This is a genomic window from Methylorubrum pseudosasae, assembly GCF_029504475.1.
GTDB classification, from domain to species: Bacteria; Pseudomonadota; Alphaproteobacteria; order Rhizobiales; family Beijerinckiaceae; genus Methylobacterium; species Methylobacterium extorquens.
In genome coordinates this window covers 3,806,391-4,037,076 of sequence record NZ_JAQGDU010000002.1, presented here as the reverse complement: position 1 = coordinate 4,037,076, position 230,686 = coordinate 3,806,391, and the positions used below count along the sequence as shown (strand labels likewise).

The window sequence follows — 230,686 nt, the reverse complement described above, 5'->3', positions numbered from 1 at the left end:
TGACGGGATGCTCTACTCGCTGCCGTCCCGCGAGCTGATCGCCGACAGCGTCGAGTACATGGTCAACGCGCATTGCGCCGACGCCATGGTCTGCATCTCGAATTGCGACAAGATCACCCCCGGCATGCTGATGGCGGCGCTGCGCCTCAACATCCCGGCGGTGTTCGTCTCCGGCGGGCCGATGGAGGCGGGCAAGGTCGTGATGAACGGCGTCACCCGCAAGTTCGACCTCGTCGATGCGATGGTGGCCGCGGCCGATGATCGGGTCTCGGACGAGGACGTCGCCGTCATCGAGCGCTCGGCCTGCCCGACGTGCGGTTCGTGCTCGGGCATGTTCACGGCGAACTCCATGAACTGTCTCACCGAGGCGCTCGGCCTCTCTTTGCCCGGCAACGGCTCGACGCTCGCGACCCATGCCGACCGCAAGCGCCTGTTCGTCGAGGCCGGTCACCTCATCGTCGATCTGGCGCGCCGCCACTACGAGCAGGACGACGCCAGCGTCCTGCCGCGCTCGATCGCGACGATGGCCGCCTTTGAGAACGCGATGACCCTCGACATTGCCATGGGCGGCTCGACCAACACGGTCCTGCACCTGCTCGCCGCCGCCCACGAGGGTGAGGTGCCCTTCACCATGGCCGACATCGACCGGCTGTCACGCCGGGTGCCGGTTCTGTGCAAGGTCGCCCCGGCCGTCGCCAACGTCCACATGGAGGACGTGCACCGGGCCGGCGGCATCATGGGCATCCTCGGCGAACTCGACCGCGCCGGGCTGATCGACCGGTCCGTCGGCAATGTCGGCTCGGGCACGCTCGGCGCGGCGCTCGACCGCTGGGACGTCAAGAAGACCCAGAGCGAGTCGGTTCAGACCTTCTTCCGCGCCGCGCCCGGCGGCGTGCCGACCCAGGTCGCCTTCAGCCAGGCCTCGCGCTGGGACGAGCTCGACCTCGACCGCAAGGCCGGCGTCATCCGCTCGGCCGAGCACGCCTACTCGAACGATGGCGGATTGGCCGTGCTCTACGGCAACCTCGCGGAAGACGGCTGCATCGTGAAGACGGCGGGCGTCGATGCCTCGATCCTGACCTTCACCGGCACCGCCCACGTCTTCGAGAGCCAGGATGCGTCGGTGGACGCCATCCTCAACGGCCGCGTGAAGGCCGGCGAGGTGGTGCTGATCCGCTACGAGGGCCCCCGCGGCGGCCCCGGCATGCAGGAGATGCTCTATCCCACGAGCTACCTGAAATCGAAGGGCCTCGGCAAAGCCTGCGCCCTGGTCACGGACGGCCGATTCTCCGGCGGGTCCTCGGGCCTCTCCATCGGCCACGTCTCGCCGGAAGCCGCCGACGGCGGTCTGATCGGCCTCGTCGAGCAGGGTGACCGGATCGAGATCGACATCCCGAACCGGCGCATCCACCTCGCCGTGGACGAGGCCGTGCTGGCCGAGCGCCGCGCCGCCCGCGACGCGGAGGGCTGGCGTCCGGCCACGTCCCGTAAGCGCAAGGTCAGCACGGCGCTCCGCGCCTACGCGATGCTCGCCACCAGCGCCGCCAAGGGGGCGGTGAGACGAATCGAGCCGTAGGGCATTCTTGTATCGCACCGGTTCTGGCTTCCACCCCGCACCTCATGCTGAGGCGCCCGCGCAGCGGGCCTCGAAGCACGGCGCAAGGTTGATCCAGGCCCGGCGCGCTGCTCCCAGCGAAGGCAGAGCCGCCGCGGCGTGCTTCGAGGCCGAGCTTCCACCCCGCACCTCAGCCTAAGGGATCGCAGCGGCGTTACAGCAATGCCGAGGTCATCCCTCGCGCATCGGGCACGGATCACGCATAGACGCGTTCTCAGGCGGAGCTTCGCTCCGGACGGGACCATCGCCTATGCAGATCGCCACGCCCTATCTGATGTTTCTCGGCGACGTGCCGGACCGGCTCGCCGCCAAGACCGCCTACGGCATCAATGACTGGCGCCCCGAATGGTGCGTCGGCCAATTCCGGATGGAGGGCTGCGCCGCCGATCTCGGCATTCCTGACCTGACGTTGGAGGAGGCCGTCGCCAAGGGCTGCAAGACCATGGTCGTCGGCGTCGTCAATGCCGGTGGCGTGCTGCCCGACCACTGGGTCGCGGAGATCGTGGCGGCATTGGATGCCGGGCTCGACGTGGCGAGCGGACTGCATGTGCGGCTCGGCTCGATCCCGCAGATTGCCGAGGCAGCCAAGCGCAATGGGCGCGCCCTGCACGACGTCCGCCACACCACCGAGACCTTCCCCACCGGCAAGGGCACCAAGCGTGCGGGCCGGCGCCTGCTCACCGTCGGCACCGATTGCTCCGTCGGCAAGAAGTACACGGCACTCGCCCTGGAGCGTGGCATGCGCGAGCGCGGCTTCGACGCCGATTTTCGTGCCACCGGCCAGACCGGCGTGTTCATTTCCGGCCGGGGCGTGGCCATCGACGCAGTCGTGGCCGATTTCATCTCCGGTGCCGTCGAATGGGTTTCCCCGGCGGCCGGGCCGAATCACTGGGACCTGATCGAGGGGCAGGGCTCGCTGTTCCACCCGTCCTTTGCCGGCGTCAGCCTGCGGCCTGCTGCACGGCGCGCAGGCCGACGCCTTCGTGATCTGCCACGAGCCGACCCGCACCCGCATGCGCGGCGTCGAAGCGACCCTGCCGACGATCCAGGAGGTCATCGACCTGACCATCCGCTGCGGCTCGCTTACCAATCCGGGCATCCGCCCCGTTGGCATCGCCGTGAACACGCAGGCCCTGCCCGAGGCGCAGGCGCGCGCGCTGCTGAGCGAGGCGGAATCCGTCCACGGCCTGCCCGCCACCGATCCCGTGCGCTTCGGCGTCGAGGGCATCGTGGAGCGGATCGCCGCCGAGTTTCCGGCCTGAGGGAGAAGAGCCGATGCCGCGTCTGACCGTTGCCGTCGAGCGCTTCCCCATTGCCGGATCGTTCACGATCTCCCGCGGCAGCCGCACCGAGGCGGTCGTCGTCGTCGCGACCGTGGAGGACGGTTCGTTTCGCGGCCGGGGCGAGTGCGTGCCCTATGCCCGCTACGGCGAGACGGTCGAGAATGTCGCCGCCTTCCTCGATGAGCAGGCGGCATGGATTGCCGATGGGGGAGGACGGTTCGACCTCGCCGGGCGGATGAAGCCGGGTGCCGCCCGCAACGCCCTGGACTGTGCGCTGTGGGATCTCGAAGCGAAGCGCACCGGCAGGCCCGCCTACGAACTCGCGGGGGTCGCCGCACCGGGGCCGGTCACCACCGCCTACACGCTGAGCCTCGGCGATCCGAACGCGATGGAGGAAGCAGCCCGTGGGGCGGCGCACCGGCCGCTGCTGAAGGTGAAGCTCGGCGGCGAGGGCGACCCCGAGCGGATTGCCGCCGTGCGCCGCGGCGCGCCGGATTCGCGCCTCATCGTCGATGCCAACGAGGCGTGGCGGCCCGAGACGATACGCGACAACCTCGCGGCCTGCGCGGCGGCGGGCGTCGGCCTGATCGAGCAACCGCTGCCGGCGGGCGAGGACGGCTTGCTCGCCGAGATCGACCGCACGATTCCGATCTGCGCCGACGAGAGCCTGCACGACCGCGCCGGGCTCGATGCCCTGGCCAAGCGCTACGACGCGATCAACATCAAGCTCGACAAGGCGGGCGGTCTCACGGAAGCGCTGAAGCTCGCCCACGAGGCGCGGGCGCGCGGCTTCGAGATCATGATCGGCTGCATGGTCGGCTCGTCGCTCGCCATGGCACCGGCCCTGCTGCTCGCCCACCACGCGGCTTACGTCGATCTCGACGGGCCGCTGCTGCTCGCCCAGGACCGGGCGCCGGCCCTACGCTACGAGGGCAGCACGGTCTATCCGCCGCAGCCCGAGCTGTGGGGTTGAGCGCGGTCCCTACTGAACCGAACGGATCGCCAGCGACGGCACCACGTCCTCACTGAGGCGCAGGCGGGCGTCGAGGATCGGTGCGGCCGGCTCCTCCGCCTGCTGCTGCGCGAGGTCGGCGATGGCCTGATACTGGCTCAGGCGCCGGTCGATCATGCCGTCGAGCTTCTCGTGGACTTCGGCCACGGTGAGGCTGCGGCGCTTGCCCCCGTCCTTGGCGGTGAAGATGGCGCGGTTGGCCCGCGCAGCCCGGCCGAAGGCGGCCTTGGCGACCTTGTCCGGATCCTCGGCGCTGAGCGACAGGAATTTGCCGGCGCTCGCAGTGCCGAGGAAATGCGCGAGATAGAGTTCGGTGGTCTTCAACTCGCGGCCGATCCGCGCCTCGATCCGGCTACGGTCCCGCTTGATCAACTCGCCGGCCATCAGGCCCGACACGTAGGGGTCGTTGCGCAGGTCGAGCACCCGCTTGCGCGTCGCTGCGTCGGCGATGGTGATGCCGGCGCCATGGCCCTTCACCGCGGCGGCGTCATCGGCCATCCCGTGCTTGGCGCCGTACTGGCGGATCATCTCCAGCCAGGTGCCGGTGACGAACTGGAACAGACCCTGCGCCGAGGAGGCGGAGGACTTCACGTTGGTATCGAAGCTCGATTCCTTGTCGGCGAGCGCCATCATGTAGACGGGATCGACGCCGGTCACCTCGGAGGCCTTCAGGATCGTCTCCACCAGCGGACGCGACACGCTCATCTCGCCGAAGCGGAGGATCTCGTCGTCGGTGTCCGAACGGGGATTGGCCAGCGACGCCTGCATGCGGTCGATCGAGGCGGTCAGCCCGCCAGCCTGGCCAAGCAGCGCGGTGCCGCCCCATTCCGCCTCGGCCCCGGCCGGGCGGAGATCGGCCCGCACCATCATCGGGATCGAAATCGCGACATGTGCGTTCTCGTAGGCGGACACGGCCTGCGGCCCGGCCAGCAGCAGGGTCACGCTGGCGGTCAAGGCGGCAAGGCTGCGCACGAGCGGCGAACGAACGCGCGACGGCTGCGAAGCAGCACCGTTGCCGGCATTCGACCCGCAAGGCACGAGTCGGCTTACGTCGTCGGCGCAGCGCGCCGGCTCCGGGTAAACCCCCATCGGTCTTCCTTGTTGGTGCCTCGGCGTTCTTTTGTGCCGGGCTTCGTTTGACCGGCGGAGGTTTCGCCGCCGGGTGTGACCACAATGGGACCACCCCGTGATCCAAACGTGATCCCGTTAATCCAGCGTTAAGCCATTGTGTTTACGATATTTTAACCAAACGATGCAGTCCCGGCGAAAGCGGACCTGCGGCAAAGATGGCAGGGTCGGCACCGGAACGGACCGGGTTGGTCACAGTTGTCATGGGCCGCGCGGCCTCCCGTTAGGGCTCATCCTAAGGCGTCAGCGCCACCACAACAGAAAGATCGAGTTCCCATGGGCATTCAGACCGGTCGACGCGTCGGAGTGGCGTTCGTTGGCATGGGCGGTGCAGTCGCGACGACAGCCATCGCCGGCATCGAAACCATAAAATCGGGTTCGAACCGTCTGGATGGCCTTCCGCTCGCGGGTGTCTCCGTCGCCGGGATGGCCGACTATAAGGATCTCGTCTTCGGCGGCTGGGACCTGAACGGCGATGACCTCGCCTCGGCCGCCACCGGTCACGGTGTGTTGAGCCGCGAGGACATCGAGAACGGCGCCCAGGCGCTCAAGGGCATCACGCCCTGGCCGGCGGTCGGCTCGGCCAAGTTCTGCAAGAACATCGACGGCGGCAACCGCATCGTCGCCAAGGACCATCGCGAGACCGTCTCGGTCATCGCCAACGACCTCAACCGCTTCCGCAAGGAGAGCAACCTCGACGACGTCGTGGTGATCAACCTCGCCTCGACCGAGCGCTGGCCCGATCTCTCCGTCCCGGTTCTCAACTCGGCCGAAGCCTTCGAGAAGGGGCTCGATTCGAGCGACGAATCGATCTCGCCGGCGATGCTCTATGCCTATGCGGCGATCAAGAGCGGCGTTCCCTATGCGAACTTCACCCCCTCCATCGCCGCCGACGTTCCGGCCCTGATGGAACTCTCGCGCGAACTCAACGTCCCGGTCGCCGGCAAGGACGGCAAGACCGGCCAGACCATGATGAAGACGGTGCTGGCGCCGGCGCTGAAGGCCCGCCAGCTTCACGTCGATGGCTGGTTCTCGACCAACATCCTCGGCAACCGCGACGGCCTCGCCCTCAACGATCCGAACTCGCTGCAATCGAAGCTCAACACCAAGGGCACTGTGCTCGATTCGATCCTCGGCTACCCGGTCGAAGACCACCTCGTGCACATCCACTATTACCGCCCGCGCGGCGACGACAAGGAAGCCTGGGACAACATCGACGTCACCGGCTTCATGGGTCAGCGCATGCAGATCAAGGTCAACTTCCTCTGCAAAGACTCGATCCTGGCGGCACCGCTGGTGATCGAAATCGCCCGCGTGCTGGATCTCGCCAAGTCCCGCGGTGACGGCGGCGTGCAGGAGCAACTCTCGACCTTCTTCAAGGCGCCGATGGTGAAGAACGGCCACGGTCCGGAGCACGATTTCGGCAAGCAGCAGCGGATGCTGTTCGACTGGCTCGGCGCGCAGCAGTAAGGCCCCACGCCCGTGACGGGTTTTTCGCAAACCGGGCCGGCAGCTCCCGTCGCGGTGCGGGAACTGCTGGTCGAACTCGGCGATCTCAAGCGCGTCCGCTCGGCGGGGCGCGCGGGCTCGATCGCCGAGCGTCTATTCGCTCAAGGGTGGTCGGCGCTCACCGGCGGCGCCCCGCCGGAGACTGTTGCCCTCGACATCACGGCCAAGGCGCTGGCCGCCGCGCGGCTCTGCGACCTCGACGCGGCGTTCCTCTCCGCCGCCGGGCTCGATGAGGCGCAGGCCTCCACCGTACTGGTCGCGGGGCTCGATGCAGTTTCGGAATCGGTCGATCCCGAGTTGCGGGATCGGCTTCGGGCCTGTCTGCGCGAGCCCGCCGCTCTGCCGGCCGGGCCCGTGCCGGGCTTCGTCGGCGCCCTGGCGCAGCAGCCCAGAGCAGGGGTGACCTGCCCCGGCAAGCCGCGCATCCTACTCGAACCGCCCGAAAACCATGCCGAGCATTGCCTTGTCGTGGCGGTCTACGGCGTGCTGCTCAGCCCGTTCTACCGGGCCGATCCGACGAGCGTGTTCCTGGCGGCGATGGCGCACCACTTCCACAACGCGGCGATGCCGGACGCCGGCTTCACCGGCGAGATGCTGCTCGGCGACCATCTCTGGCCGATCGTGGGGCGCTGCTCCGAATGGGCCCTGGAAGAACTGGAGCCGCCGCTGCGGGAGACGGTCCGTGCCGCTCGCCTCGTCCTGCCGGATGATGCCACGGCGGAGGGCCGCGCCTTCCACGCTGCCGATTCAATCGACCGCGTCCTGCAGATCGCCCAGCACCTTCGGGCCGCTTCGCTGACGATGGATACGGTGCTCGGCGAGATGGAACTGGTCCATGCCGGGCCGGTCAAGGCTTTCCAGGATCGCGTTCTGACCGATATGCGCATCCCGTGACGTCCCGCGCTGTCCGGCAGAATCCAGGCTCATGATCCCCTTCGATCTCCTTTCGCCGGAGACCGGCCACAGGCTTAAGGCCGACGGCGCGCATGCCCTGCGCGACGCCGAAACCGGAGCCCGCTGGCCGGTCATCGACGGCATTCCCTATCTTCGCACCGGCCGCGACAGCCTCGTCGCGGCGGTGCTCGATCATCTCGAAGCCGATCGGCGAGAGGACGCGCTCGTCCTCCTGCTGGCCGATCAGGACGATTGGTGGACCGGTCCGCCGGCCGACCCGGAGTCGTTGCGCCGGCTGGTTCGGGAGCGCGCGAGCGCCACCCTGCGGCAGGCCGTGGACTGGCTCGGCTGGGGCCGCGTCGGCGACTACTTCGTCAACCGCTGGACCGACCCGACCTTCCTGGCGGGCCTGAGCCTGCTGGAGGCGCACTGGAACGACCCGGTCTGTGCGTTCGAGCTTGCCTGCGGCATCGGCCATTACCTGCGCGAATTGAAGCGCCGGGGCGTGAAGGTCGCGGGTGCGGACGTGGTCTTCGCCAAGCTCTGGGTGGCCCGGCACTGGGTGGTCGGCGAAAAGGCGCAGCTCGTCTGTTTCGACGCGTCGTCGCCGCATTGGCCGATTCCCGAGGCGCCGGTCGATCTCGTGATCTGCAACGACGCCTTCTACTTCCTCGACGACAAGCCCGGCATCCTCTCTTGCCTGCGGCAGACCGCCGGGGAAGAGGGCTGGCTCGCCCTCAGCCACATCCACAACAGTGGGCGGCCCGGCTTCTCGGCCGGCAAGGCGATCTCGTCGGCCGAAATCGAGGAGCTGTTCCCGGACGGGCTCGTCTATGACGACGCCGAACTGACCCGCGCCCTGGTTGAGGCCCGCGCACCGCAGCCCCGCGAGCCGCGCGACCTCCGAGGCTGCGAGGCGTTCTCGGTGGTGGCCGGGCCCGGTATGCGGCCGGCGCCGCGGGCGATCGTGGACGGCATCACGCTGCCGCCGGCGGATGCGGCGCTTCACCTCAATCCACTCTACGTGCCCGAGGACGGCGGCTTCGCCATTCGCTGGCCGTCGGAGCGCTACGAGGCTGAGTACGCCTCGCAGGCGACCTATCCGCTGCATTCGGATGGCCCGGAGGCCATCGACTGGAACGGCAAGCCCAACACGTCGGACGCGGCGCGGGTGCGCCGCCGCGAATATGTCGATCTGCCGGAGCGCTGGTGATGGTGGGAAGCGTCGGCTGGGGCATCGTCGGCTATGGCTGGGTCGCCCGCGACTACATGGCGCCCGGCATCCGCGCCGCGGGGCATCGCCTGATCGCCGTTGCCGATCCCGGCGCGGCGTCGCGCGCGGCGGCGGAAGCCGAGGGCGCGCGGGCGCATGCCGACCTCGCCGGGTTGATCGCCGAGCCCGAGGTCGAGGCGGTCTATGTCGCCACGCCGAATCATCTCCATCGCGGCGCGGTCGAAGCGCTCTGTGCCGCCGGCAAGGCGGTCCTGTGCGAGAAGCCGATGGCCGCCTCTCTCGCCGATGCGGAAGCGATGGCGGCGGCGGTGCGCAAGTCCGGCGCATTCTACGGCACCGCCTTCGACCAGCGCCACCATCCCGGTCACCGTGCCATGCGCGACCTCATCCGCGCGGGCCGGCTCGGCATGGTGACGGCGGTGCGCATCGTCTATGCCTGCTGGCTCGATCGGGCCTGGGCGTCGTTCCGGGGCCAGGACAATTGGCGCATCGATCCGGCCCAGGCGGGCGGCGGCGCGCTGATCGACCTCGCGCCCCACGGGATCGACCTCGTGGATTTCCTGCTCGGCGAGCCGATCGACGAGATCGCGGCCATGACCCAGGCCCGCGCGCAGGATTACGCCGTCGATGACGGCGCCCTGCTGATCGGCCGAACCGGCTCAGGCGCGCTCGCCCAACTCAACGTCGCCTACAACTGCCCCGACGCCTTGCCGCGCCGCCGGCTGGAGGTGATCGGCACCAGCGGGATGCTCACCGCGACCGACACGATGGGCCAGACCGCGGGCGGCAGCGTCACCTTCACGAATGGTGCGGATGGCCGGGTCGAGGACATCGCCTTCGACACGACGGCTTCGCCCTTCCTCGAACAGGTGCGCGCCTTCGGCCGCGCCTTGCGCGAACGGGGCGAGCGCGCCGCCTGGGACGCCGAGCGCGACCTGCACACCATGCGCCTGATCGCCCGCGCCTACGCGGCGGCAGGCAAACCGGCCGGCCGCGACGCGGCCTGACGACGATTGTTAGGAGCAGACCGTACGATCCCACCCACGCCCTCATCCTGAGGTGCGGAGCGAAGCGCAGCCTCGAAGGATCGTCCAGATCCCACGCGATCCCTGGAGGATCCTTCGAGGCCGCTTCGCGGCACCTCAGGATGAGGTTCGGGGTTGGAGACAGGACGGTCAGCCGCTGCTGATGGAACGGACATGACAGCGACCGACGCCCTCGACCGGGACGACCGCGCCCACCACCCGAATCTGGCGGCGCCGCGCTCCTATCGCCGCGGCTCACCGCGCAAGATCGAGGGGCTGCCCACGCGGCTGCCCGATGTCGTGAAGGCCTATCTCGACGTTCTGCCGGAGGGCCGGGTCGTCGGCTTCAATCTCGCGGGGCTCGACCGCACCGGCATCCCGGTCTGGTTCGTGGCGCTCTTTCTCGATGATCCGTTCTATGTCGGCGCCATGCCCTCCGGCATCGGCTACGGCGCCACTGACGACGAAGCGCTGATCGGTGCCGTGGCCGAGATCGCCGAGAACCTGATGCCGTCCGTCGCCCTGCTGCCGCGCAAGGGCGACAACCAAGCGGCCGTCTCCTACGCCGACCTCGTGCGCGTCTACGGCGCATCCTCCGTCACCGATCCGCTGACGCTGTGCTTGCCCGCTGGTTCGTCCGTCGGCCGCGATACCCCGCTCGACTGGACTAAGGCGGTCCGGGCCCGCACCGGCGAGTCGGTGTGGATGCCGCTCGATATCGCCGCGACCGACTACTTCGAGCTGCGCGAGGGCTATCAGCCCTTCACCAACCTCATCACCAACGGCCTCGGCGCCGGGCCGGACGTGAACTTTGCGCTCGGCCACGGTCTGCTCGAACTGCTCCAGCGCGACGGCAACGGCCTGTTGTTCCGGGCCCTCGATCAGGGCGTGATGCTCGATCTCGACGGGATCGGCCCCGAGACGCGCGGCATGCTCGACCGGCTGGAAAGCCTCGGCATCCGGGCGCTGCCGAAATTCGCCACCGATCAGTTCGGTCTCACCAACCTCTACGTCGTCGGCTACGACGAGGACCCGGCCCGGACGCCCGCGCCGATCGCGCTCTCGGCCTGCGGCGAGGCCTGCGATCCGGACCGCGAGCGGGCTTTGCGCAAGGCGCTTCTCGAATTCCAGGCGGCGCGCGTCCGAAAAACCTTCGGCCACGGGCCGCTGGCGCTCGCCGACACGGTGGCCCCGCCCGGCTATGTCGAATCCTTCATCCAGAAGGCATTGCCGAGCCTCGATCTGGAGGAGAGCCGCGCGCTTCAGGCCATGCTCGCATGGCTCGACCTGTCTTCGGCCGAGCTGCGTGGGGTTCTGAGCAACACAGTCTATTCCGAGCGCAGCACCAAGGCTTTTTCCGACCTGCCGACGACACCGGCCCCGGACGGTCACGCCCGCGGAAAGATCGCCCGCGACCGGCTGGAGGAGGCAGGCTTCGATGTGCTCTACGTCGATTGCACGCCGCCCGGCGGCGGGATCGGCGTGGTCAAGGCGATCGTGCCGGGGCTCGAAGTCGAGACCATGAGCTACTACCGGATCGGCGAGCGCAACGCGAAGAAGCTGATCGAGCGCGATCATCCGCTGATCCGCTTCGGCACGCCAACCGACACGCTGCTGCCGGTCCGCCTGACGCCGGAGGCGATCGAGCGCCTCGGCGGCCAGCCGCTCTTCGACGTGGCCTTGGCTGAGCAGATCGTCGGCTCGCATTATCCGCTCTACCGCGAGCCGGAATCGCACCACGCGCCGTTCCGCTATGAGCGCCAGGGCCGCCGGGCCGAGCGGAGGCCTGCATGAGCCTACGCTTCGCCTACAACACCAACGGCACCGCCAATCACCGCATCGAGGATGCGATCCGCCTCATCAAGGATGCGGGCTATGACGGCGTCGCGCTCACCCTCGACATCCACCATCTCGACCCCTTCGCCGAGAATTGGGTGATCGAGGCCGATCGCATCGCCAGTCTCCTGAACCGGCTCGAACTCGGTTCGGTGATCGAGACCGGCGCCCGTTTCCTGCTCGACCCGACCGCCAAGCACGAGCCGACCCTCGTCACCGCCGACGCTTCAGGCCGTGCGCGGCGCGTCGGCTTCCTCAAGCGGGCGATCGAGATCGGAAAGATCCTGAACTCCGAAGCCGTCTCGTTCTGGGCCGGCGTGCCGAAGCCGGGCGTGGACCACGGCGAGGCGCGGGGATGGCTGATCGAGGGGCTGCGCGAAGTCGCCGACTTCGCCGCCGAGAAGGGCGTCGTCGCGGCCCTCGAACCCGAGCCCGGCATGCTGATCGAGACGCTCGACGACTTTGCCGCGATCGACCTGCCGGGCCTGTCGCTCGCTCTCGATACCGGTCACTGCCTCGTGACGGGGGAGCGCGATCCAGCCGCGGCCGTGCACGAATTCGCCCCGCGCCTCGGTACTGTGGCGATCGAAGACATGAAGCGGGGCGAGCACATCCACCTGCCCTTCGGCGAGGGTGACATGGATGTCCCTGCCGTTCTGGACGCGCTCGACGCGATCGGGTTCAGCAAACTCGTCTGCGTGGAGCTTTCGCGCGAGTCGCACCGCGCCGACGTGATGGTCGTCCAATCCCTCGATTATCTCCGCACCTGCCGCCGTCCCGGCCCCGGACTTCCGATGCCGGACACCACACCGCGCGAAGCCGCGATGCCCGGGCTGCCCACGTCATGAGAATCTGTTTCGTCAGCCGCCGCTACTTCCCGGCGATCTCCGGCATGAGCGTCTATGCGCAGAACCTCCTGCGCGAGGTGGCGGGGGCCGGCCACGACGTGACGATGATCTCGCAATATCGCGGCGACGAATTCGGCACGCGCGTCTATGGCGGCGGCCCGCCGCCCGCCGTGCCTGGCGTCCATGTCATCGGCCTCGAACAGCAGGGCGAGCAGGAGGGCGGGGATTTCGAGCGCGACATCGATACGATCGTCGCGACGATCTGCGCCGAGCACGCCAAGAAGCCGTTCGACGTGCTGCACGCGCAGTATGGCTACCCGACCGGCTGGGCGGTGTTGCTCGCGGGCAAGCGGCTCGGCGTGCCGACGGTGGTCTCGATCCAGGGCGGCGACGGCCACTGGGTCGGCTCCTGCTGCGAGACGCATCGCCGCGCGATGGTCGAGGTGCTGGCCCATGCCAACGCGCTGCTGATCGGCGGGCAATCCTTCCTGAAGGAGGTCTGTGACCGGCTCGGCTCCGATCCCACTCGCTTCACCATCGTCCCCGGCGCCGTCGATACCGCCCGCTTCACCCCAGGAGAACGCTTCCAGGCCGAGCGTGAGGACGAGGAACCGGTGCGGCTGCTCTACCATGGCCGGGTCGACCGCCGGAAAGGCGTGCTCGACTTCCTCGATGCCCTGGAGCGGCTTTGGGAGGCCGGCGTGCCGTTCGACGCGACGATCTCCGGCATCGGACCGGATGTCGAGTCCGCCCGCGCGAAAGCGGACGCCATCGGCTTCACCTCGGCCCAGGTCCGCTTCACCGGTTACGCCGACTACGACACCGTGCCGGACCTCTACCGCGAGGCCGACGTCTTCGTTTCGCCGACCTACGCGGAGGGCTTCTCGAACACGATTCTGGAGGCCATGGCCGCCGGGCTTGCCGTAGTCTCGACCCACTCGGTCGGCGTCTCGGATTGCCTACGGGACGAAGAGAACGGCCTGCTGGTGAATCCCGGTGACGTGCGGGCGCTCACCGCCGCCCTTCGTCGGGTTCTGGAGGACGACGATCTGCGCCAGCGTCTCGCCGAGGCCGGATTGGAGGAGTGCCGCCGGGTCTATTCCTGGACCGCCGTCGGCCGGCAGATCATGGATGTCTATGCGCAGGTCGCCGGGGAGCGCCCGCACACGGATGTCCCGGACACACTGCCGATCGATGCCGATTGCCGCTTCCGCAAGGAGCCGCACCTGCTGTGACGCGTACCGCACTCGCCATCTCGCCGCATCTCGATGATGCGGTTTTCTCGGCCGGCGGCACGCTGGCGCGGCTTGCCGCGCAGGGCTGGCAGGTCGTCATGGCGACGATCTTCACAGCATCGGTGCGGGACCCGCGCGGCTTCGCCCTCGCGTGCCAGCTCGACAAGGGGCTGGGGCCGGAGGTCGATTACATGGCCCTGCGCCGCGAGGAGGATCGCGCGGCGGCCCGTGCGCTCGGCATCGACGAGCCGGTCCACCTGCCGTTCCGGGAGGCGCCGCATCGCGGCTACGCGTCGGCGCCGGAATTGTTTGCCGAACTTCGCCCCGACGACCGGATCGGCGCTAACCTCGCCGACGCCTTCGAGCGGCTGGTGGCGGATACCGGGCCGGACCTGATCCTCGCGCCGCAGGCCGTCGGCGGCCATGTCGATCACGTGCAGGTCGTGCGCGCCTTCCGCGCCGCGCAGCCGCCCCTGCCGGTATTGTGGTGGCGCGACTTCCCATACACCGTGCGCAGCACCGAGCCGAAAGAACCGCTGCGGGCGATTTTCGAGCATTGGCCCGAGCAGGTCGTGCACCTCGATTCGGAGGCCGAGCACCGCAAGGCGGAAGCCTGCGCCGCCTACGCGTCGCAGGTCGGCTTCCAGTTCGGCGGGCCGGAGGGATTGCGCACGCGTCTTTCCGCCGAGAACGGCGTCGAGCGCTTCCGCTTGCAGGGCCGGGTGCCGCCGGGTCTGCGCGATGCCGGCTTCGCCTGACGTCCCAAAGAGCCTGCGCGATCCCGCCCTTCTCGAGGCGCGCCGGGCGGTGGCCGACGCGCCGCATGTCCGGCCGCTGCGCGCCTTCGCCCGGATGATTTCCGCCGAGCGGGGCGCGGCCGTCCCCGATCCCGATCCGCTCGATGGCGGCGTGGAGGCGCGGCTGCTCCTGCTGCTCGAGACGCCGGGCCCCTCGATCGGCCGCACCGGCTTCGTCTCCCGCGACAATCCGACCGGCACTGCCGCCAACCTGTTCCGCTTCCTGGCCGAGGCCGGGATCGCCCGGCGGGACACGCTGATCTGGAACGCCGTGCCCTGGGTGATCCACGCGCCCGGCGCCCTCAACCGGGCGCCCCGCCGAGCGGAAGCGAGCGCCGCCGCGCCATACTTCGCGCCGCTGCTCGCTTTGCTGCCGCGGCTCGCCGTGGTCGTCCCGGCCGGGCGCTTCGCGCGCGAGGCGTCGGCGCCGCTCTCCGCCTTGCGGCCGGAACTGCCGGTGGTGGCGATACCCCATCCGAGCCCGACCTATGTCTGCACCGCGCCCGCCGTACGCGAGCGCATCCTGGCGGGTCTGGCAGAGGCGGCCGCGCATCTCGCTGCGACGCCGTGACGGTCAGGATACCGTGATTTCGGCCGCATTCCCGGTGCAGGGCATCCCCGTGCCGGTGGCCCTTCGCTGGCCTTTGCCGGTCGAAGCCCCTAAATGCCGCGGGGGCGGTTCGGGATCGATACCGCTCGGGACGACCTGCGCCGAATACACCCTGCGGTCGACCAGCGGAGGCGGATACCGTTCTCACATGAAACCTGCCGGGAAGCACAGGATGGTCACGGAGGCCGAGCCGGCCGACGCGGACCGCGAGGCTGATGCCGGATCGAAGAAGGCATCGAAACGCGGGCGCTATGCCTGGATCGGCACGATCGCCAGCCTCATCCTCATCGTCGCCTCGCTCGGCGTTCTGTGGAAGCTCTCGGAAGAGATCAGTTGGGCCGAGCTACGGGCGGCCTTCACTGCGGTGGCCGCGACTCAGCTTACCGAAGCCTTCCTGTTCGTGGCGGTCAGCTACCTGTTCCTGACCTGCTACGACGCGCTCGCCCTGCGCCAGCTTCGGATCAAGCTGCCCTACCGCATCACCGCGCTCGCCTCCTTCACGAGCTACGCCGTGAGCTTCACCCTCGGCTTTCCGCTCATCACCGCAGCGACGATCCGCTATTGGATCTACTCGAAGCGCGGGCTGTCGGCGGCCAAGATCGCCGCGCTGACGGTGATCGCCGGCTTCACCTTCTGGCTCGGCATGGGGGTGGTGCTCGGCTTCAGCCTCATCATCGAGGCAGGCCAGCTCGCGAGCCTCACTTTCAAGAGCATCGGCGTCAACACCACCGCGCGCCTCAATCAGATCCTCGGCTTCGGCACGCTCGGGCTCGTGCTCGGCTATCTCGCCTGGGTCTCGGTGAAGCGGCGCTACATCAAGGTGCGCCACTGGCACCTCGAATTGCCGGGCGCCACGGTGTCGTTCAGCCAAATGGTGGTCGGCATCGGCGACGTCTGCGCCGCGGCCGCCGTGCTCTACATGCTGATGCCAGAGGGCCTGAACCTCCCCTTCACGACCTTCCTGGCGATCTACGTGCTGGCCGCCATGCTCGGCATCGCCTCCAACGCGCCGGGCGGCATCGGCGTGTTCGAAGCCACGATCCTGCTCGCCCTGTCCTACCTGCCGCGCGAGTCGGTGCTCGGCTCGCTGCTGCTGTTCCGGGTCTGCTACTACCTCGTTCCCTTCGCTCTCGCCTTGGTGATGCTCGGCATCTACGAAGGGATGCAGCGTCTGCGGCGCCGGGCGGCCGCGAACGACCCGTGATCCGGCCGGTTCTCTAGCCCGGCATGTTGAGCAACCCGGCCCGTCCTCTCTGGCTCGGCGTCACCCTGGCCGTGGCCGTGATTGTTTTCGCGGAAGCGATCGGCGGCACGGTCGATGCCGCCCTGATCGTCTCCGCCAGCCTTGCCCTTTTCATCGGCGGGCTCATCGGGCGCCGCGGGCAGGGGCCGGTTCTCCAGCAGTCCGAGGCGGGTCCACCGCGCCGCCACACCATCGCCGAGGCGCTGCTGGCGAACATCCCCGATCCCGTCATCCTGGTCGATCGTCGGGTGGTGGTGATGGAGGCCAACCCGGCCGCCCGGCGGCTCCTCCCGGGGCTGAAGCTCCGCCACCCGCTTTCCTTCTCCCTGCGCGCGCCCGACGTGCTCGATGGCATCGAGGAAGTGCTGCGCACCGGATCGGCCGTGCGGACCGAATACGCGACCCGCGTGCCGACCGAGCGCGCCTTCGAGGTGCAGATCGGCGCCCTGCCGATGTCCGACATGCCCGGCGGCGGCGAGGCCAATGTCGTGCTGTTCCTACGCGACCTTACCGAGGCGCGGCGCCTCGAGGCGATGCGGGTCGATTTCGTCGCCAATGCCAGCCACGAACTGCGCACGCCGCTCGCCGCCCTTCTCGGCTTCATCGAAACCCTTCAGGGCCCCGCCCGCGACGATGCCCGCGCCCGCGAGCAGTTCCTTGGCATCATGCGCACCCAGGCCCAGCGCATGACCGGGCTGATCGACGACCTGCTCTCGCTCTCGCGCATCGAGCTGCACGAGCACGTCGTGCCGACCCGGACGGTCGATCTCGGCCGCATCGCCCGCCAGATGGTCGATATGCAGGCGCCGCTTGCCCTCAAGCGTGGCATCGCGTTGAGCGTCGAGCGGCCCGATATCCCGCTCCCGGTGCTGGGGGATCGCGACGAGCTGCTGCGCGTCATCGAGAATCTCGTCGAGAACGCGATGAAGTATGGCGGCAGCGGCGGCGTGGTCGTCGTGTCGCTCCACCGCGTCGAGGGGGTGGACGGGCGCGGATCCCGGATCGAACTCAGGGTGCGCGACGAGGGGCCGGGCATCGCAGCCGAGCATATCCCGCGGCTGACCGAGCGCTTCTACCGCGTCGATACGGCATCGAGCCGCCAGCAGGGCGGAACCGGTCTCGGGCTCGCCATCGTCAAGCACACGCTCAATCGCCACCGGGGCAAGCTCATCATCGAGAGCGAGCCGGGGCGTGGCACCACGGTGCGCGTGAGCCTGCCGGAGCATCGGCCCGACACCGTGGGACCGATGCCGGACGAGGTGCCCGCACGGGATTAGCGGATGACCCCGGGGGAACGGTGTGCAGTCGGCCCCGTTTGCCGGGAAGAGCCAGTCGATGCCGCCGCGGCAGCGCGGACATCGAACGACGCGCGACACGTGCCGAAAGATGCGGGGGCAAAGGTGCTTTCCTAGCCTGAAAGCCTCGAACGCCCCGCCCCTTGACCTTCCCATGATGGGAAGGCCCATCTGAGGTGGCATGGAAACGATCCTTGAATCCCACACCACGCCGCCCGCGCCTGTTGAGGCCGCGCGGCCGTCCCGCCTGACCCTGCCGGTGGAGGGCATGAGCTGCGCCTCCTGCGTCGGACGCGTCGAGCGGTCGCTCCGCGCGCTGCCCGGCGTGAGCGACGTCGCCGTCAACCTCGCCACCGGCCGCGCCAGCCTCGCCCTGCCGGATGGCATGCCACCCTCGCGGGCGGTCGAGGCGATCCGCGAAGCCGGCTACGACGTGCCGGAATCCGTCACCGCCGTCTCCGTCGAGGGGATGAGCTGCGCCTCCTGTGTCGGACGCGTGGAGCGCGCCCTCATGGCGCTTCCCGGTGCTGTCTCGGCGAGCGTGAATCTCGCCACCGGCCGGGCGGAATTGCACCACGCCGCCGGCACCGTCTCCCTGAGCGATGTCGAGGCGGCCGTGCGGCAGGCCGGCTACGAGCCGCGTGCGCTCGGTGCCGCAGCGGACGCCTCACACGCGGATCGGCAGGAGCGGGAGACGGCCGCACTCCGCCGCGACCTGATCGTCGCCGCCGTGCTGTCGGCCCCGGTCGTCGTCCTCGACATGGGGAGCCACCTGCTGCCGGGCTTCCACCATGCGGTGACGGGCGTGCTCGGCGCCGGCGGCTTCGCCTGGATGCAGGTGGTGCTCGCGACCCTGGTGCTGGCCGGGCCCGGCCGGCGCTTCTTCCGGATCGGCGTGCCGAACCTGCTGCGCGGCCATCCCGACATGAACGCTCTCGTCGCCCTCGGCGCCGGCGCGGCCTACCTCTTCTCCCTGGTCTCGACCGCCGCGCCGTGGTGGCTGCCGGACGGGTCGGCGCATCTCTACTTTGAGGCGAGCGTCCTGATCGTCACGCTGATCCTGCTCGGGCGAACCCTGGAGGCCCGCGCCAAGGGCCGGGCCGGCGCGGCGATCGCGCGGCTGATCGACCTCTCGCCCAAGACGGCGCGGCGGGTCGAGGGCGCGACCGAGCGCGAGGTGCCGGCGGCCGACCTCAGGATCGGCGACCGGGTGCGCGTGCGGCCCGGCGAGCGCGTGCCGGCGGACGGCCTCGTCGCATCGGGCGCATCCTTCGTCGATGAGAGCATGATCACCGGCGAGCCGGTGCCGGTGGAGAAGGGCAGGGGCGCCCGCGTCGTCGGCGGCACCCTCAACACTACCGGCAGCTTCGACTTCACAGTGGACCGCACCGGTGCCGACACCGCGCTGGCGCGGATCGTGCGTATGGTTGAGGAGGCGCAAGGCGGTAAGCTGCCGATCCAGGCGCTGGTGGACCGGGTCACTCTGTGGTTCGTGCCCGCCGTCATCGCCATCGCCTTGCTGACCTTCCTCGCTTGGCTCGTCCTCGGTCCTTCGCCGGCGCTCGGACATGCCTTGGTTGCGGGAATCTCCGTGCTCATCATCGCCTGCCCCTGCGCCATGGGGCTGGCGACGCCGGTCTCGATCATGGTCGGTACCGGCCGGGCGGCGGAACGGGGCGTGCTGTTCCGTCAGGGCGCCGCGCTGCAGGCGCTGCGGGACGCCCGCGTCATCGCCCTCGACAAGACCGGCACGCTGACCGAGGGCCGTCCGCGCCTGACCGATCTCGTCACCGCGCCAGGCTTCTCCCGGGAGAATGTGCTGGCGCTGGCAGGCGCCGTCGAGGCGCGCTCCGAGCATCCGGTCGCCCGCGCCATCGCCGCCGCGGCGCGCGACGCCGGGGCACTCCCTGACGCCGAAGCGTTCGAGGCGGTGCCGGGCCACGGCGTCTCGGCGCGAGTCGAGGGGCGGGCGGTGGCGCTCGGCAACCGCCGCTTCATGGAACGGCTCGGCGTGACGACCGCTGCGCTCGAAAGCGAGGCGAGCCGTCTCGCTCAGGAGGGGAAGAGCCCGATCTTCGCCGCCGTGGATGGCCGGCTCGCGGCCCTCGTCGCGGTGGCCGATCCGGTCAAGCCGGAGGCGCGCGCGGCTCTCGATGCGCTGCGTGCCCGTGGCCTCACCGTGGCGATGCTGACGGGGGATGCTCGAGCCACGGCCGAGGCGGTCGCCCGGTCGCTCGGCATTACCGAAATCGAGGCCGAGGTGCTGCCCGAGGGCAAGGTCGCGGCCCTGCGCCGCTTGCGCGAGGCGCACGGCCCGATCGCTTTCGTCGGCGACGGTATCAACGACGCGCCCGCTCTGGCCGAAGCCGATATCGGCATCGCCATCGGTACCGGCACCGACATCGCGGTGGAGAGCGCCGACGTGGTGCTGATGTCCGGTGCGCTTACCGGGCTGGTCGAGGCCGTGATCCTGTCGCGGGCAACGCTCGCGAACATCCGCCAGAACCTGTTCTGGGCGTTTGCCTACAACGCGGCGCTGATCCCCGTCGCCGCCGGAGGGCTCGCGGCCTTCGGCGGCCCGCAGCTTTCGCCAGTCCTGGCGGCCGGGGCGATGGCGCTCTCCAGCGTCTTCGTCGTCGGCAACGCGCTGCGCCTCAAGCGGGCGGGGGGCACCGCATGAGCGCGCCCTCCGTCACCATCGGCGAGGCGGCCCGTGCGACCGGCGTCTCGGCCAAGATGATCCGCTACTACGAGGAGACGGGCCTGCTCGGTCCCGCGGGACGGACGGCCGCTGGCTATCGCGTGTATAACGAGGCCGACCTGCACGCGCTCCGCTTCGTCCGCCGCGCCCGCGACCTCGGCTTCTCGATGCGGGAGATCGCCGACCTGCTGGCCCTCTGGCACGACCGCTCCCGCGCCAGCGGTGCGGTCAAGGCCGTGGCGCTCGGCCATGTCGCCGACCTGCGCCGCCGCATCGGCGAGTTGGAGGCGATGGCCCGCACCCTCGAACATCTGGCCGAACGCTGCTGCGGCGACGACCGGCCGGACTGCCCGATTCTCGACGATCTGGCGGGAGGAGAGGCGCTTGAGCCCGCGGAGACGGGCGCGGCACGATTGCGGCGAGGAAGAAAGCAGGGGTGATCGCTTATCGGGCGCTCGCCCCGAGGCTTGGCCGTTGACCCGGTGTTGGCCTTCTGCTTGCTGGGACCTTCCGGAAAGGTTGGATCCATGCCCGTCATCGACCGCATCGCCGATCTCTCGGAGGAGATCACCGCCTGGCGGCACGATCTCCATGCCCATCCGGAGCTTCAGTACGACGTTCACCGCACCGCCGGTTTCGTGGCGGACAAGCTGCGCGCCTTCGGCTGCGACGAGGTCGTTACCGGCATCGGCCGCACCGGCGTCGTCGGGGTGATCCACGGGCGGGCGCACGGCTCCAACCGCGCGATCGGCCTGCGCGCCGACATGGACGCCTTGCCGATCCAGGAGATCCGCGACCTTCCCTACCGCTCGATCACGCCGGGCAAGATGCACGCCTGCGGCCATGATGGGCACACCGCCATGCTGCTGGGTGCCGCGAAATACCTCGCCGAGACCCGCGACTTCGATGGCCGCGCGGTGCTGATTTTCCAGCCGGCCGAGGAGGGCGGCGGCGGCGGCGAGGCAATGGTGCAGGACGGGATGATGGAGCGCTTCGGCGTCGAGTCGGTCTACGGCCTGCACAACGTCCCCGGCCAACCGCTCGGCACCTTCGCGATCCGTCCCGGCCCGATCATGGCGTCCACCGACCGCTTCACGATCTGGATCGAGGGGAGGGGCGGGCACGCGGCCCTGCCGCAGGCGGCGGTCGATACGGTGCTGGTCGGGAGCCACATCGTCGTCGCCCTGCAATCCATCGTCGCCCGCAACATCGATCCGCTCGATTCGGCGGTGGTCTCCGTCTGCGCGGTCGACGCGGGCGAGGCGTTCAACGTGTTGCCGCAGACGGCGGAACTGCGCGGCACCATGCGGGCGCTGACGCCGGCCGTGCGCGACCTGATGCGCGAGCGGCTCGCGGCGATTGCAGAGAATGTTGCCGTGGCCTTCGGCGCGCGGGCGAACGTCGATTTCGCCAGCGGCTATCCGGCGACTGAGAACCACCCGGCCGAGACCGACTTCATGGCTGATGTCGCCGCGCAGGTCGTCGGCGAGGATCGTGTCGAGCGGGACGTGGCGCCGATGATGGCGGCCGAGGATTTCTCCTACATGCTGGCCCACCGGCCCGGCGCCTACATCTTCATAGGCAATGGCCCCTCCGCCGGCCTCCACCACCCGGAATACGACTTCAACGACGCCGCCATCCCCTACGGCGCCTCGCTCTGGGCGCGGATCATCGAGACCGGGCTGCCGGCCTGAGAGCGGCGGTTTCCGCGATCGATGGGGCCGCCGCTCGTCCCATGATCGCGCATCCTGGGGCTCGCGACGGAGCGGACGCCTCGTGCGGCATGGACCCGCTCCAGGAACGTCCCGGCCGCGACTTGCAGCGCGGCGCTGCCATTCCCTACCCGCTTGGCACCGGAGCGGACTTCGTCGGAACGCTCCTCGTTTGAAGCGGCGGCGGCGCGGACCCCCGCGATGCTCAGCGACAGCGTGCGGGCGTCCGCTGCGGCCCCTGCAATGGCACAGGCGATCTCGTGGCTGGCCTGCCCCTGCTCGGCCGCCGTCGCAACCTCGGCGGCAATGAGGTTGAGCTGCGCGATCGTATGCCCGATCTCGCCGATGGCACCGCTCGTGCCGCCCGCCGCCTGCTGGATCGCCGCGATCGGTGCGCGTCTGCCGTTGCGGGCCGACCTCTCACGCTGCCTCAATGCGTGGAGGTTGCCGCCAATTCGAGCGCGCTTCTCGGGTGCGGTCGAGCGAGCCGGTTGAGCATACGACCGACTGGACGCTCGAAGCCATAATAGGTCAGGAACGCCAGCGCGAGGCAGGCTGGCACCGCCATCGCGTTGGCGGTGATGGTCGTGCCGACCTTGCGATGCACGAGCGCGATCACGAACCCATGGGTTAGGTAGAGTGAATAGGAGGCATCTCCGATCCGCTCCAGGGCGGCGAGGGCGCGCCGGGGCCAGCGCCCGGCCCGCTCGATCGCCAGCGCGCCGCAAACGATGAGGAAGGCCGGGCCGCCCCATACGAGCGGCCGTAGGGTTTCTGTGTAGTGCCAAGCGAGCTCGGCCGCGACGAGGCCGGTTGCGCCGACGGCAATGAGGCTCAGCCCGCGTCCGAGACCGGCAAGGCGGATCGGCCCGGCAAGGGCAAGGCCGGCAATGAATTCGAGCATGATCGCCGAGGTCCAAAATCGCAGCGGGGCGTTCTCGGGCGCGAAAATCGCGCCCGCGATCACGAGCCCGGCCAGGGCTGCCGCGCAGAACGTCCGAGGCGCGCCGATCCAGAGACCAGCGGCGAACAGGACGTAGAACAGCATCTCAGCATTGAGCGTCCAACCCGAGATCGCCAACGGCCAGATCTGACCTTCGGCGTTGTAATAGGGCACGAAAAGTAGGGATTTCGCCAGGGTGGCCCCATCGAAGCTGAAGCGGGCGAACAGCCCTGCTATCGCGCCTGCGCAAAGCACAAGAGTTGTTGCCCAATAAAGCGGCGCGATACGTATCGCACGTTTTAAAAGGAATTGGCCCGGCGGAACTTTGGTATCTGCACTTCCCATAACAAATCCGGAAACGACGAAGAATATATCAACGCCAGCGGCGCCGGTTACGAAACGGTGGTCCGATAAGTGGTGAGCTACAACGAGCAGCGCGGCCGTAGCCCTAAGTGCCTGGATCGAAGCGAAACGCATCTCCAACACCTCGCCAAATCGTCGTATCACTCTATGCAAATCATCACCTGATAAAGCAAAAATATGACCAATTGAGAATGGCTAGGTTCAAAGTAGACCTAACAATCGTGGCCCTCTGTTCAGTCCTCTCTGTCCGAGCCTAGCGGTCTCATCAGCCAGGGTGACGGAACGTTGGTCCGCGGCGATCCCTCGATGGCCGGCAACGCCGCGCCGAACGGCACCGTCTCGTCGAGCCGATCGTCGGCGAGCGCCTGCATGGTGGCTTTCACCCTTGTTCAGACGGCGTGCTCGATGGATTGGGCCAGACCTCGGGCCTGGAGCCCGGCATTCCAGAACGATTCGTTGAGCGCGGCGCGGGCCTGCTCCTGCGACGACCATCGCCAGCTTGAGGCCCAGAGACACGCGCATGAAAAAGCCCGCCGATCTGTAAAATCGACGGGCTTCTATGGAGAGTGTTTTTGCTCGAAGGTTAGACTGAGCCGGCTATTCTCGACTGCGTTCGATGAAGTGGCTGCGAGCACTTCTTTTCTTGTGAATCACTCGATCGACCGCGCGAGAGAACCGATCCTTCAGTTTCTCGGTGCCGCCGTTCCGCCGAGGTGAAACACGCGATGCGGCACCAGTTCGCCGCGCTCGACATCGCCGACGGCGACGAGCACGCCGCCGCAGGTCGCGTAGGCCTTGCCGCCGATCGGCGCATCCTGCCCGCGCAGAATCACCGGCTGACCGCGCATCAGGCGAAGCCCCATGTCGCGGCTGACCGCGACCGAGGGCACCTCGTCCAGAGCCGTTTCGACCGCGTGGAGATGCATCTCGGTGCTCTCTTCGAGGGTGGCGACGCTGCAGGCGGCCGCCTCCTCGAACGGGCCCACGCGCGTGCGCCGCAGGGCCGAGACGTGACCGTAGCAGCCGAGCACCCGGCCGAGATCGCGGGCCAGCGCACGAACGTAGGTGCCCTTGCCGCATTCCGCAGCGATAACGGTGCGGTCGCCGTGGTGCTCGATCACCGAGAGGTGGTCGATGCGCACGGAGCGGGCCACCAGTTCCACCACCTCGCCGTCACGCGCGAGGTCGTAGGCGCGCTCGCCCTGAATCTTGATGGCGGAGTAGCGCGGCGGCACCTGTTCGATCTCGCCGACGAAGGCGGGCAGAGCCGCCTCGAGCGCCTCGCGGGTCGGACGGACATCGGAGGTCTCGACCGGGCGACCCTCGGCATCGTCGGTGTCGGTCTCGACACCCCAGGTCACCTCGAAGCGGTAGGCCTTGCGCCCGTCCATGACGAACGGCACCGTCTTCGTTGCCTCGCCGAGTGCGATCGGCAGGATGCCCGATGCCAGCGGATCGAGCGTGCCGGCATGGCCCGCCTTCTTGGCGTTGAACAGCCGCTTCACCACCGCCACGGCCTGGGTCGAGGTGATGCCGACGCCCTTGTCGAGCACCACCCAGCCGCTCACGTCGTTCTTCTTCGGCCGGTCATGGCGCGGACGGCCGCGCTGAGGGCGGCGTCCGCCCCGCGGCGGTCCGTCCCGGCGCAGGTCGCCCCGCGGCTCCTGCGGCGCTTCACCGGCGCGTTCGGAAGAAATGTCGTCTTGCATCCTGTCCTCGATCGACGGGTTCTCTAAAGCATCGTCCCGAAAGGTGGCCACCGGCTCTCGGCAAACGACGATGCAAAAACAAAAGCGGAGAGCATCGGCCTGGAATGGACATCCAAGACGAGGCTCTTGAGCGGCTCAGCCCATCAAGGGGCCATCACGCGGCCCGTTGGGCGAAGGGGCGGCGCAACGGCAGCCGCCCGGATGGAGATCAATCGCGCGAGGACGAATCCGGTTCGCCCTCGTCGTCCTCGCGAGGCGCACTTTCCAGATCCCGCTGGACCTTCTCGCTCCGCAGGAGCTGGTCGATCCGGGCCGCCTCGTCGAAGGTCTCGTCGCGCCGGAAACGCAGGTCGGGCGCGAATTTCAGGTTCACCCGCCGGGCCACTTCCTGGCGGAGGATCTTCTTGTGACGCTCGAGCGCGGCGATCACCGGGGCCTCGTCCTGGCCGCCGAGCGGCATGACGTAGGCGGTCGCCAATTTGAGGTCCGGCGACATCCGAACCTCGGGAACGGTGACGACATGCGAGCCGAGCACCGGATCCTGAATGTCACCACGCTGCAGCACTTCGGCCAGAGCGTGGCGGATGAGTTCGGCCACGCGCTGCTGACGCTGCGTGGGACCGGAGGGAGTCTGCTTTTGGGCCATCGGCTGATCGACGTCGCTGAACCATCAGGCGGGTGCCTGGAAACAAAGGGGGCCGCAGCTTTCGCCGCGGCCCCGTAAGGAAGAGCGGTAGGGGAGGGCCGCTCAGAGCGTGCGCTTGATTTCCTCGACGTTGAAGCACTCGATGAAATCGCCGACGCGCATGTCCTGGTAGTTCTGGAAGGACATACCGCACTCGTAGCCGGCAGTGACTTCCTTCGCGTCGTCCTTGAGGCGCTTGAGCTGAGACAGCTTGCCCTCGTGGATCACCACGTCGTTGCGCAGCAGGCGGACGTGGGCGCCGCGCTGGACCACACCCTCCATGACCCGGCAACCGGCGATCTTGCCGACCTTCGACACGTCGAAAATCTGCAAGATCTGCGCCTCGCCGAGACGCTCCTCGCGAAGCGTCGGCGGCAGCATGCCCGACAGCGTGGCTTTGATGTCGTCCACGAGGTCGTAGATGATGCTGTAGTAGCGGATCTCGGTGCCGTCGCGCTCGGCCGCGTTGCGTGCTTCCTTGTGGGCGCGCACGTTGAAGCCGATCACCACTGCCTTCGAGGCGTTGGCGAGCGTGATGTCCGACTCGGTGATGCCGCCCACGCCCGAGAGCAGGATGCGAACGCCGACCTCGTCGTTGCCGAGTGCCGTGAGTGCGCCGTTGATGGCCTCGACCGAACCCTGCACGTCACCCTTGATGATGATCGGCAGTTCCTTGCGGTTCGCGCCTTCCTTGGCCTCGCGCATCATGTCGACGAGCGAGCGGTTGGCGCCGCCGGTGCGGGCGTTCAGACGCTCGCGCTTGATGCGGGCCCGGTACTCGGTGACCTCGCGGGCGCGGGCCTCGTTCGGCACCACGATCACGCGATCGCCGGCATCCGGCGTACCGTTGAAGCCAAGCACCTCGACCGGGACCGAAGGGCCGGCATAGGGCACGTGCTTTCCGGTGTCGTCGATGAGGGCGCGGATGCGGCCCCACTCGGCGCCAGCGACGACGATGTCGCCGGTGAACAGGGTGCCGCGCTGCACGAGCACGGTGGCGACAGGGCCGCGACCACGGTCAAGCTGAGCTTCGATCACGGTGCCTTCGCCGTCGCGCTTCTCGTTGGCGCGCAGGTTCAGGATCTCGGCCTGGAGCTGAAGGCCCTCGAGAAGCTCGGGCAGACCCTCACCGGTCTTGGCGGAGACCTCGAACTCGAGGGTCTCACCGCCCATCGATTCCACTTGGATGTCGTGCTGCAGCAGCTCGGTGCGCACCCGCTGCGGGTTCGCATCGGGCTTGTCGATCTTGTTGATGGCGATGATCATCGGGACGCCCGCCGCCTTGGCGTGCTGAATCGCCTCGACAGTCTGGGGCATCACGCCGTCATCGGCCGCCACCACGATCACGACAATGTCCGTCACCTTGGCGCCACGGGCGCGCATGGAGGTGAAGGCCGCGTGGCCGGGGGTGTCGATGAAGGTCACGAGATCGCCCGAGGGCGCCGCCACCTGATAGGCACCGATATGCTGGGTGATGCCACCGGCCTCACCCTCGACCACGTTGGCCGCACGGATCGCGTCGAGCAGCGAGGTCTTGCCGTGATCGACGTGACCCATGATCGTGACGACCGGCGGACGCGGATCCAGATCCTCCTCCAGATCCGGCTCGTCCGAGGTCAGACCTTCCTCGACGTCCGACTCGGCGACGCGGCGGACCGTGTGGCCCATCTCCTCGGCGATGAGCTGAGCCGTATCCGAATCGATCACGTCGGTGATCTTGTGGATCTGGCCCTGCTTCATCAGCAGACGGATGACGTCCACCGCACGTTCGGACATGCGGTTGGCGAGTTCTTGGATGGTGATCGTCTCTGGAATTGTCACGTCGCGGACGATTTTCTCCTTGGGCTCCTCGTGCCGATGCCCGCTCATCCGCTGCTGGCGGCGGCGGAAGGAGGCCACGGAACGAGTGCGCTCTTCCTCGCCCGCAGTTGCGTTGGCGATGGTGAGGCGGCCACGGTTACGGTCACCGCCCGGCGACTTCGGCGTCTTGGGCGGCGTAATGATCTTGAGCGGCATACCGGGGCGACGAATCACCCGCTTGGTATCCGACTCCTCCTCGGCCGCGGCGGCGCCGGGACGACCGGCGGGACGCGCAGCGGCGCCCGCACCCGCGGGGCGGGCGGCGGTGGTCGGGGTCGGCGCCTTCTCAGGCTCCGGCGCCGGGGCCGGGCGCGCCATGAAGTTCAGGTCGCGCGGCTTCTTGATATCCGCCGTGATGGTACGGCGCGGCTCGGCCGGCGGCTGCGGCGCAGCCGGACGGGCAGCCGACGGTGCCGGACGGACACCGGGGCGGGCGCCGGACGCGGCCGGACGCTGGGCCGCACCACTCGGACGCGCGGCCGACGGAGCGGCAGCGGGACGTGCGGTGGCCGCGGGGGCCGGACGCGCAACCGGGGCTGCGGTCGGGGCCGGCGCAGAAGCTGCAACCGGCTCTGGTGCCGCGGCAGCGGCAGCAGCGGGCGGGGCCTCAGCGGCGGGCAGGGCGGCGACGCGCGCAGCCTCTTCCTCGGCGCGGCGACGCGAATCCTCGGCGGCCTTGCGGCGGAGTTCGTCTTCCTGACGGCGCCGCTCATCCTCTTCGCGACGGCGTGCCTCGGCAGCCTCACGCTCACGGCGCTCGGCTTCCTCACGGTCGCGGCGGGCCTGGATCTCAGCCTCGGCACGGGCGCGGGCCTCGGCCTCGCGACGCTGCGCATCGGCCAGGGCGGCAGCGCGGGCATCCCGCTCCTGCTCGCTCAGGGTACGCAGCACGACGCCAGAGGCGCTTCGGCCGGCCGGACGCGCGGCCGGCGTCGGCGCGGGCGCCACGGAGGCAGGACGCGGCGGAGGCGCGGTGACGGGCTCACGGGGCGCGACCGCTCCGGGCGCGGCGCCGATCGTACGCCGCTTCACCGTCTCGACCACGACGGACTTCGACCGCCCGTGGGAGAAGCTCTGACGGACCGTTCCCTGCTCGACCGGACGCTTGACCGTCAACGGCTTCGAGGGGGCTCTGGTCTGCGTCTTGTCACCCGGATTGTTCGTATCGCTCATTCAGTCTGAACCCTGAGGGTTTCCATCGTCCCATCGGCCGGCGGCGGGCATGCCCGGCCGAGTGTCATGTCAATTCGTCGTCGTGCGAATCGAAGGCGGTCGCGCCAGCAGCAAGCGGGGCGTCCTCTTCAGACGCCGACGCCATACCCTCGAAGGTGCGGAACCGACGCCAACGCGCGAGATAGCCGGTAGTGCCGGCTCCCGCGATAAGGGCAGCGTGTATCACATGATCCCGGCCCAATGCCATGTCCAATTCGGTGTTGGACAGGTCATCGACAACGGGAATAACCGATATGGCATCGCCGTAGCGCCGCCGCAAGGCAGCTGCGAGCTTGCGCCGACCGTCCGGAGCGGCATCGCTGGCGTGAATCACGGCCGCGACGCCGACCGCTCCGAGAATCGCCGACTCGACCTTGCCGAAGCCGGTCACGACACAGCCGGCCTTGTTGGCCATGGCCAAGGCCTGACGCAGATCGGTGCGGAGACCCTCGGCGACCTGATCGGCGAGATCGGGCGGGACCTTCGCCTCGTTGGACTTGAAGGCGCGGTTGAAGGCACGGCGCTTGACCGCAGCTTCGATCGTCGCGCGGGTGGCAGTCACCCACGCACCGCGACCCGGCAGGCGTGCGCGCAGATCCGGCACCACCGTGGCGTCGGGCCCCAGCACGAAGCGGATCATCGCCGAGGGCGACTGAGCCTTACGGGTGACGATGCAGGTGCGCACAGGCTCCCGGCCGCGGCCCGGGCCACGGTCGAGATCCGGGCCGGTCTCGGCCGATTCGCCGTCCGTGCCCCCCTGCGCGATCATATCCTGCACCGTATCTCCGTATGTGTCCCCGCGCCTCCGGCTCAAGCCTGCTGCGGCTCGGCCGTTGCTTCCTCGGTTGCCTTGCCGTCCTGGGCGTCGCCCTCAGCGGCCTCACCTTCCGGCTCCGGCAGCGCGTCGATCCAGCCGGCCTTCAGACGGGCGGCCATGATCAGCGCCTCGGCCTCGGCCCGCGACAGCTCGAAACCGTCGAGATAGCCGGCATGGCGCACGGCCTCGGGGCCGCGGCCTTCGGTGTAGCCGACGAGATCGTCGGTGGCGCAGCCGGCGAGGTCTTCGACGGTCTTCACCTCGTTCTCGCCCAGCGCCACCATCATCGCGGTGGTGATGCCGTCGATCTCGCGCAGTTCGTCCTCGACGCCGAGTTCGCGGCGGCGGTCGTCCTGCTCCTGCTCGATGCGGGCAAGGTAATCCTGGGCGCGGGCCTGGATCTCGGCGCCGGTCTCCTCGTCGAGACCCTGGATGTTGGAGAGTTCGGCGACATCGACGAAGGCGATTTCCTCGACGTTGCGGAAGCCTTCGGCGGCCAGCAACTGGCCAACCGTCTCGTCCACGTCGAGCGCTTCCATGAACGCCTGCGTGCGCTCCGCGAATTCCTTCTGGCGCCGCTCGGATTCCTCGGCCTCGGTCAGGATGTCGATGTCCCAGCCGGTGAGCTGCGAGGCCAGCCGCACGTTCTGGCCGCGGCGGCCGATCGCCAGCGAGAGCTGGTCGTCGGGCACCACCACCTCGATGCGGTCGGCCTCCTCATCGAGCACCACCTTGACGACCTCAGCCGGCTGCAGCGCGTTGACGATGAAGGTCGCCTGATCTTCCGACCACGGAATGATGTCGATCTTCTCGCCCTGAAGCTCGCCGACCACCGCCTGGACGCGGGAGCCGCGCATACCGACGCAGGCGCCGACCGGGTCGATCGAAGAATCGCGGGAGATGACGGCGATCTTGGCGCGCGAGCCGGGATCGCGGGCGACCGCCTTCACCTCGACGATGCCGTCGTAGATCTCCGGCACTTCCTGGCCGAACAGCTTGGCCATGAATTGCGGGTGCGAGCGCGACAGGAAGATCTGCGGCCCGCGCACCTCAGAGCGCACGTCGAACAGGTAGGCGCGGATGCGGTCGCCGGGGCGGAAGGTCTCGCGCGGGATCATCTCGTCGCGGCGGACGATGCCCTCGCCGCGGCCAAGATCGACGATGACGTTGCCGTACTCGACGCGCTTCACCACGCCGTTGAGGATCTCGCCGATCCGGTCCTTGTACTCGTCGTACTGGCGGGCGCGCTCGGCGTCGCGCACCTTCTGGACGATGACCTGCTTGGCCGACTGCGCCGCGACGCGGCCGAAATCGAACGGCGGCAGGGTATCGGAGATCACGTCGCCAATGAGGGCGCCGGGATTGTAGCGGCGGGCCTGATCGAGGGTGATCTCACGGGCGTCGTTCTCGACCTGATCGACCACAAGCAGGTGGCGGGACAGGCGCAGCGCGCCGCTCTTCGTGTCGATCTCGGCGTGAACGTCGGTCTCGGCGCCGTAGCGGGAGCGGGCCGCCTTCGCGATCGCCTCTTCCATCGCCTCGATGACGATCTGGCGGTCGATCACCTTCTCGCGGGCGACCGCCTCGGCGATCTGCAGGAGTTCGAGCCGATTGGCGCTGACGACAGCCATGGGGTCTGGTCCTTCCTTCGGTCGTGTCTTCCGCTGCGAGAGCGGACTTATTCTCAAGGTCTTCTTGCATCGCGACGGCGCCGGTACCGGCCGCTCGAAGCGATGCCGCGGAATCAGTGAAGCGTGTCGCGGTTCTTGAGGCGGGCGGCCTTCGTGACGATGCCGCCGCCGGGCTTGGGCTTCTTCGCCTTCACCGGCTTGTCGGACTTCTTGTCCACCTTGGGCTTGGGCCGCTTCGGCTGCGGGATGAAGCGGACCTGCGGCGCCTCGTGCTCGGCTTCCGCGCCCTCTTCCTCGTCGCCCTCTTCGCCGTCCTGCGGCGGGGCAGAGCCACGGCGGAGCGATTCGCGAATCAGCTCGTCCGTCAGAACGAGATGCGCCTCGCCGAGATCACGAAGCGGCACATCGATGCGGCTCGGAAGGCCCGGCTTCACGTCGGGCAGATCGATCGGCACCGTGGTGCCGTCCGCGCTCGGAACCCCAATGATGCCGCGGAATCGCTTGCGCCCGTCCATCGGCACGGCAAGCTCGACCTTCGCCTCGTAACCGGCCCAGCGCTCGAAATCGGAAACGCGCACCAGGGGCCGGTCGATGCCGGGCGACGAGACTTCGAGATAGTAGGCGTCGCCGACCGGGTCCTCGAGATCAAGGATCGGCGAGATCGCGCGGCTCACCGCCTCGCACTCGTCGACGCCCATCGTGCCGTCGGGCCGTTCGGCCATGATCTGCACGGTGCGGCCGTTGGTGTTCGAGATCTTCACCCGGACCAGTCGGAAGCCGAGGCCCTCGATCGGTCCCTCGACGATCTGGGCGACGCGCGCGGCGACGCCGGTCTCGCTGACAAGACGTTTCTCGGTAGGCTCCGCCATGCTGTGATTTTCCGAAAGTCTCGATCGGGGTTGAGCTTGGCAAATCCAGCGCTGGAGGTGCTCGCGAAAATAAAAAAGAGCGGACCCCGGGGGGCCCACTCCCGCAAGCAGCCTATCGACTGCACCAGAAATGTTGAGCCGTGACTTAACCCCGCTGCGTGGCGAATTCAAGCGTTTCGAAGCGCGATCCCCGGCCTCCCATGCCGCGATCCGGCCATCTCCGGCTGCAAACACCGCCTCGTCCGCACGCGAGAGGGGAGGGAGCATGCAGCCACCGAGGATCGGACCGGATCCGGATGCTCTGCACCCGATGGCCGGGCACAGCCGCGTGACCTTCATCCGCAGCCTCGACCTGCCGGAGAATGTCGAGGTGGGAGCCTATACGTATTACGACGATCCGGCGGGCCCACAGGCCTTTCTCGACGCGATCCTCTACCACTTTCCCTTCCTCGGCGACCGGCTCGTGATCGGGAAGTTCTGCGCCCTCGCCGCGGGCACGCGCTTCCTGATGAACGGCGGCAACCACCGCCTCGACGGGCTTTCGACCTACCCCTTCCCGATCTTCGGCGGCGACTGGATCGGCCGCTTCGCGGGCGAGCTGAACTTCCCGAATCGCGGCGACACGCGCATCGGCAACGATGTCTGGCTTGGATATCGGAGCACCGTGATGCCGGGCATCACGATCGGCGACGGCGCGGTGGTCGCGGCGCATTCGGTGGTAGCGGCGGACGTCCCGCCCTACGCGATCGTTGCCGGCAACCCCGCAAAGGTTGTCCGCCGCCGCTTCTCGGAACAGGACGCCGCACGACTGCAGGCGGTGGCGTGGTGGGATTGGCCGATCGAGCGGATCACGGCTCACCTGCCGCTGATCGGCGGCGGCGACATCGCCGCACTCGAAGCGGTGGCGCGGGACGGCTGATCGGTGGTGCCGTAGGGGACCAGGGGCGGCGTCAGCTTTATCGGCCCGTGCTCGGTGGCCAGAACCGCCGCGATCCAAGCGAGCAGCAGGACGAAGAGCACGACCTCCCGCAATGAGAGACGCATCGGGCGCTTTGTCGGACGGTTGGCCATTTGGCAGAGGTCGGAAGCGGGTATGGGCCGCCTTTAACATCCGATTGTTTCTTACATATGTTAGAAAAACACGCGCTCGACGTCGTGGATCGTGCTCCCGCTTCGGACGATCGCCCAAACGAAAACGCCGCCCCGGTCAGGGACGGCGTTTCGAAATGGTCAGGGCCGTGAAAGGCTAGGCGGCCTGCTTGGCCTTGTTCAGCAGCTTGCGGTTCACCAGCACCTCGGCGATCTGCACGGCGTTGAGCGCCGCGCCCTTGCGCAGGTTGTCCGAGACGCACCAGAAGTTCAGGCCGTTCTCGATCGTGGCGTCCTCGCGGATGCGGGAGATGTAGGTGGCATCCTCGCCCGCCGCCTCGTGCGGAGTCATGTAGCCGCCGTTCTCGCGCTTATCGATCACGAGCACGCCCGGCGCCGCACGCAGGATCTCAGTCGCCTGCTCCGGCGAGATCGGGCGCTCGAACTCGACATTGACCGACTCGGCATGGCCGATGAAGACCGGCACCCGCACCGCGGTCGCCGTGAGCTTGATCTTGGGATCGAGCATCTTCTTGGTCTCGGCGACCATCTTCCACTCTTCCTTCGTGTAGCCATCCTCCATGAACACATCGATGTGGGGGATGACGTTGAAGGCGATCCGCTTGGTGAACTTCTTCGTCACCACCTCGCCGGCGGTGAAGACGGCGCGGGTCTGGCTGAACAGCTCGTCCATCGCCTCCTTCCCGGCGCCGGAAACGGACTGATAGGTCGAGACCACGACGCGCTTGATGGTGGCCACCTCGTGGAGCGGCTTGAGCGCGACGACGAGCTGTGCGGTCGAGCAGTTCGGGTTGGCGATGATGTTGCGCTTGGAGAAGCCCACGACCGCGTCGGCATTCACCTCCGGCACGATCAGCGGCACATCGGCGTCGTAGCGGAACGCCGACGAGTTATCGATCACCACGCAGCCTTGGCTACCGATGCGCGGGCTCCACTCCTTCGACGTCTCGCCACCGGCCGACATCAGGCAGATGTCGGTGTCGGAGAAGTCGTAGGTGTCGAGCGTTTTGACCTTGAGAATCTTGTCGCCGAAAGAGACTTCCTGGCCCAGGCTCCGGCTGGAGGCCAGCGCCACGACCTCGTCGGCCGGGAAGGCGCGCTCGGCCAGGATGTCGAGAATCTCGCGGCCCACATTGCCCGTGGCTCCGACGACGGCGACCTTGTAACCCATCTCACCAAACTCCGCTGCGCGGGCCGGATGTCACCGGACCGCCTCTTCCCGTAGCCGGCGGACGCACCGCTCGGGCCTAGGTTCGGGAAGATTCCATAGGCTGAAGAACCCGCCCCGGTTCGTCGAGGTGGGCTCTCAAAGCACCCGGAGCAAGATGCCCGGAGTGCTCCCCTGTCAAGGGGCAGCTGCCGGCCGTGGCTGCGCAGACGTGACAGGATGGTCCGCGCGGCAACCCGGCATTCACCATCGGACGAGGAATCCGAGGACAGGCCGTGTTTCCTCAACCCGCTGGTGGCGGGCGCCGGGGCAGAGATCGGGCAACGGCGAGGGCCTTTGCGGCCCCGCGGACCCGATTAAGGCCTGCGCATGCTCCCCCATCCGGACGACGCCTTCGACAGATCCGACGATTTCCAGGATCTGCCCCGTCCCCGTCCCCTCGGCCACCTGCGGCTGGCGGCCAAGCTCGCGGCCAGCGCGGCCCTGATCGCCGGGCTTTCCCTGGTCGCCCGCGATCGGGCCGTGGCGCCCGAGCCGCCGCAGTCTTGGAGCGAACCGCCGCGGGCCGCCGAGGGCGCGCGCCGGGCGATGGCCGCGACGGAACCGCTGCTGACGTTGCGGGACGACGCGGCCGAGTTGCCGCCCCAGCCCGGACCGACGCGGTGGAATTCCGGCAACGGACAGCGTGAGGACAGCGTGAGCCAGGGCGCGTTCGACATGATTGAGGCGCCCTACCTCCTCCTCACGGCCACCGATGCGGGCGGCCGAGCTGAGCCCGGTACCAGCCTATTCGTGACGCTGGTGCGCCGGGCGGCCGACGGGCGCGGCCTCTCCGTCATCCGCACCGGAGAGCGCGGCATCGTCGCGACCAGCCTCGGCAGTTTCGAGACCGTCGAGGCGACGCTGTCGGCGGCGGGCAAGCGCAGTTGCACCGGCTTTCGCAGCCTCGACCTGAAAGCGGTGGCGATCGACGGCTGGCTGTGCGGCATCCTCGGCCAGGCGCCGGAACCCCGCTCCGTCGCCTGCGCCATCGACCGAATCACGCTGGCCGGTCGTGTGACTGCTGCGCTCGGCGCGGATGCCCTGACCGGTGCGAGCGCCTGCCGGATCGAAGAGGCCGCAGCGGTGCCGGGCGACAGCACCGGCTCAATCGCCGTCGCCGAGGCGCCGACGAAAAACAATACGGCAAAAACGCGGCGAAAATGATGAAGCGCGGCCATATTCGCGGAACAACGGCCACGCCAGAACGTCTACTCTGCAACAAGCGGGATTCTTAACGAACGGCCCGTACCGTAGGCTCTCACACGACAAGGTACGCCATGCGCTTTTCCAAGCTCGCCCTGTTGGGCGCCATGACCCTCACCGCGATCGGCTTCGGAACCAGTGCTGAGGCCCAGGGCCCCTACGGTAACCCCGGCTATGTGCGTGTGAGCCAGCCGCTTCCGATCCGCATCCGTCCGCGCTCCTGGCTCGATGCCGGCAATGTGGTTGAGCCCGGCAACGGCTCGGTGGCGAACCCGGCGACCAACCCGGCTTTCATCGCTGCCTCGAACGCACTGTTGCCGCCCTACGGCCCGACCGACCGTTACGGTCGTGGTGTGCTGCCCGATCCGATCACCAACGGCCCGTTCATCGGCGCGCGCTCGACGGCGATCCGCAATGTCGATTTCTCGGCCGTCGACGCGATCGACCCGACCTCCTACGTGGCGCGCTACGGCAACCCGTACCGGTAAGAATTACTCGTCTCAGCGACGGATGGAGCGGGCCCTTCGGGGCCCGTTTTCGTTTCGAGGGCGTCAGGTCTTGAGCACCGGCTCGGCGACGTCGCCCGCGCCGCGCTCGGCCAGATAATGGGGCTGGAACAGGCACATGCGCACCGCGTCGCGGTAGCGGCCGTTGACGAAGAACTCGTCCCTGAGAATGCCCTCGGGGCGGAAGCCGCAGCTCTCATAGATGCCGGCCGCGCGTTTGTTGTCCTTGTCCACATGCAGGTAGAGCTTGTGGATGTTGAGCACCTTGAACGCGTAGTCGATGGCGATGCGGGTCGCGCGTTTGGCGTAGCCCTTCCCCTGATGGTCGGGGTGGATCGCGATCTGGAACTCGCAGCGGCGGTGCAGATGGTTGATCTCCACCAACTCCACCATGCCCGCGGGCTCGCCACGCTCCGTCGCGATGATGAAGCGCCGCTCGGTCTGATTGTGAATGTTGCGCTCGTAGAGCTGCGCCAGTTCGGCGAAGGACTCGTAAGCCTCCTCGAACCAGTAGCGCATGATGCTGTCATTGTTGTTGAGCTGATGCACGAAGAGGAGGTCTTCGCGCTCCAGCGGTCGTAGCTTGATAGTCATGTCCGGACTCGGGCCAGGGCGGAATCGGTTTTGGCCCCTGGCCTACTCCCACGCCGACCAAGACGGAATGATGAAAGCCGGCTTTACAGCGCGCGAAGCCCGGCTTCCTCCGAAGCTAAGACGCGGGCGGCGGCCTCGTCCAGGTCATCGAGCGGGCCCCGGAAGCGCAAGGCCCGCGTCGGCTCGCCGGCCCGCATCACCAGAACCACCGTCTCGACATCGGGGCAGCCGGGATCGGGGCAGGCGATCTCGTTGACCGACAGGGCATCCGCCTCGCTCAGGCCGAAGGCCGGGTGAAGCACTGTCTTGGCGCGCGAGGCCGCCTGCGCCAGCCCGGCCGAGCGGGCACGCCAATCCTTCAGGCTGATGAAGCCCATCCCGCGCTCCTCCGCTTAGAGCGCTTTCCGCCGAAATGGACGCCGGTTCGGCGAAAGAAAGCGCGTCACAACAATGGCCTAGAGACACCGGCCTGATGCAATCAGGTCGGATACGGCTCTAGGCCGCCGCCCTGCGCCAGGCCGGGAAAGGATCGGGCAGGTCGCGATAGGCCTCCGCATCGAAGCGCCGGACCTCCGCCGGACCGACGAGGCAGGCATCGAGCGCATCGGTGATCGCGTCCCGGTCCATGCCCCGGCCGATGAAGACGAGTTCCTGGCGGCGGTCCCCCCAGACCTCGCACCAGACCGTGTGAAGGCGCTCGCGGAAAACCTCTTCGTCGGGCCAGCGCTGGCGCGGCACCGCCGCCCACCAGAACCCCATCGCGCCGATATGCGCGACGGCACCGGCCAGCGAAAATTCACCGACCCATTCCGGCCGGGTCACGAGCCAGAAATGGCCTTTCGCCCGGATCAGGCCCGGCCAAGTCGTGTTGGCGAACGCCTGGAACTTTTGCGGATCGAGCGGTCGGCGCGCCCGGTACACGAAGGAGTGGATGCCGTACTCCTCGGTCTCCGGCACATGCTCGTGCGCGCCGTAGAGTTCCTTGAACCAGAGCGGGTGCTCTTGCGCCTTTTCCTCGTCGAACAGCCCGGTATCGAGGATGGCGTCCGGCGGCACTTGGCCGTGGGACGCCTCAATGATGCGCGCATCCGCGTTGAGCCCCCGCACCACCGAGCGCACGAGGTCGAGATGATCCGGCGAGACGTCGCGCGCCTTATTGATCACGACGACGTCGGCAAACTCGATCTGCTCCACCAGCAGATCGACCAGGGTGCGGGTGTCGTCAGCGCCCGCGGTCTCGCCGCGCTGGCGCAGGAAGTCGTTCGAGCCGTAATCCTTCAGGAGGTTCACCGCATCGACCACGGTCACCATCGTGTCGAGTCGCGCCACGTCGCTGAGCGCTTCGCCGGCCTCGTCGCGGGAGGAGAAGGTGCTCGCCACCGGCAGCGGCTCGGCGATGCCCGTGCCCTCGATCAGCAGGTAATCGAAGCGGCCCTCGGCGGCGAGGCGGCGAACCTCGGCCAGCAGGTCGTCGCGCAGGGTGCAGCAGATGCAGCCGTTGGTCATTTCCACGAGCCGCTCGTCCATGCGCGACAGATCCGCTCCACCGCCACGGACAAGGTCGGCATCGATGTTCACCTCGCTCATGTCGTTGACGATCACCGCGACGCGCCGACCCTCGCGATTGTTGAGAACGTGATTGAGCAAACTCGTCTTGCCGGCACCGAGGAAGCCCGACAGCACGGTGACGGGGAGGCGAGAGGGGGTCTCAGACATGATTCATCCGCGAAGGCGAGGCTTAAAATGTTACTTTATAACATTGCAAACGCGTCGAGCCGTCAAGTCGGATGAGCGGAAAAGACGGTCGACTCATGGACCGTCTCGGGAGAAAAGGCCGGGGCGGCACCGAGGCGGACGCACCGCGCTCGCGCCGCGGGACCAATGCGGTGTTTCATCGGTTGCAACCGCACGCATTCGGTTTGCACGAAGGAGGGTGAACGGGTGCGACCCTGGCGCGAGGGACCGGGCGACCGGCGCAGCTACCATCACGGCAACCTCAAAGAGGCGTTGATTGAGGCTGCGCGCCGCTTCATCGCCGAGCGGGGCATCGGTGGCTTCACGCTGGTCGATGCCGCCCGCTTGGTCGGGGTAACGCCCGCGGCGCTCTATCGCCATTTCCGCGGGCGCGAGGCTCTGTTGGAGGAAGTGGCGGGCCGCGGCTTCGCCGACCTCGCCGACCGACTGGCGCGGGCGCTAGCGGGCCGTGGCACGCCGCTGGAGCGGTTCACCCGCATGGGTGAAGCCTATCTCGCCTTTGCCGAGGAGGAGCCGGGCTACTACGCGGCGATCTTCGAAGTGCGCGGTCAGGCAGCGCCGGCACCCGCCCCTGAGCGGCCGAATCCATTCGACCTTCTGGTCGAAGCCCTCCGCACGACCTTCCCCGACGGTTTCGACGGCGTTGACCCGCGCTTCCTCGCATTTGAGGTTTGGGCGCTCTCGCACGGCATCGCCACGCTGTCGGCTGCCGGCCAGCTGCCGAAGCCCGGGCCGGACAAGTACGAATTGCTGCGCGCGGGCGTTCTCGCGCTGGTCCACGGCGCCGGCGGGCGGGCGAAGGACAGAGTTTAGGGCCGAGCTTTCGCGCCGCCAAAGCAGGGCCGACGCCCGAGGCCGGCAAAATCTGGGCTGATCGCTCTCGCTCGATGGCCGTGCTGTTTACTGGCCGCACCCTTGAAACGGTCGAGGCGGGTCCGCATGTAAATGTTGTTCACATTCACACCCCGGAGTCCTCAGCCGTGAACACGTCCTCCACCTCTCCCTGGTCCTGCGGCGCGTCTCACCGCAGCGGTCCTTTTCCCAGACGTTCCCTCGAAATCGGGGCGATCGTCGTCGCGTTCATCTACTGGTGGCCGGTCGCCGCCGCTTACGTTGCCTGGAAGATCGCGGGCTATCCCGCCTTCAGCCAGATGAAGGAGTTCGCCAACAGCGGCAGCTTCAACTTCGCGGGCGGCGAGGGCCGGTCGCGCTTCGGCCGCGCTTTCGCGGCGGCGAAGGGGTATTCCGGCACCAGCGCCACATCCGGCAACTGGGCCTTCGAGGAGTATCGTCGGGCCGAACTTGAGCGCCTGGAAGCACGTCGCCGTGCGCTTCAGGAAGAGAGCCGCGCCTTCACCGACTTCGTCGAGGAGCTGAAGCGGGCGAAAGACCGCGAGCAGTTCGACGCCTTCATGGCCAAGCGCCGCTCCGAGGGCGGTGGCCCGACCATCGAAGCCTGATCTTTCCGCTTCTCGACCGATCGCTGCTCCAGTGAAGGGCCCCCCGCCGGCAGGCGGGGGGCCCTTTGTGCGTTGGACAACAAAGAGCGTGCGCTGCAGCAAATCCGTCACACCGGGCGGTTGTCGCCGCTCGAACCCGCCATAACTGCGACGAGGGGGAACAAGCGTTGGCTGGGCGCCTTGTGAGACACAGGAAACGCCCGCCAGCCAGAACGACGATCGATTCCTTTTCCCAGCGGAGACCGGTGGCCTGATGCGGCGTGCCCATACGATGCGATTCGGCAGCGAGTTTGCCGAGGACGGTGTGCGGTTCGCCCTCTGGGCACCGACCGCCAAGGACGTGACCCTCGTTGTCGACGGGACGGACCATCCGATCCTCGATGTCGGCGAGGGCTGGCGCCGCACGACGCTGCCGGGGGTGAAGGCCGGCGCGCGCTACGGCTTCCGCATCGATGGCGACCTCGTGGTGCCGGACCCGGCCTCCCGTTTCCAACCCGAAGATGTCTCAGCACCGTCCGAGGTGATCGACCCCAACGCCTATGCGTGGTCCGACCAAGAGTGGACGGGACGGCCCTGGGAAGAGGCGATCGTCTACGAGGTGCATGTCGGCACGGCGACGCCCGAGGGGACCTATGCCGGGCTGGAGAAGCGCCTCGACGATCTGGTCGATCTTGGCGTCACGGCGATCGAGTTGTTGCCGCTCGCCGACTTCAAGGGAACGCGCAACTGGGGCTATGACGGCGTGCTGCCCTACGCCCCGGACTCGGCCTATGGCCGCCCGGATGACCTTAAGCGCCTGATCGACACCGCCCATTCCAAGGGCCTGATGGTGCTGATCGATTGCGTCTACAATCACTTCGGTCCGGCCGGGAACTACCTGCACGCCTACGCCAAGACCTTCTTCACCGAGCGTCACCAGACGCCGTGGGGCGCCGGAATCAATTTCGACGGCAAGGAGTCGGGCCCGGTTGTGCGCGACTACTTCATCGAGAACGCGCTCTACTGGCTGAAGGAATACCATTTCGACGGCATCCGCTTCGACGCGGTGCACGCGATCCTCGATGATTCCGAGAAGCATTTCCTGACGGAACTTGGCGAGACGATCCGCAAGACCTTACCGGATCGGCACGTCCATCTGATCCTGGAGAACGAGGCCAATCAGGCCCGCTGGCTGGAGCGCGACGACAGCGCGTCTCCGGTGCTTCACACGGCGCAGTGGGCGGACGACCTGCACCATTGCTGGCACGTGCTTCTGACCGGCGAGGATGCCGGCTACTATGAGAGTTTCGCCGACAAGCCGTTGGAGCATCTGGCCCGCTGCCTGGCAGAGGGTTTCGCCTACCAGGGCGAGCCCTTCCCGACCCTCGACAACCATCCGCGCGGCGAGCCCTCGGCGCATCTGCCGCCTTCGGCCTTCGTCACCTTCCTTCAGAACCACGATCAGGTCGGCAACCGGGCGCTCGGTGAACGCCTGAACCATCTCGCCGACCCCAAGAAGCTGGCGCTCGCCCGCGCCGGGCTGCTGCTCGCGCCGCAGATTCCGATGCTTTGGATGGGCGAGGAATGGTCGGCTTCCGCGCCCTTCCTGTTCTTCGTGGATTTCGCGCCCGATGAGGAATTGAACAAGGCGGTGCGTGAGGGCCGTCGCCGCGAGTTCAAGAGCTTTGCCGCCTTTGCCGACGACACCTCGGTGATCCCCGATCCGACGGAGGCGCGAACCTTCGAGGATTCGAAGATTGATTGGGACGAGGCCGAGACCGAGCCGCATCGCGCCATCTGGGCCGATACGCGCAACATCCTCCAGATCCGCCGGCAGAGCGTGGTGCCCCTCACCAAGAGCCGCTACCTCGGGGCCGATGCCAAGATCCCGGCGCCGGGTGTCGTGGATTGTACCTGGCGTTACGCCGACGGCTGGCTGCGCTTCATCGCGAATGTCGGTGACGCGGAATTCTCGGCGAGTGCCGATGGCGGCCAGGTGATCTGGTCGAGCGGAGCTGTCCGACAGGCGATGGAGCTGCCGTCCTGGACCGGCGTCTTCCTGATCGGTGGCACCAAGTGAATCTCTCAGACGTGAGTGCCTCGAACGTGAGTGATCTCGAACGCCTCGCCGACCTCGTCGGCATCGCCGACGGCTTCACCGATGCTTTCGGGAAGCGGGTCGATACGCCCCTCGATGTACGCCGCGGCATGCTCGAAGCCCTCGGATTCGCGGCGGGGGACGACGAAGCGATCCGCCGCAGCCTGGCCGCCGTCGAGGCGGTGCGCGCCAACGTGATTCCGCCGCTGCTGGCGGCCGAGGCACGGCGCGGCGTGCGCGTGCCGGTGCGGATGGGCGTGACCTCCGGCGCCGTCGCGTGGCGGCTGGTGGATGAGCACGAGCGCTCCCGTGAGGGACGGGCCACCCTCACTGCGTCGGAGGATGGCACCGGGTTCGACCTGCCGCCGCTGACGCCGGGCTATCACCGGCTCACCGTCACGGTCGGCGACAGCCGGGCCCAGGCCTGGATCGTCGCCGCACCGCAGCGCTGCTGGCGCCCGCGTGCCTATGCCGAAGACGGCGCCCGCGATTGGGGGCTTGCCGCCCAGCTCTACGGTCTGCGCTCGCCGAGCAATCTCGGCATCGGCACCTATGCGGATGCCGGCCGTGCCGCCCGCGATGCGGCTTTGCGCGGCGCCTCGTTCCTCGGGCTCAGCCCGGCCCACGCCCTGTTCCCCACCGACCGGGCGAAGATCTCCCCCTATTCGCCGTCCTCGCGCCTCTTCCTCGAAACCCTCTACATCGAACCGGGCGCGCTGCCGGGCTTCGCCGGGAGCCGCGCCGCCGAGATCTTGGAAAGCCACCGCGCCCGCATCGAGACGCTGCGCGACATCTCCCTCGTCGATCATGCCGGCGTCTGGGAGGTGCTCTCGCCCATCCTCGAAGCCTATTGGGAGGATTCCGACGCCCGAGCCGGCAAGGATACCGGCTTCGCGGCGTTCCGTGAGGAAGGCGGCGAGAACCTCACGTCGCACGCCACCTTCGACGCGCTCTCCGAACATTTCCGGACCAAGGGCGCGCACTGGCTCGGCGACTGGCCGGAAGAGTATCGCCGCGCCGGTACCGACGCCGTGCGGACCTTCTCCGAGACGCATGCGGACCGCATCCGCTATCACATCTTCCTGCAATACCTCGCCGACACCCAGCTCAAGGCCTCCTCCGAGATGGCGCTGGCCGCCGGCATGCGGCTCGGCCTCTATCGCGATCTGGCGGTCGGCGCAGACCGGGGCGGCTCGGAGATCTGGTCGCATCCCGAGCGCTTCGCCAACGGCGTCTCCATCGGCGCGCCGCCGGATCTGCTCGCCCCCAAGGGCCAGGATTGGGGCCTGCCGGCCTTCGATCCGCTGGAGATGGAGCGCGACGGCCTGAAAGCCTTCCGGGCGCTGGTGAGAGCGAACATGCGCCATGCCGGCGCGATCCGCATCGACCACGCGTTTCAGCTCGCGCGCCTGTTCCTGATCCCGCTCGGGCGGTCGGCCCGCGAGGGTGCGTATGTCGCGATGCCGTTCGAGCCGATGCTCGCCGTGCTGCGGCTCGAGAGCCACCGTGCCAAGTGCCTCGTCATCGCCGAGGATCTCGGCACCGCGCCGGAGGGCTTCTCCGATGCGCTGATGCAGTCCGGCATCCTCAGCTACCGCATCCTCGCCTTCGAACGGGAGCAGGGCGGTGCCTTCAAGGCGCCCGAGGCCTATCCGAAGGATGCGCTGACCGCGATCACAACCCATGACCTGCCGACCTTCGTCGGCTGGTGGCGCGGCGTCGATACCGACACCCGGCAATCTTTGGGTCTCTACGACGCCGAGCGCGCCGAGGCCGAACGCACCGAGCGCGTCGCCGAGCGTTGGCGTCTGTCGGAGGCGCTGGCAGCCCAGCAGCTCCTGCCGAGCTCCGAGCCCCCCGAACACGCCCCGCTCGAGGCGGCCGCCCGCTATCTCGCCCGTGCTCCGTCGATCCTAACCGCCGTGCAGTACGAAGACGTCGTCGGCGAGCTGTCGCAGGCCAACGTCCCTGGCTCGACCGAGGGCTACCCGAACTGGCGGCGCAAGCTCGACCGCAACCTCGAAGCCATCGCCGCCCCCGGCGGGCCGCTCGCCAAGCTCGCCGCCGCGCTGTCGGCGGAGGAGCGGGGACCGCGCTCGGGCGCCGCTCGCCTCGCCTCGGCCCCGCCGCGGGCGACCTACCGGCTCCAGTTCCACGAAGGCTTCACCTTCGCGGATGCGGAGAAGACGGTCCCTTATCTGCAGAAGCTCGGCATCAGCCACGTCTATGCGTCGCCGCTGCAGCGGGCACGGCCGGGCTCGACCCACGGCTACGACATCGTCGATCACTCTCAGATCAATCCGGAGATCGGCGGCGAGGAGGGCTTCCGCAGCTTCACCGACGCGCTCCACGCCCATGGCCTGAAGCTGCTCCTCGACATCGTGCCCAACCACATGGGTGTGGGCGGCGCCGACAATCCGTGGTGGCTCTCGGTGCTCGAATGGGGCGGTCTCTCGCCCGCGGCCAATGCCTTCGACATCGATTGGGAGCGGCTCGGCGCCAACGGCAAGCTCGTCATCCCCTTCCTCGGCGAGCGTTACGGCGAGGCTCTGGAGAAGGGCACGCTGGAGCTGAAGTTCGACGAGGCGGCCGGCGCCTTCAGCGTCTGGCACTACGAGCATCAGTTCCCGATATGCCCTCTGCAATACCCGACGATCCTCAACCGGGCGCTCGCGGCGCTCGGCGAGATCGGCGACGACATGTCGGCGGAGGTTCTGGCGATCACCGAGCGCCTGCGGGCCATGGGTGAGGAGACCAATCTCGAACGCCGCCGCGCCATGCCGGAGGCCGCCGAGGAACTGAAGCGTCAGCTTGCGGGCACCGTGCGGGCCTCGCCGCAGATCGCCGCCTCGATCTACCGGGCCCTGCATCTCCTCAACGGCAACCGGGATTATCCCGACAGTTTCGGGCCGCTCCACCGGCTGCTCGAACAGCAATCCTACCGGCTCGCCCATTGGCGCATCGCGTCGAGCGACATCAACTACCGCCGCTTCTTCGACGTGAACTCACTGGCCGGCCTGCGCGTCGAGCTGTCGGACGTGTTCGTCCGTTCGCACGATCTGCTGTTCCGCCTCATCGGCGAGGGTCGGATCGACGGTTTGCGCATCGACCATATCGACGGGCTGGCCGATCCGCTGGGTTACGCCCGTGCGCTCCAAGCCGCGGTCGGCCCCGGGTTCTACATCGTCGTCGAGAAGATCCTGGAGCCGGGCGAGAAGCTGCGCGACTGGCCGGTCGCCGGCACCACCGGCTACGACGTGCTGAATCAGCTCGACGGCATCCTGGTCGATCGCGCCCTGAAGCCGCGTATCGAGAAGTTCTATCGGTGGGCCACCGATATGGACACGCCCTACGGGTTCCAGTTCCGCGCGGCCAAGGCGGAGATTCTTGAGATCAGCTTCGCCTCGGAACTCGAGGTGATGACCGGCGACCTCAAGCAGATCGCCGATTCCGATCGGCGCACTCGCGACTTCTCCACCAATGCGATCCGTCGGGCGCTGATCGAGATCGTGGCGCGCTTCCCCGTCTATCGCTCCTACCTGCCCGGTGATCTCGACGAGACCGAGATTGAGGCCGAGGATGTGCGGTTGATCGAGGGCGCCGTACGCAAGGCCAAGCGCTGGAGCGCGCTTCCGGATCGCTCGGTGCACGACTTCGCCGCAGATGCCCTGCTCGGGCGTACCGATCTCGGCTCTGCCGGTCACCCGGACCAGCAGGTGGTCCTGCGCTTCCGCCGGCGGTTCCAGCAGCTCACCGGCCCGGTGATGGCCAAGAGCCTGGAAGACACGTTGTTCTATCGCTTCGTCGAACTGCTCGGCCTTAACGAGGTCGGCGGCGATCCCGGCGAGTACGGCCTCGACGCGGAGCACTTCCACGCGCTTCAGGCGGCGCGCGCCCGCGACTGGCCGAACGCGATGATCACCACGGCCACCCACGACACCAAGCGCGGCGAGGATGCCCGCACGCGCCAGCTCGCTCTCTCCGAACTTCCGGAGGAATGGGCCCGCGCCTGGGACACGTGGCGTCGCGCCTCCGAGCCGCTCATCAAGCAGGTCGAAGGCGAGCCGGCACCGGACCCGAACGACCAGTGGATGTTCCTCCAGGCGATTCTCGGCGCGTGGCCGCTCGAGCTTCTGGACGGTGACGACGCGGGCGCGATCGAGGATTTCCGCAAGCGCCTCGACGCCTATGCCGAGAAGGCTCTGCGCGAGAGCAAGCGCCGGTCGAGCTGGGTCAATGTGGACGAGGGTTACGAGAGCGCCGTCCACGCGCTCTTCGCGGCCCTGGTCGTGCCCGGCTCGGATTGCCTCGATCGGCTCCGGCCGCTCGTCCGTCGCCTTGCCTTCCTCGGCATGATCGCGGGCCTCGGGCGCACGGTGCTCAAATGCACCCTTCCCGGCATTCCGGACACGTACCAGGGCACCGAGTTCTGGGACTTCTCGTTCGTCGATCCCGACAACCGCCGGCCTGTTGATTACGTGGAACGGGCCCGGGCGCTGGAGGCCGGCGGCACGCCGGACGCGTTGATCGGTTCCTGGCAGGACGGGCGCGTGAAGCAGGCGACGTTGGCGCGGTTGCTCGCCGACCGGGCGGCGCGCCCGGCTTTCTACGCCGACGCGGATTATCGTCCGCTTCCGGCCGAAGGCGCGCGTGCGGATCATGTCATCGCGTTTACCCGCTCGGCCGTCACTTCGGGTGAGGATGATCTGTTGGTCGCCGTGCCGCGGCTCGTCGCACGCATGACGCCCGAATCAGGTTGGTCCAGCGAAGCCTTCGCCGGAACCGTCCTCCCCGTACCGGCCGGCAGCCGGTGGGTGGACGTGGTCGGAGGCGGCGAGATCACGGCGGAGGGCGACGGGCTCGACCTCGGTCGGCACTTCGCGAAACTGCCCTATCTGGTCTTGCGGCGGGCTGCCTGAGGCGGCCGCACGAAACATCGGCTCACCGTCCCTCGGGCGGTGAGCAAGCTTGGTCGGTCGGCGTTTCGTCAATGCCGGACCACGGTCTCGATTCATCAGAACGCGCTTGGCGAGAAGCGACAAGACGGAGGCGATCCATGAACGCACCGAACACCGCGATGACGCCCGCGACCCGGACCGGCTCGGAGACGGTGGCCCTTCCGGCCGCCTTCGCCCCCCGCGCGGAGGGACCGCGCATCTACAACCTGTTCCCGCTCCTCGTCGGGACAGTCTCGGCTTGGACGGCGGAACTGCCGCGCATCGCCGAGCTCGGCTTCAATTGGGTCTATCTCAACCCCTTCCACCAGACCGGCGGCTCGCGCAGCCTCTATGCGGTGGCCGATCTCGACGCGCTCGACGAGCGGTTTCGCGACGGTGACGGCACGTCGGACGACGAGCAGATCACGCGGTTCTGCCGGGCCGCCGAGTCGCACGGCGTGTCGGTGATGAGCGACCTCGTCATCAATCACACCGCCGACAACGCCCGCCTGTTCCACGACCGGCCGGACCTGTTCGTGCGCGACGCCGAGGGTAAGCCGGTGAGCCCGGCGGCGATCGATCCCGACGATCCGTCGAAGCGCACGGTCTGGGGTGACCTGATCGAACTCGACTACCATTCCGATCACGCTCGGGGTGAGCTGATCCGCATCTTCGATGCCTACATCGCCCGGCTGCAACGGCTCGGCGTGCGCGGCTTCCGCTGCGACGCGGCCTACAAGGTGCCGCCGGATGTCTGGCGCGCGCTGATCCAGGCCGCCAAGCAGCGCGAGGCCGACACGCTGTTCGCCGCCGAGACGCTGGGCTGCACTTTCGAGGAGGCGCAGGCGACAGCTGGCGCCGGCTTCGACTACCTGTTCAACTCGTTCGCGTGGTGGAACCTCAAGGCGCCCTGGGCCCTGGAGCAGTACGAGCGGCTGCGGGTGGTCGCGCCCTCCATCGCCTTCCCCGAGAACCACGACATGAGCCGGCTCGCCGCCGACATCCCCGGCGGAGCGGAGGCGGTCGCCCAGCGGCTGAAGACCCGCTACGCGCTCTCCGCCTTCTTCTCGGCCGGCGTGCTGATGCCGATCGGCTACGAGTGGGGGTATCGCCGCGCGCTGCACGTGGTCGAGACCACGCCGGGTTCACGCGAGCACGATACGGGGATCGACATCTCCGGTTACGTGACGGCGATCAACGCGCTGAAGGCTGCGATTCCGGCTGCCAATGTCGAGGGCGCGCAGATGCGGCTCTCGGCGCCCGATGCGCCCTTCACCGCCCTGTTCCGCACCGATACCGGCCACCCGGCCTCGGCGCATTCGGCGACGCTCCTCCTGTTCAATCCCGGCGACGTTCCGGTCCCGGTCGATGCCGGCCGCCTGATCGAGCGCACCGGCGGCCAGCTCGGCCCGTTCGACGACCGCACGCCCGACGCCGAGCCGATCGCCTTCCATCCGGGCGCCAGCATCGATCTGCTGCCGGGCGAGTTGCGCATTCTCGTGGCCGAGCGTGCCAAGGTGGCCGCACCGCCGCCCGCGACCGTACCGCAGGGCAAGGGCCGCGTCGTCATTGAGGCGGTGACGCCGGAGATCGATGGCGGTCGCTCGCCGGTGAAGCGCGTCGTCGGCGAGCAGGTGCGCGTCGAGGCCGACATCTTTTCCGACGGTCACGAGATCATCAACGCAGCGATTCTTTCACGCGTCGTCGGCGAGGAGACGTGGCGGCGCGACCCGATGGTGTTCGTGGACAACGACCGCTGGGCCGGTCACTTCCCGCTCGAGCGCAATGCCCGCTACGAGTTCACGATCGAAGCGTGGCGCGACGGGTTCTCGTCCTGGGTGCGCGACACCCTGAAGAAGCGCGATGCCGGCGTGGATGTGCGGCTGGAGACGATCGAGGGCGTCGAGCTGATCCAGATCGCCGAGGATCTGGCGAGCGGGGCCGACAAGCAGCGGCTCGACGGGCTGATCCGCTCGCTCGCCGCCGAGCCGGAAGGCTCGCCGGTGATCCTGGAGAAGATCCTGGCGCCGGAGACGATGTCGCTGGTCCGGCGCAACGCCGAGCGGGTGAATCTCTCGCGCTATCCCGTGAACATCCCCGTCATCGCCGACCGGCTCGCGGCCCGGTTCTCGGCTTGGTACGAGATCTTCCCGCGCTCGCAATCGGGCGACCCGAACCGCCATGGCACCTTCGCGGACGTGATCCGGCGCCTGCCCGAGATCCGCGAACTCGGCTTCGACGTGCTCTACTTCACGCCGATCCATCCGATCGGGAAGACCAACCGCAAGGGCAAGAACAACACGCTGAAGGCGCAGCCCGGCGATGTCGGCTCGGTCTACGCGGTGGGTTCCGAGGAGGGCGGGCACGAGGCCGTGCATCCCGAACTCGGCACGCTGGAGGATTTCCGCCAGCTCGTTGCCGCCAGCCACGCCCATGGCATGGAGGTCGCGATCGACTTTGCGATTCAGTGCTCGCCCGACCACCCCTGGATCAAGCAGCATCCCGAGTGGTTCGAGTGGCGGCCCGACGGCACGCTCAAATTCGCCGAAAATCCGCCCAAGAAGTACGAGGACATCTCTAACGTCCACTTCTATGGCGGGGCGCTGCCCTCGCTCTGGATCGAGCTGCGCGACATCGTCCTCGGCTGGTGCGCCCAAGGTGCGCGCATCTTCCGGGTCGACAACCCGCACACCAAGCCGATCCCGTTCTGGGAGTGGATGCTGGGCGAGGTGAACACGCAGTATCCCGACGCGATCTTTCTCGCCGAGGCCTTCACCCGGCCGAAGATGATGAAGAAGCTCGCCAAGGCCGGCTACCAGCAGAGCTACACCTACTTCACGTGGCGCAACACGAAGCAGGAGCTGACCGAGTACGCGTTGGAACTGGCTGGCGAGATGGGCGAGTACTACCGCCCGAATTTCTTCGCCAACACGCCCGACATCAACCCGTACTATCTCCAGACCAGCGGGCGGCCGGGCTTCATCGTCCGCGCGACGCTCGCGGCGACGCTCTCCTCAATCTACGGCATCTATAACGGCTTCGAACTATGCGAGGCCGCGCCGTATCCGGGTAAGGAAGAGTATCTCGACTCCGAAAAATACGAGCTGAAGGCGTGGGACTATCATCGCCCCGGCAATATCCGCGACCACATCATCAAGCTCAATCAGGCGCGCCGGGACAATCCGGCGCTGTGGGACTTCCGGAACATCCACTTCACGGGTGCCTGGAACGACAACATCATTGCCTACGCGAAGGTGACGCCGGAGCGCGACAACTGCGTGTTCGTGATGGTCAACCTCGACCCCAAGAACCGCCAGGAATGCACCTACGAGGTGCCGCTGCATCTGCTCGGCCTGCCCGACGATGCGGCGGTCGAGGTCGAGGATCTGCTGTTGGGCTACAAGTTCGAGCTCTACGGCAAGAACCACCGAATCGCCCTCGATCCGGCGGACCGCTCGGCGATCGTATGGCGGATTCGGCCTCGGCGCGCCTGACGACCCGCGCCCGGCATCGAACCGGCCTCCACTTTCGGTGCGGGGCGCTCTAGATCCGGCGGAATACGGCGTCACCGTCGTGTTCTCGCCAAGAAGCGGGCCGAGGAGGCTCGCAGCCCGGTGCCACACGGCCCGGTTCCGCTCTCGAAAGTGACGTGAGGCAGCGACGGGATGATCGATCGCAGCGATCCGCAGTGGTACCGTGACGCCATCATCTACCAGATCCACGTCAAGTCGTTCTTCGACTCGTCGAATGACGGGATCGGCGATTTCGAGGGGCTGACGCAGAAGCTCGATTATGTCCGCGACCTCGGGGTCACGGCGATCTGGCTGATGCCGTTCTATCCCTCGCCGCTGCGCGACGACGGCTACGACATCGCCGACTACCGCGATGTGAACCCGTCCTACGGGACGATGGAAGATTTCCGTCGCTTCGTGGCTGCCGCCCATGAGCGGGGGCTGCGCGTCATCACCGAGCTAGTCATCAACCACACCAGCGATCAGCACCCCTGGTTCCAGCGCGCCCGCGAGGCGCCGGCCGGGTCGCCTGAGCGCGATTTCTACGTGTGGTCGGATACCGACGAGAAGTATTCCGATACGCGCATCATCTTCCTCGACACGGAAGTGTCGAACTGGACCTGGGACCCGGTCGCCAAGCAGTACTTCTGGCACCGCTTCTACAGCCACCAGCCCGACCTGAACTTCGACAACCCGGCCGTGCTGGAGGCCGTGATCGAGGTCATGCGCTACTGGCTCGACATGGGCGTCGACGGGCTGCGGCTCGACGCGATCCCCTACCTGATCGAGCGCGACGGCACGAACTGCGAGAACCTCTCCGAGACGCACGACGTCATCAAGGCGATCCGTGCGGCGCTCGACGCCGAGTATCCCGACCGGATGCTGCTGGCCGAGGCCAACCAGTGGCCGGAGGAGACCGCGCAGTATTTCGGCGACGGCGACGAATGCCACATGGCATTCCACTTCCCGCTGATGCCGCGGATGTACATGGCGATCGCCCGGGAGGACCGGCACCCGATCACCGACATCATGCGCCAGACGCCCGAGATTCCCGAGGGCTGCCAGTGGGCGATCTTCCTTCGCAACCATGACGAGCTGACGCTCGAAATGGTGACCGCGGAGGAGCGTGACTACCTCTGGTCGTTCTACGCCGCCGAGCGGCGCGCCCGCATCAATCTCGGCATCCGCCGCCGCCTCGCGCCGCTGCTGGAGAACGACCGGCGCAAGATCGAGCTGATGAAGTCCCTCGTCCTGTCGATGCCCGGCACGCCGGTGCTCTACTACGGCGACGAGATCGGCATGGGCGACAACATCTATCTCGGCGATCGCGATGGCGTGCGCACGCCGATGCAGTGGTCGCCGGACCGCAACGGCGGCTTCTCGCGGGCCACCCCGCAGAAGCTGTTCCTGCCCTCGATCCAGGACCCGATCTACGGCTACGACGCGATCAACGTCGAGGCGCAAATCCAGGCGCAGACCTCGCTGCTGAACTGGACGCGGCGCATGATCGCGATCCGCAACAACTCGGTCGCGCTGGGGCGCGGCGCCATCCAGTTCCTGTATCCGGCGAACCGCAAGGTGCTCGCCTGGATTCGCGAGCATGAGAACGAGCGCATCCTCTGCGTCGCCAACCTTTCGCGGGCACCGCAGGCGGTGCAGCTCGATTTGTCGGACCTGCGCGGTGCGATCCCGATCGAGCTGACCGGCGGCACGGCCTTCCCGGCGATCGGCGAACTGCCCTACCTGCTGACCCTGCCGGCCTACGGTTTCTACTGGTTCGCCCTCTCGGTCGCGAATACCGGTGAGATCGGCCCGCAGCCGCAGAGCCCGGAGCTGTTCACCCTGGTGCTCACCGGCGGCATCGAGACCCTGATCAAGGGCCGCGAGCGCACAGCCTTCGAGCGCACCGTGGCGCCGCCCTTCATCGCCTCGCGCCGCTGGTTCGGCGCCAAGGGCACGCGCATCAAGTCGGTGCAGGTCGATGACAGCGCCATCGTCAAGGACGGCTCCGGCGAAGGCAAGTTCCTGCTGCCGCGGGTGGCCGTGACCCTCGCCAACGGCGAGCGCCAGGACTACTTCGTGCCGCTCGCCGTCGAGGAGGGCCGCGAGGACGAGACTCTGCTGGATCACGCGGTCGCCCGCGTGCGCCGCGGTCCCCGCACCGGCCTGCTCTACGAGGCGGCCGCCGCCGCGCCGTTCGCCGTCGCTCTGATCGAGGCGATGCGTGACGGGATCACGATCCCGTCCGAGCGTGGGAGCCTCGTCTTCTCGACGACCTCGGCTTACGATCCGGAGGTGCCGTTCGAGGCCGCCGACGTGCGCCGCCTCTCGGCCGAGCAGAGCAACACCTCGATCGCCATCGGCGCGCGGATGATGCTCAAGCTGCTGCGCCGCCTCCAGCCCGGCACGCATCCCGAGATCGAGATCGGCCGGTTCCTCACCGAGCAGGCCCATTTCGCCAACACGCCAGCGTTGCTCGGCGTGGTGGAGCATGTGGCTGCGGACGGCACCCGCACCGCCCTGGCTCTGCTCCAGAAGTTCGTCCTCAACCAGGGCGACGCCTGGACGCTGATGCTGGAAGGCCTGCGGCGCGACTTCGAGACCGTGGTGCTCGCACCCGAGAGCGAGGCACCGGCGCCGGAGGATGCCTTCAACGCCCATCTGCGCTGGGCGGAGCTGCTCGGCCAGCGGACGGCCGAACTGCACCGGGCCTTCGCCATCGACACCGACGATCCGGCCTTCGCGGTCGAGCCCTTCGATGAGGCGGATCTCGCTTCGCTTGCGGATGATGCCCGCCATCAGGCCGCGCGTGCGTTCAAGGGGCTCGACGCGATCACTGCTTGGTCGCCGGGCTCGGCTAGCGAGGCGCTCGCGTCCCGCCGTAGCGAGGTCGAGGCGCTCATCACCGATCTGGCCTCCGGTCCGCTGCGGGGTGCCACGAAGACCCGCATCCACGGCGATTACCATCTCGGTCAGGTGCTCGCCTCCGAGGGTGATCTCATCATCGTCGATTTCGAGGGCGAGCCCTCACGTCCGGTGGAGCAGCGCCGGGCCAAATCGACGCCGATGCGCGACGTGGCGGGCATGCTCCGCTCCTTCGCCTACGGCGCCGAAACGGTGGTGCGGGAGATCACGGCCCGGTTCGGCGACAGCGAGGAACGGGCGCGCAACGCGGCGATCGCGTGGCGCGGCATGATCGATGCAGCGTTCCTTGACGGCTACGGGCAAGCCGTGGCCGGCAGCCGGGCTGCGGTGGAGGATGCGGAGACGCAATCCCGTCTGCTGCGTCTGAGCCTGCTGACCAAGGCGCTCTACGAGGTCGATTACGAAGTGAACAACCGCCCCGACTGGATCGAAATCCCAGCACGTGGTGTTCTCAACATACTGGATGAAGCCAAGCGCGACCGCGCTTCGGTGTGACCTGCGCGCTCCCGCGCGCCACCCTTGATGGCCCGGGAGCGCTTCCGAGAGAGGTGATTGGATGACGGCTCTGGACGAGAAGGCCGCGGCTCGTAACGAGGGGCAGGCGGCCGCCAACGTCCCGAACAGGTCAGGCTCGACCGAGGCGCCGCGCGCGCCCCGGTCGTCGGATGCGCTTGGCGGCGAGGGGGCTCCCCGTGTGGGCCGCTCCGCCTCGCAAGCGCGCGATGGCCACCTCCATCCCGATGCCATTGCGGCCGTGATGGCGGCCGATCACGGCGACGCGTTCGGCGTCCTCGGGCCGCATCAGGTTGCGCCGGGTTCCTGGGAGGTCCGTGCGATCCTGCCCGAGGCGAAGGCAGCCCGCCTCGTCACGGGCGGGCAGAGCATCGCGTTCGAGCGCGTTCATCCCGACGGGTTCTACGTCGCGAGCGTGAAGAGCGAAGGTCGACCCCTCTACGAAATCGAGGTCGAGGCCTGGGACGGCACCAGCACCCGCCGTCACGATCCCTACGGTTTCGGCCCCTCGCTCGAACAGAGCGAGATCGACGGCCTGCGCCTGATCGGCAGCAACCTCGTCTACCGCGTGCTCGGCGCGCATGCGGGTGAGCTCGACGGCATCGCCGGGTTCCGCTTCGCGGTCTGGGCGCCGAATGCTCGCCGCGTCAGCGTCGTCGGCGATTTCAACGATTGGGACGGCCGGCGTCACCCGCATGCGGCTGTGGCTCAATGGCGGCGTCTGGGAGCTGTTCGTGCCCGGTCTCAAGGCCGGCCAGAACTACAAGTTCGAGATCCGTGGCCCCGACGGCTCCGTGCTGCCGTTGAAGGCCGATCCGGTCGCCTTCCGCGCCCAGCATCCGCCGCAGACGGCCTCGGTGCTCCAGGGTCTCAACGAGCCGCAGTGGAACGATGCGGCTTGGATGGACACGCGCGGTGAGAAGGATCCGCGCCATGCCGCCATGTCGGTCTACGAGGTCCATCTCGGATCTTGGGCGCGGGTGCCGGACGAGGGCAACCGCTATCTGACCTACAAGGAGCTGTCCGACCGGCTGATCCCGTACGTGAAGGACCTCGGCTTCACGCATATCGAGCTTCTGCCAATCACCGAGTACCCGTTCGACGGCTCCTGGGGCTACCAGCCGGTCTCGCTGTTCGCGCCGACCAGCCGCTTCGGCACGCCCGACGATTTCGTCGATTTCGTCAATGCGGCGCACGCAGCCGGCATCGGCGTGATGCTCGACTGGGTGCCGGGGCACTTCCCCCTCGACGCCCACGGCCTCGGCCTGTTCGACGGCACGCATCTCTACGAGCATGCCGACCCGCGCCAGGGCTTCCACCAGGATTGGGGCACCTACATCTACAATTTCGGCCGGGTCGAGGTGTCCGCCTTCCTCACGGCCAATGCCCGCTTCTGGCTCGAGCACTACCATCTCGACGGCCTGCGCGTGGATGCGGTGGCCTCGATGCTCTACCTCGACTACTCGCGCCGCGCGGGTGAGTGGATTCCGAACCAGTACGGCGGCAACGAGAATCTCGACGCCATCAACTTCCTGCGCAAGACCAACGAGGCCACCTACAGCCACGCGCCGGGCACCATCACGGTTGCCGAGGAATCGACCTCGTGGCCGGGCGTGTCGCACCCGACCTACACGGGCGGTCTCGGCTTCGGCTTCAAGTGGAACATGGGGTGGATGCACGACACCCTGAAATACATGTCGGAGGATCCGATCCACCGGCGTTACCACCACCACAACCTGACCTTCGGCCTGCTCTACGCCTTCTCGGAAAACTTCGTGCTGCCGCTCTCCCACGACGAGGTGGTGCACGGGAAGGGCTCGCTGCTCGGCAAGATGCCGGGCGACCGCTGGCAGAAGTTTGCCAATCTGCGCGCCTATTTCGGCTTCATGTGGGGGCATCCCGGCAAGAAGCTGCTCTTCATGGGCGGCGAGTTCGGCCAGGAGCGCGAGTGGAACCACAACCAGTCGCTCGACTGGCACCTGCTCGACGATCCCCTGCACGGCGGCGTGAAGGATTTGATCCGCGACCTCAACCACGTCTACACCTCGACCCCGGCGCTCTATTCGCGCGACGTCGAGGCCAGCGGCTTCCAGTGGCTGGTGGCGGACGATTCCGACAACTCGGTCATCGCCTGGGCGCGCAAGGGCAAAGCGGACGGCGAGGTTGCTATCGTCGTCTCGAACTTCACGCCGGTGCCGCGTGAGGGCTACCGCGTCGGCGTGCCGACGGCCGGTTTCTACCGCGAGGCGATCAACTCGGACGCCGAGCGCTATGGCGGCTCGAATGTCGGCAATATGGGCGGCGTGCAGAGCCAGGCCGAGCAGAGCCACGGCCAGCCGCACTCGCTGAGCCTGACGCTGCCGCCGCTCTCGACCCTGATCCTGATTCGCGAGGGCTGATCTCCTCGACCCCGGAGCGGCTCAGCCGCTCCGGGGGCCGAACAGGATCACCGCCGTGCCGGCGAGGCAGATCGCCCCGCCAGCAAGATCCCAGCGGTCGGGGCGATGTCCCTCGACGCCCCAGAGCCAGAGGATCGAGGCGGCAATGTAGATGCCGCCATATGCGGCGTAAGTCCGCCCGGCCGCCTCGCTCTCGACGAGGGTGAGCAGCCAAGCGAACAGGGCGAGCGAAACGAGCCCCGGCGTAACCCACCAGACCGACCGATCGAGCCGCAGCCACGCCCAGAAGGCGAAGCAGCCGGCGATCTCAGCCAACGCGGCTCCGGAATAAGCGAGAAGGGTCTTGGTCATCGGCGACGCTTGGCGCGGGCCGAGCCCGTTGCCAAGTCATCGCGACCAGTCATTCGGCCTAGTTCTCCGACGCATCACGGCGCCGGATCTTCCGTCAGGCGTCGTCCTCCGGCGCGAACACCTCGCCCTTCTCGGCAAGCTGCACATTGTTGCGGTCGGCGGGGAGATCGCGAAGGTCGCGGTACGATCTGAGCAGACGGTGCAGGTCGGCCCTAGCCGGATCGGACGGCTCCGGTGCTCCCGGATCGAATCCGTCCACCACGGCATCGACCCGCCGGTCGAGATCCCCAGCGTTTCGCGGATCGAGGCCTTCGATCCGGGCGAGAAGGTCGGCAATCGCGGCGCGTTTCGTCTCCAGCTCCGACATCGACACCTCACAAGATCTTCGCGCGAAAACAGCGCCCGAGGCCTTCCAGGGTTCCGAAAGGACGCATCCCCGGACCTTCGGCACAGGCCGAGGGTTGGTGAGGCATGACCCTTCTTTCGACCGAGGAGGCCGATGCCCGGCCCGTGGCGCGGCCCCGCTCCGCGCGTCTCTGGCATCCGCGCCGGGTGCTGGTAACGCCAGCCGCCCTCGAACACGCTCACGGCCGGCAGATGGTCGCGCAGGCGGAAGACCTCGGTCTCCCAGTCGAGCGCCTGAAGAGTAACCGGCTCACCGGCTTGCGCGACGATGAGAACCCGCGCCGGGCCTACGCGCAGGCCAAGGCCACGCTCGCCATCGTCACCGCACCGCCGACGAAGTTGAAGCTCCAACCGATTCCGCCGAGCGCCGACTGGCGCTTCGATCTCGCGGAAGGCTGTCCGGCGCATTGCCAGTACTGCTATCTCGCCGGCTCGCTCTCGGGGCCGCCGGTGACGCGCGTCTACGCCAACCTCGACGCGATCCTCGGCAATCTCGAAAGCTATCTGGGGCAGGGCGGCGTCACCAGCGTCTCGAAGGCGCGGGCGGCCGAGGGCACGACCTTCGAGGCGTCCTGCTACACCGATCCGCTTGGGATCGAGCATCTCACCGGTTCGCTCTCGGCGGCGATCTGTCATTTCGGCGCCTGGGACGCGCCGGTGCAACTGCGCTTCACGACGAAGTTCGCCGCGGTCGAACCGCTCCTCGACCTGCCGCATCACGGCCGCACGCGCATCCGCTTCTCGGTCAACGCGGCCGCGGCGGCGCATTACGAGGGTGGCACCGCTCCGCTCAGCGAGCGGCTCGCCGCCATGGGTGCCGTCGCCCGGGCCGGCTATCCCGTGGGCCTCACGATCGCGCCGATACTACCCGTCGAGGGATGGCCGGACGCCTACGACGCCCTGCTGCGCGACGCGGCCGCGGCTTTGTCCGGTGTGGCCGCACCCGATCTGACGGTCGAACTCATCACCCACCGCTTCACACCGGGTTCGAAGACGGTGCTCGAGGGATGGTATCCGGGCTCGGATCTGCCGATGCGCGAAGCGGAGCGCACCCGCAAGCTTACCAAGTTCGGCTCGGTGAAATACGTGTTTCCAAACGATCTCATGAAGGCGATGCGCGCTCATCTCACCGGGCGGATTGCCGAGCGCCTGCCGACGGCGCGCATCCTCTATTGGACGTGAGAGAGGCTGACACGCGCGACCGGATAAAGCGTCAGCCCACGGCCTTCCTCGCCTGACCCGTCGGGCAGATGTCGAGCAGCACGCAGCGTCCGCAGGCCGGCGAGCGATGGAAGCAGACGCGCTGACCGTGCAGCATCAGCACCTCGTGATTGTCGTAGAGCTTCTGCGCCGGCCAGTCGTCCGGAAGCTGTGCCCGCAGCACCGCGTGGCTCGGCCCAACATCGACCTTGGCACCGATCAGCCCCGTGCGCTGGGCGACGCGGTGATGGTGGCTGTCCACCGGCAGGGCCGGCATCCGCAGCGTCGAGAACGACAGCACCGCGGCGCTCGTCTTCGGCCCGATGCCCGGGATCGCTTCGAGCCAGCCGCGCGCCTCATCGACGCTCATATCCCCCAGGAAATCGAGGGAGAGTGCACCGACCCGCTCCTGTACCGCGGCGAGCACCGCCTTGATGCGCGGCGCCTTCAGCTCCGGCCAGGTGACGCCATGGATCGTTGCCTCGATCTCCTCGACCGACGCCGCCTCGATCTCCGCCCATTCGGGCCAGCGCGCCCGCAGCGCCTTGAAGGCACGCCCTGAATCGGCGTTGCGGGTTCGGTGCGAGAGCAGCGAGGAGATCAGTTCCGACAGCGGGTCGAGGCTGTGGAAATACGGGATCGGGCATTCGTAGACGCCGCAGAGGCGGCGGTGAATCTCCAGCGCCTTGTCCTTCAGGGCCTCGGACGCGGCGGCCGGTGCCTCGCGGCGGCGATGGCGGGCTGCCGCCGGGAGAGCTGTATCGGGGAAAAGCGTCATGGAAGCCGAATCCGCGAAGGGATTCGGCGGTTCCCGGCCCGCGACAACCCTACTTCGCAGGCTCCTTCGGCAGCGCGTAGATGTTGATGTCGAGTTTGTCGTCCGCACCCTCGCCGAGGTCGGTGACGTATTCTTCGAGGAAGCGGTCCTGAACCGCTATTTCCTTGGCGTCGAGATAGGCGATCAGCGTCTCGTAGGTGCCGTCGATCTCCTCGTAACTGCCGCTATGCTTGAACCGCAGCGCCTTGCCGCTCGGGTTCGAGCCGAACTTGACGTCGCCGCCCTCCGCGCCCTGCGCGGGTGCAGCCTCGATCGGGATCATCGCCTCGTACTGGAAGCCGTCATCCTCGGTCTTGGTGAACAGGGCGATCGGCCGGCCCGCTTGCTTGAGGTTCAGCTTGGCCAGCGTCTCGCCGATGGTCTTGTAGGCTTTGCGCAGGTTGGCCCGCGCCTCCTCCCACTTGGTCTCACCGGCAAGGATCGCCACGGGTTTGGCCGGAAGCGTCACCTCATCGACGTCGTTCGGTTCGCCCGGAACCGTCACGAGAGTCGGCAGCGCCGAAGGCGGGGGCGTGACCGCCTGGGCCGCTCCGGCTTGGGCGGGGCGCGGGATCGGGACCTGCTGAGGCGAGGGCGCTGCCGGGTCGGGGCCGGATTTCGTGGTGTCCGGCACGGTCGTGGTCGGCAGTGGGTTCGCCTCGGCAGGGGAGGGCGCGTTGGTGGGGGGCGGCGCGTTCTGGGCGAGCGACGCAGTCGTCAACGAAGGGACGAGAGCGAGGAGGCCCGCGGCGAGGGTGGCGAGACGGGTCAAGGTGGTGACGCTCCGATTGGCCGGTTCGAACAGGGTAGGGCCGAAACACGCCCCGCGCGAGACCGTTGCGGCGCGACGTTGCGGCTCTTCGTTCCCGACTCGCAGGCTGGCGGCTTTTGCCATATACGCCGCGCCACCCCCGCATTCCCGCAGACAAGGTCGTCAGAGGTCCAATGAGCCCTCTTGGAGCCCTCTCGTGAGCCCTCTCGCAAATCGCCGCTTCCTGAAGATGCACGGCGCCGGCAACGCCATCGTCGTGCTCGACCTGCGCGGCACCGCGGTTCGGGTGACGCCGGCCGAGGCCCGCGCCATCGCGGCCGACGTGCATTCGCGCTTCGACCAGCTCATGGTCGTGCACGATCCCGTGACGCCCGGCACCGATGCCTTCATGCGCATCTACAACACCGACGGCTCGGAATCCGGCGCTTGCGGCAACGGCACTCGATGCGTCGGCTACGCGCTGCTCGACGATCCGGCCATGGCGCGGCCTGCCGAGAACGGTGCGCTGACGCTGGAGACGAAGGCCGGACTGGTCGCGGTCAAGCGGATCACCGAGCGCTCCTTTACCGTCGATATGGGTCAGCCGCGCCTGCGCTGGGACGAGATCCCGCTCGCCGAACCGTTTCTCGATACCCGCCGCATCGAGCTTCAGGTCGGGCCGATCGACGATCCGATCCTGCATTCGCCGGCCGCCGTGAGCATGGGCAACCCGCACGCGATCTTCTTCGTCGAGCGCGATCCCGACAGCTACGATCTCGGCCGCATCGGCCCGCTGCTCGAAGCCCACCCGATCTTCCCCGAGCGCGCCAACATTTCCATCGCCGAGGTGACGGGTCGCGACACGATCAAGCTGCGCGTCTGGGAGCGCGGCGCGGGGCTGACGCTGGCCTGCGGCACGGCCGCCTGCGCCACGGTGGTGGCCGCCTCGCGCCTGCGCATGATCGGCCGGGCCGCCCGCGTGGCGCTTCCCGGCGGAGAACTCTCGATCGAGTGGCGCGCCGACGACCACGTGCTGATGACCGGCCCCGTCTATCTCGAAGGCGAGGGCACGTTCTCGCCCGACCTGTTCGCCGGGATCGACGGGTGAGCGTCGAGACGCTCACTTTCGGCTGCCGGCTCAACACCGTCGAATCCGAGGTGCTGCGCGGCCATGCCGAGCCCGGCGCCGAGGGGCGCGACCTCGTCGTGGTCAACACCTGCGCTGTCACGGCTGAGGCCGGGCGACAGGCGCGCAAGGCGATCCGCCGGCTTTCCCGCGAGCGGCCCGGCGCCGAGATCGTCGTGACCGGCTGCGGCGCCGAGGTCGAGCGCGCGAGCTACGCCGCGATGCCGGAGGTGGCGCGCCTTGTCGGCAACGCGGCCAAGCTCAGGCCGGCGAGCTGGCAGAGCGGCACCGCGCCAGCGCCTGAAGACATCATGGCTGTGCGCACGGCCGAGCCGACGCACATCACCACCATGAGCGGGCATACCCGCGCCTTCGTGCCGGTGCAGAACGGCTGCGACCACCGTTGCACCTTCTGTGTCATTCCGTTCGGGCGCGGCAATTCCCGCTCCGTGCCGCTCGCCGAGGCGGTGGCGCAGGTGCGCCGCATCGTCGAGCATGGCGGGTGCGAGGTGGTGCTGACCGGCGTCGATCTCACGGCCTATGGTCGCGACCTCGATTCCGAGTTGAGCCTCGGGCGCCTCGTTCGCACGATTCTCGCCGAGGTGCCGGATCTCGTGCGGCTGCGCCTCTCTTCGATCGATTCGGTGGAGGCCGATGCCGAGCTGATCGCTGCCTTCGCCGAGGAGCCGCGGCTGATGCCGCATGTCCACCTCTCGCTCCAGGCGGGCGACGACCTGATCCTCAAGCGGATGAAGCGGCGCCATTCGCGTGCCGACGCGATCCGCCTGTGCGAAACCCTGCGCGACCTGCGGCCCGGCCTCGTCTTCGGCGCCGACCTGATCGCCGGGTTTCCCACCGAGACCGAGGCGCAGTTCGCCCGCTCCCTCGACCTCGTGGTCGAATGCGGGCTGACGCATCTGCACGTCTTCCCCTACTCGCCGCGCCCCGACACGCCCGCCGCGCGGATGCCGGCGGTGCCGAGCGACGTGGTCCGCGCGCGGGCCGCCCGGCTGCGCGAAGCCGGTGCGGCGGCCCTCGCCTGCCATCTCGATGGCGAAGTCGGCGCCCGCCGCCGGGTTCTGACCGAACGGGGCGATACCGGCCGGACGGAAGCGTTTTCGCTCGTGCGTTTTTCCGGGCCGGTGCCCGCCGGAGAGATTCGAGACGTCACGGTTGCCGGGCATGACGGGCAGGCTCTGCTCGCGGCCTGAGCGAGACCCGCCCGTCTGTGTTCCCCGGGCGGAGCGGGATCTACGGGGCGGAAGCGGTCATTCCGCACGCTTCAAGCCCCGCCCGCATATGCGCCGGCGCCGGCGCCTCCACGGCAATCGCCTCACGCTTCGGATAGAGCGGCAGGCTCAAACCCCGCGCATGGAGCTGCAAGCCCGGCCCATCCCGTCCCGCGCTCCCGTAGATCGCGTCGCCGCGGATCGGCCAACCCATCGCCGCGCAGTGGACCCGCAATTGGTGGGTTCGGCCCGTGACCGGCTTCAGTTCCAGCCAGGTCAGACCCTCGATCCGCCCGAGAACCCGGTAGAGCGTCAGCGAGGGCGCGCCGGCCGGGTCGGTCTTCATCCACCAACTGCGCGGATCGTCCGAACGCTTGGCCAGCGGGAGGTCGATGCGCCCTTCCATCGCTTCGGGGCCGCCTTCGACCAGCGCCCAATAGGTCTTATCGACCTTGCCGTCGGCGAACAGGCGGTTCAAACGCGCCAAGGCCTTGGCGTGTCGGCCGAGCACGAGGCAGCCCGACGTGTCGCGATCGAGCCGGTGCGCGGCCTCCGGCCGGCGCGGCAGGCCGAAGCGCAGGGCGTCGAGATGGTCGGTCAGCGTCGGCCCGCCCTTCGGGCCCGGATGCACCGGCAAACCCGCCGGCTTGTCGATGACGAGCATCAAGGCATCGCGGTAGAGGAGCGGAGGCCCTATCTCCGGTCCGACGGTGCGATCCGACACTGAAACACGCGCGTTCATGCTCCACGGGCTAGAATGTCGGATCGTCGCGGGCAAGGTTTGAGCAGGGCAAGATTTTGAACAAGGGACGCGGATGAGCGACGACGAGAAGCCCGGCTGGTTCGGACGCCTGTTCGGGCGAAAGGGCGCGCCCGAATCCAAGTCCCCCGAGCCAGTGCCGGCCGAGGATGCAGCGGCCGAAGAAACCCCGGCCGAGGAAACGGTCACGCCGGATCCCCTGTCGCCCGCCTCCGAATCCGAGGGGCAGCCGGTCTTCACCACAGCGGCGGACGACGTCGCCCACGTGCCGCCGGCGGTGAGCGAGCCCGCGCCGGACGATCCCGACAAAAATCGCATCCCCGATGAACTGGAGGGCGCCGACCTCCAGCCCGAGCCGCAGCCGCCATCCGGCGAAGCACCGCAGCCCGACGAGATTTCGGCCGAGAGCGAACCCGCGCCCGCCCCCACCGTGACGGCGGAGAAGCGGAACTGGTGGTCGCGCCTGACCGGCGGCGAGGAGGAGACGCCTGCGCCCGCGGCCGAATCCGAACCGCCAGCCGAGGTCGATATCCAGCCGGTCGATTCCGCGGCGGCGCTCGCCAGCGATGCGGTGTCCGGCGCGGTCGAGGGCAGCGAGAAGCAGGGCTGGTGGTCGCGCCTGACCGCCGGAATGCGGCGCACCTCCTCCGCACTGTCGGACCGGGTGACGGGCCTGTTCACCAAGCGCAAGCTCGATGCGACCACCCTGGAGGATCTGGAAGACGCGCTGATCCAGGCCGATTTCGGCGTGGAGACCGCGACGCGCATGTCGGAAGCGGTCGGCAAGGGCCGCTACGAGAAGGGCATCTCGCCCGACGAGGTGCGTGCCATCCTCGCCACCGAGATCGAGCGGGCACTGGAGCCGGTGGCACTGCCGATCGAGATCGATTCGGCCAAGAAGCCCTACGTGATCCTGACCGTCGGCGTGAACGGCGCCGGCAAGACGACGACGATCGGCAAGCTCTCGCTCAAGTTCAAGGCGGAAGGGCGCAGCGTCATGCTGGCGGCCGGCGACACGTTCCGCGCAGCCGCGATCGAGCAGTTGCGGGTGTGGGGCGACCGCACCGGCACGCCGGTCATCAGCCGGCCGCAGGGCTCGGATGCGGCCGGGCTCGCCTTCGACGCGTTCAAGGAAGCGCGGGAGAACGGCACCGACGTGCTCCTGATCGACACCGCCGGCCGCCTGCAGAACAAGGCCGGGCTGATGGCGGAGCTGGAAAAGATCGTCCGGGTCATCCGCAAGCTCGATCCGGAGGCACCGCACGCCACCCTGCTGGTGCTCGACGCCACCGTCGGGCAGAACGCGTTGAGCCAAGTCGAGTTGTTCTCGCAGGCCGCACCCGTGTCGGGCCTCGTGATGACCAAGCTCGACGGAACCGCGCGGGGCGGTATTCTGGTGGCGCTCGCCACGAAGTTCGGCCTGCCCGTGCACTTCATTGGGGTCGGCGAGGGCGTGGAAGACTTGGAGCCGTTCGCCGCGCGGGACTTTGCCCGGGCGATCACCGGCCTTCCCAAGGAGTAGCCGATTGCCTGCCCCTTGGAGCATCGTGAGAGTATCCGCATGAAGGTCGAGAGCGTTCCGCCGCGCCGGCACCTGCCGCCGCTCCTCAAGCTGGCGCTGGAAGTGGGCCCGCTGACGGTCTTCTTCCTCGGCAACGCCTATGCCGAGCGCTTCGGCGTGGCGGCGGAAAGCAAGCTGTTCGTGGCGACCGGCGTGTTCATCGTCGCCACGATGATCGCGCTCGCCGTGCACTTCGCCCTGTTGCGGCGGCTGCCGATCATGCCGCTCGTTTCCGGTGTCGTCGTGCTCGTGTTCGGCGGCCTGACGCTGGTGCTGCAGGACAAGACCTTCATCATGATGAAGCCGACCATCGTGAACACGCTGTTCGGCCTTGTCCTGCTCGGCGGTCTCGCCTTCAACAAGTCGCTGCTCTCGGTCGTGCTCGACAGCATGTTCGCGCTCACCGACGTTGGCTGGCGCAAGCTCACCTTCCGCTGGGGCCTGTTCTTCCTCGCGCTTGCGGTCGTCAACGAGGTCGTCTGGCGCACGCAGACCGAGGATTTCTGGGTCAGCTTCAAGGTGTTCGGCATCATGCCGCTCACGGTCGCCTTCGCCCTGGCCCAGACGCCGCTGCTGCTGCGCTACGAGCGCAAGGACGAGGCCGAGGCGAACGCCGGCTGATCGATCTCATACCAAATCCGATTGATCCCTTCGGGATGGCGGATTTCGGCTTCGCTCAAGCGCCGCGCGGGCTGAGCGATATGGTCCCCGCTTTGATCAAGCGAGGACCATATCAGCCGATCCGCCGCGGCATTCGGAACGGCAGCATCAGCCGCACCAGCGGGTTGCGGAAGCGCGTGAGCGACAGGCTCTCGTGCACGGGCTGCACCGCCTCGCCATCGAGCGTCGAGGCGAGCAGCGAGCGGGCATAGAACGGTGTGTTCTCGAAGGTGCGGATCACCTGGGCGCAGCCGTCGTCGCTGCGGCTCGTGCGAGGCATCCTCCACAGTCCGGTGGGCGGCAGGCCGGCGGCGAGCGGTGGGCGCATCTCGCGGCGGGTGCCGTCGGCATCGAAGCGCAGCGTCAGGTTCTGTCCGCTGCCATCCCTCCGGCGCACGTCGTAGAGGATGGCCGAGCCGCGCTTGAGCGTTGCGCGGCACCAGGTCCAGTCCGTGAACGCGTCTTCGAGGGCGCTGTCGCCGTCATTGGTGTCGTGATAGCCGCTGCCGCGCCAGGAGAGGGCGGGCGCGGTAAACGCGGCCTCGACCTCGCAATCGGGCGCCATCGGCCACCAGCGGTGCAGGCCGTGCGCGTCGAGGGTGAAGGGCTGCGCCGTCAGCGCCCGCGGCCGCACCCGCACCGTGCCCCGCACCGCCCGCGGGATCGGCGAAGACCGTTCGTCGAGGCGGATCGTCAGCACGCTGCCGTCCCATTCGAGGGACGAGGGCCCGAGGCTGAAGCTCCCGGCATCCCGCGCCAGCGACCGGGCGTTGCGCTCGGTCATGGCGAAGCGGTTGCCGCGCTCGCCGTAGAGAACGACGTTGACGGCGCAGTGGGCGAATGGGTCGCGCGCCGCATCCCAGGCATAGTAGGGCGAGAACACGCTGCCGATGAAGGCGATGACGGTCAGCCCCTGGCGCCCGTCCGCGCTCACGGCATCGACGTACCACCAGACGTAGCCGCCGCGCGTCACTGCCCCGTCGAAGCGAGGTCCGCGCGCAGTGCCGCCGCCGCGAGCCGGCCCGATTGCGCCGCCATCGGCACCCCCGGCCCCGGATGCACGCTGCCCCCCGCCAGATAGAGCCCCGGCACCCGCGTCCGCGCCCCCGGCCGCTTGAACGTCGCCGTCCAGCCGTGCGAGGCCCGGCCGTAGAGGGCTCCGCCCGTCCCCGGAAACAGGCCCGCGAAGTCCTGCGGGGTCGTGATCGTCCCCGGTCCCGTCGGCTCCAACGTGAGCCCGCAGGCCGAAAGCTTGCGATGGATGGTCGTCTCGCATGCGGCGATCTCCGTGGGGCTGAAGCGGCGCTCCCCGCCATCGGCGGGGGCGTTGACGAGGAGGAGCAGGCGTTCCGGCCCGTCGGAGGCCCTGCCGCCATCCCCGTCCCGGTCCTGCGCGCAGACGTAGACGGTCGGGTCCGGCGGCAGGCGGCGGCCGCGCAGGATGGCGTCGAACTCCGCCCGGTAATCAGCCGAGAAGAACACGCTGTGATGCGCGAGGTCGAAGCCCGTTGCCCACGCCGTCATGCAGATGGTGAGCGCCGAGAGCGAGCGTTCGCGGGGCGGCACCCGGTCGCCGGCCGCTGCCGCATCGCGCCCGAGCAGGCCGCCGCCGAGCGCCGCCACGTCGGCATTGGCAATCACCGCGTCGGCGGCGATGCGCTCGCCGCCGACGAGTTCGACCCCCGCGACGCGGCCGCGCTCGGTCAGGATGCGCGCCACATCCGCACCGGTGCGCAGCTTCGCGCCGCGGCGTTCGGCCAGATCCGCGACCGTGCGCGCGAGCCGGCTCAAGCCGCCCTCGACGGTCCAGACGCCCGCCTGTTCCACATGGGCGACCAGCATCAGCGTGGCCGGCGCCTCGAACGGCGAGGCGCCGCAATAGGTGGCGTAGCGCCCGAAGAGTTGGTGCAGGCGCGGATCACGAAAATACTCGCCGAGCGCCGACCACAGGGTCGCGAAGGGCTGGATACGCCAGAGACTGCCGATCCCCGAAAGGCCGACGCGCTGGGCGAGATCGACGGGGCTCGGCCGGTCGGCGCGGATGAACGGCCCTTCCAGCGTGCGGTAGACCTCGGCCGCACGGGTGCAGAACCGCCGATAGCCCTCCGCCTCGCGCGCGCCGGCGAAGGCGCCGATCGCCGCTGCCGACGTCTCAATGTCCGCGAACAGGTCGAGCCGCTCGTGCGCGTTCCAGGCATGGCGGGCCAGCAGGGTGGCCGGCCGCAGCCGCATCTCCGATTCGAGGTCGGCGCCGGCCTCGGCGAACAGCTCCTCGAACACCCAGCGCATGGTGAAGACGGTGGGGCCCGCCTCGACCGGCACCCCACCCACGGCGAGCGAGCGCATCTTGCCGCCGACTCGCGCTGCCCGCTCCAGGACGGTGACGTCATGGCCGGAAGCGGCGAGGCTCAGCGCCGCCGCGAGCCCGCCAATCCGCGGCTCCGATCACGATGACGCTTTTTTCTGCCACCGAAAATGCGCTCCGCCTCGCATCACCGTTGATCCGCGCCGTCAACAGTGTCAAGTATAGTTGACATAAATGCAAGGCAAGTCAGCCTGACAACGGGAGGACGGCATGGACGTCGGCCGGCGGATCGAGACGGTGCTCGACAATGCGGTTTCGCATGCGGAGGCGCCGGGTGCGCCGCCGTTGCTGGCGGAGGCGATCCGCTACGCAGTCTTCCCCGGCGGCCACCGCATCCGCCCGCGGCTCTGCCTCGCCGTCGCGCTCGCCTGCGGCGACGATGACCCCGCCACCTCCGAGGCGGCCGCCGCGGCGATCGAACTTCTGCACTGCGCCTCTCTCGTCCACGACGACCTGCCGTGCTTCGACGACGCGCCAATGCGCCGCCAGAAGCCCTCGGTCCATGCGGCCTTCGGCGTGCCGCTCGCGGTGCTCACAGGCGACGCGCTGATCGTCGCCGCCTTCGAGACGCTGGCGCGGGGCGTGACCCGCTCGCCCACGCGCCTCGCCTGTCTCGTCGGGCTGATCGCCCGCGCCGCCGGCTCGCCCGCCGGCATCGTCGCCGGGCAGGCCTGGGAATCCGAGCCTTACGTGGATCTGGTCGAGTACCAGCAGGCCAAAACCGGCGCGCTGTTCGCCGCGGCCACGGTGGCCGGTGCCGCCGCCGCGGGAGCGCCGCCGCTCCCCTGGCGCCTGCTCGGCGAATGCCTCGGGGCGGCTTATCAGGTCGCCGACGATCTGCGCGACGTCGCCTGCCGCCAGGAGGAGATCGGCAAGCCCGCCGGTCGCGACGCCACGCTCGGGCGTCCGAACGCGGCGGCCCTGCTCGGGATGGGCGGCGCCCTGGAGCGCCTGAAGCACCTCACACAGGAGGCGATCGACGTAATTCCCCCCTGCCGCGGGCAGGACGCCATGCGCACCGAAATCGAGGCGCAGACCCGGCTGTTCATGCCCGCTTCCCTTCGTGCGATGGCGTGAGGGCCGGCCTTGCCCGCCGCGATGACCGAGGCCGGACCCGCGCCGGAGAAGCGCGGCGGCTGGCGCGAGCGCTGGCTCGCCTTCCGCAACCGCACGGTCGCCAGCCCCGGCTTCCATCGCTGGGCGGCGGGGTTTCCGCTCACCCGCAGGATCGCGCGGCGTAACACCAGGGCGTTGTTCGATCTGTGCGCCGGCTTCGTCTACGCGCAGGTGCTGTTCGCCTGCGTCCGGCTCGACCTGTTCACACTGCTGCGCAACGGCCCGCTGGCCCCCGATGCTCTCGCTCGGCAGCTCGATCTGTCCACGGATCGCGCGCTGACCCTGCTCAAGGCCGCCGCCTCGCTCGACCTGATCACTTGGCTGCCGGACGGGCGCTTCGCCCTGGCCGATCTCGGAGCGGCGCTGATCGGCAATCCCTCGGTCGCGGCGATGATCGAGCACCACGCGATGCTCTACGCCGATCTGGCCGATCCCGTCGCCCTGTTGCGCGGGGGAGCGGGGCCGACGCGGCTCGGAGGCTACTGGCCCTATGCCGAAGCCAGCGAGGCGGCGCAGCTCGGCACGGATTCGGTCGCGGCCTATAGCGGGTTGATGGCGGCCACGCAGGCACTGATCGCCGACGACGTGCTCGACGCCCTGCCGCTCGGCGATCGTGCGTGCCTCATGGATGTCGGGGGCGGGGAGGGTGTGTTCCTCGCCCAGGCCGCCCGCCGCCATCCGGAGCTGGCCCTGCGCCTGCTCGATCTCCCGCCGGTCGCGGAACGGGCGGGCGCCCGACTCACCGCCGAGGGCCTCGGGAACCGCGTCACCTGTCTCGGGCGGAGCTTTCTTGGTGCCGCCCTGCCGGAGGGTGCCGACGCGATCACCCTGGTGCGGGTCGTCCACGATCATGACGATGCGGTCGCCCTGGCGCTCCTGCGCGCGGCCCACGCGGCGCTGCCGCCGGGCGGCCTTCTGGCGATCGCCGAGCCGATGGCCGGCACGCCCGGCGCTGAGCCGGTGGGGGACGCGTATTTCGGCTTCTACCTCCTGGCCATGGGCAGCGGCCGGCCCCGCACGGCCGAGGAACTATCGGCCATGCTGACCCAGGCCGGCTTTAGTGAAATCCGCGAGTGCCCCACGCGGCGCCCCCTGCTGGCGCGGTTGATCACCGCAAAGCGACGCTAGAAGTGTAAAGTTTACTTGACGCAAATTTACGTCCATCTAGGATGACATCAAGCGGTTCAGCCTTTCGCGGAGTCGCAAGCAGCAACGGGGAGGCAGGGAGATGGAAGCGTTGGCCGTCGTCCTTGAACGACCGGAGCACTTGGCGCTCAACCGTCTCGCGCTCACCCCCGCGACCGAGGGCGACGCGACCGTTGCCGTCTTCTGGAGCGGCATCAGCACGGGGACCGAGCGCCTGCTCTGGTCCGGCCGGATGCCGCCCTTTCCCGGCATGGGGTATCCGCTGGTGCCCGGCTACGAGTCGGTCGGCACGGTGGTCGAGACCGAGGCCGGCAGTGGCCTGCGCGTCGGACAAACCGTGTTCGTGCCCGGCGCCCGTTGCTTCGGCGCGGTCAACGGGTTGTTCGGCGGCGCGGCCTCGCACCTGATCGCGCCCGCCTCGCGCCTCGTCCCCGTCGATGCCGCGCTCGGCGACCGCGCCTGCCTCATCGCCTTGGCGGCGACCGCCTACCACGCCCTCTCCGGCATCGTGCCCGGCAAGCGCAGCCTGATCGTCGGCCACGGCGTGCTCGGTCGGCTGCTCGCGCGGCTGACGGTGCTGGCCGGCGGCGAGCCCGTGGTGTGGGAGCGCGAGACGCTGCGGGCCGAGGGCAGCTTCGGTTATTCCGTGCTCGCGCCCGACGACGATCCGGCGCGTGACTATTCCACCATCACCGATGTCAGCGGCGATTCGAGCCTGCTCGACACGCTGATCGGCCGCCTCGCGCCCGGCGGAGAGATCGTGCTGGCCGGCTTCTACGAAGCGCCTCTCGCCTTCGCCTTCCCACCCGCCCTTCCTGCGCGAGGCCCGCATCCGGGTCTCGGCGGAGTGGCGGCCGGGCGATCTCGCGGCGGTCCGGGCCCTGATCGAAGCCGGACGCCTGTCGCTCGACGGACTCATCACCCACCGGGTGCCCGCCACGGAAGCGGGGGAGGCCTACCGCAAAGCGTTCGCCGATCCGGCCTGCCTGAAGATGATCCTCGATTGGAGGGCCTGCTCATGAACCTACAGCTCAGCAAGGCGGCGCTGGACGCCGCGACGACGCTGCGGGCCGAGGCCGCCATCGAGCCCGATCCGGTCGCGACCGGCGAAGTGAAGCGCGAGACGCAGATCATCGCGATCTACGGCAAGGGCGGCATCGGCAAGTCGTTCACCCTGGCCAATCTCAGCTACATGATGGCCCAGCAGGGCAAGAAGGTGCTGCTGATCGGCTGTGACCCGAAGAGTGACACGACCTCGCTCCTGTTCGGCGGGCGCGCCTGCCCGACCATCATCGAAACCTCGACGAAGAAGAAGCTCGCAGGCGAGGCGGTCGCCATCGGCGACGTCTGCTTCAAGCGCGACGGCGTCTACGCGATGGAACTCGGCGGGCCGGAGGTCGGCCGCGGCTGCGGCGGGCGCGGGATCATCCACGGCTTCGAGCTGCTGGAGAAGCTCGGCTTCCACGAATGGGGCTTCGACTACGTCCTGCTCGACTTCCTCGGCGACGTGGTCTGTGGCGGCTTCGGCCTGCCGATCGCCCGGGACATGTGCCAGAAGGTCATCGTCGTCGGCTCCAACGACCTGCAATCGCTCTACGTCGCCAACAACGTCTGCTCGGCGGTCGAATATTTCCGCAAGATGGGCGGCAATGTCGGCGTCGGCGGTCTCGTCATCAACAAGGACGACGGCACGGGCGAGGCGCAGGCCTTCGCGGACGCGGCGGGCATTCCGGTGCTGGCCTCGATCCCGGCCGATGACGACATCCGCCGCAAGAGCGCGAATTACGAGATCATCGGCAAGCCCGACGGGCGCTGGGGCTCGCTCTTCGCCGACCTCTCGCAGAACGTGGCGGAAGCCGCGCCGCACCAGCCGACGCCGCTGAGCCAGGACGCGCTGCTCGGCCTGTTCTCCAGCGAAGCCACCGGACGCAACGTGGTGCTAGAGCCGGCCACCATCGAGGACATGTGCGGGCGAACCAGCCTCACCAAGCCGTCCCTCGAAGTCGTCTACGACGAGGTCTGAGCCATGGCGGTCAGCCTCGACATCACCGCGCTCCGCGCCCGCCGCCCCGAGGGCATCGATCTCGGCGCGACGCAGGGCGACGGGCTCGGCTGCCATGCCGGCAAGAACGCGATGCGCGCCGCCGCCGAGGCCGCCGGCCTATCCGGAACGCTGGAGCAGTACCGCAAGGACTACCCGGCCGGTCCGCACGATCAGCCGCAGAGCATGTGCCCGGCCTTCGGCTCCCTGCGCGTCGGCCTGCGCATGCGGCGCACGATGACGATCCTGTCGGGCTCAGCCTGCTGCGTCTACGGGCTGACCTTCACCTCGCATTTCTACGGGGCTCGCCGGAGCGTCGGCTACGTGCCGTTCAATTCCGAGACGCTCGTCACCGGCAAGCTGTTCGAGGACATTCGCGAGGCGGTCTACGCCTCGGCCAATCCGCAAGACTACGACGCGATCGTCGTCATCAACCTGTGCGTCCCGACCGCGTCGGGCGTGCCGCTGCGGCTGCTGCCGAAGCAGATCGACGGGGTGCGTGTCATCGGCATCGACGTGCCGGGTTTCGGCGTGCCGACCCATGCCGAGGCCAAGGACGTGCTGGCCGGCGCGATGCTCAAATTCGCCCGAAGCGAGGTGGAGAGCGGCCCGGTCCAGGCGCCGCGCGGTGGCCGCTCGGAGCGTCCCTCCGTCGCGCTTCTGGGCGAGATGTTCCCGGCCGATCCCGTGGTCATCGGCGCGCTCCTCGAACCGCTCGGCCTCAGCGCCGGCCCGGTCGTGCCGACGCGCGAATGGCGCGAACTTTACGGCGCTCTCGATGCGGCGGCGGTGGCAGCGATCCATCCGTTCTACACCGCGAGCGTGCGCGAGTTCGAGGCGGCCGGGCGGCCGGTGGTCGGCTCCGCCCCCGTCGGGCATGACGGCACCGCCGACTGGCTGGCGGCCATCGGCAATGCCTGCGACGTCCCGCGGGACAGAACCGCGGCGGCGCAGAACCGGCTCCTGCCGGCGATCCGGGGGGCGCTGGCTGCGGCGCCGATCCGCGGGCGCATCACGCTCTCGGGTTACGAGGGCTCGGAACTCCTGGTCGCCCGCCTCCTCGTCGAGAGCGGCGCCGAGGTGCCCTATGTCGGCACCGCCTGCCCGCGCACGCCCTGGTCCGAGCCGGACCGGGTCTGGCTGGAAGAGCGCGGCGTCAGCGTTCGCTACCGCGCCTCGCTGGAAGACGACCTTGCCGCGTTCGAAGCGTTCCGGCCGGATCTCGCCATCGGCACGACGCCGGTGGTGCAGAAGGCGAAGGAGGCCGGCACGCCGGCGCTGTACTTCACGAACTTGATCTCGGCGCGCCCGCTGATGGGCGCGGCCGGAGCCGGCTCGCTGGCGAAGGTCGTCAACGCCGCCCTCGCCAACCGGCCGCGCTTCGACGTCATGCGCGCCTTCTTCGAGGGTGTCGGCACCGGCCACGCCACCGGCATCTGGCAGGAGGTGCCGGTGCTCAAGACGGCACCGAAGGCGGCGGCTCCCCTGAAGCCGATCGGGGAGATGGTCTGATGCTGGTCATCGATCACGACCGCGCCGGCGGCTATTGGGGGGCGGTCTACGTCTTCACGGCGATCAAGGGCCTTCAGGTGGTCATCGACGGCCCCGTGGGCTGCGAGAACCTGCCGGTCACCTCGGTGCTGCACTACACCGACGCCCTGCCGCCGCACGAGCTGCCGATCGTCGTCACCGGCTTGGCCGAAGAAGAACTCGGCCGCCACGGGACCGAGGGCGCGATGAAGCGGGCGCACGCCACGCTCGATCCCGGCCAGCCCAGCGTCGTGGTGACGGGCTCAATTGCCGAGATGATCGGCGGCGGCGTCACTCCGGAGGGCACCGGGCTCCAGCGCTTCCTGCCGCGCACCATCGACGAGGACCAGTGGCAATCCGCCGACCGGGCGATGAGCTGGCTCTGGCAGGAATACGGCGCCCGGCGCTTCGCCAAGAAGGGGATTCCGGCCCGGCCCGAGCGCAAGGCTGGGGAGAAGCCGCGGGTCAACATCATCGGCCCGGCCTACGGCACCTTCAACATGGCCTCGGACCTCGCCGAGATCCGCCGCCTCGTGGAGGGGATCGGGGCCGAGGTGAACCTCACCTTCCCGCTCGGCTCGCACCTCGCCGACGTGCCCAAGCTCGTCAACGCGGATGCCAATATCTGCCTCTACCGCGAGTTCGGCCGCCTGCTCTGCGAGAGCCTGGAGCGCCCCTATCTCCAGGCACCGATCGGGGTGCTCTCGACCACCAAGTTCCTGCGCACGCTCGGCGAGATCCTGGGGCTCGACCCCGAACCCTTTATCGAGCGTGAGCGCCACACCACGATCAAGCCGGTCTGGGACCTGTGGCGCTCGGTGACGCAGGACTTCTTCGGCACCGCGAGTTTCGGCATCGTCGCGACCGAGACCTACGCCCGCGGCGTGCGCCACTTCCTCGAAGGGGAGATGGGTCTGCCCTGCCACTTCGCCGTCAGCCGCAGCGCGGGCACGAAGCCCGACAACGCGGCGGTGCGCGAGGCGATCAAGACCAACCCGCCGCTCGTCCTGTTCGGCTCCTTCAACGAGCGCATGTACCTCGCCGAGGCCGGTGGGCGGGCGATCTACGTGCCCGCCTCGTTCCCCGGCGCGATCATCCGACGGCACACCGGCACGCCGTTCATGGGCTATGCCGGCGCGACCTACCTCGTCCAGGAAGTCTGCAACGCCCTGTTCGACATGCTCTTCCACATCCTGCCGCTCGCCCGCGACATGGATGCGGTGGAGGCGACGCCCGCCCGGACGCATCGCGAACTGCCCTGGGACGAAGCGGCCCGCGCCCGGCTCGACGCGCTGGTCGAGGCCCATCCCGTTCTCACCCGGATCTCCGCCGCCAAACGCCTGCGCGACGCCGCAGAGCGGGCCGCGCGCCGGGTGGCCGCCGAGCGCGTCGCCGCGGCCCATGTCGAGCGGGCGCAGAGCGACCTCGTCTTGGGGAGCGCCGCATGAGCGCGGGTCTCCTTCATCCCCTTCACCCTCCGGCCCCTCGCGGAGCCGGACAGATTGCGGAGCACCAAGTCATGGGAGTGGTCATGCAACGATCGATGCCCGCGTCGTCGCGGCTGCACAGCGAGGCGGTCCAGTTCCGGATCATCCTCGCCACAACCTACCCGTTCTTCCTCGCCGCCGCCCTGGTGCAGCGTTTCCGGCCGGGTACCGCGCCGCGGCGCAGTCTGCCGCCGATGCGCCGCTCCGTCTTCGGCGAGGCCAAGGCCATGGCCGTCTCGGCGATCCCGTTTGCCTTCATGGGCTAGGGGCCCGGCGCGTCGCTTCGCGAACCGGCAACTGCCTTCGCGACGATGCGCCAGCGCCTCAGAACTTCCGTGCGGTGACACGGGGGATCCCTGCGCCGTGATGTCATCGGGTCACGGCGACACCCGCCACGCCTGTCAACGCGCGGCATAACCAGCGGAGGTTCGATCGATGGCGAACGGTATCATGGAAAGACCGAGCAGCCTGTCCGGGCTGACGGAACCCGAAGCCAAGGAATTTCACGCGATCTTCCTGACGAGCTTCATCATCTTCACGGCCATCGCTGTGGTCGCCCACATTCTCGTCTGGCTGTGGCGCCCCTGGTTGCCTGGGCCGAAGGGCTACGCCCTGCTCGACGGCGTGACCAACGCCGCCCACGGCCTTGCGTCGATGATCGGCTGAGGAGACGCGCGATGCACAAGATCTGGCTTCTGTTCGATCCCCGGCGCACCCTCGTCGCGCTCTTCACCTTCCTGTTCGTCCTGGCGCTGCTGATCCACTTCATCCTGCTCAGCACCGACCGGTTCAACTGGCTGGAAGGCCCGAAGGACGCGAAGGCGGCCGCCGCCCACAGCCTCGTCCTCCCGACGATGCCGGCCTGACCGCCGGTTCTGCCGCGGGCAGGCTCTTTCGGGTCCGCCCCGGCATCCTTCGTCCTCACCGCGGGGATTTCCGCCATGGCGATGCTGAGCTTCGAGCGCAAATACCGGGTCCGCGGCGGCACTCTGCTGGGCGGAGACCTGTTCGACTTCTGGGTGGGGCCGTTCTACGTCGGCTTCTTCGGTGTCACGACGATCTTCTTCTCGGTGCTCGGCACCGCACTGATCCTCTACGGCGCGGCCATCGGCCCGACCTGGAACATCTGGCAGATCAACATCGCGCCGCCCGACCTAAAATACGGGCTGGCGCTGGCGCCCCTGAAGGAAGGGGGCCTGTGGCAGATCATTACCTTCTGCGCGATCGGGTCGTTCGTCTCCTGGGCGCTGCGTGAGGTCGAGATCTGCCGCAAGCTCGGCATCGGCTACCACGTGCCGTTCGCCTTCGCGGTGGCGATCTTCGCCTACGTCTCGCTGGTGGTGATCCGCCCGTTCCTGATGGGCGCCTGGGGTTACGGCTTCCCCTACGGCATCCTCTCCCATCTCGATTGGGTGTCGAACACCGGCTACCAGTATCTGCACTTCCACTACAATCCCGCGCACATGCTCGCCGTGACGTTCTTCTTCACGACGACCTTCGCGCTGGCGCTGCACGGCTCGCTGATCCTGTCCTCGACCAATCCGGCCAAGGGCGAGACGGTGAAGACGCCCGAGCACGAGGACACCTATTTCCGCGACACGATCGGCTACTCGATTGGCACGCTGGGCATCCACCGGCTCGGCCTGTTCCTCGCGCTCTCCGCCGGATTCTGGAGCGCGGTCTGCATCGTCATTTCGGGGCCCTTCTGGACGCAAGGGTGGCCGGAATGGTGGGGCTGGTGGCTCAACCTGCCCGTGTGGCGGTGAACCGGATCGCCGCCCGGCATCCGCGCCGGCCGGCCTGAAGCGCAGGTTCGATCTTCGGGGCTCGGGGGCTTCGCCGACGGCGTGAGCCTCGAACGACCGCGGGTCCAGGGAGGAAGCCGCCGTGGCCTATTATCAGAACATCTTCACGCAGGTGCAGGTCCGCCCGGTCGAGCCGGAACACGGCATCCCGATTTCGTCCGACGCCCGCATCGGCCGACCGTTCAACAGCTACCTGTTCGGGCTGATCGGCAACAGCCAGGTCGGGCCGATCTACGGCGGCTATCTCGGCGCTTTGTCCTTCGCCTGCGGCCTGATCGCCTTCGAAATCATCGGCCTCAACATGTGGGCCAGCGTGAACTGGGATCCGATCCAGTTCGTGCGCCAGCTCCCCTGGCTCGCACTCGAGCCGCCGCTGCCGAAATACGGGCTCAAGGTGCTGCCACCGCTCAACGAGGGCGGCTGGTGGCTGATCGCGGGCTTCTTCCTCACCGCCTCGATCCTGCTGTGGTGGGTGCGGATGTACCGCCGCGCCCGGGCGCTCGGCATGGGCACGCATGTGCCCTGGGCCTTCGCCTCGGCGATCTGGCTCTACCTCGTGCTCGGCTTCATCCGCCCGCTTCTGATGGGCTCGTGGAGCGAGGCGGTGCCCTTCGGCATCTTCCCCCACCTCGATTGGACCGCCGCGTTCTCGCTGCGCTACGGCAACCTGTTCTACAACCCGTTCCACATGCTCTCGATCGTCTTCCTCTACGGGTCGACGCTGCTCTTCGCCATGCACGGGGGCACGATCCTCGCCACCAGCCGCTACGGCGCTGAGCGCGAGATCGACCAGATCGTGGACCGCGGCACCGCCACCGAGCGTGCCGCCCTGTTCTGGCGCTGGACCATGGGCTTCAACGCCACGATGGAATCGGTTCACCGTTGGGCGTGGTGGTTCGCGGTGCTGACGACGATCACCGGCGGCATCGGCATCCTGCTCACCGGCACCGTGGTCGACAACTGGTACCTCTGGGCGGTCAAGCACGGCGTCGCGCCGTCCTACCCGCAGATCTACGGGCCGATCACCGACCCGCTCGCGACGCCGGGGGGGGCGCCATGAAGACTCTGCTCGTCGTCGCGGGCGCGGTCGTCGCCCTGTTTCTCACCATCGCCCAGTTCGGCACGGCGGGCTGGACCAGGCCGCCGATCCTCGCCCAGCAGCACGGCTTCCGCGGCACGGGCATGGATCAGATCCAGACCAAGGCCGGCGCGGCGGCACTGAAGGCCGCCAACATTTCGCCAGCCCCGGCCGAGCCGGTCGAGGCCGGCACCGAGAAGGCCGGCGCGGTCTACGAGAACGTGAAGGTTCTCAAAGATCTCAGCGTCGAGGAATTCAACCGCCTGATGGTCTCGATGACGGAGTGGGTCAGCCCGGAGCAGGGCTGCACCTACTGCCACAATACCGAGAACATGGCCGACGACAGCCTCTATCAGAAGCAGGTCGCCCGGCGGATGATCCAGATGGTGCAGCACATCAACACCACCTGGAAGGAGAAGCATGTCGGCGAGGCGGGGGTGAACTGCTACACCTGCCACCGCGGAAAACCCGTGCCGGCACAGATCTGGTTCCAGAATCCGGGGCCGAACTACAAGACCGGCTTCATCGCCCGCAACAACGGGCAGAACATGGCCTCGCCCTCCGTCGGCCTCGCCTCGCTGCCCTACGACACGCTGAGCGAGTTCTTCGGCAAGAAGGACGCCGACGAGAACCTCATTCGCGTCAACGCGACGACGGCGCTTCCGGAGAGCAAGGGCAAGCCGATCCAGGCCGCCGAGCGGACCTACGGCCTGATGATGCACATGTCGTCGTCGCTGGGCGTGAACTGCACCTATTGCCACAACACCCGGGCGGTCTCGAACTGGTCGCAGAGCACGCCGCAGCGCACGCTGGCCTGGCACGCGATTCGGATGGTGCGCGATCTCAACGGCAACTACATCGAGCCGCTGACGATGACCTTCCCGGCCAACCGCCTCGGTCCGACCGGAGACGCACCGAAGCTGAACTGCGCCACATGCCACAATGGCCAGAGCAAGCCGCTGGCGGGTGCGCACGTTATCGACAGCTATCCGGAACTGGCACGGACGACCGCCGAGATGGCGGCCGTGCCGCCGAATCCGGAAACGCCCGAGCCAACACCGGAGGCACCCGCGTCACCACCGCAATAGCAAGTTGCCGCTCCGTTCAAAGTTTAGCGTATCGGGAAACGAAACGCCGCCGGTCCATCGAACCGGCGGTTTTTTCGTTCCGTGGACCTTGCCGGATATCCGCTCCAGGACGAGTTACGCTATTTGAATTCGCTTTCGAGCGCGGCAAATATTGAGCCGGAACATGATCTGACCTTGCGGAATATTAATGCCGGCCGCATTTGGTCGATCTCTCGGAGATGGTGAGATTTAAGAATGTATTCAATATGCCCGTAGGCCCAAAGGTGTAATCCGTTCTGATGAGAGCACCTATGCTGAAATTTGGTCGCATTTTTAACTTTCAAGACGCTCACTTGGCACGGGTCGCGCAGCGGTCGGAATGGCGGCAAATCCAGACCGCGGGCAATCAAGGGGTACGATGGTGAACGTTAGGCACGAAAAGAACGAAATCGCCGCCGCTTTGGCGCGATGCAAGACGGCCTTCATCGGCGTGGCCGTGATGAGCGGGCTGGTGAACATTCTCTATCTCACCGGTTCGTTCTTCATGCTCGAAGTCTACGACCGGGTGATCCCGAGCCGTTCGGTGCCGACCCTGATCGGCCTCGCGGCCCTCGCCCTCGTGCTCTATGCGTTCCAGGGCGTGCTCGAAGCCCTCCGCGGCCGGATCCTCGCCCGTGTCGGCGCTGCCCTCGACGAGGCCCTGAGCGGGCGGGTGTTCGATCTCGTGGTGCGCGCGCCGCTCAAAGGCACGACCCAGGGCGATGGCCTTCTGCCCCTGCGCGACCTCGATCAGCTCCGCGCGTTCCTGTCCGGTTCCGGTCCTTCCGCCTTCTTCGATCTGCCCTGGATGCCGGTCTATCTGCTGATCTGCTTCCTGTTTCACCCGCTGATCGGTGTCGCCGCCCTCGTTGGCATGGGCATTCTCGCCGCCCTGACCTTCATGACCGACCGCGCCAGCAAGGGCCCGACGCGGGCCGCGACCGGCCACGGTATGCGCCGCAACGGTCTGGCCGAAGCCGGCCGCCGCAACGCCGAGGTGCTGGCCGCCATGGGCATGCAGGAGCGGCTCGCCGCCCGCTGGGCCGGGGCCAACCGCGAATATATGGAGGCGCATCAGGCCGTGTCGGATGCCGGCAGCGGCTACGGTGCCGGTTCCAAGGTGTTCCGCATGGCCCTGCAATCGGGCGTGCTCGCGCTCGGCGCCTGGCTCGTCATCCATAACGAGGCCAGCGCCGGCGTCATTATCGCGAGCTCGATCCTCGTCTCCCGTGCGCTCGCGCCCGCGGAACTCACCATCGCCAACTGGAAGGGCTTCGTCGCCGCGCGGCAGAGCTGGCATCGGCTGTCGGAGCTGCTGGCCCGGCTGCCGCAGACCGAGCGTCCGCACGCCCTGCCGGCGCCGAGCGAGACCATCTCCGTCGAGGGCGCCAGCATCGCCCCGCCCGGCACCCCGCGGCTCGTGGTGCAAGATGTGAGCTTCGGCCTCAGAGCGGGGCAGGGGCTCGGCATCATCGGCCCGTCGGCCTCCGGCAAGTCTTCCCTCGTGCGAGCCCTTGTCGGCGTCTGGCCGCCGATCCGCGGAAAGGTCCGGTTCGACGGTGCCGCCCTGGATCAATGGACGAGCGGCGACCTCGGCCCGCATATCGGCTTCCTGCCGCAAGAGGTCGAGCTCTTCGCCGGCAGCGTGGCCGAGAACATCGCCCGGTTCGAGCCGGGCGCGCCGGCCGAGGCCATCATCGCGGCGGCCAAGGCCGCCGAGGTCCACGAGCTGATCCTGCGGCTGCCGGAAGGCTACGACACCCCGCATCGGCGAGGGCGGCGCGGGTCTGTCCGCCGGGCAGCGCCAGCGCGTCGGGCTGGCGCGAGCTCTCTACCGCGAGCCCTTCCTCGTGGTGCTCGACGAGCCCAACGCCAATCTCGATGCCGAGGGTGAGAACGCCCTGACCCAGGCGATCCTCGGCGTGCGGCAGCGCGGCGGCATCTGCGTTGTCGTCGCCCACCGGCCGAGCGCGCTCGCCGGTCTCGACCTGATCCTGATGATGGCCGATGGCCGCGTCCAGGCCTTCGGGCCCAAGGACGAGATCCTCAAGCGCGTGCTGCGCCCGGCGCCGGCCCCCATTCCGGCCGCGGCCGAGCCCGCCGTGCCCTCGATCCGTGAGAGTGCCTGATGTCCACGACCCTGGCCCCCCTCGACGTTCTCCCCCCGGCGCTGCCGCGTCCCGTCGCCCACGGCTCAATCCGCAGCCACCTCACCGTCGCGATCGGCCTCTCCGCCGCCCTCGTCCTCGGCGTCGGCGGCTGGGCCACCTTCACCGAGATCTCGGCCGCGGTGATCGCGCCGGGCCAGCTCGTGGTCGAGACCGACGTGAAGAAGGTGCAGCACCCCACCGGCGGTGTCGTCGGCCAGCTCCTCGCGCGCGAGGGCCAGCGGGTTGCGGCTGGCGACGTGCTGATCCGCCTCGATGAAACCCAGACCCGGGCCAACCTCGACATCGTGCTGAAGGCCATGGACGAGCTGGCAGCGCGGGGCGCCCGCGACGAAGCCGAGCGCGACGGGCTCAAGACGATCACCTTCCCGCCGGACCTCGTCGCCCGCATCAACGACGATCCGAGCGTCGCCCGGCTGATCGACGGCGAATCGCGCCTGTTCGCTTCTCGCGTTTCCGGCCGCGAGGGTCAGAGGGCGCAGTTGCGCGAGCGCGTCGAGCAACTCCGCCAGGAGATTGCCGGGCTCACCAAGCAGGCCGCAGCCAAGGACCGCGAGATCAACCTGATCGGCCACGAACTCGGCGGCGTGCGCGACCTCTACGCCAAGAACCTCGTGCCGCTCTCGCGCGTCACCGCCCTGGAGCGCGACGCCGCTCGGCTCGAAGGCGAGCGCGGCCAGCTCGTCGCCTCGACGGCCTCGGCGCGCGGCAAGATCGCCGAGACCGAGCTGCAGATCATCCAGATCGACAGCGAGATGCGCACCGAAGTCGGAAAGGACCTCGCCGAGATCCGCGGCAAGTGGTCGGAATTGCGCGAGAAGCGCGTGGCGGCGGAAGACCAGCTCAAGCGGGTCGAGCTGCGCGCGCCGCAGGACGGCTTCGTGCACCAGATGAGCGTGCACACGGTGGGCGGGCTCGTGACTCCGAGCGAGCCGGCGATGCTGATCGTGCCGGCCTCCGACCAGCTCCTCGTCGAGGTGCGGGTGCAGCCTCAGGACATCGACAACGTGCGGGTGGGACAGAAGGCGGTGTTGCGCTTTGCTGCCTTCAACACGCGCACGACGCCGGAGATCGACGGCGAGGTGGTCCGCGTTTCGGCCGACGTGACCCAGGACGTGAAGACCGGGCAGAGCTACTACACGGCGCGAATCCGCATCCGCGAGGATCAGAAGGAGCGTCTGAAGGGCCTGCGCCTCGTGCCGGGCATGCCGGTCGAGTCGTTCACCCAGATCGGCGAGCGCTCCGTCCTGTCCTATCTCACCAAGCCGCTCACCGATCAGATTGCAAAAGCGTGGCGGGAGCGCTGACAATCTTGCCTCACGGGCGGGTTGTCTGATAAGGCGACCGCCTCCCCGCGATGTCGCTGATGTCATCGCCGGAGCGTCCCCGTGGCGCTCCGTTCCTTCGAGACACATGAACAACAGGCGGCCGGTCTCGAATCCGTGCCGATGTGAGACCGATGAAGATTCGCAACTCGCTCAAGTCGCTGCGCGGCCGTCACCGCGATAACCAGCTCGTGCGCCGCAAGGGCCGCGTCTACGTCATCAACAAGACCCAGAAGCGCTTCAAGGCCCGCCAGGGCTGAGTCTTCGGTGCCGCGATTCGCACGCGGCACTGAAGCGCGTTGACGGGAGCCGGGTTCGGGGTGGAAGCTCCGGACCTATGGACGCTCGCCGCACCCCACTCCTGACCGCCCTTTGCCTTGGCCTCGCGCTCGCAGGCAGCACGGCCACCGCCAGCCTCGCGGCAGCCGACAAGGCGCGGCCGGAGAAGGAGCGCAAGGCGCATCCGCCGGTCAGTCTTGACGATCTCTACACCCGCCTCAAGCAGGCCGAGGACGAGACCGAGGCCAAGGCCGTCGCCACCTTGATCGAGCGCCGTCTCGGCCGCTCCGGCAGCGCGACAGCCGACCTGCTTTCCGATCGTGCCCGGCAGGCGATGGGCGGCAACGACCTGCCGCTCGCTGTCGAACTGATGGACCGCTCGGTCGCCCTGGAGCCGAACTGGTCCGAAGGCTGGAGCCGGCGCGCGACCCTGTTCTGGCGCCTGTCCGACACCGCGACCGCCATCGCCGACCTGCAGCGCGCACTTGTGCTGGAGCCCCGCCATTTCGAGGCCTGGGCCGCGCTCGGCAAGCTCTACCTCGCCCAGGACGACAAGGGCCGGGCCCTCGACGCCTTCCGCCGGGCGGAGGCGCTCTACCCGCAATGGGACGTGCTCAAGAAGGCGATCGAGCGGCTGACACCCGAGGTGCAGGGTCGCGACCTCTGATTCGCGTCCCGTGAGCCTCGCTGAACCTCTCCGCCTCGCCGTAGGCCTGCTGGCAACGGCCATCGGCCTCATCGCGCTGCTGCTGCTTTGCACGGCGGTGGCAACGCGGCTGATCGCGTGGCGCGTCGAGGCACGCTATCCCGCCGCCGACCGAAGCGTCGAGATCGAGGGCGGCCGGATCGCCTATCTGGAGGACGGGCCCGAGACGGGGGCGCGAGGCACGGTCGTCCTGCTCCACGGCGCCTCGGCGAACGCCTACGACCCAATGGAGGGCGTTGGCCGGCAGCTCGCCCGATCCGGCTTTCGCGTCATCGCCTTCGATCGGCCGGGCTACGGCAACAGCGACCGAATCAGCGGCGCGGACGCCGCCTCACCGGCCTTCCAGGGGCGGGCGCTGGGACAGGCCCTCGACCGACTCGGCACCGGGCCGGCCATCCTGCTCGGTCATTCCTGGTCCGGCGCGCTTGCCCTGCGGATGGCCCTCGACCGGCCCGAACAGGTGGCGGGCCTCGTCCTCGTGGCGCCCGTTGCCATGCCGCTTCCGTCGCACCCGCTGCCTTGGTGGGCGCGGATCGCTTTGACCCCGCCTGTGACGTGGCTGCTCACGCAGACCATCGCGGTCCCGGTCGGCCTCTCCTACCTTCCTTCGGTCGCGCGAAGCGTGTTCAAACCGGAATCACCGGTCGAGAACTACCTCGCGGCGAGCCGGGCACCGCTGATTCTCCGACCGGGTCCGGCGCTGGCCAACATCCGGGATCTCGCCGGACTTCCCGCCGCGCTTGCTGAGCAGGCGCCGCGCTACGAAACCATCGCCGTGCCCACCGTGATCGTGGCCGGCGAGGCCGATCCCGTCGTCCAAACCCGCTTGCAGACCGATCCGCTGAGCCGGGCGATGCCGCACGCCCGGCGCGTGGTGCTGCCGGGCGCCGGGCATATGCTGACCTACACCGCCCCGGACACGCTCGTGCGCGAGGTCGAGGCGTTGACGGCAGCGATCGCGCGGTAGAGCTTCCGCGCGATCGAGCGTCCACCCGGATCCGATATACGGAGCGACGTGTCAGGCCCGCTCGGCGTGCTCGCGGGTGACGAAGGCGATGCGCACCATGTTGGTCGCCCCCGGAATGCCGAACGGCACGCCGGCCACGATGATCACCCGGTCGCCGATCTCGGCGAAGCGCTCGCGCACCGCGAACTTCGCGGCGCGGAAGGCCATGTCGTCCACGTCGCTGGCATCCTTGGTGACGATCGGGTGCACGCCCCAGGCCATGGTGAGGCGCCGCGCCGTCTCGCGCTTCGGCGTCAGCGCGATGACGCTGGCATTGGGCCGGGCGCGCGCCAGCCGCAGCACCGTTGAACCGGAATGGGTCCAGGCCATGATCGAGCGCAGGCTCAGCGCCTCGACGATCTGGTGGGCAGCGGCCGCGATGGCGTCGGAGGCCGTCGGCTCCGGCTCGGAACGCTGCGCCATCAGGATCGACCAGTAGAGCGCGTCGCGCTCCACCTGCTCGGCGATGCGGTTCATGGTGCCAATCGCCTCGACCGGAAAGTCGCCGGCGGCGCTTTCGGCCGAGAGCATCACCGCATCCGCGCCCTCGTAGACGGCGGTGGCCACGTCCGACACCTCGGCGCGGGTCGGCACCGGTGAGGTGATCATCGATTCGAGCATCTGCGTCGCGACGACGACCGGCTTGCCGAGCCGGCGGGCGACGCGGGTGATGCGCTTCTGCACGCCCGGCACCTGTTCGAGCGGCATCTCGACGCCGAGGTCGCCGCGGGCGACCATGATGCCGTCGGAGATCTCGATGATCTCATCGAGGCGGGTGAGCGCCTGCGGCTTCTCGATCTTGGCCATCACCAGGGCGCGCCCGGCGGCGACCTTCTTGACCTCCGCCACGTCTTCCGGGCGCTGCACGAAGGACACCGCGATCCAGTCGGCGCCGGCCGCGAGGCCCGCTTCCAGATCACCGCGATCCTTCTCGGTCATCGCCGGCACCGGCAGCACGGTGTGGGGCAGCGACACGCCCTTGCGATTCGAGATGCGACCGCCGACCTCGACGCGGGTGACGGCACGCCCCTCGCTCACCTCCGTGACGATGAGGCGAAGCTTGCCATCGTCGATCAGGATGCCGTGGCTGGGCTCCAGCGCCGAAAGAATCTCGGGATGGGGAAGGAAGACGCGGTCGGTATCGCCCGGTGTCGGATCCGAATCGAGCACGAAGGTCTGGCCGTTCTCCAGCACGGCCGCGTCGCCCACGAAGGTGCCGAGCCGCAGCTTCGGGCCCTGAAGGTCCACGAGGATGCCGATGGGGCGCTTGGCCTCGCGCTCGATGGTGCGAATCACCTCGATGCGTTCGGGCAGTTTCTCGCGAGCCAGATGGCTCATGTTGATGCGGAACACGTCCGCACCGGCGTGGAACAGCTTCTCGATCATCTCCGGCGTGTCGGATGCCGGGCCGAGGGTGGCGACGATCTTGGTGCGGCGCGAGCGCTTCAAAGGGGCCTCCATCATACCCGCTGGACCCGCGAGGCGCGGCAATCGCGTGCGGGAACGGCCCGGCGGATGGGTGGCGCGCGGGCGGGCGCCGATGGCCGGACGGGGGCTTGGCGGCCAGAAGCATCCCCCGGCCCGCGAGGTCAAGGCCGGAGCATCGACGCATTTCAACCCGAAGGCTGATACGGGAACTTTTTCTTTGCCTCGCCACTGTCTGTTGTTCAACTTTCCGAGATCTAAGCGTTTACGCGCCGCACAACGCAACTCTGGCGTTATCGACGCTGCGTGTTGCTGGAAAGTCATAGGCAGCTTGGCCGTCCCGCTGATAGCTTAGCCCTCGAAATCAGCATTCTTCGAAGGCGGACCCATCGTGATCAGAGCTCTCCTCCTGGGCGGCACCGCGGCACTCGTGAGCACCGCCGCGCTCGCCGCCGATCTGCCGCGCCGTGAGGCTCCGCCGATCGCTTTCGCGCCCGTCCCGGTCTTCACCTGGACCGGCTTCTACGCCGGCCTGCACACGGGTTACGCGTTCACCGACAACCCGAACATCCAGACCCGCGGCAACGACCCCTTCACCGCCAGCAACGTGACGCTCGCCCGTCGCCCCGCCTCCCTCAAGAGCGAGGTCGATGGCTTCTCCCGCATCGGCGGCGGCTTCGGCTACAACCATCAGTTCACGCCGGGCGGCGGCTTCGTGGCCGGTCTGGCCTTCGACGCCACCTGGCTCGACCTCGACAAGCGCACGGGCTTCTACGGCGCGCCGAACCCCACCATCGGCAACGCCAGCGTCTACACGCAGAGCCTGGACTTCCTCGGCACCGTCAACGGCAAGCTCGGCTACGCCTTCGACCGGTTCTTCGTCTACGGCACCGGCGGTCTCGCGTTCGGTCACGTCAGCTACGGCGCGGACTTCTTCAACCCGGGCGCCACCGTCCTCCAGTACACCGGCGGCGGTCGCAAGATCTTCGAGACCGGCTACAACTACGGCGGCGGCATCGAGTACGCGATCCCGGTCGACAGCTTCCTGAACTACTTCTCGGTCGGTCGCTGGCTCGGCATCAAGTCCGACGTGACGATCAAGGCGGAGTACATTCGCTACGATCTCGGCAGCCGCAACGTGCTGATCAACCAGACCGCGCCGGTCCCGGCCGGCTCCTACACCGCGCGCTTTGCGACCGAGGGCAGCCTGATCCGCGCCGGCTTCAACTACAAGTTCAGCGGCCTCTAAGCCTCGAACCTCACAGACCAACGACGTTCAACGGGCGCCTCCGCGAGGCGCCCGTTTTCGTTTGGGCAGCTCTGATCGGATGTGGTTGCGGAGGACGGCGCTCTTCATTCGTCCAGATCGGCGTGGCGCGATTGCACCGCCGACGTCGCTGATGGCGGGGCGCCCGTTCCATTCCTCGCGTGAAGTTCGATGCCGGCATGCGAACCACGGCCCGAGGGGACCTCGCTCCCGCATGGCGCGATGCCTCAATGGCCGCGTTCGGCAGCACCGATACAAATCGAAGTGGTCTGCCCGGTCGCGCTACGAATCGCGGCGAGCGGGCGTCTCTACGGGCCGCCGGCCAGAGGTTGGCCCGGATCGGAGAGCTGGATCGTCCAGTTCCGCTGCTGGCCGGTATCGACCTCGATGAAGCCGTTGCGGTCGAAGCCGCGGGCAAGACAATCCTCGACACCGCGGATGGTGAAGGCGGTGTCGCGGGTGCACATCATGGCGCGCCCACTCCACTCGCCGCCGCGACTGTAATCGACGGCGTAGAGATAATAGAACTGCGCCGCCAGCGAGCCCTTGAGCAGGGTCTCGCAATTACGCGGCTTCAGATCCCACCAACCTTCCGTTACCCAACCCTGCGCATCCCGGTAGCCCAGGGTCACGCCGACCTTGCTGGCGGTCTGGTTGCACAGGCGCAGATCGGCCGAAGCGGGGAGGGGGAGGAGCGCGGAGGCGCCGAGGCAGAGCCCGAGGACGGCCCTGCGCCGCGAGCGCGCTCTCGCTTGTTTCTGCATCGTCTTCTTCCAAAAGCCGGTGGCCGCCTTTTGGGACGATGCTGTCAGGAACTCAACCGACGAGGATGACGCGGCAATCGTTGACATTGGTCCGAGTGGGGCCCGGCTGAACGAGATCGCCGATTGTCGCGAAGAATCGCGTCGAATCGTTGTCGAGCAGCATCGCTTTCGGATCGAGTCCTGCAGCCTGGGCGCGTGACAGCGTCGTGGCATCGACCAAGCCGCCCGCAGGGTCCGTCGCCGCGCCGCGCCCACCATCGGTGCCGTCGGTATCGGCGGCGATGCCGGCGATGCCATCGGCCCCGTCGAGCGCGATGGCGAGCGCCAGCGCATATTCCTGATTGGGGCCGCCATCACCCTCGCCGCGAATGGTGACGGTGAGTTCGCCGCCGGAGATCAGGGCGACGCGACGCCCCGCCTGCCGCGCCTCGAGCGCCAGCCGGCCATGTTCGGCCGCGACCTCGCGGGCCTCGCCCTCGAGATCGGAGCCCAGCATCACCGGCTCGTAGCCGGCCCGCCGGGCAGCCTCGGCCGCCGCTTCGAGCGCGTCGATCGGCCGGGCGATGATACGGTACTCGGCCCGGGCAAAAGCCGGATCGCCCGCCTTCGGCGTTTCGTTGGCCGGATCGTTCAGCAGGGCGAGCGCGGATTCGGGCAGGCTGATGCCGCGGCGTTCGCAGATCGCGCGGGCATCGGCCAGGGTGGAGGGGTCGGGCACGGTCGGGCCGGAGGCGATCACGGACGGGTCGTCATGCGGCACGTCGGAGATGGCAAGCGTCAGAATCGACTTCGCGTTGCGTGCCGCCATCGCAAGCCGCCCGCCCTTGATGCGCGAGAGGTGCTTGCGGACGGCGTTGATCTCGTTGATCGGCGCACCCGAGCGCAGCAAAGCCTTGGTGATCGCCTGCTTCTCCGTGAGCGTCAGGTTGCCGGCAGGCGCGATCCAGTTCGCCGAGCCGCCGCCGGAGAGCAGCACCAGAACCTCGTCCTCCGGGCCCGCGCTCGCGGCGATGGCGAGGGCTTCCTTGGTTGCCTCGATGCCGGCCGCATCGGGAACCGGGTGGCCGGCCTCGACCATGCGAATGCCGGGAGCCTCCTCGCCGTAACCGTGCCGGGCCACGGCGAGACCGACGATCCGGTCCTCCGGCACTCCGTGCTCCTGGCGGTAAAACTTGCTCGCCACCGCGGCCATGCTGCCGCCGGCCTTGCCCGCACCGAGAATGATCAGCCGCCCCGGCGTCGGGGCCGGCAGGTGCCCGACGAGGCACTTGCGCGGATGGGCGGCGGCGATCGCCTCATCGAGGATCGACGAGAGGAGGGCGCGACGCTCCGCGTGGGCCGGATCGGTCGGGGCAGGGGCGGTCATGGGCGTCCTCGCGCGGGTCTTGACGGTTCTTGTTTGTGCGTTTGCTTGCCCGAGCGCTGCCGTGTCGGCAAGCCTTCGCGGTTTCACAAAACTTTCGGGCGCCGGAGCATTCTTTTTGACCCCGGCACCATCCTTGCTCGTCGTTTTATGGAGCGCCCTGCGCATGGCGGGTCGGCGGCGAGAGCCGCGCCCCTTTCGATCTCGCCGCGGCGGCCCAGATAAGCGCCATGCTCTCCCTTGAACCCGAGACCAAAACCCGCCCCGAACACCCGATCGAGCGCATTGAGGGCGATGCGTCCCTGGGCCTCCTGCTCGTCTGCGAACACGCCTCGAACGCGGTACCGGAGGATCTCGGCCGGCTCGGCGTGCCGGAAGCCGAATTCTCCCGTCACATCGCCTACGACATCGGGGCCGCCGAGGTGACGCGCCGGCTCGCCGCCCGGCTCGGGGTTCCGGCGGTGCTGACGCAGTTCTCGCGACTCATCATCGATCCGAACCGGGGCCGGCGCGATCCGACCCTGGTGATGCGGCTCTCCGACGGGGCGATCGTGCCCGGCAACGCCCGGATCGATGCGGCCGGCATCGCAGAACGGATTCGGCGCTTCTACGTGCCGTTCGACCGCGCCGTGGACGAGGCGGTCGGCCGGTCGGAAGCCGCAGGCGTGCGTCCGATGTTCGTGACGATCCACAGCTTCACGCCGTTCTGGCGCACCATCGCCCGACCCTGGCAGGTCGGCATCCTCTACGATCAGGACGCGGGGCTGAGCCGCCTGCTGATCGAGGCGCTCAAGGCCGATCCGGCCGGCCTCTGCGTCGGCGACAACCAGCCCTACGATGGCGGCCTGCCCGGCGACACGATCGACCGGCACGCCACCGTCCGCGGCCTGCCCAACGCCCTGATCGAGATCCGCCAGGATCTGATCGGCGGGCCCGAGGGCCAGGAGGAATGGGCGCAGCGCTTCGCCCGCATCCTGAGGCCGATGCTGCGTCCGCCCGCTTGACGGGAGAGGATCGCAGGGCGACCTCTGCGTGATCCCCTCGACAGCGAAAGCCGCCCCCATGACCGAGCCCATGACCGGAATCGATCCCGCCACGCAGACCGAGCTGGAAGCGGCCGTGTTCCGCCGCCTCGTGTCGCATCTGCGCAACCGCACCGATGTGCAGAACATCGACCTGATGAATCTCGCCGGGTTCTGCCGCAACTGCCTGTCGAACTGGCTGAAAGACGCGGCCGACGAGCGCGGCCTCGCTGTCTCGAAGGATCAGAGCCGGGAGCACGTCTACGGCATGCCCTACGAGGAGTGGAAGCAGAAGCACCAGACCGAGGCGGGCCCCGAGCAGCAGGCACGCTTCTCGGCGGCTCAGACGAGCGGTCACTGAGGGGGCGCGGGCATCAACGAGCAGGTAAGGTTGATGCCGTAATCCCCAGGCATCCGGCGTGGGTCTTCGGACGCACGCCATCCCTCGCGTGAAGGAGCGCTGCCATGGCCGCCTCGCCTGCCCCCGCCGTCGACCCGTCCTCGGTCGCCGCCGACCAGCTCAAGAGCATCATCGAGCGCATCGAGCGTCTCGAAGAGGAGAAGGCCGGCATCGCGGGCGACATCAAGGATGTCTACGCCGAAGCCAAGGCCAACGGCTTCGATGTGAAGGTGCTGCGCAAGATCATCTCCCTGCGCAAGCGCGACCACGACGAGCGTCAGGAGGAGGAGGCGATCCTCGAGCTCTACCTCCAGGCACTCGGCATGGCCTAGCGCCACCGAAGCCACATCAGAAACCCAGTCCAGACCTCATCCTGAGATGCCGCGCAGCGGCCTCGAAGGATCCTCCAGCTTTCGCACGATCCCTGGAAGATCCTTCGAGGCCCGCTGACGCGCGCATCTCAGGATGAGGGGCGTGAATGGAAAGCGGGTGCTCGTCGAGCAGCATCGGCGCCCACGGCTGAATGCCCCCGAAGGGAGCGCGGGCGCCTCAGGCGTCAACGGCCCTGGACCGGACCCTGCGTCGCGGACCCGGTGAAGCGGGTGGCGGACAGCGTGAGTGGTTCGGCTGAGAAACGCCCGTTCAGAGCCTCGACCGAGGGGATGTGCAGGGCCTCCGCGGGCAGCGCCTCGTCGGGACGCGGACGCGCCAGTGCCACGCGAACGAGAGCGGTCGGCGCGGCCGGCTCCGACACGCCCTGAACCGCGGCGAAGAACAGGCTGCGGACTTGCTCGCGCGGTTCGGCATCCGCCGGCACCAGACGCGCCTCGACAATGGCCGGTTCAGGCGCTTCGGTGGCCGTCTCGCTCCCCGCCTGCGCCACGTGAACCATGCCGCCCAGGCCCTCGCCATTGAGAGAGGCGAGCTGTACCGGGCGTTGCGGCGGCAGCGGAATGGTCAGGGCGGTGGCCACGACGGCGAATTCCAAGGGACGCCGCGGCGGCAGCGGTGCGACCACCGCCTGATCCGCTTCGCCCGTCAGCAATTCCTTCGCCGAGGCGCCGTCCCGGCGCAGGGTCGTCGCGCGCAAGGCTTCGGAGGCCGCGGGCGCGGCATAGGCCATCGCCCCGGTTCCGTCGGCCGGATCGGCGCTGGCGACCGCGATGCTCGGCTTAGTCCGAGCCTTGGACGGCATGGCGGCGCCGGCGAGCGCGGCCGGCGGCGCGTCGGTCCCGCCGTTTCCGCCAAAGAGCGAGGCGAAGAAGCCCTTGAGCCCCGGCCCCTCGCCGACCTCGTCGGCGCTGGCGAGTGCGGTGTAGCCCAGCACCGTGCCGCCGCGGGACAGGATCTCGGCGCGAGCCTCCTCGTAGCGGGCGAGCGGCTTGCCGTTGGCGGGAAGGTGGACGGTCTTTCCGTCCGGGAACAGGCGGGCAAGCTGGTCGTGGCTCATGCGCGGCCAGGAGCGCACCGAGCCGACATCGAGATGCACGAAGGGTGACCCGGAGCGGGGATACCAGCCGACGCCGCCGCGCTGCATCCGCATGCCGACCGCGCGGATCTGGTCGATCGAGGCGTCGGTCATGAAGAAATCCATGGCCTTGCCGAGCATGTGCTGGCTGGTGTCGGCGACGCCCGAGGAGCGGCGACGCAGCATGCCGTTGGTCTTCGGGCTGCGGTAGCCGCAGACGATGCGCAGCGGCGCGGTCGAGCCGACGGAGCGCTGCGCCTCCCACACCACGTCGAATAGGCGCGGGTCCATTTTGATCGATTCGTTCTCGCGCCAGTCGCGCATCAGCCAGTTGATCTGGTCGAGGGCGGCGCGGTCGTAGCGTCCATCGCGCTTGAAGGTGACGTTCAGCGTCTCCCCCGTGTGCTCGTGCACCATGGAGAGGCTGCGGGTGTCGCCGTTGGCGACGGCGTCCTGGGTCTCGACCGTGCCGGCGACGAGCAGGGCGGCCATCGCGCCTGCAGCGGAGGCGAGGCGCTTCAGGCGCGGGGAGGGCGAAGTGCGGTTCGAGGACAGGCGGTCCCGGATCGTGCGCAGCATGGTCCTCACCCCACGAAACGGCGCGGCATCGGCGATGCCGCGAGGCGCAAGGATGACCGAGGACCGGAAAGGCGGATCGTCGGGGCCCGTGCTGCTCACCGTCTTTCAGAGATGGCTACGGACCAACCGTGGCAAAAAAGTGCCTCGCAAGATTCAAGCGTGATCTCGGCCCCGCGCTGTTCCGCGCAGAACGATGCCGTCGATGGCTCATCCGGAGTGAAACGCGACTGCCGGCCTACCAGTAGCTGCGCGGCGGATAAGCGTAGGTGGGGGCGCTCTCCGGCTCGCTGAACATGTCCGACGAACGGCGGGGCGGGGCGCGGCGCTCGCTGCGCACCGCCTCGCGCGCCACGGCTTGGCGCGGGGCCGAACGGGCGGCCTCGGCACTTGCGCGCCTCTCCTTCGCGGGCGCTTTCGCCACGGCCTCCGAGCGGGCGGCGAGCCCCAGCGCGACCTTCATCGGCCCATCGTAGCCATAGAGGTCCGGCAGAGTGCGGTAGGAGCCGAGATCGTCCACCTCCGCCGTGAAGTAGGCGAGGTGCACCGGCAGCTTCTCGGGCAGGCGCAGCGTCCGCTCGCCCTTGCCGATCAGCTTCTTGAGGCGCTCCTGCGTCCAGCTCGGCAGCACCGCGTCGGCGAAGCGGAACGGGTCGTCCACGCGCACGCAGCCGTGGCTGAAGGCTCGGGTCGAGGCGGAGAACAGCGAGCGGTTCGGCGTGTCGTGCAGGTAGACCGCGTGCTGGTTGGGGAACATGAACTTGATGAAGCCAAGCGCGTTCCGCTCGCCCGGCGGCTGACGCAGGGAGATGTTGCCGCCCCGGCGCACCACCTCGAACCCGGCGGTGCGGCCCGAGGCCAGCATCTGCTTCAGGATCGAGGGCGGCACGTACCAGGACGGGTTGACGACGGCGTATTCCATCATCCCCGAGAAGGTCGGCGTCGGGCTCGTCGGCTTGCCGACGATCACCCGGGTTTCGTCGCGCACCTGCCCGTCGCGAAACACCTTCAGCTTGAATTCGGGCACGTTCACGAAGACGTAGTTCGGTCCGAGTTCGGGCGGCAGCCAGCGCCAGCGCTCCATGTTGACGAGGATGTCGGCCTCGCTCGCGCTCGTCTTCGGCACGCTCGAACTGGCGAGCGCCGCGACGGTGGCGCGGGTGAGCGTTCCGTTCGCCGGCAGGCCACGGCTGCGCTGGAAGTTCTTGACGGCATCGGCAACGGCGCGGTCGTAGGCATCCGCCTCGCCGGGCGCCGAATCGAGGGTGCCGGCGGCGCTCGCGTCGAGACCGAAGCGGCTGCGCAGCAACGGCACCCGGGGGTCGCTCATCCCAAGCTTGAGCACCGGCCCGTCGGGAAGCTTGACGCTCGGCGCCCCTTGCGTCCGGCCGGCACGCAGGCCGGCGAGGCGCTTCTTCAGGGCGAGGTAGCCGGGCTGGCGCGGATTGTAGCCTTGCAGTACGTCGCCGGCCCCCGCGCCCGAAGCGGCGAGACGGGTCAGCACTGTGTCGGCCGGCGGCAGGTCGAGGGTGGGCGTGATGAGCCTCGAGATCGCGGCCGGATTCACCCGGCCGCCGCGGGCGTCGCGGGCGTAGAGGGCGAGCGCGGCCGAGAGCTTGAGGTCGGCCTCGGCGATTTCCGCATCCGTGTCCGGACGGCTGAGCTTGCCCACCACCGGAACGGGATAGGCGTTCGGATCGAGCCCATCCTCGCCCGCTTCTCTCAGGCGGGCGATGGCCGCGTTGGCGGCGGCGGTGAAGGCCCGGTTCTCGATCCAGACCGGCTTGAAGTTGCCGAGCGCATAGAAGGCCTGGATCGCCTCGCGGTCCTTGCCGGTCAGGCGTTGCAGGAGCGGCGCGGTGTCGTTGAGCCGCGCATAGACCGCCGCGGGAAGCGGCTCGCTCGGCGCGACCGGGGCCGGTGGCCCCTCGGCCGCGGGCGCGGGCGTCGGCTCTGCGGGGGGCGCAGGCGCATCGACGGTCGGTGCCGCGCCGTTGGAGGCGTCGGGCGTGACCACCGGCTCGTTGGCAACGTCGACAGCGGCCTTACGGATAACGACGCCGGACTCCGTCGCGGCAGGCGCTTCCTCGGCACGGGCCGGGGCTTGGCTGAAAGCGAGGAGGGCCGCCAGCGCAACGGACAGGGTCCGCGCGATGCCCGTTCCGGCTTCCGATGCAGCGCGCATGTCGGCAACTCCCTGGATACGGCCGAGACTGCCGCAGCTCTGCTTAAAGATCATCGACCGAAGCACGGCCGTGCGCAACCACACGACCACATGTCGCGGCCAGGCCGGAACCTGAAGGCGAATAGCCGAGGCACGCCCATCGTCCTTGATATCGGATCAAGGACGATGCGTTTGCCTCTTGTTTTCGCATCGTCCCGAAAGCCGGCGGCTGCCTTTCGGGACGATGCTTTGAACGACTGTCCGGCCTCAGGCGGCGTCCTCGGAACGCTCCTCGTCGTCGAGGCCGAGCTCCTTGAGTTTGCGGTAGAGGGTCGATCGGCCGATTCCGAGGCGGCGGGAGACTTCGGACATTCGGCCGCGGTAAAATTGCAGGGCGAAGCGGATCACCTCCGCCTCGACGGCTTCCATCGTCTTCATGTCGCCGGTGTCCTCGACGACGAGCGACATGGCGTGGGGATCGCGCACCTCGACGCGGACGATCTCCCGCACCGGCTCAAGACCGCCCGCAGGCAGGGCGGCCTGTGTCGGCAGCGGCGGGATACGCACGTCGAAGCCCTCGACCTGCGCCGCGATCTGCGGAAACTCGGCAACCGTCAGTTCGTCGCCGTCGGCGAGCACGACCGCACGGAACAGCGCGTTCTCGAGCTGGCGCACGTTGCCGGGCCAGGGATAGCGCGAGAGCAACGCCATCGCCTCGGCCGTGATGCCGCGCAGGCGTTTGCCCTCTTCCGCCGCGAACCGCGCGCAGAACGAGCGCACGAGGTCCGGAATGTCCTCGCGCCGCGCCCGCAGCGGCGGCAGCGTCATGGGGAAGACGTTGAGGCGGTAATAGAGATCCTCGCGGAACTTGCCCTGTTTCACGAGGTCGAGCAGCGAGCGGTTGGTGGCCGAGATCAGGCGGATATCGACGCGCACGGCGCGCTTGCCGCCGACGGGATCGACCTCGCCCTCCTGCAGCGCCCGCAGGAGCTTCACCTGTGCGTCGAGGGGCAGCTCGCCGATCTCGTCGAGGAACAGCGTGCCCCCCGACGCCTCGACGAACTTACCGACATGCTTCTCCGTGGCGCCGGTGAAGGCGCCCTTCTCGTGACCGAACAGGGTCGATTCGACGAGGTTCTCGGGGATCGCCCCGCAATTGACGGTGACGAAGGCCTTGCCGCGCCGGTCGCCCGAGCCCTGGATCGCGCGCGCCAGCACTTCCTTGCCAACGCCTGATTCGCCCTCGATCAGGACGGGAATGTTCGATTTCGCCGACCGCTCCGCCAGCCGAATCACCCGCTCCATGTCCGGGCTCTTCGAGGCGAGATCCTTGAAGCCCAGCGCGCCCGAAGCGCGACGGCGCATCCGGCGCACCTCCTCCTCGAGTTGATCGACCCGCAGCGCGTTCTTGATCGAGACCTGGAGCCGTTCGGCACCGGCCGGCTTGACCACGAAATCGACGGCGCCCGCCCGCATGGCGTTCACCACCGCGTCGATGGAGCCGTTCGACGTCTGCACGATGACGGGGGTATCGATGCCGCTCTTGCGCATCTCGGCCAGCACGCTCAGCCCGTCCATGCCGCCGGGCATGACGAGATCGAGCAGCACGACATCGACGCTCTCGCCGCTGCGCAGGAGGTTCAACCCGTCATGGCCGTTCTCCGCAATCTGTGCCTGGAAACCGAGGCGGCGCACCATTGCCTCGGCGAGGCGACGCTGCACGGGATCGTCGTCGATGATGAGAACGGTGGTCGACATGCGGGGCGCCTCGCTTTCCGCTCAAACCGGCCGCGGGCCGACCCGGCCTCCCAGCGGAGACCGGCGGCGCATGGCGGCGGCTGTTTCGTTTCGAGGCACAGGGTCGCCCAAGACCGTAAAGCGCCGCTTAACGACGCTCGAATTTAGCCCGCACGGCGTTCCAATCGACGTGACAGCGCGTCCAGGGGCACCTTCCGTAGGCGCTCACGCGACCCAGATTGCGGAGCGCAGTTGATCGCGACGGTCCTGCGCTCGATATCTGCCCCTGGTCGCGCTGGCGCGCCCAATGCCGAAGCGGCGGTCCCCCACGTCGAGGAAACAGCACATCATGTCGAGCCGAGCCGTTTTCGCCGCCCTGTCGCCGGACCTGCCGAGAGAGGCTGAGGAACTCGCGGCGGTGCGCGGCGCGATCCAGGCGGCCGATCTCGGCGTGCTGCCGGAATGGGACCTCACCGACCTCTATCCGAGCATGGACGCGCCGGCCTTCCGCGAGGATCTCGATCGGGCCGAGGCCGAGAGCCGGGCCTTCGCCGAACGTTATGCGGGCCGGATTGCCGAGATCGCGGCCGGGCCGGATGCCTCGTCCGTCCTCGGCGAGGCGGTGCAGACCTTCGAGCGGATCGAGGATCTGATGGGGCGGCTGATGTCCTATGCCGGTCTCGTCTATTCCGGCGATACGACGGACGAGACCCGCGCCAAGTTCTACGGCGACACCCGCGAGCGGCTGACCACGGCCTCGGGCGACCTGCTGTTCTTCGGCCTGGAGCTGAACCGCGTCGAGGATGCGGTGCTCGACGCGGCGATGGCGGACGGGCCGCTCGCCCATTACCGTCCCTGGATCGAGGATCTGCGGCGCGAGAAGCCGCACCAGCTCGACGACCGGACGGAGAAGCTGTTCCTCGACAAGTCGGTGACCTCGAACGCCGCCTGGGACCGGCTGTTCAATGAGACGATCGCCTCGCTGCGCTTCTCGGTTCAGGGCGAGCGCCTGACGCTGGAGCCGACGCTCAACAAGCTCGTCGATTCGGACGGGGCGGTGCGCCAGGAGGCGGCGCAGGCACTCGGCGAGACCCTGCGAGCGAATCTGCGCATCTTCACGCTGATCACCAACACGCTGGCCAAGGACAAGGAGATCTCCGACCGCTGGCGCGGCTTCAAGGACGTGGCCAGTGCCCGCCACCTCTCGAATCGCGTCGAGCCGGAGGTCGTGGCCGCCATGGTCGAGGCCGTGCGCGCGGCCTATCCGCGGCTGTCACACCGCTACTACCGGCTCAAGGCCAAGTGGTTCGGTGTCGAGGCGCTGCCCTACTGGGACCGTAACGCGCCGCTGCCGAAGGTCGAGCAGCGCACGATTCCCTGGGCCCAGGCCCGTGACACGGTGCTGGAGGCCTACGACGCCTTCTCACCAGATATGGCCGGCATCGCCAAAAAGTTCTTCGACGGTGGCTGGATCGATGCGCCGACCCGAGCGGGCAAGGCACCCGGCGCCTTCGCGCATCCGACCGTCCCCTCGGCTCACCCCTACGTTCTGGTGAATTACCAGGGCAAGCCGCGCGACGTGATGACCCTCGCGCACGAACTCGGCCACGGCGTGCATCAGGTGCTCGCCGCACCCAACGGCGCGCTGATGGCGCCGACCCCGCTGACGCTGGCCGAGACCGCGAGCGTGTTCGGCGAGATGCTGACCTTCCAGCGGCTGCTGAGCCAGACCACGGACCCGACCCAGCGCCGGGCGATGCTCGCGGCCAAGGTCGAGGACATGATCAACACGGTGGTGCGCCAGATCGCGTTCTACTCGTTCGAGCGGAAGGTCCACCTCGCCCGCGCCAAGGGCGAGCTGACGGCCGAGCAGATCAACGAGCTCTGGATGTCGGTGCAGTCCGAGAGCCTCGGGCCGGCGATCACCCTGGATAAGGGTTACGAGCCGTTCTGGGCCTACATCCCGCACTTCATCCACTCGCCGTTCTACGTCTACGCCTACGCGTTCGGCGATTGTCTCGTGAACTCGCTTTACGGCGTCTACGCCCGCGCCGAGCCCGGCTTCGTCGAGCGCTACTTCGCCCTGCTCTCGGCCGGCGGCTCGAAGCCCTACGGCGAGTTGCTGAAGCCGTTCGGGCTCGATGCCAGCGATCCGGGCTTCTGGCAGATCGGGCTGGGGATGATCGAGGGGATGATCGCGGAGCTGGAGGCGATGGAACACAATTGACCGAGCTACGTGGCACAGCGCAACGTTGACTAAATATAGCGTTGCGGGCTACATGTGTGCCTTCATCGGGAGGTTCACATGAATGCCAGTCACGCTGCATTTTTCGAGCGGCCGGATGCCCGTCCCATCAAGGACGTTCTGAGCCGTGCGGAGATGCTCCCACAATATGAGTTGCTCAGCAGGCTTGAGATCCCAGCGGTCCAGGCGGCCGTTTGGGAGATCGAGCCGATCATCGAAAAGCTCGACCCCGGCATTCGGAATTATGCGATTCAGTCGGCTGGGGCGCTGATCGGTGATCTTCTGACGGCCCGCGGGTTTCGGATTGCCCGGGATGCCCGTGGCGAGAAGCGCCGTGGACGCGTGCGGAAAGCACGGTTCGTGAAATCAGGTACGATTTGGGAGCTTCCTGCGGAGCCGGATGGCGGTCATCGGGACAAGGTCGCCAAGATCATGGAAGATGTCATGGTCCGCTACCGGTCAACGCTGACCGAGTTGGCGAAGTGAGCGCAGATCTTGAGGTATCGGACGGTACTGAGCCCAAATGGCTGACGGTCGAGGACGTGGAGGACGCCCACGCCCGTCAGCTTCGGATCTTCGGCGGAGCGGTGGGTCTTCGTGATCGGGGTGCTCTCGAGTCGGCCGTCGGGCGGCCGATCAACCGTTGGCGATACGAGCATGCAGAACTTGCCGAACTAGCGGCTGCCTACGCCTTCGGCGTCGTCCGTAATCACCCCTTCATGGACGGCAACAAGCGGGCTGGTTTCATGGCGATGATGGGGTTCCTGTTGCTGAACGACATCCCTTTCGAGCCGGACCCGGCTGAGGCGACGGCCATCATCCTCGGCCTAGCCGCCGGCGAGATCGATGAATCCGGCCTGACCCGCTGGATTCGCGATAACTGGCCGAAAGCGTAGCGCGGCCCGCGGCGCGCCGTCCCAGCGCCCTGGGCGCGAGACCGGGCAGCGCCTATCTCCGGTCGAATCCCGATAGGAATCGATCCGAATCCATGGCCGAGACCGACCGCGAAGCCAACCGCTTCACCGCCCGCGCGAGCCGCTATGCCAGCGTCGGCGCCAATGTCGGAGGGGTGGCCGCGCGGATGGCGGCGGCGCGCCTGTTCGGTGGCAAGGACGGCGCGAGCCTCAACAACGCGGCGGCTCTGGCCCAGGCGCTCGGCGGCCTCAAGGGGCCGATCATGAAGGTGGCACAGCTGCTCGCCACCGTGCCGGACCTGCTGCCTCCGGAATACGCGGCCGAATTGCAGAAGCTTCAGGCCGACGCGCCGCCGATGGGCGCGGCCTTCGTCAAGCGTCGGATGATGGCCGAACTCGGTGCCGACTGGCAGAGCCGCTTCGGCAGCTTCGATCTCAAGCCGGCCGCCGCCGCCTCGCTGGGTCAGGTCCACCGCGCTCAGTCACGCGATGACGCGCCGCTCGCCTGCAAGCTCCAGTATCCCGACATGCAGTCGGCGGTCGAGGCGGACCTCAAGCAGCTTCAGGTCGCCTTCGCGCTCCACCGGCGCATGAATTCCTGGCTCGACACCTCCGAGATCGCCAAGGAGATCGGCGCGCGGGTGCGCGAGGAGCTCGATTACGGCCGCGAGGCCAAGCACGCTGCGCTTTATGGCGACGTGCTCAAGGACATCGATTCCGTGCGGGTGCCTGCGGTGCATTCCGATCTGTCGACGAAGCGGCTTCTCACACTCGGCTGGCTCGACGGCGAGAAGATCCTGAACTTCACGCAGAGCCCGATCGAGATCCGCAACCGACTCGCTCAAGCGATGTTCCGGGCTTGGTGGCATCCCTTCAGCCGCGCCGCGGTGATCCACGGCGATCCTCATCTCGGCAATTACACCGTCTTCTCCGAGGGCGGCGAAGCGCAGGGCATCAACCTGCTCGATTATGGCTGCGTGCGCATCTTCCATCCCCGCTTCGTCGGCGGTGTGGTCGATCTCTACCGCGGCCTGCTGGAGGAGGACCGCGCGCGGGTTGTCCACGCCTACGAAGTCTGGGGCTTCAAGAAGCTCGACAACGAAACCATCGACATCCTCAACATCTGGGCCCGCTTCATCTACGGCCCGCTGCTAGAGGATCGCACCCGCACCGTCGCCGACGGGATCGATCCCGGCGCCTACGGACGGCGCGAGGCGTTTTCCGTGCATCAGGCGCTGAAGGAGAAGGGCCCGGTCACCGTTCCGCAGGAATTCGTGTTCATGGATCGGGCCGCGGTCGGGCTCGGCGCGGTCTTCCTACACCTGCGCTCCGAACTGAATTACCACCAACTGTTCGAAGCCGAGATCGAACGCTTCTCGCTCGACACGCTTTCCGAGCGGCAGGGGGCGGCGCTGGCCGCGGTCGGATTGCCCGATCCGGTGTGACAAAAGCCGGCTCACGACATGTGTACCTGAGCGTCAAGCTGATTGCTCGCGGATAAGCGTTGCGCTAAATCCGCGCGTGACAAGCAAAACGATACCAGGGAACGGGCGCGCTATGGCGGACACGAAGACCCTCACCGGCCTGCACTACAGCCCGGCGATGGACGAGAAGACCCACGAGCAGACCTATCGGGGCTTCGTCCGCTTCGTCGAAATCGGTACCGTCACGGTGTTGTGCTGGGTGACGGCTCTCGCCATCGGCGGCGTGCACGAAGCGTGGGTGACCGCGATCATCGGCGTGCTGGTCTCCTGGGTGGCCGCGGCCGTCGGTGCCTTCGTCCCCGCCATCGGCTGGAAGGCCCAGGCCTTCGTTTTCGCCGCACTCCTCGCGATTCTCTTCCTCAGCTGAGGATCGAGACTTCCGGGCCGACCCCTCGGGTCGGCCCTTTCCAGATCTGAACTTCCCAGCAAGCTCGGATACCGGCACGCCGAAAGGCGGCTGTAAGAACGGGAGCAACTGATGCGTATTGCCGTCTTGACGGAGACGGACCCGATAGAACCACGGGTCGCGGCCGTCCCAGAAACGGTCAAGAAGTTCATAAGTCTGGGGTCCGATGTCGTCGTGCAATCGGGGGCCGGCGCCAAGGCCGGCGTTCCCGATGGCGAGTACGAAGCCGCCGGCGCCAAGATCGCCGGGAGCGCCGATGAGGCTCTCTCCGGCGCCGACCTTGTCCTGAAGGTCCGCCGTCCCAACGCCGAGGAACTGGGCAAGATCCAGAAGGGCGCCACGGTCATCGCGATCATGGACCCCTACGGGCACGAGGACGAGTTGAAGGCCGCCGCCGAGGCGGGCGTCAACACCTTCGCCATGGAGCTGATGCCCCGCATCACCCGCGCGCAGGTGATGGACGTCCTCTCGTCCCAGGCGAACCTCGCCGGCTACCGCGCCGTTGTCGATGGCGCCGCCGAGTACGGCCGCTCCCTGCCGATGATGATGACCGCCGCCGGCACCGTTCCGGCCGCGCGCATCTTCATCATGGGCGTCGGCGTCGCCGGCCTCCAGGCTATCGCCACCGCCCGCCGCATGGGTGCCGTGGTGACCGCCACCGACGTGCGGCCCGCCACCAAGGAACAGGTCGAATCGCTGGGCGCCAAGTTCGTCGCTGTCGAGGACGACGAGTTCAAGCAGGCCGAGACCTCCGGCGGCTACGCCAAGGAGATGTCGGCCGAGTACCAGAAGAAGCAGGCGGAGCTGGTCAAGGGCCACATCGCCAAGCAGGACATCGTCATCACCACGGCGCTGATCCCCGGCCGGCCGGCGCCAAAGCTCGTCTCCGAGGAGATGGTCGCTTCGATGAAACCCGGTTCGGTGCTCGTCGACCTCGCGGTCGAGCGCGGCGGCAACGTCGCCGGTGCCAAGGCGGGTGAGATCGTCACCGTCGGCAACGGCGTGAAGATCGTCGGCCACGTCAACGTGCCGGGCCGCCTCGCGGCCACGGCGTCGAGCCTCTATGCCCGCAACCTCTACGCCTTCGTCGAGACCCTGATCGACAAGGAGTCGAAGGCGCTGGCGGTGCAGTGGGACGACGAACTCGTCAAGGCCACCAATCTGACCCGCGACGGTCAGGTGGTCCACCCCAACTTTCAGCCCAAAGCCTGATCGGTCGCGGAGGATCTCACCATGGCAACCCCCCTTCCGCCCGTCTCACCTGCAGAGCAGGCCCAGGCCGCTGCCTCGGCCGCGCGCGCCGCGGCTGACATCGCCCATCAGAACGCCGCTCAGGCGCAGTCGATCGCCGACTCGCTCGGGCACGGCATCGCTGCCGCCACCCATGGCGCCGTCGATCCCACGGTGTTCCAGCTCGCGATCTTCGTGCTCGCGATCTTCGTCGGCTACTACGTCGTCTGGTCGGTGACCCCGGCCCTGCATACGCCGCTGATGTCGGTGACCAACGCGATCTCGTCGGTCATCATCGTCGGCGCGCTCCTGGCGGCTGGCGTGCCGCTCATTGAGAAGGGCACCGGCTGGGCCCGCTTCTTCGGCTTCATCGGTATCGTCCTCGCCTCCGTGAACATCTTCGGCGGCTTCCTCGTGACCCAGCGCATGCTCGGCATGTACAAGAAGAAGGCCTGAGGCGATGTCGGAAAACGTCTCATCCCTTCTCTACATCGTCGCCGGCGTCCTGTTCATCATGGCGCTGCGGGGGCTCTCGCACCCCACCACGTCGCGACAGGGTAACCTGTACGGCATGATCGGCATGGCGCTGGCCGTGCTCACGACCCTGGTCGGCCATCCGCCGGCGGGACTCGGCGCCTGGATCCTGGTGCTGCTCGGCCTCGGAATCGGTGGCGGCGCCGGCGCAGTGATCGCCAAGCGGGTGCCGATGACGGCCATGCCGCAGCTCGTCGCGGCCTTCCACTCGCTCGTCGGCCTGGCCGCCGTGGCGGGTGCGGCAGCGACGCTCTACGCCCCCCAGGCAGTCGGCATCCTCGAGAACGGCCACATCCACAAGGAGTCGCTGTTCGAGATGGCGCTGGGCGCGGCGATCGGCGCGATCACCTTTACCGGTTCGGTCATCGCCTTCGCCAAGCTCGACGGGCGCATGTCCGGCAAGCCGATCATGCTGCCGCAGCGGCACGCCATCAACATCGCGCTGGGCATCGCCCTGGTGGTGCTGATCGCCGTGTTCATCGGCAACGAGAGCAAGCTGGTCTTCTGGCTGATCGTGCTCCTGTCGTTCACCCTCGGCGGGCTGCTCATCATCCCGATCGGCGGCGCGGACATGCCCGTCGTCGTCTCGATGCTGAACTCCTACTCGGGCTGGGCGGCGGCCGGCATCGGCTTCACGCTGGGCAACCTCGCGCTCATCATCACGGGTTCGCTGGTCGGCTCCTCGGGTGCGATCCTGTCCTACATCATGTGCAAGGCGATGAACCGGTCGTTCATCTCGGTCATCCTCGGCGGCTTCGGCGGTGATTCCGCTGCGGCGGCCGGTGGTGGCCAGGTCGAGACGCGCCCCGTCAAGCAGGGCTCGGCCGACGACGCGGCCTACATCATGAAGAACGCAGAGCGCGTCATCATCGTGCCGGGCTACGGCATGGCGGTCGCCCAGGCTCAGCACAGCCTTCGCGAGATGGTGGACCTGCTGAAGAAGGAAGGCGTGGAGGTGAAGTACGCCATCCACCCGGTGGCGGGTCGCATGCCGGGGCACATGAACGTGCTCCTGGCCGAAGCCAACGTGCCCTACGACGAGGTGTTCGAGCTGGAAGACATCAACGGCGAGTTCCCGCAGGCCGACGTGGCCTTCGTGATCGGCGCCAACGACGTCACCAACCCGGCCGCCAAGACCGACAAGGCCTCGCCGATCTACGGCATGCCGATCCTCGACGTGGAGAAGGCCAAGACCGTCCTCTTCATCAAGCGCGGCATGGGCTCGGGCTATGCCGGCGTCGAGAACGAGGTGTTCTTCCGCGACAACACGATGATGCTGTTCGGAGACGCCAAAAAGGTCGTGGACTCGATCGTAAAGAACCTCTGACCGGTCCAAACGACGAGCGGCGCGGCGGGGCGGGCGAGCAATCGTCCGTCCCGCTGTCGTTTGCGGGGCGCAGTCTTCGGCCGCGGAAACGACTATGGTCGCCCGCGTGACCGCCGCCATGCTCATCGATCCGTCCTCGGACCTCCCGCGTCCGTTCCTCGACGTCACCGCCTCCGCGCTCGGGCGGCCGTGGCGCGAGCGCTGCGGCGATCCCGGCCTCCAAGCGCTCGCCGTGACGATGACGCAGGCCTATGGCCTGCCCGATCTGCTCGCGCGCGTGCTCGTCGGGCGCGGTGTGCGGCCGGCGGAAGCGGACGCCTATCTCGCCCCGCGCCTGCGCGACCTGATGCCGGACCCGTCGGTGCTCGTAGATATGGAAGCGGCGGTCGAGCGGCTGGCCCATGCCGTGCGCGCCCGCGAGGCGGTGGCGATCTTCGGCGATTACGACGTGGACGGCGCGTCGAGCGCGGCCCTGCTCGCTGACTATCTCCGGGCGCTCGGCGTGCCGGTGCGCATCCATATCCCCGACCGCATCACGGAAGGGTACGGCCCCAATGTCGGCGCCGTCACGATGCTGCGGGAGGAGGGCGCAGGCCTGCTCGTCTGCGTCGATTGCGGCACCGCCGGCCACGAGCCGCTGGCCGCGGCCGCGGCGCTGGGCCTCGACGTGATCGTGCTCGACCACCACGGCGCGCCGGAGGAGCTTCCGCAGACGCGGGCCCTGGTCAATCCGAACCGTCTCGACGACCTGTCCGGCCTCGGTCATCTCTGCGCGGCGGGCGTGGTCTTCATGACCCTCGTCGCGCTGGCCCGTCGGCTGCGGCGGGACGGCGTCTTCGCAACATCCGCCGAGCCGCGCCTCACCGACTTCCTCGATCTCGTGGCGCTTGCCACCGTCGCCGACGTGGTGCCGCTCACCGGTCTCAACCGGGCCTTCGTCGTCCAGGGACTCGCGGTGATGCGCGGGCGCGGGCGTCCGGGAATAGCCGCGCTGCTCGACGCGGCCGGGCTGAGCGAACCGCCGGAAGCGTGGCATCTCGGCTTTCTCGTCGGGCCGCGCATCAATGCCGGCGGGCGGATCGGCGATGCCGGTCTCGGCGCGCGGCTGCTCACCACCACCGACCCGATGGAGGCCCGTCGCATCGCCGACGAACTCGATCGGCTCAACCGTGAGCGGCAGGCCATCGAGGCGCAGGCGGTCGCCGAGGCCGAGGCGGAGATGGATGCCCACTTGACCCGCGATCCGGACCGTCCGGTCCTGATCGCCGCCTCGCCGGAATGGCATCCCGGCATCGTCGGCCTCATCGCCGCCCGGCTCAAGGAGCGGTTCGGCCGGCCGGCCTTCGCCTTCGCGGTCAAGCCCGATGGCAGCGCCGTCGGCTCCGGCCGTTCGGTCGTCGGTGCGGATCTCGGCGGTGCCGTGCGCGGCGCGGTCGAGGCGGGGCTCGCGATCAAAGGCGGTGGGCATGCCATGGCCGCGGGCGTGACCCTTCCGCCCGGAGGCCTCGCCGCCTTCGGGGAGAGCCTCACCCACGATCTCGTCGACGCCGTCGGTCGGGCCCGTGCCGCCGAGGCGCTGCTGATCGACGGCACCGTGAGTGCCGGAGGCGCGACTGCCGAACTGGTGCGCCTGATCCAGCGGGCCGGCCCGTTCGGGCAGGGGGCGCCCGAGCCGGTGATGGCCTTGCCCCGCCACCGCATCGTCGATGCCGGCATCGTCGGCAACGGGCATGTCCGCGCCCGCCTCGTCAGCGGTGACGGGCAAGCGGTCGGCGCGATCGCCTTCCGTGCCGCGCAGGGTCCGTTGGGCGTCGCCCTGCTCGGCGGGATCGGGCGGAGCTTCCACGTCGCGGGAACCCTGTCGTGCGACCGCTGGCGCGGGGCGGAGCGGGCCCAGGTCCGAATCTGCGACGTGGCGCCCTGTGGATAGAAATTGGGCCGGGCAGATCGGTTGACACCCGATCGCGCCCTAATCATAAGGGCCTCGCCCACCGCGAACGACACGCGGTGACCCGGTTTGGGGGAATGTCCCGAGCGGCAAAGGGGGCGGACTGTAAATCCGCTGCGTAAGCTTCGTAGGTTCGAGTCCTACTTCCCCCACCAAACTCCACGTTGCACGATTGCAGCCGTTTATGTCGTCTGGTGCCGAGTTTTTCGGCCTGCGGCGCTTGCTAAACATTGCATCTGTTTCGGCTGATCGTGGCGGCTGCAAGCGACCTGAGCGCCTCCTTCGAAGCAAGCTGAAGCGCGGGCATACTGACCTTTCGCCTTAGCCATACGCCATGATTCTGTTCACAGCTTAACGCTTTCCCGCGCAAAATTAACGTGCGTTAGTTCCGCCGGATTTTCAGAGCGCTAGGTTGTGGCGATTAGGCCAAGGAAACCCAGTGGCAAACCCGCTCGTCCGTAAGCTGGAAAACTTCATCCGCCTCACTTCCGAAGAGAAGCAGGCGTTGGAGAAGATTGCTCAGCCGACACGAAGACTCGGACCGCGTGAGGACGTGGTCCGTGATGGCGACTGGCCGCGTCACGTCAACGTCGTGCTCGAAGGCTGGGCCTGCCGCTACAAGCAGCTTGAGGACGGGCGCCGTCAGGTCATCTCGATCTTCCTGCCCGGCGATCTCTGCGATCCGCATGTCTTCGTTCTGCGGAAGATGGACCACTCGCTGGGCACGCTGACCTCGGTGGTGCTCGCCGAGATTTCGGAAACCGCCATACGGGAGCTCGCCCAGCAATTCCCGCGCGTGGCGGAGGCGTTGTGGTGGGAAATGCTCGTGACGGCGGCGATTCAGCGCGAATGGACCGTCAGCCTCGGTCAGCGGCTGGCGACCGAGCGGCTCGGGCATCTGTTCTGCGAACTGTTCCTGCGTCTGCGCGCCGTCGGATTGACGAACGACACGAGTTGCGAATTCCCGATCACCCAGGCCGATCTCGGGGATGCGATGGGGCTTTCGACCGTCCACATCAATCGCACCCTCAAAGAATTGCGGGCGGCGGGTTTGATCCGCCTGCGTGGTCGACAATTGACGATACCAGACTTTTCGGCACTCCAGGCCACTTCGCTCTTTGACCCGGCTTATCTGCATTACGAGCGCAATCCATTGAATACGGATGAGGATTAAAGATCGGCCGTTGGCCGATTCATCTCAACGAGGTCAGCGAACGGCTAAGTCATGAACCAGGATCCGCGCGACGCACGTATTGAGGAGCTGGAGGCCGAGAATCGGCGCCTGCGCCGCTTCCTCGATGAGACGGGCTTGCCCGCGGAGCTGCGCCACAAGGTGCGCAACACGCTGTCCATGCTGCGGGCGATCATCCGTCGCTCCGCCGAGACCAGCGACTCAGTGGAGACCTATGTCGCCCATCTCGATGGACGGCTCGACGCGCTCGCCCACGTGCTCAATGCGCTGATGCGCAGCGTACCCGAAGGGATCACCCTGCATTCCCTCGTCGCGGACGAGCTGCTGGTCCATCTCGCGCGCGAGGGTGAGCAGGTCGCAATTTCCGGTCCGAGCCTCCTTCTGCGCCCAGGCGCGGCGGAAGTGCTTGCCATGGCCATCCACGAACTGGCCGTGAATGCCGTCGAGCACGGCGCCCTGACCGTGCCGCACGGCCGCATCCACGTGAGCTGGACGCTGTCGCCGCCGACCGAGCCGTCCGGAACTCGCCCGCAACTGACCTTTGTCTGGGAAGAAAGCGGTCTCGCGAACCTCCCACCGGTGCCGTCTCACTGTGGCTTCGGCACCGAAGTGCTCACACGCAGCCTTCGTTATGAGTTGAAGGCCGAGACGACCCTCTCGTTCGAGCCGCAGGGACTGCGCTGCACGATCAGCCTGCCGCTGCCCACTCAGATCACTGTCGTCGAAGACGAAGAGTAGCACCGCGTCCGCGAACGCGTTGCGGATCAAGGCGACCGGCCCGAACTGCGGCCCGCCGGGTACACCGGTGCGTTGTCCGCTCACCATTCCTCGATCATGCACTGTGCCAAGCAGGGCCGGGGTAGCGGCGCAAGGGATCGACGGGTACTTAACATCTGGATGCTTTTTGGAGGCATCGCCCGTCACGAGCCACGGACCCCGCCCAGCGAATGCATGTCCGGATGAACTGCCTTCTGCGTTCGCCGGTCTTTGGTGGCGTTCTTCTGAGTGTCGCGACCCTGGTCCTTCTGCCGCGGCCGGCGGCCGCCTTCGACCTGTTCGGCTTGTTCGGCTCGGAAGAGGAGCCGCCGGCTCCGAGCGCGACGGCACTGCCCTATAGCCTGCGATTCACCGGCACCGACGATTCGGACATCCTGCGGGCCCTGCAGGACACCTCGACCCTGTACCGCCTGCGCCAGGAGGCGCCGCCGGACGGCGAGGGGCTGGTGCGGCGCGCCGAAGCGGATCTGCGCCGCCTGACCGATGTGCTCTCCGGTTACGGCTATTATCAGGGCACCGTTTCGGTCCGCATCGACGGAGTGCCGGTCGGCGGCGAGGCCTCGCTCGTTGCCGCAGCACGGGTCGCCGAGAACTCGCGCGCGCGCACACTGGTGCCGGTCAAGATCGCGGTCGATCTCGGCCCCGCCTACACCCTGCGCACGGTCACCGTCCTCGACCCCCGCGGCCGTCCGTTCTCGGAGGAGGTGCTGCCCGAGCGCTACACCCGGACCGGCGACGACGTTCCGGCCCGCTCGGCGACCGTGCTCGCCCGCGAGGCGAAGATCGTTGATCGCTTCCGCGCCCTCGGCCACCCCTTCGCCAAGGCCGTGACGCGCGATCCCGTCGTGGACGATGCGGCGCACGTCATGCACGTGACCTTCACCATCGATCCCGGACCGATGGCGGGCCTCGGCGAGGTATCGGTGAAGGCGACCGAGGGCATCGACCCGGCGGTGATCCGCTCGTTCATCTATTCCGAGCCCGGCGATCCCTACTCGCCGAAGGCGGTCTCCGACATCCGTCGCTCGGTCGCCCGCATCGAGGGCCTCGGCGCGGTCCGCGTGCGCGAGGGCGAGAGCCTCGATGCGCAGGGCAACCTGCCGATCTTCGTCGAAGTGAGCGAGCGCGAGCGCAACCTCATCGGTGTCTCGGCGCGCTACTCCACCGTCGATGGGCCGGGCGTGCGCGCCTACTATGCCAACCGCAACCTCTGGGGCGGCGGCGAGACGCTGCGGCTCGATGCCGACATCTACTATCTCGGCCTCGGCTACGATCCGTTCGCGACCCAGCGCAAGCTCGCCGGCATCGACACGACCGGCCTCGGCGGGCGCCTTTCGGCGACCTTCGTGAAGCCGGCACTCGGCGGCACCCGCAACGACCTGCTGGCGAACCTCTTCGTCACCCGCGAGGTGCAGCAGAGCTACTTCGTGGACGCGGCCGGGGCCTCGGTCGCGGTCCGCCACCGCTTCTCCGACACGTTCTCGGCCCAGATCGGCCTCGACGGACAGGTCGGCCGCTCGAAGGATGCCATCGGCACCGTCGATTACCGGCTGATCGGCGTGCCGCTCTCGGTGACCTACGACTCGACCGACAGCCTGCTCGACCCCACCGAGGGTTTCCGGGTGATCGCCTCGGCCGCGCCCTATCCCGGCTTCCTCGGCTCGGATCCCGGCATCTTCGTCGCGAAGGCCCAGGGCTCGACCTACTACGCGCTCGATGACGAGGCGAAATACGTGCTCGCCGGGCGCGTCGGCTTCGGCTCGGTTTCGGGCGCGCGGCTCGACGAAATCCCCGACAATTTCCGCTTCTTCGCCGGTGGCGGCGGCTCGGTCCGCGGTTTTGCCTTCCGTACGCTGGGCCCCCGAGGACCGTTCAATCTGCCGATCGGCGGGCGCAGCTTGCTGGAGGCTTCGATCGAGGCCCGCATCAAGATCACCGACACGATCGGCATCGTGCCCTTCTTCGACGCGGGCACGGCCTTCGCCTCGACGCTGCCGGATTTCGATGAGCGTATCCGAAAGGCGGCGGGCATCGGCCTGCGCTACTACACCGGCATCGGTCCGATCCGCGCCGACCTCGCTTTCCCGCTCGACCGGATCAAGGGAAACCGCGAGCTGCCGGCCGCCCTGTATATCAGCCTCGGACAGGCGTTCTGAATGGCGTTTTCTGCTCGCGGACGACACCGTCGCAGCCTGCCCGCCACGGCCGGCGAGGGGCGGAGCCGAGCCAACGGCCGAGCGGCGGTTGCGGCCGCGTTCCTGTCGATCGCACTGCTTTTCGCCGCCTTCATCACAACCGACGACACCCGCGCCGCCGATGGCGAGAAGACGGTGCTCGGCGGCCTCCTGTCGAAGGCGCTCTCAACGCCCTCGTCGCAGGTCACGATCGGCGCCGTCGATGGCGCCCTGTCCTCGGACGCCACGATCCGCGACGTGGTCATCAGCGATTCCGACGGCCCGTGGCTGAAGCTCGACCGCGCCCGCTTGGTCTGGCGGCGCCTCGCCCTGCTGTCCGGCCGGCTCGAAGTCGACACCCTTGGAGGTCGGCCGTCTCGAAGTGCTGCGCAAGCCGGTGCCCGGCCCGACGCCGGCCGAGGCCGAGCCCGATGGCAGCCTGCTACCGGATCTGCCGGTGAAGGTCGAGATCAAGAGCTTCGCGCTGGCCGAACTGGTGCTGGGCGAGAGCGTCGCGGGCCAGCCGGCACGGCTCGCGGGTGAGGGCAAGGCTACGCTCGGCAACCCTTCCGAAGGTCTCGATGTCAGCGCGGATTTCCGCCGCCTCGATGCGGCCGGGCGCTTCATCGCCCGCCTTCTGTTCGTGCCCAAGGGCGAGCGCCTGGAGGTGAAGGCAAGCCTCGTCGAACCGGAGGGCGGGCTGCTCTCGAAGGCGGCAAATCTCCCCGGCACGCCGCCGATCAACTTCGACCTCGACGGTCGCGGCACCCTCGATTCTTTCAACGCCCGACTCGACTTCGACGCCGGCCCGGAGATTGGCGCGAAGGGCGGCGCGCGCCTCTCGCGCATCGGCACCGACCGGCGCCTGAGCCTCGACCTGACCTCGCGCATCGAGGGCGTCGTGCCGGGCCCAGCCGCGGCGATCTTCTCCGGCGAGACCAAGCTCGACGGCGGCATGGCCTTCTCCGATACGGGGTTGTTCCGCATCGACCGGCTCGACCTCGCCTCGCGCACCGCACGGCTCGCGATCGGCGGCACCCTCACCGCCGACCGGGTCGCGGATTTCACAATCTCGGCCCGCGCGGTCCCGACCGAGGGCGGCGTCACCAAGGCGGCGGATGCCGAGTTGGACACCCTTGTCTTCGATGGCAGCCTGAAGGGGCCGCTCTCAGCGCCGCGGGTGAAGGGCAATCTCAAGGCGGCCGGCCTGCGCACCAGCGAATCGAGCCTGGAGCGGGGCGATGCCGTTCTGAACGTCGAGCCGACCGGCGCCGATAAGGCGCAGCGCTTCACCATCACCGCCGATGCGGCCGTGGAGGGCCTGCGCCTCGCTGATCCGGCCCTGCGCCGCGCTGTCGGCAGCCAGGCCAAGCTGACCCTGCGCGCCGCCGCCGGCTCGGACGGCGTCCTGGACGTCACGACCCTGACCGTCGAGTCCGATACGGCCCGCGCCGCCTATGCCGGACGCATCGGACAGAACACGCTGGCCGGCACGCTCGAGGCGGCTTTGTCCGATGTCGGCGCCTTTTCGGCCATCGCGGGCCGGACCCTCGCCGGCCGTCTCGATGCCAAGGCGATCCTGAGCGGAGATCCCGCCCGCAAGGCGCTCTCCGCCGACCTCGACCTGCGCGGTGGCGGTCTCGTGCTCGGCGAGGCGACCGCCGACCGGCTCGTCGGCCGTGCTCCGACGCTGACGGGACGCGTCTCGCAGACCTATGATGGCTACGGTTTCGAGCGCCTGCGCTTCCAGGGCGCGGGGCTCGTCGCCACACTCCAGGGACAGGCGAACGCGAAGACCGCAGACGTCGCCGCCCGCGTCGATCTCAAGAACCTCTCTGCCTTCGATGAGCGTCTGTCCGCCGGCCGGCGAGCGCCGATGCGCGGCTGACGGGCTCCCTGCTCAAGCCGGCGGTCACCGCCGCGCTCCGCGCACCGGAGGTGACTGCCAACGGGCGTCCGATCCGGGATCTGCGCCTCGACGCGGCGCTGAACGACCTGCGCGATGCCCTCGACGGCACCCTGCGCATGACCGGCGACATCGCCGGCAAGCCGCTGCGGGCCGAGGCCCACATCGTCCGGCCGAACCGGAGCGACTACGCCCTCGACCGGCTCGCCTTCGCTCTCGGCTCCGTCGCGGCGGATGGACAGGCGGTCGTGAACGCCGACAGCCTCCTCGCCGAGGGCGCCCTGACGGTCCGTGCCGGCGATCTCGGCGACCTGTCGCCGCTGGCGCTTGCGCCCATGGGCGGCAGCCTCGATGCTGCGGTGAGCCTTTCCCGCGCGGGCGGGCGCCAAGACGCGACGGTCCGCGCCACCGGTTCGAGCCTGCGCTACGACACGTTCGGGCTTGCCAAGCTCGACGCGGATCTCACCGGCCGCGACCTGCGGGCCCATCCGGTCATCGACGGCCATGCCGACGCCGCGCGGCTCGTAGCAGTTGGCCAGAGCATTGATACGGTGCGGCTCACCGCCAACGGCACCGCGGCGGCAAGCGACATCACCCTCACCGCCCAGGCCCGCGGTTTCGCCCTCGACGGTGCCGCGCGGCTAATCCCGGCCGAGCGCACGCGGATCGAGATTGCCCGGTTCTCGGCGCAGCGCGGCGGCGACCGTCTGGCGCTGGCCGGCCCCGCCGCGATCACCCTTGATGATGGCTCGGCGCTGATCGAGAATCTGGTGGTCGCCGCCGGCTCCGGCCGGGTCAGCGTGCAGGGGCGGGCGGGGTCCGATCTCGATCTCAAGCTCGGCATCCGTGCCCTGCCGCTGTCGCTTGCGCGGATCGCGAGCCCGAACCTCGCACTCTCCGGCACGCTGGAGGGCGAGGCCGACTTGCATGGACCCGCCGCGCGGCCGGAGGGGCGTTACGCCCTCACCGTCGCAGGCCTTGTGACGCCTGAAACCCGCAAGGCCGGCCTGCCGCCGATCACCGCGCGGGCGAGCGGCCGCCTCACTGATGGCGCGGCCAGCATCGACGGGCGGGTCTCCGCCGGGCGCGGCGCCGACGTGACCGTGACGGGCACCGTGCCGGTCGAGGCCGGCGGCGGGCTGAATCTCCGCGCCCGCGGCAACCTCGACGCGGCGCTCGCCAACTCGATGTTGAGCGCGAGCGGGCAGCGGGTTGCCGGCCGTATCGTGCTCGATGCGGGCGTGACCGGCACGGTCGCGGCACCGAAGGTGGAAGGCTCGGCGACGCTTTCGGGCGGCAGCCTCACCGATCCGATCAACGGCATCCGCATCACCGACATCCAGGGCCGCGTGACGGGCCGCGGCGACACCATCGTCATCGAGCGGCTGACCGCGGCGACCCGCAATGGTGGGCGCCTCTCCGTGGACGGGCGCGTCGCCGTCGAGCCGGCCTCCGGCTTTCCCGGCACGCTTCGCATCACCGCCGACCGGGCCGAACTGGTCTCAAGCCCGCTGATGACGGCGGTGTCGAGCCTCAACCTCGCCCTGTCGGGACCGCTCGCCCGCAAGCCGACCATCAAGGGCCGGGTCGATGTCGTCTCCATCGACGTCTCGGTGCCCGACCGCCTACCCGCCACGGTGCAGCCGCTGCCGGGCATCCGCCGGGTCAACGTGACGCCTGAGGTGCGCGAGCGTCTCGCCAAGCGGGCCGAGCGCAAGGCGCAGATCGAGGCGGCCGGCCGACGGAAGAAGGCGGCCCCGCCCTTCGACGCCGGTCTCGACGTCATCGTGAGCGCGCCGAGCCGCATCTTCGTGCGCGGGCGCGGCATCGACGCGGAACTCGGCGGCGAGTTGCACGTCACCGGTTCCTCGCGCGACCCGCAGGCGAACGGCGACTTCTCCCTGCGCCGCGGCGTGTTCAGCCTCGGCGGCCAGCGACTCGACTTCACCCGCGGCCGGGTGTTCTTCGCGGGCGACATCGCCCAGCCCGACCTCGACTTCGCGGCCGAGACCAAGGCCGCCGACGTCACCGCCCGCGTCGCGGTCACCGGCCCCGCGGCACAGCCCGTCTTCGCGCTTTCCTCCGATCCTAGCCTGCCGCAGGACGAGATCCTCTCGCGCATCCTGTTCAAGAAGGCGGCGGCCGGGCTCTCGGCGTTCCAGGCGCTGCAACTGGCCCAGGCCGTGGCGCAGCTCTCCGGCGGGGCAGGGGGGCCCGACGTATTCGAGGCGGCTCGCAAGGGCCTCGGCCTCGACAGCCTCGATGTCTCGACAGGCGCGAGCGGCGGCCCGGCGGTCGGCGCCTCGCGCTACATCAACGACCGCATCAGCGTCGGCGTGAAGGCCGGCGCCAAACCCGCCGACACTGCCGCGTCGATCAACTACGACCTAACGCGGCGGATCAAGCTGAACGGCGAGGCCGGCAGCGACGGCCGCACTTCGGTCGGCGTCGGCGCCGAGTGGGAATGGTGACGCGCTAACAGGCGCCGAGCCCGTCGCCCTCGCACCCGTCCGGATCATGATGCAGCAGGGCAAGCTGCCCGAAGAAGTCGGCGGCTGGCCTCGCCTCTGTCTCGCCCGGCCATGACCTGCCTGGATCGCAGCACGGTCCGCTCAACCCCATGAGCAGCGGTGAGGGGCGGTACGCAGCCGTTCGCGGCCGACTGGAAACCGCCGGATGTGCCCCGAAGCGTTCTTTCGGGGCGGGCCGGTGACCAAGCCATATCGGATGGTTGGGACCGTATTGTCCGGCGAACTGTCTGCCGTTGTTCGTGCAGTACGTTTAAGTAATAGATTTATTCCCGATTAAAATTTCGGCTCTGTGCAAATTTATTGCAGTATCACAGATGTGTTCTTACGCATTTGGCTTCCACTATCAGATTATATTTAAGAAATGCGCCTCTTGTTTGGGCCGTTCTCTGCAAGACAGGAGAAATTTGTTGTTTCGTGGATTAAAACCGCGTACTGGTTCTGCTTGTTGCCGTTACGCTTGTCTTCCTGCCGACGTCGGCGCTGGCTCGGCGCACGATGGATCTCCAAGGCCCCGGCGATCCCAATCGGATGTACTGCGACATCGTCGTGAAACGTCCCGGCGGAAACCCGACGCAGGACATGACCGGCTCGATCGGTCACGCAAAGAGCTATCAGAGCGGCGGCCGTCGAGCGAACCCGCTAATCTGTTATCTCCCCGGAACACGCTGAACACATCGCGATGCGACGTGCTGGGAGGGCGCGCGGCAGGTCTCCGAGAATAGATCCGATCGTGACGGATTAATTCCAGTCAAAGACCGGTCAGATGCGGCGTGCGGCTGCGCATATTCGGAATAGACGCCCCGACATAAGACGGATCCACAAAATACGAGAAGGATTCGCAATCGAACAGGGAGATGAAGCGTGACTGGAACGACATCTTTGAGAATCGCGTTCGTCGGCGTGACCTGCCTGCTCGCGTCCACGGCCGCGAACGCGATGAATCATCCGGCGCAGACCGGGACGGGCGGCGGCCCGGAGACGACGATCACAGCCCCGCATGTCGCGCCGACCGGAAGAGTCATCCCTCGCCCGCAGGTCCTGGGCTCGCCGACAAGCGGCGAGGCCGGGCAGAAGCCTGAACCTCAGTTCAAGGACAGCTTCCTCATGAAGGACATTTGTGTCGGCTGCTGAGACGGATCAGGCGAGGGCGGTATCGATCCAACAGCAGCCCTGTGAGCCGAAGAGAAGCCCGGCGCCGTCAATGGCACCGGGCTTTTCTGAGCCGGAGGGCTCCTACGGCTCCTTGAAGCCGTATTCCGGCACGCCGTCTTCGTTGCCGTAATACTTGTAGGGCAGGAACTTGCCCGAGAGGTTCATCTTCACTCGGTCGCCCTTGTTGTTGGGCTCGCGCTCCATGGTCATGTTGAAGTCGATCGCCGACATGATGCCGTCGCCGAACTCCTCCTGGATCAGCTCCTTCCACGTGGTGCCGTAGACCATCACCAGCTCGTAGAAGCGGTAGATTAGCGGATCGGTCGGCGGCATCTGCGGGATCGAGCCGCGATAGGGCGCCTCGTTCAGCATCCGCTCCTCGGCCTGGCTCAGCCCGAACAGCTCGGCGGCCTTCTTGGCCTGCGCCTTCGGCAGCTTCATCTGGCCCATGCAGGCGGCGGTGATGAGGATCGGCGAGATGCCGCCGATCTCGTCCTGGATGTACTTCCAGGTCCAACCCTTCTCGCGCTTGATGTCGAGAAGCTTCTCGGTGAGGTCTTCGCGCTTCATGCTTGTCTCCCTTCCGGCCGAGGGCCGGCTGCGATGGGGTGGCCGTTCGGATGCCTGGGGGCGCAGCGTCCGAACGGCCAGACCGTCTCGACCCGCTTGAGCGGACCTGGCGGCACTCCGATGACGGGCCCAAATCCGAGCCGCGCCATTGCGGACATCATCCGCAAGCGGTGTGCCAAGCCAATTCGGTGCTGAAAGTCATGATTTTGCAAAGATTTGCGCCCACATCGCAAATCTACGAAATTTCGCCTATGACAAGATATCGTAGAAACACTGCGAGATTTCGTCGTGTCCGCATCAGCGCTGGAAGCGCCCTCGGTTTATGGCCCCGCCTTCGATGAGAATCGCGAGGCGATGCTCGTGTTCGAGCCCCTGACAGACCGCATCGATGACGCCAACGCGGCGGCCGCCCGGTTGCTCGGCCACGACCGCGCGGCTCTGCGGGCGATGCCCGTGAGCGCCCTGCATCCCGAACAGCGGCCCGCGCTCGTGGTGTTCACCCAGGCCGTCCTCGCCGAGGGGCAATGGTGGACACAAGGCCTCACGCCGCGCCACGGTGCCGGCAAGGCGCTGCGCCTCGAATATGCCGGCTGCGTGCTTTCGGGCGAGCCGACGCGGCTCCTCGTCACCCTCTTCGATCTCGATGAGCGCGAGCGCCGCCGCATCGACCGGGAGGCCGAGGCGCACATGCGCGCCGGCCTGCCCGAATGGCAGCGCATGGAGCGCATCTTTCGCGACATCGAGCGCGGCAACCGGCTGATCCTGCGCGCGGCGGGGGAGGGGATCTACGGCGTCAACGCGGACGGGATCACCACCTTCGTCAACCCGGCCGCGGAGCGGATGCTGGGATGGGCCTCGGCCGATCTCGTCGGCAAGGACATGCACGCCACCGTCCACCATACCCACGCGGGCGGTGCGCATTACCCGCATCACGACTGTCCGATCTACGCGGCCTTCCGCGACGGGGCCGTGCATCAGGTCGATGGCGAGGTGTTCTGGCGCAAGGATGGCACCTGTTTCCCCGTCGAGTACACCTCGACGCCGATCCGCGAGGGCGGGCAATTGCTCGGCGCGGTGATCGTGTTTCGCGATGTCAGCCAGCGCCGTGAGGACGAGGACCGGTTGCGGGCCGCACTCGCCGAAGTCGATTCCCTGCGCGAGCGCCTGGAGCAGGAGAACGCCTACCTGAAGGAGGAAATTCGCGCCGAGAGCCACCATCAGGGCATCATCGGGCGTAGCCCGGTCATGGAGGCGTTGCTGCGCCAGATCGACGTGGTGGCGGGCACCGATGCCACCGTCCTCGTTACCGGCGAATCCGGCACCGGGAAGGAGTTGATTGCCCGGGCCATCCACGAGGCGAGCCGCCGCCGCGAGCGGCCGCTGATCCGCGTGAACTGCGCTGCGATCCCGCGCGACCTGTTCGAGAGCGAGTTCTTCGGCCACGCCAAGGGCGCCTTCACCGGGGCGCTGCGCGACCGGATCGGGCGGTTCGAACTCGCCGACGGTGGCACGCTGTTCCTCGACGAGGTCGGGGAGATCCCGCTCGACCTCCAGGGCAAGCTGCTGCGCGTCCTGCAAGAGCGCCAGTTCGAACGGGTCGGCGAGGAGCGCACCCGCGCGGTCGATATCCGGCTGATCGCCGCGACCAACCGCGACCTCAAGGAGGAGGTGCGCCGCGGGCGTTTTCGCGAGGATCTCTACTTCCGCCTCAACGTCTTTCCCCTGACCTCCGCGCCCCTGCGGGAGCGCCGCGAGGACGTGCCGCTGATCGCGCAGCACGTCCTGAAGGCCGCCGCGCGGCGCCTCAACCGGACGGATCTGCGCCTGACCGAGGCCGATGCCCGCCGCCTGTCCCGCTACGATTGGCCGGGCAACGTGCGCGAGTTGGAGAACGTGATCGAGCGCGCCGCGATTCTCGCCGAACGCGGGCGCCTGCGCTTCGATCTGCCGGAAACCCGCAGCACCGGCCCCGTCACGCCCGCGCCGGAGCGCCCGGTGGATCTCGGCCGGCCGCTATCCGAAGAGGAGCGCCGCGCCCGTGCTCGCAGCGAGATCGAGGCGGCGCTGTACATCAGCGGCGGAAAGGTCTTCGGTGCCGGCGGCGCGGCCGAGTTGCTCGGCCTCAAGCCGACGACGTTGCGCTCGCGGATGAAGGTGCTGGGGATCGAACCGCTCTGACGGGCGGCGATCCCTATCGAACGACCCCGGCGAGGGCGGCGCTTCGCAGAGCTGTCATTTGCGCCTGCTTAGCTATCATCCGATATGGCCCGACCCGGCCGCCCCTCGACGGGGGATCGCCGCCTGACGGAAACACGCCGTGTGTCGAGCCGAGCAATGACGTGAGAGCGGAAACGACACGCCGCCGCGCGGCCCAAACGCGCCGGCTCCTCGCGAGCGGCGTCGCGGTCCTCGCCCTGTCCGCTCCGCTCTGCCTCGCCTCGGTCCCGGCGGGCGCCCAATCGCTGCCGTCGCTCGCCTTACCCATGCCGCTCGGCCTTCCGCTGACGGGCGCAGGCGGCGACCCGCAGACCGCGATCGCGCAATCGCGGACCTCGGATCAGGTGTCGGTGACGAACGAGGGCTCGATCCAGGACGTGCTCGGCCCCTACGGCGACCCGTTCGGCCTGCGCGCTGCGCTGGCGGCGCGGGGTGTCACCTACGTCCTCACCTATATCGGCGAGGGATTTTCCAGCGCCTCCGGCGGATTGCGGCGCGGGACGACCTTCGGCGGTCGCCTCGACGCCTCGCTCGACATCGATCTCGATCAGCTCGCCGGCTGGAGCGGCGCGCGGTTTCACACCGACTTCTTCCAAATCCACGGTCACGGCCTGTCGCGGCGCTTCGTCAACAACCTCACGACGGTCAGCGGCATCGAGGCTTTGCCCTCGACGAGGCTGTTCGAGTTGTGGATCGAGCAGCGTTTCTTCGGCGACCGGCTCTCGGTGAAGATCGGCCAAGTCTCGGCCGATACGGAGTTCGCCATCGCGCAATCGGTGGTGGTGTTCATCAATGCCGGATTCGGCTGGCCGAATGTCGGCGCGGTCGTGTTGCCGAGCGGCGGGCCGATCTATCCGCTGGCCACGCCCGCCATCCGCCTGAAATACGAGCCGACCGCCGAACTCTCGCTGCAGGGCGGGCTGTTCAACGGCGACCCGGCGGGAACACCGGCCGGCGACGAGACCGATCTGGAGCGGCGCAACCGCACCGGCACGAGTTTCCGCGTCAACGATCCGGCGCTGCTGATCGGCGAGGTGGCCTATGCCTATCCCAGTCTGCCCGGTGCCGAGCGGCTGCCCGGCACCGCGACCCTGGGCGGCTGGTACCATTTCGGCCGGTTCGACAGCCCCCGCCTCGACGAGGTCCGGGGGCGACTGCTGGCCGATCCCGAGGCGAGCGGTATCGCCCGGCGCTTTCGCGGCAATGCGGGGCTCTACGCGATGCTCGACCAGACGATCTATCGCGAACCCGGCACGGTGAACGAGGGTGCCTCGGCGTTCCTGCGGGTCTCCGCCGTGCCGACGAACCGCAACCTGATCGATCTCTACGTCGATGCCGGCGTGGCCTATCGAGGCCTGTTCGAGGGCCGCCCCAACGATACGCTCGGCCTCGGAGTGATCCATTCCCGCATCAGTCCGGCCGCCCGCGCCTTCGACCGCGACCAGCGCGTTTTCGGGGCCGGACCGGGTCCGCTGCGCAGCAGCGAGACCGTGTTCGAGGCGACCTATCAAGCGGAGCTGGTGTCCGGCTTCACCCTTCAGCCGGATCTCCAATATGTCATGCGGCCCGGCGGCGGCGTGGCCGACGAGCGCGGACGCCGCCTGCGCAACGCCATGGTTCTGGGGCTGCGCGCAACCATCAACTACTGACGGACGCGCCGGCCCCGGTATCCCTTACGGCCGCGCTGGCTCGGTTCCGATCGGCTGGTAGGCGGGCCCTTCGGCGCCGTCGTCGTTGAGGGTTTCCAGGAAGGCGATGAGGTCGGCCTTCTCCTGCGCCGTCAGATGAAGCGGACGGATATCGCGGGACCGGCTCGGCCGATCGATGCCGCCGCGGTCATAGAGGTCGATCACCTCGGACAACGTCGCCAGCGAGCCGTCATGCATGTAGGGCGGACGCCGCGCGACGTTGCGCAGGGTCGGCGTCTTGAAGGCGTGGCGCAGGGCCGTCGAGGTCGGGAAGAACCGCCCCCGGCCGATCGCACCGTCCGTGGCGACGCCGATGTCGTGGAACGAGCCGTCTGTGAAGTTCCAGCCGGAATGGCAGGCGGCGCAGTTGGCTCTGTCGTTGAACAGATCGAAGCCGCGCTTGGCGGCTGAACCGAGCGCGCGTGCATCACCCTCGACCCAGCGGTCGAAGGGTGCGCGACCGGAGACGATCAGGCGCTGGAACGTCGCGAGTGCCTGTTCGATCCGCTCCTGAGTGATCGGCCCACCGTTCGGGGTCGGTCCAGGGAACGCATCAGCGAAGGCGACGACATATTTCGGATCCGCCGAGAGGCGACGGACCATCTCCTCGGGCGGCATGTTCATGTTGCCCGGCGCGGTCAGCGGCGTGCGGGCCACCGCTTCGAGTCCGCGGAACTTCCCATCCCAACCGTAGATCGTTTCGGTCCAGGCGACGTTGAGCAGCGTCGGCGTCCGGAAATCCATGAAGCCGCCGTCGCTGCGCGGGGCACGCGGCGTCGTGTCGGTCCAATCCTGCCCTGGGACGTGACAGGTGGCGCAGGTGCGGTCGCTGTCCCGTGAGAGAGCAGGCTCGAAGAACAGCGCGCGGCCGAGTTCGGCCTTTGCGGCCCGATACGGGTTGTCGTCGGGGAAGGGAATCTCGGCCGGACGGCGGTATTCAGCGAGCACAGCCGAACGATCGGGCTCGCCGTTCGTCGCGATCGCCAAGCTTCCCATCAGGATCGTTAGGAGGGCTGCGACGCCCCCCACGAATTTCCAAGCCATTCGAACCTCGACAGGTTTGACCTTCGGGGCTTTGGCTTTAATTTCAGTTAAGGCATTGGCTTAATATTGGCGTGAATGGCGCCTGCCTGCTTAGATCCTGAGATGATGAGGATCGATAGCCAGTCAAACATCTCGGCCTCATACAACCATAAGACGAGATGAGCTTCTTTACTTCACGGAGACCGCGAGCTTCATTTTCGGATGGATGCCGCACAGGATCGTGAACTGCCCTGGCTTCGGGAAGAAGACGACGGTTTTGCTTCCCGGAATCTGCTCTCCGGTGTCGAAGCTGAAGTCAGGATTTTCGAGATAGGCGTGATGGACGAGTTCACCGTCGTCGTTCACGATCGCCAGGCCTTCGCCGGCCCGCAGGGAGATCGCCCCCGGGGCGAAGGACCGGCCCTTCTGCGTCACGCGGTGGGACGCTGTATCGCCCGCCAGCGCAAGCGCCGTTCCGGATGCGATGAGGGATGTGAGCAACAGGACTGAACCTGTACGCCGCGGCGTGGGCGCAGTTCTCATCCGGCACGCATCCATCATGCCCGTCTCCTCTACTTCGAGGACGCCCCCGCGCACTCGTTCGTTTCAGATGAGCATCCATGAAGTTGCGTTCGCCTTAACGGCATCACCGAATTCGAGGGATACACTACCGAAATCGCTGACGTCGCAGATTACCTTAACGATTGTCGGACATGCTGGCTGCGAGAAGCGAGCGTTTGCCCGATGAGTCTTCCACGCCGACCCTTTGGCTTTTCGCTCGGGCGCACCGCCGTCGGGGCCGTGCTGCGCGGTGGTCGCACGATTCGCGGCCGCATCTTCCTCGCCTTCCTGATGCTGAGCGCGATCACGGCGGCACTCGGCGGGTACGCCGCCTTCGGCATCATGACGACGGGTGCACTGGTCGACAAAACCTACGATCGCTCTCTGATGGCGATCAATTACGCCCGGGCTGCCGCGACCGACCTCGCGATGCTCCAGGCTGCGGTGGCCCGGGCCCGCCTCGCAGGCGATAGCGCCGAGCGGCGCACGCTCGAAGCGCGGATCGAGGCGCTGACGCAGTCGTTCGAGGAAGATCTAGAGATCGCAGCGGACCGGGCCCAGTCGGAGCGTGCGACGCGGGAGGCCGCCGCCGCTAAGGACGCCGTCGCACATTGGCTCGCCGCACGGAGGGAGTTCGGCCCCGATCAACAGACGTCGGATGTCTGGCAGGCGCTCGATGCCCACGCGGCGGTGGCCGAGCAGCATATCGACCTGCTGATCAACTTCACCGCCGGGGACGGCTTCTCCTATCGGCAGACGGCCCGCGCGGATGTAGCCCGCGACGTGCGGCTCAGCATCTTCGCGACCTCGCTCGCGATCGTTCTCTCGGGCATCGTCGCCTTGCTCCTGTTGCGGCAGATCGTTCGGCCGGTGGCCGACGCCTCGACGGTCGCGAGCCGCATCGCCGCCGGCGAGTTGACCGTGCGCGTGCCCGAGGGCGGGGACGACGAGTTCGGCGCTTTGCTTCGCGCCATGGCAGTCATGCGCGATAACATCGCGGCGATGATGCAGGAGGAGGTCGCGCAGCGCCGCTCCGCCCAAGGTCTGCTCGCCGACGCGGTGCAGGGGTCGATCGAAGGCATCGTCGTCGTCGATGCCGCGGGCCGCATCGTGCTCGCGAACGCGCGGGCGGCCGCTTTGCTCGGGATCGATCAGGCCGAGCCCGGCCATCGCCCGCTCTCCGACGCGCGCGGTTCGGCCGTCGCCGATGCCCTGCTCGCCATGCCCGGCCACGCCACCCTGACCGCCGAGACGCACACCGCCGACGGGCGCTGGTTGCGCATCAGCCGCAGTCCCACACGCGAGGGCGGCTTCGTTGCCGTCTGCAGTGACGTCTCCCTGCTGAAGGAGCAGGAGGATCAGCTCAAGCGCAGCAATGCACAGCTCGACGCGGCTCTCAGCAACATGCTCCAGGGGCTCTGCCTTTACGACGCGGAGGGCGGCCTTCTCGTCTACAATCGCCGCTTCTGCGACATGTTCGGCGTCGATGCCGCCGCGTTGCGGCCCGGCATGAGCATCCGCGACGTCGCCCGTCTCGTCGAAGCCTCGTCCGATAACGGTCGCGCGATCGATCTCCTCGTCGAACAGGAGGCCTTGCTCCAACGTGGGTTGAGCGCCTCGCTCTGTTGCCCGATCCGGACGGATTGCATCGTCGCGCTCAAGCAGCAGCCGACGGCGGAGGGTGGTTGGATCGCCACCTACGAGGATGTCACCCAGCGCTACGAGGCGGAAGCGCGGATCATCACCATGGCGCGCAAGGACGCGCTGACGGGGCTCGCCAACCGCATGGTGTTCGGCGAGCGCCTGGAAGAGGCCGCCGCGCGTCTCGACGAAGGGGCCGGTGCCGGGTTCGCCACGCTCTGCCTCGATCTCGACCGGTTCAAGGAAGTCAACGATACGCTCGGCCATCCCATCGGCGACGGGCTGCTGCGCAGCGTTGCGGAACGGCTGCAAGGCTGTCTGCGCGACACCGATCTCGTGGCGCGTCTCGGCGGCGACGAGTTCGCCATCGTCCAAGCCGGCGTCCAGGCCGGCACGCATGCGCGGCGGGATGCAAGCGCCCTGGCCAAGCGCCTGATCGCGGCCTTCCAGCAGCCCTTCCTGCTCGACGGGCACACCGTGACGGTCGGGCTCAGCATCGGCATCTCGCTCGCACCGGAACACGGAACGAGCCCGGAGAAGCTGCTGAAGAGCGCCGATCTCGCGCTCTACCCGCGCCAAGGCGACCGGACGGGGCTGCTGGGCGTTCTTCGACGAGGAAATGGACGTCGAACTGCGCAAGCGCCGGGCTCTCGAAAGCGATCTCAAGAAGGCTGTCGGCAACGGCGAGTTCGAGCTCGTGTTCCAGCCGATCGTCAAGCTCGACCGGCAGCGCATCGCCAGTTGCGAGGCGCTGCTGCGCTGGCGCCATCCCGAGCGCGGCTATGTCTCTCCCGCGGATTTCATTCCCCTGGCGGAGGAGACGGGCACCATCGGCGAGATCGGCGAATGGGTGCTGCGGAAGGCTTGCAGCGAGGCCGCGACTTGGCCCTCGAACATCCGCGTCGCCGTTAATGTCTCCGCCGCGCAATTCAAGAACGCGGCGGTCGTCCGGGCGGTGATGGATGCGCTCGCCGCGAGCGGGTTGCCGGCGCACCGGCTGGAACTGGAAATCACCGAGTCGGTCCTGCTCAACGACAGCGTGACGACGCTGGCGACGCTCCACACCTTGAAGCGCCTCGGTGTGCGGGTGGCGATGGACGATTTCGGCACTGGCTTCTCGTCGTTGAGCTACCTGCAGAGCTTCCCCTTCGACAAGATCAAGATCGACCAGTCCTTCGTGCGTAACCTCGCCGCGCCGGGCAACTCGCGCCTGATCGTGCGCTCCGTGGTCGGCCTCGGCCGCAGCCTCGGCATCACGACCACGGCGGAGGGCATCGAGACCGAGGCGCAACTCGAGCAGCTTCGGCTCGAAGGATGCGACGAGGGTCAGGGCTACCTGTTCAGCCGCCCCGTCCCCTCGGCCACGATCCGTGAATTGGTCACGGCACTCGGCCGCAACGCGGCCTGACCGGCGACGCGACCGGTCGCGGGTCCCGTCGACCTCACGAGGCTATAGGCCACCTCATTGCGATTATGCATTGTGCTATATCAGCACAACATATGAGTGTGACACGATCGGCGCGAGTTTCCGCTGAACAAAGCGCGGAGTTGGCGATTTCCCCGACACAAAAGCCGAAGCGCAGCCAGTCGAAAGACTTGGCCGTGTACGGCTGTGTGATCTGTGTGCCGAGGAAGTTAGCCGATGTACTATTTCGACAAGAAGCTTCAATACCCGGTGCGGGTCGATAGCCCGGATCCGATCTATGCCCGGATGCTACAGCAGGCGATCGGTGGCGTCGAAGGCGAGATCCGCGTCTGTATGCAGTACTTCTTCCAGGCCTGGGGCAATCGCGCGCCCAACACCAAGTACCGTGACATGCTGCTCCACACCGCGACGGAGGAGATCGGCCATATCGAGATGCTGGCAACAGCCGTCGCAATGAATCTCGAAAACGCACCGACCAAGGTTCAGGAAGCCGGGGCGGCCGACGCCATCGTCGGCGCCGTGATGGGTGGCGAAAACCCGCGCCACATCGCCGAGGGGATGCTGCACAAGCACCTGCTCTCCTCAGGCATGGCCGCCTTCCCCGGCAATTCCGACGGCGTGCCGTTCGACATGAACCACATCTATGCCAGCGGAAACATCGCTGCCGACATGTATTGCAACGTCGCCGCCGAGGCGACCGGCCGGACCTTGGCGGTGCGCCTGTCCAACGCGACCAACGATCCCGGCATGAAGGACATGTGGAGTTTCCTCATCGCCCGCGACACGATGCACCAGCAGCAATGGCTCGCGGTCATCGAGGAGCTTGGCGGCACCGAGGGAGCCCTGCCGATCCCGAATAGCTTCCCGCAATCGGAAGAGAACCAGAAGTTCAACTACAGCTTCTTCGCCACAAATCGCGACGGTGCTCCGCCGCCGGAAGGCCGGTGGACGGCCGGCCCCTCGATCGACGGCAAGGGCAATTTCAGCGTGTTCCAGAACGAGCCCATGGGTCAGGAGCCCGTGCTCGGCCCCGCTCGCCCCGATAGCGGCGCCGAGACGCAACAGATCGGCTGACCCATCGCCCGGCTGCCTCTGCGGCCGGGCGATCTTTTTGCGCTTCACCCCGCACCCTTCGAACAGGAGACGCCGACGATGGCCCTCGACACGCGCGAAATCTATGTCACCGCACTCAAGAACACCCACGCTCTCGAAATGCAGGCCCTGCAGATCATGGAGCGTCAGGTGGAACGGCTCACCCGCTACCCTGAGATGGAGGAGGCTCTGCGCCGCCACATCGAGGAGACGCACGGCCAGCGCACGCGCCTGGAGGAGGCTCTCCAATCGCTCGGCGACAGCCCCTCGGCGATCAAGGAAGGCATCCTCGGCTTCGTCGGCAACATGATGGCGCTGGGTCACACGCCGGCACAGGACGAGATCCTGAAGAACACCTACGCCAACCACGCTTTCGAGAACTTCGAGATCGCAGCCTACGAATCGTTGCTGACCATCGGCGAGGCGGCCGGGCAGGGCGGTAGCCTGACGGGCTTCCGCCAATCCCTGCAGGAGGAAGAGGCGATGGCGCGCCGGGTGCGTGAACTGATCGGCCCGACGACGAAGCGTTACGTCGATCTCACCATCGCGGGCGAGAAGGCGGACCGCTGATTCGCAGGCGAACTCGACATTCGCATCGTCGAGCGACACGACATCGCGCATCGGGCCGAACGTTTCCGGCCCGATGCGCGACTCTCACGGGTCCAGAATCCGTGCGAAATCGAACAGTTGGGACACGCTCGCAGCGAGGCGAGCTGAAGCGCGTGTCCCAGCCGTTCCGCGCCAACAGCGCACCGAACCGTCAGGGCTGCGTTGCGAGCCAGATGACATGGCGGGGACCGCTCGAACCGCTGGCCGGCCGGCGAACCTCCTCGACGGTGAAACCAAGCCGCTGAAGCCGCGCCTTGAACTTCCGGTCCGGCGTCCCTGACCAGACCCCGAGCGTGCCGCCGGGCTTGAGCGCCCATTGCGCTCGCTTCAGGCCCCACTCGTCGTAGAGCCGGTTGTTGGCGCGCCGCAGCAGACCCTCCGGGCCGTTATCCACATCCAAGAGGATCGCATCCCACCCGGCGGCTTCGGACTGGATCAGGCGCGTCACGTCCGTCTCGCGCAGCTCGACGCGTGGATCGTCAAGGCAGCCAGCGAAGATGGAAGCGAGCGGTCCCCGTGCCCAGGCGGCCACCGCCGGTACGAGTTCGGCGACGACGATGCGCGCGTCCGGTCCCAACTCCCGCAAAGCGGCGCGAAGGGTGAAGCCCATGCCGAGACCGCCGATCAGGATGCGCGGCGCCGGCCGGCCCGTCAGCCGGGCGCAGGTCAGCGAGGCCAGCGCCTCCTCCGAGGTGCCACGCGTGCTGTTCATCAATTCGATGTTGCCGACGACGATGGAGAATTCACCGCCGCGCTGCATCAAGGCGAGGCTCTTACCGCCGCCGGGCACGTCGCTGGTTTCGAGGTGCACCCACTCGTTCATCGCTGCCTTTCCCGGCCGGGCGCCGGGTGCGACCCCGCATGCGTCCGTCGCCATTGCTCTTTCCGCTGAAGGCCGCCTATCAGCGGGCATGTCTAAACGCACCAAATCTCTGCCGCAGCAGCGCGGCTTCGTTCTCTTCGACGTTGTCTTTGAGGACGGCACACGCGCCTCGAACCGGCGTGTCCCGATGGAAATCCTCGGCGGGCTCGACGGCGACGAGCCGGCGCGTCAACTCATCGCCGAGCAGGAAGCGGAAATCGCGCAGAAGGCTGGCCGGGCACCGCGCGAAATCCAGCAGCTCACGCGCTCGCCGATCGCGAAGCCGGTGATCGCCACCTGATGCTATGGCGCTGCCCCTGCGCGCTGGCTCGTAGCGGCAGGGGAAGCCTGGCTTGTCTCGCAAGAGGATCCGACCGGCTCGCAAGCGCCGGCCGATCGGTCGGGCCCAAACGAAGAAGGGGCTGGCTCAGCGCCAACCCCTTCCCAACCATACCAAATTCGATGGTACCACCGCCCCGGCTCGAACGGGGGACCCCTAGATCCACAATCTAGTGCTCTAACCAACTGAGCTACGGCGGCACGTGAGGGGGGACTTATCCCGAGGCTCGCGGCATTTCAAGCGTCTTGAATGTGCCTCTTCGCGGTTCGCACCATCGATCCACCGATGCTAGACGGCGGGCGCATGGCCGCTATGGCCTGCGATCCGGACCCAGCCTCCGCGAGTGCGATGAGCCCGTCTCCGTCTCCGCCCACCACCGCCCCGCTCGTCCAGGCACCGGTGCGGCTTCGGGCCTGGGTGCGGGGGAACGAGATCGCCCTGGTGGGGCTCGCGGCTGTCACGGGATGTGTCGGGGGGCTCGTTGTCGTCGCCATGAGCGGCGCCAGCCAATTCCTGCGCGAGATCCTCTATCGGCTTCCCGCGGGCCAGCGCCTCAGCAGCCTGACGGATCTTCCGACCGAGGGGCTGATGGGGGCCCCGTTCCTGGCTCCGGCGCTCGGCGGCGCGATCCTCGGCCTGCTGCTCCTGATCGCGACGAGGGGGCGCGGCAAGGCCAAGCGCGCATTGGTCGATCCAATCGAGGCCAATGCCCTGCACGGCGGGCGGATGTCGCTGCGCGGCTCCCTCGACGTGGCGGCACAGAACGTCGTCTCGAACGGCTGCGGCGCCTCGGTTGGGCTAGAGGCGGGCTACACCCAGGTCGCGTCGGGGATCGCCTCGCGGCTGGGCATCGCCTTCGAGATGCGGCGTTCGGATCTGCGCACCCTGGTCGGCTGCGGCTCGGCGGCCGCCATTGCCGCCGCGTTCGGCTCGCCGCTGACCGGCGCCTTCTACGCATTCGAACTCATCATCGGCACCTACACCATCGCGACGCTCGCCCCCGTCGTCGTTGCGGCCCTGTGCGGCAGCCTCGTGGCGCGGGCGCTCGCGCCCCAGCCGGCCTTGGTCGATGTCGGCGCTCTGGCGCTGGCCAAGAACACGGCTTTGGGGGCGGGCGACACGCTTCCCTGCCTCGCCCTTGGCCTCGTCTGCGCCGGCCTCGCCGTGCTGCTGATGCGGGGCGTAACGCTGGTGGAGCACGGCTTTCGCGCCTCGCGCCTGCCCGCGCCACTGCGGCCCGTCCTCGGTGGTCTGTGCGTCGGTGGGCTCGCGCTCGGGACGACCCCCCAGGTGCTCTCGGCCGGGCATGGCGCACTCCACATCACCCTCGCACCCGAGGCGGCGGCGGGGCTCGGTGCGCTTGCCGGCCTCATCGTCGCCAAAGCGGCAGCCTCCGCGATGTCGATCGGATCGGGCTTCCGCGGCGGCCTGTTCTTCGCCTCGTTGTTCCTCGGCGCGCTGGTCGGCCGGCTGTTCGCCGGGCTGGCGCCGCTGGTCTGGCCCGGCTTCGAGGGGTTCGGCCTCGCGCCGGTCGGCTATGCCGTAATCGGCATGAGCGCCTTCGCCGTCGCCATCGTCGGCGGCCCGCTCACCATGACCTTCCTCGCTCTTGAGATGACGGGCAGCTTCCCCGTGACCGGGCTCGTGCTCGCCTCCGTGATTGCCTCCTCGCTCACGGTGCGGAAGACCTTCGGCTACTCCTTCGCCACATGGCGCTTCCACCTGCGCGGCGAAAGCATCCGCAGCGCCCACGATGTCGGCTGGATGCGCTCCCTGACGGTCGGGCGGATGATGCGCAAGGACATCCGGCCGGTACCCCTCGACACGCCGATGGTGACATTCTTGCGCGCGCATCCCCTCGGCTCGCCGTCGCGCGTGGTGGTGGTGGACGCGCACGATCGGTATGCCGGGATCGTCCTCGTGCCGGAGGCCCATGCGCGTGCGGCCGAGAATGGTGGCGAGACGCCGCACCTCGCCGATGTCGTGCGTTACCCGGGATCGTTTCTGCTCGCCGACATGACCGTCAAACAGGCCGCCGAAGCGTTCGATGAGGCCGAGAGCGAAGAACTCGCCGTGCTCAGCGATCGGCAAAGCCGCCGCGTGATCGGGTTGCTGACCGAAAGCCACACGCTGAAGCGCTACAGCGAAGAGCTGGACCGGCAACGACGCGCCATGCTCGGTGAAGCGGCTTGACCGACGCGCCCGTGCTATGGATCGCGGCATGACCCTGCGCGCCCTCTTCGCCGGCCTTGCCCTCGTTTTCGCCCTCGGCACGGCGGCGCAGGCGGATTCCTGCGATGGGCTGACTGTGCGGTTGATTCGGGGAACGGGCGTCGCCCTGGCCGGACGTAGCGGCGCCACCGTCGTGTTCCGCGCCGCCGACGCCGACCGGATGAGCCTCGATTGCGACACGCCGCGGCGGCTCGCGTTCCGTTCGAATCTCCGCGAGCCGCCGCGCGGGTTCTTCGTGCTGATCGGGCTCGCCGCGCGGACCCTGGCCGGAGCATCGGCCGATTCCGTCGAGACGCTTGCCCAGCGCCTGCATCAGGACAGCCTGCTCACCGGTGCGCCGCAGATCGGCCGCGTCGGCGGCGCGGTGGTCCGCTGCGATCCCGGCGACCGGCCGGACGGCTTCGGTGTCGGCAGCTTGTGCCGCCTGGCGGCGGACCGGCCCCGCCGCGGTCTTTCCCGCGCGGCCTCGCCGGGCTAGAGCGGGCGCCATGCCCGAGACCGCACAGACTTCCGGTTCCGTCGTCCAGACCGGCGGCGTCGCCTTCGCCAACCATCTGCCGCTGGCGCTGATCGCCGGCCCGTGCCAGCTCGAAGGGCGAAATCACGCCCTCGAAATCGCTGCCGCTCTCAAGGAGATGGCGGCCAAGCTCGGCATCGGCCTCGTGTTCAAGTCGTCCTTCGACAAGGCCAACCGGACCTCCGGCCGTACCGCCCGGGGCGTCGGCCTCGATGAAGCGCTTCCGGTCTTCGCCGAGATCCGCGAGAGCCTCGGGCTTCCCGTGCTCACCGACGTGCACGAGGCCGAGCATTGTGCGCGGGCGGCGCAAGCCGTCGACATCCTGCAGATCCCGGCCTTCCTCTGCCGCCAGACCGACCTCCTGCTCGCCGCCGCCGCCACCGGGCGGGCGGTCAACGTCAAGAAGGGGCAGTTCCTCGCACCCTGGGATATGGCCCATGTCGCGGCCAAGGTGACCGAGGCCGGCAACCCCAACGTCATCGTCACCGAGCGCGGCGCCTCCTTCGGCTACAACACGCTCGTCTCCGACATGCGCTCGCTGCCGATCATGGCCCGCGTCACCGGCGGCGCACCGGTGGTGTTCGACGCGACGCACTCGGTGCAGCAGCCGGGCGGGCAGGGCGCCACCTCCGGCGGGCAGAGGGAGTTCGTCGCGGTGCTCGCCCGCGCCGCGGTGGCGGTCGGCGTGGCGGGCGTGTTCATCGAGACCCATCCCGATCCCGACCGCGCGCCCTCCGACGGGCCGAACATGGTGGCCTTGACCGATCTGCCCGCTTTGATCGAGACCCTCATGGCGTTCGACCGTCTCGCCAAGGCGTAAGGCCGGCGCGAGCGCACCGGCTTCAGATTCCATTCAGGCAACCTGGGCGATATTCGACTGCAATCGAGAACAACGCGGCTCCGCGTGAGGCTTCGATCCTGATCGAAGCCCGCGGGAACTTCCGGCAAAGCTCGGGTGTTTGACCGCAAAGATGCTTCTGGATTGGAAAGGACGCTATGCGTAAGCTTGCCCTTGTGACCGCCGCCCTGATCTCCGTCGGCACGCTCACCGCCACATCCGCCGATGCGCGCCCCTACGGCCGCGGCTACGGCCACCATTACGGTCATTATCATGGCGGCGGCTACGGCCCGCGCGCCTATTACGGCGGTCGCCGCCGTGGCATCGGCACCGGCGCGGCCGTGGGCCTCGGCATTGCTGGTCTCGCAGCCGGCGCGATCGCTGCTGGCGCGGCGCGCGACGCCTATGCACGCGACAGCTACTACGGCCGTCCGGCCTACGGCGGTGGCTACTACGACTACGGCTACTGAGGCCTGAGCCTCATCCGATGCGACGAGGCGGCCGGGCAACCGGCCGCCTTTTTCGTGCGCGAGCATGCCTGAGATCGCGCGAGAAGCCGCAGCGAACGAGAATCAAAAGAGACGCCGGGATTGCACTCCCGCCGGCGACGCCTATACGGCCATCGATCACCTCGCGCCGCTTCTGCGGGACAAGCTCGACGTCTCAGAGCGCGATGATCTGCAGCGGATGCCGGAAGGTCGCCGTCATCCATGGCGGGCCGACCGAGGCCCAGGAGCGCTTCATCGCGCGCACCGTCCGCGTGCTGGCCGAGCAGCACTGACAGCGGAGGCGCGGTGGCTCAGCCCCGGCCGCGATAGGGCGCGACACCCTGGTCCGGCAGCCAGACCGATTTCAGGGGCTCACCCGTCTGCCAGAACACGTCGATCGGAATGCCGCCGCGCGGATACCAGTAGCCGCCGATGCGCAGCCAGCGCGGTTCGAGCAATGCGACGAGCCGCCGCCCGATGCCGACGGTGCAATCCTCGTGGAAGGCGCCGTGGTTGCGGAAAGCGCCGAGGTAGAGTTTCAGCGATTTCGACTCCACGAGCCAGCGATCCGGCACGTAGTCGATGACGAGCGTCGCGAAATCCGGCTGGCCCGTCACCGGGCAGAGCGAGGTGAATTCCGGCGCGGTGAAGCGGGCGAGGTAGTCGGTGTCGGCATGAGGGTTGGGCACGCGGTCGAGCTGCGCAGCCTCGGGCGAGGCCGGCAGCGGCGTCTGCTGTCCGAGTTGCTTGGCGTGGGTCTCGATCGAATCCATGGGGGCCTATACCCGGCAACACCCGTTGCGCCTATGGCGCCGGGAGAATGCCAGGGATTCTCCCCGATCAACCGATCTGGACCAAGGACTGGTCCCGGAAACCGTGCCGGCCAAAAAAATTGTTGCGCCGGACGGATTTTGTGAAATCTGTTTGACCCTTGGAGCCGGCCGGGTGCTTGCCCGTATCCCGAGGTTGGCGGATAAGCCCGCAACGCAGAGCGTCGCAGGACGCGCGGGCCTCGACGGCATCCGCGAGACGACCCCGCCGCGACGCGCCGCCAAGGAGCGCTCATGACCGCGATCACCAATATCGCCGCCCGCGAGATTCTCGACAGCCGTGGCAACCCCACCGTCGAGGTCGATGTCCTTCTGGAGGACGGCTCTTTCGGCCGCGCCGCCGTCCCCTCCGGCGCCTCCACCGGTGCCCACGAGGCGGTCGAGCTGCGGGACGGCGACAAGAGCCGCTACAACGGCAAGGGCGTGCTCAAGGCCGTCGATGCGGTGCAGAGCGAAATTCTCGACGCGATCGGCGGCATGGATGCCGAGGATCAGGTCGCGGTCGATGAAGCGATGATCGCGCTCGACGGCACCCCCAACAAGGCACGGCTCGGCGCCAACGCCATCCTCGGCGTCTCGCTCGCGGTGGCCAAGGCGGCGGCCGAGACCGCCGGCTTGCCGCTCTACCGCTATGTCGGCGGCGTGCAGGGCCGGGTGCTCCCGGTGCCGATGATGAACATCGTCAATGGCGGGGCCCACGCCGACAACCCGATCGACTTCCAGGAATTCATGGTGATGCCGGTCGGCGCCACCTCGCTTTCCGACGCGGTGCGGATGGGCGCCGAGATCTTCCACACCCTCAAGAGCGCCCTGAAGAAGGCCGGCCACAACACGAATGTCGGCGATGAGGGCGGCTTCGCCCCGAACCTGCCGTCCGCCGAGGCCGCGCTCGATTTCGTCATGGAATCGATCAACGCCGCCGGGTTCAAGCCCGGCAGCGACGTTGTGCTGGCGCTCGACTGCGCCGCGACCGAGTTCTTCAAGGACGGCGCCTACCGCTACGAGGGCGAGGGCCAGACCCGCTCGATCGAGCAACAGGTCGATTACCTCGCCAAGCTGACCGAGGCCTATCCGATTCTCTCCATCGAGGACGGCATGTCCGAGGATGATTGGGAGGGCTGGAAGCTCCTCACCGACCGGATCGGCAGCCGCGTGCAGCTCGTCGGCGACGACCTGTTCGTCACCAATGTCGAGCGGCTCGCCCGCGGCATCGAGACGGGGACGGCCAACTCGATTCTCGTGAAGGTCAACCAGATCGGCTCGCTCACCGAGACCCTGGCCGCCGTCGATATGGCCCAGCGCGCCGGCTACACCGCGGTGATGTCGCACCGCTCCGGCGAGACCGAGGATTCGACCATCGCCGACCTCGCGGTCGCGACGAATTGCGGGCAGATCAAGACCGGCTCGCTCGCCCGCTCGGACAGACTGGCCAAGTACAACCAGCTCATCCGCATCGAGGAGGGCCTCGGCGCCCAGGCGCTCTACGCCGGCCGCAGCGCGATCCGCCAGCTCGCCGGGCGCTGATAGCACCTGAAGCATCGACGCGCGGCAGGCCCGAAAGGTCCGCCGCGCGTTTTTCGTTTGTGGAGACCAAGGGCGCGCGATCTGCGCCGCGCGGAAACGCTTTCTTCACCTTGTTCGGGCGAAGCTCCGAGTTGCCATGGTCATTCGTCGCCGCGTCCGCGCCATCGTCGTCCCCGCCGTCCTCTGGACGGTCTCGGCTCTCGTCGTGGGCTACTTCGTGCATCAAGCCGAGAGCGGCAGCCGCGGCCTCGAAGCCAAACGCGTCCTCAAGGTCGAGGCCTACGGGCTCACTCAGGAATTGAACGCCGCCAAGGCCGAGCGGGCGACCTGGGAGCACCGCGTCTCGCTGCTGCGGAGCGAACAGATCGACCGCGACCTCCTGGAAGAGCGGGCCCGCGTCGTGCTCGGCCGCGTCCACGCGAATGACCTCGTTATCATCGGTCCATAAATTTTTATTTCCGCAAGACTAAACGCGATAAATATTCATTTGCACTGTCCTTCCGATTTATCCTCCGTTGCAACCGTGACGGTAACAGCATTTGATGGCTGTCAGCCCGCCCCTCGATTTCCGTAATTCGCTGCCCTAGAACCCTCTGCAACAACGCGATTGCGGGAGGACACCGATGGGTGCGGGCAGCGAGGCGGTGAAACCTGCGGCGGAAACAGACGCGCCGCAACATCGGCCGGCACCGAATATTCCGCAGTTCACGAAGGACGAAGACCTTCACGCCTACCGCGAGATGCTGAGTATCCGTCGCTTCGAGGAGAAGGCGGGCCAGCTCTACGGCATGGGTCTCATCGGAGGCTTCTGTCACCTCTATATCGGCCAGGAAGCCGTGGTCGTCGGCATGCAGATGGCCGGCGAGGACGGTGACCAGAACATCACCGGCTATCGCGACCACGGCCACATGCTCGCCTGCGGCATGGACCCCAAGGGCGTGATGGCCGAGTTGACCGGACGCCGCGGAGGCTATTCCCGCGGTAAGGGCGGCTCGATGCACATGTTCAGCCGCGAGAAGCAGTTCTTCGGCGGCCACGGCATCGTCGGCGCGCAGGTCGCGCTCGGCACCGGCCTCGCCTTCGCCGACGCCTATCTCAAGAATGGCAAGGTCAGCTTCACCTATATGGGCGACGGCGCGGCCAACCAGGGCCAGGTCTACGAGAGCTTCAACATGGCGGCTCTGTGGAAGCTGCCGGTGGTCTACGTGATCGAGAACAACCGCTACGCCATGGGCACTTCGGTGGCCCGCGCCTCGGCGCAGACGGACTTCTCGAAGCGCGGCCTCTCGTTCGGCATCCCCGGCGAGCAGGTGGACGGCATGGATGTGCGCACGGTTCGCGAGGCCGCGGCGCGAGCCATCAACCACGCCCGTTCGGGCGAGGGCCCCTACATCCTCGAGATGCAGACCTACCGCTATCGCGGTCACTCGATGTCCGATCCGGCCAAGTACCGGACCAAGGACGAGGTCTCGAAGATGCGCGACGAGCACGATCCGATCGAGATGGTGCGCAAGCGCCTGCTCGAGGCGCACGGCGTGCCCGAGGCGGAGCTGAAGAGCATCGACGCCAAGGTCCGCGAAATCGTCAACGAGTCGGCGGATTTCGCGACCCACGATCCCGAGCCCGATCCGTCGGAACTCTGGACCGACATCCTTCTCGAAGCCCGCGCCTGAATGTGTCCCTGCCCTCCGCGCCGTCTCGGCCCGGGGGGTTCTCAGCGACGCATTCGACAAAAACACGCCCGACCGTCGACGCACCCGGATCGATAGAGCAGCGCATATGGCGACCGACATCCTGATGCCCGCCCTTTCTCCGACCATGGAGGAGGGAAAGCTCGCCAAATGGCTGAAAAAGGAGGGCGATCCGGTCAAGGCCGGCGACATCCTGGCCGAGATCGAAACCGATAAGGCGACGATGGAGGTCGAGGCGATCGACGAGGGCGTCCTCGCCAAGATCCTCGTTGCCGACGGCACCGAGAACGTCGCCGTCAACACCCCGATCGCGATCATCGCCGAAGAGGGCGAGGACGTGGCCGCCGCTGCCGCGAGCGGCGGCAAGGGCAAGCCGGACGGCGCCGCTGGCGGTGCGCCCGCTCCGACCCCCGACATGCAGGCCGAAGGCATGGCCGACACCTCGGCCGCCACCGCGAAGACCGGTGACGATGCGCAAAAGGCCCCGGCCTCGCCCGCCATCATCACCAACAAGGCGCCGGACCCGGTGATGGAGGAGTTCCCGGCCGACTCGCCTATGAAGACCACGACCGTGCGCGAAGCCCTGCGCGACGCCATGGCCGAGGAGATGCGCAAGGACGACAAGGTCCTCGTGATGGGTGAGGAGGTCGCCGAGTACCAGGGCGCCTACAAGATCACGCAAGGCTTGCTTCAGGAGTTCGGCGCGCGCCGCGTGGTCGATACGCCGATCACCGAGCACGGCTTTGCCGGCATCGGCGTCGGTGCGGCCTTCATGGGCCTCAAGCCCATCGTCGAGTTCATGACCTTCAACTTCGCCATGCAGGCGATCGATCACATCATCAACTCGGCGGCCAAGACGCTCTACATGTCCGGTGGCCAGCTCGGTTGCCCGATCGTGTTCCGCGGCCCCAACGGCGCGGCGGCTCGCGTCGGCGCTCAGCACAGCCACGACTACGCCGCGTGGTACTCGAACGTGCCAGGCCTCAAGGTGATCGCGCCCTACACCGCTTCCGACGCCAAAGGCCTGCTCAAAGCGGCGATCCGCGACCCCAACCCGGTGATCTTCCTCGAGAACGAGATTCTCTACGGTCAGTCCTTCCCGGTGCCGGAGATCGAGGATTTCGTCCTGCCGATCGGCAAGGCGCGCGTCCACCGTCCGGGCAAGGACGTCACCATCGTCTCCTTCTCGATCGGCATGACCTACGCCCTCAAGGCGGCCCAGGCGCTGGCTGAGGAGGGCATCGAGGCGGAGGTGATCGACCTGCGCACGATCCGCCCGATGGACAGCGCCACGGTTGTCGAATCGGTCAAGAAGACCGGCCGCTGCGTCTGCGTGGAAGAAGGCTTCCCGCAATCGGGCGTCGGCGCCGAGATCGTCGCTCGCCTGATGGTCGATGCCTTCGACTATCTCGATGCGCCCGTCCTGCGGGTCACCGGCAAGGACGTGCCAATGCCCTACGCGGCCAATCTCGAGAAGCTCGCCCTGCCCAGCGTGGCTGATGTCATCGAGGCGGTCAAAAGCGTCTGCTACAAATAAATATAGGTAAATGTCGGAAACATTTGAAGAACTTGAGATCCCGCCCGACGCCCTGGAACAGGGCGGGATCGAGATCGTGCGCGCCTCCATCGTCGATGGCGCTGTGAGCGTGGCGCTCCGGCGGGCCTTCGATGACCCGGCGACCTGGGGCCGCCTGCTCATCGACCTCGCGCGGCAAGCCGCCCGCGCCTACGCGATGGAAACGGACATCTCGGAGGAGGAAGCCTTCGAGCGCATCCGTGCCGGGTGGGAGGCGGAAAGCCTCGATCCCAACAATGCCCTCAACTGACCCTTCCTCTCAAGGCCGCTCGGGAACGATACGATGCCGATCAACGTCCTGATGCCCGCGCTCTCCCCGACCATGGAGAAGGGCAACCTCGCCAAGTGGCTCAAGAAGGAGGGCGACGCCATCAAGTCCGGCGACGTCATTGCCGAGATCGAGACCGACAAGGCGACCATGGAGGTCGAGGCGGTCGATGAGGGCGTGCTCGCCAAGATTCTCGTGGCCGAAGGCACCGCCGACGTTCCGGTCAACGAGTTGATCGCGCTGATCGCCGAGGAGGGTGAGGATCCGGGCAGCGTCCAGGCTCCGAAGGGTGGTGCCGAGGCGAAGAGCGCCCCCGTTGAGCCGAAGGGCACGCCCGACCAGAACGCCGCGCCCGATGGCTCCCACGCCTCTTACGCGCGCGTCGATCAGGTGCCCGACGGTGCCAAGCCAAACGGCGCCGCGCAGCCGGCAGGCTCCGGCGATCGCGTCTTCGCCTCGCCGCTCGCGCGCCGTATCGCGAAGCAGGAAGGCGTCGATCTCTCGGCGGTGAAGGGCTCGGGTCCGCATGGCCGCGTGATCCAGCGCGACGTGCAGGCAGCGATCGAGAACGGCACGGCGAAGGCCGGTGCGGCGGCCAAGCCCGAAGCCAAGTCGGAGGCCAAAAGTGCTCCGGCGCCCGAGAAAACCGCGCCGAAGGCGGCCGCCGCGGGCGGCGTCCCGGCCGGGCTCAGCCTCGATCAGGTCAAGGGCTTCTACGAGAAGGGCAGCTTCGAGGAAGTGCCGCTCGACGGCATGCGCAAGACGATCGCCAAGCGCCTCACCGAGGCCATGCAGGTCGCGCCGCACTTCTACCTCACCGTCGATTGCGAACTCGATGCGCTGATGAAGCTGCGCGAGACGCTCAACGGCTCGGCCGGCAAGGACAAGGACGGCAAGCCGCTGTTCAAGCTCTCGGTGAACGACTTCGTCATCAAGGCGATGGGCCTCGCGCTCACCCGCGTTCCCGCCGCCAACGCCGTCTGGGCGGAGGACCGCATCCTGCGCTTCAAGCACGCCGAGGTCGGTGTCGCGGTGGCGATCGATGGCGGCCTGTTCACCCCGGTGATCCGCAAGGCGGACCAGAAGACGCTCTCAACCATCTCCAACGAGATGAAGGATTTCGCAGGCCGCGCGCGCGCCAAGAAGCTGAAGCCCGAGGAGTACCAGGGCGGCGTCACCTCGGTGTCGAACCTCGGCATGTTCGGCATCAAGCACTTCACGGCGGTGATCAACCCGCCGCAATCGAGCATCCTCGCGGTCGGCGCGGGTGAGAAGCGCGTCGTGGTGAAGGACGGGCAGCCGACCGTTGCCCAGGTGATGACGGCGACCCTCTCCTGCGATCACCGCGTCCTCGACGGCGCGCTCGGCGCCGAGCTGATCGCCGCGTTCAAGGGGCTGATCGAGAACCCGATGGGGATGCTCGTCTAAGGGCCGTCGATACGAACCTTCGCTCCCGATGCGCGGGGCGAGCAGGATGGCGAATCGGCGCGAGCCGACTGCTCTCGTGATCCCGTCCGTCACCGCCGGCCGAGCCGCCCGACCCTCACTCTCACCCCCTCCCCACAAGCGGGAGGGGAGCAGGAGGTCTTGATGTCCGAAACCTATGACGTCCTCATCATCGGCGCGGGGCCCGGCGGCTACGTGGCCGCGATCCGCTCGGCACAGCTCGGTTTCAAGACCGCCGTGGTCGATCGCGAGCATCTCGGCGGCATCTGTCTGAACTGGGGCTGCATTCCCACCAAGGCCCTGCTGCGCTCGGCCGAGATCTACCACTACATGCAGCACGCCTCCGATTACGGTCTCTCCGCCAAGGAGGTCAGCTTCGACGCGGCGGCGATCGTCAAGCGCTCGCGTGGAGTGTCGGGCCGGCTCAATGGCGGCGTCGGCATGCTGCTGAAGAAGAACAAGGTCGATGTGATCTGGGGCGAGGCCTCGATTGAGTCCGGCGCCAAGGGCAACGAGCCCGGCAAGGTCACGGTCAAGGAGACCAAGCGCGCCGAGCCGCCGAAGGGCGCCAAGGGCGCAGGCACCTACGCGGCCAAGCACATCATTGTCGCCACCGGCGCCCGCCCGCGCGTGCTGCCCGGCATCGAGCCCGACAAGAAGCAGATCTGGACCTATTACGAGGCAATGGTCCCGGAGAAGATGCCCAAGAGCCTGCTGGTGATGGGCTCGGGCGCGATCGGCATCGAGTTCGCCTCGTTCTACCGCACGATGGGCGCCGACGTGACGGTCATCGAGCTGCTACCGCAGATCCTGCCGGTCGAGGATGCGGAGATCGCCGGTCTTGCCCGCAAGCGTTTCGAGAAGCAGGGTATCAAGATCCTCACCAGCGCCAAGGTGACGAAGGTCGAGAAGGGCGCCGACTCGGTCACTGCAACGGTCGAGGACGACAAGGGCAAGACGCAGCAGCTCACCGCCGAGAAGCTGATCTCGGCGGTCGGCGTCGTCGGTAACATCGAGAATCTGGGTCTCGAGAAGGTTGGGGTGAAGATCGAGCGCGGCGTCGTCGTGACCGACGGGCTCGGGCGCACCAATGTGCCGGGCGTCTACGCCATCGGCGATGTGGCCGGCCCACCGATGCTGGCCCACAAGGCCGAGCACGAAGGCGTCATCTGCGTCGAGACCATCAAGGGCCTGCACACCCATCCGATGGACAAGGCCAAGATCCCGGGCTGCACCTATTGCCAGCCGCAGATCGCCAGCGTGGGCGTCACCGAGGGGAAGGCGAAGGAGCTCGGTCTCTCGATCAAGGTCGGCCGCTTCCCGTTCGCAGGCAACGGCAAGGCGATCGCGCTCGGCGAGCCGGACGGTCTCGTCAAGACGATCTTCGATGCCAAGACCGGCCAGTTGCTTGGCGCCCACATGGTCGGCGCGGAAGTCACCGAGCTGATCCAGGGCTACGTCGTCGCGATGACTCTCGAATCGACCGAAGAAGAGCTGATGCACACGGTGTTCCCGCATCCGACGCTCTCCGAGATGATGCACGAGAGCGTGCTCGATGCGTATGGCCGCGTGATCCACACCTGACCCGGAGCGATCGCTCCCACGAGGCTAAGAACATCGATGGGCGTGCAGGATCGGGCTTGATGCCCCGGTCCTGCGCGCCCACTTCGTTTTCCACGGGCCTCCACGCGCGTTCGGCCTAGCAGCGTGCGGCGCGTGCGCAAAGAATTTCCCGGTGGAATTCGGTAAGGATGCCGGAGGAATTCGTTCGGTTGAACTTCTGATGCAGAGGCGTGCCGTATACCAGAGATCCTGCACCCTGGATGCGGAAGCTCACCCCCGTCATGATACTACGAGTTCTTCTGCTCGGCCTCGGACTTGGAGCCATCTACGCTGCGCTGACCACGCTGCGCGTCCACCTCTACGTCACTCTGCTGCTCCTGTTTTTGAGTGCAGGGCCGTTGAGCTACCTCGTGTTCCGGGAAGAGCACGAATAGGCGTCGCCATGCGCGCCGGAGCCCCTCCCATAGAAAAAGGGCGTGACCGCCTCAGCGCTCACGCCCTTTCGCGTGGATCGGACTAGACCGTTCGCTCAGCGCGGGCCGCCGCCGCGGCGCATGGCGATTTCCTGACCTTCCTGATTCACCGCACCCGAGGGGGCATTCCGCTCGTTCGGGACCGGATTCATGCCCTCGTTTGCGGTGCGGGAAGACGGTCGGCCGTCGGCCGGGTTTCCGGCCGCGCGTTTCAGAGCGAGGGCACGGCGGGCCCCGGAGACCGTCCGGCCGCGGGCGTCGGCGATGCGGCGGCGCTCATGCTCCTTGCTGACGCGCTTCACGGCCGAGGCGAGCAAAGCCGCCTTCTCGCGGGTGCCGGAATTGTCGGAGGCCGGCTTCACTCCGGACGGGGCGGCCTTGCCACGCAGCTCGCGCCTCTGGCGGCGAGACACATCGCGGGCGCGGTCGCGGCGTTCGCGGAGCAGGCGGATCAAGTCGGGCAGGGCCTTGTCGTCTTCCGCACCCAACTCGGGGTGATGCGAGCGCTTCACCAACTCGGTCTCACTGGCATCCAGTAGCCGCTCCTCACGGCGTCGCGATACGGACATGGTTTCCCCCGGTTCCTTCAGACGGCCTGTGGCACGAGCGGACCAGCGCGAGGCGCCAGCGCTCGAACGCCAACACCTCCGTTCCGCGAAGGTTGCCTCGGCCTACACCCAAGGATCGCGTCGGCGTCATCTTGGCGTCCCTGGCACGACCTCCGCTTCGCGCCCCGTGATCGGTGAGCCGGCGGTGTTGGTTCCGTAGGGCTCGCAACGCGCGGCAACCGTGACACCCAGGCGGCGTTGGTTGCGCACGCGGACGAGGGCCGGCGCGAAAGCGGAAATCCACCATGACCATGATGCGCACCGTCTGGGTTGGCCTCGTGGCTTCGGGCGTCGGACTTGGCGCCATACCGGCTCTTGCCCAGACATCCGGCGGCGCTGGATTGCCCTCCGGCTTCACCGCGCCCGGCCTTCCCTTCGGCCCGACTTCGTCGGTCGCCACGGTCGCGTCACCGAGTCCGACCATGGCGCTTGCCAATCCCGGCGGCTTGAGTTTCGGCGGCGCCTCCCGTGCGTCGGGCCTCGGCGCATCCACACCGTCCGGCGGCAACGCCGGAGGTTTGAGCTTCGGCGGCGCAGCCTCGACCGCTGTCGGTGGCTCCGAATTGCGTTCGACCGGCGGCGGGGCGGGAGCCCTCGGACGCCGCCCCCTCGACGATGTGACCGCCAATCCCGGATCGGGCGGGGGAGGGGGTGCGCCCGCGGGTGCCGGCATCGCCGGTGGCGGAGGCTTCTCCCGCAGACCGACTGATGCTTATTTCGACCCGCTCTCCGGCTCCGGCCTGCGCTGACGGCATGGAGGGTGGGACCCGGCCGGGATGTCCACAGTCCGCACCGGTCCCAGTAAGGTCTCGTTAACCAATTCGGTATGTTCTATCTTCGTTCTCATGCCGAGTCGGAGAAAGATGATGCCCAAGCCTCAGACTGCCGAGCGGAGCCGAAGCACGTTCACACCCGCAGCCGATCTCGGACAGGAGCGAGCCGCCTCCTGCCCCGTGGAGGAGATTGTCCAGGCCTATCTCAGCAGCACGGACGGTGACGCGGGCATCGCGTTGCGCTGTGCGATCACCGACGCCTTGTCCGATTTGATGGAGGCCGCGCGGCAGGACCGTGAGAACAGCCGCCTCATCTCGCGTGGTTTTGTCCGTAACAGACGGCCACATGGGTAGCGATTTGAGGCGTGGCGGTAAGACGCACCGCTTGAAGCGGGGGCGGTGGGGCGCATCTTCGAAGGAACTTTGTCCGGGATGACCGATATGCGCCTGTCTTTCCTCACGATTCTCGCGGGTCTCGCCTGCGTCGCCGCGTCCCCGCCGGCGCGGGCCGACCTTCTCATCGCCATCGACAAGGATGCCCAGCGGATGAGCGTGGTGGTCGATGGCTCACCGCGCTACGATTGGCCGGTCTCGACCGGGGTCGCGGGCCACGATACGCCGAACGGCAGCCACCGCCCGTTCCGCATGGAGAAGACGCATTTCTCCCGTGAGTGGGACAATGCGCCGATGCCGCACGCGATCTTCTTCACGCAGGTTGGCCACGCGATCCACGGCACCACGCACACCCGCCGCCTTGGCCGCGCCGCCTCGCATGGCTGCGTCCGCCTCTCGCAACGCAACGCCGCGACGCTCTTCTCGCTGGTGAAGCAGCAGAAGATGGCCAACACCCGCGTCGTCATCGAGGGTAGTGTCGGCGACGCCCCGGTCGCCGAGATCCAACGCCCCGGCAGAGCGCGTTCGGCCGGCCGCGACTATGACGGCGGCGAGGGTGTGGTCGCCGTGCGCTCCCGGGGCCGGACCTGGGAGGATGAGGCCTACGCGCCCGTGCGGCGCCGCTACCCGGATGTGTTCGACGAGGGATATGGTTCGGGCGTCGGGTACGGCGATCTGTATTGAGGGCCAGAAAACCTAAGCCGCCGACGGCCGGATGATCCCGCCACACGCCGTTGCGTGAGGTCGACGATCTCGGCCCGTCGGTGTTGCCCCACCGACGTCTCGCGATGACGAGCGGATGAAGCGCGTCGTCGCGGGTCGGTCAGGCCGGAAGGTCCCGGCCGTAGATCAATTCGAGGCCGCCGCGCCGGTCACCCGCCACACGGCATTGCCGACATCGTCCGTCACGAGAAGCGCGCCGGCCTTGTCGATGGCCACGCCCACGGGCCGCCCCTGGGCCTTCTCGTCGGCGTTGAGGAAGCCGGTCAGCACATCGGCCGGGGCGCCGGCTGGCTGGCCATCCTTGAAGGGCACGTAGATCAGCTTGTAGCCGCTCTTCGGCCGACGGTTCCAGGAACCGTGCTGAGCGACGAAGAGACCGCTCTTCCAGGCATCCGGCAGACTCGACCCGGTTGCGAAAGCGATGCCCAGCGAGGCGGTGTGGGTGCCGACGGCGTAGTCGGGCGCGATCGCCTGCTTCACCTTCTCCGGCTGCGGCGGCTGCACCCGTTCGTCCACGTGCTGACCCCAGTAGCTCCAGGGCCAGCCATAGAAGGCACCCTCCTTCACCCGGGTGATGTAGTCCGGCACGAGATCGCTGCCGATCTCGTCGCGCTCGTTCACCGCGGTCCACAGGGCGCCCGTCCCCGGCTCGAAGGCGAGACCGTTGGGGTTGCGCAGGCCGGTGGCGTATTCGCGCATCGCCTTGGTGGCGATCGTGTATTCCCAGATCGCGGCCCGGCCCTTCTCGATGTCGAGGCCGTTCTCGCCGACATTGCTATTCGAACCGACGGTGATGAAGAGCTTTTGTCCGTCCGGGCTCGCGACCACGTTCTTGGTCCAGTGGTGGTTGATGCCGGCGGGCAGGTCGACGACCTTTTCGAGGGTCGCCGTGATCTCGGTCTGGCCCTCGGCGTAGGGCACGCGGACCAGCGCGTCGGCATTGGCCACGTAGAGATCAGAGCCAACCAGCGCCATGCCGAAGGGCGAGGTAAGCCCTTTGAGGAAGACGTGGCGCTCCTCGGCGACGCCGTCCCCGTCCCGATCGCGCAGGAGCACGATGCGGTCCGGACTCGCACCGCCGGCTCCGGCGAGGCTCTTCACCTTGTCGGCCACCCAATCGGTAACGCTGGTCGAGTGATCGCCGGATTTCGGTGCCTGGCTCTCGGCGACGAGTACGTCGCCATTGGGCAGCACCACGGGCCAGCGCGGATGGTCGAGCCCGGTCGCGAAGGCGGCGACGCTCAGGCCCTCTGCGGCTTTCGGCTTGGCGCCCTCCGCCCAGCGCGCCACGCGGGCGATGTTGACGGTCGGCATCAGCGTCGGGTTCGGCGCCGGCAGGGCCGGACTCGCCCCGCTGCTCGCCGCCACATCGAGCGCAGCGGATTCCGGATAGACGACGAAACGCAGGAAGGCCGCCCCACCGAGCAACACGACGGCGAGTGCGGCTAGGCCGACCTTGGCAGGAGTGCGCATCGAAAACTCCCCGAGACCCGATCAGGCAGCCGTGGCAGCCGGCGGCACGGCCGCCGCGTCGGCGCCCGGATGGCGACGGCTCGAATAGTAGAGCCCGATCGCGTTCCAGAAGGCGTCGCGCTGCTCCTGGGTGAAGCGTTGGAGCGAGGCCTCAAGTGCGGTGCGTCCGGCCGCAGCCGCCTCCGCGCGCATGCGCTCTTCGAAAGCGGCGGGCGTTTCCGAACGCATTTCCATCATGGCCCGGCCCTTCGCTGACGCTGATCCAACGCTGTCAACGCCCAAGGTCGCGACTCCGTTCAATGCCGGTCGCGTGTGAGCGCTGAAGGGTGAGCGTGTGCCAAACGACACACCACCCCGGTTTCGATGCCCAGGCTTAACAGTTTCTTTGCACCTGTGGGCGGAATGGTCCAGCTTGGTTACCAACGTCGTCAGCCTTCAGGAGCCTGCATGCGAGCCGACCGGACCCTCCGTCTCCTCTGCCTTTCTGGGCTAGCGCTGACCGGTTCGGGTCTTGGGGGATGCGGTCTGCTTCCGCATCAGGCTGAGCTGACCACCGGCTCCATCGCGATGAACGCCAAGGTCGTGCAGCCGCCGACCCCTGCCGACAAGGAATGCCTCGCCCGGGCAATGTATTTCGAGTCGAACCGCAGCGACGAGGAAGGGCTGCTCGCCGTCGGCACGGTGGTGATGAACCGCCTCGACGCGCCGGCCTATCCCGGCCGGATCTGCGAAGTCGTCGGTCAGAAGCGGCAATTCGCCAACGGCGTGCTGACGAAGCCCGTCCGTGACCAGGACCGGCCGCGACTGGAGCGGGTCGCCGACGCGCTGCTCTCGGGCAAGCGCCACGACGGGGTGGGGCCGGCGCTGCACTTCCACACCGCGGGCTACAAGTTCCCCTACAACAACATGCACTACGTCGTCGCGGCCGGCGGCAACGTCTTCTACGAGAAGAGCGACCGCGAAGGTTACCTCCCGGCGGTCCAGCCCCGCGCCGTGGTGCAGACGGCCACCGGCCGCCTGATGCCGCTTCAGGTCGCTGCCGCGAATTCCGGCATGATCGGCCTTCCGCTCACCGGCCGCGTCCAGCCGACGCTGACCGCCGAGTACACCGCCCCGACGACCCCCGAGCTGCGCATCCCCGGCCCGGCCCGCTACGCCTCGGCGCCTGCCCGCGACAAGCATTAGAACGGTTCGTCGACGGGGTTACGGCCGGGGCGGGTTGTCGCCCCCGCCCTATGCGCAGGCACCGCAAGGCCTTAAGTCAGGGATGCGGCCGGGTTGCCCGGTCCGGCTCCCGTGAGGCTCACCCCGCATCGCCATGGCCGTTGTCCTCGATCTCCTGAACAAAGACACCCGGCCGAAGCTGGATGCGCCCGCGCGTCCGCGCCATCCCGAGAAGGCGCACCGGCCGGACACCGCCATCCAGCGCAAGCCGGACTGGATCCGGGTGAAGGCACCGGGTTCGAAGCTCTGGGCCGAGACCAAGGACATCGTCCGCGCCAACAACCTCGTCACGGTCTGTGAGGAGGCGGGCTGCCCCAATATCGGTGAGTGCTGGGAAAAGCGGCACGCCACCTTCATGATCATGGGGGACACCTGCACCCGCGCCTGCTCGTTCTGCAATGTGCGTACGGGTCTGCCGGCGGCGCTCGACGAGGCCGAGCCGGAGAAGGTCGCCGAGGCGGTGGCCAAGCTCGGCCTGCACCACGTCGTCGTCACCTCGGTCGATCGCGACGACCTCAAGGATGGCGGCGCCGAGCATTTCTCGCGCACCATCGCCGCGATCCGCCGAGCGAGCCCCGGCACCACCGTCGAGATCCTGACGCCCGACTTCCTGCGCAAGCCCGGCGCCCTGGAAGTGGTGGTCGCGGCCAAGCCCGACGTGTTCAACCACAATATGGAGACCGTGCCCGGCAAGTACGTGACCGTGCGGCCCGGTGCCCGCTACTTCCACTCGGTGCGCCTGCTGCAACGGGTCAAGGAACTCGATCCGACGATCTTCACCAAGTCCGGCATCATGGTCGGGCTGGGCGAGGAACGGAACGAGGTCGTGCAACTCATGGACGATCTGCGTTCGGCGGAGGTCGACTTCCTCACCATCGGCCAATATCTGCAACCGACCCGCAAGCACCATGAGGTCGTGCGCTTCGTGCCGCCGGACGAGTTCAAAGCCTACGAGACCACGGCCTATGCCAAGGGCTTCCTGCTGGTCTCGGCGACGCCGCTCACGCGCTCGTCGCATCACGCCGGCGAGGATTTCGCCCGGCTGAAGGCGGCTCGTCTGGCCAAGCTCGGACCCGCGCCGGTGGCTGCCAGCATCCGCGCCGTCAACGCCTGAGCCCGAATGCCATCCTTCCGCATCACGAGGAAAGTGCGTCACTCAGCGACGCAGATGTATGACCTCGTCGCCGATATCGAGCGCTATCCCGAGTTTTTGCCGCTCTGCGAATCGCTGCGGGTGCTGCGCGACGCGGAGGGGCCGAACGGCACGACGGTCCGGGTCGCCGAGATGGGTGTCGGCTACAAGGCGATCCGCGAGCGCTTCACGACCCGCGTGAGTCTCGACCGCGAGAACCGCAAGATCGTCGCCGAGTACATCGACGGTCCGTTCAGGCATCTGGAGAACCGCTGGTCCTTCCGTGATGCGGAAGGCGGCGGCTGCGAAGTCGATTTCTTCATCACCTATGAGTTCAAGAGCCGAACCCTGGGTCTCCTCATGGGCACGATGTTCGACCGTGCCTTCCGCAAGTTCACCGATGCGTTCGAGGGCCGCGCCACCGCGATCTACGGCGTGCCGGCTTAAGCGGCACTGGCAGCGTTCCCGCCGCGCTTTCGTCGCCGGACCGAGAACGATGCATGATCGAGCGTCACACGAGGTGCCCCTGGCTCATCCGCCCTTCCGGGCCGCGAGCAGGATGCTGGTCTCGGAATTGGCGATTCCCTCGAACTGACGAATCGTGCGCAGCAGCGCGTCGAAATCGCCGAGCGTCGGCACCTCGATCTCGGCGACGATATCCCAGCGGCCATTGGTGGTGTGAAGCGCCCGGATCTCCGGCAGGCCGGACAGGCGGCGGATCACGCTCTCGGCATGGCGCCCATCCACCTCGATCAGCGTCACCGCCCGCACGCCTCCGGGCTCCACGTCCCGCACCGTGACGGTGAAGCCGGTGATGATTCCGGAGGTCACCAGACGGTCGAGCCGGGCCCGCACCGTCGCCCGCGTGACGCCGAGCGCCGCCGCGAGCTTGGCCACCGGCATCCGCGCCTCGGTGCGCAGCAGGGCGATGAGCTGACGATCGGTCGCGTCGAGCATGGCCTTCCCACTTCGAGCAGCCGAGCTTAGCAGATCGGTCGATTGTCTGCCCCGATCGCGCATTTCAGCGGCTGTCGATTGTCCGCTCGTCTCAGCCATGCTTGCGCCACGCAAGATTCGGGAGACGGACGTGACGCGTTATATTGGTAGTGGTGAAATGGCGGCTCTGCTACGCCGGGAGGGACCGGAGCCGATCCTGCGTCGCCTCATCGACGAATTGCGCGCCGATTTCCTGCGCTGGCCCGAGTTCGATCTCGCCCCGCGCCTCGCGAGCCACTCGGCCGGTGGGGTGATCGAGCTGATGCCGATCGCGGACGCGCAGCTCTACAGCTTCAAGTTCGTCAACGGTCATCCCGGCAATACCCGTCTCGGCAAGCAGACGGTCGTCGCCTTCGGCATGCTCGCCGACGTAGCGACGGGTTATCCGCTGCTGATCTGCGAGATGAGCCTGCTGACGGCGTTGCGCACGGCGGCGACCTCGGCACTCGCGGCCTCCCGTCTCGCTCGGGCCCGAGAGCCGCTCCATGGCACTGATCGGCACCGGCGCGCAGGCCGAGTTCCAGGCCCTCGCTTTCAAGCTGGCACTCGGCATCAGCGAGATCCGGCTGTTCGACGTCGATCCAGCGGCGATGGTGAAGGCGCGGGCCAACCTCGAGGGCCATGGATTGCGGCTCGTCTGTGCCCATTCCATCGGTGAGGCGGTGGCCGGCGCCGACATCGTGACCACGGCGACCGCCGATAAGACCCGCGCCACGATCCTCACCCCCGACCTCGTCGAGCCGGGCCAGCATCTCAACGCCATCGGCGGCGATTGCCCCGGCAAGACCGAGTTGCACGCCGACATCGTGGCACGTGCCCGCACGATCGTGGAATACGAGCCGCAATCGCGCATCGAGGGCGAGATCCAGCAGATGCCCGCGGACTATCCCGTCACCGAATTGTGGCGCGTGCTGCGCGGCGACGCGCCGGGCCGCGTCGGCCGGGACGAGATCACCCTGTTCGACTCGGTCGGCTTCGCGCTGGAAGACTTTTCGGCCCTGCGCTGCCTGCGGGCCATCGCCGGCTCCGGACCAGGCTTGGACCTCATCCCCGAGCCGAAGGACCCGAAGGATCTGTTCGGGTCGGTCTTTTCACCGGGCATCGGGTTCGAGAAAGCAGCGTAACAGACGCGTGCAGAGAGTCGGTGGCGCGTCGGACGGGAAGCCGTCCGACGCTCTGGCGACAGAATTCAGCGGCCTAAGACGCTGTGCTGATCGGCCTCCACGCTGTGGTCCAAGGGTAAAGTTAGTGCGCGGTAGGCCGCTCCACCACGAGTAGCTTGGCCGGTGGAGTTGGTCGGGCGAGCGCAGCCGGCCAAGCGGAGAACGCTGGCACGAACACCTCTGGTGCCGGCGGCCGGTATCCCAGCGATGCATGTGGGCGCACGCCGTTGTAGTGACGCCTCCAGCCTTCGATCACGATCTGCGCCTCCTTGAGTGTGTAGAAGATCTCGCCATTCAGGAATTCGTCGCGTAGACGAGCGTTGAAGCTCTCGACGTACCCATTCTCCCAGGGTGAGCCTGGCGTGATGTAGGCGGTTTTGCTGCCGACCGCGGCGATCCATTTGCGCACCGCCTTGGCGATGAACTCCGGACCGTTGTCGGAACGGATGTGGCCCGGCAAGCCGCGCAGGATGAAGAGGTCCGACAGAACGTCGATGACGTCCGAGGATCTCAGCTTCCGGTCGACGCGGATACAAAGGCACTCGCGGGTGAACTCGTCGATCACGTTCAGCATGCGGAACTTGCGGCCGTTGTGGGTGCGATCCTCCACGAAGTCGTAGGACCAGACATGGTTGGGCCGCTCAGGCAGAAGCCGAACGCACGAACCATCGTTCAGCCAGAGCCGACCTCGCTTGGGCTGCTTGGCCGGCACCTTCAGACCTTCCTGCCGCCAGATGCGCTCCACCCGCTTCACGTTGACGAGCCAGCCAGCCTCGCGAAGCAAGGCCGTGATCCGACGCCTCTCGGCGATTGCGAGCAATCGCCTGCCGGCCAAGGGGATATTCATAGCGTCCATACTGCGTCGCCAGCTCGATGATGTCGGCCGTCGGCGCCGCATCGTCGGCTCGCCCCTTGGGCGCCTTGCGCTGTGTTGACCGGTGCTGCCCCAGGACCCGGCACGCCAAACGCTCCTTTACGCCATGCTTCTTCATGACGTGCTCGATGCATTGGCGACGGCGGGCGGGGCTCACCAGTTTCCCGAGGCGGCCTCTTTAAGGATCAGCTTCTCGAGCGTCAGATCGGAGACCGCCTTGCGCAGCCGCTCGTTCTCCTTCTCCAACTCCTTCAGCCGCTTCACCTGGTCGAACTTCAGCCCCCAGACTCCTTGCGCCAGCGATATTAGGTGAAGCTCGTCACGCCGATCGTGCGCACCGCTTCAGCAACAGGGCGACTTTGCGACACGAGAACGTCCACCTGCCGCAGCTTGGCGACGATCTCTTCCGGGCTCGGCTTCTTCCTCGGCATTCTCTGCATCCTCCAATGGCTCGGGAGCCTACTTCAGGGAGGACCACTTTTCAGGGGGCAGACCAGCTCCGAATGAGACTTGGGGACGGCTTTCAATGGCGCCGCTCAAGCGCTGGTCAACAAAATCATCCACGCAAAAGACTCGAGACCGCACCGGGCTCACGCGGAGCGGTGCGTCTTGAGCCAGCCTTTCCACATGGAGCGGAAAGCGTCGCCCACGTCCCGCGCGAAGCGCGCATGGTCCATGACCGGACCGGCGAACATGCGCTCGCGCAGGTTCGAGCGGATGGCGCGGAGGCGATCCGGATCGCGTGCGAGTTCCAGCGCGTGGGTCGCATAATCCTCGGGCGTGTCGCCCACGAGTTCTTCCAGTCCGATCGCCTCCAGTAGCGATGAACCGACCCGCGAGACCGCGTAGCTGCCCCGCAGCGCGATGAAGGGGACGCCCATACAAAGCGTATCGCAACTCGTTGTCCCACCGTTGTAGGGGAACGAATCAAGGGCGATGTCGAACTCGTAGTAAAGGTTGAAGTATGTCGCCGTAACGCGGGGATGCAGCCGCACCCGGTCGAGCGGTATCCCGGCCATCGACAGGCGTGCATTGACCTGTTCCCGAATGATGGCCGTCTCCACATCGGCCACGACCATGAACAGACGCGCGTTGGGAAGCGCCTGCAGAATGGCAGCCCAGGTCTTGAACGCGCCGTCGCTGATTTTCTCGAAGCGGTTCATGACACCGAAGGTGATGAAGCCGTTGTCTTCAAAGGGCGGTCGCTCCCGCACGGGCGGGATGTCGTGATGTGCCTCGTAAGTGGCGGAGACACCCGGCAGCCGCCATACCGTCTCCGTGTGCAGGCTCTCGGTCTGGCCGGGCACGTCGAGACGGGCATCGGTCAGGCGGTAATCCATGGTGCGCAGGCCCGTGGTCGCCGGGTGCCCTATCCACGTGACCTGAACTGGCGCCGGCTTGCGGGCGAAAACGAGCAGCCGGTGGCCGGCGCTGTGGCCGGACAGATCGACAAGGATGTCGATGTTTTCCGACTCGATGAGGTCGGCGGCCTCGTCGTCGTTGAGGCCGGTGATGTTGTGCCAACCATCGAACAGAGTCCGCAGGTGGGCCGAAACGGCGTCTTCCGCTGCCTGGGTCATGTAGGCGCGCGCCTCGAACTGCGTCCGATCTAGGTGGCGCAGGAACGGCTCGATGAAGCGGGCGACGGCGTGGGTGCAGAGGTCGCCCGAAACGAATCCAATCCGTAGACGGCGTTCGGGATCACGATCGTTGGCGAAGGGGCGCCTGCGCAGCAGCGGGTCGGCGAAGCGTGCGCCGAAGCTGCGCGCGTCGGCCGCGTAGTCGGCGTGCGGAACGCCCTCGGCATAGAGCTTGGTGAACAGCCGGTTGGAATGGGCGGTGATGTGCGTCGGATCGGTCGTGAGCGCCCTGTCGAAACTCGCGAGCGCCTCGGGCAAGTGGCCGAGACTCTTCAGGCTGCAACCGAGATTGTTGTGTGCATTGGAGAGACCGGGATCGAGCACGACGGCACGCCGCGCATGGGTCACGGCCGCGCTGTGATGGCTGACGCGCTGATAGACACCGGACAGGTTCGAATGCGCGATCGCGAGGTTGGGATTGAGGGCGACTGCCCGCTCCAGAGCCGAGACGGCGCCGGTGTAGTCGCCCATCGCGATCAGGACGGCGCCGAGGCTGCTGAAATAGCCGGCGTTGTCGGGCTCGCGGTAGATCGCGATGCTGAACAGGTCGAACGCCTGCTGGTGTCGGCCCTTCCCCGCGGCGATGGCGCCCGCGAGATGGGTTGCGTTGGCGTGGGTTTCGTCCAGGCCGATAACGAGGTCAGCCAGAGTTTCTGCGGCGGCGAGGTCGCCCGCGCTGTAGCGCTCCTGTCCGCGCGCGAAGGCATGGTCGGCGAAATCCTTGAGGATCGCGCGCGATGCATCGTCGGCGATGTCGCGGCTGCGGAATTGCACCATCAGGGCACGCGCCTCGTCGAGCCGGTTCAGCACGAGGAGCGTCACCGCCAGAGCGAGCCAATAGCGCGGCTGCTCGGGCTCAGCCCTCAGGGCGGCGACGAAATGCGGGACCGCCGGTCCGGGTCCGTCCGCTTTGCTGGTGAGGAGGCCGAGTTCGTGGTGCGTGCCCGCGTGATGCGGCGCCACGTCCAGCGCGCGCTGAAGGTTGCGGCGGGCTTTATCATAACGTCCGGCGGTACGGTGGGCGATGGCCTTGGCGAGGGTGCGCTCGACCGAATCCGCGGCGTGAGCGTGCTCGATCGTCCGCGATTTGCGATGTTCGCGCATGCCCGACGCTCCTTGAGAAGGCAGAAGGGTAGGGACTTTATGCTCAACAAATTGTTAACATCGGCTCTCATTCACGCCGCCGCGAGACCGACCCAGGCCCTGGGCCTCCGCGCCTCATGTTCGCGCTCCGGCGACGAAAGCGCGGCGCGGGTTCGGTGGGCGAGTCTCAACCGGGCTTACTTCCGGGCGGCAGGAATCGCCCCGCCCGCGCTTCGAGCAGGCGCACCAGCGCCGGCTCCATGACGGCGTAGTCGTCGCGCACATCGAGGCAGACGATCCGGGCGTGCCGGAGCGCCGGCCCGAAGCGGCGCATCAGCTTGAGACGATGCGCGCGCTCCATCACCACGATGGTCTCGGCCCAGGCGAGGTGATCGGCCTCCAGGGGCTCGTCCGCGTCGTCCGAGACACCCGCCGAAGCCGTCTCCAGGCCGGGCCATCGCGAAAACACCTGCTCGGCGGTCGGGCTGCGGGCGCGGGCCCGGCCGCAGACGAACAGGATCCTCACGCGTTCTCCGCCAGCTCCGATTGCCGCTCGAACAGGGTGCGGTAGGCCCCGTTCGGGCGCCGCATCAGCGCGGCATGCGCCCCGTCCTCAACGATGCGGCCCCGGTCGAACACGAGGATGCGGTCGAGGGCGCGCACCGTCGAGAGACGGTGGGCGATGACGATGGCGGTGCGCCCGCGCATCACGCCGCTCCATCGCCTCCTGCACCAGCGCCTCCGATTCCGAATCGAGGCTGGACGTCGCCTCGTCCAGGATCAGGATCGGCGCATCCGCGAGGAAGGCACGGGCCAGGGCCACCCGCTGCCGCTCGCCCCCGGAGAGCTTGACGCCGCGCTCGCCCACCAGCGTGGCGTAACCCTTCGGCAGCCGCGCGATGAAGTCGTGCGCGTTGGCGAGCCGCGCCGCCCGCTCGATCTCTTCGGGCGAGGCCCCGGGCCGGGCATAGGCGATGTTCTCGGCGAGCGAGCGGTGGAACAGCACCGGCTCCTGCGGGACGATGGCGACCTGCGCCCGCAGGCTCGCCTGCGTGGCTCTCGCCACATCCTGCCCGTCGATGAGCACCTGCCCGCCGCTCACGTCGTAGAGCCGCTGGATCAGCTTGACGAAGGTCGTCTTGCCCGATCCGGAACGCCCGACGAGGCCGACGCGCTGGCCGGCGGGAATCGTCACCGACAGCCCGTCATAGAGTGGCGTGCCGTGGGTGCCGTAGTGGAAGCGCACGGCGTCGAAGCGGATCGCGCCGCCGCTCACAGCGAGCGGCACCGCGCCCGGACGGTCGGCGACGCCGACTGGCTCGGCTTCGAGGGCGACCAGTTCCTCCATCTCGTTGACCGAGCGTTGCAGGTGGTTGATGTGCCCGCCGATGTCGCGGAGATAGCCGTGCACCACGAAGTAGGTGGTGAGCACGTAGGCGACTTCGCCGGGGCTCGCCTGACCCTGCCACCACAGCCACAGGGCCGTGGCGACGATGGCGCTGCGGAAGGCCAGCAGCAGCCCGAGCTGAAGGGTGCCGCTCCACGTCACGATCATCCAGGTGCGCCGGGTGCGCCGCCGCCACTTCGACAGGACGCGCGCGAGCCGCTCGTCCTCTCGCGCTTCGGCGCCGAACGCCTTCACCACCGCGTTGTTGCCGATCGTATCACTGAGCGCGCCGCCGAGCCGCGTGTCGAGGGCATTCGAGAGCGTCGCCGCGGGGGCGATCACCCGCGTCGCCAGGAACACGGCGGTGCCGACATAGGCGAGCGTGCCGAGCCCGATCACCGCGCCCATTGCTGGCCAATGCAAGCCGAGCACCACGGTCGTGCCCGCGAGCACGACGACGGAGGGCAGGATCGAGAGCAGCAGAACGTCGTTGAGCCCGTCGAGCGCCCACATCCCGCGCGAGATCTTGCGCACGGTCGAGCCGGAGAAAGAGTTGGCGTGCCACTCGGTCGAGAAGCGCTGGACGCGTGCGAAGCTCTGGCTCGCGATGTCGGACATCGTGCCGAGCGTCAGCGGCACCACGAGGCTCCAGGCGACGTGGCGCAACAGCACCGTCGCGAGGCTCAGCGCGGTCATGACGGCGAAAGCCGGCAGTGCGGCCTGGAGTGCGGCGCGGCGCTCGGCACCGGCGAGGGCATCGACGAGGCGCCCGGCATAGAGCGGCAGCATCACGTCGGCCAAAGTGGCGAGCGTGATCGCGGCCACGAGGGCGGAGACGAGGCCGAGGCGCCGACGCCAGCCACGGACAACGAAGGCAAGGACGCGGCGGACAACGTCCGCGCGCCGGGGAGAAGACAGGGACATGGCAGTGCCCGACGACGAAGCGTCGGCTCCGAAAGACGCGGGCGCCGCGGATTAGATCGCGCGGTCCGGCGAGGTCAGATCGGGGAGGGTGCGTGAGCTGCGAGGGCCGTCAGGCCGAGCGGCGGGGGAATGCGCCTAAGCGATTCCGGCAGGCGCTACAGCGATTCCTGCACCACGGAAGACGATGCCGACAACCATGCTGCGTCTCCCTGTTCGAACGCGACCGGTTCGACCGATACCGAACGGGGTTCCGATTCGCAACGTCTGATACAGGTCCGCCCCAGTGTATGACTTGGCTGAGAGCGGCACCGGCGAAGTCCGTGAAGGCGCGCACCGCTGGTCTGTTGTCCCGACAACTTCGCGCTTTGCGACTCCACCTGTCTCACGGCATTCTCGGGCCGGAATGGCACAGCAGATCCCGTCGGTGCCAAAGTCGATACGAAGACAGCGCGCAGCAAGCAGGCCGACAGCAGCGCCAAAGGCGATTCGTCATCACCGAGGGCACCGCTCGAGATGACGAGTTGGAGTGACGATGACGCTATCCGCAGGTCTCTCGTCGAACCTGACCTGATAGCCGCTGCAACCGCGTGAGAGACGTTCGGCGCAAATGGGACGGTGGCCGGCCATCGCGTGGATGATGGGTCTATCGGCGCCGGCCAATCGACCATCGCCGATGCGGTCGACTGCGCACTGACGGAAGCAGGCCTGAGCACCATTCGGCCCCCTACGAGGCACCGACCGAACCGGACCTCGCCCTCCAGACCCGTGACCACGCTGACGCAGACTCCGCCCAGCCGCTCATTGCCGCGCTGTTCCGCCTGAGCGCCCATGCGCTGGGCAGGCTGGCCTAGGCCGCTCGCTGCTGCGGCCCCCCAAGATGAGTGGCATCGAGTTTGCTGAGGCGAGCGTGACGGTCGGTTCCGTCGCATCCCCTGGTCGCGCGTAACGGCCGGGCTAATTGAAACGCTTCCAGACAGGATGCGAGCCCCGGGAGCCGTCTCCGCATGACGTTTCGTCTGACGCTGACCGTCAACGGTGAACCGCGCGCGATCGAACTCGACGATCCGCGCGTCACCCTCCTCGATCTCCTTCGTGAACGGCTCGGCCTCACCGGCTCGAAGAAGGGCTGCGACCGGGGCCAATGCGGCGCCTGTACCGTTCTGCTGAACGGGCGGCGGATCAATTCCTGCCTCGCGCTCGCCGTGAGCCTGGACGGGGCCGAGGTTCTGACCATCGAAGGCTTGGCGGTGGGCGAGCAGCTTCACCCGGTGCAGGCCGCCTTCATCGAGCATGACGGCTTCCAGTGCGGCTTCTGCACGCCGGGGCAGATCATGAGCGCCGTCGGGCTGATCCGCGAGGGCCATGCCGGCGATGATCCTGAGCGGGTGCGCGAGGGGATGAGCGGCAATCTCTGCCGTTGCGGCGCCTATATCGGCATCACCGAGGCCGTGCTCGACGCCCAGGCCCGCAGTGCCGGCGTCGATCAGGGAGAGGCTGCGTGAACCGCTTCGACTATGTCCGCCCCGGCAGCGTCGCCGAAGCCGTCGCCGCAGCCGCCGAACCGGGCGCGGCCTATCTCGCGGCCGGTACCAATCTACTCGACCTCATGAAGGGCGGCATCACCCGTCCCGGCCGCCTCGTGGATGTCACACATCTGCCCGGCCTCGACCGGATCGAGCACTTGCCGGATGCGGGCGTCCGCATCGGTGCGCTCGTGCGCAACAGCGACCTCGCCTACGATCCGCACGTCTCGAAAGCGCACCCCGCCGTGGCGGAAGCCCTTCTCTCGGGGGCCTCGGCGCAACTGCGCAATGCGGCGACCGTGGCTGGTAACCTGCTGCAGCGGACCCGCTGCCCCTACTTCTATGACCCGGCCAGCGCCTGCAACAAACGCGATCCCGGCGCCGGCTGTGAGGCGCGCGGCGGCGAGACGCGGCTCCACGCCGTGCTCGGCTGGAGCGAGCACTGCATCGCCACCCACCCCTCCGACTTCTGCGTACCCCTGGTCTCACTCGACGCCACCGTCGAGATCGAGGGCAGAGCCGGCGCCCGCGAGGTGCCGCTCGACGCGCTCTACCGTTTGCCGGACGACCGGCCGGACCGGGAGACAGTGCTCGAACCCGGCGACCTCATCGTCGCCCTGCGCCTGCCGGCGGACGCCGCGGGTTTTGCCGGGCATTCCCGCTACCTCAAGGTCCGCGACCGCACCTCCTACGCCTTCGCTGTGGTCTCGGCAGCAGCCTCGCTGCGGCTTGAGGGCGGGCGGATCGACGAGGCGCGGATCGCGCTGGGCGGCGTCGCGCTCAAGCCCTGGCGCGCCCGCGCCGCCGAGGCGGTGCTGGCCGGCGCGGAACTGAGCGAGCGGCGTTTTCGTGAGGCGGCGGATGCGGCCCTGGCCGAGGCTCTGCCGTCCGGCGACAACGCCTACAAGATCGAGCTGGCCCGCCGACTGATCGTACGGGCGCTGACCCTTGCCGCCGCCGGCACCCCGGAGCGCATGCCGGCGCTTCCGGCCTCCGCCTTCTCGGGAGACGCGCTCCATGCCTGACATCGCCTACGAGCAGGCCCGGCACGGGTCGAGCATCGGCCAGCCGCTCACCCGCCGCGACGGTCTTCTGAAGGTCACCGGGCAGGCGACCTACGCCGCCGACAACCGGCCGGAGGGCTTGCTCCACGCGGTGGTGGCGGTGAGCCGCATCGCCCGCGGCCGGGTGGCCCATCTCGACGTTGCGGCGGCCAAGGCCCATCCCGGCGTGGTCGAGGTGATGACGGGCGCCAACGCGCCGCGGCTCGCCCAGGACCCGGACGCGAAGGACAACCCCTTCATGTTCCGGCTCGATCTGCTGCAGAACGACCGCGTCCGCTACGCGCACCAGCCGATCGCGGTGGTGATCGCCGAGACGCTGGAGGCTGCGACCGAGGGTGCCGAGCTGCTGGCCCCGCGCTACGAGGTGGATTCGCCGCGTATCGGGCTCGACGCCGAGGATCCGCAGGAGCCCGAGGGCGTCGGTGCCGGCGACAAGGCGATCGTGTCGCGCGGCGATGTCGAGGCCGGGCTGGGACAGGCCGAGCGCCGGGTCGAGGCGACCTACGAGACACCGGCGCAGTATCACAACGCGCTCGAACCCCACGCCATCGTGGCGCAGTGGGACGGTGACCGGCTGATCGTCGACACGCCGAGCCAAGGGCTCGCCATGGCCAAGATGCGGCTCGCCGGCCTGTTCGGGCTCAACCCGAAGAACATCCTCGTCCGCTCTCCCTTTCTCGGCGGCGGCTTCGGCTCGAAGGGTTTTCTCTCCGGGCCGCAGATACTCGGCGTGATGGCGGCCAAACTCGTCGGACAGCCGGTGAAGCTCGTGCTGCGTCGGGAGCAGATGTTCGGCCCTGTCGGCCACCGCGCCGAGACGCGCCAGACGCTGCGCCTCGGCACCGATGCGTCGGGCGCGCTCACCGCCCTCGACCACCACACGCTGACGGCGACGAGCCGGTTCGACGACTTCTACGAGCCGGCCAGCGCCATCTCCCGCTACCTCTACGCCGCGCCCGCGGTCTCGACGCGCCATTCCGGCGTGCGGGTCGACACCGGCACGCCGCTCTTCATGCGCGCGCCCGGCGAGGCTTCGGGCAGCGTCGCCCTGGAGGGCGCGATCGATGAGATGGCGGAAGCCTGCGGTCTCGACCCGCTCGAATTTCGCCTGAGGAACTACGCCGAGGACGAGCCGATCTCGGGCCGGCCGTTTTCCTCGAAGGCCCTGCGCGAATGCTATGCCCAAGGTGCCGCCCGCTTCGGCTGGGACAAGCGCGCTCCGGCGCCTCGATTGATGCGCGATTCCGCCGGGCGCCTCGTCGGCTACGGCATGGGCACGGCCCTGTTCCCGGCCCTGATGATGCAGGCGGAGGGCGCGGGCCGAGATTCGCGCCGACGGCACCGGCACAGTCGCGCTCGGCGCCCACGACATGGGGCAGGGCGCCTGGACCGCGCTGGCGCAGATCGCCGCCGACGGTCTCGGGATCGACCTTTCGCAGCTCGATTTCCAGAGCGGCACGTCGGACCTGCCGAATGCCGGCATTGCCGGCGGCTCGGCCCACACCGCCACCGCCGGCACTGCGATCCATTCCGCCGCTGCCGCGGTGCTGGCGCAACTTGCCGACCTCGCGACCAACGACGAGCGCTCGGCCCTCTATGGCGCCGGCAATGCCGGCGTCTACGCTCGCGGCGGCCGGCTGGTGCGACGGGACGACGAGGGACGCAGCGAGTCGTTCACCGAGATCTTGAACCGGGCCGGCCGCGCCTCGATCTCGGCGCAAGGGCAGGGCGCCCCCGATCCGGCGGCGCGCGAGGCCTACGCGATGCACGCCCACGGCGCGGTCTTCGCCGAGGTCAGTGTCGACCCCGATCTCGGCCAGATCCGCGTCACCCGCCTCGTCGGCGCCTTCGCCGCCGGCCGAATCGTCAATCCGCGCCTCGTCACGAGCCAGTATTACGGCGGCATGATCTGGGGCGTGTCCTTCGCGCTCCACGAAAACGCCGTGGTCGATCCCCGCTCGGGCCGGGTGATGAACGCCAATCTCGGCGAGTACCACGTGCCCGTGAACGCCGACGTGCCGTCGATCAAGGCGATCCTCGTCGACGAGCACGACCCGCACGTGAACCCGCTCGGCATCAAGGGTGTCGGCGAGATCGGCATCACCGGGACGGCGGGCGCCATCGCCAACGCGGTCTATCATGCGACGGGGATCAGGGTGCGCAAGACGCCGATCACGCTGGACCGGCTGTTGGGATGATCGGCGCTTCCAAGACACCGCCCTCATCCTGAGGTGCCGCGAAGCGGCCTCGAAGGATCCTCCAGATCCCGCGCGATCCCTGGATGATCCTTCGAGGCTCCGCTTCGCGGCGCACCTCAGGATGAGGGTCAGGATGGGAGAAGTGGGATCAGATGGTTTCGCCTGATGGCGTGCCGGGGCGATGCAAATCGACGGATTCCAGAAGCGTCAGCGCCTCCGCCACCGCCAGCCGCCGGATCTCGGCCCGGCCCGGATCGCCGAAACGCCGCTCGGCGTGGCGGGTGGGACCGTCCTTCACGGCGAGTCCGAAATGCACGAGGCCGACCGGCTTGGCGTCGCTGCCGCCGCCCGGCCCGGCAATGCCGGTGACGGAGACCGCCACGTCCGCGTGTGCCGCTGCGAGCGCGCCGTCCGCCATGGCGCGGGCCACCGGCTCGCTCACTGCGCCATGCGCCGCGATGAGGTCCATCGGCACGCCGATCGCCTCAGCCTTTGCCTCGTTGGAATAGGTGACGAAGCCGCGCTCCACCACCGCCGAGGAACCGGGCACCGCCGTGAGCAGCCCGGCGACGAGACCGCCGGTGCAGGACTCGGCGGTCGCGATGCGTTTGCCCGCCGCCGCATAGGCCCGCACCAGCGCCTCGGCGCGGGCCAGCAACGCGGCGTCTTCGATCACGAACGGCGCTCGTTGGTCTCCGCCTCGGTCTCCAGCTCCGCACAGACCTCGGGCAGCCGCACCGTCGCGGCGGCTTGGGCGGCGAGGCCCTCGGCGCGGCCGACGAAGCCGAGCTTCTCGGTTGTGGTCGCCTTGATCGACACCGAGGAGAGCGGCACGCCCGCGATCTCGGCGATGCGGGCGCGGATCGCCTCGCGGTGCTGGCCGATACGCGGGGCTTCCGCCAAAACCGTGATGTCGAGATGGTCAATCTTGCCGCCGCGCGCCCGCACCAGCTCGCAGGCATGGGCCAGGAACTGATCGGAGGCCGCGCCGCGCCACTTCTCGTCCGAGGGCGGGAAGTGCGTGCCGATGTCGCCGTCGGCGATGGCGCCGAGCAGCGCGTCGGTGAGGGCGTGCAGCGCCACGTCGCCATCGGAGTGGGCGAGCACGCCGCGGTCGGCGGGGATCTTGACGCCGCCGAGCCAGACATGGTCGCCCTCCGTGAAGGCGTGGACGTCGAAGCCGGTGCCGAGGCGGGTTACGTAAGTGGTCATGGTGTCATCCGATATCGCGGCCGCAGGTTCAGAGAAAGCCCGTCCGGAGAATGCCCGGTCGGCCTCGATCAGGTCCGCGGCCTGGGTGATCTTGCGGTTGCGGGCGTCGCCTTCGAACACCACGACCGGCAGCCCGGCCCATTCAGCGAGCGCCCCGTCATCGGTGAAGCCGTCGCGGCCCTCGGTCACCGCCCGGCGATGCGCGTCGAGAAGCAGACCGAAACGGAAGCTCTGCGGCGTCTGCACCGCGCGGAGATTTTCGCGCGCCGGGGTTTCGTGGACACGGCCGATACCCGGCGCGATCTCTTCCACGAGCTTGATCGTGTCGGAGACCGCAATTCCCGGCACCGATGCGCCGTGCTCGGAGCCGGCCGCGACCGCGCGGGCAATCAGCGCCTCGTCCACGAAGGGCCGCGCCGCGTCGTGAACGAGCACGAGGTCGGGCGCGCCCGAGCGGGCGAGCCCTTCGAGCCCGGCCGCCACCGATTGCTGGCGCGTCGCCCCGCCCGGCACTGGCTCGGCGAGCTTTTCACGATGGGCCGGCTCGAGATCGGCGAGGCATTCGCGATAGAAGTCCTGCGCATCCGGCGCGATCACCGGCTGGATGCGGGTGATGCGAGGCGATTGCGCGAGCGCCGCAAGCGTCCGCGTCAGGACGGCCCGGCCGCCGACGCGGCGATATTGCTTGGGTAAGTCGCCGCCGACGCGCAGCCCCTTGCCGGCCGCGACCACGACCGCCGCCACCGATTTATTCCCCGACTCTTGCCCAGGCGGCCGCGCGGCTTGGTCGGACATGCTGGGCCTCGAATGGAAATCATCTGGGGATGGATGGGGATCGCCGCGTCCTTATGCGGCAAGATGCGCGAAGGCAAACGCCGCAGGCGCTTGCGTCTGCCAGCCGTTTGGCTACTTATTGGGCACAATGACACGTGACCATTATTTGAGCGCGCTACGCGGGGCTGACGATCGGGGGGCAACCAGCCCGCCGGTCCTGCTGGCACCGCTATCGGGCGTCACCGATCTCCATATGCGGCGCCTCGCCCAGCGGCTTGGTGCCAGTGCCGTGGTCTCCGAGATGGTCGCGGCGGCCGAGCTGGCGAAGGGTGACGCCGAATCGCAGGTCCGAGCGGAAGGTGCGGGGGTGGACCCGCATGTGGTGCAGCTCGCCGGCTGCGCGCCCGAACCGATGGCCGAGGCGGCCCGTATCGCCGTGGCGAACGGCGCGGATGCCATCGACATCAACATGGGCTGCCCGGCCAAGACCGTGACCGGCGGCGAATCGGGTTCGGCCCTGATGCGCGACCTCGATCACGCCGCGCGGCTCCTTGCGGCGGTGCGCGGCGCGGTCGATGTGCCCGTCACCGTGAAGATGCGGCTCGGCTGGGATCACGCCAGCCTCAACGCCGCCGAACTGGCACGGCGCGCCGAAGCCCTCGGGCTCGACGGCGTGACGGTTCACGGCCGAACCCGGCAGCAATTCTACAAGGGCCGGGCCGATTGGTTGGCGATCCGTCCCGTGGTCGAGGCGGTGCGCATCCCCGTCATCGCCAACGGCGACATCACCGGCCTGGAGGAGGCCCGCGCCTGCCTCAGCCAATCCGGTGCGGCGGGCGTGATGGTCGGGCGCGCGGCGGTCGGGCGTCCCTGGCTCGTCGGCGAGATCGCCGCCGGGCTCGCCGGGCGCGTGGCCCCGCCGCTCTCGGCCGAGCAGCGGGCGGCGGTCGCGGCCGAGCATTACCAGGGGCTGATCGCGCTCTACGGCGCGGCGATGGGCGTGCGCCACGCCCGCAAGCATCTCGCGGCCTATGCCGACGCGGCTGGCGGACTGACCCCGGACGACCGGCGCCGCCTCGTCACCACACACGATCCGGCGGAGGCGCTCCGCCTCCTGCAACGCGCGTTCCTCGAACCGGCCGGGACGGCGACCACGCCCCTCGGCGAGGCAGCCTGATGCCCTTTTCCGACGAGCCCGCCCCCGAATCCCTGCCGCCGGCCGAGGCGGTGCTGAACTCACTGCCACTGCCGGTCCTCACCATCGGGCCGGATGAGCGGATCCTGCGGGTCAACCACGCCGCCGAGCTGTTCTTCGACGCCTCGGCCCGGCTGATGCTGCGGGGACGGCTGCGCGACATCATCCCGTTCTCCTCGCCGATCATCGCGCTGGTCACCGAGGTGCGCCGCCGCCGCTCCTCGGTGTCGGAATACCGGGTCGAGCTGGTCCAGCCCCGCTCCGGGACCGAGCGCAGCGTCGATGTCTTCGCCACGCCCCTGCGCGACGAGGACGATTCGGTGGTGCTGATGCTCCAAGAGCGCACCATCGCCGACAAGATGAACCGGCAGCTCACCCATCGCGGCGCCGCGCGCTCGATGGTGGCGCTCGGCGCGATGCTCGCTCACGAGATCAAGAACCCGCTCGCCGGCATCCGCGGCGCGGCGCAGCTCCTCGAACAGGAGAGCGACGAGGAGGACCGGCTTCTGACCCGCCTGATCTGCGACGAGTCGGACCGGATCGTGCGCATCGTCGAGCGGATGGAGCTGTTCGGCGACGAGCGGCCGGTGGAGCGCGGCCCCGTCAACGTCCACGGCGTGCTCGATCAGGTGAAGCGCTCGGCCCAGTCCGGCTTTGCCCGTCACATCCGCTTCGTCGAGAACTACGATCCCTCGCTGCCGCCCGTCCTCGGCAACAGGGACCAGTTGATCCAGGTGATCCTGAACCTCGTGAAGAACGCGGCCGAGGCGATCGGCACGGACACGGTCGAGGGCGAGATCACCCTCTCCACGGCCTTCCGCACCGGCCTGCGCCTCCAGATCCCCGGTTCGCGCGAGCGCGTCAGCCTGCCGATCGAAGTGGCGGTGCGCGACAACGGGCCGGGCATCCCGCCCGACATGCTGTCGGACCTGTTCGACCCCTTCGTCACCACCAAGGTGCAGGGCTCCGGCCTCGGACTTGCATTGGTGGCCAAGATCGTCGGCGATCATGGGGGCATCGTCGAATGCGATCCCGTACCCCGCCGCACCGCCTTCCGGATCCTCCTTCCCATGTCGAGCGCCCGCGACGGGCGTGAATCGGCCGCGGAGCGCTGAGTCGAGAGCCATGCCCAACGGCCACATTATCGTCGCGGACGACGACGCCGCAATCCGCACCGTGCTCAACCAGGCCCTGTCCCGGGCCGGCTACGAGGTTCGCACCACCTCGAACTGCTCGACGCTCTGGCGCTGGGTCGCCCAGGGCGAGGGCGACCTCGTCATCACCGACGTGATGATGCCGGACGAGAACGTGTTCGACCTGCTGCCGCGCATCAAGCGCGTCCGGCCGGAACTGCCGATCATCGTGATGAGCGCGCAGAACACCTTCATGACCGCGATCCGCGCCTCCGAGCGCGGCGCCTACGAGTACCTGCCCAAAGCCCTTCGACCTGAAGGAGCTGATCGCGATCGTCGGCCGGGCACTGTCACGCCCCCGCGGGACGCCTGCGCCCGGCGCCGGACCGGAGAACGAGGACATCCCGCTGGTCGGCCGCTCGCCGGCTATGCAGGAGATCTACCGGGCGCTCGCCCGCCTGATGCCGACCGACCTCACCGTGATGATCACGGGCGAGTCCGGCACCGGCAAGGAGTTGGTCGCCCGCGCGCTGCACGATTACGGCCGCCGCCGCACCGGGCCGTTCGTGCCCGTGAACATGGCGGCGATTCCCCGCGATCTGATCGAATCGGAGCTGTTCGGCCACGAGAAGGGCGCCTTCACCGGCGCGCTCTCGCGCTCGGCCGGCCGGTTCGAGCAGGCGGAGGGCGGCACGCTGTTCCTCGACGAGATCGGCGACATGCCGATGGAGGCGCAGACTCGGCTGCTGCGCGTGCTTCAGCAGGGCGAGTACACCACCGTCGGCGGGCGCGTGCCGATCAAGACCAACGTCCGCATCATCGCCGCGACCAACAAGGATCTGCGCGTCTCGATCCAGCAGGGAATCTTCCGGGAGGACCTGTTCTTCCGCCTCAACGTCGTGCCCTTGCGCCTGCCGGCGCTGCGCGAGCGCTCGGAAGACGTGCCGGACCTGATCCGCCACTTCTTCGTCCTGGTGGAGCGCGAGGGCCTGACCCGAAAGACCCTCGACGCGGACGCAATGGAGCGGCTGAAGCGCTATCGCTGGCCCGGCAACGTGCGCGAGCTGGAAAACCTCGTCCGGCGGCTGGCCGCGCTCTACCCGCAGGAGACCATCACCGGCCCGGTCATCGAGGCGGAACTCGACACCCTGCCGCTCGCCCAGCCCGCGGCCAACGGCAACGGCGCAGCCCGCAAGAACGCGAACGGAGCCTCCGATAGCGAGACGCTCTCCGGTGCGGTCGAACGGCACCTCGCCGACTACTTCTCGGGGTATCGCGATACGCTTCCCCCGCCCGGCCTCTACCACCGCATCCTGCGCGAGATCGAAGGTCCGCTGATCGGCGCGGCGCTGGCGGCCACCCGCGGCAACCAGATCCGTGCGGCCGAGCTGCTGGGCGTCAACCGCAACACCCTGCGCAAGAAGGTGCGCGATCTCGATCTGCAGGTGTTTCGCACCTCGCGGTGACGCGCTCCATCTGGGGACGTCGCTTGGATCGCTTCACCTGACGCTCGCGATCCAGCGGCGCACGCCGAACAAGACTGTCGCGTTTCTCCTCTGTTCTCCACGGCCGCGCTTCGCTAAAGGCGCGCCATGCTGCGCCTTCGCGAGTACCAGCGCGCCGCCCTCGACGCGCTCGATTGTCATTGGGACCAGGGCGGCGGGCCCGGCCTCGTCGTGCTGCCGACCGGAGCCGGCAAGGCGCTCGTCATCGCCGCGCTGATCCGCGAATGGCTGGATCGGGCGCCGGGGGCGCGGATCTGCGTCCTCACCCATGTCCGCGAACTCGTGGTGCAGAACCACGGCGAGTTGCTGGCGTACTGGCCCGAGGCGCCCGCCGGCATCTTCTCCGCCGGCGTCGGCCGGCGCGAGGCGCACACGCAAGTCACCTTCTGCTCGATCCAATCCGTGCGTGACCGGGCCGAGCTGTTCGGCTCCATCGACCTCATCGTGATCGACGAGGCCCATCTCGTGGCCCGCGCGAGCGAGACCGGCTACGGCCGCTTCCTCGCGGCGGCGCGGGCCGGCAACCCGGATCTCAAGGTCGCGGGCTTCACCGCCACGCCCTACCGGCTCGATACCGGCCGGCTCGACGAGGGTGAGGGCCGGGTGTTCGAGCGGATCGTCTACGAATCGCTGGTCGGCGACCTGATCCACCAGGGCTTTCTGGCGGCCCTGATCTGCAAGGCGACCGCGCTCGCCCTCGACGTGTCGGGGGTGCCGAAGCGCGGCGGCGACTACATCCCCTCGGCGCTGGAGGCGGCGGTCAACCGCGAATGGATCACCCGCGCGGCGGTCGAGGAGATGGTTGGCTATGGCCGCGAACGGCGGGCGTGGCTCGCCTTCTGCGCTGGGCTCGCGCACGCGGCGTCCGTGCGCGACGCGATCCGGGCGGAAGGGATCTCCTGCGAGACCGTCACGGCCGAGACCGGCAAGCGCGAGCGAGACCGGATGGTGCGCGATTTCCGCGCCGGAAAGATCCGCTGCCTCGTCTCGGTCGGCGTGCTCTCCACCGGCTTCAACGTGCCGGAGGTCGATCTCATCGCCCTGCTGCGCCCGACCCAATCAGCCGGGCTCTATGTGCAGCAGGTCGGCCGGGCCCTGCGCCGGGCGCCGGGCAAGTCGGATGCGATCGTGCTCGATTATGCCGGACTGGTGCGGATGCACGGCCCCGTGGACGCGGTGACCGCCCGCAGCGTCGCGCTCGGGCCGGCGGCGTTGGGAATGGCGCGGGCCAAACCCTGCCCCGGCTGCGGCGCGCTGATCGCGCTCAACGCCAGCACCTGCGAAGCCTGCTGGGTGGAGCCCGAACCGGAGGACGAGGAGGCACCCCACGCTGCGAGCGCGGAGGACGCCATGCCGATCCTGTCCGAATCGATCTGCCCCTGGCGCGAGGTCGTGGGCTGGCGCCTCGACCGCGGCCCCGGCGGCTCCGGCCCGGACCGGCTCGAAGTCGCGCTGCGCTGGCGAGGCGGCGGCTGCCGGGTCGAGGTCTGCCTCGAACATTCCGGCCATGCCCGCGAGAAGGCGGTGCAATGGTGGCGCGCATTCGGTGGCGCCGATCCGGTGCCGATGTCGGTCGCCGCAGCCCTGGAACGGGCCGACGAATTGGAACGGCCGGAGACCCTCCGGGTCGAAGCCGCCGGCCGGCTTTCCGAGAGCGTGACGGTGCGTTTTTCGGACGGGCGGCGGTTCCGCGACCTGCGCCGCTGGGGCACCCTGGCCGCCTGATCGGATCCTCATCCGGGCTGATTCGTATTAATTTCGCCACACTGATGTGGCCCCGCATCAGTGATGCCGCTGCTGTCGCGACGTTCTGAAAACGTGCCGTCCGATGCCCCGTCCCCCGAGGACGGTGCCGAGGCGGTCGCGCGCCGGTTCGACTCGCCCCCGCGCGGGCCGGGCTGGATCGGCGCGGCAGTGGTGCTCACGGCGCTGATCTCGGCCTCGGTCACCTTCCTCATCCTCGCCGGCATCATCCAGATCACGCGGACGCCGACGACTGGCGTAGCCTTGCTCTCGGTCAACGCCGCGCTGGTTCTCGCGCTGGTCGTCGTGATCGCCTGGGAGGCGCGGGTCTTCCTGCATGCCCGGCGCACGCACGCCTCGGTGGCGCGGCTGCACACCCGCATCGTCGGCCTGTTCAGCCTAATCGCGATCCTGCCGACCATCCTGCTCGCCATCGTCGCCTCGGTGACGATCGATGTCGGCCTGTCGCTCGGCTTCACCGACCGCGTCCGTGACGTGGTGCTGAAATCGGTGCAGGTCGCGGACGCCTATCAGGAGAATCACTGCCAATCGCTCGCCCGCGAAATCCGCATCTTCGCCGACGACCTGACGCGGGCGCGGCCGAATTTCGATGTGAACCGCGAGTGGTTCGAGGGCTTCATGACCACCCGCGCCCAGGCGCTCGGCCTGCCGATCGTCAAGATCATGCGCGGGCCGAACGAGGTGGTGGCGCGCGCCAATATCGACGTGCTCAAGCAGACGCGGCTGCCCTCGGCCGCGGCCTTCGAGGACGCGGCGAAATCGAGCGACCCGATCTGCCTGCTGCCGAATGAGGGGCGGGTCTTCGCCGCCCTGATGCGGATGCCGGCCTACGACAACGCCGTGCTGCTGGTGCAGCGTGAGGTGAGCCAGCTCGCCATCGACTTTCCCGGTGTCGCCCGTGCCGCGGCGGCCGAATACCTGACCTTCGACGAACTGCGCCGCTACGTGCAGATCGCCTTCGCCTCGGTCTTCATCCTGATCGCCCTGATCACGCTGCTCTCGGCGGTCTGGTTCGGGCTGAACTTCGCCAACCGTTTCGTCGCCCCCATCCGGCGGCTCATCAACGCCGCCGACGAGGTCGCCGCCGGCAATTTCTACGCCCGGGTGCCGGCGCGGAAATCCGACGGCGATCTCGCCCATCTCGGCGAGAGCTTCAACACGATGACGCAGGAGCTGCGCCGCCAGCACGATGGCTTGCGCGCGGCCAACGACCTGATCGACCGCCGCCGCCGCTTCACCGAGGCCGTGCTGTCGGGCGTCTCACCCGGCGTGCTCGGCGTCGATGCCGACGGCGTCATCACCATCGCCAATCCGGGCGCGGAGCGGACGCTGGGCCTCACGGCCAAGGAGCTCGTCGGGCAGCCGCTGACGAATGTCGTGCCGGAGATCGCCGCACTGTTTCCGGAAGCCGAGGGGCGCCACCGCGCGCTGCAGCAGCAGATCCAGCTCGTACGCGGCGGCCGCGAGCGCACGATTGCCGTCCGCGTCACCAGCGAGCAGGCGCAGGGCGAGGCGCGCGGCTACGTCGTGACGCTCGACGACATCACCGATCTCGTCACGGCGCAGCGCACCTCGGCCTGGGCCGACGTCGCCCGCCGCATCGCCCACGAGATCAAGAACCCGCTGACCCCGATCCAGCTCTCGGCCGAGCGCATCCGGCGCAAGTACGGAAAAGTGATCACGACCGACAAGGACGTGTTCGAGCAGTGTACCGCCACGATCGTGCGGCAGGTGGACGAGATCAAGCGGATGGTGGACGAGTTCTCCTCCTTCGCCCGGATGCCGAAGCCCGCGATTACGCAGCAGGATCTGGCTGAGATCGCGCGCCAGAACCTATTCATGCTGCGCATGGCGCATCCCGACCTCGATTTCCCCTTCGACACGGTCGGTGCCGACGAGAAGGGCCGCGTCGTCGCCGCCTTCGACGTGCGGCTGTTCTCCCAGGCGCTCACCAACATCCTCAAGAACGCCGTCGAGGCGGTTCAGGCGGTGCCGGAGGACGTGCTGACGGCCGATGGCGGCAAGGGCCGGGTCGCCCTGACGCTGGTGGTCGAAGAGGCGTTCGTGGTGATCGAAGTCACCGATAACGGAAAAGGCTTTCCGGCAGAGGGGCGCCAGCGCTTGCTCGAACCCTATATGACGACCCGCGAGGGCGGGACCGGCCTCGGACTCGCGATCGTTTCCAAGGTGCTCGAAGAGCATGGCGGGGGGATCGAGCTGAACGACAACCCGGAGGGGCGCGGCGGACAGGTCCGCATGCGGCTGCCGCGGGAAGTCGGACGGCCGGACGAACGGAATTCCGGGACCGGTGCGGGACAGGAGCGGGATCGCTCCGCGGCACCGGGCGCGCGTGACAGGACAACGATGGATAAGAATACGGAGGACGCCATGGAAGCGCGACGCGTCGCGGAGGTGCAGCCATGAGCGCCGACATCCTGATCGTCGACGACGAGGCCGACATCCGCGATCTGGTCGCGGGTATCCTGGACGACGAGGGGCATCGCACCCGAACCGCGGCCGGGTCCGACGAGGCGCTGGCCGCGATCGAATCGCGCCGGCCCCACCTCGTCTTCCTCGACATCTGGCTCCAGGGCTCGCGCCTCGACGGCTTGCAGGTGCTCGACCTCATCAAGGCGGGCCACCCGGACCTGCCGGTGGTGATGATCTCGGGCCACGGCAACATCGAGACCGCGGTGGCGGCGATCAAATCCGGCGCCTACGACTTCATCGAGAAGCCGTTCAAGGCAGACCGCCTGATCCTCGTCGCCGAGCGGGCGCTGGAGGCCTCGCGCCTCAAGCGCGAGGTACGCGACCTCAAGGTCCGCTCGGGCCAAGCCAGCCGCATCGTCGGCGGCTCGGTTGCGGTCAACCAGCTCCGCCAGACCATCGAGCGCGTGGCGCCGACCAACGCCCGCGTGATGATCTCGGGCGCGCCGGGCGCCGGCAAGGAACTCTCGGCGCGCACCCTGCACGCCGCCTCCTCGCGGGCGAGCGGGCCCTTCGTCGTCATCAACGCGGCGACGATCACGCCGGAAACGATGGAAGCCGAGCTGTTCGGCGTCGAGGGCGGCGAAGGCCGGGTGCGGCGCGTCGGTGCCCTGGAGGAGGCGCATGGCGGCTCGCTCTACATCGACGAAGTCGCCGACATGCCGAAGGAAACGCAGAGCCGGATTCTGCGTGTCCTCGTGGATCAGAACTTCCAGCGCGTCGGCGGCACGGCCCGCGTCCATGTCGATGTGCGCATCATCTCCTCCTCGTCCCGCGACCTGACGGAGGAGATCGCCGCCGGGCGCTTCCGCGAGGACCTGTTCCACCGCCTCTCGGTGGTGCCGATCCGCATTCCCTCGCTGGCCGAGCGGCGTGAGGACGTGCCGGAGCTCATCACCTTCTTTATGGAGCAGATCTCGGCCGCCACCGGCCTGCCGCGGCGGCGCATCGCCGAGGACGCGATGGCGGTGCTCCAGTCGCACGACTGGCCCGGCAACGTCCGCCAGCTGCGCAACAACGTCGAGCGGCTGATGATCCTGACCCAGAGCGATCCGGATCAGGACGTCACCTCCGAGATGCTGCCGACCGAGATCGGCGCGCTGGTGCCGACGACGCCGACGGGTGCGGGCGGCGAGAAGCTGATGAGCCTGGCCCTGCGCGAGGCCCGCGAGATCTTCGAGCGGGAATATCTCATCGCGCAGATCGCACGCTTCTCCGGCAACATCTCCCGCACGGCCGAATTCATCGGCATGGAGCGCTCGGCGCTCCACCGGAAGCTGAAGTCGCTCGGCATCGGCCCGTAAGACATCCCTCGCGAACCGCGCGCTCGTCGATCGCCTGCCCCCGGGCACGGCGGCGCGGCGGGCGTGTCGTGACGGACGCTCAATCGGCCGCCGCAGGCTCGGTGGGCGAATGAGCGGTGGGAGCAGTTGCAAGGGGTGGATATTGACGCTTTGCGCTGCGGGGGGCCTCTTGCATCGCGGCAAGCTTCGCCCTGTAATAGAAATGGCCCGGCAAAGCGGTCCCAACACGTGAGAGCGCCGCCCCGCGCTTCAGCCACGGGATCGTGCTGATCCGTGGCGCGGGTCTCGAAACTAAGGATAAAAAGAAATGGCGGGCGAGCGCGCTCAGAACCTCCAGGACACGTTCCTGAATCATGTCCGCAAGAACAAGATCCCGCTGACGATCTTCCTCGTCAATGGCGTCAAGCTTCAAGGTGTCGTGACGTGGTTCGACAACTTCTGCGTTCTTCTTCGCAGGGACGGGCACTCGCAGCTCGTGTACAAGCACGCAATCTCGACGATCATGCCGGGCCATCCGGTGCAACTGTTCGAGCCCGACGAAACGGCTCCTGAAAAGGCCTGAACGCGCGAAGCGGGCCGGTTCCCGTCATTTGCGGAAGCCAGCGGATGTAAAATGGCGTCATCGTTCCGACATAAGGGAACGATGACACGGAGACGCCATGACTGAAATCCTTCCGCCCGGCGAAGCACGCCTGCAGGCGAAGGCCGCCCCCGAGGGCGAGATCGCCGCCGCGACCCGCACGCTGGTTCTCGGCCCCTATCTCACACGCGCCGCTCAGCGGCTGGCCCCCGGACAGACGGAGACCGTGCGCTCGGACGAAGCGCGGCTCGACGAAGCCGTCGGATTGGCGGCCGCCATCGAACTCGACGTCACCCGGGCGATCTCGGTGCATATCCAGCGCCCGCGTCCCTCGACCTATCTCGGCAAGGGCTGGGTCGAGGAGATCGCCGGGCTCATCAAGGCCGAGGAGATCGGCCTCGTGGTGATGGATTGCGCGCTCTCGCCGGTGCAGCAGCGCAACCTCGAAAAGGCTTGGGGCGCCAAGGTCATCGACCGCACCGGCCTGATCCTCGAGATCTTCGGCCGGCGCGCCTCGACCCGCGAGGGCACGCTCCAGGTCGAGCACGCCCATCTCGCCTATCAGAAGTCTCGCCTCGTGCGGTCATGGACCCACTTGGAGCGGCAGCGCGGCGGCTTCGGCTTCCTCGGCGGCCCCGGTGAGACCCAGATCGAGGCCGATCGGCGGATGATCCAGGAGCGGATGACCCGGATCGAGCGCGACCTCGAAGCCGTGACCCGCACCCGCGGCCTCCACCGCAAGAGCCGCGCGCGGGTGCCGTATCCGATCGTGGCGCTGGTCGGCTACACCAATGCCGGCAAGTCGACCCTGTTCAATGCCCTGACCAAGGCCGAGGTGCGGGCGCAGGACATGCTGTTCGCCACCCTCGACCCGACCGCGCGGGCGACCAAGCTGCCGCACGGCGAGACGGTGATTCTCTCCGACACGGTGGGCTTCATCTCCGACCTGCCGACCTCCCTGATCGCCGCCTTCCGCGCCACGCTGGAAGACGTGATCGAGGCGGACATCCTGCTCCACGTGCGCGACGTCTCGCATGGCGACACCCAGGCCCAGGCCGAGGATGTCGAGGGCGTGCTGCGCGAACTCGGGATCGAGGCGGATGCGGAGCGGATCATCGAGGTGTGGAACAAGGCCGACCTCCTCGACGAGGGCGAGCGCACCCGTCTGCTTAATCTCAGCGCCGCGCATCTCGGGGCCGGGCCGGCACCGATTCTCGTCTCGGCGCTGACGGGGGAAGGTCTTCCGGAACTCACCGAGCGGATCGAGGGGCAGGTGGCGCGGGCGCGCTCGACCTTCGCCGTGACGCTTCCGCCCGAGGACGGCGCTGCGCTCAACTGGCTCTACGAGAACGCCGAGGTTCTCGATCGCCAATCCGAGACCGGCGGCGCGATCGCGCTGACGATCCGCATCGCCCCGGAGAAGGAGCCCCGCTTCCTCAACCGGTTCGAAGCGGCCCAGCGCGTCGGCGGTCCGCAGAGTTCGCCGGCCGCGTAGGGCTTTGCCCGCTTGCGGGTGCCAACGCTGCGAAGAGAAGACTCAGCAAACGAAAAGGCCGGTACCGCGATGAGCGGCACCGGCCTTTTCTCGTTCCGGATCTTCGACCCGAAAGCCGGGTGGCGGCGTTCGGGTCGACGCCTTTGTGCTTGCCGTCAGTCCTTCGGCGCGGCGTGGGCGACCATCGCGAGGCTGTGGTGCAGGCCGCTCGCGCCGCCGCCGACCACCTCGACCCTGGACCCGGTTTTGGCCCGCCGCGTCGCCCATTCCCGCATCATCTCCAGGCAGGTGTGATCGACGTGGCGCAGATCCTGCGCTGCGAGACGGATCGGCGAACCTTCCGGCGTCCGCTCCAGCGCCGCATTGAGATGCGGCAGTTGGAGGAAGGTCGCCGAACCCGAGAGCCGCAGTTCCGGCACGCCCTGAACCGCTCCGCCTTGCACCGTCTGCGACGCGCCGCCCTCGATCTTGAGCGGACCACGCAGGTAGTGCGGGATCACCTGGAGCAGGCTGAGCGCAAGGCCCGTGAGAACGCCGGTCAACAGGTCGGTCGCGACGACCATCACCATGGTCGCCAACCAGATCGCGGCGGTGGGCAGGCCGTAACGCTCGTGCAGGTGGAAGGCGTGGGCGGGGCTCACGAGGCGCCAGCCCGTCACCACGAGGATGCCGGCGAGGGAGGCGGTCGGCACGACCTTCAGCACCATCGGTAGGACCAGAAGGAAGGCGAGGATCCAACTCCCGTGCAGGATGGTGGAGGCGCGCGTCGCCGCACCCGCCTGGACGTTGGCCGAGGACCGGACGATGACACCGGTCATCGGCAGGCCGCCCGCGAGGCCGCAGAGGATGTTGCCGATGCCCTGGGCCCCGAGTTCGCGGTTGTACTGCGTGCGCGGGCCGTCATGCATCCGGTCCACCGCCGCCGCCGAGAGCAGACTCTCCGCGCTGGCGATGACTGCGAGGGTGACCGCCATCAGGATCATCGCCGGCTCGGCCAAGCGGCTCCAGTCGCCCATTCCCGGCATGGTCACGGCGGAGAAGATGTTCTCCGGCACCTCGACGCGCTTGACGTCCATGCTGCCGACGACGGCCACGACGGTGCCGGCCAGCACGCCCATGAGCGCACCGGGAATCAGCTTGAGCTTGGCCGGACGGATCTTCTCCCAGCCGATCATCGCAACGATGGTGGCAAGGCCGATGATCACGGCCCCGGGGCGGTTGCCGTCCGGACCGGAGACGAAGTTGAAGAACGCGGCGGGGATGGCGACGAGGTTATCGAGACCGCTGGCCTTGGGCAGGGCGTCGGTCAACACGTGGATCTGGGCCAGCACGATCAGAATGCCGATGCCGGCGAGCATGCCGTGCACGACCGCTGGCGAGATCGCCCTGAACCAGCCGCCGACCCGGAGCGCCCCGGCGAGAAGCTGGATGGCGCCCGCCGCGACGAGGACCGGCCCGAGCGCGTCGATGCCGTGCTCACGCACGAACTCGAAGACGATGACGGCAAGGCCCGCGGCTGGGCCGCTGACCTGAAGCGGCGAGCCGGCGAGGAAGCCGACGACGATACCGCCGATGATGCCGGTGATGAGGCCGCGCTCGGCGGGCACACCGGAGGCCATGGCGATGCCCATGCAGAGGGGCATCGCCACGAGGAAGACGACGAAGGAGGCCGGAAGGTCCCGGCCGATGGTCGATGGCATCAGCCGGGCGAGGGAGGCGCGCATAGCAAAAATCTACTCCGCTGCGATAGCGTGGGGGATGGGTTCGGGCCCGGCATGGGGGCTGGCATGGGGACCAGCATGAGGGCCGGCGAATTCCGGTGTGGCGATCCGCGACGCCGAAGCCTGGGCGACGGGGACACCCGTGGCTTCGTCGATGGGGATGAAGCGGCTGCGCTCGCCGCAATAGGCGAGCACCTGGCCGCTCTCGATTTCGAAGAACCAGCCGTGCAGGCGCAGCTTGCCGCGAGCCAGAGCCGTCGCCACGCTCGGGTGGGTGCGCAGATGGTTGAGTTGCACCACGACGTTCTCCAGGGCGACGGCGCGGTGGCGCTCCTTCGGGTCCATGCCCTCGGGATAGGCCTCGCAGACGATCTGTTTCGCCGCATGGCTGTGGCGCAGCCACGCCGCCACGTTGGGCATGTTGCCCAGCGCCTCGGGATTCATGAGGCCCTTCATGGCGCCGCAATCGGAATGACCGCAGATCACGATGTCCAGCACGCCGAGGGCGACGACCGCGTACTCGATCGCGGAGGACACGCCGCCGTTCTGCTGCGAGAAGGGCGGGACGATGTTGCCGGCATTCCGGCATACGAACAGATCGCCCGGACCGGACTGCGTGATGTGCTCGGGCGAGACGCGGGAATCGGCGCAGGCGATCATGAGCGCCTTGGGCTGCTGACCGTCGCGCACCAGCCGCTGATACATCTGCTGCTGGCCCGGAAAGACCGTTCCCCGGAAGTTCGACAGACCTTGGATGATGCCGTCCACGTCAAACCCCGCTGTCACCACGCGTGAGCCGACACGCCGGGACGCATGAGATGCTGGCTGGATGACACGCGCATCACGCCTGTCGATCCGCGAAGTCTGATTGGGCGAGACGCGGTGATGCCGGCGCCTCCGGCAGGCACAAGGCTGCCTGCGCTGTCGCAAAGGCTGCGACGAGGTGTGAGCCGGTACGGTGTCGTCCGGGAGATCCGGGCGGCCCGAGTCGGGGCGGCCGGATATCGGGTGGTGAGGACGTGGCCGGCAGCGCGGTTCGAGCGCCGCCGGCGGACAAGCCTTGGTTAGCGCACGCGGCGCGGCGCGGTGCCGGCGGACCAATGCGTCTGCACGGTGCCCAGACGGGCGGCGGGGCGAATGTCGCCACCCTTGGCGCCGGCGTTCTCGCTCAGCATCGGCGCGCCGAGGATCTGGCCCGAGCCTGCACGCTGCGAGTGGAGCGAACGGGGGTCGTGGTAGGGATCGTCCACGTAGCTGCTCATGAAGCCGCCGCCGGCCTGCTGGCGGCTGCCGTTTCCACCATCCTGCGCCTGCGCCGTGAGCGGCAAAGCAACGGCCGCAGCCGCCAGGAGACCGAGTGTCACAATCCGCTTCATATTGAACATCCTCTCGTAATCCCTGAGTGGCGAATTTTTTTTCGTCTTCTTCAGGTGTCGCAAGAAGACAGTAATTCCGTGAATTATATTTTGAAAGTGCGTTTTATCACGACGATATACTTTTGATTTAATCCTGGCAGATCGATTGCTTGGTGCGCAACGGCACCTTCCGCCGATAAACTAGACGTGATTGAGGGATGAAAATCGATTGCGATTGGTGAGGATTAAATTGGACTGCACTTCACTGAACGACCCTGATCGTACATCGACGACAAGAGCAGCAGGTGATCATCAATGTCAGCGAACCTGCGGGACGGCGTGGCGCCCGAACGAGGGCCGCGATCTCCATTGCGAACGGACCCAGCAGCCGTCGGACAGCCGGATCGGAATGGCGGACTTGGAGCGACCTGCCTTCCATTGGAGCAGGGCGGTGAGCGGCAAATAGCAGACGTGCTGGCGACGATCATTTTCGAAGGGTGGACGGGGATTTCAGCATATGCACTTGATTGATCGCCCGTCGATCGAAATGTCTTCAAACAAGACAGGCGCTTTCAAATCAGACCAATACACCTCAATTTTTATTGAGAGCGATCGCTCGGCCTTAATACAGGCGCTGCTTCTCCAAGCACCGCTCCCGCTCCGGCGATCGTTGCGCCACAATGATTCAGTGCTTTCGTTGGCCCTCACATTGAGGTCCCGCGCGAAAGCTCGGCCTCGAAGCATCCCGCACGGTCGATGCCGTGGCATCGGTCGAGCGGGGAAGCGCTGCGCCGTGCTTCGAAGCCGAGCGGTTCAACTGGTAGAAACGTCATGATCTCCGGAGGGGATCAGCAACAGCCTCTTAGCGGTGATCGGTGGCCTGCTTGCGCTTAAGGAAGGCTTCCATCTGCGCGATTTCCGTATCCTGCGCCTTCACGATGTCTTCGGCGAGCTTGCGGATCTCGGGATCCTTCGAGTGTTCGAGGGCGATCTTCGCCATCTCGACTGCGCCGCGATGGTGCGGGATCATCCCGCGCACGAAATCGAGATCGACGTCGTTGGTGTAACGGATGTCCATCTCACGATGCATGCGGGCATCGGCATCGCGATACGCCTTAGTTGCTGCACTATCCTTCGCCGCGGCCTTCGGGTCCGGTTGAGCCTGCCCGTGATGGTGGTGCGGGTCCTGGGCGAGGGCCGTGCCGGCCAAAATGCAGGCGACGAGAACCGCGGGGATTGTTTTCGACATCGAGAAGGCTCCTGGATCGCGGACGAAAATCAGTCGAAGCGGGCGCTGGCGGTGACGCCGCCCGGTCCGGTGATGCGCACCGCGCCGCTGGGACTGTCCCCCAGGGCCGCCTCGGCCTTGCCGGCCAGCCGGTTGCCCTCGGGGCTGAGCAAGATGCGGGCGGCCTTGGCGTTGGATTTGAGGATGGCGACTGCCTTGAACCCCTCGGCCGGCAGGGGCTTGCCGTCGCCATCGGTGAGGTAGACCGAGACAGTCTCGGCTCGCGTCACGAGTTCGGCGTGCCACGGGCCCGCATCCTCGACCCGGCCGCCATGGGGCCCAGCCGGATGGTCATGGTCGCGCTGAGCGCTCGCGGGTGCGGCCAGCAGGGTCAGTGCCAGCACGGCGCAGGACATCGCGCGGTTCATCGATCGTCTCCTTGAATGCGGTTGGTTCAAAAGGCTTCACGCACGGGTGCGTGCAGCGCGTCGGCTCCGGCCGGGGCATGAAGCCGCGCGAAGGCGCCCCGCCCGAACATCAGGACGAGGACGGGGGTGAGCACGGCGTCGAGCAGGGTCGCGCTCATCAGGCCGCCGAAGATCGTCACGGCGACGGGGTGCAGGATCTCCTTGCCCGGCGCCGTCCCGTCGATCAGGAGCGGCACCAGGGCGATGCCGGCCGACAGAGCCGTCATCAGCACCGGCGTCATCCGCTCCAGGCTCGCCCGGGTGACGAGGGCAGGGCCGAGGGCCAGGCCTTCGTCGCGGGCGAGGTTCAGCATGTGGCTGATCTTGAGGATGCCGTTGCGGGCGACGATGCCGGTGAGCGTGACGAAGCCGATCATCGAGGCGACCGACAGCGGCAGGTCGGCGATCCACAGGGCGAGCACGCTGCCGATCAGCGCGAGCGGTACGTTGCCCATCACGATCAGGGCCAGCGGCACCGAGCGGTAGCGCCCGTGCAGCAGGGCGAAGACGAGGGCGAGCGACACGAGGCTGAGCCCGCCGATGGTGCGCGCGGCCTCGCCTTGCGCCTCGTAGCTGCCCTCCAGCCGGGCGCTCACGCCCTCGGGCAGGCGCGTCTCGTCGAGCACGCGGCGGATGCCGGCGATGATGGCCGCCATATCGGTGCGGCCGTCGGAATTGGCCTGCACCACGATGCGCCGCCGCCCGTTCTCGCGCAGGATCTGGTTCGGCCCGTCGGTCTCGCGGATGTCGGCGATCTCGCGGGCCGGCACCCAGCCCGACGGCGTCTCGATCAGGAGGTCGCCGAGCGCCTGCGGGCTGCGCTGGGCCTCGGGCAGGCGCAGGGTGACGTCGAAGCGGCGCGGCCCGTCGGCAATGGTCGAGAGCGTGCGACCGTTTGGCGAGCCGGGCGATGGTCTCGACCACAGTCGAGGGCGAGACGCCGTAGAGCGCGGCGCGGCCGTAATCGACCCGGATGTCGAGCTGCGGGATGCGCACCTGCCGCTCGACCTGAAGATCGGTGACGCCGGGCACCGACGCTGCAATCCGCTCGCGGACGCCCTCGGCCGCGGCGCGCAGGCTGTCGAGGTCGTCGCCGAACAGCTTCAGAGCGATCTCGGCGCGCACGCCCGAGAGCATATGGTCGAGCCGGTGCGAGATCGGCTGGCCGACATTGACCGTCACCGGCAGAACCGCGAGCCGCTCGCGGATCTCGGCGATCACCGCTTCGCGGGGGCGGCCGGCCTTCAGCCGCACTTCGAGATCGGAGGAGTGGACGCCTTCCGCGTGCTCGTCGAGTTCGGCGCGGCCGGTGCGGCGCCCGACGGTGGCGACCTCCGGCACGTCCAGCACCAACCGCTCGGCGATGGCGCCGACGCGGCTGCTCTCGGCGAGCGAGATGCCGGGTCGGAACGTCACGTTGATGGTGAGCGAGCCCTCGTTGAAGGTCGGCAGGAAGGCGCGCGGCAGATGCGCGGCCGCGATACCCGCCGCGACGACGCAGAGGGCGATGCTGGTCATCAGCACCCGCGGATGAGCCAGCGCGACCTTGAGCAAAGCCGCGTTGCCGGCCTTGAGCCGCCGCACCAGGAGCGGTTCGCGCTCGGTCAGGCTCTTCATGCCCGGCAGCAGCCAGGAGGCGAGAACCGGCGTCAGGGTGACGGAGACGAGCAGGCTCGCCAGTATCGCGACGATATAGGCTTGGCCGAGCGGCGCGAAGAGCCGGCCCTCGATACCGGAGAGCGCGAACAGCGGCACGAAGACGAGCACGATGATCGCAGTGGCGTAGACGATACCGGAGCGAACCTCACTGGAGGCGGCCACCACCACGTCGAACACGCTGCGGGGCGAGCCCTCGGCCCGGTTCTCGCGCAGCCGGCGGAAGATGTTCTCGACATCGACCACCGCGTCATCGACCAGTTCGCCGATGGCGATGGCGAGCCCGCCGAGCGTCATGGTGTTGATCGAGAAGCCCAGGAGCCAGAACACCAGCGCCGTGGCCAGGATCGAGACCGGAATCGCGGTGAGCGAGATCAGCGTCGTGCGCGCGTTCATCAGGAAGGCGAACAACACCACGGCCACCACCGCGACCGCCTCCATCAGCACCCGCTCGACATTCGCGAGCGATGTCTCGATGAAGTCCGCCTGCCGGAACAGGATTTTCTGAGCATCCATGCCTTTCGGCAGGGTGGGGGCGACCTCCTTGAGCGCCGCCTCGACGTCACGCGTCAGGCGCACGGTATCGATGCCGGGCTGCTTCTCGACCGAGAGGATCACCGCCGGTTCGCCGCGATAACCGCCATCGCCGCGCTTGGGCCGCGCCGCGAACGCGACTTCGGCGATCTGGCGCAGATAGACCCGACCCTCGATCGCCGGGTTGCCGGTGCCGGGTAGGTCGGCTGCCGCGGTCGCGCCCTGCGGGCCGGTCGGGATCACGAGGTTGCGTAGGTCCTCCAGGCTCAGTGTGCGGCCGATATTGCGAATCAGGATCTCGCGGGCGTTGGCGTCGGCAAACCCGCCGCCGGCATTGGTACCGAAGCCGGACAAAGCGGTGACGAGCGCCTCGTTGCTCACGCCGAGCGCCCGCATCGCCGCCGGATTGGGGCTGACGCGGAACTGGCGCACCTCGCCGCCGATGGGGATCACCTGCGCGACGCCGGGAATCGACAGCAGGCGCGGGCGCAGGATGAAGTCGGCCGTCTCACGGACCTGCATCGGGTCCGATGTCTCACTCGTGACGGCAACGAGCAGGATGCCGCCCATGATCGAGGCGACCGGGCCCATCTGTGGGACGACGCCCGCCGGCAGCTCGGAGCGCACCAGGGCGAGGCGTTCGGCCACGAACTGGCGGTCGCGGTAGAGGTCGGTGTCCCAGCCGAATTCGACGGTGACGATGGAGAGCCCGGCACTCGACACCGAGCGGACTCGGGTGACGCCGGGCAGGCCGTTCATCCGCGTCTCGATGGGATAGGTGACGAGCTGCTCCACCTCCGGCGGGGCATAGCCCTCGGCTTCCGTCATCACCGTGACGGTGGGGCGGTTGAGATCGGGCAGCACATCGACGGGCAGGCGCGTGAGCGCGAGGCCGCCGGCCAGCACCAGGCCGAGACAGAGCGCCAGGACCAGCACCCGGTTGAGCAGGGCGCCGCGGACGAGAAGGGCGAACATGGCGCGTCTTCCCTCAGCGGACCTGATCGAGCAGTTCGGCGCCCTGCACCACGACGCGCCGGCCGGCGCCGAGGCCGCCGGCCACGATCACCTGATCGGCATCCAGCGGCTCGACCCGCACGGGCCGCGGCTCGAACCGCTCGGCGGAGACGTGCTCGTAGACCACCGCGCCGCTCTCGGTGCGGACGACCCCCGCCCGAGGTACTGCCAATCCGCCGATAGTCTCGCCGGTCGGCGCCATCACGGTCACGAACTGACCGAGCCGGACACCCTCAGCGTTTCCGGTGATCGCGAACTGCACCGGCACCGCTTGGTTGCGGTCGGCGAGGCCGGCGCCGCGGGATGCCAGCGCCAGCGTGCGCCCGTCGGGCAGCCGTGCGGTCGCGGCGGCGCCGGGCTCCAGGCTGACGAAGCTCAGCGCCTCGACGTAGAGTTTGTCCGGATCGACGATGCGGAACACCATTGTGCCCGCCGCCGCCATCTGACCGGCCACCGCCGCCCGCTCGGCGACCACGCCGTCCACCGGGGCGATCAGCTCTTCGGGCGCGCGGCGAATCGTGTCGAGGGCGGCGCGGCGGTCCTTCAAGCCGGTGAGCTCGGCGCGGGCGTCTTCCAGAGCCGTCTGCGCCACCGCGCCGGTCGTGGCGAGGCGCTCGTAGCGGGCGACCTTGCGGGTGGTGATCGCGATCTGCTGGTCGAGATCGCCTTGGGTCTGGCGCATGTCGGAGAGATCGACCGCCTGGACCGGCGGCGTGACGGTGGCGAGCACCTCACCCTTGCGGACCCGTGTGCCGAGATTCGGGAAGCCGCCGGGCGGGGGAGCGAGGCGGCCGCCGACCGACGATTGCACGACGCCGCTGGCATTCGGATCGGCGATGACGCGCCCCGGCAATTCAATGGTGCGGCGATGGTCGGCAATGCCGGTGAGGCCGGTGCGCAAAGCGAGCAGGCGCTGCGTCGATTTCGGGACGAACACCGCGCCGCCCGGCAGGCGCCGGGCGCGCTCGACGGACACAGCCGTGGGCGCGGTGAGGACCACGCCCTGGACCGAAGCGGCCTCTCCTTCGCCGGGCCCATTTTTCTCGTGATCATGTCCCTCATGGGCGAGGGCGGCGGTGCCGAGGAGAAGCGTCAGGGTCAGGGCCAGGACCGCGAAGGCGGGGAGGGCCCGGCGCGAGCGCACGAGCATGATGACGGCGAGCCCGAGCAGGAATCCGCCGGCGGCCGCACCGATCGGACCTTGATGGGTGAGATGACGGCGGAGATTGGCGAGCCACGCCGACGCCTCGGCCTGGACCGGCATCGCTGCCGCCGCCGGCTCGGGCAGTTGCAGGTCGAGGGCCAGCACATCCGTCGTACCGTCGGCGGTCACGGTGGCGAGCAGATCGTATCGCTGACCGCGGGCGAGCCACGGGGACGCGATCTCGTAGACGCCGTCGCCGACGGACCGCGTTTCGGCCGGACCGTCCGGCGTCTCGATTGTGATTTCGGCACCGTTGACCGGCTCGTTGCTGGTGAAGCGATCGAGATAGAATCGTATCCGGTCGCCAGCCGCCACCGCCACGAGTTCGAAGCTGGCCGACGCCGCTTCGGCCCGCGGCGTGGTCTGTGCGGGGAGGGCCGGCGCCTCGACACCGTGGCTGTGACCCTCATGGGCCAGGGCGACACTGCCCGCTGCCGATGCGGCAGCAAGCGCGAGCAAGACAGCCAGCGCCCGAAGCGCCGCCGCGAGACGGATAGTCATGGGGAACGAAACCTTCGCCAGATGAGCAACGACATCACCCGGCACGGAGCGTACCGGATGGGGATCGGGCGTCAGGCGAGGGTTCGGGGGGGTTCGATCTGCGCCTCGGGCACGATGCCCGACAGACGCGGTCCGTCCCGCGCAGGGGCACAGGCCTGCGCGCCGGCCGGCGGAAGATCCGGGACCGGTGACGGGGCGAGCCCGGTGGCGCAGCAGGACGACGGCGCATGGCCGCAAACACCGCCGGCTGCGCAAGCCGGGCAGGCGCAGGCCATCCGGGATTGCTCGATCACCGGTATCGCGTCCGCTCGAACGATCGACGCTGGACCGGCGAGCCGGAGGTCCGATCCGGCCATCGCGAGGTCAGGCGCCTGAGCGACGTGCTCGTGCACGCCTTGCTCACGCACGCCTTGCTCACGCACGTCTTGCTCACCCACGACTTGCCCATGGGCACCGTGCGCGCGGGCGCCGGACGGCATCAGCGCCGCGGCGATCATGACGATCACCGCCGCCAGCCAGAGCGCTATGGGACGAGCGGACTTCATTGTGCTTGACCCGTAGCATGGACGCGCCGCCGTCAACAGAGGCCGGCGGGCGAAGAGAGCAGCGACCGCCATGTTCACAAGAACGGCATCCCCCGCCTGAAACCGCTGACTTCAATGGACTTCGCGATACAAATCGAGGCTTGATGACGGCGCGACGGATCGTCTCGCATAGGTTGTATAGCGAAGAATATGAGTGCTTAAGGCGCCGACGCGTCACTCGTTTCCTGTCCAGCGTCTCGCGGGTTGGTTTGGGGTGCGAGTGCGGTGCGGCATCGTCCTTCCGCTCCGTTGTGCGTAGTGCGGACGTCGCGCCGAAACTCTCGATCCGTCCGTCGCTTATAGGACGTTCCGGCTGCCGTAACGCTCCGGGTCGGGGCCGGAAAAGTTGAGCTATGACACACCACGGGACCGTGCGAGCCCGCCTTCCATTTAACGTTCTACGCTTCAATGGCAACGCTGGACTTGAGTGTGCCGTCCTTAATACCCACAAGCCTGGCGTAGTTTTTTGAATTCTTCTCTTGCATCGGTGCGCATCACGTATGATTTTGGCGCCCGGGGGCCTACGGAACGGACAAGCAGAATGACAGAAGAAAACCAGAAATCGTTCAACGATTTCGTCGAACTGGCGAGCGACATCGTCTCGTCTTATGTGTCGAACAACTCAGTCCCCGCTTCCGAGCTTCCGGGCCTGATCATCAGCGTGCATACGGCGCTGACGACCCTCAGCAGCCCTGAGGCCGTGGCCGCTCCCGCCGAGGAAGTGATCGAGAAGCCGTCCTCCGGGCAGGTCCGCAAGTCGGTCACGCCGGATGCGATCATCAGCTTCATCGATGGCAAGCCGTACAAGACGCTGAAGCGCCATCTCGGCACCCACGGCCTCGATCCGTACTCGTATCGCCAGCGCTACGGCCTGCCGAACGACTATCCGATGGTCGCGCCGAACTATGCCGCGCAGCGCTCCGCCCTCGCGAAGTCGATCGGTCTCGGCCGGCCGGGTGGTCGAATCGAGGAAGAGGCCCCCGCGCCCGAGCCGGCGACGAAGTCGCGTTCGCGCCAGAAGGTCGCCTGATACGACGCTCGCCGCAGGAACGAACGGCCGGACCGGTCGTTCGTGAAACCTTTGCGTTCGGCGAGCGTCAACCGCATGATCGAGGTGACGAGCGGTCCCGTCGTCCGCAACCGCGGCGAACCGCCCAAGGACATGCGATGGCGCGTTTGCCCACCCTACTGCTCGACATCGCCGGGACGACCTGTGCGTTGCCGCAGGCCGAGATCCGCGAGATCCTCCCGCTGCCGCGCTTGCACGCGCCGCCGGCCGCGGGCGGTCCGCTCGCGGGCTTTCTCAATCTGGCCGGCGAGCCGGTACCCGTGATCGATCTCGCCGCCCTGTTCGCGCTTCGCGACGCGGGCGGCGGTCGTGATCCCTACCGGCACGTCTTGCTGGCCCGCGGCGGCGGCATCGCCTTTCTCGTCGATCGCGCGCTCGATCTCGTTCAGGTCGATGAGGAATCCCTGCGGCCGGTCGAATCCGCCCGCAGCCTCAACGGCTGCGTCGTCGGCGAATTCGCGATGGGCGACAAACTCGTGCACCTCCTCGCCCTCGACCGCATCCTGACCCTCGAAGAGCGGACCCGTCTCGACGCGCTGACCCGGCAAGCGACGACGCGACTTGCCCGGTTCGAGCCCGAGGGGGCGCGAGCCGTCTGAGGACAAAGGTCGTGACGGCCCCCGTCGAGCGGTCCCGACGCGTCGCGAGCGCGACGGTGGATCCCGGATTTCCGGCTCTGAAGGATCGGGTGATCGCCCGGACCGGGCACAACTATTACGAAGACAAGGACGACCTGCTCTACGACCGTCTGCGCAAGCGGATGCGCAGTCGTGGGGTCGCCGACTGCGCCGCCTACTCATCCCTGCTCGACGGCGCGGCCGGCCGAGAAGAATGGGGCCGCGCTCGAGGCCGAGATCACCATCGGCGAGACCTTCTTCTTTCGCTACGCCGAGCAATTTGCGGCCCTGCGCAAGACGATTCTTCCGGAATTGATCGAGGCGCGCAGCGAGATCCGCCGTCTGCGGATCTGGAGTGCCGGCTGCTCCACGGGCGCCGAGCCGTATTCCCTCGCCATCCTCGTGCACGACCTTCTCGGCGAAGCCCTTGCCGACTGGTCCGTGACGATCCTCGGCACCGATCTCAGCGCCGGGGCGCTCGCCGTCGCGCGCGAGGCGGAGTTCGGCCCCTGGGCTCTGCGCACCTTGGACACCGAGGAGCGCGCACGCTGGTTTCGCCGTACCCCCGCCCGGCCGGGCTTGCCGCATGGCGGCTACGCTTTGCGGCCGGCGTTTCGCCGCATGGTCCGCTTCGAACGGCAGAATCTCCTGACCCTGATCGACGGGAGCGACCGGACACAGGGGGGCTTCGACCTGATCCTGTGCCGCAACGTCCTGATCTATTTCAGCACCGACCATGTCACCCGTATCGTGCGGGCGCTCGGCGAGCGGCTCAACCCGCAGGGCTGGCTGCTGATCGGGCATGCCGAGCCCAATCCCACCTTCTCGCAGTGGCTGCAGCCCGTGGCCTTGCCGGGAACGGTCGCCTACCGCCCGATCGACACGCCGGTGCCCCCGCCGCCCCCTGTCCTCGTGTCCGCGCTTCCGGATCTGGCGCCGATCCTGGTCGCGCCGCCGCCGGAACCCGCTCCCGCTCCCGCCGCCGCGGCGCCGGCCCTGCCGGTGCCGGTGCCGAGACCGGCACCGCCCGCGATCGCGCATCCGCTGTCGCCGGGCGATCTCCTGGCCGAGATCCGCGTGCTGGCCGATGCGGGCGAGACCGCGCGGGCCTGGCGCCGATTGCACGAAGAGATCGACGGCTACGCCACCGATTCACCCTTGCGCTACTACGAAGGCCTGCTCGCCCTCGATCTCGGGCGGGAGCGGGAGGCCGAGCGGGCCCTGCGGGGGGCGCTGTTCCTCGACCGCGGCTTCGTCATGGCCCATTTTCAGCTCGGATTGCTGCTTGCCCGCGTCGGACGCCGGGGCGAGGCCGCCCGCGCCCTCGACAACGCCCTGCGCCTCGCGCAAGGACTGCCGCCCGAAACGATCCTGCCGGAGGGAGACGGAGTGAGCGCCGCACGCTTGGCCGAGAGCGCACGCCGTGCCCTGGCCGGAATCACGGGCCGAGACGCATGAAGATCGGCGTGACCGCCGGGGCGGATGCCGAAGCGCGCGCCGCCGCGTTGCTCGATGCCCGCGCCGCCGCGCTCGCTGCCCGAACGGTAGGGCAGGAGCGGACGATCGAGACCGCGTCCTATCTCGTCTGCGCCTGCGGGGCGGAGCGCTACGGCCTGCCGCTCACCGCGGTCGCGGGCGTCACGCCCGAGCGGCCCTGCACGGCACTGCCGGGTGCACCGCCGGCGCTCCGAGGCATCACCGCGGTGTCGGGGGTGATCGTCAGTGTCCTCGACCTCGCCGCCTGCCTCGGGCTCGACCGCGCAGAGACGGATGAAGGCGGACACGTGGTGCGCCTGCGCGCGCAGGAGCCGCCGGTCGCACTCGCCGTCGATCGCGTGCTCGGTATCGCGCAGATCGAAACCACGCTGACCCGCCCGACGACGGAGTCGGAAAGTCTGGGACGCGGGCCGCTTTCGGGCTATGCACCGCCCGGCTCGGACAGGACGGGCGGAATCCCCGAGGACTTCTCCCTCATCGATATCCCGGCCCTGCTCGCCCGCTTCACGACCTGATCGTCGCGAGCGCTCTTACGCCGAACCGGACGCCGCTTCGGTGGGGCGCGCGTCAAAACACAAGCTTGGAGCCGCCCGCGATGGGGGGCGGCCCCGAGAACCCGAACCCTCTCCCCGCGCCGCCTGCCGGAGTCATGTCGCCCGTGTCGATCTCGATCGGAAAACGCATCCTCCTCGGCTTCGTGGCGGCGAGCCTGATCGTGGCGCTTCTGGGCGCCTACGCGCTGCGCCAGATCGGCAGCGTGCGCGACATGACCGACCTCATCGTGACGCGCGACGTCGGCGTGCTGCGTCAGCTCGACGACCTCGGCAACGTCGCGCGCAATATGGGTCTGGTGCGCCGCAACGCCGTGATCGCCGTTCTGACGCAGGCGCAGGGAAACACCGCGCCGACCTCGGGCCGCTCGGACGATTTCCTGGGAAGCTGGCGCCAGAACGTGGCGGAGCTGGAACGGCTCCTCAACACCATCACCGGCGAGGTGAAGGAGTACCAATCCGCCGCGCTCTCGGCGGATCGCGTCGTGGCGTGGAGCCGCCTCGGAGCCGTCTTCACCGAGACAAGCGAGGCGTTCCGCCAAGTCCGCAACGCCAGCGAGCAGCAGCTCCGCGCGGTGGATGCCCGCGACATCGCCACGGTCGAGGCGAGAAACGAGGACGTCAACCGGCTGCACGATGGCTTGCTGCGCAGCATCTCCAACGCCCGCCACCGCCCTCGATGGCGTCATCAGTGCCGGCCAGCGCAGCGTCAGCGACATCTATCGCAACAGCGTGATCTCCGTCGCGATCACGGTCGCCGCCTCGATCCTGCTCTCCATCCTGGTGACGGTTCTGATCAGCCGAGCGGTGGTCCGCCCGCTGGAGGACGTGATGCGCTTCGTCGCGCAGATCGGTGACGGCGACCTGACGGGGCGCTTGAACCGCTCCGGCAACGACGAGATCGGGCGGCTCGGCGACACCTTGAACCGGATGGTGGCCGGATTGTCCGACCTTGCGCGGACCAACCGCGCCGCCACCGCCGACCTCAACGCCGCGGCGGCCGAGATCCGCGCCTCCGCCCAGGAGCAGGCGGCCAGCGTCGAGGAGCAGTTCGCCGCCGTCCAGGAGACCGCGGCGACCGTGGACGAGATCACCCATTCGGGGGCGCAGATCTCGAAGCGCGCCACCGAAGTCATCGCCACCGCCCAGGCCGCGGCGCAGACCGCGCGCTCGGGCCTGCGCGCCGCCACCGACACCGCCAAGGCGATGGATTCGATCCGCGAGCAGGGTGAGGCGGTCGCCGGCAACATCGTCGCTCTCAGCGAGAAGACCCAGGCCATCGGCGAGATCATCGTCACGGTGAACGACATCTCGGAGCGCACCCACCTGCTCGCCCTCAATGCCGCCATCGAGGCGGCGGCGGCGGGCGAGAGCGGGCGCAGCTTCGCCATCGTCGCCTCCGAGATGAAGCTGCTGGCCGATCAGGCAAAGGGCGCGACCGCGCAGGTGCGCGGCATCCTCGGGGAGATCCAGCGCGGCATCAACGCCTCGGTCATGCTCACCGAGGAGGCGGTCAAGCGCGCCGCCGCCGGTAAGAACCGCACCGATTCGACCGTCCGCACCATCGAGGAGATGGCGGCGCGCGTGGAGGAGGGCGTGCAGACCTTCCAGCAGATCGTGGCCTCGACCAACCAGCAGCAGCTCGGCATCGAGCAGGTGATGGGCGCGTTGCAGAACATCCGGCAGGCGAGCCAGCAGACGGCCGCCGGCACCCGCGAGGTCGAAACCGCCTCGGCCAACCTGACCGAGCTGGCACAGGGGCTGATGGCTCTGGCCGAGCGCTACCGGCTTTAGCGGTCCGGCCGAGCGTCCCGCCGCATGGACATCCGCCAGCAGCTTCTCGCCGCCTTCGAGATCGAGCACCGCGAGCATCTCGACGCGATCCGCGCCGCCCTCGCGGCGGAGGGGCCGGTCGATTGGCACGACGTGTTCCGTCGCGCCCACAGCCTGAAGGGCGCCGCCCGCGCCGTCGACCTGCCTCCCGTGGAGGCGGTCTCGCACCAGCTTGAAGCTCTGTTCGAGCGCATCAGCGCCGGACAGCGCCCGCTCGACCGCGCGGCACGGGCTGCAACCCATCTCGCCCTTGATCGGATCGAGGCCTACGTCGCCGCGACCGCGACGGGGCAGGCAAGCATGCCCGAGGATGCGCTGGCCGCGCTGAACGCCTGCCTCGACCCTAGGGCCGCCACTTCGGAGCCGGCTCGGCCCGAGCCGGATTCGCCGCCGGTCACACCGACGGCCGCATCACCAGCCGCTCCGGATGCCGCACCCGAGCCGGCCGCCGAGCCTTCGCAAGCCGTTCTTCGCGTGCCGGCCTCGGCGGTCGAAGCCCTGACGCGGGCGAGCTACGGGCTTTGGGCCGCGTTGCCGGGCCAGGGCGCCGTCGCCGAGCGCATCATGCGGCTCTCGGCGAATGCCGGGGCCCTGCGCCGCCGCACGGAGGCCGCCCGCCGCGTTCCGGATACCGTCCCCGGCGGGGCCGACGAAACGGAGGTTGCGGCTTTGCGCCGGGCGCTCGCCGAGATCGAAACCGGGCTGGCCGCCTTGTCGCGCGAAGCCTCCGACCTCGCGCAAGGGCACAAATCCGTCATCCTGTCCGTCGAGACCGCCGCGCGCCGCCTGCGCGAGGAAACCGAGCGCCTCGCGCTGGTGCCGGCCGAGACGGTGTTCGGCGGCCTTGCCCGCGCGGTGCGCGACATGGCCCGCTCCGACGGACAGGAGGTCGAGGTCACGACGCGCGGGCTCGACCTGCCGGTCGACCGGGCGATGCTTCAGGCGCTCAAGGATCCGGTTCTGCATGCCCTGCGCAACGCGCTGAGCCACGGGGCGGAGAGTCCGGAGAGCCGGCAGCGCCAGGGCAAGCCCGCCTCCCTGTCGATTGGGCTCACCGTCGAGGCACAGGGCGGCCGGCTCGTCCTCGGCATTCACGACGATGGCCGTGGGCCCGACCTCGCAGCGATCGAGACGACGGGTCGCGCCCGCGGGTTGATCGCGCCGGGCGAAAGGCTCGATCCGGATATGCTGCTCGCGCTGCCGTTCGAGCCGGGCTTCTCCACCGCCAGCGCGGTCGATGCCCTGTCGGGCCGCGGCATGGGCCTGTCGGTCGTGGCCGAGGTCGCCCGCTCCCTGCACGGACAGGTGCAGCTCGTCCGTCGTCATCCGCACGGCACGTCGCTGATCCTCACCCTGCCGCTCTCGGCCGCGCGGCGGCCGGTCCTGATCGTCACGGCCGGCGGTACGCGCTTCGCCCTGCCGAGCGGTGCCGCGGAAGCGCTCTCGCGGCTCGATGCCTCGGCCCTGTCCACGGTGGCGGGCCGACCGGTGGCGCAGGTGGCGGGGGAGGGCGGCGAGACCCTGACGCTGCCGCTCGCCGAACTCGGCGATCTGCTCGGCCTCGGCATCGCCCGTCCGGAGGGCGCGACGATCCCGATCGTGCGTCTGCGCGGCACGCGGGGGCGCTGCCTGCTCGCGGTCGATCGCCTGGAGGAGGTGCGCACACTCCTCGTCCTGCCCGCGCCGCCGATCGGCAGCGATCCCGCCCTCGTCACCGGCACGGTGATCCTCGGCACGGATACGCCCGCCCTCGTCCTCGATCCCGACGGACTCATCGACCGACTCGGCCGTGCCGGTCCGCGCGCCGCCCGGTCCCCGTCCAAAGGACTTGGGGACGGCAGCGGAACGATCCCGGAAACGCGACGTTCGACGATTCTTGTCGTGGACGACTCGATCACCACCCGCACCTTGGAGAAGAGCATCTTGGAAGCGGCGGGCTACCGCGTGATCGTCTGCGTCGACGGGCAGGAGGCGCTCGACCGTCTGCGCGCGCGCATCGAGCCGGTCGATCTCGTGGTCGCCGATGTCGAGATGCCGCGCCTCACCGGTTTCGGCCTCGTCGAGGCTTTGCGGGCCGAGGAAGATTTCGCGCGTCTCCCCATCGTGCTGATGACGTCGCGCGGCGACGAGGAAGACGTCGCCCGGGGATTGGAACTCGGCGCCGACGCCTACCTCACCAAGCAGAAATTCGATCAGCGCGAACTTTTGGACACCATCGGTCAGTTGCTGTGAACAGAGGGGCTGCGAATCCGCGCGTGCGCGTGCTGGTTGTCGAGGATTCGCTCGTGGTGCGGATTCTCCTCACCCACATCATCGCCCGCGATCCGCGGCTGGAACTGGCCGGCGCGGTGGAATCCGGCGAGGCGGCGCTCGCAGCGATCGAGACCGTGCGCCCGGACGTCATCTCCATGGATATCCGCCTGCCGGGCATCGACGGGCTGGAGACGACCCGCCGGATCATGGCGAGCCGGCCGACGCCAATCGTGGTGATTGCCGATTCGGTCGAGGATTCCTCGCTCAAGATTTCGATGAATGCCTTGAGGGCCGGCGCGCTCTCGGTGGTCGAGAAGCCGGTGGCCACGACCAATGACGGCTACGAGGCGGTCGCCGGCCAGATCTGCACGCAGCTGCGCATCATGGCCGCGGTCCCGGTCATCCGCCGCCGTCCGATCGGGGCGGAGTGGAACGCGCGCAAGACCGCTCCCATGCCCGAACTGGGTGTCCCCTCGGAGTCGGAGGCCGCACCGAACGTACTGGCCGTGGCCGCCTCGACCGGCGGCCCGCCGGCGCTCGCCAAGGTGATCGGCGGCCTGTCGGCGGATTTCCCGCTCCCGATCCTGCTGGTTCAGCACATGGGCGCCGCCTTCATGGACGGCTTTGCGAGCTGGCTCGACGGCGTCGTGCCGCTCGCCGTCGGGGTGGCGCGGGACGGTCAGACGATGCAGGCCGGCCATGTCTACGTCGCCCCCGGCGACCGTCATCTCGAACTCGGAACGAACGGCACGCTGCGGGTAAGCGACGGCGCCCCCGTCGGCGGCCAGCGCCCGGCCGCGACCGTGCTGTTCCGCTCCGTCGCCCGGCAGGCCGGCGCGCAGGGCATCGGCGTTCTCCTCACCGGCATGGGCGAGGACGGGGCGCAGGGCCTTCTCGACATGCGCAAGGCCGGCGCCGCCACGGTGGCCGAGCACGAGAGCAGCGCCGTCGTCTACGGCATGCCCGCGGCGGCGGTGCGCCTCAACGCGGCGTCCCGCGTGCTCCCCGTCGATCAAGTGGCGCCCCATCTCGTGCGGCTCGCGCAGAGGAAGCCAGCATGACCGCGAGCGCATCGCCCTCCGGCGCGCCGTCCGCCCCACCCGGCCACCGCTTGCTGCTGGTCGAGGATTCGGAGACCCAGGCGCTCGAATTGCGGCTTCAGCTCGAAGGGCAGGGCTTTTCGGTGCAGCGCTGCGCCACGGCCGAGGCCGCCCTCGACCTGCTCAACACCGACCTTCCCGATCTCGTCGTCGCCGACCACCACCTTCCCGGCATGAACGGCGACGAGTTCACCCGGCAGATGCGGCTGTCGCTGCGCACGCGGGCGCTGCCGGTGGTGATGCTCACCAGCGCCCGCAACGGCGAGCGCCACGGCTTCGAGAGCGGCGCCGACGCCTATGTCGAGAAATCGGCCGATCGCGACCTGCTGGTGCTGCGCATCCGCGCCCTCCTGCGCGAGCGCAAGAGCTCCGCGACGGAGGGGCCCTCCGGCGCCGCCTTCCGCCGCGGCCGGGTGCTGATCGTCGACGGCAGCGCCACCTACCGCGCCTTCTTCACCGGCCTGCTGACCCAGGAAGGCCACACTGTCGTCGCCGCGGCCGACCGCTCGGGGGCACTCGCCGCCCTCGACGAGCCCGGCGCCGGGTTCGACTGCGTGACCCTCGACCTCGTCGGCAGCGCCTATGACGGCATCGCGCTCTGCACCGAGATCGCCGAGCGCCGCATGAAGGCGCCGGAGGGCGGCGGCAACGCCTTCCCCCTCGTCGGCATGGCCGGCGACAAGCCTGACAAGAGCCTTCTGGTCGCCGCCTTCGCCGCGGGCGCCGACGATGTGGTCTCGAAGGCCGACGGCGAAGTGCTGGCGATGCGCGTGCGCGGCCTCGTCCGCCGCCGCCTGCTGGAAGAGGACAATCGCCGCATCTCCGGCGAGTTCGGCGACCGCGAGCGGGCGGTGGAACGCGCCCGCGCCGAGGCCGAGGCGGCTGCCGCCCGCGCCGCCCTCGCCGACGCCCTCGGACAGGCCAACCGGGATCTCGAGGACGCCAACCGCAAGCTGACGGAGGCGCAGGCCAAGCTGGTTCAGGCCGCAAAAATGGCCTCGCTCGGCGAGCTGGTCGCCGGCATCGCCCACGAGATCAACAACCCGCTCGCCTTCATCCTCGCTCACCAGGGCACGGTGGAACGCCTGCTCGGTGATTTGCCTCCGCCCGACGCACCGGAGGGGCAGCGGGCGCTGATGAAGGCGCGCGACCGGGTCGGCTCGATGCGTCTCGGCCTGACCCGAATCCAGGATCTCGTTCTCAATCTGCGGAAGTTCTCGCGGCTCGACGAGGGTGAGCGCGGCCTCGTCAACGTGCCGGAAGCGATCGAGACGGTACTGGCCCTGATCCAGCATAAGCTCGGCACCCGAATCACGGTGACCCGCGACTTCTCGGGACGGGCCGAGATTTCCTGCACGCCCGCCTTGTTGAATCAGGTCGTCATGAACATCCTCGGCAATGCAGCGGATGCAATCCACGGCGATGGGACGATCACGGTGGCGACCTATTCGGATGCCGAGACCGATATGATCCGCATCAGCGACACCGGTCCCGGTATTCCCGAAGAATTACGCGAAAAGATCTTTGAGCCTTTCTTCACGACGAAGCCGGTCGGATCAGGCACCGGGCTCGGCTTGGCGATTGCCTACAGCGTCGTTCAGGCGCATAGCGGCTCGCTGATCGTCGAGACGGCGCCGGGCGGCGGCGCGAGCTTCGTCATCGGAATTCCGAGGCAACCGGCACCGGTATGAGCAAAGGCACGATTCTGGCCGTCGATGACGAGCCGGACATCCTGATCGCTCTGGAGGACCTGTTCGAGGACGAGTACCGGGTGCTCACCTCGGCCAAGCCCGAAGAGGCGCTCGACATCCTCCGCGCCGACCCGGACATCGCGGTCGTCGTCTCCGACCAGCGCATGCCTGGCATGACCGGCGACGCGCTGCTGGCCGAGGCGCGCAGTTTCCACGAGGCGCAGGCCATCCTGCTCACCGGCTACGCCGACATCTCGGCGGTGATCGCGGCGCTCAATCGCGGCGGCATCATCGGCTACGTCGCCAAGCCCTGGGACCCGACGCTGCTGCGCGCCACGGTGCGCAACGCCTATGAGCGCCACCGCCTCGGCCGTGATCTCGCCACCGAGCGGGCCTTGTTGCGCGGCCTCCTGGATCACGCCGAGGAGGCAATCTCCTTCAAGGACGCGTCGGGCCGCTTCGTGCGCCTGAACGCGCGCAAGGCGAGCCTCGTCGGCGGCACGGTCGAGGCCTGCCTCGGCCGCACCGAGGTCGAGATCGCCGATACGCCTCAGGCCCACGAGGCGGAGGCCGCCGACCGCCGTGCGGTCGCGGCCGGGGAAGCGGGCTCGACGGTGATCGCCCGCGGCGCGCTCGGCGCCGAGCGCTGGTCGCACGTCATCCGGGTGCCGATCCGCGGCGGCGCCGGCGAGGTCACGCATCTCGCCACGATCGAGCGGGACGTGACCGAGCAGAAGAGCCTGGAGGCGCGGCTTCGCCAATCCGACAAGATGCAGGCGCTTGGCACGCTGGCCGGCGGCATCGCCCACGACTTTAACAACCTGCTCACCGCGATCCTCGGCAGCCTCGAACTCGTCGGCCCCAAGATCGCCGACCAGCCCCGGGTCAAGCGCCTCGTGGACAACGCCACCGGTGCGGCGCAACGCGGCTCGGCGCTGACCAAGCGGCTCCTGAGCTTCAGCCGCTCCAACGATGCCCATGCGCGGCCCGTGGACCCGAACGCGCTGATCGAGGGGATGAGCGCGCTGTTCGGCTCCAGCCTCGGCAGCCATGTGAGCGTCGTGCGGGATCTCGAGCCCGACATGCCCTTCGCCCTGGTCGATCCCGACCAGCTCGAACTCGCGGTGCTCAACCTCTGCATCAACGCCCGCGACGCGATGCCGGACGGCGGCACCGTCACCATCTCGACCCGCCGCGCCGAGATTTCCGACGATCCCGATCTCAAGCCCGGCACCTACGCGGTCGTCTCGGTCGCCGACGAGGGCACGGGCATCCCGCCGGAAATTCTGGAACGGGTCTGCGAGCCGTTCTTCACCACCAAGGCGGTCGGGCAGGGCACGGGCCTCGGCCTCGCCATGGTGTTCGGCCTCGCCCAGCAGGCGGGCGGGCGGCTTCGCATCACCAGCGAGGTTGGCCAGGGCACCCGGATCGAACTCGCGCTCCCGCGCGCCGAGAGCGCCGCCCAGGGCATCGAAGAGCCGGCGACCCCGGCGGTGGTGACGGCGGCCAGTCCGGCCCGCATCCTCGTGGTCGACGACGACGAGGAGGTGAGGCACGTCACCGCCTCCTTCCTCAGCGATTTCGGCTACAGCGAAACCGAGGCCGCGGACGGGCACACGGCTTTGGACTTGATGGAGAAGGGCGAGCGCTTCGATCTCGTGGTGGCCGACCTCGCCATGCCCGGCATGACCGGGGTCGAACTCGCCGCCGCGATCCGCGAGCGTTTCTCCGGCGTGCCGGTCCTTCTGCTGACGGGCCATGCGGAAGCCGTGCAGATCCCCGAGGATCTGCCGGTGATGACGAAGCCCTTCGCCTCGGCCGAACTCGCGGCGCGGGTCTCGCAGCTCCTCGACACCACCGCCTGATCGGGCTTCCGGCCTGCGACACCTGACACATTGGCGCCACATCCGCCGATCCCGTGCGCGCAAGGATTGCGCTCCGCATCCGCCCGCAGGAAGATGATTGTGCGCCACGCTGCTTCGGGGCGCGGAAAGAATCGTCTCGAAAAGGATGACCCCGATGGCGAGCGTCGATGTCGATATGGTGAAGTGTGCCTGCCCGGACTGCGTGTGCGTGGTCTCGGTCACCAAGGCGGTGAAGCGCGACGAGAAGGCCTTCTGCTGCGACGAGTGCGCCGAAGGTCATCCCGATCATGCCGGCTGCGACCACGCCGGCTGCAGCTGCCACGGCTGATCCGTCGAAGGCCCGACCGGGCGCCGCTCAGTTCGGCCCGGTCGGCTGTTTCTCCGTTGCCTTGGCGAGGAAGCGCATCAGCGCGTCGCGATCCTCGGCGCTGTTGATGGTCTGCTCCGGCATCCGGGTGCCGGGGGTGAAGCGTGCCGGCCCGACTTCGAACAAGCGGGCGACCGTCTCTGGCGTCCAGACGATGTCCATGCCCTTCAGAGCCTCCGAGTAGCGGTAGCCCGAAACCGTCGCGATGCGCCGGCCGAACAGGCCGGCGAGCGTCGGGCCGGCACGGGGCGCGTCGTCGGGCGCCAAGGTGTGGCAGGCGACGCAGGCGCGGAACACCTCCGCGCCCCGCTCGCCGTGAAACGCGGCGAGTGCGTCCGTGGGCCGGGGCATGGCGAGGGGGCCGATCGGCTCGCCGGTCGCCGCGTTCCAGCGCCGCACGAGGCGGTCGCCGCCGCCGGTGACGAGTTCGCTTCCATCCGGCCGCCACGCCACCGACCAGACCGGCAGGCCCGGCCCGACCAGCGTGAACAGGGTCTTTCCGCTCGCCCGCTCGATCATCGCGACGGTGCCGCCCGCGCTCGCGGCGGCGATCCGGGTGCCATCGGGCGCGGGCGCCAGCGCGATCACCGGGGCAGGGCCGAGTTCGACCTCTGACCGCACCTGCCCGTCGGGCGCCAGGAACCGCACCGTGGCATCCGCCCCCGCTGCCGCGATCTCGCCATCAGCGGTCACCGCCAGTGCGCTGAGCGCGCTCGGCAGCGTCGCTGTTACGGCCGTCTCCCCTTGCGGCGTCCAGATCCGCACGCTCGCATCGGCGCCGGCCGTGACGAGGCGCCCGTCGGGCAAGAAGGCGACCGCGTTGACGTTGCCCTTGTGTCCTTCGAGAATCCGCGCCGGCCCGCCCGCCAGCGGCCAGATCCGCGCGGTGGCGTCCCAGGCGGCGGAGGCCAGCATGGTCCCATCGGGCGAGACGGCGAGCCCGGCAACGGGGCCGGCATGCCCGGCGAGCACGCAGTCCGGCTCGGCCCGTCCCAACCGCCACAGGGCGATGCGCCCATCCTCCGAGGCGCTGGCAAAGCGCCCGTCGGGAAGGGCCGCCACGGCGTTCACCGCGCCGTCGTGGAAGCGCAGGACGCTCAAAGCCGCGCCGGTGTCGAGACCCCAGACGATCGCCGCCTGATCGAACCCGCCGGAGACCGCGAGGCGGCCGTCGCCCGTCACGGCGAGCGCACGAACCGGCCCGCCATGGCCGCGCATCTGCGCCCCCGCGGGCAAGGCGAGCAGGAGGGCCGCGATCAGACCGAGAATCCGCGTCGCCCGCATCGGCATCGTCATCCAACTCCGTTTCGCCGGCGGACCATACGCGACGGGTCGGGACGCCGTCCGCCCACCGAAGGTGAGGGTTTGTGTCTCAGGCGCCGGAGGGGCGAGATGCCGAACCTTGATCCGCGCCCGGCGATGGCGCATCGCTCGCGGTGATGAGACAGGACGGAGCCTCACGCATTCTTGCCGCTCTGCCCGCCGCATTGCCGGCGCGCGCGGACGCTTGAATGATGCGCGCAGCCTCCGCCGCCCTGACACCGCTCGCCGACGCGCTCGCCCTGCTGCTGCGTTGCGCAAAGCCGGTCGCGCCGGGATCGGTGCCGCTGGTTCGAGCGGCCGGGCACATCGCCGCGACATCGCTCACGGTTCCCCATGACATCCCAGCCGGGCTGACCGCCCTGCGCGACGGCTTCGCGGTGGAAGCCGCGCAGATCGGCGGTGCCTCGCCCTACGCACCGGTAATGCTGCCTCGCGCCCCCGCCTGGGTCGAAGCCGGCGAGCGCCTGCCGCCCGGCACCGACGCGATCCTGGCCGCGGAGGGGTTGGAGCACCGCAGTGCCGTGGCGGAAGTCGGTCCGGGCGAGGGCACCCGCGCCACGGGCGAGGATTTTTCCGAAGGCGACGCTCTCCTGACGGCGGGCGAGCGGATCGAGCCGCGCCACCTTCTCGGCCTCGCGGCCGCGGGGTTCATCGAAGTCGCGATCCGCGAAGCCCGTATTCGCCTCGTGGTGACGGGGGCGCCGGACCTCCTGTCGCCGACGCTCAGCGCCGTCATCGCGCGGGCGGGCGGCCTCACCGAGACGGTGGCGGTGCCGGATGACCCCGAAAGGATCGCCCACGCCATCGCGGCCGACGGAGCGGATGCGGTGTTCGTCCTCGGCGGCACCGGTTTCGGGCGCAGCGATTGCAGCGCCGAGGGGCTGGCGCAGGCCGGCCGTGTGGTCGCTCACGGCCTCGCCCTGCGGCCCGGCGAGACGGCGGGGATCGGCGAGGCCGGGGACCGCCCGGTCCTGCTCCTGCCCGGCCGGCCCGATGCGGCGCTGGCGGCCGTCCTGGCGCTCGGCCGGCCGCTGATCGCCGCGCTGACCGGCTCCGTCGAACCGGCGCCGCGGATGGGGCCGATCTCGCGCAAGATCACCTCGACCGTCGGGCTTGCCGAGATCGTCTTCGTTCGGTCCGAGGGGACGGACATCGAACCCCTCGGCGGAGCCGATCTCGCCCTGCGCCGGTTGATCGAAGCGGACGGATTCGTGCTGGTGCCGCCGGAGCGGGAGGGCTACCCGGTCGGCAGCGTGGTCGAGGTGGTGCCGCTATGAGCGCGGATCGCGAGACGGATTTTACCCAGCGCCTCGCCGCGGCCGCCCGGCAGGAGCAGTTCCTGACGGTGATGAGCCGCGAGGACGCGCATGCGGCCTTCCGCGCGGCACTCCCCCACGCGGCGCTTCCACCGGAGACCGTGCCGCTGGCTCAGGCGCTCGGGCGGGTGCTCGCCGGCGACATCGCCTCGCCGATCGACGTGCCACCCTTCGACCGCGCCCTGGTGGACGGTTTTGCGCTGCGCGCCGCCGACACCGAGGGCGCCAACGCTGCGCGGCCCCGCCGGCTCGCCCTCAACCGCGAGATCCTGGCCTGCGGCGTCGCCCCGACGGGTTCGGTCGCCACCGGCACCGCGACGCCGATCGCCACCGGCGGGATGATCCCGCGCGGGGCCGACGCCGTGGTGATGGTCGAGCAGACCGAGTTCTTCGAAGACGCCCTCGCCATCGACGTGACGGGTCCGGTCCGGCCGGGGCAATTCGTCGGCTATGCCGGCGCCGATATGGCCTCCGGCGAAACCGTCTTGCGCAAGGGGGCGGTGGTGACCGCCCGCGAGATCGGCATGCTCGCCGCCTGCGGGCTCGCCGAGATCGCGGTGGTGCGCCGGCCCCGCGTCGCCGTGCTCTCGACGGGCGACGAGCTGGTCGCGCCGGGTGGCGAACTACGACCGGGCGCCATCTACGATTCGAACGGCGCCATCGTTGCGGCCTCGGTCGCCGAGAACGGCGGCGAGCCCGTGCCGCTCGGCATCGTCCGTGACGACGAAGCGGCGCTCGACGTCGCCTTGCGCGATGCGCTGCCCCGGAGCGACCTCGTCGTGCTCTCCGGCGGCACCTCGAAGGGTGCCGGCGATGTCTCGCACCGCATCCTGTCGCGGCTGGGCCCGCCCGGCATCCTCGTCCACGGCGTCGCGCTGAAACCCGGCAAGCCGCTCTGCCTCGCCGTCGCCGAAGGCAAGGCGGTGGTGGTGCTGCCGGGCTTCCCGACCTCGGCGATGTTCACCTTCCACGAATTCGTGGTGCCGCTGGTGCGCGCGCTGGCCGGCCTGCCGCCGCGGGAGGAGGAGGCGGTGTCGGCGCGCCTGCCGCAGCGGCTGACCTCCGAACTCGGCCGCACCGAATTCGTGATGGCCTCGCTCGCTCAGGCAGCGGACGGCTTGGTCGCCCTGCCGCTTCCGAAAGGCTCCGGCTCCGTCACCGCCTTCTCGCAGGCCGACGGCTTCTTTGCCGTGCCCGCCGCGCGCTCGGGCGTCGAGGCGGGCGAGACGGTCTCGGTGGTGCGCCTCGGGGCGGGCGTGCGGCCGCCGGACCTCACCATCATCGGCAGCCACTGCATCGGGCTCGACCGGGTGGTCGGGCTGCTGGCGGAGCGGGGCTTTCGCGCCCGCACGGTATGGGTCGGCTCGGCCGGGGGGCTCGCGGCCCTGCGCCGGGGCGAATGCGACCTGGCCGCCATGCACCTGCTCGACCCCGAGACCGGCCGCTACAACGCGCCCTTCCTCGAAGCGGGCATGCAACTCGCCCTCGGCTGGCGCCGGCTCCAGGGTGTGGTGTTTCGCGCCGGCGATCCCCGCTTCGAGGGCCGCAGCGCTGCCGACGCGGTGAACGCGGCGCTGGCTGATCCCGACGCGGTGATGGTCAACCGCAATGCCGGTTCCGGCACCCGCCTCCTCGTCGATGGCCTGATCGGCGCGGCCCGCCCGGCCGGCTTCTGGAACCAGCCGCGCTCGCACAACGCCGTCGCGGCAGCGGTGGCGCAGGGCCGGGCCGATTGGGGCGTTGCGATCGCGAGCGTCGCAACGGCCTACGGCCTCGGCTTCTTGCCGCTGGCGCAGGAGCATTACGACTTCGCCTATCGCGAGGCGGACCGCGAGAAACCCGCGCTCGCCGCCTTCCTGGCGCTGCTCGGCACACGCGCAGCGGATGCAGCTCTGAACGAACTCGGGTTCGAACCCGGCGGAGGCGAATCGTGAGCGACCTGCGCGTCATCGGCCTCGCGGGTTGGAGCGGAGCGGGCAAGACCACGCTGCTCGCCCGCCTCATCCCCGTGCTCGTCGTCCGCGGAATGCGGGTTGCGACCCTCAAACACGCCCACCACGCCTTCGACATCGATCAGCCGGGCAAGGATTCCTTCGTCCACCGGCAGGCCGGGGCGAGCGAAGTGATCGTGTCCTCCGCCCGGCGATGGGCGCAGATCCGCGAGGTCGAAGAGGGCGCGGAGGCGACCCTGCCCGAATTGCTGCGCCGGCTGACGCCGACCGGTCTCGCCTTGGTCGAGGGCTTCAAGCGCGAGGCGCATCCCAAGCTCGAAGTGTTCCGCGCGGCCAACGGCCGTCCACCCCTGCACGGAGACGACCCGCGCATCGTCGGCATCGCCAGCGACGTTCCCTTCCCGCAGGCGGCCGTGCCGGTGGTCGGGCTCGACGACGTCGAGGCCATCGCCGATCTCGTGACCGCGCGCGCCGAGGCTCTTGAAACTGTGCTCGCCCGGCTGGAAAGACCCTGAGCCATGGCACAGCTCACCGACGATTGCTTCGCCTTCGGGGGCAAGCCGATGCGGATCGAGGAGGCGGTGGCGATGATCGCCGAGCGCTTCCCCGTGGTCGCCGGCACGGAGACCGTACCGCTCGGCTTCGCCGACGGGCGGATCGCCGCCGAGGATGTCTTTGCAGGTCACGACCTGCCGCCCTTCGCCAACGCCGCGGTCGATGGTTACGCCGTGCGCTTCGCGGACCTTGAGGCAGAGACCGAGACCGTCCTGCCGGTCAGCGGCCGGCTCGCGGCCGGCGCGGCTGCCGGAGATCTGCCCTCGGGCACCACGATCCGCATCTTCACCGGCGCGCCGATGCCGCCCGGCGCCGACACCGTGTTCATGCAGGAGGATGTGCGCCGCGAGGGCGACCGGGTCGTCCTGCCGGCGGGGCTGAAGCCCGGCGCCAACGCCCGGCCGGCGGGCGAGGATCTGGCGGCGGGCGGGCTCGCGATCCCCGCCGGGCGGCGCCTGCGCCCGCAGGATCTGGCGCTGGCCGCCGCGACCGGCCATGCGCAGATTGCCGTGCGGCGCCGGTTGCGGGTCGCCGTGTTCTCGACCGGCGACGAGCTGACCGAGCCGGGCGCGCCCCTTCGCCCCGGCGCGATCCACGATTCCAACCGCGTGCTGCTCGTGACCCTGCTGACTCGGCTCGGCGTCGCGGTGGACGACCTCGGCATCCTGCGCGACGATCCCGTCACCCTGCCGGCCCGCCTCGCCGAGGCGGCGCGGGACCACGACCTGATCCTCACCTCCGGCGGCGTCTCGACCGGCGAGGAGGACCATGTGAAGACCGCCGTCGATGCCCAGGGCCGGCTGATGCTCTGGCGGCTGGCGATCAAGCCCGGCCGTCCGGTCGCGGTGGGGCTGGTTGCCGGGACGCCCTTCGTTGGGCTGCCGGGCAATCCGGTCGCGGTCTACATCACGCTGCTCTTCGTGGTGCGGCCGCTGCTCGCCCGGCTCGGCGGCGCACGCTACGAGCCGCCGCTGTCCTGGCCGGTGCGGGCGGGCTTCAGCTACCGCAAGAAGGCAGGCCGCCGCGAATTCGTCCGCGTCAGTCTCGTCCGCAGCGGCGAGGGCGACCTGGAAGCGCAAAAATTCCCGCGCGACGGGGCGGGCGTGCTGACCTCGCTCACCGAGAGCGACGGCCTCGTGGAGTTGCCCGACGACGCGACCGGCGTGAGCCCCGGCGACCTGCTGGCGTATTATCCGCACGTCTTGCTGTGGTGAGGGCTCGCCTTTCGACCTGATCGGCGAGGCTGAGCCGCCGATCGCGAGCACGTGTCACCCGAGGGGTGGCGCGTAGCCGGGCGTCCGTCCGGCGCGGCTGCAGAGATCCTCGCGGAGCGCCCCAAGGCGTTCCGTATCGATCCCCGCGCGGATCGCGAGGAAATACGTTTCCCAACCCACGGGCTGGAAATCCAGGGCGAAGCGCTCGGCGACCACGCGGGTGCCCATGCCGACATCGGCCGCGCCGGTGGCGATCAGGGCCGCGACCGCCTGATGCGTGAATTCCTCGGTCTGATGGCCGACGATGTGCGTGAGGTCGATGCCCGCCTCGGCGCAGAGCCGTTCGAACCAGATGCGGGTCCCGGCGCCCCGTTGCCGGTTGACGAAGCGCGCCCGCCGCGCGGCGATGTCGGCGACGCTGCCCAAGTCGAGCGGGTTGCCGGCCGCCCGCATCAGGCCCTGTTCCCGGCGGAACAGGGGGATGACGACGAGGTCGCGACGGTCGAACACGGCGCCGAAGGGCGCTGGCGGCGGGCCGTCCGAGCCGTAATGGAACCCCGCGGCATCGACGGACTCGTCATGCAGCCGCGCCAGGGCGTCGAGGCTGCCGGCGACCATCAGGTCGATCTCGCGCTGCGCCTCGATCGCCTCCAGCAGCAGAGGGTCGTGGCTCGCCGCGAGACGGATACGCGCATCGGACGGCTCCAGAAGTCGCCGCAGGCCGTCCGTCAGCGCCATCTCCTCCGCTGTGAGAGCCGGGGCGAGGCGCGTCTGCGACGCCTGAAGCAACGTCAGCAGCGCCACCCCGAGAGGCGTGAGGCTGCTGCCGTGCCCTTTGGTCTTCACCACGACGGGCTGGCCGAGAGCCTGTTCCAGCGCGTCGAGTTGCCCCCAAGCCGAGCGGTAGGAGATCGAGAGCGCCTCGGCCGCTCCCTGGAGCGAGCCGGTCCGCCCGAGCGCTTCGAGAAGCTGGTACGCGCCGCGCAGTGCGAAGTCGGATGCACCTTCGCAGCGGCCCTCGACATGCAGGCGTACGCGGAGCCCGTCCCACCCGGAGCTGACCGAAGCCACGGACCGCCGATCCTCGACACCCATATGCAAGGCCTTTCCTATTGATCTTGCGTCAGCTGGCGTATCATCCCGGCTTGCGCTGCGCAGCCCCGGAGGCACCTCAGGTGCGCTCCGAGTGCGGATGCGATGATCTCTTCGAGCCGAGCCCCTTGAGCCAAACCCTTCAGGAGACGTTCTCGCGCCTGTGGACGCTCGACCGGGATGTCCTGGCGATCGCGTGGCTGTCCCTGCGCGTCAGCGTCACCGCAGTGGGAATCGGACTCGTGCTCGGCATTCCGCTCGGAGCGCTGATCGCGGTGGCGCGATTTCCGGGGCGCGGCGCCGTGGTCGGGCTTCTCAACACGTTCATGGGCCTGCCGCCGGTGATCGTCGGGCTGATCCTCTATCTCGCCCTTTCCCGTTCGGGCCCCTTCGGGGCGTTCGGCCTGCTCTTCACCCCCGCTGCGATGGTGGCAGCGCAGGCGGTGCTGGCGACGCCGCTCGTCGCGGCGCTGACGCGTCAGGTCATCGCCGACGCCGAGGCCCATCTGGGCGAGCAACTGCGCTCCCTTCACCTCTCCGCACCGCAGCGAGCGGGGGTGCTGATCTACGACGCACGCTTCTCGCTGGTCACGGCGGCGCTGGCCGCCTTTGGCCGAGCGATCTCGGAAATCGGCGCGGTGCTCGTCGTCGGCGGCAATATCGACGGGCATACCCGCACCATGACGACGGCGATCTCGCTGGAGACGCAGAAGGGCGACCTCAGCCTCGCCTTGGCGCTCGGCCTCGTGCTGATGAGCCTCGTGCTGGCGGTTAATGCCGCCGCCGCGCTCCTGCGCAGCCATGTCGCGAGGGCCTACGGATGAGCGCCGTGCCCGCCATCCATCTCGACGGCGTCAGCCTGGCGCTCGGCGGCCGGGTGATCCTCGACCGTCTCGACCTCGATGTCGCCGCGCACGGCATCACCGCCCTGATCGGCCCCAACGGGGCGGGCAAGAGCGTGACCCTACGGGTGATCGACGGCCTGTTGCGGCCGGATACCGGCACGGTGCGCCTCACGCCCGGCCGCCGCGCCTTCGTGTTCCAGCGTCCCGCTCTGGTGCGGGCGAGTGCGGCCGCCAACGTCGCCCTCGGGCTGGTCGCGCTGAAGCTGTCCCGCCGGGAGCGCGCCGAGCGGATCGCGGCGGCGCTCGCCCGGGTCGGCCTGTCAGAGCGGGCCAACGACGCGGCGACGCGCTTCTCGGGCGGCGAGCAGCAGCGCCTCGCGCTCGCCCGCGCCTGGGCGATGCGGCCCGACCTCCTGCTCCTCGATGAGCCGACCGCGAGCCTCGATCCGGCCGCGACCGAGACCATCGAGAGCCTGATCACCGAGATGGCGCGGGCCGGCACCACCGTGCTCCTCGTCTCGCACAATCTCGGGCAGGTCGCCCGGCTCGCCGACGAGACCGTGGTGCTCGCCGCCGGCCGCGCCGTGGAGCGGGGCCCGACCCGATCCGTCCTCTTCTCACCCCGCACACCCGAAGCGCGGGCCTACCTCACCGGAGAACTGCCTTGGACCGCCTTCGCCGCAGCTTCCTGACCCTCTCGCTCCTGGCCGCCCTCGGCACGGCCTCGCCGCTGCGGGCGGAGCCCGCCACGATCGTCGTCGCCTCCACGACCTCGACCGAGCAATCGGGCCTGTTCAAGCACATCCTGCCGCTGTTCAAGCAGAAGAGCGGGATCGAGGTGAAGGTGGTGGCGCTCGGCACCGGCCAAGCCCTCGACGCGGCGCGCCGGGGCGACGCCGACGTCGTGCTCGTCCACGACCGCCCGGCCGAGGACAAGTTCGTCGCCGAGGGCTTCGCCAAGGGGCGGCAGGACGTGATGTACAACGACTTCGTGCTGATCGGCCCGAAGGCCGACCCGGCCGGCATCCGCGGCAAGGGGGTGGACGAGGCCTTCAAGGCCATCGCGGCGAGACAAGCGCCCTTCGTCTCGCGCGGCGACCGTTCCGGCACCCACAGCGCCGAGTTGCGGAGCTGGAAGGACGCCGGTGTCGATCTCCCGGCGGTCCGCGGCGACTGGTATCGCGACGTCGGACAGGGGATGGGCCTGGCGCTCAACACCGCCTCGTCGCTCGGTGCCTACATCCTGGCCGATCGCGGTACGTGGCTGTCGTTCAAGAACCGGGGCGACCTGACCATCCTCGTCGAGGGCGACAAGCGCCTGTTCAACCCCTACGGCGTGATGCTGGTGAATCCGGAGAAGCACCCGACCGTGAAGGTGAAGGAGGGCCAAGCCTTCATCGATTGGCTGGTCTCGCCCGAGGGACAGCGGGCAATCGCCGATTACAAGATCAACGGCGAGCCGCTGTTTTTCCCGAGCGCGAAGAAGGTCTGACGACCGCCCACAACCCGTACACTGCCTCATCCAGAGGTGCCGCGCAGGGGCCTCGAAGGATCCTCCCGCTCCCGTGCGGCGATGGGACGACCCTTCGAGGGCGACGCTTCGCGCCACCTCAGGGTGAGGAAGAGAGCTGAAAGAAGGTCGCGGCGGTCCCGCTTCTACCGCGGCGGGCCGGACTGACGCTTGCGGGCGAACATCCACAGGGCCAGCACCGCGAGCGCGATCAGCACGCTCACCCAGACCCAGTTGAAATCGGTGGCCGCGGACGTCGCCGCGCCCGAACTGGAGCCGGACGGCCCCGATTCCGGAATCGGCGGCGCGGGGTTGGTTGCCTGGGCGAGGGCCGCATGAAGTCCGGCGAACCAGACCGTCAGGGCGAGGGCGGCGTGTCTCATGATACGCAAACTCCAAGGATTCAGGCCGCCCGGGCGGGGGCGGTTACTGCTTCGCCTTCTCGAACTGGAAGGCCGGCGCGTCGTTGAGCTGTGCCTTGGTCAGGCGCACTTCGGCGTGGATCAGGTCGTGGCCCACGAGTACCGTCGCGGGCGTGGAACTCGGCCGCTTCGGCTCGACCGAACCGGTCGACTCGGTGACGCGGCCGCTATGCTGGTTCTGCACCGCGCCCAGCACCTCGGGCGACACGTTCGAGCCCGGCATCGTCTCCGCACTGGCCTTGTCGGCGGCCTTCTCGCTCGGTGCGTTGTCCGGCGTCACCACCGAAGACGTCCCGCTGGTGAGCGACACGTCCTCGAAATTCCAGGCGAGCTGATCGAAGGGCACCGCGACGTATTTTTCGCCAACGCCGAGGAAGCCGCCGACGCCGATCACCACCGCTTGGATGCGGCCGGTGCCGTCCACGAGCACGTCCTCGATCTTGCCGACCCGGACATGGTCCGCGCCGACCACGGCGACGCCGATCACCTTCGAGCCGCGCATCGTGCCCACCTCGGGTCGCTCGATGAAGCGGCCCGCCGCCGGCCCGGTGGGCGCCGCCTCCGCGAGAGCGGGAAGTGGGGCAACCGCGAGTGAGAGGGCAAGGGCGGCGAGCGCGGATCGCGGGACGCTGGAAAAGTTGGGACGCATCCCTGACTCCGGGTTCGGACGTGCTGGTGCCCCGTTAACAGCCGGCGACCCTGCCCAGTTCATCCGCGTCAGGCGACGCCGTCCCACGTCTCGGTGATGACGCGTCCCGCATGAGAGAGGCGGGCACGCAGCACCACGTCCCCCGCGGGCCACGGATCGGGCGGCCGGAACTCGGCATAGAGGCGCCAGCCGCCAGTCTGCGGCACCCGCTCGGCATAGGGCTCGACCAGCGCGCCCGCACTCGCCGAGAGCGCCACGTCGATGGCCGCCTTCGGGTCGTCGGGCAGGCCCGGCCCCTCGAAGTCGATGGCGTAGAGGCGCCGCTGCGGCGAGGGCGGATCGGTCGGCCTCAGGCGCTCGGCCGAGCCGACGCGGGTCGAGACGACACGGGCGAGCGGCGGCGCGAGGGCCGGCGCCGGCTCGGCGCCGACCGTGACGAGGGAATAGGCGAGCCGCAGCGTCTTGCCCGCCGCAACAGGCGCCTCTGGTACGAAGGCGGCGACGATGTTGTCGGTCGCCTCCGTGCGCGAGGGGATCTCGAACAGCCGCACCGCGCCCGCGCCGAAGCCGTCCTGCGGCGTCACCCACAGGCCCGGCCGGTCCTCGTGCTGCGCCTGCACGTCGAGATAGGCGGCGAAGTGCCGTTCCCGCTGCAGCAGCCCGAAGCCTCCGAGCGGGGCGGCGCGGAACGACGAGATCTGCGGCGCGGGTCGGCCGTTGACGAGGGGCCGCCACAACCGGTCGCCGGGCGTCTGCACCACGAGCCCGTCCGAATCGTGCACCTGCGGGCGAAAATCGTCGAACGGCTCGGCGCCGCGCAGGCCCGGCCCGTTCTCGCCGAACAGGAACATGCTGGTGAGCGGCGCGAGGCCAAGCGCCGCGATCGGCCGGCGGGGAAACAGCGCAGCTTCGACCGCGACATGGGACGGATCGCCCGGCGTGACGGCGAAGCGGTAGGCGCCCGTCAGGCTCGGCCCGTCGAGCAGCGCGAAAATCGTGATCGACGTCGCGTCGCCCTGCGGCGCCTCGATCCAGAAGCTGGTGAAATCGGGAAACTCCTCGCCCTGCGGCAATCCCGTATTCACGGCGATGCCGCGGGCCGAGAGGCCGTAGATCTGCCCCCGGCCGCGGATGCGGAAGTAGGAGGCACCGAGGAAGACCAGGAATTCCTCGTGGGCCTGCGGCTGCCCCGCATCGAACCCGTGGGCGATGCGAAAGCCGGCATAGCCGAGCGAGGCGGGATAGCGGCGGCCCTGCAACGTCGGTCCGAGATCGAACAGGTCCGGATCGTAGCCGAAGGGGCGCACGCCCTCGGACGATTGCAGAAAGATCTCCACCCGCTTGGCGTGCAGGTTGCCGCGGTGGAACGGCTGCAGCGAGAAGCGGGGCCCGAGCGGGACCGTCGCCTCGGATCGGAAGCGGATCGCCTGGAATGCGTCGTAGTCGAGCGCGGCCAGTTCCGGCGGCAGGGGGGTGTTCTGCGGCGCGTAAACCTGCGCCGCCAGCCGCTCGGCCCGTGCCGCCACCGCTTCGACGGTGACCGGACGCGCATCAAGGGGCGCTGGGGATGAGGCGTTTGGCACCGTTTGAGCCATCGTTCTGGCGGCATTCATGTCGAAGAGGCCAGGAATGCTCAAGCCGGCCGTACCGGCAAGAGCACCTCGAAAAGCGCCACGGACGATGGCGCGCCGCGAAATGTCGATTTCTTCGGGCGCCTCGTTGTTCGCGTCCGACGGTCCTGCCATCCGTTCATCCCTCCCGCGAGTGTCGACGCCGATCATGTCCAGCCCAGACTTGCCGCAGGCTGAACGCTCCGTCGAGGCGGGGGCCGGGGGTGGAACCCGGCCGAGGGGCGCGGGCCCTGCGCCGCGGCCGGCCTCGTTCCGCCTGCGCCGCCTCGCGCTGGCGGGGCCGACGCTGGCCATCGCCGCGACCATCGCCGCCCTGGCGCTCGCGGCCTACGGTGTACCGGAGACGTGGCTCGGGCGCGCCGTGCTCGGGCTCTTCGTCGTGCTGATGGCGTGGCAGAGCTTCACCGCGTGGCAGTATCTCTACGGGCTCATCGCCGCACTGATGGGCGACCGCGCCCTGTCCGCGCTGGAGCGCCGCGCCGCGGCGATTTCGACCCGTCCCACGGGCTTGAGCCGCACGGCGGGGGTGGTGGCGATCCATGCCGAGGACCCGCTAGCGGTGTTCTCCGCCATCCGGGTCATGGCCCGCTCGCTCCAGCGCGAGGGCGGCGACGGTTCGGACATCGACATCTTCGTCCTCTCCGATACCCGCGAAGGTGCGATCAGCGCGGTCGAGGAGCACGAATTCGCCCGCATCCAGGCCTGGAGCCAGCGCGAAGGCCGCGGCATGCCGCGCATCCGCTACCGCCGCCGCGCCGACAATTCCGGGCGGAAGGCGGGCAACATCGCCGAGTTCTGCGCCACCTACGGGCACGAATACGACTTCATGATCGTGCTCGACGCTGACAGCCTGATGACCGGCGCCGCCATGCGCCGGCTCGCCCGGCTGATGGAGGAGAACCCGCGCACCGGGCTGATCCAGACCGTTTCCTACGCCGCCGGCCGCGACACCCTGTTCGCGCGTATCCAGCAATTCGCCGTGCGCCTCTACGCGCCGCTCTCCTTGCGCTGCCTTGAGACGTGGCAGGGGCCGGACGGCTCCTACTGGGGTCACAACGCGATCCTGCGCATCGAGGCGTTCGCGAACAACGCCGAGCTTCCGGTCCTCTCCGGCAAGCCGCCTTTGGGCGGCGAGATCCTCTGCCACGACATCGTCGAGGGGGCGCTACTGCGCCGCGCCGGCTGGGACGTGCGCCTGCTGCCGGAGATGGGCGGCACCTGGGAGGAGATGCCGACCAACCTCATCGACCTGCTTGGGCGCGAGCGGCGCTGGTGCCAGGGCAACCTGCAGCATCTCCGCGTGCTGCCGATGAAGGGGCTGCTCGGCGCCAGCCGCTGGCATCTCGGCGTGGGTATCCTCGGCTACTGCGTCTATCCGCTCTGGATCGCCTTCCTCGCGCTCGGCACATGGCAGGCGGTGCGCTCCGGCGAACCTGGGCTCATCGGCTACGGCCTCGACGGCGGCAACGCGGCGGCCTGGGCGCTCGCCGCCCTCGTCATCGCGGTGATGGCGCTGCCGAAGCTCCTGAGCCTCGGCTACGTCCTCGCCTCGGCCCGGCGCCGGGCGGATTTCGGCGGCACCCGCTCGCTGCTGGTCAGCGCGGCGCTCGAACAGGCGATCTGGGTCTTGCTCTGGCCGGTGATGGCGCTGTTCGCGGCAGGCGCCGTGGTGACGACCCTGTTCGGGCGGGTGGTTCGCTGGGACGCGCAGTCCCGCGACGATCGTAGCGTGCCATGGCGTGAGGCGTTCCGCCTTCAAAGCGACGCGGTCGCGGCGGGCGGGGCGCTCGCGGTGCTGCTCGCCTTCGGCAATTCCTGGCTCGCCCTGTGGATGGCGCCGGTCGCCCTCGCTTTGCTGACGAGCCCGTTCCAGAGCGTGCTCACCAGCAGCACCCGCCTCGGCCTCGGGTCGAAGGCGCGCGGCCTCTTCCTCACCGAGGACGACACGCGCCCGGCTCCGGAACTGCTCGAACTGCACCAGAGCCGCACCGCCGGTGCCGAGCCGGCAGCGATCACCGCCGCGCCGTCCCCGTGGCTCCCGGTGACCATCGACGAGGCGAGCGCGCCGACCCTGCGCTGAGCCTTCGTCGAAGTGGATTACGGTTCGGCGTGAGGGCGAAGTCCCCGGTGCTCATAAGCCCCGAGGATCGGCGCGGATAAGCCGTCGGGCTACTTGCCCTCGAGCACTTCGATCGGGTTCGTGCGCTGGGTGGGCGCGGGCTCGCGGGTGAGGGTGCTCCCACCCTTCCTGTCGCCGCGGCTGGCTGCACCGCTGCCATCGGACTTCCCGGCGGAGTCGAGAGCGGGCTGTGTCGGGACCGCGCCGCTTGCCAGTTCGAGGCAGGTCAGCAGTTCGACATAGGACGGGAAGCCACCGGCCTGGAATTGCTGCGTGCATTGCGTCCTGGCCGCGGCCGGAAACTCGCTCCAGCGCTTCTTCAGATCCCGCTCGGCGCCGCGCTCGGAATTGAGGCAGGCATCCGCGCTGACATTGTCGCTGAGCGTCTTCTGCACCCGCTGTGCGGATTGGCAGGTCGCCGCGACGTCGAGCTTCGGCGGTCCATCCTCAGCCCACGCTGCGCCGCAGACAAGGCCGAGGGACAGCGCGGCAAGGAGGAGGGGCGTACGGTTCATCATGGCGGTTTTCGTCCCGTTGGGGGCTCGTAGACCCGACAACGCACGGAGCCCCGCAACAGCCACGCGCCTTCGCACAATTCGGAACTGCGTCACTCGGTCGGCCGATGCGCGCCCGTCAGAGCGGCGTCGAGATCGCGAAGCAGGTCGTCCGGATCTTCGATGCCGGTGGAGAGGCGCAACAGGTCGGGCGGGCAGGGGGTGCCCGGCCCCTCGACAGAGGCGCGGTGCTCGATGAGGCTCTCCACGCCGCCGAGCGAGGTGGCCCGCTTCCACAGAGCCACCCGCGCGGCGGTCTCGATCGCCGCCGCCTCGCCGCCGGCCACGCGGATCGAGAGCATGTAGCCGAACCCGCCCGTCATCTGCCGCGCGGCAACCGCGTGGCCGGGATGGTCGGGCAGCCCCGGATAGAGCACCGCACTCACGAGCGGATGCGCGGAGAGACGCTGCGCGAGGTGGAGCGCCCCGGTGCTCTGGGCGGCGGCGCGCAAGGGCAGCGTGCGCAAGCCCCGCATCAGCAGGTAAGCTTCGAAGGGACCGAGGATCGCGCCCCAGCCGCCGCGGATCGCCACGAGACGATCCCAGAACGCATCCTTGCGCGCCCCGGCCAGGACGCCGGCCACCACGTCGGAATGGCCGTTCAGGATCTTGGTGGCCGAATGCATCACGATGTCGGCCCCGAGCGTCAGCGGCCGGGTCAGGATCGGGCTCGCGGCGGTCGAGTCCACGGCGACCCGCGCCCCGGCGGCATGGGCGATCTCGGCGATGCGGGCGATGTCGGCGACCGTGCAGAGCGGGTTGCCGGGCGTCTCGATCCAGACGAGTCGGGTCTTGCCGGGCCGGATCGCGGCACGCACGGCCTCGGGGTCGTCCATCGGCACGAAATCGACCGCGAGGTCGAGGCGCGGCGCCTCCTGCCGCAGCCAGCGACGCAGCCCCCAATACATGACTTCAGGCGCGATCACGTGGTCGCCGCGCTCCAGCGCGCAGAACACGGCCGACGCCGCCGCCATGCCGGAGCCGAACAGGAGGGCGCCCGCCTCCGCCCGTTCGAGCGCGGCGATCACGTCCTCCGCCTCGCGCGTCGTGGCGTTGTCGGGCCGGGCGTAGACGAAGCCGGAGCGGTAGGCGTTGTCGGGGTCGCGCAGATAGGTGGTCGAGAGATGAAGCGGCGGCACCACCGCCCGCGTCACCGGATCGATCCGGCCGAGCGCCTGCGCGGCCAGCGTCGCCGGCTGCCATTCCGCGGGCGACAGCGCCTCCGAGGGGGCTGCATCGGAAGTGCCGTGAGGCGCGTTGGACCGGCTCATGGGTTTCCTCGCTCGAGGTCGGATCGCAATGCCGGCTTGAGCGAATCCGCCGGACCGGGCAAGGCGAAGAAATGAGCGACGGAGCATTGCACAGCGCATGAGCGCACTGGACATCCCCGAGCGGCCGGCCCTGCCGCCGATCCCGCGGCTTGCTGCCGCGATCCTCCCCGTCCTCCTGGTAACGGCGGTGGGGTCGCTCTCGACCGGCGCCAATATCGAGGAGTGGTACACGACGATCCGCAAGCCGGCCTTCAACCCGCCGAACTGGGTGTTTCCGCTGGCTTGGACCGTCCTCTACACCCTGATCGCCGTCTCGCTCTGGCGGCTGCTCGGCGCGCGCCCGGTGCCGGGGCCGGCCCGGAAGGCATGGTGGCTGGCGCTCGCCGCCTTCGGCGCCCAACTCGTCCTCAATGCCGCCTGGACACCGGTCTTCTTCGCCGCCCACCAACTCGGCCTCGCGCTGATCGTCGCGCTCGCCATGCTCGTGATGATCCTGTGGACGATCCGCCTCTCCTGGCGCTTCGATCGGGCCGCGGCGTGGCTGCTCGTGCCCTACGCCGCCTGGGTGGCGTTTGCCTGCCTGCTCAACGGAACGATCTGGCAGATGAACTGAGGCTCGAGGGCGCATCCCGACGAAGGGCGCGCCGGCTCGTCGAAACGCGGTGCCTCAAACCCAGGATCGAGAGTTGCCGGTCCGATGCAATCGGGTCGGATACGGTTCGCTTGCATCGTCTCGAAAGGGCGTGGCTGGCTTTCGGCCGAGAGAAGATGCGTTAAGCCGCCAGCGCCCGCGTCACCGTGGAGCGCAGGTCGGCCAGGGAGAAGGGCTTGGTCAGCACGTCGGTGACGATGGCATCGAGGCCGCGGGCGCGTTCGCGCTGGTCGGCAAAGCCCGTCATCAGCAGGATTGTGAGATCGGGATAGTCGCGCTTGGCCGCGAGCGATAGCGCGATGCCGTCCATCAGCGGCATGCGGATATCGGTCAACATCAGGTCGAATCCGCCGCCGGCCTCCGACAGGCGATCGAGGCCGTCGCTGCCGTCGATGGCCGTGACGACGGTGTGACCGTCCAACTCCAGCCCGCGCTTGAGGAAGCCGCGAACCGTATCCTCGTCATCCACGAGCAGGATGCGCGCCATGGTCGGGCGTCCTCTACCGTTCCTTCGATGTGGATCGTCGCGCCCGAGTGACCGCTGGGAAGCGCGGCCTGTCAAGCCTCATGCGCCGACAGAGTTCCATCGGCGGTCGATTTCAAGCAAGTCTCGCGTTCTTATCAGGAATTTGCCTGACCGGGATTGATGGTCAGGTGCCGCCGAACAGGTCGGCGTCGCTGCTGTCGTAGTCTACCAGGCCGACAAAGGGGAGTTGGCGGAAGGCGTGGGCGGCGTCCATGCCGTAGCCGACGACGAACACGTCCGGGCAGGTGAAACCGACGAAATCCGCGTCGATCGTCACGGCACGCTTGCCCGGCTTCTCCAAGAGCACCGCGGTCAGCACGCGCTTGGCGCCGCGGGCCATCAACAGATCCTTGGCGAAGACGACGGTGCGGCCGGATTCGAGGATGTCATCGACCAGCAGCACGTCACGCCCGCGCACCTCGCTCTGAACGTCGCGCAGGATCTCGACCTGGCCCGAGGAGACGGTGGAGTTGCGGTAGCTGGAGAGATGCACGAACTCGACCTGCGGCGAGAGCCCAGCCCGGTGGAGCGACCGCAGCAGGTCGGCGGCGAACATGAAGCTGCCCTTGAGCACCGCGACGACGAGCAGGTTCTCGGGCTTGGCCGCGACGATCTCGTCGGCCAACTCGTCGTTGCGCTTGGCGATCGCCGCCTCGTCGAACAGGACGCGGACGCGTTTCGATGCGTTGCTCATGCGGCTCGTGATGGTTTCGCGGAATGTTCCAACGGCACGAACCGCCCTCGGCCATGCCACGCCGCACCATACCATGCGCAGCGGGCTCCGCCAGCGCTACGGACCTGCGCAACCGACGCGCCCGCGGCCGGATCGGCGCAATCCACAGCTGTGAACCGGAATGCGACGGGGGCATTCACGAGCTTGCTCTAATGGGTCTCACCGGCGCCCGCGCCGACGGCGGCATCATCCGAGAAGCGCACCTCGACCTGTCGGCCCTTCTCCGGGGGAGCCGAGAGGCTCGCCTTAAACCGCGCCCGCTCGCCGGGCTCCAGGGCCGCGCGCGGTCCCGGAACGGTCCAGCGGTAGAGCGACTGCCCCCCGGCGTCGCGGACCTCGACCTCGATCGCCGGCACGGCGACGCGGTCCCGGGCAACCGCCACGAGGTCCCCCTCCACAACGAGCCGGGCGGGGTTGCTGCCGTCGGCAGCGACCTGAAACGCCGCGAAGTCTGTAAGATCGATGCCGCGCAAATTCACCGGCAGGCCGACGCGGGCGAACAGCCCCGCCGTCTGCGGCATCGCCCGCACGACGCTGGCGCGCCCGAGGAGCGCCAGCGGTAGGGCGGCGGCAAGGACGAGGCAGGCGGCAAGCGCCGGGGAGAGGCGCCGGGCCTTGCGTTTCGGCTTGCTCCGTTTGGAGGCCTTCCCGGTGCTCGGACGCGGACGCGGCACGGGTTCGTCGGCCGGTGCTTCGGCTGGCGGCGACTCCGGGGATGGCGGAGCGGCGCTGGTCTCGGGCTCCTCGGCCGCCGACATCTCGTCGAACATCGCGGCCACCACCTCGTCGGACGAGATGAACCATGTCTCGCGGCAGGCCGCGCAGCGCACCGAGCGCCCGCTGGTGCCGACGCGGTCGGCATCGATGCGATACTCGCTGGCGCAGGCCGGGCAGACGATCAGCATGGGATGGGGTAAGCCGCGTCGGTGTCGGGTCCCGGCAGCGGGTTGCCGCGCTCTCGAAAAGGACACAAACGTTCTCACCGAGTAGGGTTAACCGGCGGTGAAGCTGGGTATGGCACAGCGGTCCTGTGTCGCGTGCGAAGCGTGGAGTGAGCGGGCCTTGTCGGCTGGGATGAAAACGGGCAGCCTCCTGTCCGGCGCGGAGGAGCCCGTCGTCCGGTTCGAGAGCGTCGGCATGCGCTACGGCCTCGGGCCGGAGGTGCTGTCCGATGTGAGCTTCGAGATCGCACCGCATTCCTTTCAGTTCCTCACCGGCCCGTCCGGGGCGGGCAAGACGACGCTGCTGCGCCTAATCCTGCTCTCGGTGCGCCCGACCCGCGGCATCGTCTCGGTGTTCGGCCGGGAGGTGAGCGGGATCTCCAACGACGCGCTCACGGGCCTGCGCCGCCGCATGGGCGTGGTGTTCCAGGATTTCCGCCTGCTCGATCACCTGACGACCTACGAGAACGTGGCCCTGCCCCTGCGCGTGCAGGAGCGGGCGGAGGCGAGCTACCGGGCGGAGGTCGTCGAATTGCTGCGTTGGGTGGGCCTGGGCGAGCGCATGCACGTTCTGCCGCCGCTGCTGTCGGGCGGCGAGAAGCAGCGCGCGGCGATCGCACGGGCCCTGATCGCGCGGCCGGAACTGCTGCTGGCCGACGAGCCCACCGGCAACGTCGATCCGAGCCTCGCCCGGCGCCTGCTGCGGCTGTTCATGGAATTGAACCGGCTCGGCACGTCCGTGGTGATCGCCACCCACGATTATGGCTTGATGGATCTCGTCGAGGCGCGCCGGATGGTGCTCGCCGACGGCCGGCTGCGGGTGGAAGGGCCATGAACGACGTGCGCTCCCCCACCCGGAGCAACGCGGCCGCGGCGAAAGCGGCGGCCTCCGCGTCCGAGGCGCCGCTTCCGGCCAACCTGCGCCGCAATGCGCCCCTGGTGCCGACTGATTCCGCCGCGAGCCGGGCGCTTGCGGCGGTCATCGCGATCCTTACTTTCCTCGCGGCACTCTGCGCGGGTGCGGCGGAGATCGCCGTCTCCAGCGCCAGCCAGTGGCAGGGCAGCGTCGCGCAGGAGGTGACGGTGCAGATCCGGCCCGGAGCCGGGCGCGACATCGAGGCGGACGTGAAGCGGGCCGAAAGCCTCTCACGCGCCGCGCCGGGCATCGTCGGAGCGCGCATCTTCTCCAAGGCGGAATCCGAGCGGCTGCTCGAACCCTGGCTCGGAAGTGGTCTCGACATGTCGGACCTGCCGGTTCCACGCCTGATCGCGCTGACGCTCGCGAGCGACCGGAGCCCCGACCTGACCGCTTTACGCGCCGCACTCACCGAGGCGCTTCCGGGCGTGGCGAGCCTTGACGACCACGCGCTCTGGCTTCAGCGCCTCTCGACCATGGCCAACACCTTCGCCGGCATCGGCATCGGCATCGTCCTGCTCGTCCTGTTCGCCACCGGGCTCGCCGTAGTCTTCGCCACCCGCGGCGCCATGGCCGGCAATCGCGAGGTGGTCGAGGTGCTGCACTTCGTAGGCGCCGACGACGACTACATCGCCAAGGCCTTCCAGAGCCGCTTCTTCCGCTTAGGTTTGAGGGGAGGGGCGCTGGGTGCGGGCGCCGCGCTGCTCACCTGCGCACTCGCCGGCCTGTTCGCGCGGATGTGGCGCTCGGGACCAGCGGGCGAGGAGATCGAGGCGCTGTTCGGGACGTTCCAGATCGGCTGGCAGGGTTACGCGATCATCGTGCTCATCGGCGTGATCGCGTCCCTCGTCACGGCGGCCGTGTCGCGCTTCACCGTGCGCCGGTTCCTCCGATAGAGTCAGGTCGATCGAACCCGTTAACGTTTCGACAACCATTGGGAACCGAGAGTCCCGGCATCGACATCGTTCATGAGCCCCTGTTCCGTCCGTCATGCTTCCGCGAGTGCCCCGCCGACAGGCGGCCGGCCCGGGCCGGCTCCCAAACGAATCTCCCTCGGAGTCCCACCGCGAGGCGCTCGGATGGTCCTGGGTAGCGGACCTGTCGGCCTACGCCTCGTCGCAGCCCTCCGCCGCTCGAATGATTGAGGCCCCTGCGCGGCCGGGGCGCGGCATCCGGCTCCTTCGGGCCTTCGTCGGCCTTTCCCTCCTCGGCCTACTCGCGCTGGCAGGCGGCTTCCTCGCCTTCGTTGCGGTGGTCGAGCGGACCGACCGGCCGGGCCTGGACGGCGTCGACGGCATCGTCGCCATGACCGGGGGCTCGCAACGGGTCGGCGATGCCATCGATCTGCTGGCGGAGGGCCATGGCAGGCGGCTGCTGATCTCCGGCGTCAACGAGCGCACCACCCGCGACGAGATCGTGCGCCTCAACCCGTCACAGGAGCACTGGATCACCTGCTGCGTCGATCTCGATTACCGGGCGCGCAACACCATCGGCAACGCCATCGAGACCCGGCGCTGGATGCGGCGCCACAGCTTCGGCACCGTCGTGGTCGTGACGTCGAACTACCACATGCCGCGCACCCTGGTGGAGTTGCGCCACGCCCTGAAGGACGGCGAGACGCTGATCCCCTATCCCGTCGTCTCCGATGGGCTCGATGTCAGCCGCTGGTGGGCGGATCCGGCGGTCACCCGGCTGCTCGGGGCCGAATATCTCAAGTTCCTGGTCGCCTGGGGACGGACCCGCTTCGAGTCCGACCCGGAGCAGTCACGCTTCGCCGTGCTGATCGGGCGACGCCAACCGGTGAAGGTCGTGGCCGAACGGTTGCTGCGCGAGGCGAACTGACGGGCGCGGCAGCCCCACCCATGATCGGCAAAGCGTGTCGACGCTTCAGGCCCGCCATGCCGCTGCCAAAGGCAAGAAGCCGGAAGGGTCAGGCGGGCGGCATCAGCGCGCTCAACGCCCTCAGGATCGTATCGAACGTCACCGGCTTCTCGAACCGTGGTACGGCGGCGTACGCCTCTGGAATGGCGCCAGCGTCGTAGCCCGTCACGAACACGAAGGGTGTGCGCCGGGCGATCAGCCGCTCGGCAACGTCGTAGGCGCGCGCGCCCCTGAGCCCGAGGTCGAGAATCGCCCCGTCCACGACGATGGCGGGGTCGAGGATGTCCAGGGCCGCTTCGACGCTGGCGACCGGACCGTGGACGACGGCCCCGGCCTTTTCCAAGCCATGGCGCAGCTCATCGGCCCAGAAATAATCGTCCTCGACGACCAGAATGCGTCGGTTCAGGAGGGCACTGACCGGCACGGGGGCACTTCCTCCAATTTTTTAGCGCGTCGAGATGCACGCGGGCTTCGCGTGAGGCCACCCCTCGGCACCATCATTCCAGACCACATGATTAACATGGGCTAGTTTGCGTGGCGTATCACTCGTTCGCGAAAAATCATCTAGAAATTGTGCAGGCCCGAATTCGGCGGACGGCTGATCTGCAGCAAGGATCTGGCCAGGACCGGACGTTTGATGCACAGGAACCGTCTTCGACACCGGCACTCGCCAGGCTCCCCGTAACGACTGTCGCATGACCGCGCTCCTCCCCCCCGCTCTCGAAGATTTCCGCCGCGTCGTCGTGAAGGTCGGCTCGGCCCTCCTCGTGGATCGCGCGCGGGGACGCCTGCGTCACGCGTGGCTCGCCGCCCTCGCCGAGGACATCGCCGACCTGCATGGTCGCGGCGTCGATGTCGTCGTCGTCTCCTCCGGCGCGATCGCGCTCGGGCGCACGGTGCTGGGCCTTCCGCCCGGTGCGCTGCGCCTGGAGGAGAGCCAAGCCTCGGCGGCGGTGGGCCAGATCGCGCTCGCCCGGTACTGGACCGAGGCGCTCGGTCACCACGACATCGTCGCGGGACAGGTGCTGGTGACGCCCAAGGACACCGAGGAGCGCCGCCGCTACCTCAATGCCCGCGCGACCGTGCAGAAACTCCTCGAAGTGCGCGCGGTCCCGGTCGTCAACGAGAACGACACGGTAGCGACCGCCGAGATCCGCTACGGCGACAACGACCGGCTGGCAGCGCGGGTTGCCACCATGATCGGCGCCGACGTGCTGGTGCTGTTCTCCGACATCGACGGCCTCTACACCGCGCCGCCCCACACCGACCCGCAGGCGCGCCACCTTCCCGTGATCGAGCGGGTGACCCCGGAGATCGAGGCGATGGCCGGAGGGCCCGCTTCCGATCTGTCGCGCGGCGGCATGCGCACCAAGGTCGAGGCGGCCAAGATCGCCGCCAGCGGCGGCACCCACATGGTCATCGCCGACGGGCGCGGAAAAAACCCGCTCCGCGTGGTCCGCGAGGGCGGGCGCTGCTCGTGGTTCCTGTCGGGCTCGACCCCCACCGCCGCGCGCAAGACCTGGATCGCAGGCTCGCTGGACGCCTCCGGCACCCTTGTCGTCGATGCCGGCGCCGCCCGCGCGCTTCAGGGCGGGGCGAGCCTGCTGCCGGTGGGCGTCACCGCCATCGAGGGGAGCTTCGCCAAGGGCGACACGGTGCTGATCCGCGGACCCGAGGGGCGCATCCTCGGGCGGGGGCTCGTGGCCTATGACAGCGCGGACGCCGCCGCCATCATCGGCCGCTCCAGCCGCGAGATCGCCGCCGCCTCGGTCCAGGCCGGACGCACGGAGATGATCCACCGCGACGACCTTGCAATGATCGGGGCCTGACGCGGCAACTTAACATCGACGCTTGTTCAACCCCAAGGCGATGTGCAAAGGGGCGCGGGAGGATGCATATGCATTCAAATGCGAAATCGCGCCGCCCCAGCGGTGCCAGACGGGAAGCACGAGCGTGCCTGTCCTGAATCTCAAGTCCGATCTCGCGGACGCCGACGACCTCGAGACGCTGATGGCCGGCATCGGCCGGCGCGCCCGCGCCGCCGGCCGGGCCATGGCGCTCGCGCCGGCGCAGACCAAGGATCTCGGCCTGCGGGCCATCGCCGAGCAGATCCGCGCCAGCGCCCCGGCGATCCTGCGCGAGAACGCGCGGGACGTCTCCGCCGCGCAGGCCGCGGGCCTCACAAACGCGATCATCGACCGCCTGACCCTGGACGAGGGCCGGGTCGCGGCGATCGCCGAAGCCGTGGAGAAGGTCGCGGGTCTCGCTGATCCGGTCGGACGCCAGCTCGCCGCCTTCGAGCGGCCGAACGGCCTCTTGATCGAGCGCATCTCGGTGCCGCTCGGCGTCGTCGGCGTCATCTTCGAGAGCCGCCCCAACGTGACGGCGGATGCGGGTGCGCTCTGCCTCAAGGCCGGCAACGCCGCGATCCTGCGCGCGGGCTCGGATTCACACCGCACCGCGACCGCCATCGCGGCGGCGATGAGCGAGGGCCTCGCCCGCGCCGGCCTGCCTGCGGATGCGATCCAGCTCGTCCCGACCCGCGACCGGGCCGCGGTCGGCCTGATGCTCACCGGCCTCGGCGGCTGCGTCGACGTGATCGTGCCCCGCGGCGGCCGCAGCCTCGTGGAGCGCGTCCAGGCCGAAGCCAAGGTGCCGGTCTTCGCCCATCTCGACGGCATCTGCCACGTCTACGTGGCCGAAGGCGCCGACCTCGGCATGGCGCGCAGCCTGCTCCTCAACAGCAAGATGCGGCGCACCGGCATCTGCGGCGCCGCCGAGACGCTGCTCGTCGATGCGGCGGTCGCCGAGACCCACCTCAAGCCGCTGGTCGAGGCGCTGCTCGAATCCGGTTGTGCCGTGCGCGGCGACGCGGCGACGCAAGCCGCCGACCCGCGGGTGAGTGCGGCGACTGACGCGGACTGGCGCACCGAGTATCTCGACGCGATCATCTCCGCGAAGGTGGTCGAGGGGCTCGATGCGGCGATCGCTCATATCGAGGCCAACGGCTCGCACCACACCGACGCGATCATCACCGACGACACCGACGCCGCCGCGCGCTTCCTCAACGAAGTCGATTCGGCGATCGTGACCCATAACGCCTCGACGCAGTTCGCCGATGGCGGCGAGTTCGGCTTCGGCGCCGAGATCGGCATCGCCACCGGGCGGATGCATGCCCGCGGCCCGGTCGGCGTCGAGCAGCTCACCACCTTCAAGTACCGCGTCCACGGCAGCGGCCAGACGCGGCCGTGACGCGCTGACGGCGGTTCTTCTGCGCGATCACAGGCTACCGCCGGCCGCGCCCGGCATGCGGATCGGCCTCTACGGCGGTTCGTTCAACCCGGCGCATGCGGGGCACCTACATGTCAGCCGCACCGCCCTGCGGCGCCTTCGGCTCGACCGGGTCTGGTGGCTCGTCACGCCCGGCAACCCGCTCAAGGACCATGGCGTGCTCGCCCCGCTGGATGACCGGGTGGCGCAGGCGCGGGCGCTCGCCACCGATCCGCGCATCGCGGTCACCGGCTTCGAAGGGGGGATCGGCAGCCGCTACACCGCCGATACGCTGCGCTGGCTGGTCCGGCGCCAACCCGCTCTTCACTTCGTGTGGATCATGGGTGCGGATTCGCTCGGTACCTTCCATCGCTGGCGCCGTTTCGACGAGATCCTGTCGCTGATGCCGGTCGCGGTGATCGACCGTCCCGGCTACACCCTCACGGCGCCTTCGGCGAGGGCGGCGCAGGCTTTCGCGTCGGCCCGAATTCCGGAGGCGGACGCTCCCACCCTGGCGATCCGCCCCACGCCGGCCTGGACCTTCCTCCACGGCCCGCGCTCCGCCTTGTCCTCCACCGCTCTGCGCACGCGGTAACGGGGCCCCCTGCCGACGGATCTCCTGCCAGCGATATGATGTCGAGGCGCGCCGACGCCGCGGTCTACGACACGAAGAAAGAGACGGTCGCATCCGTTTGAAAGCCACCGGTTACGGTGCCGAGCCGGGCCGCATCCGCGCTCGCCGCACGGCGCCCGCTCGCAGCGTGGCCGTCCTCCGATCGGTGGCAAAAGCGTCTATGAGATAGGCGCGCGACGCCGCGTTTTGCCTCCCCAATCGCGGCACAGGAGGCTTAGGGCGCTTCTTCCGCTTGAAAAGTGGGCCGAAAGCGGCCAATTTCAGCCCGTGGCGGGATCGCCGCGAATTGATCTTCAGGAACCGAGACCCTGTCCGCACACATTCCACACGTCGGTGTCAGCTCCGATGCCGAGCCTGCCTCCTCCGACGCGCTGAAGGCCCTGGCCCTCGGATGCCTCGATGAGATGAAGGCCGAGGAGACCGTCGAGATCGACCTCGCGGGCAAGACCTCGCTCGCCGATACGATGATCATCGCGTCCGGCCGCTCGCAGCGCCATGTCGGCTCGATCGCCGACAAGATCATCCAAGAGATGAAGGCCAAGGGATTCGGCAACGCCCGCGTCGAGGGCATGCCGGCCTGCGACTGGGTGCTGATCGATGCGGGCGATATCCTCGTCCACATCTTCCGCCCCGAAGTCCGCGGCTTCTACAACCTCGAGAAGATCTGGGGCGCCGACCGGCCGTCGGGCGCACTTCTGGCGGGCTAAAACCCTGATCAGGGCAGCGCGGCGGTCACCTCGTCGCGCGAATCGACTTGGTCGGAGAACTCCGCCTCCTGGCGTAGCAGCCGGCCGAGCCAAGCGTGACGGATTTCCAGAACGAAGCGGAAAGCGTGGGCGCCGGTGGCGTCGTGGCTGACCGTCAGGGTGCCCGGCGTCAGCCATTGCGGCAGGATGAGCCGGAAGCCCGGAAGATCGATGACGTAGCGCTCGCTGCGAAACACGAGCGCCCGATCCTCCACCAGAACCCGCAGACTCATGCCGAGCCCGGCGCCGACCCGCTCCTCAAGCCCCGTCGGTCCCCGGAAGCGCTTGGCCGAGTGGATCGCCTGCGGGAAGCCTGAGCCGCGGGCGTAGAGTCGCGTCCAGATCTGGCTGTTGCCGGCGCCGTCCTGGGTGACGGCGACCACGCTCGGCACGTTGGCGATCCGAGCTGTCGGCAGTGGGGCGCCGACGAGGCGCAAGACCTGGGCGAGCAGCCAGCCGAGCCGGGTCAGTTCGGTCTCGACCACCCGCCCGGCATAGACCGCACTTTCGCCCTCGCCGAGCCGCTTGGAGAAGCGCCGCCGCACGGCAGGCGGCAGCCGCGCCCAATCCGCCTCCGGCACCAGCGCGCGAAAACGCAGGTCGAGCAGTTCCGCCGGGCGGACCGGGGCTGCGTTCGAAATGGCGGCTTTGCCGGCAGCGCGCATTAAGGGCCTCCTCAGACACTCCCCCGGACGCCGGACGCCCGGCCGGCAGGGGATCAGGCCTCGGACTTCACGGGCAGGTAGCGGACGATGCGTCCGCCGAGCCGGATCAGCTTGGCCAGGGTGTTGTGAGGCACGTTCAGCATTTGCGCGTACCAGCCGTCGAGCGTCTGGGTGAAGTCGAGCATCGCCTTGAGCCGCCGCGCGGCCACGGCCCCGACCCGCGGATCGCCCTCCGCCTCGGCCACGCATTCCCGCAGGGCCTTAAGCGCTGGGTCGATCTCCCGCTCCTTGCGGCCGGCGGCGATGCGGGTGACCATCTCCCACAGGTCCGTCTCGGCGACGAAGAAATCCCGCCGCTCGCCCAGCACCGGCACCCGCCGGATCAGGCTCCAGCCCGCCAGTTCCTTCAGCGAGTTCGAGACGTTCGAGCGGGCAATGCCGAGCGTCCCCGCAATGTCCTCCGCCGCGAGCGGCTTGTCGGAAAGGTAGAGCAGGGCGTGGATCTGAGCGACGGAGCGGTTCACGCCCCATTGCCCGCCGAGATCCCCCCAATGGAGGATGAATCGCTCGACCGCGAGCGCGAGGGTTTGCGGCTGGTCTGAAGTTTCTGTCATGACAGAAACTTCAGACCAAACGAGACGGATGTCAAGCTCCCTGGTTCAGGCTCGTCTCGGCCCTTGCTTTGTGACGGGCTCGTCCGCTCAGCCGACCGAGAATCGGTAGGTGCTGATCGAGGTAAAAACCTCGCCCGGCCTCAGGACCGTGCTCGGAAAGTTCGGGTGGTTCGGCGCATCGGGAAACCCCTGCGTCTCGAAGCAGACGCCGTCGCCCGGGCGGTAGGTCCGGCCGGACGGGCCGACCAGCGAGCCGTCGAGATTGTTGCCGCTATAGAGCTGCAGCGCCGGCTGGGTCGTCGCGATGTCGAGGCGCCGCCCGCTGGCCGGGCAGAAGCAGGAGGCTGCCGGGCGCAGCGTGCCGGCGGGATCTCGCAGAGCGAAGGTATGGTCGTAGCCGCTCGCGATCACGATCTGCTCGTCGCCCAGCCGAATGCGCGCACCGAGCGGCGTGGGCTCGCGGAAATCGAAGGGCGTGCCGGCAACGGGTGCGATGATTCCGGTCGGGATCTGCGTTGCGTCGGTCGGAGCGTAGGCGTCGGCGTCGATCTGCACGACATGATCCATCACATCGCCCGTGCCCTCGCCGGCGAGGTTGAAGTAGCTGTGATTGGTCAGGTTCAGCACCGTCGGCCGGTCGGTCTCGGCGCGGTAATCGATGCGCAGCGTTCCGGGCTCGGGCAGGCTGTAGACGACCTCCACGTCGAGATTGCCGGGAAAGCCCTCCTCGCCGTCGGGGCTGCGCCGCCTCAGCACGACCCGTGTTTCGTCCGCCTCCGTCATCTGCCAGAGGCGCTTGGCGAAACCCTCGGGGCCGCCATGCATGGAATTGGGCGGCTCGTTGATCGGCAGTTCGAAGGGGGTCCCGTCGAGGGTGAAGCGCCCCTTGGCGATGCGGTTGGCGTAACGCCCGGCAATCGCCCCGAAATGCGGGCTCACGGTCTCGTAGCCCTCCACCGTATCGAGGGCGAGGACGACGTTGGCGTAGCGGCCCTCCCGGTCCGGCACCTCAATGGCGGTGACGACCGCGCCGTAATCGATCACTTGAACCCGCAGATCGTCGCGCACGAGGGTGTACCGCGTGACGCGCTCACCCGCCCGCGTCGTTCCGAATGGCTCTGACCGCATCTCTGGCTCCCGTCGTGACCGGGAACTACGCGCGAGAGGCCGCGCGGGTGGCATGAGGCCGGTCGTTTCGCGCCAGCCGATTTCTTGCTGGCACCGTCAGACCGGGGCCGCCTGCGCTTTCGATACGCCCGAATCGTCCGACAATTGCAGCCGGTGCAGGCGCGCATAGGTCCCGCTCGCGGCCACCAGCTCGTCGTGGCGCCCGAGTTCGATCACCCGACCCGCCTCCAGCACCGCAATGCGGTTCGCCTCGCGAACGGTCGAGAGGCGGTGGGCGATCACCAGCGTCGTGCGCCCGCACATCAGCCGCTCCAGCGCTTCCTGCACGAGGTGCTCGGATTCGGAATCGAGGGCGGAGGTCGCCTCGTCGAGCAGCAGGATCGGCGCATTCTTGAGGAAGGCACGGGCCAGCGAGATGCGCTGGCGCTCACCGCCCGAGAGCCGGCCGCCGCCCGGCCCGACCCGAAATGCGTAGCCCTCGCCCAGACGGCTAATGAACCCGTGGGCCGCTGCGGCCCTTGCGGCCGCCTCGATCTCGTCCTGCGTCGCGCCGGGCCGGCCGAAGCCGATATTGGCGGCGACGGTGTCGTCGAACAGCACGACTTCCTGCGACACCACCGCGATCGCCGCGCGCAGGGAGGCGATGGTCACGTCGCGCACATCGGTGCCGTCGATCAGAACCCGGCCCGCCGTCACGTCCTGAAGCCGGGGGACGAGGTTGAGCAGCGAGGATTTGCCGGAGCCGGAGCGCCCGACGAGTGCCGTGGTCGAGCCTGCGGGCACCACGAGGTCGATCCCCTCGAGGGCCGGCGCGTCGGCCCGGTAGCGGAAATGCACGTTCTCGAAGCGGATCTCGCCCCGTGACACCCTGAGCGGACGGGCCGATGCGGATTCGCGGATCGTCGGCTGCTCGTCCATCAGGGCGAAGTAGCGCGTCAGCGCCGCCGCCGCCTCCTGCAGGATGGCGTTGAGGGTGCCGAGCGCCCGGGCCGGCTGCGCGGCGAGGAGGAGCGCGGCGACGTAGCCGGTGAAGTCGCCGACGGTGCGGTCGCCCGACATCACCCGCTGGCCCACCAGCACCAGCACGCCGGCCACCGCGAGACCGCCGCCGATTTCCATCAGCGGGTCGAGCCGTCCGCGCGCGTTGGCCGCCTTCATCTTGAGGCGGCGCACCTCGTCCAGAGCCTGCGCCGCGCGGTCCTTGAGGTAACCTTCGAGGGCGTAGGTCTTGGCGACGCGGGCGCCCTGGAGGCTCTCGGTGATGAGGCTCGCGGTGGCGCCCATCTGCTCCTGGGTCGTGGTCGAGACCTGGCGCAACCGCTTGCCGATCCGGTTGACCGGGCCGGCGACAAGAGGCGCCGTCACCGCGGCGGCGAGCGTCAGCAGCGGGTCCATCCAGACCAGCGCGATCACCAGGGCGGCCAGCATCGCCACATCGCGCAGCAGCACCGTCGAGATGCGGGTCAGCGCCTCCTTGATGAAGGCGAAATCGGTGGTGAAGCGCTGGGTGAAGGCCGCCGGGCTCTCGCGGCCGAGCTGGGCGAGGTCGGCATCGATCAGGTGGGCATAGAGCGCGGCCTGCATGTCGGCCTCGACGCGGGTGACGACCCGGTTGGTCAGCACCGTCTGCCCGAACAGGGCGAAGCCGCGTGCGGAGGTGACCGCGATGACGATGAGCGGGCCATAGGCGAGGGAGCTCATGTCTTTGCGGTCGAACGCGTCGAAGGCGGCCTTGATGAGGGCGGGGTAGAGCCCCGTCGCCACGCCGACGACGGTGATGAGCACGAGCACCACCGCGAGCGTGGCGCGGTGCGGGGCGAGCCACTCCCGCCAGAGCCGCCCGAGCAGGGGAAGGGTGTCGCCTCTCAGGAGCGGCCGGCGCGCCATCATGTACCGTGTCTGTGCTGACCCCGGCGGAACGCCGGGGCCCGCGGTGTTTGCAGCGGTAAGGGCCGTGGATCAAGCGCAGGCGGTTACCCGCCGCGAACCCGGCCGCCGCGCAATACTCGCCCTAGTGCCGGTGGCGGTGCGCAACCGGTCTGCTCCAGGGAAGGTTCTCCCTATTGGCTGCCCGGCCCGTTCTCCGCTGAACAATCGCAACCCAGCCCTTGGCGATGTGATAATGTTACATTATCACCGCGACCGAGCGGAGGAGTTTCGGCATGGGTTTGGGCGTAGGGCGCGGCGTCGCCATTTTTGTTATGCTGTGGCTCGGCCTTGCACCGTCGATGGCCGCGGCGGACGGCGCGCGGCTGAAGGCGGTGGCGACCTTCTCGATCCTGGCCGACCTCGTGGCGCAGGTCGGCGGCGAGCAGGTCGCCGTAACGAGCCTCGTCGGGCCGGATGCCGACGCTCACGGCTACTCCCCCACGCCGGGCGACGCCCGCAAGCTGGCCGAGGCGAATCTCGTCGTCGTCAACGGCCTCGGCTTCGAGGGCTGGATGGAGCGGCTGATCAAGGCTTCGGGCACCAAGGCGCCGGTCACCGTCGCCTCCAAGGGGGTGAAGACGGTCGCGGGCAGCCACGACCACGATCACGCCGAGGATCACGGACACGATCACGGCGACCACCCCGATCCGCATGCCTGGCAGAACGTGGCGAATGCCAAGCTCTACGTCGCCAACATCCGCGACGGCCTCAGCGCCGCCGACCCGGATCACGCCTCGCTCTATGCCGCGAACGCCGCCGCCTACACGCAGAAGCTCGACGCGCTGGACGCGGAGATCCGCGCGGCTCTGGGCGCCATCCCGGAAGAGCGGCGGCGCATCATCACCACGCACGATTCCTTCGGTTATTTCAGCGCGGCCTACGGCATGCGCTTCCTGGCGCCGCAGGGCATCTCCACGGATAGCGAGGCCGGTCCGAAGGATGTCGCCCGCATCATCCGCCAGATCCGCCGGGACAAGGTGCCGGCGGTGTTCGTGGAGAGCATCGCCGACCCGCGGCTGATGCAGCAGATCGCCCGCGAGAGCGGCGCCAAGGTCGGCGGGCGGATCTACTCCGACGCACTGAGCGCGCCGGGCGGGCCGGCCCCCGGCTATCTGGAGATGATGCGCGCCAATCTCAGCGCGTTCCGGGACGCGCTGAGCTGACGGGGGATCGCGTCCGTCCGGGGATCAGGCCGGCGCCAGAATCGGCCGGCCGCTCGCCCATCTTGACCCGGCGTCCCAGAGATTGGTCGAACCGTCCCCTCGGGGCCGCGGCCCTGTCTCAGCCGCCGGTCATCGGCGGGAAGAACGCGATCTCCTGCGCTCCGGCGATGGTGCTGCCGGGCTTGGCGTGGACCCGGTCGATCGCCGCACGCACCACGCCTTCATTCTCGAAGGCGTAGGCGTATTCCTCGCCCCGCGTCTTCAGCCAGCCGATCAGGTCGGCGACGGTGGCGATGCCATCGGGCGGGCTCACCGTCTCTTCGGGCTTGCCCACGCGCTCGCGAACCCAGGCGAAGTAGACGAGCTTCATCGCATTCATCCCCGGCGGCGCCTCGCAGTGCCGCGTCAAAGAATCCCAAATCAATCAGCGCGGGTCGTCGATCACGTGCCGGATCCCGGCCCTCATGTAGTCCCAGCCGGTGTAGAGCGTGAGGGCCGCGGCGAGCCAGAGCAGGACGATGCCGGCAGTGAGGCTGCCGGGAAGGACGGCCTCGCCGGCCGGGCCGGCGACAAGAAAGCCGAGGGCGATGAGCTGGACTGTCGTCTTCCACTTGGCGATCCGGCTGACCGGCAGGCCGACCTTCAGCTCCGCCAGATACTCGCGCAGGCCGGAGACCAGCACCTCGCGGCACAGGATGACGATCGCCGCCCAGAGCGACATGCCGGCGATGGTGCGGTCGGCCGCCAGCATCAGGAGGAGGGCGGCAACGAGGAGCTTGTCGGCGATCGGATCGAGCATCCGCCCGAGCGCCGAACTCTGCGCCCAGGCGCGGGCGACGTAGCCGTCGAGATAGTCGGTGATCGCGGCGGCCACGAACACGCCGAAGGCGGTCCAGCGCGCGGCGAACTCGTCCGGCCAGAACAGCAGGACGACG

The 230,686-nt window shown here is 68.6% G+C and carries 183 protein-coding genes, 2 tRNA genes and 16 pseudogenes (2 of these 201 only partly in view); 133 read left to right on the top strand and 68 right to left on the bottom strand.

What is annotated here, in order from left to right; genetic code table 11:
• The 3 genes and pseudogenes from ilvD to dgcA all read left to right on the top strand — a co-directional run.
• Window positions 1-1,576, top strand: the 3' portion of a protein-coding gene (ilvD, locus tag M2437_RS19990) for a dihydroxy-acid dehydratase (RefSeq protein ID WP_253388483.1). The gene continues 260 nt to the left of window position 1, outside the view; 1,576 of the gene's 1,836 nt are visible here — the last part of the coding sequence; the start codon falls outside the window, past its left edge; the stop codon is at window positions 1,574-1,576.
• A gap of 289 nt (window positions 1,577-1,865) precedes the next feature.
• Window positions 1,866-2,877, top strand: a pseudogene (gene dgcN, locus M2437_RS19985) (N-acetyltransferase DgcN).
• Window positions 2,878-2,890: 13 nt separating this feature from the next.
• The gene (dgcA, locus tag M2437_RS19980; RefSeq protein WP_253388481.1) at window positions 2,891-3,871 is read left to right on the top strand and encodes an N-acetyl-D-Glu racemase DgcA; all 981 of its coding nucleotides are present in this window, start codon (window positions 2,891-2,893) and stop codon (window positions 3,869-3,871) included.
• Between the two features lie 9 nt (window positions 3,872-3,880).
• On the opposite strand, the gene M2437_RS19975 is transcribed toward dgcA, so the two are convergent.
• Window positions 3,881-4,999, bottom strand: coding sequence for a transglycosylase SLT domain-containing protein (locus M2437_RS19975; protein ID WP_015823022.1), 1,119 nt, complete (start codon window positions 4,997-4,999; stop codon window positions 3,881-3,883).
• 315 nt (window positions 5,000-5,314) lie between these two features.
• Here M2437_RS19975 and M2437_RS19970 point away from each other — a divergent pair, with 315 nt between their 5' ends.
• The 14 genes from M2437_RS19970 to M2437_RS19905 all read left to right on the top strand — a co-directional run bounded on the left by M2437_RS19970 (window position 5,315) and on the right by M2437_RS19905 (window position 21,959).
• Window positions 5,315-6,508: an inositol-3-phosphate synthase gene (locus M2437_RS19970; RefSeq protein WP_277570370.1), complete on the top strand. Its 1,194-nt coding sequence runs from the start codon at window positions 5,315-5,317 to the stop codon at window positions 6,506-6,508.
• A gap of 12 nt (window positions 6,509-6,520) precedes the next feature.
• On the top strand, window positions 6,521-7,441 hold the full coding sequence (locus tag M2437_RS19965) for an HD domain-containing protein (protein WP_253388479.1): 921 nt from the start codon (window positions 6,521-6,523) through the stop codon (window positions 7,439-7,441).
• Window positions 7,442-7,472: 31 nt separating this feature from the next.
• Complete coding sequence (locus M2437_RS19960; RefSeq protein WP_253388478.1) at window positions 7,473-8,654, top strand: class I SAM-dependent methyltransferase; 1,182 nt, start codon at window positions 7,473-7,475, stop codon at window positions 8,652-8,654.
• Complete coding sequence (locus M2437_RS19955) at window positions 8,654-9,682, top strand: Gfo/Idh/MocA family protein (RefSeq protein ID WP_253388477.1); 1,029 nt, start codon at window positions 8,654-8,656, stop codon at window positions 9,680-9,682. Before M2437_RS19960 ends, M2437_RS19955 begins: the two co-directional genes overlap by 1 nt.
• 192 nt (window positions 9,683-9,874) lie before the next feature.
• A complete protein-coding gene (locus M2437_RS19950) occupies window positions 9,875-11,494 on the top strand; it encodes a YcaO-like family protein (RefSeq protein WP_253388476.1) in 1,620 nt (539 codons plus the stop codon).
• Complete coding sequence (locus M2437_RS19945) at window positions 11,491-12,384, top strand: sugar phosphate isomerase/epimerase family protein (protein ID WP_253388475.1); 894 nt, start codon at window positions 11,491-11,493, stop codon at window positions 12,382-12,384. Before M2437_RS19950 ends, M2437_RS19945 begins: the two co-directional genes overlap by 4 nt.
• Window positions 12,381-13,619, top strand: coding sequence for a glycosyltransferase family 4 protein (locus tag M2437_RS19940; protein ID WP_253388474.1), 1,239 nt, complete (start codon window positions 12,381-12,383; stop codon window positions 13,617-13,619). The genes M2437_RS19945 and M2437_RS19940 overlap by 4 nt, the downstream gene beginning before the upstream one ends.
• A complete protein-coding gene (locus tag M2437_RS19935; RefSeq protein WP_253388473.1) occupies window positions 13,616-14,377 on the top strand; it encodes a PIG-L deacetylase family protein in 762 nt (253 codons plus the stop codon). The genes M2437_RS19940 and M2437_RS19935 overlap by 4 nt, the downstream gene beginning before the upstream one ends.
• Window positions 14,361-14,987, top strand: coding sequence for a uracil-DNA glycosylase (locus M2437_RS19930; RefSeq protein WP_253388472.1), 627 nt, complete (start codon window positions 14,361-14,363; stop codon window positions 14,985-14,987). The genes M2437_RS19935 and M2437_RS19930 overlap by 17 nt, the downstream gene beginning before the upstream one ends.
• A 211-nt stretch (window positions 14,988-15,198) precedes the next feature.
• Window positions 15,199-16,230, top strand: a complete 1,032-nt coding sequence (locus M2437_RS19925; RefSeq protein WP_056459009.1) for a lysylphosphatidylglycerol synthase domain-containing protein — start codon at window positions 15,199-15,201, stop codon at window positions 16,228-16,230.
• A gap of 23 nt (window positions 16,231-16,253) precedes the next feature.
• Window positions 16,254-17,546: an ATP-binding protein gene (locus tag M2437_RS19920; protein ID WP_253388471.1), complete on the top strand. Its 1,293-nt coding sequence runs from the start codon at window positions 16,254-16,256 to the stop codon at window positions 17,544-17,546.
• Window positions 17,547-17,745: 199 nt separating this feature from the next.
• Entirely contained in the window at window positions 17,746-20,244 is a 2,499-nt protein-coding gene (locus tag M2437_RS19915; protein ID WP_253388470.1) for a heavy metal translocating P-type ATPase, read from the top strand.
• On the top strand, window positions 20,241-20,705 hold the full coding sequence (cueR, locus tag M2437_RS19910; protein WP_253388469.1) for a Cu(I)-responsive transcriptional regulator: 465 nt from the start codon (window positions 20,241-20,243) through the stop codon (window positions 20,703-20,705). The genes M2437_RS19915 and cueR overlap by 4 nt, the downstream gene beginning before the upstream one ends.
• Before the next feature lie 87 nt (window positions 20,706-20,792).
• Window positions 20,793-21,959 (top strand): M20 aminoacylase family protein, encoded by a 1,167-nt coding sequence (locus M2437_RS19905; protein WP_012254067.1) that lies wholly within the window; start codon window positions 20,793-20,795, stop codon window positions 21,957-21,959.
• Here the strand turns inward: M2437_RS19905 and M2437_RS19900 are convergent.
• From M2437_RS19900 to rimP, 9 genes are all read right to left on the bottom strand, one after another.
• Entirely contained in the window at window positions 21,908-22,411 is a 504-nt protein-coding gene (locus tag M2437_RS19900) for a chemotaxis protein (RefSeq protein WP_253388468.1), read from the bottom strand. The two genes, M2437_RS19905 and M2437_RS19900, sit on opposite strands and share 52 nt — an antisense overlap.
• A complete protein-coding gene (locus M2437_RS19895; RefSeq protein ID WP_253388467.1) occupies window positions 22,408-23,397 on the bottom strand; it encodes an acyltransferase family protein in 990 nt (329 codons plus the stop codon). The genes M2437_RS19900 and M2437_RS19895 overlap by 4 nt, the downstream gene beginning before the upstream one ends.
• 119 nt (window positions 23,398-23,516) lie before the next feature.
• Window positions 23,517-23,654: a hypothetical protein gene (locus M2437_RS19890; RefSeq protein WP_253388466.1), complete on the bottom strand. Its 138-nt coding sequence runs from the start codon at window positions 23,652-23,654 to the stop codon at window positions 23,517-23,519.
• Window positions 23,655-23,966: 312 nt separating this feature from the next.
• On the bottom strand, window positions 23,967-24,992 hold the full coding sequence (gene truB / locus M2437_RS19885; protein ID WP_015951186.1) for a tRNA pseudouridine(55) synthase TruB: 1,026 nt from the start codon (window positions 24,990-24,992) through the stop codon (window positions 23,967-23,969).
• 208 nt (window positions 24,993-25,200) lie between these two features.
• Entirely contained in the window at window positions 25,201-25,638 is a 438-nt protein-coding gene (gene rbfA / locus M2437_RS19880; protein WP_003605149.1) for a 30S ribosome-binding factor RbfA, read from the bottom strand.
• A gap of 102 nt (window positions 25,639-25,740) precedes the next feature.
• Window positions 25,741-28,710, bottom strand: a complete 2,970-nt coding sequence (gene infB / locus M2437_RS19875; RefSeq protein ID WP_253388465.1) for a translation initiation factor IF-2 — start codon at window positions 28,708-28,710, stop codon at window positions 25,741-25,743.
• Window positions 28,711-28,774: 64 nt separating this feature from the next.
• The gene (locus tag M2437_RS19870; RefSeq protein WP_015951189.1) at window positions 28,775-29,518 is read right to left on the bottom strand and encodes an RNA-binding protein; all 744 of its coding nucleotides are present in this window, start codon (window positions 29,516-29,518) and stop codon (window positions 28,775-28,777) included.
• Between the two features lie 41 nt (window positions 29,519-29,559).
• Window positions 29,560-31,197, bottom strand: coding sequence for a transcription termination factor NusA (gene nusA, locus M2437_RS19865; RefSeq protein WP_253388464.1), 1,638 nt, complete (start codon window positions 31,195-31,197; stop codon window positions 29,560-29,562).
• Between the two features lie 113 nt (window positions 31,198-31,310).
• Window positions 31,311-32,066: a ribosome maturation factor RimP gene (gene rimP, locus M2437_RS19860; protein ID WP_056504333.1), complete on the bottom strand. Its 756-nt coding sequence runs from the start codon at window positions 32,064-32,066 to the stop codon at window positions 31,311-31,313.
• 265 nt (window positions 32,067-32,331) lie between these two features.
• On the opposite strand from rimP, the gene M2437_RS19855 reads away from it, so the two are divergent.
• Window positions 32,332-32,985: a CatB-related O-acetyltransferase gene (locus M2437_RS19855; protein WP_253388463.1), complete on the top strand. Its 654-nt coding sequence runs from the start codon at window positions 32,332-32,334 to the stop codon at window positions 32,983-32,985.
• Window positions 32,986-33,312: 327 nt separating this feature from the next.
• On the opposite strand, the gene M2437_RS19850 is transcribed toward M2437_RS19855, so the two are convergent.
• Window positions 33,313-34,347 (bottom strand): aspartate-semialdehyde dehydrogenase, encoded by a 1,035-nt coding sequence (locus M2437_RS19850; protein ID WP_253388462.1) that lies wholly within the window; start codon window positions 34,345-34,347, stop codon window positions 33,313-33,315.
• Between the two features lie 366 nt (window positions 34,348-34,713).
• Here M2437_RS19850 and M2437_RS19845 point away from each other — a divergent pair, with 366 nt between their 5' ends.
• Entirely contained in the window at window positions 34,714-35,550 is an 837-nt protein-coding gene (locus M2437_RS19845; RefSeq protein ID WP_253388461.1) for a hypothetical protein, read from the top strand.
• Between the two features lie 113 nt (window positions 35,551-35,663).
• Window positions 35,664-36,077: a hypothetical protein gene (locus M2437_RS19840; protein WP_003598945.1), complete on the top strand. Its 414-nt coding sequence runs from the start codon at window positions 35,664-35,666 to the stop codon at window positions 36,075-36,077.
• 63 nt (window positions 36,078-36,140) lie between these two features.
• Here M2437_RS19840 and speG read toward each other — a convergent pair whose 3' ends face one another.
• The 3 genes from speG to zigA form a co-directional block, all read right to left on the bottom strand.
• Window positions 36,141-36,689 carry a spermidine N1-acetyltransferase gene (gene speG, locus M2437_RS19835; RefSeq protein ID WP_012254078.1) on the bottom strand — a complete coding sequence of 183 codons (549 nt, stop codon included), beginning with the start codon at window positions 36,687-36,689 and terminating at the stop codon, window positions 36,141-36,143.
• Between the two features lie 83 nt (window positions 36,690-36,772).
• A complete protein-coding gene (locus M2437_RS19830; RefSeq protein ID WP_253388460.1) occupies window positions 36,773-37,066 on the bottom strand; it encodes a hypothetical protein in 294 nt (97 codons plus the stop codon).
• A gap of 118 nt (window positions 37,067-37,184) precedes the next feature.
• The gene (zigA, locus tag M2437_RS19825) at window positions 37,185-38,405 is read right to left on the bottom strand and encodes a zinc metallochaperone GTPase ZigA (RefSeq protein WP_253388459.1); all 1,221 of its coding nucleotides are present in this window, start codon (window positions 38,403-38,405) and stop codon (window positions 37,185-37,187) included.
• A gap of 225 nt (window positions 38,406-38,630) precedes the next feature.
• Here zigA and M2437_RS19820 point away from each other — a divergent pair, with 225 nt between their 5' ends.
• The 7 genes and pseudogenes from M2437_RS19820 to glgB all read left to right on the top strand — a co-directional run bounded on the left by M2437_RS19820 (window position 38,631) and on the right by glgB (window position 56,267).
• Entirely contained in the window at window positions 38,631-39,257 is a 627-nt protein-coding gene (locus M2437_RS19820) for a TetR/AcrR family transcriptional regulator (RefSeq protein ID WP_253388458.1), read from the top strand.
• Between the two features lie 167 nt (window positions 39,258-39,424).
• On the top strand, window positions 39,425-39,904 hold the full coding sequence (locus tag M2437_RS19815) for a DUF2852 domain-containing protein (RefSeq protein ID WP_253389650.1): 480 nt from the start codon (window positions 39,425-39,427) through the stop codon (window positions 39,902-39,904).
• A gap of 253 nt (window positions 39,905-40,157) precedes the next feature.
• Window positions 40,158-41,963, top strand: coding sequence for a malto-oligosyltrehalose trehalohydrolase (gene treZ / locus M2437_RS19810; protein ID WP_253388457.1), 1,806 nt, complete (start codon window positions 40,158-40,160; stop codon window positions 41,961-41,963).
• Window positions 41,960-46,900, top strand: coding sequence for a malto-oligosyltrehalose synthase (locus M2437_RS19805; RefSeq protein ID WP_253388456.1), 4,941 nt, complete (start codon window positions 41,960-41,962; stop codon window positions 46,898-46,900). The genes treZ and M2437_RS19805 overlap by 4 nt, the downstream gene beginning before the upstream one ends.
• 137 nt (window positions 46,901-47,037) lie before the next feature.
• Entirely contained in the window at window positions 47,038-50,412 is a 3,375-nt protein-coding gene (locus tag M2437_RS19800) for a maltotransferase domain-containing protein (RefSeq protein ID WP_253388455.1), read from the top strand.
• Window positions 50,413-50,583: 171 nt separating this feature from the next.
• Window positions 50,584-53,850 carry a maltose alpha-D-glucosyltransferase gene (treS, locus tag M2437_RS19795; protein ID WP_253388454.1) on the top strand — a complete coding sequence of 1,089 codons (3,267 nt, stop codon included), beginning with the start codon at window positions 50,584-50,586 and terminating at the stop codon, window positions 53,848-53,850.
• A 61-nt stretch (window positions 53,851-53,911) separates the two neighbouring features.
• Window positions 53,912-56,267: pseudogene (glgB, locus tag M2437_RS19790) on the top strand (1,4-alpha-glucan branching protein GlgB).
• A gap of 21 nt (window positions 56,268-56,288) precedes the next feature.
• On the opposite strand, the gene M2437_RS19785 reads toward glgB, so the two are convergent.
• Both M2437_RS19785 and M2437_RS19780 read right to left on the bottom strand, forming a co-directional pair.
• Window positions 56,289-56,618, bottom strand: a complete 330-nt coding sequence (locus M2437_RS19785; RefSeq protein ID WP_253388452.1) for a YnfA family protein — start codon at window positions 56,616-56,618, stop codon at window positions 56,289-56,291.
• A 94-nt stretch (window positions 56,619-56,712) separates the two neighbouring features.
• Complete coding sequence (locus tag M2437_RS19780) at window positions 56,713-56,985, bottom strand: hypothetical protein (protein WP_056504301.1); 273 nt, start codon at window positions 56,983-56,985, stop codon at window positions 56,713-56,715.
• Window positions 56,986-57,089: 104 nt separating this feature from the next.
• Between M2437_RS19780 and M2437_RS19775 the strand changes: the two genes are divergently transcribed.
• Window positions 57,090-58,205 (top strand): SPL family radical SAM protein, encoded by a 1,116-nt coding sequence (locus M2437_RS19775; protein ID WP_253388451.1) that lies wholly within the window; start codon window positions 57,090-57,092, stop codon window positions 58,203-58,205.
• A 31-nt stretch (window positions 58,206-58,236) separates the two neighbouring features.
• Here M2437_RS19775 and M2437_RS19770 read toward each other — a convergent pair whose 3' ends face one another.
• Entirely contained in the window at window positions 58,237-59,001 is a 765-nt protein-coding gene (locus tag M2437_RS19770; protein ID WP_253388450.1) for an endonuclease III domain-containing protein, read from the bottom strand.
• A 49-nt stretch (window positions 59,002-59,050) separates the two neighbouring features.
• Entirely contained in the window at window positions 59,051-59,812 is a 762-nt protein-coding gene (locus M2437_RS19765) for a GyrI-like domain-containing protein (protein ID WP_004446528.1), read from the bottom strand.
• A 196-nt stretch (window positions 59,813-60,008) separates the two neighbouring features.
• Between M2437_RS19765 and dapF the strand changes: the two genes are divergently transcribed.
• Window positions 60,009-60,899 (top strand): diaminopimelate epimerase, encoded by an 891-nt coding sequence (gene dapF / locus M2437_RS19760; protein WP_238506360.1) that lies wholly within the window; start codon window positions 60,009-60,011, stop codon window positions 60,897-60,899.
• On the top strand, window positions 60,896-62,128 hold the full coding sequence (mtaB, locus tag M2437_RS19755) for a tRNA (N(6)-L-threonylcarbamoyladenosine(37)-C(2))-methylthiotransferase MtaB (RefSeq protein ID WP_253388449.1): 1,233 nt from the start codon (window positions 60,896-60,898) through the stop codon (window positions 62,126-62,128). The genes dapF and mtaB overlap by 4 nt, the downstream gene beginning before the upstream one ends.
• A gap of 40 nt (window positions 62,129-62,168) precedes the next feature.
• Here the strand turns inward: mtaB and M2437_RS19750 are convergent, their stop codons facing one another.
• Window positions 62,169-62,888, bottom strand: a complete 720-nt coding sequence (locus M2437_RS19750; protein WP_253388448.1) for an RluA family pseudouridine synthase — start codon at window positions 62,886-62,888, stop codon at window positions 62,169-62,171.
• A 73-nt stretch (window positions 62,889-62,961) separates the two neighbouring features.
• Here M2437_RS19750 and ftsY point away from each other — a divergent pair, with 73 nt between their 5' ends.
• Complete coding sequence (gene ftsY, locus M2437_RS19745; protein ID WP_253388447.1) at window positions 62,962-64,428, top strand: signal recognition particle-docking protein FtsY; 1,467 nt, start codon at window positions 62,962-62,964, stop codon at window positions 64,426-64,428.
• A 39-nt stretch (window positions 64,429-64,467) separates the two neighbouring features.
• Window positions 64,468-65,088, top strand: a complete 621-nt coding sequence (locus tag M2437_RS19740; RefSeq protein WP_012254097.1) for a septation protein A — start codon at window positions 64,468-64,470, stop codon at window positions 65,086-65,088.
• A gap of 112 nt (window positions 65,089-65,200) precedes the next feature.
• Here M2437_RS19740 and M2437_RS19735 read toward each other — a convergent pair whose 3' ends face one another.
• Window positions 65,201-66,100 (bottom strand): carotenoid 1,2-hydratase family protein, encoded by a 900-nt coding sequence (locus tag M2437_RS19735; RefSeq protein WP_253388446.1) that lies wholly within the window; start codon window positions 66,098-66,100, stop codon window positions 65,201-65,203.
• Window positions 66,097-67,597 (bottom strand): annotated as a pseudogene (gene crtD / locus M2437_RS19730) (1-hydroxycarotenoid 3,4-desaturase CrtD). The gene M2437_RS19735 and the pseudogene crtD overlap by 4 nt, the downstream one beginning before the upstream one ends.
• A gap of 105 nt (window positions 67,598-67,702) precedes the next feature.
• Between crtD and M2437_RS19725 the strand changes: the two are divergent.
• The 17 genes and pseudogenes from M2437_RS19725 to M2437_RS19645 all read left to right on the top strand — a co-directional run bounded on the left by M2437_RS19725 (window position 67,703) and on the right by M2437_RS19645 (window position 84,246).
• The gene (locus M2437_RS19725) at window positions 67,703-68,569 is read left to right on the top strand and encodes a polyprenyl synthetase family protein (protein WP_253388444.1); all 867 of its coding nucleotides are present in this window, start codon (window positions 67,703-67,705) and stop codon (window positions 68,567-68,569) included.
• 21 nt (window positions 68,570-68,590) lie between these two features.
• The gene (locus M2437_RS19720) at window positions 68,591-69,736 is read left to right on the top strand and encodes a methyltransferase (protein WP_253389649.1); all 1,146 of its coding nucleotides are present in this window, start codon (window positions 68,591-68,593) and stop codon (window positions 69,734-69,736) included.
• A 100-nt stretch (window positions 69,737-69,836) separates the two neighbouring features.
• Window positions 69,837-70,776: pseudogene (bchC, locus tag M2437_RS19715) on the top strand (chlorophyll synthesis pathway protein BchC).
• A complete protein-coding gene (locus M2437_RS19710; RefSeq protein ID WP_253388442.1) occupies window positions 70,773-71,777 on the top strand; it encodes a chlorophyllide a reductase iron protein subunit X in 1,005 nt (334 codons plus the stop codon). Before bchC ends, M2437_RS19710 begins: the two are co-directional and overlap by 4 nt.
• 3 nt (window positions 71,778-71,780) lie before the next feature.
• Entirely contained in the window at window positions 71,781-73,307 is a 1,527-nt protein-coding gene (gene bchY, locus M2437_RS19705; RefSeq protein WP_253388441.1) for a chlorophyllide a reductase subunit Y, read from the top strand.
• Window positions 73,307-74,773, top strand: a complete 1,467-nt coding sequence (gene bchZ, locus M2437_RS19700; protein WP_253388440.1) for a chlorophyllide a reductase subunit Z — start codon at window positions 73,307-73,309, stop codon at window positions 74,771-74,773. The genes bchY and bchZ overlap by 1 nt, the downstream gene beginning before the upstream one ends.
• Window positions 74,774-74,844: 71 nt before the next feature.
• Window positions 74,845-75,078: a hypothetical protein gene (locus M2437_RS19695; RefSeq protein ID WP_253388439.1), complete on the top strand. Its 234-nt coding sequence runs from the start codon at window positions 74,845-74,847 to the stop codon at window positions 75,076-75,078.
• Window positions 75,079-75,247: 169 nt separating this feature from the next.
• Window positions 75,248-75,478, top strand: coding sequence for a light-harvesting antenna LH1, beta subunit (gene pufB / locus M2437_RS19690; protein ID WP_147018602.1), 231 nt, complete (start codon window positions 75,248-75,250; stop codon window positions 75,476-75,478).
• An 11-nt stretch (window positions 75,479-75,489) separates the two neighbouring features.
• A complete protein-coding gene (gene pufA / locus M2437_RS19685) occupies window positions 75,490-75,678 on the top strand; it encodes a light-harvesting antenna LH1, alpha subunit (protein ID WP_003601873.1) in 189 nt (62 codons plus the stop codon).
• 75 nt (window positions 75,679-75,753) lie between these two features.
• A complete protein-coding gene (pufL, locus tag M2437_RS19680; protein WP_003601872.1) occupies window positions 75,754-76,578 on the top strand; it encodes a photosynthetic reaction center subunit L in 825 nt (274 codons plus the stop codon).
• 121 nt (window positions 76,579-76,699) lie between these two features.
• A complete protein-coding gene (gene pufM, locus M2437_RS19675) occupies window positions 76,700-77,677 on the top strand; it encodes a photosynthetic reaction center subunit M (protein ID WP_003601871.1) in 978 nt (325 codons plus the stop codon).
• Window positions 77,674-78,783, top strand: coding sequence for a photosynthetic reaction center cytochrome PufC (gene pufC / locus M2437_RS19670; RefSeq protein WP_253388438.1), 1,110 nt, complete (start codon window positions 77,674-77,676; stop codon window positions 78,781-78,783). Before pufM ends, pufC begins: the two co-directional genes overlap by 4 nt.
• A 397-nt stretch (window positions 78,784-79,180) precedes the next feature.
• Window positions 79,181-80,930, top strand: a pseudogene (locus tag M2437_RS19665) (type I secretion system permease/ATPase).
• Window positions 80,930-82,276 carry an HlyD family type I secretion periplasmic adaptor subunit gene (locus tag M2437_RS19660; protein ID WP_253388437.1) on the top strand — a complete coding sequence of 449 codons (1,347 nt, stop codon included), beginning with the start codon at window positions 80,930-80,932 and terminating at the stop codon, window positions 82,274-82,276. The pseudogene M2437_RS19665 and the gene M2437_RS19660 overlap by 1 nt, the downstream one beginning before the upstream one ends.
• A gap of 152 nt (window positions 82,277-82,428) precedes the next feature.
• Window positions 82,429-82,554 (top strand): type B 50S ribosomal protein L36, encoded by a 126-nt coding sequence (gene ykgO / locus M2437_RS19655; RefSeq protein ID WP_003601867.1) that lies wholly within the window; start codon window positions 82,429-82,431, stop codon window positions 82,552-82,554.
• Window positions 82,555-82,631: 77 nt separating this feature from the next.
• On the top strand, window positions 82,632-83,240 hold the full coding sequence (locus M2437_RS19650; protein ID WP_253388436.1) for a tetratricopeptide repeat protein: 609 nt from the start codon (window positions 82,632-82,634) through the stop codon (window positions 83,238-83,240).
• Between the two features lie 10 nt (window positions 83,241-83,250).
• On the top strand, window positions 83,251-84,246 hold the full coding sequence (locus tag M2437_RS19645; RefSeq protein ID WP_253388435.1) for an alpha/beta fold hydrolase: 996 nt from the start codon (window positions 83,251-83,253) through the stop codon (window positions 84,244-84,246).
• Between the two features lie 51 nt (window positions 84,247-84,297).
• Here the strand turns inward: M2437_RS19645 and pyk are convergent, their stop codons facing one another.
• Window positions 84,298-85,734, bottom strand: a complete 1,437-nt coding sequence (gene pyk / locus M2437_RS19640; RefSeq protein WP_003601864.1) for a pyruvate kinase — start codon at window positions 85,732-85,734, stop codon at window positions 84,298-84,300.
• Window positions 85,735-86,101: 367 nt separating this feature from the next.
• Here pyk and M2437_RS19635 point away from each other — a divergent pair, with 367 nt between their 5' ends.
• Window positions 86,102-86,959 carry an outer membrane protein gene (locus M2437_RS19635; RefSeq protein ID WP_003601863.1) on the top strand — a complete coding sequence of 286 codons (858 nt, stop codon included), beginning with the start codon at window positions 86,102-86,104 and terminating at the stop codon, window positions 86,957-86,959.
• Between the two features lie 326 nt (window positions 86,960-87,285).
• Here the strand turns inward: M2437_RS19635 and M2437_RS19630 are convergent, their stop codons facing one another.
• Together M2437_RS19630 and M2437_RS19625 are read right to left on the bottom strand one after the other, a co-directional pair.
• Entirely contained in the window at window positions 87,286-87,741 is a 456-nt protein-coding gene (locus M2437_RS19630; protein WP_056504253.1) for a DUF1036 domain-containing protein, read from the bottom strand.
• A gap of 52 nt (window positions 87,742-87,793) precedes the next feature.
• Window positions 87,794-89,107, bottom strand: coding sequence for a glycerate kinase type-2 family protein (locus tag M2437_RS19625; RefSeq protein ID WP_253388434.1), 1,314 nt, complete (start codon window positions 89,105-89,107; stop codon window positions 87,794-87,796).
• A 227-nt stretch (window positions 89,108-89,334) separates the two neighbouring features.
• Here M2437_RS19625 and M2437_RS19620 point away from each other — a divergent pair, with 227 nt between their 5' ends.
• The 3 genes from M2437_RS19620 (at window position 89,335) to M2437_RS19610 (ending at window position 90,858) form a co-directional block, all read left to right on the top strand.
• Window positions 89,335-90,108: an N-formylglutamate amidohydrolase gene (locus tag M2437_RS19620; protein WP_015823078.1), complete on the top strand. Its 774-nt coding sequence runs from the start codon at window positions 89,335-89,337 to the stop codon at window positions 90,106-90,108.
• A 58-nt stretch (window positions 90,109-90,166) separates the two neighbouring features.
• Window positions 90,167-90,487: a DUF1244 domain-containing protein gene (locus M2437_RS19615; RefSeq protein WP_076643565.1), complete on the top strand. Its 321-nt coding sequence runs from the start codon at window positions 90,167-90,169 to the stop codon at window positions 90,485-90,487.
• A 104-nt stretch (window positions 90,488-90,591) separates the two neighbouring features.
• Window positions 90,592-90,858: a DUF2312 domain-containing protein gene (locus M2437_RS19610; protein ID WP_003601858.1), complete on the top strand. Its 267-nt coding sequence runs from the start codon at window positions 90,592-90,594 to the stop codon at window positions 90,856-90,858.
• A 224-nt stretch (window positions 90,859-91,082) separates the two neighbouring features.
• Here the strand turns inward: M2437_RS19610 and M2437_RS19605 are convergent, their stop codons facing one another.
• The 3 genes from M2437_RS19605 to M2437_RS19595 all read right to left on the bottom strand — a co-directional run bounded on the left by M2437_RS19605 (window position 91,083) and on the right by M2437_RS19595 (window position 96,492).
• Window positions 91,083-92,573, bottom strand: a complete 1,491-nt coding sequence (locus M2437_RS19605; RefSeq protein WP_253388433.1) for a peptidoglycan L,D-endopeptidase MepK — start codon at window positions 92,571-92,573, stop codon at window positions 91,083-91,085.
• A 235-nt stretch (window positions 92,574-92,808) separates the two neighbouring features.
• Entirely contained in the window at window positions 92,809-94,755 is a 1,947-nt protein-coding gene (locus tag M2437_RS19600) for a L,D-transpeptidase family protein (RefSeq protein ID WP_253388432.1), read from the bottom strand.
• Between the two features lie 246 nt (window positions 94,756-95,001).
• Entirely contained in the window at window positions 95,002-96,492 is a 1,491-nt protein-coding gene (locus tag M2437_RS19595; protein WP_004446447.1) for a sigma-54-dependent transcriptional regulator, read from the bottom strand.
• 328 nt (window positions 96,493-96,820) lie between these two features.
• Between M2437_RS19595 and M2437_RS19590 the strand changes: the two genes are divergently transcribed.
• From M2437_RS19590 to M2437_RS19515, 16 genes and pseudogenes are all read left to right on the top strand, one after another.
• Entirely contained in the window at window positions 96,821-98,698 is a 1,878-nt protein-coding gene (locus M2437_RS19590) for a M3 family oligoendopeptidase (RefSeq protein ID WP_253388431.1), read from the top strand.
• Window positions 98,699-98,776: 78 nt separating this feature from the next.
• On the top strand, window positions 98,777-99,202 hold the full coding sequence (locus M2437_RS19585; protein ID WP_182567389.1) for a hypothetical protein: 426 nt from the start codon (window positions 98,777-98,779) through the stop codon (window positions 99,200-99,202).
• Window positions 99,199-99,612 (top strand): type II toxin-antitoxin system death-on-curing family toxin, encoded by a 414-nt coding sequence (locus tag M2437_RS19580; RefSeq protein WP_253388430.1) that lies wholly within the window; start codon window positions 99,199-99,201, stop codon window positions 99,610-99,612. The genes M2437_RS19585 and M2437_RS19580 overlap by 4 nt, the downstream gene beginning before the upstream one ends.
• Before the next feature lie 92 nt (window positions 99,613-99,704).
• Window positions 99,705-101,075, top strand: coding sequence for an ABC1 kinase family protein (locus tag M2437_RS19575; protein WP_253388429.1), 1,371 nt, complete (start codon window positions 99,705-99,707; stop codon window positions 101,073-101,075).
• 112 nt (window positions 101,076-101,187) lie between these two features.
• Window positions 101,188-101,481: an aa3-type cytochrome c oxidase subunit IV gene (locus M2437_RS19570; protein ID WP_004446452.1), complete on the top strand. Its 294-nt coding sequence runs from the start codon at window positions 101,188-101,190 to the stop codon at window positions 101,479-101,481.
• A gap of 111 nt (window positions 101,482-101,592) precedes the next feature.
• The gene (locus tag M2437_RS19565) at window positions 101,593-102,732 is read left to right on the top strand and encodes a Re/Si-specific NAD(P)(+) transhydrogenase subunit alpha (RefSeq protein ID WP_015823086.1); all 1,140 of its coding nucleotides are present in this window, start codon (window positions 101,593-101,595) and stop codon (window positions 102,730-102,732) included.
• A gap of 21 nt (window positions 102,733-102,753) precedes the next feature.
• Window positions 102,754-103,206: a proton-translocating transhydrogenase family protein gene (locus M2437_RS19560; RefSeq protein WP_004446455.1), complete on the top strand. Its 453-nt coding sequence runs from the start codon at window positions 102,754-102,756 to the stop codon at window positions 103,204-103,206.
• 4 nt (window positions 103,207-103,210) lie between these two features.
• Complete coding sequence (locus M2437_RS19555) at window positions 103,211-104,611, top strand: NAD(P)(+) transhydrogenase (Re/Si-specific) subunit beta (RefSeq protein WP_004446456.1); 1,401 nt, start codon at window positions 103,211-103,213, stop codon at window positions 104,609-104,611.
• 94 nt (window positions 104,612-104,705) lie between these two features.
• Complete coding sequence (gene recJ / locus M2437_RS19550; RefSeq protein ID WP_253388428.1) at window positions 104,706-106,541, top strand: single-stranded-DNA-specific exonuclease RecJ; 1,836 nt, start codon at window positions 104,706-104,708, stop codon at window positions 106,539-106,541.
• Between the two features lie 89 nt (window positions 106,542-106,630).
• Window positions 106,631-106,714: transfer RNA gene (locus M2437_RS19545), tRNA-Tyr, on the top strand.
• Window positions 106,715-106,998: 284 nt separating this feature from the next.
• Complete coding sequence (locus tag M2437_RS19540; protein WP_004446461.1) at window positions 106,999-107,733, top strand: Crp/Fnr family transcriptional regulator; 735 nt, start codon at window positions 106,999-107,001, stop codon at window positions 107,731-107,733.
• A gap of 51 nt (window positions 107,734-107,784) precedes the next feature.
• A complete protein-coding gene (locus M2437_RS19535) occupies window positions 107,785-108,489 on the top strand; it encodes a sensor histidine kinase (protein ID WP_056118876.1) in 705 nt (234 codons plus the stop codon).
• A 209-nt stretch (window positions 108,490-108,698) separates the two neighbouring features.
• Window positions 108,699-110,684 carry an autotransporter assembly complex protein TamA gene (locus M2437_RS19530; protein WP_253388427.1) on the top strand — a complete coding sequence of 662 codons (1,986 nt, stop codon included), beginning with the start codon at window positions 108,699-108,701 and terminating at the stop codon, window positions 110,682-110,684.
• Window positions 110,685-115,079, top strand: a pseudogene (locus M2437_RS19525) (translocation/assembly module TamB domain-containing protein).
• Window positions 115,080-115,546: 467 nt separating this feature from the next.
• Window positions 115,547-115,808 (top strand): annotated as a pseudogene (locus M2437_RS19520) (hypothetical protein).
• A 210-nt stretch (window positions 115,809-116,018) separates the two neighbouring features.
• The gene (locus tag M2437_RS19515) at window positions 116,019-116,270 is read left to right on the top strand and encodes a hypothetical protein (protein ID WP_253388424.1); all 252 of its coding nucleotides are present in this window, start codon (window positions 116,019-116,021) and stop codon (window positions 116,268-116,270) included.
• Between the two features lie 102 nt (window positions 116,271-116,372).
• On the opposite strand, the gene cynS is transcribed toward M2437_RS19515, so the two are convergent.
• Window positions 116,373-116,861, bottom strand: coding sequence for a cyanase (cynS, locus tag M2437_RS19510; protein WP_004446477.1), 489 nt, complete (start codon window positions 116,859-116,861; stop codon window positions 116,373-116,375).
• Between the two features lie 288 nt (window positions 116,862-117,149).
• Here cynS and M2437_RS19505 point away from each other — a divergent pair, with 288 nt between their 5' ends.
• Window positions 117,150-119,039: a sigma 54-interacting transcriptional regulator gene (locus M2437_RS19505; protein WP_253388423.1), complete on the top strand. Its 1,890-nt coding sequence runs from the start codon at window positions 117,150-117,152 to the stop codon at window positions 119,037-119,039.
• A gap of 161 nt (window positions 119,040-119,200) precedes the next feature.
• Window positions 119,201-120,727: a carbohydrate porin gene (locus M2437_RS19500; RefSeq protein WP_253388422.1), complete on the top strand. Its 1,527-nt coding sequence runs from the start codon at window positions 119,201-119,203 to the stop codon at window positions 120,725-120,727.
• 24 nt (window positions 120,728-120,751) lie between these two features.
• On the opposite strand, the gene M2437_RS19495 is transcribed toward M2437_RS19500, so the two are convergent.
• Together M2437_RS19495 and M2437_RS19490 are read right to left on the bottom strand one after the other, a co-directional pair.
• The gene (locus tag M2437_RS19495; RefSeq protein WP_253388421.1) at window positions 120,752-121,810 is read right to left on the bottom strand and encodes a cytochrome-c peroxidase; all 1,059 of its coding nucleotides are present in this window, start codon (window positions 121,808-121,810) and stop codon (window positions 120,752-120,754) included.
• A gap of 168 nt (window positions 121,811-121,978) precedes the next feature.
• Window positions 121,979-122,350 carry a cupredoxin domain-containing protein gene (locus M2437_RS19490; protein ID WP_004446483.1) on the bottom strand — a complete coding sequence of 124 codons (372 nt, stop codon included), beginning with the start codon at window positions 122,348-122,350 and terminating at the stop codon, window positions 121,979-121,981.
• Window positions 122,351-122,533: 183 nt separating this feature from the next.
• Here M2437_RS19490 and M2437_RS19485 point away from each other — a divergent pair.
• The 3 genes and pseudogenes from M2437_RS19485 to M2437_RS19475 all read left to right on the top strand — a co-directional run bounded on the left by M2437_RS19485 (window position 122,534) and on the right by M2437_RS19475 (window position 127,079).
• A pseudogene (locus M2437_RS19485) lies at window positions 122,534-125,399 on the top strand (EAL domain-containing protein).
• Between the two features lie 234 nt (window positions 125,400-125,633).
• Window positions 125,634-126,491, top strand: coding sequence for a manganese catalase family protein (locus tag M2437_RS19480; RefSeq protein ID WP_012254135.1), 858 nt, complete (start codon window positions 125,634-125,636; stop codon window positions 126,489-126,491).
• A 78-nt stretch (window positions 126,492-126,569) separates the two neighbouring features.
• Window positions 126,570-127,079, top strand: coding sequence for a ferritin-like domain-containing protein (locus tag M2437_RS19475; RefSeq protein ID WP_004446487.1), 510 nt, complete (start codon window positions 126,570-126,572; stop codon window positions 127,077-127,079).
• A 190-nt stretch (window positions 127,080-127,269) separates the two neighbouring features.
• Here the strand turns inward: M2437_RS19475 and M2437_RS19470 are convergent, their stop codons facing one another.
• On the bottom strand, window positions 127,270-127,941 hold the full coding sequence (locus M2437_RS19470; RefSeq protein WP_056152773.1) for a spermidine synthase: 672 nt from the start codon (window positions 127,939-127,941) through the stop codon (window positions 127,270-127,272).
• Window positions 127,942-128,029: 88 nt separating this feature from the next.
• Between M2437_RS19470 and M2437_RS19465 the strand changes: the two genes are divergently transcribed.
• Window positions 128,030-128,281: a hypothetical protein gene (locus M2437_RS19465; protein WP_004446489.1), complete on the top strand. Its 252-nt coding sequence runs from the start codon at window positions 128,030-128,032 to the stop codon at window positions 128,279-128,281.
• 162 nt (window positions 128,282-128,443) lie between these two features.
• Here M2437_RS19465 and M2437_RS19460 read toward each other — a convergent pair.
• Window positions 128,444-128,520, bottom strand: a tRNA-His gene (locus M2437_RS19460).
• A gap of 148 nt (window positions 128,521-128,668) precedes the next feature.
• Between M2437_RS19460 and M2437_RS19455 the strand changes: the two genes are divergently transcribed.
• From M2437_RS19455 to M2437_RS19440, 4 genes are all read left to right on the top strand, one after another.
• Window positions 128,669-130,513 (top strand): chloride channel protein, encoded by a 1,845-nt coding sequence (locus M2437_RS19455; RefSeq protein WP_253388419.1) that lies wholly within the window; start codon window positions 128,669-128,671, stop codon window positions 130,511-130,513.
• A 28-nt stretch (window positions 130,514-130,541) separates the two neighbouring features.
• Window positions 130,542-131,030: a hypothetical protein gene (locus tag M2437_RS19450; RefSeq protein WP_253388418.1), complete on the top strand. Its 489-nt coding sequence runs from the start codon at window positions 130,542-130,544 to the stop codon at window positions 131,028-131,030.
• 10 nt (window positions 131,031-131,040) lie between these two features.
• Window positions 131,041-131,889, top strand: a complete 849-nt coding sequence (gene kdsA / locus M2437_RS19445) for a 3-deoxy-8-phosphooctulonate synthase (RefSeq protein ID WP_253388417.1) — start codon at window positions 131,041-131,043, stop codon at window positions 131,887-131,889.
• 176 nt (window positions 131,890-132,065) lie between these two features.
• Window positions 132,066-132,377: a hypothetical protein gene (locus M2437_RS19440; protein ID WP_003597468.1), complete on the top strand. Its 312-nt coding sequence runs from the start codon at window positions 132,066-132,068 to the stop codon at window positions 132,375-132,377.
• Window positions 132,378-132,706: 329 nt separating this feature from the next.
• Here the strand turns inward: M2437_RS19440 and queF are convergent, their stop codons facing one another.
• Complete coding sequence (queF, locus tag M2437_RS19435) at window positions 132,707-133,168, bottom strand: preQ(1) synthase (RefSeq protein ID WP_012254142.1); 462 nt, start codon at window positions 133,166-133,168, stop codon at window positions 132,707-132,709.
• On the opposite strand from queF, the gene M2437_RS19430 reads away from it, so the two are divergent.
• From M2437_RS19430 to M2437_RS19390, 9 genes are all read left to right on the top strand, one after another.
• Window positions 133,167-133,463 carry a hypothetical protein gene (locus M2437_RS19430; RefSeq protein ID WP_253388416.1) on the top strand — a complete coding sequence of 99 codons (297 nt, stop codon included), beginning with the start codon at window positions 133,167-133,169 and terminating at the stop codon, window positions 133,461-133,463. The genes queF and M2437_RS19430 overlap by 2 nt on opposite strands.
• Entirely contained in the window at window positions 133,460-134,749 is a 1,290-nt protein-coding gene (gene eno / locus M2437_RS19425; RefSeq protein WP_003597464.1) for a phosphopyruvate hydratase, read from the top strand. Before M2437_RS19430 ends, eno begins: the two co-directional genes overlap by 4 nt.
• A gap of 136 nt (window positions 134,750-134,885) precedes the next feature.
• A complete protein-coding gene (locus M2437_RS19420) occupies window positions 134,886-135,197 on the top strand; it encodes an FtsB family cell division protein (protein ID WP_003597459.1) in 312 nt (103 codons plus the stop codon).
• Window positions 135,198-135,372: 175 nt separating this feature from the next.
• Complete coding sequence (gene pdhA, locus M2437_RS19415) at window positions 135,373-136,422, top strand: pyruvate dehydrogenase (acetyl-transferring) E1 component subunit alpha (RefSeq protein ID WP_253388415.1); 1,050 nt, start codon at window positions 135,373-135,375, stop codon at window positions 136,420-136,422.
• A 106-nt stretch (window positions 136,423-136,528) separates the two neighbouring features.
• A complete protein-coding gene (locus M2437_RS19410; protein WP_056152779.1) occupies window positions 136,529-137,977 on the top strand; it encodes a pyruvate dehydrogenase complex E1 component subunit beta in 1,449 nt (482 codons plus the stop codon).
• Window positions 137,978-137,987: 10 nt separating this feature from the next.
• Window positions 137,988-138,266 (top strand): DUF5076 domain-containing protein, encoded by a 279-nt coding sequence (locus M2437_RS19405; protein WP_056504198.1) that lies wholly within the window; start codon window positions 137,988-137,990, stop codon window positions 138,264-138,266.
• Between the two features lie 33 nt (window positions 138,267-138,299).
• Window positions 138,300-139,712, top strand: coding sequence for a pyruvate dehydrogenase complex dihydrolipoamide acetyltransferase (locus M2437_RS19400; protein WP_253388414.1), 1,413 nt, complete (start codon window positions 138,300-138,302; stop codon window positions 139,710-139,712).
• Window positions 139,713-139,874: 162 nt separating this feature from the next.
• On the top strand, window positions 139,875-141,314 hold the full coding sequence (gene lpdA, locus M2437_RS19395; RefSeq protein WP_012254145.1) for a dihydrolipoyl dehydrogenase: 1,440 nt from the start codon (window positions 139,875-139,877) through the stop codon (window positions 141,312-141,314).
• Between the two features lie 260 nt (window positions 141,315-141,574).
• Complete coding sequence (locus M2437_RS19390) at window positions 141,575-141,727, top strand: hypothetical protein (protein WP_012753140.1); 153 nt, start codon at window positions 141,575-141,577, stop codon at window positions 141,725-141,727.
• Window positions 141,728-141,822: 95 nt separating this feature from the next.
• On the opposite strand, the gene M2437_RS19385 is transcribed toward M2437_RS19390, so the two are convergent.
• The gene (locus M2437_RS19385; protein ID WP_253388413.1) at window positions 141,823-142,335 is read right to left on the bottom strand and encodes a hypothetical protein; all 513 of its coding nucleotides are present in this window, start codon (window positions 142,333-142,335) and stop codon (window positions 141,823-141,825) included.
• Between the two features lie 284 nt (window positions 142,336-142,619).
• Here M2437_RS19385 and M2437_RS19380 point away from each other — a divergent pair, with 284 nt between their 5' ends.
• The 3 genes from M2437_RS19380 (at window position 142,620) to M2437_RS19370 (ending at window position 144,224) form a co-directional block, all read left to right on the top strand.
• Window positions 142,620-143,123, top strand: a complete 504-nt coding sequence (locus M2437_RS19380; RefSeq protein WP_253388412.1) for a 1,3-beta-glucanase — start codon at window positions 142,620-142,622, stop codon at window positions 143,121-143,123.
• Window positions 143,124-143,240: 117 nt separating this feature from the next.
• Window positions 143,241-143,501 carry a hypothetical protein gene (locus M2437_RS19375; protein WP_253388411.1) on the top strand — a complete coding sequence of 87 codons (261 nt, stop codon included), beginning with the start codon at window positions 143,241-143,243 and terminating at the stop codon, window positions 143,499-143,501.
• Between the two features lie 87 nt (window positions 143,502-143,588).
• Complete coding sequence (locus M2437_RS19370; RefSeq protein ID WP_253388410.1) at window positions 143,589-144,224, top strand: L,D-transpeptidase; 636 nt, start codon at window positions 143,589-143,591, stop codon at window positions 144,222-144,224.
• A 165-nt stretch (window positions 144,225-144,389) separates the two neighbouring features.
• Here M2437_RS19370 and M2437_RS19365 read toward each other — a convergent pair whose 3' ends face one another.
• On the bottom strand, window positions 144,390-145,736 hold the full coding sequence (locus M2437_RS19365) for a PQQ-dependent sugar dehydrogenase (protein ID WP_253388409.1): 1,347 nt from the start codon (window positions 145,734-145,736) through the stop codon (window positions 144,390-144,392).
• A gap of 21 nt (window positions 145,737-145,757) precedes the next feature.
• Window positions 145,758-145,973, bottom strand: coding sequence for a hypothetical protein (locus M2437_RS19360; protein WP_499006968.1), 216 nt, complete (start codon window positions 145,971-145,973; stop codon window positions 145,758-145,760).
• Between the two features lie 210 nt (window positions 145,974-146,183).
• On the opposite strand from M2437_RS19360, the gene M2437_RS19355 reads away from it, so the two are divergent.
• The 3 genes from M2437_RS19355 to M2437_RS19345 all read left to right on the top strand — a co-directional run bounded on the left by M2437_RS19355 (window position 146,184) and on the right by M2437_RS19345 (window position 148,539).
• Complete coding sequence (locus M2437_RS19355; protein WP_015951259.1) at window positions 146,184-146,921, top strand: cell wall hydrolase; 738 nt, start codon at window positions 146,184-146,186, stop codon at window positions 146,919-146,921.
• A 133-nt stretch (window positions 146,922-147,054) separates the two neighbouring features.
• Complete coding sequence (lipA, locus tag M2437_RS19350) at window positions 147,055-148,074, top strand: lipoyl synthase (RefSeq protein WP_003597435.1); 1,020 nt, start codon at window positions 147,055-147,057, stop codon at window positions 148,072-148,074.
• A 6-nt stretch (window positions 148,075-148,080) separates the two neighbouring features.
• Window positions 148,081-148,539 (top strand): type II toxin-antitoxin system RatA family toxin, encoded by a 459-nt coding sequence (locus M2437_RS19345; RefSeq protein ID WP_003597433.1) that lies wholly within the window; start codon window positions 148,081-148,083, stop codon window positions 148,537-148,539.
• A gap of 84 nt (window positions 148,540-148,623) precedes the next feature.
• Here the strand turns inward: M2437_RS19345 and M2437_RS19340 are convergent, their stop codons facing one another.
• On the bottom strand, window positions 148,624-149,049 hold the full coding sequence (locus M2437_RS19340; protein WP_003597425.1) for an Lrp/AsnC family transcriptional regulator: 426 nt from the start codon (window positions 149,047-149,049) through the stop codon (window positions 148,624-148,626).
• 130 nt (window positions 149,050-149,179) lie between these two features.
• On the opposite strand from M2437_RS19340, the pseudogene ocd reads away from it, so the two are divergent.
• Window positions 149,180-150,212 (top strand): annotated as a pseudogene (ocd, locus tag M2437_RS19335) (ornithine cyclodeaminase).
• Window positions 150,213-150,333: 121 nt separating this feature from the next.
• Here ocd and M2437_RS19330 read toward each other — a convergent pair.
• The 4 genes and pseudogenes from M2437_RS19330 to M2437_RS19315 all read right to left on the bottom strand — a co-directional run bounded on the left by M2437_RS19330 (window position 150,334) and on the right by M2437_RS19315 (window position 156,159).
• Window positions 150,334-151,556: pseudogene (locus M2437_RS19330) on the bottom strand (IS3 family transposase).
• A gap of 159 nt (window positions 151,557-151,715) precedes the next feature.
• Window positions 151,716-153,869: a tetratricopeptide repeat protein gene (locus tag M2437_RS19325; protein WP_253388407.1), complete on the bottom strand. Its 2,154-nt coding sequence runs from the start codon at window positions 153,867-153,869 to the stop codon at window positions 151,716-151,718.
• 166 nt (window positions 153,870-154,035) lie between these two features.
• Window positions 154,036-154,374, bottom strand: a complete 339-nt coding sequence (locus M2437_RS19320) for a low molecular weight protein tyrosine phosphatase family protein (RefSeq protein WP_253388406.1) — start codon at window positions 154,372-154,374, stop codon at window positions 154,036-154,038.
• A pseudogene (locus M2437_RS19315) lies at window positions 154,371-156,159 on the bottom strand (ABC transporter ATP-binding protein). Before M2437_RS19315 ends, M2437_RS19320 begins: the two are co-directional and overlap by 4 nt.
• 1,004 nt (window positions 156,160-157,163) lie before the next feature.
• Here M2437_RS19315 and M2437_RS19310 point away from each other — a divergent pair.
• The 3 genes and pseudogenes from M2437_RS19310 (at window position 157,164) to M2437_RS19300 (ending at window position 160,944) form a co-directional block, all read left to right on the top strand.
• On the top strand, window positions 157,164-157,661 hold the full coding sequence (locus tag M2437_RS19310; RefSeq protein ID WP_012254165.1) for a (2Fe-2S)-binding protein: 498 nt from the start codon (window positions 157,164-157,166) through the stop codon (window positions 157,659-157,661).
• Window positions 157,658-158,707: an FAD binding domain-containing protein gene (locus M2437_RS19305; protein WP_253388404.1), complete on the top strand. Its 1,050-nt coding sequence runs from the start codon at window positions 157,658-157,660 to the stop codon at window positions 158,705-158,707. Before M2437_RS19310 ends, M2437_RS19305 begins: the two co-directional genes overlap by 4 nt.
• Window positions 158,700-160,944: pseudogene (locus tag M2437_RS19300) on the top strand (xanthine dehydrogenase family protein molybdopterin-binding subunit). The gene M2437_RS19305 and the pseudogene M2437_RS19300 overlap by 8 nt, the downstream one beginning before the upstream one ends.
• Window positions 160,945-161,092: 148 nt before the next feature.
• Here M2437_RS19300 and M2437_RS19295 read toward each other — a convergent pair.
• Both M2437_RS19295 and M2437_RS19290 read right to left on the bottom strand, forming a co-directional pair.
• Window positions 161,093-161,620 (bottom strand): CinA family protein, encoded by a 528-nt coding sequence (locus M2437_RS19295; RefSeq protein ID WP_253388402.1) that lies wholly within the window; start codon window positions 161,618-161,620, stop codon window positions 161,093-161,095.
• Window positions 161,617-162,951, bottom strand: a complete 1,335-nt coding sequence (locus tag M2437_RS19290; protein WP_253388401.1) for a bifunctional 2-C-methyl-D-erythritol 4-phosphate cytidylyltransferase/2-C-methyl-D-erythritol 2,4-cyclodiphosphate synthase — start codon at window positions 162,949-162,951, stop codon at window positions 161,617-161,619. The genes M2437_RS19295 and M2437_RS19290 overlap by 4 nt, the downstream gene beginning before the upstream one ends.
• Window positions 162,952-163,078: 127 nt before the next feature.
• Between M2437_RS19290 and dusB the strand changes: the two genes are divergently transcribed.
• The 8 genes and pseudogenes from dusB to hflX all read left to right on the top strand — a co-directional run bounded on the left by dusB (window position 163,079) and on the right by hflX (window position 174,393).
• Window positions 163,079-164,107 (top strand): tRNA dihydrouridine synthase DusB, encoded by a 1,029-nt coding sequence (gene dusB / locus M2437_RS19285; RefSeq protein ID WP_253388400.1) that lies wholly within the window; start codon window positions 163,079-163,081, stop codon window positions 164,105-164,107.
• Window positions 164,107-165,240 carry a two-component system sensor histidine kinase NtrB gene (locus M2437_RS19280; RefSeq protein ID WP_003600275.1) on the top strand — a complete coding sequence of 378 codons (1,134 nt, stop codon included), beginning with the start codon at window positions 164,107-164,109 and terminating at the stop codon, window positions 165,238-165,240. The genes dusB and M2437_RS19280 overlap by 1 nt, the downstream gene beginning before the upstream one ends.
• 10 nt (window positions 165,241-165,250) lie before the next feature.
• Window positions 165,251-166,724 (top strand): annotated as a pseudogene (gene ntrC / locus M2437_RS19275) (nitrogen regulation protein NR(I)).
• Window positions 166,725-166,850: 126 nt separating this feature from the next.
• Window positions 166,851-168,488 carry a DEAD/DEAH box helicase gene (locus M2437_RS19270; RefSeq protein ID WP_253388399.1) on the top strand — a complete coding sequence of 546 codons (1,638 nt, stop codon included), beginning with the start codon at window positions 166,851-166,853 and terminating at the stop codon, window positions 168,486-168,488.
• Window positions 168,489-168,551: 63 nt separating this feature from the next.
• The gene (locus tag M2437_RS19265) at window positions 168,552-170,951 is read left to right on the top strand and encodes a sensor histidine kinase NtrY-like (protein ID WP_056118977.1); all 2,400 of its coding nucleotides are present in this window, start codon (window positions 168,552-168,554) and stop codon (window positions 170,949-170,951) included.
• The gene (gene ntrX / locus M2437_RS19260) at window positions 170,948-172,318 is read left to right on the top strand and encodes a nitrogen assimilation response regulator NtrX (protein WP_003600268.1); all 1,371 of its coding nucleotides are present in this window, start codon (window positions 170,948-170,950) and stop codon (window positions 172,316-172,318) included. Before M2437_RS19265 ends, ntrX begins: the two co-directional genes overlap by 4 nt.
• 307 nt (window positions 172,319-172,625) lie before the next feature.
• Window positions 172,626-172,880, top strand: coding sequence for an RNA chaperone Hfq (hfq, locus tag M2437_RS19255; protein ID WP_003600267.1), 255 nt, complete (start codon window positions 172,626-172,628; stop codon window positions 172,878-172,880).
• Between the two features lie 97 nt (window positions 172,881-172,977).
• Window positions 172,978-174,393, top strand: coding sequence for a GTPase HflX (gene hflX / locus M2437_RS19250; RefSeq protein WP_253388398.1), 1,416 nt, complete (start codon window positions 172,978-172,980; stop codon window positions 174,391-174,393).
• 155 nt (window positions 174,394-174,548) lie between these two features.
• Here the strand turns inward: hflX and M2437_RS19245 are convergent, their stop codons facing one another.
• The 8 genes and pseudogenes from M2437_RS19245 to M2437_RS19210 all read right to left on the bottom strand — a co-directional run bounded on the left by M2437_RS19245 (window position 174,549) and on the right by M2437_RS19210 (window position 184,618).
• Window positions 174,549-176,117 (bottom strand): SulP family inorganic anion transporter, encoded by a 1,569-nt coding sequence (locus M2437_RS19245; RefSeq protein ID WP_253388397.1) that lies wholly within the window; start codon window positions 176,115-176,117, stop codon window positions 174,549-174,551.
• 9 nt (window positions 176,118-176,126) lie between these two features.
• The gene (locus M2437_RS19240) at window positions 176,127-176,882 is read right to left on the bottom strand and encodes a carbonic anhydrase (protein WP_147019516.1); all 756 of its coding nucleotides are present in this window, start codon (window positions 176,880-176,882) and stop codon (window positions 176,127-176,129) included.
• A 296-nt stretch (window positions 176,883-177,178) separates the two neighbouring features.
• Window positions 177,179-177,490: a hypothetical protein gene (locus tag M2437_RS19235; RefSeq protein WP_253388396.1), complete on the bottom strand. Its 312-nt coding sequence runs from the start codon at window positions 177,488-177,490 to the stop codon at window positions 177,179-177,181.
• Window positions 177,491-178,331: 841 nt separating this feature from the next.
• On the bottom strand, window positions 178,332-178,718 hold the full coding sequence (copM, locus tag M2437_RS19230; RefSeq protein ID WP_056504115.1) for a CopM family metallochaperone: 387 nt from the start codon (window positions 178,716-178,718) through the stop codon (window positions 178,332-178,334).
• Between the two features lie 29 nt (window positions 178,719-178,747).
• Window positions 178,748-179,125 carry a hypothetical protein gene (locus tag M2437_RS19225; RefSeq protein WP_253388395.1) on the bottom strand — a complete coding sequence of 126 codons (378 nt, stop codon included), beginning with the start codon at window positions 179,123-179,125 and terminating at the stop codon, window positions 178,748-178,750.
• Between the two features lie 26 nt (window positions 179,126-179,151).
• A pseudogene (locus M2437_RS19220) lies at window positions 179,152-182,329 on the bottom strand (efflux RND transporter permease subunit).
• Between the two features lie 13 nt (window positions 182,330-182,342).
• Window positions 182,343-184,073 carry an efflux RND transporter periplasmic adaptor subunit gene (locus M2437_RS19215; RefSeq protein ID WP_253388393.1) on the bottom strand — a complete coding sequence of 577 codons (1,731 nt, stop codon included), beginning with the start codon at window positions 184,071-184,073 and terminating at the stop codon, window positions 182,343-182,345.
• A gap of 71 nt (window positions 184,074-184,144) precedes the next feature.
• Window positions 184,145-184,618: a hypothetical protein gene (locus M2437_RS19210; RefSeq protein ID WP_253388392.1), complete on the bottom strand. Its 474-nt coding sequence runs from the start codon at window positions 184,616-184,618 to the stop codon at window positions 184,145-184,147.
• Between the two features lie 580 nt (window positions 184,619-185,198).
• On the opposite strand from M2437_RS19210, the gene M2437_RS19205 reads away from it, so the two are divergent.
• The 10 genes and pseudogenes from M2437_RS19205 to M2437_RS19160 all read left to right on the top strand — a co-directional run bounded on the left by M2437_RS19205 (window position 185,199) and on the right by M2437_RS19160 (window position 197,461).
• Complete coding sequence (locus tag M2437_RS19205) at window positions 185,199-185,687, top strand: Ros/MucR family transcriptional regulator (protein WP_003600250.1); 489 nt, start codon at window positions 185,199-185,201, stop codon at window positions 185,685-185,687.
• Window positions 185,688-185,824: 137 nt separating this feature from the next.
• Entirely contained in the window at window positions 185,825-186,325 is a 501-nt protein-coding gene (locus M2437_RS19200; protein WP_253388391.1) for a chemotaxis protein CheW, read from the top strand.
• Window positions 186,326-186,336: 11 nt separating this feature from the next.
• Window positions 186,337-187,801 (top strand): annotated as a pseudogene (locus M2437_RS19195) (CheR family methyltransferase).
• A complete protein-coding gene (locus tag M2437_RS19190; RefSeq protein WP_253388389.1) occupies window positions 187,798-188,355 on the top strand; it encodes a chemotaxis protein CheW in 558 nt (185 codons plus the stop codon). The pseudogene M2437_RS19195 and the gene M2437_RS19190 overlap by 4 nt, the downstream one beginning before the upstream one ends.
• 80 nt (window positions 188,356-188,435) lie before the next feature.
• Window positions 188,436-190,185 (top strand): annotated as a pseudogene (locus tag M2437_RS19185) (methyl-accepting chemotaxis protein).
• 24 nt (window positions 190,186-190,209) lie between these two features.
• A complete protein-coding gene (locus tag M2437_RS19180; RefSeq protein ID WP_253388388.1) occupies window positions 190,210-192,456 on the top strand; it encodes a hybrid sensor histidine kinase/response regulator in 2,247 nt (748 codons plus the stop codon).
• A gap of 23 nt (window positions 192,457-192,479) precedes the next feature.
• Complete coding sequence (gene cheB / locus M2437_RS19175) at window positions 192,480-193,538, top strand: chemotaxis-specific protein-glutamate methyltransferase CheB (protein ID WP_015823145.1); 1,059 nt, start codon at window positions 192,480-192,482, stop codon at window positions 193,536-193,538.
• The gene (locus M2437_RS19170) at window positions 193,535-195,268 is read left to right on the top strand and encodes a response regulator (protein WP_056459263.1); all 1,734 of its coding nucleotides are present in this window, start codon (window positions 193,535-193,537) and stop codon (window positions 195,266-195,268) included. Before cheB ends, M2437_RS19170 begins: the two co-directional genes overlap by 4 nt.
• Complete coding sequence (locus tag M2437_RS19165; RefSeq protein WP_056459265.1) at window positions 195,265-197,133, top strand: response regulator; 1,869 nt, start codon at window positions 195,265-195,267, stop codon at window positions 197,131-197,133. Before M2437_RS19170 ends, M2437_RS19165 begins: the two co-directional genes overlap by 4 nt.
• A 154-nt stretch (window positions 197,134-197,287) precedes the next feature.
• Window positions 197,288-197,461 carry a metallothionein gene (locus M2437_RS19160; protein WP_003606929.1) on the top strand — a complete coding sequence of 58 codons (174 nt, stop codon included), beginning with the start codon at window positions 197,288-197,290 and terminating at the stop codon, window positions 197,459-197,461.
• Window positions 197,462-197,488: 27 nt separating this feature from the next.
• Here M2437_RS19160 and M2437_RS19155 read toward each other — a convergent pair whose 3' ends face one another.
• Window positions 197,489-198,790 (bottom strand): c-type cytochrome, encoded by a 1,302-nt coding sequence (locus tag M2437_RS19155; protein WP_253389647.1) that lies wholly within the window; start codon window positions 198,788-198,790, stop codon window positions 197,489-197,491.
• 224 nt (window positions 198,791-199,014) lie between these two features.
• Between M2437_RS19155 and M2437_RS19150 the strand changes: the two genes are divergently transcribed.
• Genes M2437_RS19150 through M2437_RS19135 form a run of 4 tightly spaced genes read left to right on the top strand, consistent with a single transcriptional unit; the run spans window position 199,015 to window position 203,860 of the window.
• Window positions 199,015-200,100: a molybdopterin-binding protein gene (locus tag M2437_RS19150; protein WP_253388387.1), complete on the top strand. Its 1,086-nt coding sequence runs from the start codon at window positions 199,015-199,017 to the stop codon at window positions 200,098-200,100.
• Window positions 200,097-202,073 carry a molybdopterin biosynthesis protein gene (locus tag M2437_RS19145; protein ID WP_253388386.1) on the top strand — a complete coding sequence of 659 codons (1,977 nt, stop codon included), beginning with the start codon at window positions 200,097-200,099 and terminating at the stop codon, window positions 202,071-202,073. The genes M2437_RS19150 and M2437_RS19145 overlap by 4 nt, the downstream gene beginning before the upstream one ends.
• Window positions 202,070-202,606: a molybdopterin-guanine dinucleotide biosynthesis protein B gene (gene mobB, locus M2437_RS19140; RefSeq protein ID WP_253388385.1), complete on the top strand. Its 537-nt coding sequence runs from the start codon at window positions 202,070-202,072 to the stop codon at window positions 202,604-202,606. The genes M2437_RS19145 and mobB overlap by 4 nt, the downstream gene beginning before the upstream one ends.
• Window positions 202,607-202,609: 3 nt before the next feature.
• The gene (locus tag M2437_RS19135; protein ID WP_253388384.1) at window positions 202,610-203,860 is read left to right on the top strand and encodes a molybdopterin molybdotransferase MoeA; all 1,251 of its coding nucleotides are present in this window, start codon (window positions 202,610-202,612) and stop codon (window positions 203,858-203,860) included.
• A gap of 54 nt (window positions 203,861-203,914) precedes the next feature.
• Here the strand turns inward: M2437_RS19135 and M2437_RS19130 are convergent, their stop codons facing one another.
• A complete protein-coding gene (locus M2437_RS19130; RefSeq protein WP_301292927.1) occupies window positions 203,915-204,955 on the bottom strand; it encodes a substrate-binding domain-containing protein in 1,041 nt (346 codons plus the stop codon).
• A gap of 125 nt (window positions 204,956-205,080) precedes the next feature.
• On the opposite strand from M2437_RS19130, the gene M2437_RS19125 reads away from it, so the two are divergent.
• The 3 genes from M2437_RS19125 to M2437_RS19115 are packed head-to-tail and all read left to right on the top strand — an operon-like array spanning window position 205,081 to window position 207,289.
• Window positions 205,081-205,776: an ABC transporter permease gene (locus tag M2437_RS19125; RefSeq protein WP_043708488.1), complete on the top strand. Its 696-nt coding sequence runs from the start codon at window positions 205,081-205,083 to the stop codon at window positions 205,774-205,776.
• Window positions 205,773-206,489, top strand: a complete 717-nt coding sequence (locus M2437_RS19120) for an ABC transporter ATP-binding protein (protein ID WP_253388382.1) — start codon at window positions 205,773-205,775, stop codon at window positions 206,487-206,489. Before M2437_RS19125 ends, M2437_RS19120 begins: the two co-directional genes overlap by 4 nt.
• Window positions 206,462-207,289 carry an ABC transporter substrate-binding protein gene (locus M2437_RS19115; protein ID WP_253388381.1) on the top strand — a complete coding sequence of 276 codons (828 nt, stop codon included), beginning with the start codon at window positions 206,462-206,464 and terminating at the stop codon, window positions 207,287-207,289. Before M2437_RS19120 ends, M2437_RS19115 begins: the two co-directional genes overlap by 28 nt.
• Window positions 207,290-207,453: 164 nt before the next feature.
• Here the strand turns inward: M2437_RS19115 and M2437_RS19110 are convergent, their stop codons facing one another.
• The 3 genes from M2437_RS19110 to M2437_RS19100 form a co-directional block, all read right to left on the bottom strand.
• Window positions 207,454-207,690, bottom strand: a complete 237-nt coding sequence (locus M2437_RS19110; protein WP_056504064.1) for a hypothetical protein — start codon at window positions 207,688-207,690, stop codon at window positions 207,454-207,456.
• A gap of 43 nt (window positions 207,691-207,733) precedes the next feature.
• Complete coding sequence (locus M2437_RS19105) at window positions 207,734-208,378, bottom strand: PRC-barrel domain-containing protein (RefSeq protein ID WP_253388380.1); 645 nt, start codon at window positions 208,376-208,378, stop codon at window positions 207,734-207,736.
• Between the two features lie 68 nt (window positions 208,379-208,446).
• Window positions 208,447-210,123: a glucan biosynthesis protein G gene (locus tag M2437_RS19100; protein ID WP_253388379.1), complete on the bottom strand. Its 1,677-nt coding sequence runs from the start codon at window positions 210,121-210,123 to the stop codon at window positions 208,447-208,449.
• A gap of 34 nt (window positions 210,124-210,157) precedes the next feature.
• Between M2437_RS19100 and mdoH the strand changes: the two genes are divergently transcribed.
• Window positions 210,158-212,089: a glucans biosynthesis glucosyltransferase MdoH gene (mdoH, locus tag M2437_RS19095; RefSeq protein WP_253388378.1), complete on the top strand. Its 1,932-nt coding sequence runs from the start codon at window positions 210,158-210,160 to the stop codon at window positions 212,087-212,089.
• Between the two features lie 89 nt (window positions 212,090-212,178).
• On the opposite strand, the gene M2437_RS19090 is transcribed toward mdoH, so the two are convergent.
• Entirely contained in the window at window positions 212,179-212,646 is a 468-nt protein-coding gene (locus tag M2437_RS19090) for a hypothetical protein (RefSeq protein WP_253388377.1), read from the bottom strand.
• An 89-nt stretch (window positions 212,647-212,735) separates the two neighbouring features.
• Complete coding sequence (locus tag M2437_RS19085; RefSeq protein WP_253388376.1) at window positions 212,736-213,953, bottom strand: trans-sulfuration enzyme family protein; 1,218 nt, start codon at window positions 213,951-213,953, stop codon at window positions 212,736-212,738.
• Between the two features lie 97 nt (window positions 213,954-214,050).
• On the opposite strand from M2437_RS19085, the gene M2437_RS19080 reads away from it, so the two are divergent.
• A complete protein-coding gene (locus M2437_RS19080; RefSeq protein WP_003600585.1) occupies window positions 214,051-214,566 on the top strand; it encodes a TspO/MBR family protein in 516 nt (171 codons plus the stop codon).
• 160 nt (window positions 214,567-214,726) lie between these two features.
• On the opposite strand, the gene M2437_RS19075 is transcribed toward M2437_RS19080, so the two are convergent.
• From M2437_RS19075 to M2437_RS19065, 3 genes are all read right to left on the bottom strand, one after another.
• Window positions 214,727-215,092, bottom strand: coding sequence for a response regulator (locus M2437_RS19075; RefSeq protein ID WP_003600588.1), 366 nt, complete (start codon window positions 215,090-215,092; stop codon window positions 214,727-214,729).
• Window positions 215,093-215,255: 163 nt separating this feature from the next.
• Entirely contained in the window at window positions 215,256-215,825 is a 570-nt protein-coding gene (hpt, locus tag M2437_RS19070) for a hypoxanthine phosphoribosyltransferase (protein ID WP_003600590.1), read from the bottom strand.
• 188 nt (window positions 215,826-216,013) lie between these two features.
• On the bottom strand, window positions 216,014-216,769 hold the full coding sequence (locus M2437_RS19065) for a zinc-ribbon domain-containing protein (protein WP_253388375.1): 756 nt from the start codon (window positions 216,767-216,769) through the stop codon (window positions 216,014-216,016).
• A 169-nt stretch (window positions 216,770-216,938) separates the two neighbouring features.
• Between M2437_RS19065 and ftsE the strand changes: the two genes are divergently transcribed.
• The 3 genes from ftsE to M2437_RS19050 all read left to right on the top strand — a co-directional run bounded on the left by ftsE (window position 216,939) and on the right by M2437_RS19050 (window position 219,563).
• A complete protein-coding gene (ftsE, locus tag M2437_RS19060; protein WP_003600594.1) occupies window positions 216,939-217,640 on the top strand; it encodes a cell division ATP-binding protein FtsE in 702 nt (233 codons plus the stop codon).
• Complete coding sequence (locus tag M2437_RS19055; RefSeq protein ID WP_253388374.1) at window positions 217,637-218,617, top strand: cell division protein FtsX; 981 nt, start codon at window positions 217,637-217,639, stop codon at window positions 218,615-218,617. The genes ftsE and M2437_RS19055 overlap by 4 nt, the downstream gene beginning before the upstream one ends.
• Window positions 218,618-218,858: 241 nt before the next feature.
• On the top strand, window positions 218,859-219,563 hold the full coding sequence (locus M2437_RS19050; RefSeq protein ID WP_147019527.1) for a YdcF family protein: 705 nt from the start codon (window positions 218,859-218,861) through the stop codon (window positions 219,561-219,563).
• Window positions 219,564-219,651: 88 nt separating this feature from the next.
• Here the strand turns inward: M2437_RS19050 and M2437_RS19045 are convergent, their stop codons facing one another.
• Window positions 219,652-220,026 (bottom strand): response regulator, encoded by a 375-nt coding sequence (locus M2437_RS19045; protein WP_253388373.1) that lies wholly within the window; start codon window positions 220,024-220,026, stop codon window positions 219,652-219,654.
• 271 nt (window positions 220,027-220,297) lie between these two features.
• On the opposite strand from M2437_RS19045, the gene proB reads away from it, so the two are divergent.
• The 4 genes from proB (at window position 220,298) to rsfS (ending at window position 224,213) form a co-directional block, all read left to right on the top strand.
• Window positions 220,298-221,431, top strand: a complete 1,134-nt coding sequence (gene proB / locus M2437_RS19040; RefSeq protein ID WP_003600598.1) for a glutamate 5-kinase — start codon at window positions 220,298-220,300, stop codon at window positions 221,429-221,431.
• Window positions 221,432-221,555: 124 nt separating this feature from the next.
• Entirely contained in the window at window positions 221,556-222,854 is a 1,299-nt protein-coding gene (locus M2437_RS19035; protein ID WP_253388372.1) for a glutamate-5-semialdehyde dehydrogenase, read from the top strand.
• Window positions 222,855-222,909: 55 nt separating this feature from the next.
• Window positions 222,910-223,467, top strand: coding sequence for a nicotinate-nucleotide adenylyltransferase (locus M2437_RS19030; protein ID WP_253388371.1), 558 nt, complete (start codon window positions 222,910-222,912; stop codon window positions 223,465-223,467).
• Between the two features lie 443 nt (window positions 223,468-223,910).
• Window positions 223,911-224,213, top strand: coding sequence for a ribosome silencing factor (rsfS, locus tag M2437_RS19025; RefSeq protein ID WP_003600601.1), 303 nt, complete (start codon window positions 223,911-223,913; stop codon window positions 224,211-224,213).
• A gap of 8 nt (window positions 224,214-224,221) precedes the next feature.
• Here the strand turns inward: rsfS and M2437_RS19020 are convergent, their stop codons facing one another.
• The 4 genes from M2437_RS19020 to M2437_RS19005 all read right to left on the bottom strand — a co-directional run bounded on the left by M2437_RS19020 (window position 224,222) and on the right by M2437_RS19005 (window position 228,549).
• A complete protein-coding gene (locus tag M2437_RS19020; RefSeq protein WP_253388370.1) occupies window positions 224,222-224,917 on the bottom strand; it encodes a DUF4166 domain-containing protein in 696 nt (231 codons plus the stop codon).
• 53 nt (window positions 224,918-224,970) lie between these two features.
• Window positions 224,971-225,531, bottom strand: a complete 561-nt coding sequence (locus tag M2437_RS19015) for a GbsR/MarR family transcriptional regulator (protein ID WP_253388369.1) — start codon at window positions 225,529-225,531, stop codon at window positions 224,971-224,973.
• 87 nt (window positions 225,532-225,618) lie between these two features.
• Window positions 225,619-226,659, bottom strand: a complete 1,041-nt coding sequence (locus M2437_RS19010) for an aldose epimerase family protein (protein ID WP_253388368.1) — start codon at window positions 226,657-226,659, stop codon at window positions 225,619-225,621.
• A 96-nt stretch (window positions 226,660-226,755) separates the two neighbouring features.
• Window positions 226,756-228,549, bottom strand: coding sequence for an ABC transporter ATP-binding protein (locus M2437_RS19005; RefSeq protein WP_253388367.1), 1,794 nt, complete (start codon window positions 228,547-228,549; stop codon window positions 226,756-226,758).
• Between the two features lie 272 nt (window positions 228,550-228,821).
• Between M2437_RS19005 and M2437_RS19000 the strand changes: the two genes are divergently transcribed.
• Window positions 228,822-229,751, top strand: a complete 930-nt coding sequence (locus M2437_RS19000; protein WP_253388366.1) for a metal ABC transporter substrate-binding protein — start codon at window positions 228,822-228,824, stop codon at window positions 229,749-229,751.
• A 118-nt stretch (window positions 229,752-229,869) separates the two neighbouring features.
• Here the strand turns inward: M2437_RS19000 and moaD are convergent, their stop codons facing one another.
• Together moaD and pgsA are read right to left on the bottom strand one after the other, a co-directional pair.
• Window positions 229,870-230,121 (bottom strand): molybdopterin converting factor subunit 1, encoded by a 252-nt coding sequence (gene moaD / locus M2437_RS18995; RefSeq protein WP_012454873.1) that lies wholly within the window; start codon window positions 230,119-230,121, stop codon window positions 229,870-229,872.
• 54 nt (window positions 230,122-230,175) lie between these two features.
• A protein-coding gene (pgsA, locus tag M2437_RS18990) for a CDP-diacylglycerol--glycerol-3-phosphate 3-phosphatidyltransferase (protein WP_015951316.1) crosses the window boundary here: on the bottom strand, window positions 230,176-230,686 show its 3' portion. Its footprint extends 89 nt past the window's final position; the window shows 511 of its 600 coding nt (coding positions 90-600); its start codon lies off the right edge, out of view; its stop codon occupies window positions 230,176-230,178.

What these genes read in the sequence shown, in the direction of transcription:
- dgcA (WP_253388481.1), top strand. Translation starts at nt 2,891, where the DNA reads ATGCCGCGTCTGACCGTTGCCGTCGAGCGCTTCCCCATTGCCGGATCG.
- M2437_RS19975 (WP_015823022.1), bottom strand. Translation starts at nt 4,999, where the DNA reads ATGGGGGTTTACCCGGAGCCGGCGCGCTGCGCCGACGACGTAAGCCGA.
- M2437_RS19970 (WP_277570370.1), top strand. Translation starts at nt 5,315, where the DNA reads ATGGGCATTCAGACCGGTCGACGCGTCGGAGTGGCGTTCGTTGGCATG.
- M2437_RS19960 (WP_253388478.1), top strand. Translation starts at nt 7,473, where the DNA reads ATGATCCCCTTCGATCTCCTTTCGCCGGAGACCGGCCACAGGCTTAAG.
- M2437_RS19955 (WP_253388477.1), top strand. Translation starts at nt 8,654, where the DNA reads ATGGTGGGAAGCGTCGGCTGGGGCATCGTCGGCTATGGCTGGGTCGCC.
- M2437_RS19950 (WP_253388476.1), top strand. Translation starts at nt 9,875, where the DNA reads ATGACAGCGACCGACGCCCTCGACCGGGACGACCGCGCCCACCACCCG.
- M2437_RS19945 (WP_253388475.1), top strand. Translation starts at nt 11,491, where the DNA reads ATGAGCCTACGCTTCGCCTACAACACCAACGGCACCGCCAATCACCGC.
- M2437_RS19940 (WP_253388474.1), top strand. Translation starts at nt 12,381, where the DNA reads ATGAGAATCTGTTTCGTCAGCCGCCGCTACTTCCCGGCGATCTCCGGC.
- M2437_RS19930 (WP_253388472.1), top strand. Translation starts at nt 14,361, where the DNA reads ATGCCGGCTTCGCCTGACGTCCCAAAGAGCCTGCGCGATCCCGCCCTT.
- M2437_RS19925 (WP_056459009.1), top strand. Translation starts at nt 15,199, where the DNA reads ATGGTCACGGAGGCCGAGCCGGCCGACGCGGACCGCGAGGCTGATGCC.
- M2437_RS19920 (WP_253388471.1), top strand. Translation starts at nt 16,254, where the DNA reads ATGTTGAGCAACCCGGCCCGTCCTCTCTGGCTCGGCGTCACCCTGGCC.
- M2437_RS19915 (WP_253388470.1), top strand. Translation starts at nt 17,746, where the DNA reads ATGGAAACGATCCTTGAATCCCACACCACGCCGCCCGCGCCTGTTGAG.
- cueR (WP_253388469.1), top strand. Translation starts at nt 20,241, where the DNA reads ATGAGCGCGCCCTCCGTCACCATCGGCGAGGCGGCCCGTGCGACCGGC.
- M2437_RS19905 (WP_012254067.1), top strand. Translation starts at nt 20,793, where the DNA reads ATGCCCGTCATCGACCGCATCGCCGATCTCTCGGAGGAGATCACCGCC.
- M2437_RS19895 (WP_253388467.1), bottom strand. Translation starts at nt 23,397, where the DNA reads ATGCGTTTCGCTTCGATCCAGGCACTTAGGGCTACGGCCGCGCTGCTC.
- M2437_RS19890 (WP_253388466.1), bottom strand. Translation starts at nt 23,654, where the DNA reads ATGCAGGCGCTCGCCGACGATCGGCTCGACGAGACGGTGCCGTTCGGC.
- truB (WP_015951186.1), bottom strand. Translation starts at nt 24,992, where the DNA reads ATGCAAGACGACATTTCTTCCGAACGCGCCGGTGAAGCGCCGCAGGAG.
- rbfA (WP_003605149.1), bottom strand. Translation starts at nt 25,638, where the DNA reads ATGGCCCAAAAGCAGACTCCCTCCGGTCCCACGCAGCGTCAGCAGCGC.
- infB (WP_253388465.1), bottom strand. Translation starts at nt 28,710, where the DNA reads ATGAGCGATACGAACAATCCGGGTGACAAGACGCAGACCAGAGCCCCC.
- M2437_RS19870 (WP_015951189.1), bottom strand. Translation starts at nt 29,518, where the DNA reads ATGATCGCGCAGGGGGGCACGGACGGCGAATCGGCCGAGACCGGCCCG.
- nusA (WP_253388464.1), bottom strand. Translation starts at nt 31,197, where the DNA reads ATGGCTGTCGTCAGCGCCAATCGGCTCGAACTCCTGCAGATCGCCGAG.
- rimP (WP_056504333.1), bottom strand. Translation starts at nt 32,066, where the DNA reads ATGGCGGAGCCTACCGAGAAACGTCTTGTCAGCGAGACCGGCGTCGCC.
- M2437_RS19855 (WP_253388463.1), top strand. Translation starts at nt 32,332, where the DNA reads ATGCAGCCACCGAGGATCGGACCGGATCCGGATGCTCTGCACCCGATG.
- M2437_RS19850 (WP_253388462.1), bottom strand. Translation starts at nt 34,347, where the DNA reads ATGGGTTACAAGGTCGCCGTCGTCGGAGCCACGGGCAATGTGGGCCGC.
- M2437_RS19845 (WP_253388461.1), top strand. Translation starts at nt 34,714, where the DNA reads ATGCTCCCCCATCCGGACGACGCCTTCGACAGATCCGACGATTTCCAG.
- M2437_RS19840 (WP_003598945.1), top strand. Translation starts at nt 35,664, where the DNA reads ATGCGCTTTTCCAAGCTCGCCCTGTTGGGCGCCATGACCCTCACCGCG.
- speG (WP_012254078.1), bottom strand. Translation starts at nt 36,689, where the DNA reads ATGACTATCAAGCTACGACCGCTGGAGCGCGAAGACCTCCTCTTCGTG.
- M2437_RS19830 (WP_253388460.1), bottom strand. Translation starts at nt 37,066, where the DNA reads ATGGGCTTCATCAGCCTGAAGGATTGGCGTGCCCGCTCGGCCGGGCTG.
- zigA (WP_253388459.1), bottom strand. Translation starts at nt 38,405, where the DNA reads ATGTCTGAGACCCCCTCTCGCCTCCCCGTCACCGTGCTGTCGGGCTTC.
- treZ (WP_253388457.1), top strand. Translation starts at nt 40,158, where the DNA reads ATGCGGCGTGCCCATACGATGCGATTCGGCAGCGAGTTTGCCGAGGAC.
- M2437_RS19800 (WP_253388455.1), top strand. Translation starts at nt 47,038, where the DNA reads ATGAACGCACCGAACACCGCGATGACGCCCGCGACCCGGACCGGCTCG.
- treS (WP_253388454.1), top strand. Translation starts at nt 50,584, where the DNA reads ATGATCGATCGCAGCGATCCGCAGTGGTACCGTGACGCCATCATCTAC.
- M2437_RS19785 (WP_253388452.1), bottom strand. Translation starts at nt 56,618, where the DNA reads ATGACCAAGACCCTTCTCGCTTATTCCGGAGCCGCGTTGGCTGAGATC.
- M2437_RS19780 (WP_056504301.1), bottom strand. Translation starts at nt 56,985, where the DNA reads ATGTCGGAGCTGGAGACGAAACGCGCCGCGATTGCCGACCTTCTCGCC.
- M2437_RS19775 (WP_253388451.1), top strand. Translation starts at nt 57,090, where the DNA reads ATGACCCTTCTTTCGACCGAGGAGGCCGATGCCCGGCCCGTGGCGCGG.
- M2437_RS19770 (WP_253388450.1), bottom strand. Translation starts at nt 59,001, where the DNA reads ATGACGCTTTTCCCCGATACAGCTCTCCCGGCGGCAGCCCGCCATCGC.
- M2437_RS19750 (WP_253388448.1), bottom strand. Translation starts at nt 62,888, where the DNA reads ATGAACGCGCGTGTTTCAGTGTCGGATCGCACCGTCGGACCGGAGATA.
- ftsY (WP_253388447.1), top strand. Translation starts at nt 62,962, where the DNA reads ATGAGCGACGACGAGAAGCCCGGCTGGTTCGGACGCCTGTTCGGGCGA.
- M2437_RS19740 (WP_012254097.1), top strand. Translation starts at nt 64,468, where the DNA reads ATGAAGGTCGAGAGCGTTCCGCCGCGCCGGCACCTGCCGCCGCTCCTC.
- M2437_RS19725 (WP_253388444.1), top strand. Translation starts at nt 67,703, where the DNA reads ATGGACGTCGGCCGGCGGATCGAGACGGTGCTCGACAATGCGGTTTCG.
- M2437_RS19720 (WP_253389649.1), top strand. Translation starts at nt 68,591, where the DNA reads ATGACCGAGGCCGGACCCGCGCCGGAGAAGCGCGGCGGCTGGCGCGAG.
- M2437_RS19710 (WP_253388442.1), top strand. Translation starts at nt 70,773, where the DNA reads ATGAACCTACAGCTCAGCAAGGCGGCGCTGGACGCCGCGACGACGCTG.
- bchY (WP_253388441.1), top strand. Translation starts at nt 71,781, where the DNA reads ATGGCGGTCAGCCTCGACATCACCGCGCTCCGCGCCCGCCGCCCCGAG.
- bchZ (WP_253388440.1), top strand. Translation starts at nt 73,307, where the DNA reads ATGCTGGTCATCGATCACGACCGCGCCGGCGGCTATTGGGGGGCGGTC.
- M2437_RS19695 (WP_253388439.1), top strand. Translation starts at nt 74,845, where the DNA reads ATGGGAGTGGTCATGCAACGATCGATGCCCGCGTCGTCGCGGCTGCAC.
- pufB (WP_147018602.1), top strand. Translation starts at nt 75,248, where the DNA reads ATGGCGAACGGTATCATGGAAAGACCGAGCAGCCTGTCCGGGCTGACG.
- pufA (WP_003601873.1), top strand. Translation starts at nt 75,490, where the DNA reads ATGCACAAGATCTGGCTTCTGTTCGATCCCCGGCGCACCCTCGTCGCG.
- pufL (WP_003601872.1), top strand. Translation starts at nt 75,754, where the DNA reads ATGGCGATGCTGAGCTTCGAGCGCAAATACCGGGTCCGCGGCGGCACT.
- pufC (WP_253388438.1), top strand. Translation starts at nt 77,674, where the DNA reads ATGAAGACTCTGCTCGTCGTCGCGGGCGCGGTCGTCGCCCTGTTTCTC.
- M2437_RS19660 (WP_253388437.1), top strand. Translation starts at nt 80,930, where the DNA reads ATGTCCACGACCCTGGCCCCCCTCGACGTTCTCCCCCCGGCGCTGCCG.
- ykgO (WP_003601867.1), top strand. Translation starts at nt 82,429, where the DNA reads ATGAAGATTCGCAACTCGCTCAAGTCGCTGCGCGGCCGTCACCGCGAT.
- M2437_RS19650 (WP_253388436.1), top strand. Translation starts at nt 82,632, where the DNA reads ATGGACGCTCGCCGCACCCCACTCCTGACCGCCCTTTGCCTTGGCCTC.
- M2437_RS19630 (WP_056504253.1), bottom strand. Translation starts at nt 87,741, where the DNA reads ATGCAGAAACAAGCGAGAGCGCGCTCGCGGCGCAGGGCCGTCCTCGGG.
- M2437_RS19625 (WP_253388434.1), bottom strand. Translation starts at nt 89,107, where the DNA reads ATGACCGCCCCTGCCCCGACCGATCCGGCCCACGCGGAGCGTCGCGCC.
- M2437_RS19620 (WP_015823078.1), top strand. Translation starts at nt 89,335, where the DNA reads ATGCTCTCCCTTGAACCCGAGACCAAAACCCGCCCCGAACACCCGATC.
- M2437_RS19615 (WP_076643565.1), top strand. Translation starts at nt 90,167, where the DNA reads ATGACCGAGCCCATGACCGGAATCGATCCCGCCACGCAGACCGAGCTG.
- M2437_RS19610 (WP_003601858.1), top strand. Translation starts at nt 90,592, where the DNA reads ATGGCCGCCTCGCCTGCCCCCGCCGTCGACCCGTCCTCGGTCGCCGCC.
- M2437_RS19605 (WP_253388433.1), bottom strand. Translation starts at nt 92,573, where the DNA reads ATGCTGCGCACGATCCGGGACCGCCTGTCCTCGAACCGCACTTCGCCC.
- M2437_RS19600 (WP_253388432.1), bottom strand. Translation starts at nt 94,755, where the DNA reads ATGCGCGCTGCATCGGAAGCCGGAACGGGCATCGCGCGGACCCTGTCC.
- M2437_RS19595 (WP_004446447.1), bottom strand. Translation starts at nt 96,492, where the DNA reads ATGTCGACCACCGTTCTCATCATCGACGACGATCCCGTGCAGCGTCGC.
- M2437_RS19590 (WP_253388431.1), top strand. Translation starts at nt 96,821, where the DNA reads ATGTCGAGCCGAGCCGTTTTCGCCGCCCTGTCGCCGGACCTGCCGAGA.
- M2437_RS19585 (WP_182567389.1), top strand. Translation starts at nt 98,777, where the DNA reads ATGAATGCCAGTCACGCTGCATTTTTCGAGCGGCCGGATGCCCGTCCC.
- M2437_RS19575 (WP_253388429.1), top strand. Translation starts at nt 99,705, where the DNA reads ATGGCCGAGACCGACCGCGAAGCCAACCGCTTCACCGCCCGCGCGAGC.
- M2437_RS19570 (WP_004446452.1), top strand. Translation starts at nt 101,188, where the DNA reads ATGGCGGACACGAAGACCCTCACCGGCCTGCACTACAGCCCGGCGATG.
- M2437_RS19565 (WP_015823086.1), top strand. Translation starts at nt 101,593, where the DNA reads ATGCGTATTGCCGTCTTGACGGAGACGGACCCGATAGAACCACGGGTC.
- M2437_RS19560 (WP_004446455.1), top strand. Translation starts at nt 102,754, where the DNA reads ATGGCAACCCCCCTTCCGCCCGTCTCACCTGCAGAGCAGGCCCAGGCC.
- M2437_RS19555 (WP_004446456.1), top strand. Translation starts at nt 103,211, where the DNA reads ATGTCGGAAAACGTCTCATCCCTTCTCTACATCGTCGCCGGCGTCCTG.
- recJ (WP_253388428.1), top strand. Translation starts at nt 104,706, where the DNA reads ATGGTCGCCCGCGTGACCGCCGCCATGCTCATCGATCCGTCCTCGGAC.
- M2437_RS19535 (WP_056118876.1), top strand. Translation starts at nt 107,785, where the DNA reads ATGAACCAGGATCCGCGCGACGCACGTATTGAGGAGCTGGAGGCCGAG.
- M2437_RS19530 (WP_253388427.1), top strand. Translation starts at nt 108,699, where the DNA reads ATGCATGTCCGGATGAACTGCCTTCTGCGTTCGCCGGTCTTTGGTGGC.
- cynS (WP_004446477.1), bottom strand. Translation starts at nt 116,861, where the DNA reads ATGAAGCGCGAAGACCTCACCGAGAAGCTTCTCGACATCAAGCGCGAG.
- M2437_RS19495 (WP_253388421.1), bottom strand. Translation starts at nt 121,810, where the DNA reads ATGGCTTGGAAATTCGTGGGGGGCGTCGCAGCCCTCCTAACGATCCTG.
- M2437_RS19490 (WP_004446483.1), bottom strand. Translation starts at nt 122,350, where the DNA reads ATGATGGATGCGTGCCGGATGAGAACTGCGCCCACGCCGCGGCGTACA.
- M2437_RS19480 (WP_012254135.1), top strand. Translation starts at nt 125,634, where the DNA reads ATGTACTATTTCGACAAGAAGCTTCAATACCCGGTGCGGGTCGATAGC.
- M2437_RS19475 (WP_004446487.1), top strand. Translation starts at nt 126,570, where the DNA reads ATGGCCCTCGACACGCGCGAAATCTATGTCACCGCACTCAAGAACACC.
- M2437_RS19470 (WP_056152773.1), bottom strand. Translation starts at nt 127,941, where the DNA reads ATGAACGAGTGGGTGCACCTCGAAACCAGCGACGTGCCCGGCGGCGGT.
- M2437_RS19465 (WP_004446489.1), top strand. Translation starts at nt 128,030, where the DNA reads ATGTCTAAACGCACCAAATCTCTGCCGCAGCAGCGCGGCTTCGTTCTC.
- M2437_RS19455 (WP_253388419.1), top strand. Translation starts at nt 128,669, where the DNA reads ATGAGCCCGTCTCCGTCTCCGCCCACCACCGCCCCGCTCGTCCAGGCA.
- M2437_RS19450 (WP_253388418.1), top strand. Translation starts at nt 130,542, where the DNA reads ATGACCCTGCGCGCCCTCTTCGCCGGCCTTGCCCTCGTTTTCGCCCTC.
- kdsA (WP_253388417.1), top strand. Translation starts at nt 131,041, where the DNA reads ATGCCCGAGACCGCACAGACTTCCGGTTCCGTCGTCCAGACCGGCGGC.
- M2437_RS19440 (WP_003597468.1), top strand. Translation starts at nt 132,066, where the DNA reads ATGCGTAAGCTTGCCCTTGTGACCGCCGCCCTGATCTCCGTCGGCACG.
- M2437_RS19430 (WP_253388416.1), top strand. Translation starts at nt 133,167, where the DNA reads ATGGGGGCCTATACCCGGCAACACCCGTTGCGCCTATGGCGCCGGGAG.
- queF (WP_012254142.1), bottom strand. Translation starts at nt 133,168, where the DNA reads ATGGATTCGATCGAGACCCACGCCAAGCAACTCGGACAGCAGACGCCG.
- eno (WP_003597464.1), top strand. Translation starts at nt 133,460, where the DNA reads ATGACCGCGATCACCAATATCGCCGCCCGCGAGATTCTCGACAGCCGT.
- M2437_RS19420 (WP_003597459.1), top strand. Translation starts at nt 134,886, where the DNA reads ATGGTCATTCGTCGCCGCGTCCGCGCCATCGTCGTCCCCGCCGTCCTC.
- pdhA (WP_253388415.1), top strand. Translation starts at nt 135,373, where the DNA reads ATGGGTGCGGGCAGCGAGGCGGTGAAACCTGCGGCGGAAACAGACGCG.
- M2437_RS19410 (WP_056152779.1), top strand. Translation starts at nt 136,529, where the DNA reads ATGGCGACCGACATCCTGATGCCCGCCCTTTCTCCGACCATGGAGGAG.
- M2437_RS19405 (WP_056504198.1), top strand. Translation starts at nt 137,988, where the DNA reads ATGTCGGAAACATTTGAAGAACTTGAGATCCCGCCCGACGCCCTGGAA.
- M2437_RS19400 (WP_253388414.1), top strand. Translation starts at nt 138,300, where the DNA reads ATGCCGATCAACGTCCTGATGCCCGCGCTCTCCCCGACCATGGAGAAG.
- lpdA (WP_012254145.1), top strand. Translation starts at nt 139,875, where the DNA reads ATGTCCGAAACCTATGACGTCCTCATCATCGGCGCGGGGCCCGGCGGC.
- M2437_RS19390 (WP_012753140.1), top strand. Translation starts at nt 141,575, where the DNA reads ATGATACTACGAGTTCTTCTGCTCGGCCTCGGACTTGGAGCCATCTAC.
- M2437_RS19385 (WP_253388413.1), bottom strand. Translation starts at nt 142,335, where the DNA reads ATGTCCGTATCGCGACGCCGTGAGGAGCGGCTACTGGATGCCAGTGAG.
- M2437_RS19380 (WP_253388412.1), top strand. Translation starts at nt 142,620, where the DNA reads ATGACCATGATGCGCACCGTCTGGGTTGGCCTCGTGGCTTCGGGCGTC.
- M2437_RS19375 (WP_253388411.1), top strand. Translation starts at nt 143,241, where the DNA reads ATGCCCAAGCCTCAGACTGCCGAGCGGAGCCGAAGCACGTTCACACCC.
- M2437_RS19370 (WP_253388410.1), top strand. Translation starts at nt 143,589, where the DNA reads ATGCGCCTGTCTTTCCTCACGATTCTCGCGGGTCTCGCCTGCGTCGCC.
- M2437_RS19365 (WP_253388409.1), bottom strand. Translation starts at nt 145,736, where the DNA reads ATGCGCACTCCTGCCAAGGTCGGCCTAGCCGCACTCGCCGTCGTGTTG.
- M2437_RS19360 (WP_499006968.1), bottom strand. Translation starts at nt 145,973, where the DNA reads ATGATGGAAATGCGTTCGGAAACGCCCGCCGCTTTCGAAGAGCGCATG.
- M2437_RS19355 (WP_015951259.1), top strand. Translation starts at nt 146,184, where the DNA reads ATGCGAGCCGACCGGACCCTCCGTCTCCTCTGCCTTTCTGGGCTAGCG.
- lipA (WP_003597435.1), top strand. Translation starts at nt 147,055, where the DNA reads ATGGCCGTTGTCCTCGATCTCCTGAACAAAGACACCCGGCCGAAGCTG.
- M2437_RS19345 (WP_003597433.1), top strand. Translation starts at nt 148,081, where the DNA reads ATGCCATCCTTCCGCATCACGAGGAAAGTGCGTCACTCAGCGACGCAG.
- M2437_RS19340 (WP_003597425.1), bottom strand. Translation starts at nt 149,049, where the DNA reads ATGCTCGACGCGACCGATCGTCAGCTCATCGCCCTGCTGCGCACCGAG.
- M2437_RS19325 (WP_253388407.1), bottom strand. Translation starts at nt 153,869, where the DNA reads ATGCGCGAACATCGCAAATCGCGGACGATCGAGCACGCTCACGCCGCG.
- M2437_RS19310 (WP_012254165.1), top strand. Translation starts at nt 157,164, where the DNA reads ATGACGTTTCGTCTGACGCTGACCGTCAACGGTGAACCGCGCGCGATC.
- M2437_RS19290 (WP_253388401.1), bottom strand. Translation starts at nt 162,951, where the DNA reads ATGTCCGACCAAGCCGCGCGGCCGCCTGGGCAAGAGTCGGGGAATAAA.
- dusB (WP_253388400.1), top strand. Translation starts at nt 163,079, where the DNA reads ATGACACGTGACCATTATTTGAGCGCGCTACGCGGGGCTGACGATCGG.
- M2437_RS19280 (WP_003600275.1), top strand. Translation starts at nt 164,107, where the DNA reads ATGCCCTTTTCCGACGAGCCCGCCCCCGAATCCCTGCCGCCGGCCGAG.
- M2437_RS19270 (WP_253388399.1), top strand. Translation starts at nt 166,851, where the DNA reads ATGCTGCGCCTTCGCGAGTACCAGCGCGCCGCCCTCGACGCGCTCGAT.
- M2437_RS19265 (WP_056118977.1), top strand. Translation starts at nt 168,552, where the DNA reads ATGCCGCTGCTGTCGCGACGTTCTGAAAACGTGCCGTCCGATGCCCCG.
- ntrX (WP_003600268.1), top strand. Translation starts at nt 170,948, where the DNA reads ATGAGCGCCGACATCCTGATCGTCGACGACGAGGCCGACATCCGCGAT.
- hfq (WP_003600267.1), top strand. Translation starts at nt 172,626, where the DNA reads ATGGCGGGCGAGCGCGCTCAGAACCTCCAGGACACGTTCCTGAATCAT.
- hflX (WP_253388398.1), top strand. Translation starts at nt 172,978, where the DNA reads ATGACTGAAATCCTTCCGCCCGGCGAAGCACGCCTGCAGGCGAAGGCC.
- M2437_RS19245 (WP_253388397.1), bottom strand. Translation starts at nt 176,117, where the DNA reads ATGCGCGCCTCCCTCGCCCGGCTGATGCCATCGACCATCGGCCGGGAC.
- M2437_RS19235 (WP_253388396.1), bottom strand. Translation starts at nt 177,490, where the DNA reads ATGAAGCGGATTGTGACACTCGGTCTCCTGGCGGCTGCGGCCGTTGCT.
- copM (WP_056504115.1), bottom strand. Translation starts at nt 178,718, where the DNA reads ATGTCGAAAACAATCCCCGCGGTTCTCGTCGCCTGCATTTTGGCCGGC.
- M2437_RS19225 (WP_253388395.1), bottom strand. Translation starts at nt 179,125, where the DNA reads ATGAACCGCGCGATGTCCTGCGCCGTGCTGGCACTGACCCTGCTGGCC.
- M2437_RS19215 (WP_253388393.1), bottom strand. Translation starts at nt 184,073, where the DNA reads ATGACTATCCGTCTCGCGGCGGCGCTTCGGGCGCTGGCTGTCTTGCTC.
- M2437_RS19210 (WP_253388392.1), bottom strand. Translation starts at nt 184,618, where the DNA reads ATGAAGTCCGCTCGTCCCATAGCGCTCTGGCTGGCGGCGGTGATCGTC.
- M2437_RS19205 (WP_003600250.1), top strand. Translation starts at nt 185,199, where the DNA reads ATGACAGAAGAAAACCAGAAATCGTTCAACGATTTCGTCGAACTGGCG.
- M2437_RS19200 (WP_253388391.1), top strand. Translation starts at nt 185,825, where the DNA reads ATGGCGCGTTTGCCCACCCTACTGCTCGACATCGCCGGGACGACCTGT.
- M2437_RS19190 (WP_253388389.1), top strand. Translation starts at nt 187,798, where the DNA reads ATGAAGATCGGCGTGACCGCCGGGGCGGATGCCGAAGCGCGCGCCGCC.
- M2437_RS19180 (WP_253388388.1), top strand. Translation starts at nt 190,210, where the DNA reads ATGGACATCCGCCAGCAGCTTCTCGCCGCCTTCGAGATCGAGCACCGC.
- M2437_RS19170 (WP_056459263.1), top strand. Translation starts at nt 193,535, where the DNA reads ATGACCGCGAGCGCATCGCCCTCCGGCGCGCCGTCCGCCCCACCCGGC.
- M2437_RS19165 (WP_056459265.1), top strand. Translation starts at nt 195,265, where the DNA reads ATGAGCAAAGGCACGATTCTGGCCGTCGATGACGAGCCGGACATCCTG.
- M2437_RS19160 (WP_003606929.1), top strand. Translation starts at nt 197,288, where the DNA reads ATGGCGAGCGTCGATGTCGATATGGTGAAGTGTGCCTGCCCGGACTGC.
- M2437_RS19155 (WP_253389647.1), bottom strand. Translation starts at nt 198,790, where the DNA reads ATGCCGATGCGGGCGACGCGGATTCTCGGTCTGATCGCGGCCCTCCTG.
- M2437_RS19150 (WP_253388387.1), top strand. Translation starts at nt 199,015, where the DNA reads ATGCGCGCAGCCTCCGCCGCCCTGACACCGCTCGCCGACGCGCTCGCC.
- M2437_RS19145 (WP_253388386.1), top strand. Translation starts at nt 200,097, where the DNA reads ATGAGCGCGGATCGCGAGACGGATTTTACCCAGCGCCTCGCCGCGGCC.
- M2437_RS19135 (WP_253388384.1), top strand. Translation starts at nt 202,610, where the DNA reads ATGGCACAGCTCACCGACGATTGCTTCGCCTTCGGGGGCAAGCCGATG.
- M2437_RS19130 (WP_301292927.1), bottom strand. Translation starts at nt 204,955, where the DNA reads ATGGGTGTCGAGGATCGGCGGTCCGTGGCTTCGGTCAGCTCCGGGTGG.
- M2437_RS19120 (WP_253388382.1), top strand. Translation starts at nt 205,773, where the DNA reads ATGAGCGCCGTGCCCGCCATCCATCTCGACGGCGTCAGCCTGGCGCTC.
- M2437_RS19110 (WP_056504064.1), bottom strand. Translation starts at nt 207,690, where the DNA reads ATGAGACACGCCGCCCTCGCCCTGACGGTCTGGTTCGCCGGACTTCAT.
- M2437_RS19105 (WP_253388380.1), bottom strand. Translation starts at nt 208,378, where the DNA reads ATGCGTCCCAACTTTTCCAGCGTCCCGCGATCCGCGCTCGCCGCCCTT.
- M2437_RS19100 (WP_253388379.1), bottom strand. Translation starts at nt 210,123, where the DNA reads ATGGCAGGACCGTCGGACGCGAACAACGAGGCGCCCGAAGAAATCGAC.
- mdoH (WP_253388378.1), top strand. Translation starts at nt 210,158, where the DNA reads ATGTCCAGCCCAGACTTGCCGCAGGCTGAACGCTCCGTCGAGGCGGGG.
- M2437_RS19090 (WP_253388377.1), bottom strand. Translation starts at nt 212,646, where the DNA reads ATGATGAACCGTACGCCCCTCCTCCTTGCCGCGCTGTCCCTCGGCCTT.
- M2437_RS19085 (WP_253388376.1), bottom strand. Translation starts at nt 213,953, where the DNA reads ATGAGCCGGTCCAACGCGCCTCACGGCACTTCCGATGCAGCCCCCTCG.
- M2437_RS19080 (WP_003600585.1), top strand. Translation starts at nt 214,051, where the DNA reads ATGAGCGCACTGGACATCCCCGAGCGGCCGGCCCTGCCGCCGATCCCG.
- M2437_RS19075 (WP_003600588.1), bottom strand. Translation starts at nt 215,092, where the DNA reads ATGGCGCGCATCCTGCTCGTGGATGACGAGGATACGGTTCGCGGCTTC.
- hpt (WP_003600590.1), bottom strand. Translation starts at nt 215,825, where the DNA reads ATGAGCAACGCATCGAAACGCGTCCGCGTCCTGTTCGACGAGGCGGCG.
- M2437_RS19065 (WP_253388375.1), bottom strand. Translation starts at nt 216,769, where the DNA reads ATGCTGATCGTCTGCCCGGCCTGCGCCAGCGAGTATCGCATCGATGCC.
- ftsE (WP_003600594.1), top strand. Translation starts at nt 216,939, where the DNA reads ATGAAAACGGGCAGCCTCCTGTCCGGCGCGGAGGAGCCCGTCGTCCGG.
- M2437_RS19055 (WP_253388374.1), top strand. Translation starts at nt 217,637, where the DNA reads ATGAACGACGTGCGCTCCCCCACCCGGAGCAACGCGGCCGCGGCGAAA.
- M2437_RS19050 (WP_147019527.1), top strand. Translation starts at nt 218,859, where the DNA reads ATGATTGAGGCCCCTGCGCGGCCGGGGCGCGGCATCCGGCTCCTTCGG.
- proB (WP_003600598.1), top strand. Translation starts at nt 220,298, where the DNA reads ATGACCGCGCTCCTCCCCCCCGCTCTCGAAGATTTCCGCCGCGTCGTC.
- M2437_RS19030 (WP_253388371.1), top strand. Translation starts at nt 222,910, where the DNA reads ATGCGGATCGGCCTCTACGGCGGTTCGTTCAACCCGGCGCATGCGGGG.
- rsfS (WP_003600601.1), top strand. Translation starts at nt 223,911, where the DNA reads ATGAAGGCCGAGGAGACCGTCGAGATCGACCTCGCGGGCAAGACCTCG.
- M2437_RS19020 (WP_253388370.1), bottom strand. Translation starts at nt 224,917, where the DNA reads ATGCGCGCTGCCGGCAAAGCCGCCATTTCGAACGCAGCCCCGGTCCGC.
- M2437_RS19015 (WP_253388369.1), bottom strand. Translation starts at nt 225,531, where the DNA reads ATGACAGAAACTTCAGACCAGCCGCAAACCCTCGCGCTCGCGGTCGAG.
- M2437_RS19010 (WP_253388368.1), bottom strand. Translation starts at nt 226,659, where the DNA reads ATGCGGTCAGAGCCATTCGGAACGACGCGGGCGGGTGAGCGCGTCACG.
- M2437_RS19005 (WP_253388367.1), bottom strand. Translation starts at nt 228,549, where the DNA reads ATGATGGCGCGCCGGCCGCTCCTGAGAGGCGACACCCTTCCCCTGCTC.
- M2437_RS19000 (WP_253388366.1), top strand. Translation starts at nt 228,822, where the DNA reads ATGGGTTTGGGCGTAGGGCGCGGCGTCGCCATTTTTGTTATGCTGTGG.
- moaD (WP_012454873.1), bottom strand. Translation starts at nt 230,121, where the DNA reads ATGAAGCTCGTCTACTTCGCCTGGGTTCGCGAGCGCGTGGGCAAGCCC.